This is a genomic window from Thalassospira sp. SM2505 (assembly GCF_054901115.1).
The window spans coordinates 1037908-1268593 of sequence record NZ_CM142731.1 but is presented as its reverse complement, the minus strand read 5'-3'; the positions used below and the strand labels follow the sequence as shown (position 1 = coordinate 1268593).

Here is a 230686-nt window from a genome sequence, read left to right as displayed (position 1 = left end):
CGGTGTTTGCGACCAGCGGCACGTCAAGGCCTTCAAGTTCCGGTGCATCGCCAACCGCATAATCGCCAACGGTCATGGCAACATCAAAAACGCCATCGCTGAGGATACGGAAAACGTCACCGCCACCGATACCCATCTGATCGTGGGTGGTCATCTCGACATTGAATTCACCCTTGGAATCCGCCGGGAAAGTTTCGGTCCAGAACGGGCTTTCATACTGTCTATACAGCGGCAGGCTGCTCCAGCTGCCAACGACCGAGAGATCTTCGGCAAATGCCGGGGTTGCGGCAAAGCCCGCACCAAGGGCAGAAGCTGCCAGAAGCGAAGAAACCATCTTTTTCATAAGAAAACTCCTCTGATGTAACGTTTATGATTGGTTTGTTTCAGATTTGGTCTGAAGGGAAAATTCCGCGGCTTCTGCCAGGACATCGGTCACAAGCATCAGGCCGGGTTCGTGCGTGATGGCGAATTCGGGCAAGGCGTTACGAATTGCCATCTGCGGCGTGACTCCACACGCCCAGAAAACCGGAATGTCCCCTTCATGAATGACGGGTTCATCTCCAAAGTCCGGTTTCATGATATCGGCGATACCAATTTGCGACGGGTCACCGATATGTACCGGTGCCCCGTGGGCCAAACGATATCGATCAGAATACAGGATCGCCCGGATCGCATCGCCGGGCGTAAAGGACCGCATCGACACCACAAGCGGACCATGGAAACGACCGGCAGGCGACGTTTCGATATTGGTCACATACATCGGCACGTTGCGGTTCGCATCCATATGACGCACCGGCACACCGCCCCGGGTGATGGCCGCTTCAAAGGAAAACGAACATCCCAGAACAAAGGTCACAAGATCATCGCGCCAGACATCTGTCAGGTCGGTGCTGCTGGTGAATTCGGTGCTGCCACGGAAAATACGATAGCCCGGAAGATCTGTGCGGATATCAAGATCCTCGCCCAAGGCCGGGATGTGGGGCGATCCCGGCTCAGACATACCGATCAGCGGGCAAGATTTCGGGTTCTTGGCACAAAACTGCAGAAACTCGTCTGCATAGTCAGCCGGCAGGATCGCCAGGTTCCCCTGAAGGTAACCCGATGAATAACCGGTGGTCGTCCCTGTATGTTCGCCGCTACGGATCGCCTTGCGCAACGCCAGTGGCGTTACATCTGCGATGGCTGCCTTCGCGGTGTCAACGGAACGGGTGGCGCTTTTTGACGCGTTCATTTTTCAGTCCCATTCTCTGCCTCTTTATAAAGATTGTGAAACAGGACCGATCTTGTCAAGAAATCATTTTATCTGTTTTTTGATCGTTTTTAGCGATCAGTTTGATCAAACAATCTTGCTGCTTCCTGAACAGCATCGCCAATTTCGCGGTTCCGTTCCGGGTAATAGGTGATGACAAAGTGAAGCGCTGTCAGCGATGCTTCCTCGCACACCGGAATCTGCTTAATGTGTTCATCCCAAACGGAATTTTTGACCATCAGGCTTGGCAAAACACCAATACCGAAGCCCCCCGCCACCAGATGTTTGACGGTTGAAAGCGATGCCGATCCGTGGAGTGCCGGTTGCGAAATATCAGGGGCGGCAAAGATACTTTCTATCTCGCGAAATGGCGGTGTGCCCTTCGGGAAAGTCACGATCGCATGGCCTGCCAGTTCGCTTAACGATAATGGTTTGTCACCCAGCTCCATCGTTTCGACGCAATACCAGCCCAGTTCGACCGGTTTAAGCGGGGCTGCTACCGCACCCTGTGGAACGGATTCGCGCAGCATGATCGCGACATCCATCTCGTCGTCTTCAAGTGCCTTGCCAAGCTGCCCGGACGTATCGACCGACAATTCAAAGCGGACCTTGGGAAAATCGTTCTTCAGCTTGTTGAGCATGTCGGTCAAAAGCGTATGAACGATGGTTTCCGCCACCCCGATGCGCACCGTCCCGCTCAGTTCGCCGGGATGGGTCAGCTCCTGCCAGATGCGATCACGTGCGCGTGAAAGCCGCTGGGCTTCCTCGACAAAGCGCAAACCGGCCGCGGTCAGACGCACCTGCCGGTTACTGCGATCAAACAGCATGATGCCCAGTTTTTTCTCAAGCCCGGACACACGCGCAGAAATCGCAGATTGCGACAGATTGTATTTCTGGGCCGCGGCCCTGAAACCGCCAGCCTTGATGATATCCTGAAGAATTTCGATATCCTTGAACTCAAACACGTAAACCACCCTGATTGATGTTGTTTGCGATCATTCTATCCGCCATCCGATCACTTCGCACGATCAATTGATCATTGCTTTGATCAGCTCGCCTGCTTTCCACGTAGGAAGAAATGCTTAAGCAGGTGAATTCAACGGGATTTCACTAACCGATCACCGAGGCGTGACTTGCCCAAAGCGACTTTTGCACGGACATTGGTTCAAGTGCGCAATTGGAGGACGACATGCTGATACGCCGTAAGAAGGGCTGGGAAATCCCTGAACGTGATACAACACCGCAATCGGTTTACCAAAACCGCCGACAGTTTCTTAAGGGTATCGCTGCCGGATCCATCGGCGCAACCGCCGCATCCCTGCCAATCAGCAGTGCGCTGGCACAGGGGGCTGCCTCCACCGCAGACCTGTATCCGGTATCACGCAATCCCGCCTATACGGTTGATCGCGAACTGACCGAAAAGGCCAAGGCGCTGACCTATAACAACTTCTATGAATTCGGCTCTCACAAATCGATCTCGCAGGCAGCCCAGGCCATGAATATCCGTCCCTGGACGGTCAAGATTGACGGTCTGGTGGAAAACCCGATCGAGATTGATTTTGAAGACCTTGTCCGAAAAATGCCGCTTGAAGAACGCGTTTATCGGTTCCGCTGTGTCGAGGCATGGGCGATGACCGTTCCCTGGTCGGGCTTCCCGATGAAGGCACTGGTCGATTTTGCCAAGCCATTATCGGGGGCCAAATATGTCGAAATGGAAACCGCCAGCCAGAAAGACACCATGCCGGGCCTGCGGCAGTTCTGGTATCCGTGGCCCTATATCGAAGGCCTGACCATGGCCGAGGCCACCAATGAACTGACCATGATTGCCACCGGTATCTATGGCGAAGAACTGCCCAAGCAGAATGGCGCACCTTTACGTCTGGTCACGCCCTGGAAATACGGCTTCAAGAATATCAAATCCATCGTCCGCTTTACCTTTACCGACCAGCGTCCAAAAAGCTTCTGGGAAGACATCAACAGCGACGAATATGGCTTCTGGGCCAATGTGAATCCCGAAGTTCCGCATCCGCGCTGGTCACAGGCCCATGAACGACTTCTTAATAACGGTGAAAGTGTCCCGACCCGTATCTATAACGGTTACGGCGACTATGTTGCCGATATGTATAAGGGCATGGAAAACGAAAAGCTGTTCATGTGATTGGTCGTTGCCTTGACCAAAAACTGTTCAGGCATACCTGAAACCGAAACGCTGGCAGATCATTCCCGATCGCCAGCGTTTTTGATTTCAATGACATTCCCCGCCATAGCGGAACCGGCGCGTTCATTCGGACCTAGTCCACGGGCTGGGCATAGTGGTTGTAAATCGCATCAAACGTCCCGTCCTGACGCATCTTGACCAGCACCTGCTCAAGCTCGGTGAAGCTGCCATCAATGTAGTAATCAGACAGGCGCGACAACCCGATAAAGGATGGTTGTCCCTGCAAAACCAGACTGGCCTTGCGGACATTAAATGGTCCGCCTTGCCGGATCTGCTCAAAACCCTGAAGTTCGGGGACGATCAATGCATCAATGCGCCCAAGATCAAGCATCCTGAACAACGCAGCATAATCGACAGCCTCGACCAGACGCACATCCTTGGCATCCTCAAGTTGCCAGCCATAATTGGCCCCGCGCAGAACGCCGACCGATTTCTGGTCCAGATCTGTGATACTCACCACATCGGCATCGGATGCCTCCAGATAAACCGCCTTTGGTTCATTGGGTAATGCCGCACCGAAATAATACATGTATTTCTGGCGTTCATCGGTCCGGTTCGGACCAAGCATCAGATCTGCCTTGCCTTTTTCGATCAGATGCAGCGCCCGCTTGAAGGGAACGACCTCGAATTCAAGATCAATCCCGACCCGGCTTGCGGCCTCGCGGACAACATCAATGTAAATGCCGGAATAGGACATACCCGAAGCCGTATCTTTGATGATGCGATAAGGCGGCGCATTGTTCAATGCGACAACAAGTGTCCTTGCCACCACTGGTTGACCAGCAGTGACCGTGCCGATCATTACAATGACAGAGCATATCCACCAAGACACCAAACGCGGCACCAAGATATTCTCCCACCCGGCGTAAACCAACCTTTTGAACTGGCGATAAAATACCCGCCCATCCTTAGATGGGGTTGCAGCCCGCCGATTGCCAAGGCTTACATTCCCTCAGGCGAATATTCTTCAACCGACAATCGTACAGGTGTGCCATGTGATGTTATGGGCCCTTGCGACGACGCCCTTTGTATTTGGGGTTGTTGGCCGATTTTGACCCCGGCCCGACGGTTCCGATGCTGCGCGCCATCGGGCCTGCTTCGGCCAGTCCAAGTTCCTGGTCTTCAAGACGCTTGATCTCGTCACGCAAGCGCGCGGCTTCTTCGAATTCAAGGTTCCCGGCCGCTTCACGCATGCGTTTTTCAAGATCCTCGATATGCGCACGCAGGTTATGGCCAATAAGGGTATCGCCGGAAACGCCGGTATCGACTGTGACATAATCCTGCTCGGCCACACTTTGCAGAACATCATTGATCTTGCTGCGGACTGTTTCCGGTGTGATGCCATGTTCCTCGTTATAGGCCATCTGCTTTTCACGGCGGCGGTTGGTTTCACCGATGGCATATTCAAGGCTGTCAGTCATCTTGTCGGCATAAAGCAATACCCGGCCGTCAACGTTACGTGCCGCACGGCCAATCGTTTGCACAAGCGATGTTTTGGAGCGCAGGAACCCTTCCTTGTCGGCATCAAGGATCGCGACCAGTGCACATTCCGGGATATCAAGACCTTCACGCAAAAGGTTGATCCCCACCAGAACGTCAAACACACCCAGTCGCAAGTCACGGATAATTTCGATGCGTTCAAGCGTATCGATATCGGAATGCAGATACCGAACGCGAATGCCATGTTCATGCAGATATTCGGTCAGGTCCTCGGCCATGCGCTTGGTCAGTGTCGTGATCAGAACACGCTGTCCCTTGGCCGCACATGCCTTGGCCTCGCCCAGCAAATCATCGACCTGGGTTTCGACCGGACGAATAATGCAAACCGGATCAATAAGCCCGGTGGGACGAATTACCTGTTCGGCAAAGACACCGCCTGTGCGTTCCATTTCCCAATTGCCCGGTGTTGCCGAAACAAACACGCTTTGCGGGCGCATGGCTTCCCATTCCTCGAATTTCAGCGGACGGTTATCAACGCAGCTTGGCAGGCGGAAGCCATGCTCGGCCAGCGTGAATTTGCGATTATAGTCGCCTCTGAACATGCCGCCGATCTGCGGCACAGCAACGTGACTTTCATCGACAAACAGCAATGCGTTTTCCGGCAAATATTCAAACAGGGTCGGGGGCGGTTCCCCCGGATTACGGCCCGAAAGCCAGCGGGAATAGTTTTCGATCCCTTTGCAGTGCCCGACGGTTTCCATCATTTCCAGATCAAAGGTCGTGCGCTGCTCGATCCGCTCAGCCGCCAGCAACTTGCCCTCAGCCTGGAACTGCGCCAGACGGTCTTTCAGTTCCTGCTTGATGCCTGCCATCGCCTGCACAAGGGTCGGGCGCGGGGTGACATGGTGCGAGTTTGCATAAACAGTGACCGAATCCATGGTGGCAAATTTATGCCCCGTCAGCGGGTCAAACTCGGCAAGTTCTTCGATCTCGTCACCAAACATCGAAACGCGCCATGCGCGGTCTTCGGCGTGGGCCGGGAAGATTTCCAGAACATCGCCACGCACCCGGAAGGTCCCGCGCGAAAAGGCCGCATCATTACGGGTATACTGCAACTCCACCAAACGCTTCATGATGTCGTTGCGATCAATCTCGTCCCCGACCGAGATGCGCTGGGTCATCTCAAGATAGGTTTCCACCGCCCCGATACCGTAAATGCACGACACCGATGCCACGATGATACAGTCATTGCGTTCAAGGATGGCGCGCGTTGCCGCATGGCGCATCCGGTCGATCTGCTCATTAATCGAACTGTCTTTTTCGATATAGGTGTCCGAACGCGGGATATAGGCTTCGGGCTGGTAATAGTCGTAATAGGAAACGAAATACTCGACCGCATTGTCCGGAAAGAAGTGCTTCATTTCGGCATAAAGCTGGGCGGCCAAAGTCTTGTTTGGCGCAAGAACAAGTGCGGGGCGCTGGGTCTTGGCGATGATATTGGCCATCGTAAAGGTCTTGCCCGACCCGGTTACCCCCAAAAGAACCTGATCACGCTCGTTGCTTTCGATCCCGGCCATCAATTCGGCAATGGCCGATGGCTGATCACCAGCGGGCTGGTAATCTGTCACCAGTTTGAATTCGCGCGACCCTTCAACAGGCGGGCGACGTTTGGTCAGAAATTCCGGCAACGCATTCATTCGGACAGGTCCCTTTTAATTCCAACCCTAGTTATAGGTGAGATACGCCGGACCGCAAGCCCCGCACCTGACAGTTCCTGTCAGGATATGTCAGGAGACGTCAGGGGTAATAATGTCGGAACAAGATCGATATTGCAGCGTTACATATCCCGTTGTGTTCAATCTGACATCCTATGGGCCGCAAAATTGGATAAAATCATCCCAAAGAACCCGCAAATGGCGAGAATCTGCCTTGAATTGAATTTAAGGCAGGCGTAGGGTCCGATCCGAAAGAACGCGATTCTTTTCACTTCTTTTTTCATTCCAGGGAAACAGACCAATGGCGTTTATTGCCGACCGTTTGAGCCGTATCAAACCATCTCCCACCATTGCCGTAACCACCAAGGCCGCTGAACTCAAGGCAGCAGGCGTTGACGTTATCGGCCTTGGCGCAGGTGAGCCGGATTTTGATACCCCCGACAACATCAAAGAAGCTGCCAAGGCGGCACTCGATGCTGGCAAGACCAAATACACTCCGGTCGCTGGTACTCCCGAGCTGCGCAAGGCAATTGTCGAGAAGTTCAAGCGCGAAAATGACCTGGAATACACTATCGACGAGATCACCGTTGGTTGTGGTGGCAAACAGACCCTGTTCAACGCATTCTTCGCAACGCTGAACCCGGGCGACGAAGTCATCATCCCGGCACCGTACTGGGTTTCCTACCCGGACATGACCCTGATGGCCGAGGGCACCCCGGTCGTGGTCGAATGCCAGGAAGAAAACGACTTCAAAATCACCGCTGCCGAGCTCGAAGCCGCAATCACGCCGAAAACCAAGTGGGTTGTTCTGAACTCGCCGTCGAACCCGACCGGTGCTGCTTATTCGCGCGCCGAACTGCGTGCGATTGCCGACGTTCTTCTGAAACATGAAAACGTCTATGTCATGTCTGACGACATGTATGAGCACCTCGTCTATGACGGTTTCGAATTCACCACCATCGCCCAGATCGAGCCGAAGCTCAAAGAGCGTACGCTGACCTGTAACGGTGTGTCGAAATCCTATGCGATGACCGGCTGGCGTCTGGGTTATGCTGCTGGCCCGAAAGACCTGATCAAAGCGATCAACAAGGTCCAGTCGCAGTCAAGCACGCATACCTCCTCGATCAGTCAGGCTGCTTCGGTCGAAGCCCTGAACGGTCCGCAGGACTTCCTCAAAGAACGTGCAGAAGTCTTCAAAAAACGTCGTGACCTTGTTGTCGCAGCGCTGAACGAATGTGAAGGCCTGTCGTGCAAAACCCCGGAAGGTGCGTTCTACGTGTATCCGTCTTGTGCGGGCGCCATCGGTAAAACCACCCCGGACGGCAAAAAAATCGAAACCGATACCGACTTCGTCACCTACCTGCTCGAAGCAGAAGGCGTCGCAGCCGTTCAGGGTTCGGCATTCGGTCTGGCACCGTATTTCCGCATTTCCTATGCGACTTCGGATGCGGCCCTTACCGAAGCTTGCGCACGTATCAAACGTGCTTGCGCAGCTCTGAAATAAGGTTTGCGACCCCGGTTATCGGGATCATGACCATCCAAACAGGGTCCGGCACTTGCCGAGCCCTGTTTTTTTGTCCATTATCGAATTCAACAATTACGCACTGAATTACCGATAAATCGGACAAAGCATGATAACCGAGAATTTCTATGCCACCGTCAACGGGATAAGCCTGTCCTGTCAGCGGATCGAACCAGCCGATATGCGCGAAGACGCCCCGACCATCATCTTCCTGCATGAAGCATTGGGCACCATCCGCATGTGGCGGGACTTTCCCGACAAGCTTGCCACCGCAACCCGCCATCCGGTGATTGTCTATGAACGGCGCGGCCACGGCCGGTCCGACCCCCATGAAGATGGGGACATTCCCCGCGCGGTCGATTTCCATAACACCGAAAGCGATATCTATCTGCATGGCCTGATTACGGAACTGGGGCTAAGCAAACCGATCCTTTTCGGACATAGTGACGGGGCAACCATCGCGCTTAAATATGCCGCACGCTTCCCTGACAATGTCACCGCCGTCATTTCCGAAGCCGCCCACGTCTATGTCGAAGACGTCACCATTGCCGGGATCAATGATGCGGCGGGCATCTATGCCAATACCGACTGGAAGACCAGGCTTGAACGCCATCACTTCTTCCAGACCGATGCCGTCTTCAGCGCGTGGGTCGATACATGGCGTCAACCGGCCTTCCGCGACTGGAACATGGTCGATGAACTTGCCAGCATCACCTGCCCGCTTCTGGTCATTCAGGGCGATGATGACCAATTTGGCAGCGATGATCAGGTCCACACCATCTGTGAAAATGTCAGTGGTCCGTCCACCAAACTGCTGATCCGGGAATGCGGACATATCCCGCATTTCGATCAGCCCGATCAGGTGATTGATGCCAGCCTGAAGCATCTTGGCCTTGCCGAACTTGTGGATGGCTAAGCCCGATTTCCAAACAACAAAAAGCCCCGGCTGCATCATGCAACCGGGGCTTTTTCCTATGGGCAATCGCCCGAATTCTTTTGGCTTAGTCGGCCAGTGCGTCTTCGGCGTCAATCACAACCGCGACCGCATGGATGACCGATGCGATGCGGATCGCATTCTGGATGGTTTCTTTTTTGACGCCAGCACCTTTAAGGACCTTGTCGTGGGAATCGATGCACATGCCGCAGCCATTGATCGCCGAAACCGCGATCGAAAACAGTTCGAAATCGGCTTTATCAATGCCCGGCTTGCCGATGATGTTCATGCGCAAACGTGCAGGCATCGTGCCATATTCGGCATCCGAGACCAGATGGACGAAACGGTAATAGATATTGTTCATACCCATGATTGCCGCCGCACCCTTGGCCGCTTCAATTGCTTCTTCCGACAGCTTTTCTTTTGCTTCTGCAGCAACGGCCTTGATCAGCTTGGCGTTGCGCGATGCAAAGGCACAAGCCAATGCGGTGCCGTAAACCTGCTGGTCCGTCATGCCCGGATTGTTGGCCATGCTCGACAGGTTCAGTTTGAGATCCTTGGCATAGGCCGGCATTGCGTCCTTGATTTCGGTAATCGAACTCATTGGTAATCCTCTGATACAAAATGCAAAAACGAAAAACAGATCATCCATCGCCTGCACCGGTCGGGCAAAGCAAGAAACACAGAATGGATATGTTTTGGCTAAAACGGGATCGGGCGGATACCCGATCCCAATATCGTCTGGACTAAATCGCCAATGGCAACTTAGAGGGTTGCGTCACCCTGGTTCCAGTTGCACGGGCAAAGCTCGTCGGTCTGCAGTGCATCAAGGATACGAAGTGCTTCCTGCGGGTTACGACCAACACTAAGGTCGTTAACCTGGACGTGACGGATGATGTTGTCCGGATCGATGATGAAGGTCGCACGCAGCGCAACACCGGCGTCTTTGGCCAGAACACCCAGAGCCGTCGAGAGTTCTTTTTTCTCGTCAGCCAGCCATACGAACGGGCTGTCACCCAGATCTTCGTGGTGGGTGCGCCATGCAGCATGGACGAAGTCGGTGTCGGTCGAGCAACCCAGAAGAACTGCGTCACGGTCTTCGAATTCACCATTCAGTTCGCCGTAACCGACAATCTCGGTCGGGCAGACAAAGGTGAAGTCTTTCGGCCAGAAGAACAGGATCTTCCATTTGCCTTCATAGGACTTGTCGGTCACCGGTGCAAAGCTGTCCGGGGTTTTGCCCGAAACACCAGTCAGATTAAATTCAGGAAGCGTATCACCAACGGTAAGCATTTGTTTGGTTACTCCATAACCCAGTTAAAAATCCCGATTAACGGCCCCGACAGACCGAGAAATCTTGTGTGCAAGTGCAAAAAACACACTCACTGCTAGCGATTTGTAGTGAAATGGACTAACTAAGACAAATAGATAAATCCTCAGTTGTTGATAGGAAAAATTTATGGCTGCCCAACCAAGTATCAAGCAGCTCAAGTACTTAGTTGCGTTGGCGGAATGTGGCCATTTTGGCCGCGCGGCTGAGGCCTGCTTTATCACGCAGCCAAGCCTGTCTGCGGCGATCAACGAACTTGAGAACCTTCTTGGTGCGCAGCTGGTTGAACGCAACAAGCGTCAGGTCCTGATCACACCGCTGGGCGAAGAAGTTGTTTCGCGGGCGCGAAGCATTCTGCAGGAAGTCGATGAACTGACCACCATGGCACTGGCGGCCACCGAACCACTGTCGGGTCCTATTCATATCGGTGTCATCCCGACCATCGGCCCGTATCTTTTGCCTGATGTGATGACCCAGATTAAATCCGGTTTTCCGAAATTGCAGCCTTTCCTGCGTGAAGACCAGACAGGCAATCTGATAAAGCTGCTGTCTGCTGGCAAGCTTGACCTTGCCCTGATTGCCTTGCCGATCGAGGAAAACTGGCTTGAGGAATTCGATCTGTTTGAAGATCATTTCGTCTTTGCCTGCAGCCCGGATAATCCGCTGACCAAAAAGAACCATCTCGAAATCGCCGATATCAAGGATGAAAAGCTTCTGTTGCTTGAGGACGGCCATTGTCTTCGCGATCAGGCCCTTGAAGTTTGTCAGAAAGCCGGATGGAGCAAATCCGCCGACTTTCAGGCAAACAGTCTGTCGACCCTGGTTCAGATGGTTGCAGCTGGCGTCGGATCGACCCTGCTTCCGGAAATGTCGCTTGAAGTCGAGGCCCGCCGTCCGGACCTTCTGAAAATCCTGCCCTTTGAAAATCCGGTACCGGTCCGTCGCATCGGTATGGTCTGGCGCAGAAGTTCGGCGCGCAAACGCGAATATCGTCAACTTGCGACTCATCTGCGCGACCGGCTGTCACCGGTCCGGCAGGCCGATGTTGCCTGACGGCGGGCAGGCTTCATCATCCATTTCTTTGTAAAGGCAAGGAACAGGCAATTCGTCGATGTTACCGATCAAGGATAACAATCCGACCACCATCACACCGTGGGTTACCTACGCCATTATCGCGCTTAATGTTGCGGTGTTTCTGGTCACTGTAAGTCTCGACCCCCGCTCCGCGCAGCTGGTCAATCTGCAATATGGTGCTGTTCCGGCCATTTTGTTTGGCCATGCCAATCTGCCGCCGGAATTTTCGCCCTTCCCGTCCGGCTTCGGTTTTTTGTCGATCTTCTCGGCCATGTTCATGCATGGCGGCTGGATGCATCTTGGCGGCAATATGCTGTATCTCTGGATCTTCGGAAACAATGTCGAAGATTCCATGGGGCATTTCCGGTTTCTGATGTTCTATCTGATCTGTGGTGTCGCCGCCGCCCTTGGTCACGGTCTCCTTGATACCCAGTCGCAAATCCCGATGATCGGTGCATCCGGTGCACTGGCCGGGGTTCTGGGCGCCTATTTCCTGTTATTCCCCAAGGCGCGCATTCTTGTCTGGTTCTTCTGGGTGTTCATTTTCTATGTACCGGCCGTCTTTGTGCTCGGTTTCTGGTTCATCACGCAGATCATCAATTTCGGAAGCGGTGCAGGGGGCAACATTGCCTGGGTCGCCCATATTGCAGGCTTTATTGCCGGCATGGCCCTGATCCCGTTCTTCAAGCATCGCAACGTGCCACTCTGGCATGATGGGTCACCCGCACCGGCCTTTGGCATTTATCGCCCGGGTCGCAAAACACGCGGAACGGGTCGCGGGTCGAACATCCCGCCATGGGCGGCTGCCTATGAGGCGGAACGCGCTGCCAGGCATGCGAGTATGCGCAACGATCAGCGCGGCCCGTGGGGCAAGGAGGGCGAAAGTACCGATAAATCCCCGTGGGGTCGCTATCAGCCAAACCCGCCGCAGCAGCCAAAATCCAAACCGTCTGTTGGCGTTCCCAAAGTTGTCCGCTTGCATCCGGACAGCAACAGGGACGATACTTGATCAAACCTTGATAAAGCCCATCCTTCACGTCCCGGAGAAACACCATGCGCGCTGCCTATTTCACCGAATATCAGGGCCCGATCGAAGTCCAGAAACTTGACGATCCGACCCCGGCCAATGGCGGCGTTGTCATCAAGGTTGGCGCAACGGGACTGTGTCGCAGTGACTGGCATGGCTGGATGGGACATGACTCCGACGTTCAGCTTCCCCACGTTCCGGGCCATGAATTTGCCGGAACTGTGGTTGCGGTTGGCAAGGACATCAAACGCTGGAAGGAAGGCGACCGGGTCACCGTACCGTTTGTTTCCGGATGCGGTCATTGCCCGGAATGTCACAGCGGCAATCATCAGGTCTGCGACCATCAGTTCCAGCCGGGCTTTACACATTGGGGCAGCTTTGCCGAATATGTTGCCATTGACTATGCCGACACCAATCTGGTGCGCCTGCCCGATGAAATGGATTTCGCCACGGCAGCAAGCCTTGGCTGTCGCTTTGCCACCAGTTTTCGCGGCGTGATTGATCAGGGCAAGGTAAGTGCCGGTCAGATGGTTGCCGTCCATGGCGCTGGCGGGGTCGGGCTTTCGGCCATCATGATTGCGGCAGCAGCCGGTGCCTTTGTCGTTGCTGTTGATATTGATGACACCAAGCTTGAATTCGCCAAAGAACTTGGTGCCAACGCGGTTCTCAATGCGCGTGCCATTGATGACATTCCCGCCGCGATCAAGGATCTGACCCGTGGCGGTGCACATGTATCAGTCGATGCTCTGGGAAGCGCGGTTACCTGCTTTAACTCGGTTTCATGCTTGCGCAAACGCGGCAAGCATATCCAGATCGGACTGATGACCGGCGACCACGCCCATGCCAAAGTCCCGATGGACCGGGTTGTTGCTCATGAACTTGAAATTCTGGGCAGCCACGGCATGCAGGCATTTCGCTATGACGCGATGATCGACATGATCGTGACTGGCAAACTCGCCCCGCAAAAGCTGATCGGGGATCGAGTCACCCTGGCCGAGGGTGCCACCGCACTGATGAGCATGAATCACTTTGCCGGAACCGGTGTCACGATCATTGACAGGTTTTAGACAAAATCTGCCAATTCCGCGCATGGCCTGAGACACAGCCACTTTTTATTATCGTTCTAATTATATTAATATATGACTTGTTATACTTAAGATTGCTATGACCGTCTAAATCCCCTTACACTCTGTCCGGGTATTCCCCATATGAAAACGGAATACCTCAAAGAGAAGGCCGATTTTCGCACCAACCGCTGGCGAAAATAAGGTTTCCACCTCAGAAATGAGACAGAGAGAGACGAAACCATGACGGACCAAATCACTCTTGAAAGTGCCGACCGGCGCAAGAAAGAGCTTAGAAGCTTTCTGTTTCTGGCAGTTGTTCTGGCACCAGCGCTTGCGATTGCAATCGTTGGCGGGCTTGGTTTTTCAATCTGGATTTATCAAATGTTTGCAGGGCCGCCCGGACCACCGGTCTGACGGCGGAGGCTGAAAAATGCCTGAAACTCTCAAACAACCCAGCCGCAGGGATTTTCTGAACCGCTTGCGTCCGGCGCAGGATCGCCATGTGCATCCTGATACGCATGCAATCCGTCCCCCTTGGGCTGTTAATTTTCACGCCAACTGCACCGCTTGTGGTGACTGTGTGCCAGCTTGTCCGGAAGGGATCATCTCCCTTGATGACAAGCAGTTCCCGACGATTGATTTCAACAAGGGTGAATGCACCTTTTGCGGGGCCTGTGCTGATGCCTGTGCTGAGGATGTATTTGATCGCACAGCAAATCCGGCATGGCAGCTTGACATCACTGTTGCCAAAAACTGCTTTGCAGAACAGGGCATCTATTGCCGGTCATGCGGCGATATCTGCCCGGAAAGAGCCATTCGTATTCCCCCGCAACTGGGCGGACGGGCGCGCGTCATCATTGATGAAAGCACCTGCACCAGATGCGGTGCCTGTCAGACCGCCTGCCCGGCCGATGCCATCATGATCACACCGCAAAAGGAATACGCCCATGAATGAAGATATCGGGGTGATCTCCAGCATGATCGTTCAGGCAAGGCCCGAACAGATCACCATCATCAAAACCCGGCTCCAAGAGCTTGATGGCGCAGAAGTCACTGCAGAAGACGCGAATGGCAAGCTCGTCGTCGTGCTTGAAGCCGATACCGACCGCCAGCTTGCCGACACCATGCAAAAGATTGGCGAAATTCCCGGCGTTCTGGGCGTCAATCTGGTGTTCCATCACAGCGAAAAAGCCAACTGACGATTTCAATAGAATTTCCGACCTCTGGATCAAGGAACAATACGATGTTCAAGGCAAAGATATCCCGCCGAGATGCCCTGAAGGCCAAGGCCGCAGCCGTTGCTGCCGCTGCCGCTGGCATCAGCTTGCCGGCATCAGCCCAGAATCTGGTAACTGAGACCGAACACACCCAGCTCAAATGGTCCAAGGCCCCCTGCCGGTTCTGCGGCACGGGCTGTTCGGTGATGGTTGCAACCAAGGACAATCATGTCGTTGCGACCCACGGGGATGTTCTGTCCCCGGTCAATCGCGGTCTGAACTGCGTTAAGGGCTATTTCCTGTCCAAGATCATGTATGGCAAGGACCGCCTGACCCAACCGCTTCTGCGCAAAAAGAACGGTGTTTTTGACAAGAATGGCGACTTCGAACCGGTATCCTGGGACGAGGCATTCGATGTCATGGCCGAAAAATGGAAGGCTGCCCTCAAGGCCAAGGGACCAACTTCAGTTGGTATGTTCGGGTCTGGCCAGTGGACGGTGTGGGAAGGCTACGCTGCCTCCAAACTGATGAAGGCCGGTTTCCGTTCCAACAACCTTGATCCCAATGCCCGCCACTGTATGGCTTCTGCCGTTGTCGGCTTCATGCGCACCTTTGGCATGGATGAACCGATGGGCTGCTATGACGACATGGAAGCCGCCGACGCCTTTGTGCTTTGGGGCTCCAACATGGCGGAAATGCACCCGATCCTCTGGACCCGCGTCACCGACCGGCGTCTTTCGGCCCCGCATGTCAAGGTTGCCGTGCTTTCGACCTACGAGCATCGCTGCTTTGATCTGGCCGACATTCCGATGGTGTTTGAACCGCAAACCGATCTGGCGATCCTCAACTATATCGCCAACCACATCATTTCGACCAACCGGGTCAATACCGACTTTGTCAACAAGCACACCATTTTCCGCCGTGGCAACACCGATATCGGTTATGGTCTGCGCCCGGAAGATCCGCGCGAACAGTCGGCCAAACATGCCGCCGATGCCGGCGGATCAACCGACATGACATTCGACGAATATGCCGAATTCGTCTCGGAATATACCCTTGATAAAGTCCATCAGCTTTCCGGTGTTCCCAAGGAACGCCTCGAAGCACTGGCCGAACTTTATGCCGATCCGAACACCAAGGTCACATCGTTCTGGACCATGGGCTTTAACCAGCATACCCGCGGGGTCTGGGCCAATAACCTTGTTTACAACATCCATCTTCTGACCGGCAAGATTGCCGAGCCGGGCAACTCGCCCTTCTCGCTGACCGGGCAACCATCTGCCTGTGGCACGGCGCGTGAAGTCGGTACGTTCTCTCACCGCCTGCCTGCCGACATGGTGGTGACAAATCCCGAGCACCGCAAACATGCGGAGGAAATCTGGAAACTGCCGGATGGCACCATTCCCGACAAGGTCGGCTATCATGCAGTCCTTCAGAACCGCATGCTGCGCGATGGCAAGCTCAACGCCTATTGGGTTCAGTGCAACAATAACATGCAGGCCGCAGCCAACATGAACGAGGAAGGCTGGCCAGGCTATCGCAACCCGGAAAACTTCATCACGGTATCGGATGCCTATCCCACGGTTACGTGCGAAGCCGCCGATCTGGTTCTGCCGACGGCCATGTGGGTGGAAAAGGAAGGCTGCTATGGCAATGCCGAACGCCGCACGCATATGTGGCATCAGCTTGTTGACGCACCGGGCGAAGCCAAGTCCGACCTGTGGCAGCTGATGGAATTCTCCAAGCGCTTCACCATGGAAGATGTCTGGCCGGAAGAACTTCTGGCCAAGGCACCGGAAATGCGCGGCAAGACCCTGTTTGACGTGCTCTATCGCAATGGCAATGTCGACAAGTTCCCGCTTGAACAAACCGCCCCGGATTATAACAACCAGGAATCACAGGAATTCGGCTTCTATGTCCAGAAAGGCCTGTTTGAGGAATATGCCACCTTTGGCCGGGGTCATGCACATGACCTTGCCCCCTTCGACGTCTATCACGAGGTCCGCGGCTTACGCTGGCCGGTGGTCGATGGCAAGGAAACGCTTTGGCGTTATCGCGAAGGATACGATCCCTATGTCACACCGGGTGCCGGGGTCGAGTTTTATGGACACAAGGATGGCAAGGCCCGCATCTTTGCGCTGCCCTATGAACCTGCTGCCGAAAGTCCGGATGAAGAATATCCGCTCTGGCTATGCACCGGGCGCGTGATCGAGCACTGGCATTCCGGGTCGATGACCCAGCGTGTGCCGGAACTTTATCGTGCCTTCCCTGATGCCGTCTGTTTCATGCATCCTGATGATGCTGCCGAGCTCGGCTTGCGCCGTGGCGACGAGATCAAGGTAACCTCCCGACGCGGAAACATGCGCACCCGGGTTGAAACCCGAGGCCGCAACAAGCCGCCACGCGGACTGGTCTTTGTCCCCTGGTTTGATGCCAGCGAACTGATCAACAAGGTCACCCTGGATGCCACCGATCCGCTGTCAAAGCAGACCGACTTCAAGAAATGCGCCATCCGCATTGAAAAAGTGTGAGGGAGGAAACCATGAAACTCACCCCCAAATGGCTGCTTGCCCTTGCGATTATCGGCATCACAAGCATGGCGATGGCTGCGGAACCGATTACGACTCTGCGCAGTGCCGCGCCCGATCAGGACTCCCCGGCACCACGCATCTCGAATTTCGAGGATAATAGCGAAAAACGTCCGCGCAATTACCCCGAACAGCCGCCAACCATCCCCCATGATATCGAGGGATATCAGATTGATCGCAACGCCAATAAATGTCTGTCCTGTCATGCCCGTTCGCGTACGGGTGACAGCGGGGCACCAATGGTCTCGATCACCCACTTCATGGACCGCGACAGCCAGTTTCTTGCGGCAGTCAGTCCGCGTCGTTATTTCTGCACGCAATGTCACGTGTCACAAAAAGACGTCAAACCGCTGGTTGACAACACCTTTGTCGATATTGACCAACTCCTGCCAAACAACAGCACCCGCATCGCGGAATAAGGAGATTGGCTGATGATGAACTTTTTAAAACGGTACTGGACGGTTCTGACGACCCCCAGCGTGCATTACAGTCTTGCCTTCCTGACGGTCGGCGGCTTCATCGCCGGGATCATGTTCTGGGGTGGCTTTAACACCGCACTTGAAGCCACCAACACAGAACAATTCTGCATCAGCTGTCACGAGATGAAGGACAATGTCTACGAGGAACTGAAAACCACGATCCATTACAGCAACCGTTCAGGTGTTCGGGCGACCTGCCCGGATTGCCATGTTCCGCATGAATGGACCGACAAGATCGCGCGCAAGATGCAGGCATCCAAGGAAGTCTGGGGCAAGATCTTTGGCACCATCAGCACGCGTGACAAGTTCCTTGAAAAGCGGCTTGAACTTGCCCAGCACGAATGGGCACGTCTGTCGGCCAACAATTCCCTTGAATGCCGTAACTGTCATTCATCGGAATCGATGGATATCACCCGCCAAAGCCCGCGTGCATCCGAGGCCCATCAGAAATTTTTGTTCACCGGTGAAAAGACTTGTATCGACTGTCACAAGGGGATCGCGCATCATCTTCCCGATATGTCGGGTATTCCCGAATGGCAGTAAGTTAAAGATGGACCAAACCGCGTGACACAAAGCCAAGGCTTCCTTTTGGCCGGGATTCCATTCCGGCCAAAAGACCCGATTGACGACGTGCTGGGCGAAATCGCCGCAAGCATTGATGCCAACCGCATCGCAGGATATGTGCAAAAGCGCCGCAAGGACCGCGATTGCGGAACGCTTGTCTATGTGCGCAACCTGCGCAGCGGCGCAGAAATGCCGATCACCAAAAACCGTGGCGCAATGGCAAAGGGCTGCAAACTTGATGGCGATGCATTGTCATCGCTATCCGAACAGCTCGAACGTGACGTGGAAACCCGGTGTGATCTGCTGATTGTTGCGCGCTTTGGCCGCAGCGAAGCTGATGGCAGGGGATTGCGTGATGTGATCTCGCGCGCGCTTGATCTTGATATTCCGGTTCTGGTCGGCGTGCGCGATGAATATGCCCCGGCCTGGGAGGAATTTCACGGCGGCATCGCCGATGATCTGCCCCTTGATGCCACGACCATCAGAAACTGGCTGGCAGACCATCTGAGCATTCCTGAAAACGCCTGAGACAGCCTGGCGTTTCTTCCCGATCAGTCGCAACACCCGAAATCGACCGGTGCACGGTCACGCGCCAGCACCCTGGCGGCAAAGCGTTCGAACCATTCCCCGAACGCCGCGTCATATTTGGCACGTCCCGCCCGTTGAAGATCCGGTCCCTGACCGTTTGGTCGATCCGTCTTGGCCGCCGAATTTGACAGCCAGCGTTCATGGGTTTCATCATCGACTTCGGGATGGAACTGAATGCCCCAGATACGCTCGTCAATGTGATAGGCCTGATGGGGGAATGTTGCCCCCGTCGCAATCAGTTCCGCCCCTTCGGGCAGACCAAATCCCTCGCTGTGCCAGTGATAGACCATCATCTCGTCAGGAAACAGATCACGCCCCGCCTCGGTCGCCTGCACCGGGTAATAGCCGATCTCGGTCAGGCCATCGGGATGGGCTTGCACCTCCGCACCAAGATGGCGTGCCATCAGCTGCGCGCCAAGGCAAATACCAAGATAAAGCGCATCACTGGCAACCACGCGGGGCAGGAAATCCATGATCGCGCGCACATTGCCCAGATCATCGTCATTGGCACTCATCGGGCCGCCAAACACCACAACCAGATGATAGCCCGTCAGGTCTTCGGGCAATGTATCGCCCTCGCCCGGACGGCGAATATCGAACTCATAGCCATACTTGCGCAACACCGTTCCCAACCGTCCCGGCTGCCCGGTGGCGGAATTGAAAATCAGAAGAATGCGGTTGGCGGGGCTCAGTTCGTTCATCGGGACCTCATTGCTGCAAGGGCGAAGGGTGACGTTTTAGGCACAGTTTGACAAGTCCCCTGCCGTCAAAAAGGTTTTGCCACAACGGAAAAAGCCGCCACACAGAGTGCGGCGGCCTTTGATCCGAAACGAAAAAGCGATGGCTTAGACGTTGAATTTAAAGTGGAAGATATCGCCATCCTTGACGATATAGGTCTTGCCTTCCTGACGGAGCTTGCCGTTATCACGCGCACCGGATTCACCGTTAAATTCGATGAAATCGTCATAGGCAATGGTTTCGGCCTTAATGAAGCCGCGCTCGAAATCGGTGTGAATGACACCCGCTGCATTCGGTGCGGTCGCACCGTTATAAACCGTCCATGCGCGGGCTTCTTTCGGGCCAACCGTAAAGAAGGTCAAAAGGTTCAAAAGCTTGTAGCCTTCACGAATGACGCGCGCCAGACCTGTTTCCTCAAGACCAAGGCCTTCAAGGAACTCTTTCTTGTCTTCTGCACTTTCCAGAAGGGCAACTTCCGACTCAATAGCCGCTGAAATCACCACCGAACGCGCACCCTGGGCTGCTGCCATTTCGGCAACCTTGGCCGAAAGCGCATTGCCATCCGCGGCACTGTCTTCATCAACATTGCACGCATAAAGAACCGGCTTGCTGGTCAGAAGCTGCAACATGCGGAACGCCTTGGCTTCGTCTTCGTTGTTAAGTTCAACAACACGTGCCGGTTTACCTTCGCGCAGAACTTCAAGCGTCCGTTCAACCAGCTCAAGTGTGAGCTTGGCGTCCTTGTCATTGCCTTTGGCACGTTTCTGAAGACCCGTGATCCGCTTTTCAAGGCTGTCCATATCGGCCAGCATCAGCTCGGTCTCGATGGTCTCGGCATCGCGAACCGGGTCAACCGACCCTTCGACATGGGTGATGTCGCCATCTTCAAAGCAGCGCAGAACATGCACAATCGCATCCGTTTCGCGAATATTGGCAAGGAACTGGTTGCCAAGGCCCTCGCCTTTGGATGCACCACGGACCAGACCGGCAATATCAACGAATTCGAGCTGGGTCGGAATGATGGTCGCCGATTTGCTAATGGCGGCAATCTTGTCAAGGCGATCATCAGGAACGCTGACACGACCGGTATTCGGCTCGATGGTACAGAACGGGAAGTTTGCTGCCTCGGCAGCAGCCGTCTGGGTCAGGGCGTTAAAAAGGGTCGATTTGCCAACGTTGGGCAGACCAACGATACCGCATTTGAATCCCATCTTTCCGGGCTCCGTAACTTGAATTTCTGTTCATCAGGATCGATCCGGGTATTGCCAGACCGAAAGACTATTTCTTTTTGCCAAATGCCCTGGCAAGGGCTTCGGCCATGGCCGAAGCTGCATTGCTGACCGGTGTGTCTGCGCGTTCCACGCGGACCTTTGCTGCACCGGACAATTCGTCCAATCCGTCGCCAGCCTGCCTTTGCAGACCCGCATCGGTGTCGCCATCATTCCCGGCCGGTTTGGTAGCCGGTTTGTCTTTCTTCGGTGCCTTGGGCTTGGGCGGGCTCACAATGGCCGAGACCTTGCTCATAAAGCCGCCATCATCGCCCTTGACCAGTCGCGCGAATTCCGCCGCAACCCCGTCCAGAAGCGCCATCAGCCAGCCTTCACTCTCGGCCTTGGAGAAATCCCCAAGAACATGGCCATGCACACGGGATTTATCCCCCGGATGACCAATGCCAAGACGGACCCGGCGATATTCCTTGCCACAATGGGCATCAATGGATCGCAATCCGTTATGGCCGCCATGGCCGCCGCCGCGTTTGACGCGCAGCTTGCCCGGTGGCAGGTCCAGCTCATCATGCAGGACAATAACGTCTTCGACCGGAATCTTGTAGAAGCGCAGCACTTCGCCAACGCTTTGTCCCGAAAGGTTCATGAAGGTTTCCGGTTTCAGAACCAGAATCTTTTGACCGTTCAGTTCACCTTCGGAAATCTGACCCTGAAACTTTTTACGCCAGGGCCCAAAAGAATAGCGGCGGACGAGTTCGTCCGCCGCCATGAAGCCAATGTTGTGGCGATTGGCGGCATAGCCCGATCCCGGGTTTCCCAATCCAACCACCAAAAACATCGTAAGACCTCGATCTTATTCTTCGGTCGCTTCTGCGTCTTCGTCCGAAGCGGCATTTTCTTCCGACTTCAGAGCGGACGGAGCAGCAACGGTCGCAACGGTGAAGTCACGGTCGGTAATCGCAAGCTCAACACCTTTCGGCAGTTTGATTGCCGAGATGTGGATCGAGTCACCAACTTCAACACCCGAAAGGTCAAAGACCAGCTCTTCCGGAATTGCATTCGGAGCGCAGATAACTTCGACATCGTGACGGACAACGTTAAGAACGCCGCCTTTTTTCAGGCCCGGCGATTTCTCTTCGTTTTCGAAGCGAACCGGAACTTCAACATGGATGGTCTGGCCTTTTGCAAAGCGCAGAAGATCGATGTGAAGAATCTGATCGGTAACTTTGTCGAACTGAACGTCGCGCGGCAGAACTTCATATTTCTCTTTTCCGACTTCAACGGTCAGAACATGAGAATAGAAGCCCGGCTTATGCAGAAGTTTCCAAAGCGGACGCGGGTCGATCTGGAACAGAACAGCTTCCTGTTTTGCACCATAAATGACACCAGGGACCATACCGGCACGACGCACGGCACGGGCGGCCCCCTTTCCGGCCCGTTCACGGATTTCCGCAGTGATAACAGTGTTTGCCATCGGAAAATCTCCTTGAACTATAAAAATATTGTTCTCGCAGGTTGGTGAAAATCACCGCTGAAAGCCCACGAAAACAAGCGCGGTGGCCTCCAGGGGTGCCACCGCGACGAGGGCCTTATACCCTCAATCGAAAAGAACGGAAACAGATTTTTCTTCCGAGATACGGCGGATGGCTTCAGCCATCAGCGGCGCAATCGGAAGCTGTCGGATTTTAGTGCAGTCACGAACCGCATCCGATGCACGGATGGAATCGGTAGTGACAACTTCGGTCATCGGGGAATTGGCGATACGCTCAACCGCCGGGCCCGACAGGACACCGTGGGAAACATATGCCGCAACCGACGATGCGCCGCGTTCTTTAAGGGCACCGGCTGCATTGCAAAGGGTGCCTGCCGAATCAACGATATCGTCGACCAGAATGCAGGCTGCGTCTTTGACGTCACCGATAACATGCATGACTTCGGAAACACCGGCCTGCGGACGACGTTTGTCGATGATCGCAAGTTCGGCATCCAGACGTTTTGCAACGGAACGCGCACGGGCAACACCGCCGACATCCGGGCTGACGATGACCAGTTTCTGGCCTTCGAACTTGTTGCGGATGTCGCTGGTCAGAACCGGCGATGCAAACAGGTTATCAAGCGGAATGTCGAAGAAGCCCTGAATCTGACCGGCATGGAGATCCATGGTCAGAACGCGGTCAGCACCGGCAACCGTAATCAGGTTGGCAACCAGCTTTGCCGAAATCGGGGTACGGGGACCGGATTTACGATCCTGACGGGCATAGCCGAAATACGGAATGACAGCCGTGATGCGACGTGCAGACCCACGACGCAGCGCGTCGAGTATCACCAGAAGTTCCATCAGGTTGTCGTTTGCGGGGAAAGAGGTGCTCTGAATGACAAAAACGTCCTCACCGCGGACGTTTTCCTGAATTTCACACCAGATTTCCTCATCGGAGAAACGCTTAACATCTGCGCGGGTAAGCGGCAGATTCAGATGGTCAGCAATTGCCTCAGCCAACGGGCGGTTACTGTTACCAGCGAGGATCTTCATAGCGGGGCCTCGGTTAATGGGTGCCGGGAAAGCGAAAAATCTTTTTGCGACTCCACCAACACAGATCAGCCAGGAGCGGTCCCGCTTGCCCCTGTCGCCCAAATGCCCGGAAACCGGGGAAACCCCGCCCGAACTGACGACATGTTCACGACACTCAAAGACCATTCATGGGCAAATCTGCACCATGGCAGTTCGCGGCGGCTTTATAACCAGCCGTTAACAGTCTGTAAATGGGGCCAATGACGAATAACGACAAGGCTGTCATGCATCAGGCGGCCATTCGCCACCTTAACGGAACCCTATCGGGCAGAAAGCGTCTTTTTATCTGCCCGCAACTGAAGCTTTTTGCGCGTGGCAATCTGGCCCAGAACACCTTCAAGTGTTTCGACCGCCGCCTGTGCCGCAAGCGATGCCACCGGCCCCCAGTATTTATCAAGACTGCCATGGGGCACGACATTGTTCTGGTTCATCTGGCCAAGCTCGCTGCCGTTGGTTTCCATGATGATCCATTCAATGGATACCTTGTCGACCGGCGGGTTCTTGCTGTTTTCAACCGGTGTCACAGCAATGGTCGCGGACAGGATCACGCTGTTTTCATCGATTTCCCTGTTATCAACAAGAATACCCTTGGATTGCAGCAACGCCCCGGCCGAGCGCGAAAGTGCCGTATTACCATCGCCAGGTGCGCCGGAAAAATCGATCAGCGCAATCTTCATAAACGGCGCTGCCTTGAATGCCGACCGGTCACCGGTGATCATAAAGGCAATCTCGTCTGCCGGGGTCGCCACCAGACCGTCATAGGTCCTGACCATCGGGTCTTCCTTGATGCCGTCAAGTTCCCGGACCTTTTCAGCCAGATCTTGCGGGACCAGCAGGCTGTTTTCTTCGGGACCGCCCGGTCTGTCGGCAAACCATTGTTCGGCAGAAAGTTCACCACTCGATCGTACCGTATCAATCGCCAGACCATCCGGGCGCATCAGAACCCAGGTCAGATCAAGCTTGGCACCGTCTTCGACAAGACTTGTTTCCACATTCGGGCGCAGGATGTAACTGCCGCCTTCGGAACTGTCGCTATAGGCTGGGATATCACGGTTGCGCAAGGCACGTGCCATGGCGCGCGCCAGATGTGCCGACGCACCTTCGGGCAAGTCATCACCGCCTTCGACCCGCACCGTTCCGGTATCACGCAATTCCAGAAGTGACGGATCACCTTCACGTCCGGCCCCCTCGAACGGGCGCGGCAAATCACCACAGGCCGCAAGCGGGGCAATTGTCAGAACAAACAGAACAAGGGAACGGAGGATTGATGTCATAAGGCCACTTACATATTCACATCAAAACGCAACCAACCATGGTTGCGATGATCATAAAGAAAAACAGCATAATCATATGCGGCATGACGTCTCCCCCTGAGCCGTGTTTGGCCCTACGCCTCTGTCAACATGATTGCGGAAAGTTGCCGCCCGTAATCGGGCTCCTTGCGAAGCGTCGTGCGGCGGTAACTGTAAAAAAGATGTTCTTCGGCCAGGGTATCGCGCGCCACCAGCTCGACCGATGCAATCCCGGTCGCAATGGTCCGGCGCCGCACATATTCCGGCAGATCAAACATGAAATGTCCGTCCCGCACCGATGCGTCAAACAAATCATCATTGCCTTCGGGTCCGCCCAGAATGGTGTCGCGAAACGCGCCATCCACCTCATAGGATTTGCGCGCAATGCATGGCCCGACTGCGGCAGTGATGTTTTCGCGCTTCGCACCAAGCTTTTCCATCGCCGCAACCGTGCTGGCCGAAATGCCGCCATATGATCCGCGCCAGCCGGAATGGCAGGCCCCGATCACACCGGCAACCGGATCATGAAACAGCACCGGCGTACAATCGGCCGTCAGAATGCCCAGCATGATGCCCGGACGGTCAGTAACCATCGCATCAGCCCTGGGTGCCTCGTCACGTGAAAGCGGCTTGTTAAGAACGGCTACATCGGTGCCATGCACCTGATAGACCGTGGTCAGATTTTCGGAAATTGTAGCAAAGGCCGATGCGGCACGCGCGCGGTTCTCGGCAACCCGGTCCTTGTCATCATCGGATCCGAAACCGACATTGAGCCCGCCATGAATACCGTCACTGACCCCGCCCTTGCGACTAAGGAACCCGTGGCGCAGCCCGTGCTTGCCCGACAGGCGTTCGGCTTCAAACCATGTCAGCCCGTTTGACGAACGTTCGATACCGTCAGTAATCGGATGGGTCATGGATCGGTGGCTCCGTCGTTCTGGTTGATCGGTATTTAGCCCGCAACGCCACTTACACAAGGTGGCGGGGTTGTATTGCGACCATATCCGATCAGAACTTTAAAAAGCGTTCCCATCTGGTCGGCATCAATCAGCCGTGCCAATGCCTGATCAATGGCAACGGCCTGTTGTTCATCGGCACTGGTTTTCAAAAGCTCGGCACGCTGTTCAATGCCCAGCATTTTAAGGAACGTACCCTGCGTCAAAACCGCACCTGTGCGTCCGCCTGCTTCATTCATCGTCCGTGCAATGGCGGCAAAATCCACATGTGCGGTCAGATCAGCATCGCCCGGATCGCTCAGGACCGGATGATATTCATGGCCCTTTAGTGCCTGCAACGTATCGCCAAAGGCACTGCTCGGATGCCCGTAATCAATAAACAGTGCCGCGCCCTCTGTTTCATTGAGGCGCCGCGCAATCTGATCAGCGATGGCGATTGCCGGGGCGCAACTTTCAAAGATGTCACCCTTTTTGGCTGTCCCGCGCAATGTGGCCGGGATCAGTGCATCGGTCACCGGGGTTTCGCGTCCACGGACAAACCCAAGTTCGCCACTATTGGCATCAACACCAACCAGCCGCTCGGCCCAGCCATGATCGCCCCGCTCAAACTGACGGATCGGAAGGGCGTCAAAGAATTCATTGCCAATCACAATTGCGGGCACGCCCGCACGTGTCGGGATATCGTCAAACGCTTCGTGCCAGGTGGCCGGAATGCCATATGCCATGATGGCAGTTTGCTGATGGGTGCGCAGAACCGGGCTGGTTTCGACAAACCGCACCGTCAAGGCGTCACCAATACCCGGCACATTGCGCACGGCCCGCAAGGCATCGGACATCAGCGTCCCGCGTCCCGGTCCCAGTTCAATCAGATCAATCTTGGGCGGACAGCCCAGTTGCTGCCAGGTCACGGCGGCCCAAAGACCGATCAGTTCCCCGAACATCTGGCTGACTTCGGGTGCGGTAATAAAATCACCGGCGCGCCCGAACGGATCCTGTTTGCGGTAATAGCCATATTCCGGATGGGCCAGCGCCTCATTCATGAAATCGGCAATGCTGATCGGCCCGGAAAGCGCAATCCGGCGCTTGATATGATCCAGAAGCGGGCTATCGGTTTCAGGCAGCTGGCTCACGCGGCTTCTGCCTCTTTGGGATGGGCACGGGTTTCAATCGGCTTGGATTTCATTGCATAGACAATGCAACCGACCCCGAACAGCACCATCGGGATCGACAGAAGCTGCCCCATCGTCGCTCCACCGGCAAGGAAGCCAAGCTGTGCATCGGGCTGGCGGAAGAATTCGACAATGATCCGCGAAATGCCATATCCGGCAACGAATGTTCCGCCAAGAATGCCCGGACGATGACGCACAAAGGCACTGCGCGACAAGACAAACAACACAACAAACAAGATCAGACCTTCAAGGGCTGCTTCATAAAGCTGGCTCGGATGGCGCGGTTCTGGTCCGCCATTGGGGAATACAATGCCCCAGGCCACGTCGGTGGTGCGCCCGAACAGCTCGCCATTGATGAAGTTGGCAATGCGCCCGAAAAACAGACCAATCGGGGTTGCGACAGCCGCGGCATCAAGTACGGCAAGGATCGAAATCCCGCGTTTGCGCGCAAACAGGATGATCGCGACGATGACCCCCATGAACCCGCCATGGAATGCCATGCCGCCCTGCCAGACCTTAAGGATATTGGCCGGATTTTCGAGATAATATTCCAGATTGTAAAACAGGATATATCCCAGCCGCCCGCCAAGGATCACACCAAGTGTGGCCCAGAACAGCAAATCATCAACGTCGCGTTTGCTCATGATGTTGGGCGACTTGGTGCAGTAATAAACCACGTACTTCCACCCCAGAAGCAGCCCCGCGATATAGGCCAGCGCATACCAGCGAATGGCAATCGGGCCGATGGAAATCGCAATCGGGTCTATCGCCGGAAAGGCAAGGCTCAGCATCGGGGAAACTCCGGTTGGCAGAAGCAGTTAAATCGAACGATCATGTTCGGGTGATGATCCTGATGTCCCAAAGGATATGGGCAGCATCATGGCAAACAGACCGATGCTGCGGATCCACATCCTGTTAACGGAACGGATCTTCGGTCGCGAGATAATCCTGAATATAAAGACGCACCCCTTCTTCAAGGGATGTCATGTCACGATCATAGCCCGCCGCACGCAGCTTGTTCATATTGGCTTCGGTGAAATACTGGTACTTGTCACGGATGGATTCCGGGGTCGGTATATAATTGATGACCGGCTCCTTGCCCATGGCATCAAAGACGGCAAGGGCAAGGTCCTTGAAACTGCGCGCCTTGCCGGTCCCGATATTGAACAGATCGCTGACCTGCGGATTGTCATAAAGCCACATGATGATACTGACCACATCACCGACCCAGACAAAGTCACGCAGCTGTCCGCCATCCTCGTAATCGGGATGATGGGATTTGAAAAGTGTTGCGGTTTCACCAGCCGACAGCTTGTCAAACATCTGCGAAACCACCGAACGCATACCGCCCTTGTGATATTCATTCGGGCCATAGACGTTAAAGAATTTCAGGCCGGCCCACTGTTTCGGGCGGAAGCCGTTCTGATCGAGAATACGGCGAAAACGACGGTCGGTCGCATGCTTGGACCAGCCATAGGCATTGAGCGGTGCCAGCTTGGCAAGATCAGCCTCGTCAAAGCTGTCATCAAAGCCCTGCTTGCCATCGCCATAGGTCGCGGCCGAGGATGCATAGATCAGCCGTGCCGAATGGCGCGCACACCAGTCCCAAAGCCAGGTCGTCAGTTTCAGGTTGTTGTTCAGGATCTTGTCGGCATCGGTTTCCGTGGTCGCGGAAATCGCACCCATATGGAAAATCGCATCGACATTGCCCGAATGCTGTTCAAGAAAAGCAGGCAGTTCGTCGGGATGGACAATGTCGCGCAGATTGCGCTTGGCAATGTTTTTCCACTTGATGCCGTCGCGCAGGCGATCAACGACAACAATGTCGGTTTCCCCGCGTTCTTCAAGGGCAGCAACAATATTGGAACCGATAAAGCCGGCACCACCGGTGACGATAAGCATTGCATTCTCCTGGCGGGCAAAACCCATTGATCGAACTTTCTGGTCACTTTATAGGACCGCCCCTGATCTGGAGCAAGAAAAGCCAGTCAAAATCACGATATCGTCACAGCAAGTTCGCCAGATTGCCCTTTGCTGACGATCAGCTTGCTCTATGACAGCGAACACCCATATTATGCGCAACACATTGATCCCAAAAGCCGGAGACCATCATGCAGATCAACAACCGCATTCTCGACGACATTACCCGCGTGACCAATTCTGCACTGGGCACCATGACGGGCGTCAAAGGCGAAGTTGATGCCCTTGTCCGTCAGCAATTCGAAAAAATCCTGATGGGCATGGATATGGTCACCCGCGAAGAATTTGACGTCGTCCATGATGTCGCGATCAAGGCCGCCGAACGCATTGACGCGCTTGAAGCCCGCATCGTCGAACTTGAAAAACGTCTCGAAGCAGCTGAAGCCCCTGCCAAACCGGCGGCAAAACGCGCGGCTTCGAAACCGGCTGCAAAAAAAGACGCCTGATCGCCGTTTAAATCCCCACATAAATGGATGTGGGCCGTCTATCAGGATCGCTGAAAGGTCGATCAGGACGGATAAAACGGACCGGGCTTAAGCCGAGTTCCAAAATTCATTGCGCTCCTGCGTCGCAGGACGGTTGAAAGACGGCGGGCACCGGCATATAGTGCGCGCCCTTTCGCACATGCTTATACAGGCTGGGTATATATGAACGACCAACTCGACGATATTGGCGATCTGGGCGACGAAAATCCGTTGCTCCTTGTCGAAGATATCGCTCGCACGAACCAATGGCATCTGGAACGACGCAGCACCGACGAGGTGGTGGTCGAGATTCCGGCCCATTGGTGTACTTATCTGGTCTATTTCACCTGGCGCGACGATGCCGAGGCGCTGCATATCGCATGTTGCTTTGACCTGTTTGTACCCGAACCCCTGCGTCCGCGCATGTACGAGCTGGTTGCCAAATGCAACGAACAGCTCTGGATCGGGCATTTCGGGCTGTGGCTTGAAGAAAACATGCCGCTGTTCCGCCACACGCTGTTGTTTGGAGGAGACGTTCCCCCGATGGTCGAACAGTTCGAGGAACTGATCGATATCGCGATTTCGGAATGCGAACGCTTCTTCCCGGCCTTCAACTTTGTTCTCGGCCAGGGTCAATCCCCGGACGATGCCCTGACCCATGCAATGCTCGAACCGGCAGGTCAGGCCTAGGACCACACCAGACCATCACAAACCATCCCGGCAATGTGCCCGGTGGTTTGACTGATCTGACGTATCAGGACGGCATGATTGCCGTCCTTTTTCGTTGCAATGCAGTTTTTTTTGCAAGCAGCCGCTTTTTTTGCCAAACAAAACAAATCGCGCAAAGCCGCATCTTGCGCATGGCCTGACAAAACAAAATCCCGCAAAGCCCGGCCTTGTCAGGCAAAGCCACCTTCAATGTGGATAAACACGCTTTTTCAAAGCTCTCCTGCCATGGGCCCTTGTCCTTTGCACTGACTTGACCCACCTTGAGAAGATCGCTACGGCATTGCATCAAGACTGTTGATAGCGTCATCATCAACAGAACCCGATGGATAAAGCGGAGCAGATTTTATGAATACGCGTCTTTTGCTGGTCGGCTGTGGCAAGATGGGCAGTGCCATGCTTGAAGGCTGGCTGGCCCAGGGCCTCAAGGCTGACAATGTCTATATCGTTGAACAGGCCGAAGCCGCCGAAAAGCTTGAAGCAAGTTATGGCATTCATGGGGTTACCGACGTTGCCGGCATTCCGCAGGACTTTATCCCGCAGGTCATCCTGTTCGCCGTCAAGCCGCAGGTCCTGCCAGATGTGATTGACGCTTACAAACCGCTTGTCCGTGCAGAAACCGTCTTCCTGTCGGTTGCGGCGGGCAAGACCATTGAATTCTTTGCAAGCCATCTCGGCAAACTGGCCCGCATCGTACGCGCCATGCCCAACACCCCGGCGGCTGTATCGCGCGGCATGACCGTCATGTGCCCGACCGAAAATGTCAGCATCGCCCAGCGCGACATGTGTGAAACCCTGCTGGCCGCGGTCGGACTGGTTTCCTGGGTCGAGGATGAAAGCCTGATGGATGCGGTTACCGCCCTTTCGGGCAGCGGCCCTGCCTATATCTTCCATCTGGTCGAAGCCATGGCACAGGCTGGCGAAACTGCAGGCCTTCCCGCCGATCAGGCCATGCTGCTTGCCCGCCAGACCGTAATTGGTGCAGGCTTCCTTCTTGATGCCAGCGAAGAAACCGCAGCCACCCTGCGTCAGAATGTCACAAGCCCCGGCGGCACCACGGCCGCGGCATTGAATGTTCTGATGGATCAGGAAAACGGTCTGCCGGAACTGATGACCCGTGCTATCGAAGCCGCCCGCAAACGTTCGGTCGAGCTTGCAAGCTGATCGACATTTCGTAATCTGACCTGACAGGAGACGCTCATGCCCGCCAAAAAGGATATCCCAAATATCCTGATCGATGCCGCCCTTAAACTGGCTGCCGAGAAAAGCTGGCATGACGTCACCATGATCGATATCGCCCGGTCTGCTGGCCTCAGTCTGGCCGACTGCCATGCGCACTGCAACGGCAAGGGCGATATCCTTCGTCGCTTCATCCGCAACATTGATCACGAAGTTCTGGCCGATCTTGATGCCGATGATTTCAACGAACCCGGCCATGATCGCCTGATTGCCGTGATCATGGCGCGCTTTGATGCGCTGGCTGATTATCGCCCTGCCCTGCGTTCGATCATTGCAGCACGCGGTGATCTCGGCCCGGCGGACTCGATCCGGGCAATCAAAAGTCATTTTGGTTCGATGCGCTGGATGCTGGATGCTTCGGGTTTTCGGACATCCGGCCTTCACGGATCGCTGCGCGTTACCGGACTGACGGCAATCTATGCCCGCACCTTCCGCCAGTGGCTTGATGATGACAGCACCGACTTTGGTCCGACGATGGCCTATCTTGATCGCGAACTGTCGCGTGCCGCCGATTGGGACGGGCAGGTTGAAAAAGGTTTGGGCAAGGCCGCAAAACTGTGTCGCAAGCTTTCTGAAAATTGCCGCCGATTCTCGTCGAAAAAATCATCGGGCACGACCGACACAACGGCCCCAGATCTGCGTCAGTAAAGACAATCAGGTCGCGCCTGATATCTAACCCCCTGATCTGACGCAGCAATTCTCAAAACCCAACCCAAGGGATTTTGCAGACACAAAACATTAACCCTAAAGTTATTGTGCAGTGCAAAATAATCCTTGACGCATCCGGCTCATTCCGGCATATTGCAGTTGAATTTGTGCGGCGCACAATAGCGCCTCATTCCACACCTGTTGCAAATGTTGATGGAGTGCAAAACCATGACCGCCGCAAAAAAGGCAACCAACCCGTTCTTTGACCTCGACTTCACCAAATACACTGCGGACTTCAAACTTCCGGGTGTTGACGTGAATGAAATGATGGCTTTCCAGCGTAAAAACGTGGAAGCCCTCACCAAAGCCAACAAGGTAGCCTTCGACGGTTTCCAGGCTGTTGCTCAGCGTCAGAGCGAAATTTTCAAAGCGCTGCTGGATAAAGTTCAAACCCAGGGCAAAGATTTCGCTGCTACTACCGCTGACGACCCGATGGCTACGGCTGCCAAGCAGACCGAAGCCGCGAAAGCTGCATACGAAGACGCACTTTCGACCGCCAAGGAACTGTCTGGTCTGGTAACCAAGTCCCAGGAAGAAGCTCTTGCTCTTCTGCAGGCTCGCTTTACCGAATCCCTTGATGAATTCAAGGCAGCGATCGAAAAGACCGCTGCTGCGAAGTAACAGCTTTCCGCTGATAACTTCCCGTAATCTACTTGATGGCAGGACTGCAAGGTCCTGCCATTTTCTTTTGTCTGCCCCGCGGATTTTGCTCAAACTCCGGAATTTGCCCACCCGCGATGCTTTGGACTTATCAGCCTGATTTCCGAACAGTAAGCTGTCTTCATAACAAGGAGGCCCTTACCCTATGAACGAAATCAGTTTTGATGATTTTCTGAAAGTCGATATCCGTGTCGGCACAGTGATCGACGCACAGGAATTCCCCGAAGCCCGCCGTCCCGCCCTTAAGCTGTGGGTGGATTTCGGCCCCGAGATCGGCACCAGAAAAACATCCGCCCAGATCACCAAATATTACAGCCCGGAAAAACTGATCGGCCGTCAGGTTGCCGGTGTCATCAATTTCCCCAAAAAACAGGTCGGTCCCTTCATGTCCGAATTCCTGTGTCTTGGTTTCCCCGATGGTGCCGATGACAAGGGCATCGTCCTGATCCGCCCGGACGAGGATGTGCCCAATGGCGCACGCCTGTTCTGATCGCGGAACCTGTTCCCCCCAAAACAGAGGGACAGGCACCAAAGATGCCTGTCCCCGCTCGTGCCGCGCTATCTTTTTACAGATTAGCGCGCCAAAACTACCGATGCCTCACGCGTGCGACCGACCGCCACCGCCATTTCTTCCGACACCATCTGCAATCCCGAAAGCAACCCTTGCGAAGTCGCAAGCGACGTCTGAACACCATGCATCTCGCTGGTGACCTGCGATATGACATCGCCTTGCTTCTCGACAGCCACCGAGACAACAGCGACACGGTCCAGCATCGCTTTCATGTCCAGACGCAGGGCGGTCAATATGCGCACATTCTCGCTGACGCATTCGTCAAGATTGTCGATCCGTGCCTTGAGTTCGGGCGTGCCCCTTGCGCCGTCACGCACCGCATCCAGTGCATTTTCCATCGCGACGGCGGCAACATCGCCTTCGATCACCGTATCGAAAACATGATCGGCCACAGATTGCAATTCCGTCATCCGTTGGGCGCTTTCCTCAACGCATGACACCAACCGTCCGGCGATCATGCTGCTGGCTTCAAGATGAACCTGTGCCAGACGACATGCCTTGGCGACCCTTTCGTAATTCTGATCGAACTTGCACAAACTGCGGTCAATATCAATGAAGCTTGAATCAAGGGTCGTTTTCAAATCACCCAGCGAATGGACTTCGCCCGTGATATCGACAGCAAATTTGACAATTTTACGAACCGTGCCATCCGGGGCAAAGACCGGGTTATAGGTTGCCTCAAACCAGACCTCGTCACCGTCCTTTCCGACCCGTCTGAATTGCCGGGCGCTGTATTTTCCGTTGGCAAGAGATCGCCAGAATGCGCGGTAGTCGGCACTTTGAGCATAATCAGGTTCGACAAACATGCTGTGATGCAGGCCGACAATTTCTGCAAGTTCATATCCCATGATCGAAAGGAAATGGTGATTGGCCGTCAGAATATTGCCTTTCACATCGAACTCGACCACCGCATGGCTATGCTCAATCGCATCGACCTTGCCCTGCAGGTCAATAAGCTTTTCATGACGTTCGGTGACATCAACACCAAGCCGCATGATTGCGCTTACCGCTCCCTTGCAATCACGTATCGGACCATAGGTCTCCTCGACCCAGATAAGATCACCCTGTTTGGTCACACAGGGCAGAACAACCCGCTTGCTCTTTCCGGCGCGCAACTCGATCCAGCACAGATCATAGTCCGGTCCGTTGACCACCTCGGCAGGCAGGAACATGGAATGATGTTGCCCGACAACTTCGCTTTCGTCATATCCGGTCATCGCCAGAAATCGCTCATTGACCCTGATGATCCTGCCATTCAGGTCAAATTCAGCCACGGCGAATGACACATCAACAGCAGCATGCAGGTCATATGACAGATCATTGCGATCTTGCCCGATAGACGAAGCAACGGAATTCATGACGGCTCTCCCGGATTGTTGCCTGGCGCAACGCTAAACATATTCGTTATCGTGAATATATTACCGGGATCGCGTCCCCACTATCCTCATATGGGGAGGACATAATACACTCGTATAGTGTGCAAAACCCTGGAGCCCTAAAACAAAGAGGCATGGCGATTATATGCCATGCCTCTTTTAATCGATCGTTCTGGGAACAATCTTCTTTTCGGCCACGCCGTCGAATTCGCTTAACGCGCAAGGACCAATGCAGCCTCACGGGTTCGACTGACATTTACCAGAACTGTCGAAGAAGCATCCCGGATAAAGTCCACGCTACTTGCGAACTGTTCAACAGAACTTGCCATACTTTGCATGTTGCTCGACACCTGCTGGGTTACGGAACTTTGTTCCTCCACCGCAGAAGAAATCGTCGTCACGTTATTCAGCACATCTTCTACTTCCGTCCGGATCGAGCCCAGCACACCGCTGACCTCACCGGCAATGCTCTGAACACCTTCGATCTCACCCGTAATCTGTTCAGTCGCCCTGGCAACCTGATTGGCAAGGTTCTTGACCTCTGTTGCAACAACAGCAAAGCCTTTGCCAGCTTCGCCTGCACGGGCCGATTCAATCGTCGCATTCAACGCCAGCAAATTGATCTGCCCTGCAATTCCCTGAATGACATCAATGATACTGCTCATAGCTGTCACGACTTCATTCATTTTCTCTGTCGATGTGCCCGCAGCAATCGACTTTTCAAACACCTGATCGGTTGATGCTCTTGCCCCGGCCATGCTGCGCGAAATTTCGGCAATTGATGCCGCAAGCTGTTCGGCACCGGCGGCAACAGCCTGAACGTTCGCCGACGTTTCTTCACAGCTCGAATAGGCAATCGAGGAACGCTGATCCAGTTCTTTCAAGCTCAGATCAATTTCACCAAAGTTGCTGTCGATCATCAGCTTCAGATCCGTCAGAAGCTTGACCTGTTCTGTAATATCCACAGCATATTTAACAACCTTATAGGGCACGCCATTGGCATCAAAGATCGGGTTATAGGATCCTTCAATCCAGATCTCCTTGCCGCCCTTGGCAAAACGCTTGAACTGCTTCGAGGAGAAATTCCCCCTGCGCAGTTCGCGCCAAAATTCAGTGTAATCCAGACTTTTCGCATAATCTGGATCCACAAACATGCTGTGATGTTTTCCGACAATCTCCGAAAGCTGGTACCCCATCACCGACAAGAAATTGTCGTTCGCATCAAGGATTTTGCCATCAAGGTCAAACTCGATCACTGCCTGACTGCGGTTAATGGCGGTTACCTTGCCTTCGAAATTGGCCAGCATCTCCTGACGCTTGGTAATGTCGGAAGCAAATTTGACAATCTTGACGATGTTACCCTTGCGGTCGCGCACCGGATTGTAGGTTGCCTCGATCCATACTTGGCGACCTGTCTTTGTGATCCTCGGGAATGCTGCACTTTTGAATGAGCCCGCCCGCAGATCGGACCAAAAGGTCTCGTAATCCGGGCTTCGGCGGATGTCGTCGGGGACAAAGATTGCATGCGGCTTGCCGACGATCTCTGACAGCTCATATTCCATAATCGTCAAAAAATTCTTGTTTGCACGCAGCACCTTGCCCTGCAAGTCGAATTCGATAACGGCCAACGACTGTTCCAGTGCATCAAGCGTACTTGCAGCGGTCGCAGTGTCGCCACGCCGGAAAAAACCAAAAGATCCCATGTGATGTCCTCTCGCCTGGTATCAGGAAAACGACTTAGCGATTGCCAAGCCGATGCGTTGATACGGAACCTATACAAAAGAATTAGACGTATCTATCCTCATTTGAGGAGGATCATTGCAACCTATTGGCGAAAACAGAGCCAGCCACAAAAAAATGGCGGCATATCGAATGACATGCCGCCATCAACTGCCCCGGGAAAGGCAGTTTATTTCTCGACGAAAGCTTTCTCGATCACGAAGTGACCGGGTTCGTTCATATTGCCTTCCTTGCCGCCCCACTCGACCAGCATCTGGCGGGTATCAGCAATCATTTCCGGGTTGCCGCACAGCATGAAGCGATCATTTTCAAGGGTCGGCTTGGGCAGACCAAGATCATCATAAAGTTTGCCCGACTTCATGAGTTCGGTAATACGGCCCTGGTTCTTGAACTCTTCACGCGTAACGGTCGGATAATACAGAAGCTTGTTCTGCACATCTTCGCCGAAGAACTCGTTGTTCGGGAGTTCGCTATGGATGAATTCCTGATAGGCCAGTTCGCGAACTTCGCGGCAACCATGCACAAGAATTACCTTCTCATAGCGCTCATAGGTTTCGTAATCGCGGATGACGCTCATGAACGGGGCCAGACCGGTACCGGTCGACAGCAGCCACAAATTCTTGCCCGGCAGCAGGTTGTCATGGATCAGGGTTCCGGTCGGCTTCCGCCCGACAAGGATCTTGTCCCCAACCTTGATATGCTGCAAGCGCGAGGTCAGCGGACCGTTCGGCACCTTGATCGAGAAGAATTCAAGCTCTTCATCATAGTTCGCGCTGACCATCGAATAGGCGCGCAGAAGCGGCTTGCCTTCTACTTCGAGTCCGATCATCGCGAACTGACCATTGATGAATCGGAATCCCGGATCGCGGGTGGTTTTGAACGTGAACAGAGTGTCAGTCCAGTGATGGACGTAAGTGACTGTTTCTTCGTTAAAATTGCTGGCCATAACGCTACATCAATCCGTTTCGTCTGTCTGTGTGTGGAACCGTGGCGGGAAACACGGAGTTTTATCCCGGCACGCATTCCATGCCAAGTTGGCGCGATTTAACATCAACTAACCGTATATCGCAACAAAACAATCCATATTTCTTGTCATTTTGTGTAATTTACATAAAACAATAAAAATTAAGTGTAGAATATTGTCTGACAATCAGGCACATTAGGCAGAACAGACCCGATTGACAAGCTTTTGGTCAGGTTAGATATACCCTGGCTTGCCTCGATACAATGACACATCTCAATGCGGTGACAGATGACTCGATCAACCGGCGAAATGTCTGATGCTCTGACCGTTCAGCAGATTGCAGATGCAATCACCAACGCCATCCGCGAAGGACGTCTGGCCCCCGGACAGAGGCTGACGGAAATTGACTTTGCCAAAAAGCTTGATGTCAGTCGCCCGTCGGTTCGCGAGGCCTTTCGTCAACTGACCTCTGACGGATTGCTGCATTCCCAACCCTATCGCGGGGTCAGTGTCCGGCACATGACACGGCGCGAAGTCGATGATCTTTTCACAGTTCGTGGTGCACTCGAAGGTTTGGCTGTTCGTCTGGCAACCCCTGCACTTGCCGGGGCGATATCCCCGCTTGAAGACATCCAGACCGCGCTTGACGCCGCCGAGGCCAGCCGTGACCTGAATGCCATGTCCCGGCATAACCTTGCCTTCCATATGCTGTTTGCCGATGTCAGCAAGAATGAACTGCTGCGCGAACAGCTGCGCCGGATTGCCAATAACGTCTATTGGCTGCAATTCCGGGTTCTGGTGGCCGACGAAAAGGTTCTTGCCACCAACGCCACCCATCGCGACCTGCTTGAAGCGGTGCGCGCCAATGATCCCAAACACGCCGAGGCCATCATGATTGCCCATGTCGACCAGTCGCGGCAACTGGTTCAGGCGCTGTCTGACGATCACTTTGCCAACCCGCAAGCCGACTGATCGCCAATAGTCGGTGCCAAATACCGTCATCCCGGCACAACACGCAGGTGCAGCTTCCCTCGACCTGGCTTGCACGAACAGAAGTCGGCACTGGCGTGATCAGCAACAGGCTTCATGGCTAGCGCGGGCTGCCCGCAACACACCAAGTTTGACCGCCGGATGATATTTTGCACCTTGCTCCGGGCCTTCTTCATCTTTAATATTGTCTGACAATTTAAACTAACAATATCTCAGGAAGCGTCATGTCTGCCACCAAACACCTCACCACCGAATTTCAGCCCATCCCGCTGCCTGATTATCAGGAATACGACCTTGCCGAAATGCGCGCCCGCGCGCAGGCCTTTTATGATGAGATCAAAACCCGCCATACCGTGCGCGAATTTTCAGACCGTCCCGTGCCGCGCGATATCATCGAAACCTGTATTCGTGCGGCGGGTACTGCCCCCAACGGGGCCAACCATCAGCCATGGCACTTCTCGGTCATCGGCGATCCGGCAATGAAAAAGAAAATCCGCGCTGCCGCCGAAGAAGAAGAACGCGCCTTTTACGAAGGCCGCGCCGGTGAAGAATGGCTCGAAGCGCTCAAGCCGCTTGGCACCGATGACAGCAAGCCGTTTCTGGAAACCGCCCCTTGGCTCATCTGCATCTTTGGCGAACGCAAAAGTGCGTCTGCCGATGGCAAACTGCGCAAGAACTATTACGTGCCGGAATCGGTTTCCATCGCAACCGGCTTTCTGATCGCAGCCCTGCATCGTGCAGGCCTTGCAACCCTGACCCACACGCCAAACCCGATGAGCTTCCTGACCGAGATTTGCGGCCGCCCCGATCATAACAAGCCCTATATCCTGCTTGTCACCGGCTACCCGGCACCGGACGCCACCATCCCGGCCCATGCGACCGAGAAAAAGGACCTTTCGGAAATCGCGACATTCTTCTGATAATGATCCAGCCCGACTTCACCCCTCGTCGCACCACCCTACAGACAAAAAGCCCCGCAGAAATTGCGGGTTTTTTTGTCTGTAAGTTCCAGTTTGACTAGTGACCGATTGGCAGGACCAGCCGCACCCGCAAACCACCACCCGGCGCATCTTCAAGATGAACTTCGCCGCCATGACCGCGTGCGGAATCACGTGCGATTGTCATGCCAAGACCAACACCGCCGGTCGCCTGGTTTCGGGATTCCTCAAGACGGAAAAACGGCTTGAACACTTCTTCGCGCTTATCTGCCGGAATACCGGGGCCATCATCGTCAAACACGATTTCATAATCCTGTCCGCGACGACCGGCCCGCACCGACAGATTGTTCGCATACCGACCGGCATTGGACATGATGTTGGAAACACAGCGACGCAATGATTGCGGGCGCAGGTCCATTTCCAGACTGTCTTCGATGTGAAGATCAATCTGTTGTCCGTCACGCAATGCCTCCCCGACCTGATCGGTCAGAAGTTTACCGATATCGGTCAGTTCCGCCTTCTCACCTTCTTCACCGCGCGCGAATGCCAGATAGGCATCGACCATGCGCTCCATATCGATCACGTCCTGTTTAAGTGCGTCGATACCCGGCGATGATTGCTGCATGGCTAGTTCAAGTTTCATCCGCGTCAGCGGTGTGCGCAGATCGTGTGAAACACCGGCCAGAAGTGCTGTTCTTTGCGACAGGTGACGGACGATACGATCACGCATCGACATGAACGAACTTGCCGCCATGCGGACTTCAGCAGCACCTTCGGGCTTGAAGTCACCGACATTGGCACCACGACCGAACTGATCGGCCGCCTTTGCCAGACGCCGGATCGGGCGGACCTGATTGCGCATGAAGATCACCGCAACCCCATACAGGATCAATGCAGACCCCGCGATCCACATAAAGAAGATATAGGTCGTCGAACTGTAAAGACGCTTGCGCGGGGCGACGATTGAAATCACGCCCTCCTTGAACTGCACGCGAATTTCCAGCCTGCGGCTATCAAGATCAAGATTGAAATAGAACGGACGCTGCACACGCTCGGTCAGGGCAACAAACAATTCTTCTGACACCAGACCAAGTGGCGGTTCGGTTGTTTGTTCCTCAAGGATTTCATCTGGTTCGAAGGCGATATCAAGTTGCATATGCGCACGCGCAGAATGCTGCAGCCAGACATAATGTTCCTTGTCGGGATATTCGCCGAGATAATCGATCACATAGGCAACGTCACCGGCAAGACCACGGCTCAGTTGACGGGCGACCGTGTCCCAGTGACGCTCGAAGAAAATCAGAACAGTGACGATTTGCAGCAGCAGCATCGGCGTCATCAGGATCAGCAACGACCGTCCCAGAAGGCCCGTCGGCATCAATGACTTGATCCGGCTATTTTGTTCACTACCCAACGTGCAATTCCCTGTTCAATTCATCGCTACTGACAAGACAGATGTCCTGATCAATCGGCATAAAGGACATAGCCCCGACCGCGTACGGTCTGCAAGTATCTTGGTTGTTTCGGATCTTCTTCGAATTTACGGCGCAAGCGCGTGACTTGTACATCAATACTGCGCGAGGCAGCAGGATCAATCGCATTGCCGCTGATCATTTCATGAAGCTGTTCACGTGATGTCGTTTGCCCGCGGCGCTTGATCAGGGCGGCAAGCAAGGCCTGCTCGGCCGATGTCAGATAGACATGCTCCCCGTCGCGTTGCAGGTTCATCTTGGCCGGATCGAAACTGAAGCGACCAAAACACACAATCTCTGAGCCCGCAATCTCTGTGACTTCTTCGGTTGGTTCGGGCATTTCACCGTACCGACGCAGGATGGCCTCGATGCGCAGAACAAGCTCGCGCGGCTCGAACGGTTTGGCAAGGTAATCATCCACCCCGGCTTCAAGTCCGGCGATCCGGTCTTCGGTTTCCGAAAGAGCCGTCAGCAAAAGAATGGGAACCCTGGACCCGGACTCACGCAGGCTGCGCGCCAGATCAACACCCTTCTCACCGGGCATCAGAACATCAAGAACAATCAGATCAAATTGCAACCCGGCCAGACTGGCACGTGCCTGTGCCGCATCGCGCGCAGCCGACACCGAGAACCCGTTTTCACCAAGATAGCGGCTTAACAGATCCCGCAGGCGATCATCATCATCGACCACCAGAATATGCGGCTGATCAACACCAGTCATTGCACGTCCCCAAAGACCGAAACCATTCTGATTAAATGACGAATAACTTGGCGATAAAGTGTTTCAAAAGCGTAAGGATCAAGACATCGGTACCTTGCAGACAAAAATAAAGTGCCCGGCATTTCGACCGCAAGGCACTTTATCTGATCTGGTCACTTAATCACCTATATCGCGATTGCCTGCCCCCCGTCGGCGACAGCAGGCACAGACAGGCTGCGAACTAACCGGCGCGCTGGCGCAGCCCCGTGGGACCTTCATCAGCAAAGCGCTTGCGATCCTCTTCGCCCAGCATGCCAAGCATGACCTTGCGGAATCCCTCGACGGCTTCGGCACCGGCTTCGCGATAGGCCGCAGCAATCAGGGCGCGCTGCTTTTCGGTGAGTTCGCGTTCAAGCGCCTCACCCTTTTCGGTCAGGGTCAAAAGCCGCTGGCGGCGATCCTGCAAACCGGTTCGCTGTTCAATGAACCCTTCGCGCACCAGCTGGCTGAGCACACGTGACAGCGACTGTTTGGTGATTTTCAAAATCGACAACAGGTCGCTGACCGTAATTCCGGGGTTCCGGCTGACGAAATAGATGACCCGATGATGGGCCCGCCCGAAATTATATTGCTCAAGCATCTGGTCCGCGACCGCGGTGAAATCGCGATAGGCATAAAAAAGCAATTCAATGCCCTGCCTAAGCTCTTCTTCCCGCAGAAAAAGCGGATTGACTTTACGTGTAGAGATATCTGCCATGCTTATCCGTTATGTCAGTTATATTGACATATTAATCTATGAATGTTACTTCGACCAGACAAATAAGGACATAAAGTTACGTCCAGGAACGATTTTGAATTGGAATTTGGCAAATGACGACTCCGACCTTTGATAACCGTGATGGTTTTATCTGGTATAATGGTGAACTTAAACCCTGGCGTGAAAGCACTTTGCATGTGCTGAGCCACGCTGTCCATTATGGTAGTGCGGTTTTCGAAGGCGAACGTTGCTATAACGGCAAGGTTTTCAAGCTGGCCGAACATGGCGAACGTCTGATCAAGTCCGGCGAAATTCTGGATATGAAAATCCCCTATGGTGCCAAGGAACTTGATGACGCGGTTATCGAAACCCTTGCAGCCAACAACATTACCGAAGGCTATATCCGCCGTATTGCATGGCGCGGCAGTGAGATGATGGGTGTTTCCGCCCAGACCACGCGCATCAATGTCGCGATTGCCTGCTGGGAATGGCCAAGCTATTTCAAGCCGGAAGAACGCCTGAAAGGTATTCGTCTTGATCTGTCAAAATGGGCACGTCCGGCACCGAACACCGCACCGACCAACGCCAAGGCAGCCGGTCTTTACATGATCTGCACCCTGTCCAAACACGAAGCCGAGCGCAAAGGCTATGCCGATGCCCTGATGCTTGATTATCGCGGTCAGGTGGCAGAAGCGACCGGTGCCAACGTGTTCTTCATCAAGGATGGCAAGATCCATACGCCAAAGCCCGATTGCTTCCTGGATGGCATTACCCGTCGCTCCGTCATCGGCCTTGCGAAAGCACGCGGATATGAAGTCATCGAACGCGCCATCATGCCTGAAGAAATGGCAGATTTCGAAGAATGCTTCCTGACCGGCACGGCTGCCGAAGTCACCCCGGTGGCTGAAATCGGCCAGTACAAATTCACCCCGGCAACGGTCTGCAAGACCCTGATGGAAGACTATATGGCGCTGGTCCGTGGCGACAAGGCTGCGGTTGCTGCTGAGTGATTTATTTTTAATAATCACATCGATTATTAGATTTTGCCAAATAATCAACCCGGTCCACTGGACCGGGTTTTTTATTGCCTGCGTGCAAACCGCATGGCTAAGTCACTTTCAACCGCCCTGCGCACCGTCCAAGGTCGAAATCCATGCCCCAAAAGTCTGATGATTTAAAACCCGACCATCAATTGCTCTATCAGACCCACTCGCCCTTTGCCCGCAAAGTGCTGGTCTTTGCCATCGAGGCGGACCTGCAACAGCGCATCGAGGTCATCCATCACGAAACCAGCCCGACCAACCGCAATGATGCGATCTTTGCCGCCAATCCGCTGGGCAAGGTGCCGGTTCTGGTGCTGCCCGATGGCATGACACTTTATGATTCACTGGTGATTTGCGACTATCTTGATCGCCTGCATGAGGGCCGCAAACTGATCCCGCACAAGGCACCAAAACGGCTGCATGCCTTGCGTTTACACGCTTTGGCGCAAGGCATGTGCGATGCAGGTGTGCTCCTTCGCTGGGAAACCGCACGCCGCCCGGAACCTTTGCGCTATCCCCCGCTGGCAGAGGGCCAGAAGACCAAACTGATCGAGACATTCGATTATCTCGAAACCAGTCTTGATCCCAAGCACCCGATCACGATTGGCCATATTGCGCTGGCCACCGGGCTGGAATGGATCGAATTTCGCGCGTTGGCCGATTTCAAAACCGGTCGCCCGAAGCTTTCGCAATGGTATGAGGAATTCGGCACCCGTCCCTCGATGGTTCAAACCCGCTATAGCGGCCAGACCCATGACTAGGGTATTTCGCTGATAAATATCTGCAAAATAAAACCTTTTAAATCCTCATACAATATAACCCGCTATCGAAGTGATCAGACCAGATCATAAAGAAGCGGGCCACAATGGCGACAGGATCGTACGGTCAAAAACCGCAAGATCCGCATTTGAGCTGCCCTGAAATGACACAAGCGCAGCAAATCCGGCCCGCATCCTCATTACAAGGATTGATGCTCTTTTGTAGTAATCATCCTTTATTTGAGATAAAACCCTGAACTACATAATAAGAAATGTATATGAGGGAGCCATGCGGTTCAGGCTGTTCTTCGGGATCATTGCCGCATTGTTTTTCGTCGATGGTTTCGGTGCGGATGCCCGATCATCGGAGCAAAAACGCACCATCAGGATTCCAGTCCAGCAGGCAGATCTGGATGGCCTGAATGACTGTATCCTCAGTCGTTCCGACGATTGCCGCAAATGTCGGCAACCCAACCAGTCGAACCTGTCACTTATGAACTATACGCTGCTTCGCGAAGCGCTGTCAGAAGGCGGCTTCGAGGCAGAGGTCCAACCGGTGCACTCCCCGAATTCAGAGCGCAGCCGCAAAATGATCCTGTCGGGTCAGGCGGATATCAAGACCGACTGGATATTCAACATCTCGGTCGATGAAGGCGCCCTTCAAACCGAACCGGTTTTTCTGTCCGGTGAAATTGAAAAGGGCCTTTATGCCCGCCGCAATTTGATTACCCCGGATCGCCAGTTGAACATTCAGGACATCCGAAACTTGCGTGCTGTGGGCATTCGCAGCTGGCGACTGGACTGGCAGGTTCTTGAAAGCCTGTCGCTGGCAAGCCTGAGCACTGCGGCAACCACCAAACAGATGTTTGCGCTTATTGATGCGGGACGTGCCGATTTTACGTTGCTTGAGTTCTCGTCACAGGAAGACATGGGGCGGCAGGTTGACGGCATCTGGCTTTACCCGATCCAGGGCGTCAAAATATCGCTGCCCGCGACACAGCATTTCATGGTCTCGGCCAGTCTGAGGGATTCGGGCATGGTTGTCGACGCATTGAACCGGGGCATCAAGAGACTGCGCGAAAGCGGCTTTATCCAGCGCTGTCTGGTCAATAGCGGCGTCATCAATCCGGCAGTCGCCTATTGGCAGACGCTGAACGCAACAGCATCAGAAACGATCACAAAACAGGCCCCGACCGTTTCCACACAATAAATTCGCCACTAATTTCTATACGATTTCAAGCACTCACGCGCCCGACTATGGCCCATTTTCTTGAGGCGGGAGCAACATCCCCGTGGTCAGGGCATTACCGCCGGGCGGTTGATCACGAAATTGACTGATGGGCAGGTGCATGGTTACGAAGACAGCTTTCCCATGAAATATTTCCGAACATATTCAAGCTGGCAGGCTTCATCGACTGCGGGACCTCTAAGTTGCGAGAGATAGAGGCGTGCGTGTTCCATTACATCGGTTAAGGTAAGTTTCGCCTCCCTCGCCTTTTTCAAATAGACACGCGCACATTTCCGATCCTGCTGATGGAAAGCAAATGGCGCTCTGCCATGACAGAACCCAAAAGCAATCAGTTTTACCCATTCGTCTTGCGTCATCGCTTTCTCCTTTTCTAGTTCGAGAAGGCAATGCTGGCAGCAATGAGAGAGGAAAACGACAGGCTGATGGTTGGAGCGGGGGGGCTACAACCATTCGATTTCGGGTATTGGCCGAACGGATTGCCGTTCAGACGTTACGGCCACTTTGCTTCGGGCGGAAGCGACATCAGAATGGCTTCGGTGTTGCCACCGGTCATCAGGCCGAAGCGTGTGCCGCGATCATGGAGCAGGTTGAACTCGACATAGCGACCGCGTTTGACCAGCTGGGCCTGACGTTCCTCGTCGGTCCAGGATTTGTTGTAATGGCGTGCGACCAGTTTCGGATAGATATCGCGAAACGCCTTGCCGACATCCTGGGTAAAGGCAAAGTCCGCGTCCCAGTCGGCATCAAGATAATCATAGAAAATCCCGCCCACACCGCGCGCTTCATTGCGGTGCGGCAGCCAGAAATATTCATCGCACCACTTTTTGAAGCGATCGTAATAGTCATCGCCATGGGCATCACAGGCAGCTTTGAGCGCTCCGTGGAAATCGGCGGTATCGGTTTCTTGCGGGAAGACCGGTGTCAGGTCAGCCCCACCGCCAAACCATGCCTTGGTGGTCACGATATGGCGGGTATTCATGTGCACGGCTGGCACATGCGGCGAACAGGGATGGGCGACCAGTGATATGCCCGCAGCCCAGAAATTCGGGTTTTCCGCCGCACCGGGAATTTCCGCCCGGAATTTTTCGGAAAACTCGCCATGCACGGTCGAAATATTGACCCCGACCTTTTCAAACACCCGGCCCTTCATGACCGACATTTCGCCGCCGCCCTCATTGGTGCCGCGTTCCCAGACCGTGCGCTCAAACCGACCAGCCGGTCGATCAGAGAGCGGCCCGGTATAGCTGTCTTCCAACGCCTCGAAGCTTGCGCAGATGTCATCGCGCAACTGACGGAACCATGTCTGTGCGGCTTTCTTGCGCGTTTCAATCAGGGTTGCGTCTGTGCTGCTCATTGCGTCCTCTTTGGAAAACTGTTGGTCTGACGGAGCGCCTCGCCCAGCGTCATCGCGGTTGCCATCGCCACATTGAGCGACCGCATTTCGGGCTTCATCGGGATCACCACGCGGGCATCGACATAATCATGCACCGGATCAGGCACCCCCTTGCTTTCGGAACCCAGCATCAGAATATCGTCAGCGCGAAATTCAAAATCGCAATAGGGTTCCGCCCCCTTGGTGGTCAGCAAAACAAGGCGACCGGGAACCGTGCCGTTGTCGCGTGCTTCAACGAAGCTGCGCCAGTCGGCATGGCGTATATAATCGGCCTTGTCGAGATAATCCATCCCGGCGCGTTTGAGTGCCGCCGAGGTCAGCAAGAACCCGCAAGGCTCAATGATATCGACAGGCAACCCGAAACAGGCCGCCATCCGCAGAATGGTGCCGGTATTTTGCGGTATGTCGGGTTCAAATAAACAGATTCTCATGGTGCCTGTCGTTATCGGAAAGTGGCCCGGCCGGTTCGGACCATTATCGTATGAATGATCACGACCTTTTACCCCAATTAGACAGGAAGTCGCCAGAAATTGACGGCAATTAATCGCAACCATGCCCGCAGCCCGACTTTCCGGAAGCCTTTGGTCCAGCAGCGGCTGAAAGCATCGGGGTGAATGGACAGCCCCGCGCCGGTAAAACTTTATAATCCGGTTCAATGGTGTTTCAAACCCGATGTATTTTCGGTATCTTCGGGGATAAATTTCAAAGACGGGTCGAACCGTTTTTTCAAGTATCCCGCCTTGCCGTATTCAGGATGTCATATCTGTGCAGGAACCCCACTTTGACCTTAACTGGGATGATTTGAAGCATCTTCTGGTGCTGTCGCGTGAAGGAACCTTGTCGGCGGCGGCACGGGTTCTTGATACATCGCGTGTGACGGTCAAGGCCCGGATTTCAAATCTTGAAAACAGCATGGGTGTTCGACTGTTTTCCCAGGACAAGTCGGGCTATAAACTGACCCGCGACGGGCGCGATCTGGCCAGCTATGCCGAGGAATGCGAACGCCAGTTGCGTCTTGCCTTTGCCAAGCAAAACAGCCCCTCTGCGCCGCGTCTTAAAATTCGTGTCGGTGTGGTTGAGGGTATTGGGAACGGCTATCTGGCGGAAAAGCTTTCCTGGTGGCTGCGTGGCCAGAATATTGATTTCGAACTGGTTTCATTGCCCAAACAGGCCCGGATCACCAACCGTGAAGCCGATATCTGTGTAACCCTTGAAGAACCCGAAGGCGAAAATACGATCAAGAAGGTTCTGACCCCCTACACATTGGGGATCTATGCCAGTGAAGGTTATATCGCCGAACACGGGCCGCTTAAGGGATCGCAGGATGTGCTTGATCACATGTGGGTCGGCTATGTCCGCGACCATATTTTTTCCCAGACCCTGAATTACCACGAAGAACTTTCACCAAACCTGAAATATGCGTTTCGCGGCACAAGCATGGTGTCGCAGCTGTTTGCGACTTCGGCCGGGCTCGGACTGGGGATTTTCCCGATTTACCTGATTTCGGAATTCAATCTGATCCGGGTCTGCCCGGAAATAGCATTTGCACGCAAATACTGGATTTCGTCGTCAAGCGACTTGCACCGTTTCCCGGGTCTGATGTCGGTCTGGAAGTTTCTGCTTGAGACCTGCCAGAAAGACCGGCGGCTGTTTTACGAAGAAAACTAGCGGGGCCGGATTGCTCCGGCCCCGCCTGTTTTTCACATCAACACGTCTTGGCAGTCCTATTGCGCGTAGATCAGATCGGGTAGCCACAAGGTGATCCATGGCACATAGGTGATCAGGATCAGGGCAACGATCATGATTGCGATGAAGGGCAGGCAGCCCCGCAAGACATCGCGCAACGACATCTTTGAAACACCCATCGCCACAAACAGGTTCAACCCGACCGGCGGGGTGAGCATGCCCACCGAGAAGTTCACAACCGTGATCAGGCCGAAATGCACCGGGTCAATGCCAACCTGGGCTGCAATCGGCTGAAGCAGCGGCGCGAGAACGATGATGGCGGATGCACTATCAAGGAAGAAGCCGGTCACCAGCATGACAATATTGAACAGCGCAGCAACGGTGAAGGGATCACTTGTGTTGCTCAGAACCTGTGAGGACAGGCTGCCCGGTGCGCCGGTAATGGTCAGAAGCCAAGAGAATGCCGATGCACCCGCCGTAATCAGAAGCAGGGTGGCGGCAATCGCACCTGATGATTTCAGGATGCTTTTAAGTTCGGCAAGACCGATCTGCTTATAGATTACCGCACCGACGAACCAGCCATACATGCAGGCAACAGCCGCGGATTCAGTCGGGGTAAAGACACCGGAATAAATGCCGCCCAGAAGCAGGAAGGGCAAACCAAGGCCCCATGCCGAACGTTTGACTGCAAGAAGGAAGGCCGCACGGGTCGGGAAATCCTGACGGGGATAGCCGCGCCGGATGGCAAAAATCACGCAAGCCGCAATCAGAAGAGCCCCAATCAACAGAGCCGGGCCGACACCACCGGCAAACAGCTTGCCGACCGACGCGCCGGTGACGGACCCATAAATGATCAGACCGATGCTGGGCGGAACAATCGGGCCCAGCGTCCCTGCCACAGTGATCAGACCGATGGCAAAGAAGCGATCATAGCCCGCGGCAACCAGTGCCGGGAACATGATGCTGCCAATCGCAATCACGGTTGCCGGGCTTGATCCCGAAATCGCCCCGAAGAACAGGCATGACAGGACAGTTGCCGCAGCAATCCCGCCCGGGATCCAGCCAACCAGTACGGTTGCCAGGTCGACCAGACGCTGGGACAAGCCACCAATACGCATCAGTTCGGATGCGAGAATGAAGAACGGGATGGCCATCAGCGAGAAATTGTTCATGCCTGCGAACATGCGCATCGGAACAATCACCGGATCAAATGGCCCCCAGAAACCGACGGCGACAACAACGGCAAAGGCCAGTGCCGCGAAGATCGGAAGGCCAAATAGCAGAAGGCCCCCGAATGAAAGCAAGAGTCCTGATAACATTATTCTTTTGCCCTGATAGAAACCGGAATTCAGCTGTTTGCGGGTGCGACCTACATGGCGCGCAGGTTTTCTTCGGATGCCGCGATCTGTTTGCCTTGCAGTAATTGTGCAAGCGCATAGCCATAGCGAAACAGCGACAGGAAACCGGAAACGGGAATGATTGCGTAAACGGCTGAAACGGGGATGCGCAGTGCGGGGGACAACTGACCACGTTCAAGCGTGTTCAGGAAAAGTTTGCCGCCGAAATAGACCAGAGCGAGTGCAAACAAAATCCCCAAGGCAATGGCGATGATCCGAAGGACAGGGATATATCGCGCCGGAACGATGGCATCGAGAAGATCAACCGAGATATGGCTGCCAAGACGGATGCCGATGCTGATGCCGACAAAGCTCATGACGATGATCGCATAGAGCACAACTTCCTCGGCCCAGTAAAGCGGGGCACTGAAGACATAGCGCATGACCACCTGAAGAAATGTCAGGCAAATTGCGACAGCCATCAGAAAGATCATGGATCCGTCTTCGAGGCGGGCAAGGGCCTTGTCAAATTTTTCGAACATTTTGCCGTCCCATTGTCAAAAACCGACTTGCAAGATTGCAGTCTTGCAAGTCGGCCCATCATTTCGAAATGTGCAGATTACTTGGGACCTGCGCCGGTAACTGCATAAATGGAATTGATCAGTTCCGGTGTAACTACATCGGCAAAGGCCTTATGGACAGCGAAACTGCCTTTGATGAAGGCATCCTTTTCAGCATCCGTCAGGCGATGGACTGCGATGTCCGAGCTGATTTTGGAAAGCTGTTCTGCCTCATACTCGTTGGTGAGCTGACGAGCAAGGTCGCGGGCATTGTCGAAGGCGGTCACAACGACGGCACGCAGATCATCAGGAAGCGAGTTCCATGCGTTCTCGCTCATGACTGCGGCATAGCCGTGATAGGCATGTGACGACAGGGTCATGTATTTCTGAACTTCATAGAATTTCATCGCAACGATATTGGCGATCGGGTTTTCCTGACCATCAACAACGCCAGCCTGAAGACCGCCGTAAACTTCGGCAAAGGCCATTGCCGTCGGGTTTGCACCCCATTCGTTGTACTGGGTCAGGATGACCGGTGCCTGCATGGTGCGCATCTTGATGCCGGCAAGGTCTTCGACCGCAGTGATTTCGCGAACATTGTTGGTGATGTTACGGAAACCGGCACCCCAGAAGTTCACGCCATGCATGCCGTGCTGATCAAGGGTATCAAGGATCGAACGACCGACTTCGCCATCAAGAACCTTGACCATCATTTCTTCGCTCGGAAGGATGAAAGGCAGGTCAAGAACCTGAAGTTTCGGTTCGAAGTTGCCCAGGGTCGCGGTTGGCGGAATTGCGATCTGGACCAGATCATTTTGCAGCTGTTCGATGATGTCGACATCGCCACCGAGGCCACCAGCCGGGATCACATTGATCTCGATGCGGCCATTGGATTTTTCTTCGACTTCTTTTTCGAATGCGCGTGCTGCCTTACCGTTCGGGGTATCTTCCATAAGAACATGACCGAAGGTAAAGGTGAATTCCTGAGCCATGGCCTGGCTACCGAAACCGGCCATTGCGATTGCAGCAAATGCCGCAAATTTGAACTTGCTGTTCATTGGTGCCTCCGTTCTGATAATTATCTGGTTGGTACAGGTTGTTCGACAAGTTTTCGACCCCGAAGACGATCTGCCATCAGGGGATAATTGGCGCGTGCCTCGATGAGATCGCTCTCAAGCAGTTCGGCCCGAATGGTTTCGGCGGCGAACTGTCCGGCCTGTGCGAGAATGCCACTGTTGGGGGAGACGATCTGGCTCAGGCCAAGGCGTTCCCAGGTCCCGACTTTCTTGCCGAGATCGAGGAAGCCGCAGGCATTGCACGAAACCACAAATGCCTGGTTCTGAATGGCGGTAACGGTCGGAACCGTTTCCCAGAATTTCTTTTTGGTGACCGGATCCCCTGCGCCGCCTTTGGCACCGCCCGACCAGAAGGAAGAGGTGACTGCAAGAATTTCTACACCCTGTCGGAAATGTTCCAGTGCAACTTCGGGGAACAGGGTTTCATAGCAGATCACGATCCCGATCTTGCCCAGCGCACAGTCAAAGGTCGTGCGGTTGTAATCCGGGGTGTAATACAGCTTTTCAATACCGGGGAAGAAACATTTGCGGGTGACACCGACGATGCCTTCCGGTCCGATCAGGGCGGCACTGTTATAAATGGTGCCGACGATCGAAGAACGTTCATTGAAGCCAACGACCGTATAGATGCCAAGAGTCTTTGCGGCCTCGGCAACTGCCTTGAGCTCCGGACCATCAACGTCAACGGAACCCTCGTTCCAGAGCCGTTTCAGACCGCCTTCTTCATGTTTGAAAAAGCTGGTCAGGTTGGCTTCGGGAAACACGACAAGATCGCTACCGTTTGATGCCTCGACCTGCATCTGGTTGAGAATGAAAGCAAGATTCTCGGCTATACCACCCAGTTCGACGGGCTGGTGTTGCACCGCGCTTGCTACGACCTTGCTTTGCATGAAGTTCTTACCCTTTGCCTGACAGTTTCCTCGAGGGAGCACTTTGCTCCTGCTTGTTGCGGAAACATTACGAGGCGACAGGAAGGGCGCATAGGTGGGCCAGGCTTGCGCTATATGTAAGAAAACTTACACCATTGCGACATCCGCCGGAATCAAGGCCTGTGACGCATCCTGACAGTCAACATCGACCGACACGTCGCCTTGAATTTCCGGAAACAAAAACATCGCATTCGCATGACTGGAAAGTTCCGGGAGGATTCGACCGGTCGCAGGATGACGAATCAGATCGGGAAGGACAGATAATTACCCTTTAACCGCCCTATTAGACTTTTTTGGAATAAGAAAAACCAAAGCAGTAAACCATTGGTTCGTAAAAGGCAGGATACCCGCATTTACGCTAGGTTTTACAGATTTGTGCACTGCAAAACCATATGATCTTATTGAATGCAAACAAATTGCAACTCCAAGTTCTCCTTAACAAACCCGATTTTTGTTAGTATGACGGACCAGAAACAGGGCTAGAGGCTTTTAGCGACTTCATTGTTTGATTTTCATCAAGGGAAATCAGGCAGGGATGTCCTAAGTCTTGCTTTTGGCAATCCACATGCCTGTTTTGGGGGCAGAAAGAGGGATAAATTATGTCGCAAACGGTGCATTCTTCCGGCGATCACCAGCCGGACGAGAACCGCAGGGATTTCCTGACCTTGGCGACCACAGCTGTCGGTGTCGTTGGCACCGGCGTCGCGTTGTGGCCGTTCGTGGACAGCATGAACCCGTCCAAAGATGTTCTCGCACTTGCCTCGGTCGAGGTTAATTTGGCCAACATCGCGGTTGGTCAGGCAGTCAAGGTTATGTGGCGAGGCAAACCGGTCTTTATCCGCCATCGTACCGAACGCGAAATCAATGAAGCCAACGAGGTTGCATTGAACGAGCTCGTCGATCCACAAGCCGACGATGCACGTGTCGAAAAGAAGGAATGGCTGATTGTTGTCGGCGTATGCACCCATCTGGGCTGCATCCCGATGGGCACCGCCACCGGGGAAGCCCGAGGCGATTATGATGGTTGGTACTGTCCGTGCCATGGCTCGCACTATGATACGTCGGGCCGTATCCGCCGTGGTCCTGCGCCGAAGAATCTCGAGGTGCCGACCTACACCTTCCTCACCGACACATCCGTCCGTATCGGCTAAGGAGCTGTATGATGAGCGCACCTCAATGGAATAACAAAGTGGTGAAATGGGTTGATGACCGTCTTCCGGTAATCTCCATGTTGCACCATTCCGCCTATGAATATCCGACCCCGAAAAACCTGTCCTATATGTGGAACTTTGGTTCACTGGCAGGCTTTGTTCTGGTGACCATGATCCTTACCGGGATTTTCCTGGTGATGAACTATACCCCCCATACCAGCATGGCGTTTGAGTCTGTCGAACGTATCATGCGCGATGTGAACCATGGCTGGCTGATCCGCTATATTCACATGAATGGCGCATCGATGTTCTTCATCTGCGTCTTTATCCATATTTTCCGTGGCCTGTATTACGGGTCATACAAAGCACCGCGTGAAATGCTGTGGTGGATCGGTATCCTGATCCTTCTGGCAATGATGGCGACTGCCTTCATGGGCTATGTCCTGCCGTGGGGCCAGATGTCGTTCTGGGGTGCGACGGTTATTACCAACCTGTTCTCTGCCTTCCCGATCATTGGCGATCCGCTGGTGACCTGGCTCTGGGGCGGTTTCTCGGTTGATAACCCGACACTGAACCGGTTCTTCTCGCTGCACTATCTGATGCCGTTTGTCATTCTGGGCCTTGTTGTCCTGCATGTCTGGGCACTGCATAGCGTGCGTTCGAACAACCCGACCGGCGTTGAAATCAAAACCCCGCAGGACAGCATTCCGTTCCATCCGTACTACACGATCAAGGATCTGTTCGGACTGGGCGTGTTCCTGATCTTCTTCTGTGCGTTTGTGTTCTTTGCACCGGATTACCTTGGCCACCCGGATAACTACATCCCGGCCAACCCGCTGGTAACCCCGCCGCACATCGTGCCGGAATGGTACTTCCTGCCGTTCTATGCGATCCTGCGCTCGATTGACTTCACCATCCTTGGCATCCCGGCAAAACTGCTTGGCGTTCTTGCGATGTTTGCGTCAATCGTCATCCTGTTCGTTATTCCGTGGCTTGATACCTCGAAGGTTCGCAGCTCGAAATTCCGTCCGGTTTACAAATGGTTCTTCTGGCTGTTTGTGATTGATACCTTCATCCTCGGCTATTGCGGGGCGAAGGCACCGGATGACTATTTCATGGGAATTCCGGGTCTTAAGGTGATCGTGATGGGCCAGCTTTCGACGCTGTACTACTTCGTGCATTTCCTTGTGGTGATGCCATTGGTCGGGAAGCTTGAACGAACCAAACCGCTTCCGGCAAGCATCAGTGAGTCTGTTTTGAAGGAGGGTGCAAATGCGTAAGTTCGCACTGACCGCAATTGCTGCCGCCTTCGCGGTAACCGCATTCACCGGAACTGCAGCCAGGGCTGCCGGGGATACCCCGGTACCCGCGGCACAGGACTGGAGCTGGCAGGGTCTGTTTGGCACCTATGACCGTGCCCAGCTGCAACGCGGTTTCCAGGTCTATAAAAACGTTTGTGCGGGCTGTCACAGCCTGCGGTTCATTGCCTTCCGTAACCTTGAAGGCATTGGATTTAACGAAGACCAGATCAAGGCGATCGCAGCGGAATATGACATTGAAGACGGTCCGAATGACGATGGTGACATGTTCACCCGTCCGGGCAAGCCGTCCGACTATTTCCCGTCCCCGTTCCCGAACGAAAAGGCTGCTGCTGCTTCGAACGGCGGGGCAATTCCGCCCGATCTTTCCCTGATGACCAAAGCCCGTGTGGCAGGCCCGGATTATGTGTTCGCCCTGCTGACCGGCTATGAGGAAGAAGCCCCTGAAGGCTTCGACCTGTCAGACGGGAAGTCTTACAACCATTATTTCCCGGGCCACCAGATTTCCATGGCGCCGCCGCTTTATGACGAAGCGGTCGAATATAGCGATGGAACACCGGCAACCCTGGAACAGCATTCGCGCGACGTTGTTGCCTTCCTGAACTGGACGGCACAGCCGGAACTTGAAGCACGCAAGGAACTTGGCCTGCAGGTCATCCTGTTCCTGATCGTTCTGACGGCGATGCTTTATGCGCTGAAACGCAAAATCTGGCGCGATATCGAACATTAAGTTCGATCATCACTGCGACGCTTAAAAACAGGCCACCTGATTTCAGGTGGCCTGTTTGTTTTTGTGTATCTGATCCGCGTTCATCAGGATTGACCCATTCACAAGCTTCGCATTGAATAGCTGCAATATTCGTTCCCGTTACCGGCTTGATCAGGAACCCGCACCGCCATGACCATTGATCAGTTTGCCCTTTATTTCCTTGCCGTTTTTATTGCCACCCTGACGCCTGGCCCTGCGATCATGCTGGGGATCACCAACAGCATCCGCCATGGCGTGCGCGCATCTGTCATCGGGGCATTTGGCTGTGTGACAGGTACGGGACTGATGGGGCTTTTATCGGCCCTTGGTCTTGGCGCACTGATCATGACGTCGGGCACGCTGTTCATGATCATTCACTATGTCGGGGCGGCCTATCTGATCTGGCTTGGCATCAAGTTCTGGCGTGAAAGCCGCCTGCCCGCCGTCGAGAATGCCATCACCAATAGCCCGAAACGGACACCGGGGGCACTTCGCCTTTATGTACAGGGCTTCATTGTTTCGGCCAGCAACCCGAAGGCCATTGCGTTCTTTACCGCCCTGTTCCCCCTTTTCATCGATCATGATGCACCATTGGCATCGCAGTTTGCGATCATGGACACGACCTTTGTCGTCATGTCGTTTTCATCGATTGTCGGATATTCGATGTTTGCCGCGCGGTCGCGCAAATTCCTGACCGGAAATGGCAAGAAATGGTTCCAGCGCATTTCGGGCAGCATCTTTGTCAGTTTCGGAATTGGGTTGGCTGTATCAGCCCGGTGATCTGTCAAACTTGCCGTGTCCTGAAACCCGGCATCTGAGCTTTTAGTAAGAGAAATATTCGACAACCAGCTGATCAATCACGCCGGTATTGCGCATGTCGCTGAGTACGCCATCAAGTTCATCGGCGAAATCGAAGCGGTAAGGCCAATTCCCGTTCGGGTCGGGGCCAAATGTGACATATCCAAATTCCTGCCCGACAATGGCGGCTTCGCCAAACAGGCGCAAAACAGACTTGTCGACATTGAGTTCGCGGTTGGCCGCCAGAATTGCCATGCGTTCATTGAGATAACAATCAACCCGTCCGGCCATCAGATAGCGCAGGCCGCTTGCCGTTGTATTGGCTTCATCAAGGGTGATGTCACCCTTGGCGACCAGTTCGTAGAACTTTTCGCCAGCAGAAAGGTATCCGCTGGTGGTGGCGAATGTCGCACCCTTGAAATCATCGGGAAACCGCAAAGACATGTGGCTTTGGATGAAATCCTTGCTGCATACCACGACCACGGTTTCGCTAAGGATGGGAACGGAATAGCGTTCGACCCATGTCCTGTCCTTGCGCTTATAGGGCGGGAAGAAGGACATGATTTCACCCTGTTCAAGCATCTTCAGCCCGCGCTTGAACGGCACCAGTTCGATATCAAGATCGTATTTCGGCATCCGCGCAAAGGCTTCGCGCAGGATCGACACATAGATGCCCGCCACTTGATCCCCGTCACGATAGACATAGGGGACATAATTTTCTTCGGAATAAAGGGTGATGCCAATCGGCTTGGGCGTGTTGCCTTCGGCCAGTGCCATGCGTGCCGGGAGCATGACAGCCCCGATCATCATGATCAGCACGAACATGCTCCATATCCCGCATCGCGTCATTCCGGCTTGGCCCGCACGGTTGCAAAGGCAATTGCAAAGGCGATGGCAAAGGCGTCGCAATTCCATTCTGGCAGTCTCTTTGTTCAACAAATTCTGATATTACCGCGCGGGAATAAATTAGAACAAATGAAACTACTGTGCGCACCGTCACATTCGGTCATCTTTTTTTGAAGAATTGAAGCCCGATCAAAGATCGCCGAGCACACGACATAAAATGTCAGGTCGCGTCCCGGGTCTCATCCCCGCTCGGCGGCGCATCAGCGGATTTGGCAATGTCGGTCCGCTCGCAGGTCAGGGAACCGGCATCGTCGGTGCGATGCTGATGATTGCCCTCGGCCGGGCGGAGCGGCGGCACGGTCACGGGGATATGCACCAGACGGCGTTTGCGCGATGGCGTGCCGCTGCTGGCGTAAAGCTGTTTGCCTGCCTCGACAATCGAGACCCCGGCAAAGGCCTTGAACAGGCGTGATCCGATATTTTCAAACAGCTGCGACCAGCGCAGGAACAGACGGCGCTGGGTCGGCGGCAGGAACAGCGCGCGGCTGTGCTGTATGGGCAGGAACATGTTCTCGCGCATCAGGTTTTGTAATTGTGACACGCTATAGGGATGACCATAGCCAAAGGGCGTCTTTTCCGACCAGGACCAGAGCGAGCTTCGGTTCGGGGTCACCACAATAATCCGGCCATTGGGGGTCAATACGCGCCAGCATTCGCGCATCAGGCGGCGCATGGAATCGGAATGTTCGACCAGATGAACCAGAAGGATGCGATCAACCGAACTGTCGGGCAGCGGCAACATGGTTTCTTCGGTCAGTGCGACCCGGTTTTCTTCGTCGACCGGCCAATGCACGCAGCCCTGACGGCCGGGCATGAAGGCCATGACGCGTTCGGCCTCGCCAATGAAGGGGCGCAGATAGGGTGTTGCATAGCCAAAACCAAGGACGCGCATGCCGCGCACATCCGACCACATGACGCGCAAACGCCTGCGGATCAGTCGCCGGGCGGCTTGCCCGGTACTGCTGGCATAAAAGCGGTGAAGATCAACGACATCCTGAGGCATGACTGGACTTTAGCACCCTATCGCCCCCGACGGAAACAGCTTTGAAACGCAGATCTTCTTAGACTGTCAGAAAGTTTGCGCGTTGCGTGATGTCGAAAATAGGTGAAATTGGTACGACGTCAATTGACCTTTTTGTTATCATCGCCGGGCGCGCGCCGAAGGGGACGTTTTGCCCCCTCAGGCTAAACGGGAACGAAGTGCATCCAAGGTGATATGCCCCTTGAAGGCACCACTGCCGGCCGGTTCTTCGCCTTTCTCTATTGCCGTTGCGAAAATAACCGCCGGATCATTGGCCAGTTTTTTTAGATAACAGGCAAGATGCGGATACTCCTGCTCCAGATCAAACAATTGATGGTATTGAATCCAACGCCCAATACCAGAGAGATAGGCATCCGCGATACTGCGTTGTCCCCCACCCAACAACCATTCCCGGTCGGCAAGCAGTCCATTCAAATAAGTACAACCCTTGACGACAGCTTTTTGCCCGATGGTTCTCAGCAATGCTTTTTGCGCATCATCCAGATCTTCCATTTCGTAAGCCACCCATAACGGGTTGAATGCCGAGAAAAAGTCGGTATTCAAATAGGCCAACATTTCGGTCAGGCGATCATCCTGCATACTGCCGCCCGCTGCCCCCAAGTTAGCTGACGCGTTACGGGCCGCGAGATGTTTCAAAATAGCCATACTCTCGGTCAGGGTCTCTCCTGATTCGAGCAACAGCGCAGGTGTCTGAAATTGTGGGTTTATTTTGGCATAGAGCGGGTTCCAAGGATGCTCCATCATTTCCACGCGAGACAGGCGATAGGGTTTCCCCAACCACTCTAGCGCCACGATTGATCCAAATGAGCAACCCGCGGGCACGCCGTAAAAAAGCACGAGTTCCATAATCCATTCCCCGGTTGTGTTTATCAAAATTCACGTCGATTGCGAGAAATGAAGTATATTTTTGTGGACGATAGATCGGTAGACTGAGATATGTAGACATATCGTCCACAAATGAAGACTATGAAATGCTGAACCTCAATGATCTGTATGTTTTTGTACATGTTGTGGACCATGGAGGGTTTGCCGCTGCCGCGCGTCAGATTGACTTACCCAAGTCGACGCTCAGCAAGCGGGTGGCGGAACTTGAAAAGACCTTGGGTGTACGTTTAATTCACCGTACTTCGAGAAGCTTTGTGCCTACCGAAATCGGGCGAGATTTTTACCGGCATGCCGCCGCTATGCTTATCGAAGCTGAAGCCGCCGAGAATTTGGTCAAGGGTCGCCTTGCCGAACCCAGCGGCTTGGTACGCATTACTTGTTCAGTGCCCACAGCACAAATTTCGCTGGCGAACCTTCTTCCGACGGTGGCTCAAACCTATCCGAAGGTTGAACTGGAATTACACACTACTGACCGATTCGTCGATATCATACAGGAAGGGTTTGATATCGCGGTGCGTGATCACTTCCGACCGCTGCCAGACTCTGATTTGGTACAGAGAACGATTGGGTCCGACCCCGTTTATCTGGTCGCGGCACCAAGCTACCTGGAAGAGTATGGTGTTCCTGCAAATCCAGAAGACATCTCTGATCACAAGGGTTTGCTGATATCGCGTACGGCCGAAAAATGGACGCTGGCAAACGAAAAGGGAGACGTCGTCGAAGTCCAACCAATAAGAAACTTTGCTGCTGATGAATCAACCGTGCTGTTGCGAACCGCCAGTGCCGGATTGGGCATCACCTGTTTGCCGCAAAAAGTTTGCCAGAAAGAGCTGGACCGAGGCGAACTGATACGGATACTCCCCAAGTGGAACGCAGGAAAAGTACTTACAACCTTACTGATCCCTCATCGTCGGGGCCAACTACCGTCTGTGCGTGCCGTGTGCGATATACTCGCCGAGCAGGTTAATTTGAGGTCACTTCGGCCAACCTCCCCATTGCCTTTCTGATGTCGGCTTCTTTGGCGCATTGAGTATCGTCATCGCAATGCCGTTCATGTTTTGCCCCGCAGCGTAAGCAATTGCGCGTTTCTAATCGTTCGATGATTGTTTCAGGACAGTGGTTGCTGCTAGTCTTGATCCAACACAGCAATTCCAGTTTCGAGGTACGCCATGGCCGCGGGCGAAGTGATCGTCATTCCCTGTCTTTCAGACAATTACACCTATCTTGTGCGCTGTCATTATAGCGAAGTGACCGCCGTGATTGATCCGGGCGAAGCAGCGCCGGTGATTGCTGCCCTTGAGGAAAAGGGTTGGAACCTTGATCTGGTGATCAATACCCATCACCACCACGACCATATCGGCGGCAATGCCGAACTGATTGAAAAATATGGTGCCAAGCTTTTGGGACCGGCGGCAGAAACCGCGCGCATCCCCAATATGGATGAAACCTGTGCCGAAGGTGATCAGGTCCTGATTGGCGATCTTGAAGGTCGGGTCTTTGATGTACCGGGTCATACCAGCGGACATATCGCGTTCTATTTCCCGGCGGTCACCGCGCTGTTTTCCGGTGACAGTCTTTTTGCACTTGGATGCGGACGGTTGTTTGAAGGAACACCCGCGCAGATGTGGGAATCGCTTTGCAAGTTCCGCAATCTTCCGGCCAGCACGCAGATCTATTGCGGGCATGAATATACCCAGTCCAATGCGCGCTTTGCCAAAACGATTGAGCCCGACAACCCGATCCTGATTGCCCGCTGTCAGGATATTGACGGGCTTCGCGCGCGTAATTTGCCAACCATTCCGTCGCGACTGGATGTCGAACTTGCGACCAACCCGTTCCTGCGCGCTGACGAGCCGACCGTTGCCGAAAATCTTGGCATGAGCGGCCAGAGCCCGGTGGAAATCTTTGCCGAGATTCGCAAGCGCAAGGATAATTTCTAGGGATCAGGCCTTATTGCATCTGTTTGAACAGAACATTCTGATCAAGCAGATAGCGCGAGAACAAAGGCAGGCTTGCCGCCCCGATGGCGCGGGCGGCACTGCCGACCTGGCCCTGTTCGATATGGGGGCGTTCGATCCCCTGAAGATCAAGGTCATTGGTTGCAGCCCGCGTCGCAGCCACAATGCGCGCGCACACGTCGGCGGGGAAACCGCCATCGACAATGACGGCTTCGAAATCAATTACCGAACAGACCGAGGTAATGGCAATCGCCAGACTGCGCGCAGTATGATTGATCCAGATATCAAGCGTGTCGCCAAGCGTGTTCCAGTAGTCGGGATCACGCCACAGCATGGCCGGGTCACGACCATCACGGGTCAGCATTTCTTCAAGTACAAAGATCGATGCCTGATCGATCAGCTGGCTTGGATGGCCGCTGCGTGATGAGACCGGCATCGAGCCAAAGGCCCCCGCATTCCCGGTCCGCCCGGCATAGAGCGCCTGATTAAGCACCACACCACCGCCGATGAATGACCCGATGAAGAAATAGGCGAAATCGGAATAGTTCGGGCCAAGGCCAAAGACCAGTTCCGCACCGCAGGCCGCAGTTGCGTCATTTTGCTGAAAGACCGGAAATGGCAGGATGGCACCGATGGTTTCGATCAGATCGACCTCGCGCCAGGCATTCATGTCCTCGACCGGGGCACCGACTTCATCCACCCAGTTCCACAGCTCAAAGGGTGCAGCAATGCCGATTCCGGCAATACGGTTGTGCTGATCGGCGCTGAGACCGGCGGCAATCTGATTGACCGAGTCCCGGACGAACTGGCGAATACCGTCGGGTGTCGGGTATTTATAGGCTTCGTTGAGCGATGCGCGCACCGTGCCAACAAAATCAAGCAGGATCAGTTCCGCACTGCGTCGCCCGATTTTCAAACCATAGGAAAAGACACCATCGGGATTAAGGGCCATCGGCACTTTGGGTTTACCGACCTTTCCACGCACCGGGATGCCGCGTTTGAGCAAACCGTCCTTTTCAAGGGCGCGCATGATCACGGAAACCGTTTGCGCCGAAAGCCCCGAAAGCCTTGCGATATCGGCCTTTGACAGACCGGCATTCCGGCGCACCAGCGACAGCACAAGGCGTTCGTTATAGGCGCGCACACGCAACTGATTGGCCCCGCCGCCCGGATGCAACGGTCGGGCCGCCTGATCTTCCGCCCCTGTTTGGTCGGGGCTGGTCGATATGGTGTCCGTCATTTATTCCTCCCACTCGGACCATTTAATGCCCGATTGCAATCAAGAGTGACAGGAATAATTAATAAATCAATCGGATTTATTAATTGACAGCCCATCGCGTTTGGTGTGTGCTTAGCCCCAGACAGGTTGAAGGCCCCGACCCAGAATGCGCGCCACGATCTGTTGGAAAACAAATATTGCTGGTCAAAATGACCGATTAGTCAGGTTAATCCCTGGGAGGAAACACATGAAAAAAGCACTTCTTGGCGCAACCCTTGGTGCGCTTGCACTTGGCCTTGCGGCAGCACCGAATGCGGCAAAAGCAGATGAAACCGGCGCCTGCCTGATCACCAAAACCGATATCAACCCGTTCTTTGTGAAGATGAAAGAAGGGGCATCAGCCAAGGCCAAGGAACTTGGTATCAATCTTTCGACCTATGCCGGGAAAATTGACGGCGACCATGAAACCCAGGTGCAGGCCATCGAGTCCTGCATTGCATCGGGCGCCAAGGGCATTCTTCTGACGGCATCCGATACCAAGGCAATTGTTCCGGTTGTCAAAAAGGCCCGCGATGCGGGGCTTATCGTGATCGCACTGGATACCCCGCTTGAGCCGATTGATGCCGCTGACGCGACCTTTGCCACCGACAACTTCAAGGCGGGCGAACTGATTGGTCAGTGGGCTGCTGCCAAGCTCGGCGACAAGGCGGCTGACGCCAAGATCGCCCTTCTTGATCTTACGCCAAGTGCGCCGTCGGTTGACGTTTTGCGCGATCAGGGCTTCATGAAAGGCTTCGGGATCGACATCAAGGACCCCAACAAGATTGGGGACGAGGATGACGACCGGATTGTCGGGCATGACGTCACCAACGGCAACGAGGAAGGTGGTCGCAAGGCGATGGAAAACCTGATGCAGCGCGATTCCGAGATCAATGTTGTCTATACCATCAACGAACCGGCGGCCGCTGGTGCCTATGAGGCGCTCAAGGCATTTGGCATGGAAGAAGGTGTGCTGATCGTGTCGGTCGATGGCGGTTGCCCGGGTGTGGCCAATGTCAAGGATGGCGTGATTGGCGCGACTTCGCAGCAATATCCGCTTCTGATGGCGTCCAAAGGCATTGAGGCCATCAAGGCCTGGGCTGACAGCGGTGAAAAACCGAAAAACACCGAAGGCCTGAACTTCTATGACACCGGCGTGAACCTTGTGACCGATCAGCCTGCGAACGGCGTTCCGTCGATCAGTGTTGCCGAAGGTACCGATCGCTGCTGGGGCTAGGCCCTTTGATGTCGAAGGAGGGCGGCAAGAAACCCGCCCTCCTTGTCCCACTTTAGATTACACTTGGTATGCATCCACGACCAACCGGTCACCAGAACCGGGCGGGTGAGCTTTGAAGATCGTCAGGTTCAATTTGAACACCGGACCTGTTCATACCAAGTCGGGAGGAAGCAATGAGCGACACAGCTCAAACGTCACGCAGTAAACAGGATTTCGAGCATACGCTTGATTCCAGTGACAGTTCTGTAGCCAACTTCGAACATAAACCCCGCAGCCTGTTTGACAATGTGCAGCATTTCCTGCACGGCAATCCGACCATGATCCCGGTGATCGTCCTGATTGCGTCGATCGTGATTTTCGGCTTTGTCGCAGGCAGCAAGTTCTTTTCGCCCTTTAACCTGTCGCTGATCATGCAGCAGGTCTCGATCATCGGCATTCTTGCCGCCGCCCAGAGCCTTGTCATCCTGACAGCGGGCATTGATCTTTCGGTCGGGGCGATCATGGTGCTGATGTCGGTGATTATGGGACAGCTTGCCATTACGCTTGGGGTCCCTGCACCAATCGCCATCATTCTGGGCTGCATCGGGGGAATTCTGGCAGGGGGCCTTAACGGTTTCCTTGTGACCCGGATCAAGCTTCCGCCCTTTATCGTGACCCTTGGCACCTGGAACATTTTCTTTGCGCTCAACCTTTGGCTTTCGGGCGCGCAATCAATCCGCAGCCAGACGCTGGATGAAGTCGCACCGCTGTTGAAATTCTTTGGTGAAAGCATCGCACTTGGCGGGGCGCGGATTACCTATGGATCGATCCTGATGCTGGTGATTTTCGGGGTGCTTTGGTACATCCTTAATCACACCAGCTGGGGACGTCATGTCTATGCGATTGGCGATGACAAGGAGGCCGCCGAGCTTTCGGGCATCCGCACCAACCGTACCCTGATCATGGTTTATGGTCTGGCCGGGCTTGTGTGCGGGATCGGGGCATGGGCATCGATCGGTCGTGTTGGTTCTGTCTCGCCGCAAAGCTTCCAGGAAGCCAATCTTCAATCGATTACCGCCGTGGTGATCGGCGGCATTTCGCTGTTTGGCGGGCGCGGATCGATCATCGGCCCGCTGATCGGGGCGCTGATTGTTGGTGTCTTTAACTCCGGCCTGCGTCTGGCAGGTGTGGATGTTCTGTGGCAGGTCTTTGCCATTGGCTGGCTTACGATCATTGCTGTGGCAATTGATCAGTGGATCAGAAAGGTGTCGTCATGAGCAACATGCAAAAACCGGTTCTTAAGGCGCGCGGAATCGTCAAACGTTATGGCCGGGTCACCGCCCTTGATCACGCCGATTTCGATCTTTATCCCGGCGAGATCCTTGCGGTTATCGGGGATAACGGGGCCGGGAAATCATCGCTGATCAAGGCACTGTCCGGGGCAATCACGATTGACGAGGGCAGCATCGAGCTTGATGGCGAACCGATTGGTTTTACATCGCCGATGGAGGCCCGCGAGGCTGGTATCGAGACGGTGTATCAGAACCTTGCCCTGTCCCCTGCCCTGTCGATTGCCGACAATATGTTCATGGGCCGCGAGCTTCGCAAAAAGGGTTTTATGGGCAAGTATTTCGGTGCGCTTGACCACAAGGAAATGCAGCGACTGGCACGTGAAAAGCTTTCCGAACTGGGACTTATGACCATTCAGAATATCAATCAGGCGGTCGAGACCCTTTCGGGTGGGCAGCGTCAGGGGGTTGCGGTTGCCCGTGCGGCGGCGTTCGGATCGCGTGTGGTGATCATGGATGAACCGACCGCGGCCCTTGGGGTCAAGGAAAGCCGCCGCGTGCTTGATCTGATTGCCGATGTGAAGGCACGCGGCATGCCGATTGTCCTGATTTCGCACAACATGCCCCATGTGTTTGAAGTGGCGGACCGCATTCATGTTCATCGTCTGGGCAAGCGGCTTTGCACCATCAAACCTGATGATTACAGCATGTCCGATGCCGTGGCCTTCATGACCGGGGCCAAGGAACCACCCGGGATCGACACCGAGGCAGCGGCGTAATATCGCGGCCTTTTCCCCTGCAAACGTGTTTACCAGACCGAGATCAAGACCCCGGATGACACCCGATATCGACGCACTCGCGGCACAAATCCGCGCTCAGCAAACCGGTGACCGGCGCATTCTCGTTGCCATCATCGGGGCACCAGCATCGGGCAAGTCACACTTGTCCGACCGGCTTTATCACCATCTGGGGGGTGATAAAGCCGGTGCTGTTGTCGTGCCGATGGACGGATTTCATTTCGACGATGCGATCCTCAAAGATCGGGGACTTCTGGCGCGTAAAGGTGCCCCCGATACCTTTGATGTCGGGGGATTGAAACGCGTCCTTCTGGCCCTTCGCGACCAGGAAGATGAAGATATCTATGCTCCGGTCTTTGATCGGGAACTGGAAATCTCGCGCGGGTCGGCACGGGTCATTTCACAACACCACCGCTTCATTCTGGTTGAGGGCAATTATCTTTTGCTTGATCAGGCACCGTGGGATCAGTTGGGCCCGCTTTTTGATCTGTCGATCTATCTTGATGTGGCGGAAAGCACCTTGCGCGAACGCCTGATTGGGCGCTGGCAGGGATTTGGCTTTGAAATGGATGCGGCCATCACCAAGGCCGAAACCAATGATCTTCCCAATGCGCGGACAGTGATCACCTCAAGCAAAGCAGCCGATATCACCCTTACAAACGGGTAATAAACTGCCCGTCAAGCAGGACACCGCCCAGCCAGTCGGCCACCGTGCGCACATGGGGCAGATGGCGTTTGTCCTGATGGGTGAGAAGCCAGACCTCGCGACCGGTCGGGTGATAGCCATCAAGACGGATCAGCCCGTCAATCCGGTCCCCCACACATCTTGGCAGCAACGCACAACAGGCATGACCGGTCATCATTGACACCATGATCGATCCGCGATTGGCAAAGCCCAGCGTGATGCGGTTCGGGAAATGATCGGCAAGCCATTTCTGTTCGGGCTTGTCAGAGAAAAACTCGTCAAGGTCAATCCATGGCAATGCACCCGGATCGAGACCATCAGGCGGCAACCCCTCCGGATTGCAATAGATGCCATATTCAAGATGGCCCAGCCTGCGGATATGAAAGGCGCCGCTATCGGGGCGGGCCAGACGGATCGCAATATCGGTTTCACGTTGCGGCAGGCTGAGATTACGGTTTGCACCAATCAGCTCCAGCGCGATACCCGGAAAACGGTGATGCAAATCGGCGATATGCGGGGCGACGCAATCTTGCAAGATCGCATCAACCCCGGTCACCCGGACAATCCCGGCAATCAATTGCGGGTCGTTTTCGGTGGCGGGTTCGCGTTTCAGCAAGTCCGAGACGGTGTCTTGCATCTGCCGGGCGGTTTGCAACAGGCCTTGCGCCCGCGCGGTCGGCGCAAGCACACGGCCATCGCGGTGCAGAACCGCATAACCCACCCATTCTTCAAGCCGGGCGATCCGGCGCGCCACCGTTGTCTGGTTCACACCAAGTTCGCGGGCAGCGGCACTCATATTCCCGGTTTGACAGACATGGGCAAAGGTCCGCAATCCTTCCCAGTCAAGTGACATCACATGGCCCCGCCAATACTCATTACCTGCATTTTTGCAGATTATAATCGAATTAATGCCGATGGATAATGCAAATTCGCAGGACCATGATGGGGCATCACAGTTTTTGACAAAGGATCTGACAGATGACAGCCCAATCAATTTTTGACATTGCCGGTGCGCAGCTTCCGACCGGATCACCGAAGGATGCCGCCCTGATCGTGATTGATGCCCAGGAAGAATATCGCGATGGCAAATTGAAGCTTTCGGGACTTGCCGGGGCCCTTGCCAATATTCAGGAAATTTTGGCCCATTGGCGTGCTCGGGGTGGCACCGTCATTCACGTTCAGCATCATGCCACCGGCCTGTTTGATCCAAGCGGGCCTTATGCCGCGATCATGCCCGAAGTTGCCCCGCAAGACGGCGAAACCATCCTGACCAAATCGGTGCCAAGCTCGTTTGGCGGCACCGAACTTGATGCGTTGCTTCAGGATGGCGGTTTCAAGCAGGTGGTGATCACGGGCTTCATGACCCATGTCTGTGTCTCGACCACGGCCCGGGTGGCCGACGAAAAGGGATATGCGGTTACGGTGGTATCAGACGCCACCGCCACCCGCGACCTTCCCGATGCGATCAGCGGCAAGACCGTTCTGGCAGCAGACCTTCATCGTCATGAATTGACAATGCTTGCCGATACCTTTGCCAAGATCGTCTCGACCAAGGATGTGCTGGGCGCATAAACCCGTCGCGGAATTTTCCGGCTTTGATACCTAAAAGAAAACGCCCCGCAGATGCTGCGGGGCGTTTTTGACCGGTGATCGGAAAACCGGTCAGAACATATGCTGTCCGCCATTGATCGACAGGCAGGAGCCGGTAATGAAGCCGGAATTGGGGCCGCACAGATACAGAATGGCTTGTGCGATTTCATCGGCCTCGCCCAGTCGTCCGACCGGGATTTTGGCGATGATGCTTTCAAGAACCTTTTCGGGCACCGCTGCGACCATGTCGGTATTGATATAGCCCGGCGCAATGGTATTGACCGTGATGCCCTTGCGCGCGACTTCCTGGGCGAGCGCCTTGGTAAAGCCGTGCACACCGGCCTTGGCCGCCGAATAGTTGGTCTGACCCAGTTGACCGGCCTGACCGTTGATCGAGGAAATATTGATCACCCGGCCAAAGCCACGCGCCCGCATGCCTTCCAGAACCGGCTTGGTCATGTAGAACAGCGAGCTGAGATTGGTGTCGATCACCGCCGCCCATTGTTCGGTTTCCATTTTATGCATGAAACCGTCGCGGGTGATGCCGGCATTATTGATCAGGATATCAATCGGGCCAACTTCGGCTTCGACCCTGGCGATGCCAGCCGCACAGCCATCGGGGTCCGCGACACTCCATTTATAAGCCGCAATACCGGTTTCTTCGGTAAAGACCTTTGCGGCCTCCTCGTTGCCAGCATAGTTCGCAACAACGGTATAGCCCGCATCCTTGAGCGACAGGCTGATTGCCTTGCCAATTCCGCGTGTTCCACCGGTTACCAGTGCTGTTTTTGTCATGGTCGCCTCCCTAAACTTCGTTCATCAAGCCTGTCTTCATAACGAGGTCCGTAGTTTGCCCTTCTACGACGCACGTAACTTTAATCCATAAATGACCTTATATATGTAATTTTATTACTTCTCCATGATCTAAATCAGCCAGTTGTTTTAGTCTTTCGTCGCAGTGCAAAATGACCTGCGCATATGCAAACGGGGCCTTCCCCATTCAAGTGGACGCCCCGCGCAGTAGAAAATTCAGTCAGAAGCTTGCATTAGCGCTCGACGCACAATGCAACCCCCATACCGCCACCGATGCAGAGCGTCGCGAGACCTTTTTTCGCATCGCGTTTCTGCATTTCATAAAGCAGCGTGGTGAAGACGCGTGCGCCCGATGCACCGATCGGATGGCCCAGCGCAATCGCGCCGCCATTAACGTTGACCTTGCTGGTATCCCAGCCCATGTCGCGGTTCACGGCAATCGCCTGGGCAGCAAAGGCTTCGTTGGCTTCGATCAGATCAAGATCGGCTGCCGACCAGCCAGCTTTCTCAAGCGCCTTTTTCGACGCCGGAATCGGACCCGAGCCCATGATTGCCGGATCGACACCGACCGTCGCCCAGCTTTTGATCGTCGCAAGCGGGGTCAGGCCACGCTTGGCGGCTTCGGCGGCGGACATGACGACAAGGGCAGCAGCCCCGTCATTGATGCCCGATGCGTTGCCAGCGGTTACCGTGCCTTCCTTGTCAAAGGCCGGGCGGAGTTTTGCCATGCCTTCGAGCGAGGCACCGTGACGCGGATATTCATCAGCATCAAAGACGATATCGCCCTTGCGGCTGGCAATGGTGACAGCCGCGATTTCGTCGTTGAAGCGACCGGATTTCTGGGCGGCTTCGGCCTTGTTCTGGGAAGCAGTGGCGAATTCATCCTGCTCCTCGCGGGAGATGCCCCACTTGGCAGCAATATTTTCGGCCGTGTTGCCCATGTGATAGCCGTTAAAGGCACACCACAGACCGTCCTTGATCATGCTGTCGATGAATTTGACATCGCCCATTTTGTGACCGGCACGCAGATGCGCGACATGGGTCGAAAGCGACATGTTTTCCTGACCACCGGCGACGACGATATTGGCATCCCCTGTCATGATCTGCTGGGCGGCAAGTGCGACCGTGCGCAGGCCCGACCCGCAAACCTGATTGATCAGGAAAGCCGTGGCGCGGTCGGAAATTCCGGCACCGATGGCTGCCTGACGGGCGGGGTTCTGCCCCTGACCGCCTGTAAGAACCTGACCCAGGATGACTTCGTCAACCGCGTCCCCTTCAACGCCTGCGCGTTCCAGTGCAGCCTTGATGGCAACAGCACCCAGATCATGCGCCGGCGTCCCCGCCAGCGTGCCACTGAATGCGCCGATTGGTGTACGTGCTGCACCCACAATTACGACGTCGGTCATGAAACCCTCCGATTATTCCTGATTACGTTTCCCCGGACCGGGCAACGATCTTTTTGCTGTGCCCAGACATGGTCCTTGGAAGGATACTATCGCACTGCAACAATTTTCCAAGCTTTGATGCTTACCACTTTCGGACAGTCATCACCGACCGCCACCCAAAGATGACATAGCCCATGCACTTTGCATAACCTGTGATTAAGAGTGTGTGCCTAATACCTGAAATTCGCAAGGGGGTGGCGGGTATTTGTCACAATTTGGCAAGGCCGGGGTCGCTATGCTTTCCCGGCCTTGCATCGGTCAGGATGTTATCTTAGCTCATAGATTTCGGCCTTGCCGTTCTTCAGACTGTAAATTTCAAACGGGGCTTCTTTGGCACCGCCCATGCCAGGCGATCCCATCGGCATGCCCGGCAGGGTAAGTGCTGTAATCGCCGGGCGTTCTTCGAGCATCCGCAAAATGGATTCCACCGGAACATGGCCGCTTACGGCATAGCCATCAATCATGGTCAGATGACAGCCCTGCATGTCTTCGGGGATGCCGATCATGGTCGCCATGTCATAGACATTTTCATCGTTGGTGATCGTGACATCAAAGCCATGTTCGCGAAGATATTCGCCATGCATGGTGCAACAGCCGCAATTGGGGTTCTTGATAATTCTGGCCTCGATGCCTTCTGCATGGGCGGAAAAGGATGGCAGGGCCACCGCACTTGCGAGTGCCACGGCGAATGCACCAAGCGCGCGGACCATGTGATTTTTCATAGATTTCTGCATTTTATCTCTCCTCGGAGATGATCAAAGAACGCGGATGACACCGGACATGCCACCGACCTTGTGTTCGAGAATGTGACAATGGATCAGCCAGTCACCGGGATTATCGGCGACAAAGGCAATCTCGACCCGGTCGCCCGGTTCGATCAACACGGTATCAAGCCATGGCTGATGGCGTACCGGCGCGTCATTGCGCGCAAGCAGCCGGAAGGCATGACCATGCAAATGGATCGGATGAAGCCATGCGGTTGCATTCATCAGGGTAAGATGGCAGGTCTGACCGCGCGTGAGTGTCACAAGCGGTCCGTTGCCATCACGGTCGGGATCACGCCCGTTCACCGCCCAGATATTGCCCGCCCCGAACATCGAACGCATCATGTTGGCCATGCCGCCCATGCCGGACCCGGCAGCAGACTCCATGCCCATCGCACTGAGCTTTTCCGGGGTGATGTGACCGGATCTGATCATCTGGCTCAGGATCATATCGCCCATCATGCCGCCACTATAGATCAGGTCATGTTTGACGGCCTGACCAAGATCGGGCTCGGGCAAGGAATTGGACTTAAGCGCCAGATCCCCGTCCGGGGCGTGATCGCGCAGTGGCGTACCGGAAGGCACAAGACGGGCGATCGCGTTTTCCATCCCGTCATAAAAACGGTCCGTGACCGCAAAGGATGGCTTGCCCGAAACCGGAATATCGATCACCAGATCAAACCGCATGCCCGGTCCCAGCAACAGCAACGGCGTCTCGTTGCGATGCGGGGTCACTGGATGGCCATCCATGGCAATCACTATCGGGGCCAGTTCATCAAAATCAAGCGCAAAGATACGGCCATTTGCCGCATTCAACAGACGCAGACGGATGCGTTCCCCCGGTCGTACCGGCACATCTCCGGCCGTGCCCATTGGCGCCACACCATTGACGGTCACCACATTGCCGATCCGCCCGGCATGACCGACATCATGTATGGCATTAAAACCGTCATCGATTGCGGCGCTTTCGTTCAGTCGCCAGTCATCCAGCATCCAGACAAGTTCCCGATCCACAGGCAGCGGGTCGGCCTCCTCGACGATCAGGGCACCGTAAAGACCACGGCCAAGCTGTTCGGTCGTGTTGGCATGCGGGTGATACCAATAGGTGCCCGCATCAGGCAGATCGAAAACATAGTCAAAGCTGTCGCCGGGTTTGACGGCGGCTTGTGTCAGGCCGGGCACACCATCCATGGCATTGGGAACCCTGATCCCGTGCCAGTGAATGGTGGTTTCTTGCGCAAGGGCATTTTCCAGTCGGGTATGAAGGCGCTGCCCCTGACGGACACGGATTTCCGGACCGGGCACGATGCCGTTATAGGCCCAGACGGCGGTCTGGTAGGCCGGGTCGGGCACAAGGCTTGCCTGTGCAGCACCGGGACGCAGCAGCATATTGACCGCCCCACCCGCATTTTCAGATGCGCCCGCACGGCCAATCGCGGATGCCATCGACAGACCACCGGCCGCAACAACCCCAAGGGTCGCCGCCCCGCCCAACAGGAAATCCCGCCGGGTGGCAGAGAAGGAAGATTTGAAAGTCATCAGACAATCTTTCCAAAATCAGATTTATTGACTGCCGATCCGCCCATGTTCCGGGGCAGTATACGGCACCAAATTACGCCTGCTGCCCGTCAGGGCAGGCAGGTAAAATCAGGAAAGATATCTGGGAGGCGACGGGTCGGGCACATGCGACAGGCCGGTCGCGCTATCAAGGGCAGGCAAAATCACCCGTGTGCTTGCAGGCAGCACAATCGCATCCACCCCGACCGTATGAGGCATCACAACAATCGCGCACAGAAACTGGCAGGATGCAATCGCCCCTGACATGTTGCTACAATCGGTGCACTCATTTGCGGCGCGCATCCCTTTTTCATTCCGGGTGTCATGTCGCGGATCAAGAGTGTCCGGGGCCACAGAGGCGATATCAAAGGAAGCCGCAGCCCCGGTCATATTCCCGGTCATTGCCACCGCCATATCCCCAACGCGCAAAACCGCACTGCTGGTGAAAACCAGCAGGGATAAGGTTATGATGATGCGCAAAAGGTTTTTCATGATCCCCAAGCAGTAGCCACTTGATCGCCGCACGTCCATGATTTTGATCAAGGCGCGATGGTAACATCATCCTTGAGCGTTTCGGTGACGATATAGGTGCGATACCAGACGATATTGTCATCAGCGTCAAAAAGCGTTTCACAGAGTGCTGTATATTCGGCCATGTCGCGCATATGCAAAACCAGAACGCCCGTGACTTCGCCGGTGACCAGATAGCATTGCTGGACAGCGGCAAGGCTTTTGACCTTGGTGATGAAGTCCTTGCGGTAATGGTTCCCGTGCCGGTGAAATTCGAGATTGATCACCGCAGTCAGGGGACGCCCGATATGGGCCGGATCGACCACAGCCACGGTTTTACGGATCACCCCGTTTTCGCGCAGCTTGGCGACGCGGCGCAAAGCAGCCGAGGGGGAAAGGCCGATCTTTTCGGCCAGTTCCGTGTTGGGGATATCTGCATTTTCCTGCAACTGGCGCAGGATTTTCAGATCAATCTGGTCCAGTTCGGCCATCGCCACACAACTCCAAAGCGCGAATCACAATACTGCGCTGACATATTGCGTGACTTTGCACCATGATGCTGTGTCCTACAAGCATTCGGCTGAACAGGCGATTGTCAGAGATTCCGGATTTAGACGGGATCGGCTGGCACCACTTCAAGAAATCCCGCTGGACCGAACAAGTCAGTCCAGCGAAACAAGATTGCCAATGTTTGGAAGGCCCGACTTGGGCTTTCTGCGCACAGCCTAGCTGATAACGGTCTGGCGCTGGGATCCGAGTCCTTCGACCGATAGTTCAACGACATCACCAGCCCGCAGGAAACGCTGTGGCGTCAGGCCCATTCCCACACCTTCCGGCGTGCCGGTTGCGATAATATCGCCCGGCATAAGGCGCATGAAGTCAGACATATAGGATATGATTTCTGCCACCGGGAAAATCATGTCGGCGGTCGAGCTGTTTTGCACAGTCTCGCCGTTGACAGAAAGCTTCAAGGTCAGGTTTTGAGGGTCGCCTGCCTCGTCAGTTGTTACCAGCCACGGACCGACCGGACCGAAATTCGGTGCTGATTTTCCCTTGATCCATTGTCCACCGCGCTCGATCTGATAGGCGCGTTCGCTGACATCGTTGATCGTACAAAAACCTGCAACATAATCGAGTGCCTCGTCCTTGCTGACATAGCTGCACGGGCGGCCGATAATGATGCCAAGTTCGACTTCCCAGTCTGTTTTGACAGAGCCCCGCGGCAAGATAATGGGATCGTTTGGCCCACAAATGCATGATGTGGATTTTGAAAACAGCACCGGTTCTTTGGGTTCGGGATTGTTGGTTTCGCGGGCATGACGCGCATAGTTCAAACCGACTGCATAAAAGTTACGCGCTGCCCCCACGCACGGTCCGATGCGTGTGCCGGGATCAACAATCGGCAAATCTGACAGATCATGGTCAGCCAAGGCTGCCAGTTGTTCGCAGGTCACGGTTTCAGGCGTAAAGTCGGCAATCAGAGCGCCAAGGTCGCGAATGTTTCCTTCCTGATCGAGGCATCCGGGCTTTTCGCCCCCAATCGGTCCGTAGCGGAGAAACTTCATAATTCAATCCTTTTCGAAAAAATGGTCTTTCAAATGCGCTGTCAGGCAGAGCGCAAGATCATGTCAGCGGCTTTTTCCGCAATCATCACAACCGGTGTCGCGGTATTTCCCGATACAATGCGCGGCATGATGGACGCATCAACGACCCGCAAACCTTCCACACCGCGCACCCGCAATTGCGGGTCAACCACCGCGTCATCATCAACGCCCATACGGCAAGTTCCGACGGGATGGAAAATGGTTGTACCAATGTCACCAGCGGCACGGGCCAGACTGGCATCATCTGTTATGTCTGCACCGGGCAAATTTTCGGTCGGGGCATATTTTTCCAAAGCTGGCATGGTCATCAAGTGCCGCGCCTGGCGCAGTGCGCGCACAGCAATATCGACGTCACTGTCTGTACTTAGATAGCGTGGTGAAATGTCGGGATGCGCAGACGGGCCCGCGTTCGAGATGTGGGTAGAACCCCGACTGTCCGGGCGCAGGTTGCACACCGATACCGTCACAGCCGGATAGGGATGGAGCGGTTCGCCCAGCTTGTCGGTTGATAGTGGTTGAATGTGATATTCAAGGTCCGGCGTTGCCATTTCGGGACGACTTTTGGTGAAAATCCCGAACTGGCTCGGGGCCATGGACAAGGGGCCGGAGCGGTTCCACAAATAGCTTGCCGCCATGCCGATCTTCCCCGACCAGGAATTGGCGATCTGGTTAAGTGTGCGGGCATTTTCAACGCGGAAAACCATCCGCAGCTGAAGATGATCCTGAAGATTTTCGCCGACATCCTGCATATCGCGATACACATCAATGCCCGCATTTTTGAGACGGTCGCCCTGCCCGATGCCCGACGCTTCAAGCAGCAAGGGTGAATGGATCGCACCGGCGGCAAGAAGGATCTCTGCCTTGGCCGAGGCAGTATGAACCACACCGCCCTGCAAGATTTTCACAGCCGTCGCACGGCCATCCTCAAACGTGATCTTTTGAACATGGGCATGGGTTAACAGGCGCAGATTGGGGCGTTTGAGAGCCGGTTTAAGGAAGGCACGCGCGGCACTCCAGCGGCGGCCGCCATTCTGGTTAACCTCGAAATAACCGGCCCCTTCATTGTCGCCGCTGTTGAAATCATCGGTCGGCGGTATCCCCATTTCCTGGGCAGCACGCTGAAAGTCATCGAGCAGATCCCATTTGAGGCGCTGGCGGGCAACTTTCCATTCGCCGCCCTGCCCGTGGATTTGACCGTCACCACCCGGGCGGTCCTGCGAGCGGATGAAATAGGGAAGCACATCATCCCAGCCCCAGCCTGTATTGCCCATCTGCGCCCAGCCGTCATAGTCCGCAGCCTGACCGCGCATATAGATCATGCCGTTGATCGAGCTGCATCCGCCCAGAACCTTGCCGCGCGGATAGGCCAACTGGCGCCCGTTCAGGCCCGCTTCACTGGTGGTTTTCATCATCCAGTCGGTGCGCGGATTACCCATACAGTAAAGATAGCCAACCGGAATATGTATCCACGGATAGGTATCTTTTCCGCCCGCCTCAATCAGAAGAACACGGTTGGCGGGATTTTCGCTGAGCCGATTTGCAAGCACACATCCGGCCGTCCCGGCGCCAATGATGATGTAATCGTACTCGCCGTCTAAATTGCGTGTCATGTCGGTACCTGGAAATAGTGTGCTAGTAAATTGCGATTGCCGGGAAAAGGACCAGAAGACCAACGGCCAGCACCTGAAGGCAAATGAACGGCGCAAGGGATCTGAATATCTCGCCAAGGGTGATATCGGGCGGGGTCACGCTTTTCAGATAAAACGCGGCGGGCCCGAAAGGCGGTGTCAGGAAAGAGACCTGCATGTTCATGGCAAACAGCACGCCAAACCAGACCGGGTCATAACCAAGATGAAGAATGATCGGCACGAAAATGGGCATGGTCAAAAGTGCGATGCCAACCCAGTCCAGAAACATGCCGAGAATGAAAAGGATCAGCATCATGAACAGGATAATCACCATCGGCTCGTCCGAAATACCGGTGATCATCTGTGATATGAAGCGGATGCCACCCATCAGGTTATAGACACCGACCAGTGCGCTTGCACCAATGCCGATCCACATGATCATGCCGACTGTTGCCAGCGTATGCAGGGCCGCATCAAGCAACATGCCAAACGAGAATTCCCGGCGCAAAATCGTGGACAGGATGACACCGGCAACGCCGATGGCAGAAGCCTCGGTGACCGAGGCGATCCCGCCATAAATTGATCCCAGTACGGAAAAAACGACCAGAAACGGCAGAACAAGACCACGCAGCAGCGGCAAGTTATCGCGAAGCGAAACACGTTCTACCGGTGTGGGCGGGGCGGCGTTCGGATCAAGATAGGAACGCAGCAAAATGTAGGCAATATAGAGCCCGGCCAGCATGAAACCCGGCAGGAAGGCTGCTGTAAAAAGATCTCCAACCGAGACATTCGCGGTCAAACCGTAAATGATCAAAACGATGGAGGGCGGCACCATTGTGCCCAGCGATCCGCCAGCACACACAACGCCGATTGCCAAACGCCGGTTATAGCCCAGGCGCAGCATCTGTGGCAGGGCGACGAGGCCAAGCAGCACAATTTCACCGCCAATGATGCCACTCATTGCCGCAAGGATGACGGCAACGAAAATCGTCTGAACAGCGACCCCGCCACGAAGGCGGCCACCAATGAGTTTCATCGCGTCAAACAGGTCACGCGCAATCCCGGAACGATCAAGTATCGCTGCCATCAGCACAAACATCGGCACCGAGACAAACACAAAGGATGAGACGAAACTGTAAACGCGACTGGTGATCAAAGGCACCGAGCCTGGCCCAAACCAGCCCACCGCAAAGATCAGCGCGACAAACAGCGTCACCATTGCCAACGGCGCACCGGTCAGGAGCAATCCGACCAGAAGGGCGAACATCAGCAATGTTCCCCAGCCGATTCCCAGCGCCTTTAGGTTCAGTCCAAGATCAAGAAGGTCAAACATCGTCATGCCCTTGTGGCGCTTTGGGGCCACGTGCGTAATTGAAAGTGAGGATGAGAAACTGGACGCTCATGACAACGAGCACACAGAGCAGGAATATTTTCAAAACTGCGGGCGCAGGTGAGTTCCAGGCGCTGCCGGTGGTTTCCAGAGAGAAACTGCCATCCGGACGGAACATCGCCTTTTTCGCCATCAGCCAAGATGCCCATGCGAAAAACAGACTGACACCCAGGCAGGCGATTGAAATAACGACGTCAAGCGCACGGCGCGCAGACGACCTGACGACATCATAGATCAGGACAACGCGGATATGCGTGTTCCGTGCAACACAGTAGAGTCCGCCAAAGATAAAGGTGACGGCACTTAGAAATATGGTTGTCTCATGTGCCCACACGGTCGGTCGGTTGAACACGTAGCGCAGGAAAACCTCCATGACGAGGATCGCCATGGCTGCGATGATACAAATCGCAAAAGCACGTGCGGCAACGGTGATGGCGCGTCCAAGCCAACCGGCCTGTGGCAGATATTCCAATTGGGGTTTATCCGATTGGGGAAAATCGGGCGTGGCAGGGGTATGATCGGGAAGCACTGACATGGCGGACCAATCGTTTCAAGCGGAGTGATGATCGGGGAGAGGTCCGGGCGCATCACCTGCGCCCGGAAGCATCCTGTCAGTTCAAGAGACCTTGGGATTTCAGATATTCGGTCAGCAGGTCATAGACCTTTTGCGCATTCTCGGAGCTTGCAGCGACTTTTGACCACTGGCCCATGGCAATAGCGCGGAATTTTGCGCGTTCTTCTGCCGGCCAGTTATGCACGGTGATCGAAGGATCTGCGTTGGCTTCTGCCACCGCTTTCAGGTCATTCATTGACAGTCTGGCCACCGCATCCTGGGCAAAGTCACGTACCGAAACGGTCATGATTTCTTGCAGGTCTTCGGGCATCGAGTTCCATTTTTCGAGGTTCATGGCCACTTCGACCAGCGGCATGGAATGGAAACCCGGATAGACGGGGTGAACTGCGACCTTGTGCAGGCCCTGCTGGTGGTTGGTTGAGAACACCGTGGAATCGGCGGCATCAATCACACCTTTATCAAGGGACGTGTAAACCTCGGAATAAGGCAGGTTCACCGGGACAGCGCCCGCGGCGGCAAAGACTTCCTGAATGAGGCCTTCGGGTGCGCGGACTTTCAGACCTTTAAGATCGGCAACACCATCCAGCGGACGGTCAGAAACAAAACCTTCAAGGCCGGTTGTTGTCGCACCGACAAAATGCAGGCCATAGGGCCCTTCAAGTTCGTTCATCAACTCGTACCCGCCGCCATAATTGATGAAGCGGAACATTTCGTCGGGCGAGGCCCATGCACCGATCGGGTTAGCGATCAGACCGAATGCCGGGTCCTTACCTGAGAAATAGCTTACATCGGTGACATGACCATCGAGAATACCGGCACCGACAGCTTCCTGGGTTTCGTTATATTCCACGACCGAGCCAACGGGCAGAAGTTCAATGGCAATGCGCCCGCCCGACATTTTGTGAACGCGTTCGGTCCATTCTTTCTGAATAGCGAAATTGGGATTTCCGGCCGGATCAACCGACTGGAAAGTGAGATCAAATTCCTGAGCCGTTGCGGCTGTGCCGCTGAGCATAAGGACGGCGAGAGCTATTTTCAGATGTGTTCGTTTCATTATATTTTCCTCCCTGTTTACGGCATGTTTTGGTGATCCCATGCCTTTGGACCATTTCGTAAGCAGGATTGCAGGGCGCGCCAAAATCAGGCTGCGCCACTGAAACGTTTTTGCGCCGGTGCATTGACGAGGTTACGCAGCGAGCCGTCCCGCAGATATTGCATCGCCGTTTCAACCGAGAGACGGCGGGCATCAGCGACACTTTCCGGGCTCGACCATGCGGCATGAGGCGTCAAGAACAGTCTTTCGCCAACAATCGGATCTTTGCCATTGGCATAGGCCAGGGCAATGGCGTCTTCAGGTGCTGGCGGCTCTACCGGTAGCACATCAATACCGGCACCGGCTATCGTGCCGCTGCGCAAGGCATCAAGCAAAGCGTCAATATCGACAATTGCGCCACGTGCAGTGTTGATCAGAAGTGCATGGGGCTGCATCAAGGCCAGCCGTTCCGCATTGATCATCTTGTGGCTTTCGGTTGTCAGCGGGCAATGCAAGCTGACCACATCACTTTGCGAAAGAAGATCTTCAAGACGGTCACAGCGGTCAACACCGACGGCGATTTCCGTTCCCCTGGACACCAGCGGATCGTATGCCAGAACGCGCATGCCAAATGCCTTTGCCCGCAGTGCTGCGGCAATGCCAATGCGCCCAAGACCAACAACCCCGAATGTTTTACCGCGAAGGCGCGCCAGTAACGGAGCACGGGCGTGGTCAAAACCGACGCGCGGCGAGTCCATCAGGTTCCTGTGGTAGGAGTTGATGCCACGACGCATGGTCAGCATCAAGGCAATGGCATGATCGGCGACCTCGCTTGTGCCGTAGTCCGGCGTATTGCACACAGGAATGCCCGCCTCGGCTGCCGCATCAAGATCAATGTGATCAAAACCCACACCGGCACGCACGATGATCCGGCAGCGATCAAGCTTTGCAATCACCGCACGGGTGACTGGCATTTCATGCCAAACAACCATCGCATCGCACTTGCCCAGCACATCGGCCGGAATGTTTTCAGGTAAACGTTCCCGGTAAATATCCCAATCGACCTGGTCGCCAGATGTGCGGCGCTCGATCTGCGCATCGTCCGGATATTGGGCATCGGGTGTGAGTAGGCGGAAGCGAGACATATGGACCTCTTCGGGGTTCGTCGGCATCAGGTATCGTTGAATTGTCATTCTAGAATTCTAGAATTTTAATTCCTTGTCAACATTGTTTTTTTGGTGTTTGATAGCCGAACAAAATCATGGGATTGATGGCAAATGGTGCCATCACGCAACTGATCTGAAATTCGAAGGAGAGTGCCGTGTCGCTCACTCAGGAAGCTTGTGAACGACTTCGCGATGCAATCGTGTCGGGCAAATTGGAATTTGGCGAACGGTTGTCCGAGGAACAGATTGCCCGTGCGCTTGGCATGAGCAAAGCGCCTGTCCGCGCGGCATTCACAGACCTGCGCGACATGGGACTGGTCAGCATTGTGCCGCAGGCAGGGACTTATGTGTTCACGCCCACGCCGCAGGAAGTCAAAGAAATGAGCCATTTCCGCGCAATGCTGGAGCGCGAGGCGCTTGGCAGTGCGCTGGCGCGTGATCCTGACGGTCTTGTGCATGGGCTTTCCGCCGCGATCGCGCAAATGCAGCATGCTATTGATGTTGATGAATTCACACTCTATAGCCGCGCGGATAGTGCCTATCACCGGGTAATCCTGCATCACGCCGGTAACCGTTATCTGGAAAAGGCTTATGATCTGACGGCGACTGCACTGGAAGCTTTGCGTGCCCATTTGCAATCGGGCGAAGGGGATTTCTGGCAAAGATCCTTTGCCGAGCATACGCAGATGCGCGACCTGATGGCGAACCGCCAGTTTGATGATGCCCAGGCGCTGCTGGAAGAACATATTCTGGTGATCAACCGGTCGATTTCATTGCCGTCTGCGAACATCAATCAACGCACCAAAAGCCGCCGACGCACCGATGAAGAATATGCCTCCTTGCTTTCGTAATCGCCTTTGGCGCGCTTTCAGAAAACCCGACATCATATCTCCCCTTCCGGGTGTTTGATCCCTGCTTGCGGGGCCTTTGCGCAATCTGGCAGCGCCAATTCATCACTCTGCGCTTCTATATTGCGCATCTTTACGCAAATTCGCCGACCATCGTGCCGTTGCGCGTGGCATGATCGGCGCTGTCAAACACCCTCGCCCACCAGCGACGAATTATCGCCGACAGGTTTGAAAAGCCTGTCAAAGAACGTAATGGACAGACCGGCATCTTTGCCCCAGAGATGCCGGGATGACTTTTGATCGCCCCGACAGGCCCCACCCGCCCGACGCCCGAACGGCATGCGGCGGATCTTGCACGATGGACAGAAGCCCCGATGACACGCGCCATGCAACGTTATGTTTTTGATCTGATCAATCGCAGCCAGCAGCTTTTTGTCACCCTGGTGAAGGTCATGCTGCCGGTGATGATCATTGTCCGCATTGCCGAGGAATTTGGCGCGATTGAAGTGGCGTCCGATCTTTTGACCCCGGTCATGGCGTTGATCGGACTGCCGCCAGAAGCCGGGATCATCTGGGCGACTTGTGCGCTGGTCAGTATGTATGGGGCGGTTGGCGCATTTATCGGGCTTTCGGCCCATCTTGATATGACCGCCGCACAGCTGAGCGCACTTTGCGCCATGATGCTGTTTGCCCACGGGCTTCCGGTCGAACAGGCGATTGTCAAACGTGCCGGTGCCAGCCTGATTGCCACCACCGCCCTTCGGGTCGGGGCGGCCATCGGGTATGGCGCGCTGGTGACATGGGTCAGCAACATGACCGGCTGGCTGTCCGAACCGGTTGATTTTTCATGGATGGCAGGCAGCGACGTTGCCCAAGCCGCAACCGGCCTTGCCGGATGGGGTGACTGGGTCGTTCAGACCATCAAATCACTGATTGTCAGCTTTGTGGTGATTACCGGGCTTCTGGTTGTGCTTGATGTCATGAAGGTCACCGGCCTGACCGACAAATTCACCCTTGCCCTGTCGCCGATCCTTCGGGTTTCGGGCCTGTCGCGTGAAGTTGCACCGGTCACGACCATTGGCGTGTTGCTGGGTCTGACATTTGGCGGGGCGCTGATCATTGATGATGCGCGCAAGAACAATTACCCGCCGCGTACACTTTTCCTGTCGCTGAGCTGGTTGTCGCTGTCGCATTCCCTGATCGAGGATACGGCGATCATGCTGGCCCTTGGCGCGGACATCTGGGTGGTGCTGGTCGGGCGGGTGATCCTGACATTGATCATCATCGCCCTTCTGGCGCGCCTGACCATCCGGTGGGATCGCAAATCCGATGAACTGGTGACAGATACACCGGGATGACTGTGTCGCCGGGTTGAGGCAGCGATCATGCCCCGGCGAGCCATTTTGTCACCGGTTCCCATGTTGATTTTTCCGCGCGCGAGCCGACCATCATGCCGATGTGACCGGCCGATGGATGAAGCTCGGTCCGCAATTCTTCCGGGAAGACGTCAAACAGGGCCTGCGCACTTTCGGGCGGAACGATGCGGTCATTTTCCGGAATGACTGCCAGCACCGGACAGGACAAATCCGCCGGGTTGATATCAATCCCGTCAATCTGCCATTCGCCCTTGGCCGGTTTGTTTTCGACATACCAGCCGATCAGGCAATCAATCGACACCCGGCGTGTTAAGGGCACGCCATCATTCAGCCAGTCTTCAAGGGCGACGAAGTCCTGGGCCTTCGTGGACCCGGATGCCATTTTTTCGAAGCGGCGGAACTTTTCGCCGATCATGAAAGGGTCGAGGCTGGCAAACAGGCTTTGCAGCACATCGACCGGCAGGGTGTCGTGAATGGCCAGCATATGGGGAAGCGACGGCGCAAAGGCCGCAGCAATACGCGACTGGGTCGGCCCGGCGGCCATGAAGTCCCATGGCGTTGCCAGCAGGACAAGTTTTGACACCTGTGCCGGGTCCAGAAGCGTTGCCGCCAATGCCAGAACCCCGCCCATGCAATAGCCGACCAGCGGCACCGGGCCGCCATTCATGTCAGCAACATCCTGAAGGATGGTGACCAGACGGGCGGCGATATAATCATCAAGGCCAAAATTGGCCTCGTCCATGCCGGGATAGCCCCACTCGACCAGAAGCGGCCGATAGCCACATTTGGCAAGATAGCGGGCAAAGCTGCGCTTTTCATTGAGATCAAGGATATAGCCGCGATTAACCAGCGACGGGACCAGAAGGACGATCTTGCCCGGTTTCTGATCCTTTTTCGAGGTCAGCCCGCCATAGTCATAAATGCAGGTCGATCCGTCTTCCCAGATGACGGGGATGTCCTTGCGCACGTCATCCCGCGGCCGTTGATAGGGATGGCGCTGATAGGCCCGCACGCCGTCATGAAACCCGGCATGCCGGTCAAAGGCGACACGATCAAGCGCCTGGGCAATATCATCGGGATGGAAGGCCTCAATCTCGCTCAGGAGGCTTTCCGCCTGTTGCTTCAGTTCCGGCTTCCAGGGCAGCAATTGTTTCAGAAAGATCGGCAATGCGGCGCGCGAGCTGAGCCAGCTCGTCATCTCGACTGCCATGTGCATCGGAAGCGGCCTTGGCCCCGCCCGCTTCTTGCTTTGTCTTTTTGGTGGAAGCGGCTTTTGTTTCAGTGGACTGATCATTCTTCCCCTGCCCCTTTGCAGCATTTTTTGCAGCGCGCGTCTTTTTCGCGCCTTTGGTCGATGGCGCTTCACCGGCACTGTCAGCATCTGTACTGGCACCGTTCGCTGGCGGTGTTGCGGACGGTGTTGCAGACGGGGCCTCGCCCTTATCGCTTCCTGCCCCGGTCATGCCTTTCATACCGGTCATGCCTGCCATCGCCGCCATATTGGGCGGGAACGGCACGCCCCCCGGGAACGGTTGAGTTGGCAGGTCGCGCGCGGCCTTTGCCATCTGATCCATCATCGCCATCAGCGGATTGGCATTGCCCATCGCCCCGGCAAACGGATTGTCAGCCCCCATCGTGCCCAGACCAGCATTCGCCGCACCAGCGTTGAAAGCACCGGCATTGACCGGCTGGCCCATGGCCATCTGCCCGATCAGCTTGCCCCAGGCTTCGAACCCTTCGCCCATGCGCGTGGTATCGGCACCGAGCGATGCATAAAGACGCCCGATGGCACTTGCCGCATCGGCGCCATCGGCGGTCGCGGCGACCTGTTCACGCCACAGGGCGAGAAAACGGGTGGCGAGCTGTTCGAGTATTTCATCATCGGATGATGATGGCGGCCCGTCACTTTGGTCCGGGCTGTCGGGGTGATCCGGGTCGGTGGTCATTGGCGACACCTTTTTTTGTTCCCTGATGAGAAGCCTTTGTATCAGGAAATACTATAGATCGTTACCCGGCGGGGGAAAGGAAATCCCGTGCTGCGCAGCAACAAACCGTATCGCAACTTGTTTTTCGCACCGCACTTCGCGTTGAATACTGGACACATTGGAAAAATCGCGGCACTCTTGTCGTCTTCTGAGCGAATGCAAAATCGAAAATGCTGCGCAACATCGTAAATTGTGCACACGCAAATCAGGCGAAATACATCGCCAAACAAGTTCGCCAGACGAACGTCCGGGAAACAGGGAAGCAGGAAAAACGCCATGACCACCAAGAAATCAGATGATCAGGACCGCATCGTAATCAAGAAATATGCGAACCGTCGCCTCTATAACACCGCGACCAGTTCCTATGTGACGCTTGATCACCTTTCCCAGATGGTCAAGGACAATACCGACTTTGTGGTTTATGACGCCAAATCGGGCGAGGACATTACCCGTCCGGTTCTGACCCAGATCATTGTCGAGGAAGAGAACAAGGGGCAGAACCTTTTGCCGATCAGCTTCCTGCGTCAATTGATCGGGTTCTATGGCGACAGCCTTCAGGGACTTGTGCCAAGCTATCTGGAACAGGCGATGCGCGCCTTTGGACACAATCAGGAACAGATGCGCGAATATATGCAGGGTACCATGCAGGGCATTTTCCCGTTTGGCCAGTTCGAGGAAATGAACAAGCAGAACATCGCGCTGTTTGAACAGACCATGAAGATGTTCTCGCCGTTCCTGCAGGAAAATGAAAATGGCGGCCAGCCAGGTGCGACACCGACCAAGCCGGCAGCCCCGGCAAGCGCGCAGTCCGATGCTTCGCTCAATGAGCTGAAAAGCCAGCTTGAAGCCATGCAGGCGCAGCTTAACAGCCTGGCGGGTGGTAAAACCGACAAATAAGATCTGATCAGACCGATCACGGAATTTCCAGGGGCGGGGTTGCCAAAGGCACCTCGCCTTTTTTGTTGCCTGCATCCCGATATCAGGGGGCGTTGGCAACGCCCCTTGATCGCACGGCTGTTCTTCACGCTGTGCCAACCGCAGGGTCGCCAAGATGTGACTCGACCCAACCGCCAATACGGCACCAATCCTGCATAAACTTTTTGTTAACCCTTTTAACCCGCCCGGCAGCGCCGCAAGGCGGCAATTTTTGCCGGGTATAGACCGGAAACGCATGGAGTCCCGAACAAGACAGGCAGTTTTTAACCCCGAACGCTAAAATGACATGACCGCGATCACTCCGATACCCATGCAACCGGCCCGCAGGAATCCGTCTGCGAGTACCGGAACGGATGGTCCTGCCGGGATCGGACACCAACAACTTGCGCGCATTTCGCCTGTCAGGGAAATCACGCAGAATGGTGGCGCGTGGCTGCAACCCCATGATCTTGTGGGCAGTGCAGCATTCTGGACCCAGCTTTTGGGGCAACTTTTACCTCAGGAAAACCTTTTGCAACCGCCGGTCATTCAGGAAATGCATGCCAGCTATGCACGGCACTCCAAACCATACAGCGTAGAAACCAACGTCTTTTTTTCGCCTTCTGCACTAGACAAAGACAGCTCAATTGACCTATATAGCTAGCTTCTGGCGGATTGCTGTAAAGATTATCTGACCAAAGTTCAGATACGGGTCATCAAATCGCAGTGCTAATTTGGTGCTGCGACGGGGTGGTCATTGGGCATAAATCAAACAAGCTCAACAGCATCCAAAGTGGGGATCTATAACTGGCGGTTGATAACGGATTATAAAATGACTGAGATTGCTGAACTCGAAGAACCGAAGCGCGCAAACCGTGCTACTGACACTGATCGTTATGTTGGTCAGCGTATTCGTGAACGTCGCATCATGCTGGGCCTTTCCCAGCAGCAGATGGCCGACCTGATCGGCGTCACCTACCAGCAGGCCCACAAGTATGAGCGCGGTATCAACCGTATCTCTGCCGGTCGTCTGTATGAAATCTCCCAGGTCCTGGGTGTTCCGGTCAGCTATTTCTACGAAGGCCTTGATGGCAATCAGGAAACCGAGCTTAACGCACGTCAGCGCATGTGCCTTGAGCTGGCGCGCAACTTCGCGAGCATCAAGCATGAAAAACATCAGGAAGCCCTGAGCCAGATGGCTCGTGCTCTTGCTGATCAGGCTGCCTGAGTTCGTTCCGAACTTCAGTGCCACCGTTAAAAAGGCTGCCCCTGTAAAAGCGGGCGGCCTTTTTTTTATGACTGCCTGATCAAGACAAACCCGGGCATAAAAAAAGGGGACGCAAACGCATCCCCTTTGATCATCAGATAACGATATCGCCTAGCTTCCGAGCATCACCAGATCATCGGAATGGATCACGGCATTGCCACGGGTAAAGCCAAGGGTGGCTTCGATATCGCCCGATGCATGGCCCATCAAAAGACGGGTTTCTTCCGCGCCATAGGATGTGATACCGCGCGCAATCTCTGTACCATCGGCATCAAGGACACGCACGGCATCCCCATGCTTGAAGCGGCCGTCAACACCGGTAATCCCGGCAGCCAGAAGGTTCTTGCCTGCGGCCATTGCCTTGGCCGCACCGGCATCGACAATGATCGCGCCTGTGGCCTTGAGCGAGGTCGCAATCCAGTGACGGCGTGCCGCAAGCGGGCTTTCGCTTGGCAGGAAGACGGTATTGGGTGCGCCGTCAAGCTGGGCTTTCAGCGGATGATAGATGGTGCCACGTGCTATAAACATGCGGCACCCGGCTTTCATGGCAATTTCAGCGGCCTGAAGCTTGGTGACCATCCCGCCGGAGCTGTACATGGTCGGTGCGACACCGGCCATATCAAAGATTTCCGGGGTCAGTTCGCGGACTTCGGGGATCAGGGTCGCATCCGGGTTCTTGCGCGGATCGGCGGTATAAAGACCGTCGATGTCAGACAGCAACACCAGCGTATCGGCCGAGATCATATGGGCAACCTTGGCGCCAAGACGATCATTATCGCCAAAGCGGATTTCCTCGGTCGCGACTGTATCGTTTTCATTGATCAGCGGTACCGCACCACGGGCCAGAAGCGCATTGAGCGTGCCGCGCGCATTGAGGTAACGCCGACGGCCTTCCATGTCCTCAAGGGTCACCAGCACCTGCGCCATGGTCAGGCCGTTGCGGCCCAAGGCCTCCTGCCAGACCTGTGACAGGCTGATCTGGCCAGTGGCGGCGGCGGCCTGCTTGTCGGCAAGGCTGATCGTACGGTGATCAAGGCCGAGCAAACGACGCCCAAGGGCAATCGCACCGCTGGAGACCACAATCACCTCGACCCCGCGTTCACGGAGAAGGGCGATATCATCTGCCAGTGCCTCAAGCCAGGCACGGCGCAGCTTGCCAGTATTTTCATCGACCAGAAGGGCCGAGCCGACCTTGATGATCAGGCGTTTTGCATCACTTAGCGAAGCGTGCTGGGTGCTCACGGCTGGAACCCCTCATCCTCGCGACCTTCCATGATGCGGCGTTCGCGTTCACCATCGATATAGGCACGAATTTGACGGTGGATATCCTTGATGCCCTGCTGGGTCACACCGGAAACCACATAGACCTTTTTGCCGATGCCCTTTTCAAGGATCTGGCGCTGTTCCTCGACCATTTCCGGCAGGAGCTGATCGGCCTTGGACAGAACAACGATCTCGGGCTTGTCGATCAGGATATCGGCATAGCTTTCAAGCTCTTCGCGCACGGTCTGATAGGTTGCGACCGGGTCTTCCTCGGCACAGTCGATCAGATGAACCAGAACTTCGCAGCGTTCGATATGACCAAGGAAACGGGTCCCGATGCCCTTGCCTTCGGAAGCCCCTTCGATCAGGCCGGGAATATCGGCCAGAACGAATTCCTTGTCATCGATGCTGACGACGCCAAGCTGCGGATGCAGGGTGGTGAAAGGATAATCGGCGATTTTCGGACGCGCATGCGAGGATGCGGCAAGGAAGGTCGATTTCCCGGCATTTGGCAGACCGACCAGACCAGCATCGGCGATCAGCTTCAGACGCAACCAGACCCACATTTCCTCGGCCGGCCAGCCTTCTTCGGCACGGCGCGGCGCCTGGTTGGTGGAGGATTTGAAATGGGTGTTGCCACGACCACCATCCCCACCACGGCAGAGCATATAGGTCTGCCCCGGCTCGATCATGTCTACAATCAGGGTTTCACGGTCTTCGGCCAAAACCTGTGTTCCGACCGGGACCTTGATCGTGATGGATTTGCCTGAACGACCGGTGCGCTGACGGCCCATGCCATGCATGCCGACTTCGGCCTTGAAATGCTGCTGATAGCGGAAATCGATCAGGGTGTTGAGGTTTTCGACCGCCTCAAGAACGATGTCGCCCCCGCGACCGCCATCGCCACCATCCGGGCCACCATACTCGATAAATTTTTCACGGCGGAAGCTGACCGAACCGGCACCGCCGCGGCCACTGCGCACATAAATCTTGGCTTCATCGAGAAACTTCATAACCGGTCCTTTGGGCTGCGCCCGCTTTTTGGATATTGGCACCCCGGCGCGCGGTGATCGCGCATCAACAGGGCGTAAAATTCATATAACACATAAAACAAGGGAGGAATGATTGCTCATTCCTCCCTCGAAAATCTTGCTACGTATGGCGTAGCCGACGGGAGGCTTACGCCTCTGCCGGAACGACGGTAACGTAGGTACGACCCTTGAAGCCCGACTTGAACTGGACAGAACCGTTCACAGTCGCAAACAGGGTGTGGTCTTTGGCGAGGCCAACATTGTCACCGGCATGGAACTTGGTGCCACGCTGACGAACGAGGATGTTGCCTGCTACAACTGCCTGACCACCGAATTTTTTAACGCCGAGACGGCGACCTTCGGAGTCACGACCGTTGCGCGAACTACCACCAGCTTTCTTATGAGCCATGAAACTCTCCTAAAACTGCATCTCAACCTGATAAATCAGGCGTTGATGTCCTTGATGCGCAGAACAGTCAGGTTCTGGCGATGACCATTTTTACGACGGTAGTTATGCCGGCGCTTTTTCTTGAAAACGATCACCTTGTCGCCCTTGGCCTGCTCGAGAACTTCTGCAGTGACAGAAGCACCTTTGACCAACGGAGCACCAACTTTCGGCGCACCGTCGCCAGCAACCATGAGAACTTCTTCAAGTTTCACGGTGTCACCAGCCTGGGCAGCGATCTTTTCGACTTTGATAACGTCGTTGGCAGCAACTTTATACTGTTTGCCGCCAGTTTTGATGATTGCGTACATCTAAAAGTTCCTGAAAAACATTCTGGAAACACAAACGCGCAGCTCGGTGCCGCTGCTAACAGATACCGAACCGCTGCGAAGAACGGGTGAATTACCCCTTTTGACCGCCAGAGTCAACAATTGAGTCAACCGCAAAGCGACGCAAACCCGCATATTCCCCGGTGATTGCGCCACCATCAAGCGGGCATCCGCCCTGCGCCGAATGCATGGCCGTGCCCGACATCCCGATTGCGCAAAAGTGACAAATGAAATCGCCAGTGAAATCAGCAATCACAATCAACCGGCGACAATCGAAAGAAGATCATTCAACCGTGCAATCAAACCCGCCGCGAGGCCCGACCCCGCCGCCGGTGAGAAATCCATAAAAGAGTCACCGATTTTGCGATTTCCCTCTTGCAATATGGCGCGAGGACCGTTAAACACCGCCTCGAACGCCAAGACCACACATGCGGAGAGGTGCCGGAGTGGTCGAACGGGGCGGTCTCGAAAACCGTTGTACTAGCAATAGTACCGTGGGTTCGAATCCCACCCTCTCCGCCATTTCCCCTGAAGTTAAGAAGGCCATATGCTGGCTGAGAAGTTCACCGTGAACCTCACATACTTAGCGCCAACACACTATCCGCTGGCAGTTTACTCGCATTAAATTTACGACGTTTTTTGCTATCCCCAGATAGATCGCGGGTCAACCACAAGGGTGTTTTCGCGCATTCCACCAATCAGCAATACGGTTCGATTTCTAATCGGTGCTCGCTGATACACTCTTGGAGTGAGCAACACAGGTGGGAGAAATACCGACCGCACGATTTATACGATCGAAGACCTTACCCACGCTTGCAACAGAGTGATGTCTTTCGGCAAAGGCTCTGGAACGACGGCCAATGCCACCCAAATGAGCGCGTTTATCACCAGCAAACTGACGCAAGACTTCCTTAATATTACGCACATTCGCATCAATCAAAGGAAGCTCACCAGGCTCAATCAAACCCGCCTCAACATACAAATCATGGTATTCCTGACGTACATGACAGATAACCGGCTTCCCGAGCGCCATACTCTCCAGCGAGAACATCGCATACCAGCCAATCACCAGCTGATCGACAACAATATCAACTGAACGGATTAAGTCCGGCATCTCTGTATTGGGCACACCTTCTGCAAGCACCAACTCAATATCACAGCCCTCAGATTTCAGCTCTTCAACCGCCTTCAGAATGTGACTGGTACCTTTTAGGTTACGGTGGTTAGGCGCATGTAGCAGCCTTAGAGCAGAGCCAGACTCCTCATTTTTCGCCGACGGAACAAGCGCGTCGGTATCAATGACAAAATGGGATAACATCAACGTATCCCAATAATACATATAATCGACCCAATCACAGCCCGAAACAATGTGGTCAGCACCGCGCGTCCACCAGTCAACAAGCGATGCAGTTCGACGCATTGTCAAGCGACTGCTTGGATAGTCCATAGCACATGCATGCGTCATAGCTTTGTTCTTTGCGCGGGTAAGAACCTGTACGTCTGCACCAAATGGCATTATCACAGTTCTGATCCCGGCCAAGCGTAGCAAGAACGGTTCACAGCATGCCAATATCGTTGTAAAGCCGAGCGGACCACCGCTAAAGTAAGTGTAAATACATTTATAGCGAAACAAGACTAGAATGTACGACACGTATGGCCCTAACGCGCGCGGGCAAAATCGACCAATATTGATGTCAAATTCCTGAGTAAAATACCAAGTGTGATAGACAAAGGTCTCACAGCGGTATCCGTAATGCTCCATCGCCTTCTTATGGTAGCGGCTGTTTATGATAGGCAACGGACCGAGACCGACATCCACCGGCTTTGGAAACAGACGCGAGAGAAGAGTAACAAGCAGCAACGGAAGCAAAACAATCAGATCGACAACGAAATAAACCGCGCGAACAAACAAGTAACGCTCATAACCAGCGCGCCCCGAGTAAAAGCCTTTTTTTTTCTCTACACGGATAGAAACAACGGCACTGTCAGAGGTTTTTTCTTGCTGTTCAGAAGAATTTTCCATGTCAGTCTTTCGTGGCATTCAGCTGGGGCGTGCTTGGGGCGCACTGCTGTTCGTTGAGGCGAGAACTTCTTCATAAACCTTCAAGTGGTTTTCAATCACTTTACTCGAATGATGATAGTTATCAATCCAATCGCGCGCTCTGTTTTTGAAGTTGTCCCGCCATTCAGGCTGCAAGGCCTGAACGACAGAAGTCGCAATATCTTCTACTGTTTCAGCAGATAGTACTGGCGCAGGCACCGGGAATAACCAAGCCATTTCCTTGGGACGATAGCTCGAAACCAGAGGGACACCAGCAGCAAGCGCTTGAGGTACTGTCGAGCCGAATGCAGGCAGAATCATCTGATCAAAAACAACATCGGCGGCAAGAATGTACTTGATCATGGTGATACGGCACATTGTGCCCTTCCAGATCACGTCCCCGGTACAGTCAAGTTCCGCGAGCAATTGTTGGCTTTTTTTGATATCCGAGCCCCAGTTAGCCATCAACATCTTGACGCGCCCATGCACCCGCTCCTTGATCAAAGGCAAAGCACGGATGTACATATCTGTACCTTTGACATCCCAATCGTGACGTGCTGGACAGAACAGAACCACGTCAGCATCAATTTCGTCGCGAATTTTTTTCACATCCTGCGAATAGTCCTTACGATGTTGATCTATATTAATCGGATGCAATGCAGCACTATAATTCGTTATGCCAAGTTTGTCGGCATAATCGATACAGTCACCATTCGTAATAAAAGTATGATCAGCCTTGCGGTATGCCAGGGCTGTTAGCTGGTGGTATGGGTTATCACCCATGGTGAAATCACGCAGAGTTCCGTGCTCGAAGGCAACATAAGGTCGCTTTTCTGAAAGTAACGCCTGAATTGGCTCTGTGCCATAACACTGCACGATGTCGTATGGCTGAAACATTTCAGAAAACATATGCGTCGTTGCCATGAAGGGAACTATGTCCACCGGCTTCGGCGCTTGACGACCGGGAAAACATTCTTCAAACATCTGCACGAACTTGATGTACTTTTGATAATCAGCGCTTCCGCTTTTTTTCCGCTTCGAGAGGACGGCCCAAACTCGTGAAATCTTTTCTTTCGTACTTTTGCTGAGGTGCGGGGAGGCCTTGGCAACTGCAATCCTGATGACTTTTGACCGAATCTTTGTCAGCAAAATGCCCGGATGACAAACGCCAAGCGTAATAAGATGAGATGCTTCTTTTGCCCATATCGGCTCCACGCGGAGAAGCTTTAACATAAAGCGCCAGAACTTCAGGACACCTGCTGCTATCCATTTCTGTAAATGGTATTTGAGAAATATCAGCTTATTTGAGTTGTACCGTAGCTTGATATATTCAGAGCACACAGGCAACGGACCGCTGATAAACCATTCCGGATATTCAAAATCCTTCACATCGCGCTTGTCAAAGACAGGATCGAAATCATCACTATGTCCATGAAAAAGTTCCACGTCTTCCCATTCAGGGCTCGCCATGACGTGCGTATAGTCACGTGAAACAACATCCGCTTCCACCCCGACCGAACGCAAAAACTTTGCATTGAGATACGCGTTTGCTGCGATGTTGCCGAGATGCAACACACGCAATGGCCGTCCATTTTTTTCTTCGAAAGACCGAAGCCACGCCAAACCGCTTTTATAGGTGTCTGACATTTCCATCGACACTTCACTACCTGCCCGCTCAGCCACCTCAATTCTTCTCCTGACTCGCTTCATGCTTACTCAGCATGAGATCTAGTCCTTGTCGGACACCAATTTCAGGGCGCGTCAAGAGACGGGACATTTTTTCGATGTTTCCAATGATATCATCGGGAGAGCGGGATTGATCAATGTCGAAACTCGGAGAATGGCCAGTTCTTTCACCAATCAACTCTCCGACCTGACGCATCGAGACCACTTCCGGACCAGCAACATTGATAATTTGGCTTTCGTCCAACTCAAGAGCAGCTTCGACCGCTGCTGCAGCATCGGTCACATAAACTGGGTTGAAGCGCAGTCCATCACGTTGCTGAAGTTGGATAGACGCACCATCCCGAACACAATTAATCAGCCTAGGAATTAGCATGAATGGACGCTGCTCCGGCCCATATATAAAGAAGAAGCGAAGGATCACCACGGTCATCGTATCACGATAGGCACCAGCTAGAAGCTCTGCACAACGCTTGGTTGCCAAATAGTGATTGAAAGAAAATGTATCCTTCAGTGGCGTGTTCTCGCTAAAGGACTTAGCATCATTATAGATTCCTCCACTTGACGCTAAAACGATCCTCTTCACACCATTCTGCTGTCCCCAGCCCAGCAGTTTCTGGGTTGAAGCGATATTGACATCAAAAACGTCCTGAGCACTATCCGGGAAGTTACGGTAACCGGCCGATTGCGCAAGATGAACAATCGTTTCTGGAACAGGTATGGACGAAAAATCGGGTGTTCCGCTTAGATCCTGGACAAGCGGCTCAAGGCCCCCAGGCACCCCACTTCCAGGCATGTTGCGAAAAACTGGATATATTACACGTTTCCCACCTATCAACTGTTGAAGTACTGCGCGCCCCAAGAGTCCGCCACTTCCGGTTACCAGAACACTTCCTTTTACTGTATCGAGCACTGGATTATTGGAACTAGTTTGCATCCAAGCTCCCCCTTATATTTTTTTTGCCAGTCTAGCTCGACAGAATCTGTTGTTTTAAAACCTTTACAACGCGTGCGATATCGCTTTCTCGCATTCCGGGGAAAATAGGCAAAGTTATCGTGGTATCCTCACACGTTGCAGCGATCGGAAAGTCTTCCGGTTTGAAACCGTATTTTTGCACGTAATAACCCAAACGATGCACAGCGTGTGTGCCCGGACGGGTTTGAATCTTTTCGTCCTCGAAAGCTTCCATAATGGCATTTCTTTTGTCGCGACCACCTTTGAGCACGCGCACGACATAAGACTGATAGCTGTGCCCCTCACCAGCACCAACAAGCGGAAGGGCCAACTCCTCCACGCCAGAGAGAAGTTCCGTATAGTGCGCAGCAGCAGCCCGGCGATCGGCAAGCAGTTTTTCGACTTTGTCCATCTGAGCCAAGCCAACAGCAGCCTGAATGTCCGAAAGTCTAAGATTATAGCCAAGCGCATTGAACTGGTTCATCGACCATGGGCGAACCTCCGTGTCAAGTGGAGAAGATCCGTGATTGCGAAGCACCGCGACCCGTTTGGCAAGGTCATCGTTGTCGGTCGTAACCATTCCTCCTTCACCGGTTGTCACAACCTTTCTAGGATGGAATGAAAAACATCCAATGTCGCCAATGGCTCCTACGGGCTTGCTCTTGTAGAGAGAACCAGTTGCACAAGCAGCATCTTCGATAACGGCAATGCCTCGCGGACGCGCAATGGCCAGAATCTCATCCATATCTGCTGCAAGACCGAATAGGTGAACCGCCACAATCGCTTTCGTCTTTGAAGTTAATGCGGCTTCCAGTGCGACGGGATCAATATTGTAAGTATGCGGATTAACATCGACGAAAACAACTTTTGCACCGACATACTCTGCACAGTTTGCAGACGTGATCCATGTAAAGGCAGGTACAATAACCTCGTCGTCCGGACCAAGATCCAAAGCCAGTGTAGCAAGATGCAATGCAGCTGTGCACGAAGTTGTTGCCAGTGCATGGGAAACACCATGATATGCACCAAAAGCTCTTTCAAATGCTGCCGTTTTCGGACCCTGAGTAACCCACCCAGAGGCCAAACATTCTTTTACCTGTTCGATTTCCTGATCGTCGAAGTAAGGATGAGTTATATTCATCAGATTGCCTCATACAAAATATATAAATTGCAGTCAGATATTAGATTAAGATGATACACACAATCTGCAAATTTCATCTTCCACATCTAAACCAAGTCGCATCCAAATACTATTCTATAGAATATCAGACTGATTACGGCTTTGTGTCCCTTCATTATTTACATGTCCCTGAATAGGGCTTAGCAAGCGAACGTACAAGAGTATTAATATCAACGCCTGATAACGTCCAGTTGCCAAAATTGTCCTGTGGGAAACGCGGATAGTATCGCGTTGGATTGGGGCGTGTATCTTGCTATGATTGAAATACTCGGGTTCCCACTTGCCCACGACAACCAAACGAAACATGCTCAGGACGTTTTTACACCAAAAAGCAACGACAACGGCGGTCATTTTGTGTGCTGATGGTTCCGCTCGAAGTACAGCTCAATTGATGAATGCCCCCAAATAGCGCAGCATGCTAGTGAAGTGAGCATCCAGAACCAACGGCAGAACGGACTGATCGGCAGTTAGATCCAGACAGAAAATCAAGTCATAAAACCTGTATAACCTTCCGAAACCACTACCTTCTATGCTTTAAAAATCTTCGCCAACTGAGACACGACGACAGATCCCGAGTGATGAGACTTTGCCCATTGGTATGCCTTCTCACCAGCAACGACCAGATCCGTTTCCCCATTACAACAGCCAATCAAGGCATTCTCAATGTCGTTCGCTGAGTGAACATTTAGCACAGGAGGCAAGTGTTCTTCGCCACCATACTGTTTAGCATCACACCACATGAGTACAGGACAACCTTGCCCCATCGCCTCAGCTCCTGTAGTCCCGTAATGACCCAAGGTCAAATTTTCAACAACCAAGTCGGACGCAGCCATCATCTTATACAACAGTTGCTTAGACAGAACATTTGGTAAAAAACTTGCCGAAACTGCATGGTCTTGGCATGTCTTCTTTAACTCCTCAAGTTGCGTTCCCCAACCACAAAAGACAAAAGAGAACTCTCGACTGATTTTCTTATTTTCTAGAGCTTTAACAAGCTTATCCTGACCTTTCCAAAAGTAGTCTATTCGCGTTGGGACAAAAACCAATTGCTTATCTGTCGACAATTTTACGCCTAATTTCGCGGAAAGCTCATCACGAAGCTTATGCTTTTGTTCAGCAGACAATGGTTTATTGATTGTTGTGCAAGTAGCGAGGTTGGCTCGCGACGGCCGAAGAGGACGGCATCTCGGCAAGAACGTCCGCTTCAAGAAGGATGAGCGCAAAAAAGTTGTTTGGTCAATGTACTTGTTATGTACACCAAAAGCTACGGCAGCATTGAAAGCACGTCTCGTTTCGTGTTCCCATTGATTTCCGTATAGCAGCTCCCTAACATTCACCCATGAAAAGAGATTGCGCTTTGGCGGTGTGATACGCATACAGCCTGCTGCGATCATTATATCACCGCCATGAGGCTGAATAACGTAAGGAACCCCGGACTCATGAGCCAAAATTGCAGCTTTAACCCCAGTTACAACAAGGAAATTACATTCACGCATTTTGCGTAAAATCGCCGCATCGTTCTTGGAAAAGCCCATTTTTTTTCTTAAAAGTTGAGAATACTCTTCCCCATCACACTCTTTAGCCAAGGCATCCCAAAGCCAGCTTTGTGCGCGCCACCCAAGTTCACTTTCAATGTCTGTCCATTTTTCTGCAGAATAATTATTGGACATCTGCAGCTCGCCAGTGGTCAATAAAAGTTCGCAGTCTTCCCACACCGGCTGGCTGACAGCATATGAAATATCACGCTCACGAATGAACGTTACTGTATGACCGTCTGCATCAAGTGCTTTCGCCATTAAATACAAATTATTGGCCAAGCCACCGTATAGGCCAATATTCATTTTTTTCATTTTTTATCCAGAACTCGACGTTAGAATATAAAGCTTTAAATTGTGTCCGGCCCTAAGACACAGCCAACCCTATACCGTCCCTACCAAATCCATTTCCATTATAAAACATGAAGCGTCTTCCTTGCCATTCAATCACGGCGGGATAAGACATGGCATCCGCATCCCAGCCGGATTGCGACAAATCTATACCAGACCTATTGTCAAGTCGGGTCCATTCCAGTCCGTCATCAGATTCGGCATATCCAATCCGGTAAAATCCATCTCCTGGATTATATCCGTACCAAGCTTGATATCCTTTCCCATCGGGTCTCACCCACGTACGCGATATATTACGTTCACGTTCGCCCGCATGATCAAGGGCTATATGCCCATGACGCAGCCAATGAATGCCATCTTCTGACTCAGCGTACTTTATGTGATAATTAGAACGTGGTCCCAAGCCTGTTTCGTCCCAGCTATAACCCGAAACGTACCACATACGCCACTTACTGTTTTCAAATAAAACGACAGGTGCCGTCACAAGACAGGGGTCGTATTCTGATCGTGCCATAATCGGAGCATTTTTATATTTCTCAAATGACAAACCATTATCCGTACTGATGGCAAGGCCAATGGATGCATAAAACAAGGGAGGACGTGGCCCTGAATTCCAGCCTATTGTATAGAGATGGACACGTTTCCCTATACGCACAACAGATGCCGCATATACGCCATCACTGTCAAAGTGGCCAAGCGGCCCAGGAGCTAACACAGGTCTCTTTGATACAGCAAGAACTTCGGTTGGGCGCTTCAAATCAATGTCGAATGACCCGACATGAGACCGATTGTTTTCGTCACGCGAGGCATAAAACACCCGATAGAGGCTATCATTAATTTGTAGAGGAACCGGCAGGCTGGCATGACTTTTACTCCAACTCAATGACGAATCCGGCGTAAAAATAAGCCCAAGTTTCTGCCATACGATGGAGTTAGACGCGCAACTTTGATCGTTCGTCATCTTCACGACTGCGAAGGTTGTTTTCTGACAATGATTGTCCATTCCCACAATGGATAATCATGCAAAAGGCTAACATGACGCGAATAGGTTCGCTTGCAATAATCGAAGAAAAAACCTGGATTTCCATAGAACAAGTGCGGCTCTTGCCAATCTACATATGAGGTCAACATATTAAATGCAAATCCTCGCTCAGAATTTTTATCCATGTTGTCAAGCGTACTTATTATGTATTCACGCCAAATTTCTTCATCTTTATCCTGCCTGACGTTGAATATTCCCGATGCAAAACTGTAATCTGCTTTTTGATTCAGTACAGGTTCATTAATCCATTGCACCGCTGCAGCATTAATTTGACGACGAGCTTCATCCAGCATAGTTTCGCTGATGTCATAGCCGCGAAACAGAGAGATTGGCACATCTTTCGACCTAAGGTATGTGTAAAAAGCACCATATCCGCAGCCAAGGTCATTTACTGATACAGGCTCCGACACGCCATCAAGCAAGCAGGCTAATTTATCAAACCGCAACATATGCGATTGAGTATCAGGCCACCCCACGCCTTTAGCCGTCACCCCGTGCTCAGCTAGACTGCTTGTATAAAGTTCCTCAATAAACTTGAGGTCAATATTTTGCTTGTTAATCATCGAAAAAAACTACTACTTGGTTTTGGGAATTTTTTTGTCCGCTCGGCAATATAGACTTCACTTGGTTTTGTGTTTTTCTGAATTAGACTACACGGCCCGATAATATTATCATCTGCAATGATGGTATCCTCAGAAATGGTAGAGTTAACCCCGACGAAACAGCGCGCCCCTACTTGACAATGCCCAGATACAACAACATGACTGGTTATAAAGCAAAATGGCCCAATATTTGAGTGATGGCCGATGTGATTCCCACTCCATAGTATTGTCCCATCACCAATAGTCACAAACGGCTGAATAGTATTATCTTCAAAGATAAATACGTTTTCCCCAATAACTGTATCACCCCACGTCGTGGCGCGGGAACTAACATAGCTCAATAACCTGTACCCTTTGGCCTGAGCTTCTGCTGCAAATTTTTCGCGTAATTGATTGAGCTTAACATAACCGACAGCAATAAACATATCGCATTCAGCTGGGGAGAACCTGTCCACAACGTCACTGAATGCCACAAGCGGCAGATCCCGAAAGGAATCACTACCCGCAGTGTCAAAGTGATCGTCACTGACCGTAAAACCAACAACCTTATAGTTGCTATCATTCTCAAGATAAAAATGAATTACTTCCGCAAGAGACCCAGTGCCGAAAATGATAGCATTTCTTTGCATTAGAAAATCACCCTACTGTATTATTCAATTCATTATATGGGACTACATAAAAATTTGGAAAGGCACCGTCAATGAATTTAGGGGTTTTCCGCAGCAGCGCCTTATCCTTCAAAAGGGTAAAATACCTGTAACTTCCGTCAATGGCAGCAAACTTTTTCTTAAACTGATATACACCGCCTTGCGATTGCCATGTCCCACCCCAGTTCCATTTCTTATAACCATTCTCGCGAGCTTCGACCATAGCGCGGAAGATAACCAGCGGTAGAGGATGGAGAGATCTAGCATCGTGCAAAGTGCCTGGAACAAAATATTCAACAGTATCATTAAAATACAGCAACAACAAAGCCGAGATACACTCAGCACCATGCATGGCTACGTATATATTGTAATCAACAGACTCTCTAAACCCGTTCTTAACAGACACAAAAAAATCTGAAGATTTTGTCTTTCCTCCTATTGCACTAATATTTTCACGATGAGTACTCTCAAGAAAACACCATGCATTATTATTAACCACAACATTAATATTATTGCGCAATGCTTTCTTTATGTTGCGCCGCGCCGATCCATCAAAAGAAGAAAAAAGTTGCTCTTCTGTCAGATCAATATTGGTGATTTGGCTTATTCGGTAGTCCATATACGTTGCTGGAACATCTGAGCCGAGTGGTCGTAAAGGGTTTTCCACGATGGTTGACGCAATCACGCTGGCGTCTTCCGTCTCTTTTATGTATTTACTTAATAGCTCCTTGGATGCGTCGTCCCTGCACGCCAAGATCCCTCCGTGACTACCAAAAAAAGGCAGTGAGTTCAGGACAGATTGACCATTTTGGGGACAAGATTTCATCAAGGGCAAAATACCAACGATGTTTTTATTATCGTCTACTGCTATCCAGTAGCGTTTTTCACATCCAAGCAATACACTTAAAAAGTGCCCGTAACGTCGTGTATAGTATATGAGACAGTCAGGATGTTCCCGGCAAAAAATGTCGTATTGATCATAATAGTCCGGTGAAAGTGGGATTATTGTAATACCGTTATGTTCTTTGTTCATTGTGTTGCCAGTGGTTTATTGATGCTCTGAAAGACTTCATTGTACGGCAACATTAGATGTTTCAACTTCCGAGAATACAGTATCCAATTCCATGATGTACGTTTGCGGTAAATCCTGACTACGCTTTATCTCAAACGAGACAATTCGATCCACAGAGCAGATGATATTGTGATCACCCGGCAATGGATCGAATTGGAATAACGCTACGCTTAAAAAATATGTTCCCATTCCAAGGGGCGGTGATTTTATATGAAATTGAAATGTACCCGTCCCTTGAAACGCTGCCCCATCATTCAAGAACTTCTTATCCAGATCACTTGTATACCCGGAGACAGCTTGCATTCTTGGTCCATCAAGGCGGAAACCAGCACATACCTGAGCGTGTACCGAATCCCCCTCCCAATTTACGCAAAAAATTATATCTTCGCCAACCTCAAAGACATATTTCTCTATATTACTCACATCCCGTAATGACACACTAGTGAAGCGAATCGGGGCATTTGCTATGACTTTTTCTGAAACATCCGTGAGATGGTCTTCATCGGAAGCCGGTAGATAAGACGTAATTTTCTCTGCCTCGATTTTGAAACGATCATTTTTTTCTTTCAGACAGGATCGTTCATATTTTTTTACAACATCATATGCATTGCCAATCGCAGCTAATTCACCTTTGTCAATCCAAAGTGCGCGCTGACACAATTCGATGATCAGATAGGTCGAGTGTGAGACAAAAAAGACGGTTGCCCCGGACTCACAAATTTCCCTGATTTTGCGCAAGCATTTACTGACAAAGTAGGCATCACCCGCAGCCAGAGCTTCGTCAACAACCAAGATTTCAGCTTCTACACTGATCGCTGTCGCAAAGGTCAAACGAGCCTGCATACCACTTGAATAGGTTCCAAATGGTTTGTCGATAACGTCGCCAAGCTCGGAGAATTCAATAATCCAGTCGACCTTACTTTCGATTTCTTCTCGCGACATACCAAAGCACATGCCGCCCATAACAATATTCTGGCGCCCTGTATAATCTGGACTGAATCCGGTACCTAGCTCAAGGATCGCCGAAATGCGGCCGTTGACATCGACTTTTCCAGACGTTTTTTCCAAGGTTCCGGAAATGATCTTCAACAATGTACTTTTGCCTGCGCCATTGGCGCCGATGACACCGACAACCTCCCCTTTACCGACCTCAAAGGAAATATTGTTTAGCGCCCAGTACTCTGAATGTTTTTTACGGCCGGTGAGTAGTTCTTTCAACAAATCGACTGGACGACTGTATACACGGTAAACCTTACTGAGGTTTTCAACTTTGATCGCAATATCGTTTGTCATATTGCATCTCCGAAATAAGGTTTGACCGCCTGAAAACTACGCGCGCCCAATGCATAGACAAACATGCCACCAACGAACGTGACCACCCACGCCTCTGGATGTTCCATCCTGCCGAAATACAATACATCCTGGAAACACCAGATAAGATAGCTGAACGGGTTAGCATAAATTACAGGCTGGAAGATCGAAGGTATCCAGTCAGGGAGGTAAACAACCGGCAGCAGAAACATGCCAGCAGTAAGAAACATGGTAACAAGTTCTCTAACGTCTCGAATGAATACTGTTGTAGCAGACAGCGCAAATCCAATTCCCAACAGCCAAAGAACCATTCCAAACACAACAACAGGAAGGAAAATATAGCTGAGCGGAATAGATCCGGTGAATACAAGATGATAGAGCAACAAAACAGCGATCATCACAATGAACGGAACGATACAAGCTATAACAGCCCTCGCTGCCAACACTTCCAGTGGGAACACAACCTGCTTAATGAGACTTTTGTTCTGCGTAAGAGCCGAGCACGATTTTGACAATGCCTGTTGGATGGTAAGCCAAGGGATAAGACCGCTTAGGATGTAGGTGGTGTAGTCCAAAGGCATCTCATGTGTGCCGCCAACTTTTGCTTTGAAAACAAAAGAAAAAACGAACACGTAAATCAACATCAAGAAGACCGGGTGCGCAATCAACCAAATACTGCCCATCATATGACCAGCATGTTGCTCGAACAGTTCTCGACGCAATTGCTCTCCGAGAAGACGCCGATAGGTTATCAACCTCTTTGAGGTATAGGACGTCGCTTCCCAAAACCGGCTTAAATTCAAGGCCCGTGCAATCATATTATCGCTTTCAGATTATTCATGTCTTTGCCTCACCCACAAACGTTGATATTGCGGCTTTTCGTGACAAACTTATGCCAAACGACCAGCAAAACCACTTGGCTGGTTACCGATATAGTGCTTGCACCATTCTTCAACGTTTAACAGGGACCAGATCAATAAGCGGCGGTTCGTCTTGCCCTCAAGATGCTCTGCGAGCAAGCCCTGAACCGTTTTACGATCCATAAAGTTCCAGATATATGCTTGATCGGAATAAAGGGTTTCACGCACGTAATCGATACTTTCCCCTTTGAACCAGCTCGCATCAGGAGCAGAAAATCCTTGCTTTTCTCGCTCTACAACTTCGCGCGGAACGTGACGCGCCATCGCCTTCCTCAACAAAAGCTTGCCGTCTTTCGCTTTCTGGAAGTATTTCGCGATTTTATTTCCGGCTTCATTTTCATCAACAGCGATAACTTCGTCCAATTTTCCAAGCTTCAGACGCGTCGGCAGCTTCATGGCAAAATCGACAAGGTCATTGTCAAGGAATGGCACACGTGTTTCAAGAGAATGCGCCATTGACAACTTATCCTCCACGGTTAAAAGACCGTGAAGGAACGTCCGTGCCTCAAGATATAGGGAATGGTTTACGTAATCTTCCGGGCGGGTCATTGTGTCAGCGTGAGAAACAAAAATATCGCGGAAGATGTCGCGTGTGGACACATGCGAGACTTTGTCCCAAACCGGTGAAAATACGTCCTTTATGATCCTGTTCGGGATCAAACGTTGCCAATATCCATAGTACTTTTCAACATAATGGTCGAAATCGTCATTGACCACAGCGCGATAATAGCGCCAAGGGTATCCACCGAAAATTTCATCACCGCCTGTACCAGACAAAACGACCTTATTGAACTTACTCGCCATTTGAGAAGCGTAGAAGTTGGGGTAGCTTTGCCCGACACGCGGCTCTTCAAGATGCCAAGCGAGGCGCGGCAGACAGCGCTCCATATCTCCGGCCTTAAGAACCATTTCATAATGCTCGGTACGGAAAGCATACGACATGCGTTCTGATGCTTCGCGTTCGTCAAAATTCAACTCCATACCGGAGGCTGAACTCAGATCAAAACCGCAAGTGAATGTACGCATATAAGAAAGCGAGTTTGACGCAATTGCCGTAACAGTTCCGGAATCCATTCCGCCGGAAAGATAAGCCCCCACATCAACATCAGATACCAGTTGCCTAGTTACCGCCTGTTCCATCAGGTGATCGAGCTCTTCAAGATAGGACTGCTCTGATCTTTCGAACTCAGGTTCCGCGAAATGATAATCCCAGTACCGAACAATCTCAGGAGAATCAAATGCGCCGGCATCTGCAGAAATACGGGCGTAGCTACCCGCAGGCAGCATTTTCACGCCTTTTAGCAGCGTTTTGTCCGTAAAGAAGTTCTGAAAGGTGAAGTATTCCAGCATCCCTTCTGAATCCACCTCAGATCGGAAATTTTCATGTCCGAGAAATGCTTTGGATTCAGAAGCGAAGAGGAGAGAACCGTTGCAGATCGTGTAATAAAGAGGTTTGATACCATAACGATCCCTTGCAAGGGTCATTTGCTTTTCTTTACGATCCCATAAAGCAAAGGCAAACATTCCATTGAAGCGATCAAGAGCAGAAATCCCCCATTCGGCCAACGCAGACAACAGAACTTCTGTGTCTGATTGGGAATGGAAATGATGGCCCTTGGCTTCGAGTTCCGTTCTCAGCTCTTTGAAATTATAGATCTCACCGTTGTAAGAAACAACGAAACGTCCGTCAGCTGTTTGCTTGGGCTGGTGGCCCCCCGGACTGAGGTCGATAATCGCCAATCTGCGATGCCCCAGCCCCACATTACCGTCAATCCAGTGCCCCTCACCATCGGGACCGCGATGGGCGATGAGATCCGTCATTCGTTTCAGGCTTTCTGGTGAGACAGGTGCTCCATCCAGATTTAATACGCCAGCCAATCCACACATTTCCGGAACTCATCCCCTATACGCTTTAGTTAGTCTTCAAAATGTTTGCTGCGCAAACAATTCAATCCCGCATCTTCGCACGACGTGCTTCAACTTCTGCGATATGGCTTTTACGCCACGCGATCAGTGCCTCCAATCCCTGGCGGAGGTCAAGACCTGCATTAAAGCCGATTTCTTCAGCTGCACGTTTCGGACAACCGATACGGTTACGGACAAGCGTTGCCTGGCTGCGCGGCGCATAGTTGATAGAAGCGTCACAACCGGTGATTTCGATCAGCATTTCCGCCAGTTCACGCAGTGAAGTACGCTTGCCTGTACCAACGTTATAGAAACGATCGACCGTATCACCTTTCATTGCGCAAACGTTTGCCTTTGCACAATCTTCAACGGCAACAAAATCAAATGCTTCGCTGCCGTCGCCAAGAATGGTCGGGCCTTCGCCACGATCGATCGCATCAAGCATTTTCATGATCACAGCAATATAAGCACCGTGATAATCCTGACGCGGTCCGTAAACGTTCATATAACGAAGACCAACGAACGGTAAACCGTAACGGTGGTGGTAGGAACGTGCCATTGCCTCACCAGCAATTTTGGTCGCGCCGTAGAAGTTTTTGTTATTGAACGGATGGTCTTCATCCATCGGCTCGGTAACCGCATCACCGTAAACCGATGCAGACGAGGAGTAGACAAGACGCTGAACATTGGACTTCACCGCAGCGTCCAGTACGTTAAACGTACCTTCGACGTTTACATTAAAAGCCGAGCGCGGAAACTCGTGGCACTGCAGCAACCACAAAGCAGCAAAATGGAATACACCGTCTTTGCCTTTCATGGCTGCTTCAAGCAGATCGGTCTGGCAAATGTCTCCACCCGCTTCGTAAATACGTACACGCGGATCTTTGAGAGCATCGCCCAAGTTTTCCATAGAACCACGGACAAAGTTGTCATAGACAACAATTTCTCCAACATCTTCTTTCGTGAGAAGATCAACTGTATGAGAACCAATCAGCCCGGCTCCCCCAATGACCAGCAGCTTTTTGCCTCTAATATCCATTTGTATTACCTCGTAAAGTCTGTTGACTATTTGCAGGCCGAAACAACAGTTTCCACAACCCGCTGAATTTGTTCTGCATTAAGATAAGGGTGCATCGGAATGCTGATCACGCTTTCTGATAAACGCTCGGAAACAGGAAGTCGTTCTTCCGCCATCGGGAACGCTTTGTATCCCGTTTGCAGGTGCATAGGCAACGGATAGTATATCGCCGTTGCTATACCTGCTTTTCCGCACACTTCCTGGATCTTAGATCTGTCTTCAGAAACCAAAGTGAATTGGGCCCAAACCGATTTAAAACCCTCAGGAACAGTTTGACATTTTACGTAACCAGATAGCGCCTCGGCATATTGACTTGCAATAACATTACGTACCTCGATCTCACTCTCAAATATTGCAAGCTTCTCAAGCAAAATTGCCGCTTGCAATGTATCAAGACGACTGTTCAAGCCTAGCCGCACGTTATCATATTTTTGCTCACCTTTCCCGTGGAACCGCAAGGAACGCAGCAAAGCGTCCTTATCCGGGTCCGAAAGCATGATCGCGCCACCATCACCGTAACAACCAAGCGGCTTTGCAGGGAAAAAGCTTGTCGTCGTATAATCGGCCAAAGTTCCAACGCGCTTGCCGCCAAGTTCAGCACCAAAGCTCTGAGCCGCATCTGCGATCAAAATCATACCTTCGCGGTCAGCAATCTCACGCAAAGCGGGATAGTTTGACGGAAGACCAAACAAGTCCACAGCAATGATCGCACGCGGCTTGAGCGCAAGGGCACGAGCCTTCTCGATTCCAACCTCAAGGCTCTTGGTGCACATAGTAAAAGTATCGGGATCAACATCGACGAAGATCGGCGTTGCCCCAGTACTTGGAATAATTTCGGCTGTTGCAACAAAGGTAAATGATGGAACTAGAATAGCATCCCCTTCACTTACACCTTCTGCCATCAGGATCAAGGAAAGTGCATCCGTACCATTTGCACAAGTGACAGCAAAATCAGCCCCCGAGAAGGCTGCAAGTTTGCTTTCTAGCTCTGTTACTTCTGGGCCGAGAATATAGCTACCATGATCAAGCACACGAGAAACAGCGGCTTCAATACGGGCACGAATCATTTCTTGCTGACGAGCAAGATCAATCAACGCAATTTGCTCAGGCACTTACGACTTCCTCCAGAGAACCTTCCGCACTCAACCGGTACTGCCTACCCTCTCGCGGGCAAATCAGATCATCGCCCAGCATTTCACCAGCATGACTTGCCCAGCCAATACGTCGAGCAGGAACACCCGCCATCACTGCAAACTTTGGTACATCCCGGGTTACAACAGCACCAGCACCAATAAATGCATATTCGTTGATTGTCACACCGCAAACAATTGTGCAATTAGCCCCAAGAGAAGCCCCTCTCTTCACCAGAGTATTTTTGTATTCGTCCTTTTTCTCAACACCTGCCCGAGGGTTGATGACATTGGTGAAAACCATACTCGGGCCACAGAAAACTTCGTCTTCCAACGTCACATTATCGTAAATAGAGACGTTATTTTGAACCTTTACGCGATCACCCAAGACAACCTTGTTACCGACGAAAACATTCTGCCCTAAAGAACATCCTGAACCAATGCGTGCGCCGCCACACACATGAACCCAATGCCAGATACGACTACCACCTCTGATCTCAGCACCTTCATCAACAATTGCCGTTTCATGAATGAAGGCTGAAGCGTCTATCTTTGTCATCGTTTTACATTTTTACAGAATGGGTGAAAGTCGCCAGTCAACGCCACAGGGGTCATTTGACGAATATCAAAAACCGTTTCAATGCAGGCTCTAGCATCTTCAATTCCAAAACCGCCACCTGAAAGAATGTCGCGGTAGCTCTCGGTATGCAATTCTGTAAAGCCCTCAGAGAACTCGAGCTCTTCATCCTCAATCAGAATGGAGCGATAAGTTCTCTTCCCCACATCCTTGGCTTCTGCTGGCAGGTATTCAGGATTAATTGACAGGAACCAGCGCACACGTGCGCGATCATATTCCAAGTATCCTGATGCCACATCCGCTTCATGGAGATGCACAACGTTTTTGCGAACAGCACCAAACACCCATCCAAGCATATCGAAGAAATGCACGCCAATATTGGAAGCGATACCACCAGATTTCTTAGTGTCACCTTTCCAGCTCACACCGTACCAGTGCCCCCGCGAAGTCAGATAGGTCAGATCAACATCAAAAACCTTGTCTTTCGGCGCATTCGCAACCTTATCTCGCAAGGCCTTGATCGCCGGATGCAACCGCAGCTGCAAGATGTTGTATATCTTTGCATCGCCTTCGCGTTCGATTTCAGAGAGCGCATCTACGTTCCAGGGCGTTAGTACCAATGGCTTTTCACAAATCGCATGCGCCTGGTTTCGAAGCGCGTGGCGAATATGAGCATCATGCAGATAATTTGGAGAACAGATACTGAAATAGTCCACCCCAACACCTTGTCGACGCAACAAATCGACATGGCGATCAAAACGCTCAAACTCCACAAAAAAATCAGCATCCGGAAAATGACTATCAATGACGCCCACGGAATCATTGGGATCAAATGCAGCAACCAGGTTGTTCCCAGTATCCTTGATCGCCTTCATGTGGCGCGGGGCAATATACCCGGCGGCACCAACCAAAGCAAAGTTCGTCATTTTCGTCTTTCAATCTCTCTTATCAAGCAAGGCTCGGAGCATGCACTTCTGCACAAAAACCCTAATTTACACAATAGTATTTTCGAACAACGCGAGACACGTCCGCGCCCAAGACTTTCAACGGGAAACCACCCACCCAAAAGGATAGCAAACCAACGACACAGCCACGCAGGAATACTCAAGAACGACTTTGGATCAACCTCAAGACTCTCCTCTAAAGAGTAGGGCGCTCGACAAAGCACCAGGCAAAAGAAGCCCCCACCCCAAAAAGGCAAACACCACTCTTAGAACATCATGACCGAGAAGAAGCACGCTGAACTAACCGGAACTCTTCGCGACCCCATCAAACACCGCCAGCGTCTCCTCGCTGACATGGTGCTCTATCCCCTCGGCGTCGAATTCCGCGATTTCGGGGTCGACGCCGATCGAGACGAGGAAGTTATAGACGATCTGGTGACGTTCGCGACATTTTTTGGCGAGGGTTTCGCCTTTTTCTGTCAGGAAAATTGACCGGTACGGACGGGATGTGACAAAGCCGTCGCGCTCCAGGCGCTTGATGGTGTTATTGACCGTGGCCGCCGTCACGCCAAAGCGTTCGGCAAGAGCGACAGAGCGGGCCTCGCCTTCCTCGGCGATCAGGTCACCGATCATTTCAACATAATCCTCGGTCACTTCGCGGGCATGCGCATCACGCAAACGGGCAAAGACTTCGGCCTTGTTGTGACGCGGGTTAACCGCCGTATCGTCGCCCATTGATCTCTCCAAAATCTGTCCCGAAACCCTTCATAACAACTAAGATTGCAAAAATCAATTTAGCCTTGACTAACTTTAAAAGTCCGCACATAAATAGTGGGTATTTGCTGGAGTGATTTCAATTTGCTTTCAGGACCGTCAATGAGCCTTTTCCGATCCGCCCGCGCCCTGTTCCTGACCGCAGGCCTCCTTGTTTTCGGAGCGCTTGGCACCCTTGGTCATGCGAAAGCCAAACCGATCAATGTGGTTGCCACCACCTCGATGATTGCCGATGCCGCCCGCCAGATCGCTGGCGATCGCGCCGAGGTCAAGGCGCTGATGGGTCCCGGTGTCGATCCGCATTCCTATCGCCAGACCCGAAGCGATATTGCCGCCATGGCGCGTGCCGATCTGGTTCTGTGGCACGGACTGTATCTTGAAGCGCAGCTTGAAGAATTCTTCCTTGATCTGGAAAAACGCCGCAATGTCGTCGCGGTTGGCGAAGCCGTCGACAAATCAAAACGTCTGAGCCATGCCGAATATGAGGGGCGCTATGACCCGCACGTCTGGATGGATCCGCAATTGTGGGAAACCGTTGTCTATGCGGTGCGCGATGCCCTGATCAAGACCGATCCGGAAGGCGAAGCCACCTATCGCGCCAATGCGGACAAGCATGTTGCCGATATCGAAAAGCTGATCGATTACATGAAGACCGTGACCGTCACCGTGCCGGAAAAAAGTCGGGTTCTTCTGACCGCGCATGATGCATTCAGCTATTTCGGGCGCGGCTATGATTTCGAAGTTCTGGGTATTCAGGGCATCTCAACAGAATCCGAAGCAGGCCTTCGCCGGGTCGAGGAACTGGTCAACACCATTGTCGATCGCAAGATTTCAGCCGTATTTGTCGAAAGCTCGGTCCCGGAACGCAACGTGCGCGCCCTGATCGAAGGGGCCGAAGCCCGCGACCAGAAGGTCGTGATTGGCGGCACGCTATTTTCCGATGCGATGGGTGAACCCGGTACGTACGAGGGTACCTATATCGGCATGATTGATCACAACGTCACCCTGATCACCCGCGCCCTTGGTGGTAATGCCCCAGAAGGCGGTTTTCAGGGCAAGCTGGCCGCAGCATCGTGAGACAATGATATTCTAGCGTCCCCCGAAACCACGCACGCACACGGAAACAAGGAAGCCCCCATGAGCAATGCCAAACTGGTTGCAGAGTCCGGCAAGATACTTGATGTCGCGCCCAAGGATGCACCGCTTACCGTGCGCGGGCTGACGGTTTCCTATGGCAACAAGCCGGCGGTTTTTTCGGTGGATGCCTCGATCCCGGCCGGATCCATGACCGCGATCATCGGTCCGAACGGTGCGGGCAAATCCACATTCCTTAAAGGTGCGCTTGGTGTTGTGCCGCGCCTGTCTGGTGAAGTCCGGATATTTGGCAAACTGTTTGCCGAGGCCCGCGACCGGGTGGCCTATGTACCCCAGCGCGCCAGCGTTGACTGGGATTTCCCCGCCCGCGTCATTGATGTTGTCCTGATGGGGCTTTACGGATCGGTCGGGCTGTTTCGTTTGTGGCAATCGCGCCATCGCGAACAGGCCATGGAATGCCTGGAACGCGTTGGTATGGCAGATTTCGCTGACCGCCAGATCGGCCAGCTTTCCGGCGGTCAGCAGCAGCGCGTGTTTCTTGCGCGCGCCCTGGCACAAAATGCCGAGTTTTATCTGCTTGATGAACCCTTTGCCGGGGTCGATGCCGCCACCGAACGCGCGATTGTTTCCGTACTCAAGGAATTAAAGACCGAAGGGCGCACCGTTGTCTGCGTGCATCACGATCTTTCGACCGTGCCGGAATATTTTGACCGCGTGCTTCTGATCAATGTCCGACGCATTGCCGAAGGTCCGGTCGAAACCACCTTTACGGCCGAAAACCTTCAGGAAACCTATGGCGGACGTCTGGCCGCCACCCATATCGACGAATTGCATCTGGCCTGAGACACGCCACGAAAAACCGAGACGCCAGACAGACCCCCGGGACCCCGACATGAGTTTTCTGGATTATTTCATAAACGCCCTGTTCCTTCAGGCCGGATATAACAGCGCCCTTGTCGCCATCGGTGCCGGGTTGCTTGGTCTGTCTGCCGGCAGTGCCGGGGCATTTATCTTTCTGCGCAAACGCGCCCTTGTTTCCGATGCCATCAGCCATGCTACCCTTCCCGGGGTCGGAATTGCCTTTATGATCATGGTGGCGTTCGGCAGTGATGGCCGTTGGCTTCCGGGGCTTATCATCGGATCCGCCATTTCATCCGCCATCGGGCTTTTGATGGTCGAATGGATCACGCGCAAAACCCGCCTGACCGAGGATGCAGCCATTGGCGCGGTGCTTTCGGTGTTTTTCGGATTTGGCATTGTCCTTTTGACAGTGATCCAGACCATGTCATCGGGCCGTCAGGCCGGGCTTGAAAACTTCCTTCTTGGCTCAACCGCCGGGATGCTGATTTCCGAGGCAACAACCATTGCCGTTGCCGGTGCGCTGGCCGCGGCTTTTGTATTCCTGTTACGCCGTCCGATGACGCTTGTGGCGTTTGATCCGGAATATGCCGCGACCACGGGCGTCAATGTGCGCAACATTGATCTGGCGATGATGGGGCTTGCCCTGATTGTGACCGTGATCGGGCTTAAGATTGTCGGTCTTATCCTGATTGTTGCGCTTCTGATCATTCCGCCGGTAACCGCGCGGTTCTGGACCAATCAGGTCGGGCTGATGATCGGGATTGCGGCAATCGTTGGCGGACTTTCGGGCTATATCGGTGCGGTTCTGTCGGCAGCCGAGGCATCGCTTCCGACCGGGCCGATCATTGTTCTGATTGCGTTTGGTTTCTTCCTGTTTTCAGCACTGTTTTCGCCCTTGCGCGGCGGGCTTGCTTCCGCCCTTCGTCATCAACGCTTTCAGCGCCGGGTTCATCGCCGTCAGGGATTGCTGTCGCTCGCCCGTCGCGAGCCGATCTATGACGGGCTAACTCTTCGCATCCTGCGCCGGTCGGGCATGATCCGTCGTGACGGCGTTGCCACCGCACGCGGCCGGATTGCCGCCCAGAAGGCCGCCCGTGACGAAGCGCGCTGGGCAATTGCGCGTCGCATGCTGCCCGATGATTCCGCCATTGAACGCTATGACGGCCTGACCCCGATTGAACAGATGATGACACCCGACCAGATCGCCGAGATTGATCGCATGATCGCAGCCCAGCAAGGAGCCAAGGCATGATTGATGATCTGATCACGGCCCTTGGCGCGGAATTCGTTCAGCTGAGCCTGACCCCGATTGTCATCGGCATTCTGGCCGCTGTAGCCTGCGCGCTTCCGGGCAATTTCCTGTTGCTGCGCCGTCAGGCCCTGATTGGCGATGCCATCAGCCATGTGGTTTTGCCCGGTATTGTCGGGGCCTTTCTGGTGACCGGCACAATCACCGCCGTTCCGATGATGATGGGAGCTGGTGTTGCCGCGATTGTTGCGGTCGTGATGATCGAGATCGTCAAACGTCTTGGCCGGGTCGAGCCGGGGGCAGCGATGGGGCTGGTCTTTACCACCCTGTTTGCCGCTGGTGTTCTGTTTCTGGAAATCACCGATACCAGTTCGGTACATATCGATGTGCAGCACGCACTTCTGGGCAATCTCGAAAGCCTGATCTGGTTTGATGCCGAAGGCTGGGGATCGCTTCTTGATCCTGCTGCCCTTTCGACCCTGCCGCCGCAATTGCCGCGCCTTGCCATCGTTCTGGTCGGGATCGGGCTGTTCATTCTGCTGTTCTGGAAAGAACTGAAAATTTCGACATTTGATGCGGCCTTTGCCGAGGCAATCGGCATTCGCACCAGACTTTTAAGCTTTGCACTGGTTGTGGCCACCGCGATTGCCGCCGTGGCGGCCTTTGATGCGGTCGGATCGATCATTGTGATTGCGATGTTTGTCTGCCCGCCAGCCAGTGCGCGCCTGATGACCAATCAGCTTGGCCGTCAGGTGGGCTGGTCGGTCATCTTTGCTACCATTTCGGCCATTCTGGGATATGTCTTTGCCGGATACGGCCCGGGCTGGTTCGGGTCCCCCTTTGCAGTCAGTGCCGCGGGCATGATTGCCACCATTTCGGGGATCATCCTGATCCTGACCTGCCTGTTCGGGCCAGAGCGCAAACGCACCGGTCAACGCGCCGAGGCCTGATCTCGATCCGGATTATCCGGGCTATCGGGACCAAATGGCCTTGGCCGTGGTTTACTATCGTCTCCGGGCGTGATCGCGGCCATAATCACGGCATGAACAGATTTCATCTTTCCCTGATCACAATCCTGATGACGGCAAGTTTGGCGTGCGCGGTCACCATATCCGCGCAGGCACAGGCACAAGCACGCTTAACTGTCAGCGACAGGACAACGGACAGCATCGCCACGGAACTTTTGCAGTTTGGCGATATTGATCTGTTTGTCTTTGCCAATCGGGCTGCGTTTCTGGCACGCATGAATGAAACGCTTGGCCTTGGCAATATCAGGGATCCGGACACCACCTTTGCCAGCCTGCCACGATCCCCCTTTACCGTGACCGGGCGCAAGAATGGCAAACCGATTGCGTCCTGCCAGATTTTTGTTCCGGCCAATATCACCCCTGAAAGCGGCAATGAGATTTTTGCCCAATTGATGCGTGGCTGGTTCGGGCCGCATCTGTCCTATGAAACCAGCGCCGGACTGACATATCGCTGGCTGATCTATCATGAAGTGCGCCACTGCAAGCCTGATCATTTTGGGGATGAGGATGTCAAAAGCCACGACGACGAGCTCAACGCCGATCTGTTTGCCTTTGACCAATTGGCAACCCCGGAAAATCGCGCCGCACTGGCCAGAGACATTATCGGCTTTCGCATCATCACATCAGCCCTGTTTGCCGATAAATCGCATATGACCGGGCTGTCCCTTAAACATGCGCTTGATCCCGAAGGCCGTGACCAAAACCCGGATAAGGCGGAGGAAATCGCTGCATTTGTGAACACACGCCAGATGATCGGCAATCAGGCCAGGGCGATTGCAGCACAGGCCACGCCAACCAGTCTGGAACTGATCCGGGCGATTACCGAACTTCGGGAAAAATCAGAAGCCGGAACGCTACAATCCAATGATCAGCATATGGGTAAAATCCTGATTGAACTCGACGATGCCATTGCCCGGTTTGCCCCCCGCCTTCATGCATCGGTCGCAACCAGACGCCCCGACTGATCAATCAGGCCCCGGTTTTACGCCAGAAGGTCATCGCCACACAGTCATCACGCGACAGACCAAGTTCCTTGCGCCAGTAGGTATGGATCGGCTTGTAGTCCCCCTGCTCCACCCCGGCCCAGCAATAGACCTTGCAACTATCCTTGGGCACATCAATGGCGCGGATCGCATCCTGGATCAGGCTGTGGGTGATTTCCGCGACACTGTCACGCAAAAGCCAGGTGACTTTGATCCGGCTTCTGGTGGCAACCGGGATGATGTCATCCTTGCCCCCGACCTCGATCAGGGCGTGCCCCGTCACATGTTCCGGCATTTCATTCAGATAGCGACCAATGGCCGGAAATGCTGTTTCATCACCGGCAAACAGGAACCAGTCGGCGTCAGGCAATTCATTACCAAGCGGCCCGGTCATGGCAACAAGGTCGCCCTCGGATGCATGAAGGGCAAAGGATGACCCCGGCCCGTTATCACCATGCATGACGAAATCGACATCGATCCAGCCGGCATCCGCATCCATGCCGCGAATGGTATAGACGCGCTGTTCCACGGTGTCCTCGCCACTTGGCCAGACCGGCAGACCGTTTTCGGCAAGGGTCGGCCATTTCGGATCGGTTTTGCCGCGTGGCGGGATCATCAGACGCACATGAATGCCATCCTGATCATAAGCGCCCAGATCAACACCATGCAAACGCAGACGGCGCATATGCGGAGACAAATCCGTGATCTTGCCCACCGTCAGTTCACGAAAGTTCGGAAGCTTGCCATTGCCTTGCCCCGCACCTTTCCAGCGACAATCGATATTGGTGCCCGGTGCCACCCCCTGAAGCAGGGAAAGGATCGCGGCCTTCATCTGCACCACGCCGACTTCGGTCGTCGCACCGACTTCTATATCAAGCCCGTCCTTGTCGCTTCGCAATTCGATATGCCCGATTGAAACCGAAATGCGTGTCGCGGTGTCATCACCCTGCACATCGCAATCATGACTTTTGTAATAATCTGCGGTCTGCCGGATCAGGGCGGCGCATTCAGGCAGCGCAATGCGCGTTGTCGCAGTCAGGATGGGCGAAGGCATATGGGCCTCGAGGAAGTTGATATGGTGGGGAACTGTCAATGGCTATTGATAATAAAAATGATAGGCATTCTCAATAAAATTTATCGGGAATTTTGCCCGACCATGCTAGATGTGTATCGAAATCGACATTGTGCAGAACAGGATCAGGATCCTGACCGCGCTCACCGACCTATCTGATTCCGGAAGATTGAAGATATCGACATGACAGACAAGATCCGCCGCCTGAAATCCTTTGAGTTTCCGCTTGCTGTTGAGTGGGCTGCCAATGAAGGCTGGAACCCCGGACTTTCCGACGCCGAGGTATTTTTCAATACCGATCCTGACGGTTTCTGGGCCGCCTTTGACAAACAGGGCATGGCTGCGGTGATTTCGGCCGTCCAATACAGTTCGGATTACGGCTTTGTCGGTTTTTATATCTGTCGCGAAGATCGTCGCGGATCGGGACTTGGTTACAAACTGTGGCAGACGGCACTGGAAAACAGTGTGATGAAAACCATCGGACTGGATGGCGTTGTCGATCAACAGGATAATTACCGCAAGTCGGGCTTTGAGCTTGCCCATCGCAATATCCGTTACGCAGGTATCATCACGGCCACAGAAACCGCCCTGCCGGAAGATATTTTCACGCTGAAGATTGATGATATTGCAGTTGTTGATGCCTTTGAGCAGACCTGCAATCTGTTTGGCGAAAGCCGCATCGAATTTCTACGTGGCTGGCTGGGCAATGAAAATCACACCGCCCTTGCACTTAAGGGCCCGATGGGCCTTCGCGGTTACGGAGTCATTCGTCCCTGTAAACAAGGTCACAAGGTCGGGCCGCTTTTTGCCGCCAATCTTGAAGATGCCAGAACCCTGTTTGACGCTCTTTTGCAAAGCCGCAAAGATCAGAGTGACAAGGTCTATCTCGATATCCCCGAACCCAACCAGGCAGCCCGTGAACTGGTCGATGCCCATCAGATGGTTGCCGAGTTCGAAACCGCACGCATGTATAAGGGACCTGCGCCAACCCTTGACCTTGATATGACATTTGGCATTTCGTCATTCGAACTGGGATGATCGGGGATACGTAACGGGCCTGTCTTTAAGGATGGGCCCTTTGTGTATCTGCGGCCTGTCTAACCCCTGATCCGGTGCCGGTGTTGACCGTATCAAGGACATCCTCCTTCGTCTCCAGATCAAGTTCGATTATCCTTACGACTGGGTTGAGCCCGATGCGTATTTCTGGCAACAAACATTTAATGCCAAAGGTATAGCGCCTCCTAACCTGATGCCGTAATTTTACAATCGGGTGCTTCTTTTTGTTCGGGTGATTACGCGCGCGGATGCAGGAAGTTGTTACCCGGTTCTGGAAAACAGGTGATGGAAACCCAATTTTGTGGAGTGTAACAAACCTGAATTCCAATTCGGTGCGGTGCCGCCCAGATCATTTTGCTGGCGGGCCTCGTATGACAGTTCATTATTTCAATCACCATCGCGCGATGTCAGACCCTTTTTCAGACACGCTTCGAGCCAAAAGTTTTAACGCCGGATACAAAAAACCGACATGGATATAGCGACACTCATTGGGATCATCGCCGGGGCTGGCGTTATTTTTGGCGCCATCTTGATGGGCGGGAGCCTTGATTCATTTGTTGATGTGCCATCCATTATGGTTGTGTTTGGCGGAACCGCTGCGGCAACCCTGATCAAATTCCCGATGCGCGACGTGGTCAAGTCGCTCAAGATCGGGGTGGGGATCGCTTTCAAGAACCCCAAGGAAGACCCGCTCTCGATCTATGAAAAGGCGATTGAGCTGGCCGCTCTGGTACGCAAGAACGGCCTGCTTGGTCTCGAGAATGTCGAGGTCGAAAACGAGATCATGGCGCGCGGCATCCGCATGTGTGTCGATGGCCATAGCGGCGAAGTGATCCGAAGCTCGATCTCGAGCGAAGTCGAAAAATCGATCCAGAATGACGAGCTGGGCGAATTGATGTTCCGTGGCATTGGTGACACGGCCCCGGCCTTCGGGATGATCGGGACACTGGTCGGTCTGGTACAGATGCTTGCCAACCTGTCCGATCCCGATGCCATTGGTCCGGCCATGGCGATTGCGATGCTGACCACATTCTATGGTGCGGTTCTGGCCAACCTGATTGCATTGCCGATTGCCGACAAGCTGGCCCTTAAGGTCGACCGGCTCCGCAATACCAAGCAGCTGATCATTGAATCGGTCGTTCAGATCCAGGCCAGCCAGAGCCCGATGGTCATGAAGGAAATTCTCGGTCCCTATCTTCCGGGCGGTGTCCCCGCCGACGAGGATGCAGGAGCATGATGATGGCCTCATCTGCGACACAGGTAACGGTCTAGGGCAATGGCAAAGAAACCCGCAGCAGGCGCACCGGCATGGATGGCGACATTCGCCGATCTTATGTCATTGCTGCTTGTGCTGTTCGTACTGTTGCTGACCTTTGCCGAGATGGATGTTATTCGCTACAAGCAGATCGCAGGATCGGTAAAGGCTGCATTCGGCTTTTCCAAACAGGATCAGCTTGCCGGCGTGATCGAACTTGACGGATCGATCATGGGCAAGGCGCTTAAGGCCCCCACCCCGGACAGCCCGCGCGTTGTTTCCCAGATCCCGCAACCCGAAACGCCCAAAATCGAGATAGAGCAAACCGACACCAAGGAACAAAAGGCCGAAGCGCTTGAAGAAACGCTTGCCGGGGTTCTTAAAAATATGAGCCTTGATGATCAGGTCGGTCTGGAACGCATTGATGGCGAGGTCGTTATTCGCTTCCCGAACGAACTGGCCTTTCCATCGGGTTCTTCGGGCATGACCGAGGAATTCGCCGCCATCCTTAACCGTCTGGCACCCGTGATCAACCAGACCGAGGGCGAAGTCCTTGTCGCCGGGCATACCGATAACATCCCGGTTTCATCGTCATCACCCTATATTTCGAACTGGGACCTGTCAGCAGCCCGTGCGACATCGGTTCTGCATTTCCTGATTGACCAGAACGGTACTGATCCGCGACGCATGGTTATTCAGGGCTATGGCGACAGCCGCCCGATTGCCAATAACGACACGCCCGAAGGTCGTTCTGAAAACCGTCGTGTGGAAATCACGATCCAGATGGTTGAAACGAATGCCCCGGGCGGCACAACAAATGGCGGCAATGGCGTAAAAGGGGCTGACGAAAGCGGCGCGAACAGCCAGAATAGTGGGTCTGGCTCTGCATTGCCGCGCCGTTCATTCAGTATTCCGTCCGCACAGTAATATCTGAATGTTTGCCTGAAACGGGGCGCGTTGCGAATAAAGGAAGTCGCGCATTATGGCGATCAAGGACAACAAGAAAAAGACGATCCTGTATGCCGATTACAGTGAACGTAACATGCTTGCTGCCAAGGCCGCGATAGACCCGCTTGGCTTTGGGGAATTCCTTCATTGCGATGACCGCCAAAAGACTGTCGACCTTGTAGAGGAACGCCGTCCGGACCTGATTCTGGTCGGGCTGTATCTTGACGGAATGCGGGGTATATCAACCATCCGGGCCATTCGTGATACGGCAACCGATGATGATCCTTATGGGCGCACAGTACCCGTCCTTCTGGGCGCCCCCAAACTTGATCGGCGCGGAATGCGCGACGCGGTCGAAGCCGGGATCGAAGGTATTTTTCGTCAACCGGTTGATCCCCAGCGCCTGCGCAAGATCATCGAAACGGTGATGAAACTGCCTCGCCGTTTTGTGCTTAAGGACAATTATTTCGGCCCGGCACGCCCAGAAGACCTTGCCGAAATGGGCATGGCAGCCCCCGCAGCCGGTTCATCAGCAATATCGCAAGGCACGGATGTCCCTGACACCCCGGACGACGATACGCCTGAAAACCCCGGCCGTCGCAAACGCGACCGCATCAAGGCGGCGCTGGCAGAATTACCGCCCCGGACCAATCCGGGCAAGCCAGCAGCGGTTGAGCCAAGGGAAGCGCCAACGGCAAGGGCACATTCCGCCAAACCAGCCGGGTTGCCCGACGCCCCCAAATCCCCGATCACCGGCATTACTGGCAATCTTGATCTTGCCGATCTCAAGCCGCGCCTGAACGGGGCGGGTCAAAGTTTTGATGAAAGCGAACTTGTCGGCGGTAAACCAACCGCACGCGACAAGGATACCCATGCACGAAACATCAAGGCTGTGCAATCGGCCCGCGATGTGCTGGCACCTGCCACGCCCAAACCCGAAGAAACCACCGACGACGTCGCAGAAGAACCGCTGGACGCGGATCACGGTGACGATCCCGAAGAGCTGGTTGAAATTGACCTGCATGAAGCCCTGCGCAGTCACAAGCTTTGGGTCGATACGGGCGGCAAGGAAGGCGATGTCATGTCGATTGAACATGCCGATCTGCGTGAAGCCGAACTCGAAGGCATCGATCTTAGCCGTTGTGGCCTGCCCTTTGCCTGCTTCAAGCGTGCCAATTGCAAGGATGCGGTTTTCCGTCGCTGTAACCTGACGGCGGCCGACTTTGTACAAAGCAATCTCGACAATGCCAATCTGGCAGCAAGCCGCCTTTCCGGCGCAAAATTCAATGATGCGATGCTGCGCAATACGGTATTTCTGGGCTCCGACCTGTCGAATGCCAGTTTCCGGGGTCAGCAATTGCTAAATTGTGATCTGAGCGGCACCAACCTGGCCGGAACCGATTTCCGTGATGCCGATCTGACCGGGACACGCGGCCTGTTTGCCGAACAGATCCAACGCGCGCGCGTCAATGCCAATACCCGCCTGCCCCGTAACCTGAAACTGCGTGATTAATCAAGGTCACAAACCATATGCAGGCTCGGAAAGGTGAAATCCGGGGCAAAGGGTGCAGCGAAATCGCCAATCACCCGAAAACCTCGCGATTCATAAAACCGTCTGGCCGAAAGTGTGGAATAGCATTCAAAACGTGTGACATTCTCAGACGCCTTGGCATCGCGCACGCACCGATCAAACAGCATACTGGCGATACCCTTGCGGGCATATGCCGGATCGACCGCGAAATGCCGAACATGGGCCAGCCCCGATTGAACATCACCGTCCTTGCTGCCCGGTCGCACTGCCGTCCAGCCCCCGGCTCCAACGACGTCGCCGGTTTCGGTCTTGGCCAGATAATAGGTCCCGGACGCCAGAAGATCCGGGTTGGCCTTTGCCAGAAAGGTCATCCCGCGTTCAAGGACTTCCGGCGCATAGTCATCGACCAGAAGCGCCGAATAGGAGCGCGCAAACAAGGCGCTCACTGCGGGTGCATCATCGGGGGTGGCGATATGAAGCGTGATACCAGCCATCTGCTTCCCTACCTGCGCCCGAACATCTTTTCGATGTCATTTAGCTTCAGTTCGACATAGGTCGGCCGACCATGGTTGCACTGACCGGAATGCGGGGTGGCTTCCATCTGACGCAACAGGGCATTCATTTCATCGGCATTCAGCTTGCGGCCCGAACGCACCGACCCATGACAGGCCATGGTGGCGCAGACATACATCAGCCGGTCCTTAAGCGCCATGCCCTGACCAAGCTCGGCAATCTCGTCGGCCATATCGCGGATCAGGGCACCAACATCCACCTTGCCCAGCATGGCGGGAACTTCGCGCACAACAATCGCGCCGGGTCCAAACGGTTCGATGACAAGACCCAGCTCTTCGAATTCTTCGGCGCGATCTGCGATGCGATCGGCAGATGCCTCGTCCAGTTCGACGACCTCGGGCAACAATAATCCCTGACGCTTGACCCCGCTGGCGGCAAGATCGGCCTTCATGCGTTCATAGACGATGCGTTCATGTGCTGCATGCTGATCGACAATGACAAGACCGTCTCGGGTCTGGGCGATGATATAATTGGCGTGAACCTGTCCGCGTGCCGCCCCCAACGGATGATCAACAAACTTGCCTTCATCAGCGATATTATCAATCCGTGCCGACGGTGCCGCCGCATCATAGCCACCTGACAGGACCGCAGCCGCCGCAGCGGCAAAGCCGCCATCCCCGGATGGGCCAGATGTGCCTGAAGGCGTCCCGGCAAAGTCACGCCCGCGATCAAACAGACCGCCATAGCCCGACTGCGATCCCATCGGGGCCTGTGCGGCATAGTTGCGTTCAATTGCCGCGTGACCCGGGATACTTGGCTGATACTGGCCAATGTTAAAACCACTGCCGCCGCCACTGCGCGGGCCCCCACCATACGGAAGTGAGGGTCCCTCACCTTCTCGGCGAACAGCGCCGAGTGCCATATCGGCAACCGTGGTTGAGGCCCGGTGCCCGGCACCCGCCAATGCATGTTTCAGCGCCCCGACAATCAGCCCACGCACCAGCCCCGGATCGCGGAACCGCACCTCGGTCTTGCCGGGATGGACGTTGACATCGACATCGCGTGGCGACAGTTCAAAGAACAGGGCAAGCAACGGGTGACGATCACGTGCCAGGAAATCCTGATATGCGCCACGCACCGCACCTTGCAACAGCCGATCCTTGACCGGGCGGCCATTGACAAACATGAACTGCATCTGGGCATTGCCGCGATTGAGTGTCGGCACCCCGGCATAGCCGGTCAGGCGGATGCCTTCGCGTTCGGCTTCGATCTGAAGGGCGTTTTCCTGAAACTCGCGGCCCATCACCGCACCAAGACGTTTGAGGCGCGCATCAAACAGATCGCCTTCACAGGCCGGGTAATTCAGGATCGACTTGTTGCCATCCCCGGTCAGGGTAAAGCCGACATCGGGCCGCGCCATGGCAAGCCGGTCCATGATTTCGCGCGCATACATCTGTTCGGTGCGCGCGGTTTTAAGGAACTTCAACCGGGCCGGGGTGGCATAGAAAAGATCGCGGACTTCAACCCGGGTTCCGAACGGATGGGCGGCCGGTTCCGGTTCGCCCTTTGCCCCGCCTTCAATCGTCAATGACCATGCATTTTCCGCCCCGCGCACCCGGCTGGTCAGACGCATGCGCGACACCGACCCGATGGACGGCAATGCTTCGCCGCGAAAGCCCATGAAACCGATATTGAACAGATCGTCGTCAGGCAGCTTGGAGGTCGCATGTCGTTCCACCGCAAGCGACAGTTCCTCGGGTGTCATGCCCTTGCCGTCATCGGTGATCGACAAAAGCGTCCGCCCGCCATCGCGCAGATTGACGTCAACCCGTGTCGCCCCGGCATCCAGCGCGTTTTCAACCAGCTCCTTGAGCGCCGCAGCCGGGCGTTCGACCACCTCACCGGCGGCTATCTGGTTGATCAGGTTCTGGGGCAGGACGCGCAGGGTCATGAAGGCAATGCTCGCGATGTTCGGGTGGGTTGTCTTGGTTCGGATGAACCTATCAAAGCACAAAGCGCGGCGAAATGTCTTTCACCGCGCTTTGCCAATAAAACAAAAAATGCAGATCAAAGATGACGCAATGGTCCATCGCCAATCGTAGCAGATATACGATTTGAGAGCACTTTTCGGAACTCTTCTAAATTTTCTAAAGACCATCCAATGTGATTGAATTGTCGTGTATCGAAGTGAATTTTGCTGTCCTTCAATAGACCGGATTCACATGTGGAAATTACTTCCAACCCCAAACCACGAGCAAACCCAGCTTCGTAGTATACACCGCCTCGCATCCCCTCTTCAGGTCCATGAGTGAAATCTGCGACGACAAAGCGAGCTCGGCGTATTTCAGCAACGATTTCATCGTCAATCTTATTGTTATGTTGCTTTTTATCTATCCGAACTGGCTCATAACCCGCATCTATGATCCCCGGAGCAATAGCCCCCTCATAGACACGTTGCACTTCTTTGCTAAACCACATCGCTACAAATGCGTTCTTGGAAATTGTTTCTCTTCGGGAATCTTCTTCAATTTTGCGATAACCATCCAAAGTTATCTGACATTTTTCTCTACTCGTTTTCTTGATAAAGCCACTCGCTTCAAGTTGCTCTATCAAAAAACCAATTTCCAAATCATTCAACGACTCACTGACAGCAGCACAGGATTGCCCTACTTCAGAGAGACCATCCCCGAATATATTGTCCGAAGCCCCTGATATCGCGATATCTATGCTTGCTCCAATGTGGCTTTGTATTAAGGCAAAGTGGTTAAGGAGTCTCATTACTCGCTCGTGTACAGGTAGGGGCGGCGTAACTTGAACCAATTCCAGCACCTTGGCCGTAACATGAGGTGCTTCGGCCCCCATTCGGCGTTGATCAACCAACCATGTAGTTAAACGGGCTTTAACGCGATCATCTTGGCCTCTAAGATTTGTGTCGGCATGACGATCAATTTGGTAGCATCCACCTGCACGACTAGACTCAGCAAAGAAGCTAAAAGAATCACCTGATGGCCAAGTGCGTGCGGATGTACTCCAAATAGGACATTTAGATGCAGGCTTTCCCCTCCCAGTCTTGGATACAAATGAAAAACCTATCAAAGCACAAAGCGCGGCGAAATGTCTTTCACCGCGCTTTGTAATTTTTAATCCGGCCAAACAAGATCAGAAGGCCAGCTTGCCTTCCGGCTTGCCGACCACCGTGACCGTCACATTGGCCGGATCCATCAGTTCGGCAGCAACGCGATTGACGTCATCAAGGGTAACGGCATCCACAAGGCTGTTGCGGCGATCCAGGAAATCCATGCCAAGGTCTTCTTTCTGCATGCCGACCAGCATACCCGACAAATTGCCAAGACTGGTAAAGCGCAGCGGGAAGGCCCCGGTCAGATAGGATTTGGCGTTGTCGAGTTCTTCCTGCGACACACCCTTTTCCTTCATCTTGGTCCATTCGGCACTGATCAGAGACAGGCTTTGACCAATCGCGTCATTGCGCGTGGCAACCCCGCCCATCATCATTTGCGCATGATCCAGATCGGCAAGGTAGCTATAGACACCATAGGCCAGACCACGCTTTTCACGAACTTCCTCGGTCAGGCGCGATGAAAAACCGCCACCGCCAAGAATATAGTTCATGACATAGGCGGCATAGAAATCAGGATCCTTGCGCGCAATGCCTTTCTGGCCCCAGACCGCCTGACTTTGCGGGATATCCTGATCAATGACGTCAACAGCACCGAACTTCGGCGTCACATCGGCAATCTTCGGAAGATCGCTATGATCGGGCAGGCTGCCAAATGCCTCGTCAAGAAGGGGACCAAGTTCCTCCGCGGTGATATCACCGGCAACACCAATGATCAGATTGTCCTTGGCAAAGGCACGCCCGACAAAGGAACGGAAATCATTGGCATTCAGACCGGCAACCGTTTCAAAGGTTCCCGATACCGGACGGGCATAGGGATGATCGCCAAAGATCGATTTGAAAAAGGTCCGGCTGGCAATATCACCCGGATCATTTTCCGCCCGTTTAAGGCCCGCGATAATCTGGGACCGGATGCGTTCGACCGCCTCATCATCAAAGCGCGGCTCGGACAGAGCCAGACGCAGAAGATCAATCGCCGTATCGCGTTCTCGGGTCAATGTGGTCAGCGAACCGGCAAAATCATCGCGACCGGCATCAAAGGACAAGCTGATTGACCGGTTTTCCATTTCACCGCGGAAGGTCTGGCTATCCATGGCACCCGCACCTTCATCAATCAGACCCGATACCATATTGGCAAGACCAAGCTTGTTGATCGGATCGGTCGCAGCCCCTGCACCGGTAAAGGCGATATCCATGGTCATCAGCGGGTTCATGTGATCTTCGATCAGCCAGGCCCGAATGCCACCATCCGAAATCACTTCCTTGACCTCGACCGCCTGCGCGGCCGTGCTCATGCCAAATACGGCTATCGAGGCAAAGGCAATCCCGGCAACCTGTTTCATAAGCTGGTTCATATCAATGTACTCCCGCGCCGGAATCAATGGGCAGTGCCGGACCACGGCCTGTTACCGGACCGTCTTTTGGCGGCATCAGCCAGCCGGTCACAGATTTCTTGTCATTAAAGACGCGCTTGGCAGCTTCGTTGACCTGTTCAACCGTCACCGCCGAAACCCGATCCGGCCAGCTTTCGACCTGATCCACGGTCAATCCAACCGCAAGCGACTTGCCAAGTACACGCGCCCCTGCCGACAGGGAATCACGGGCGAAGACCGCACTATCCAGAAGCTTCTGCTTGGCACGTTCAAGTTCGTCCTCGGTCACGCCATTGGCGACGACATCGGCGATCTGGTCATCAATCGCCTTTTCAAGATCAGCCAGTTGCACATCGTCGCGCGGCACGCCATAGACACCGAAACTTGCCAGATCAACCGCGACCGGGTCATAGAATGTCCCGACACTGGTCGCGATGCCCTGATCGACCACAAGCGATTTAAAGAAGCGGCTGGTGGTGCCTGATCCGATAATCTCGCTCAGCACTTCAAGCGGGACGGCATCAGCTGCATTTTCACTGTGATAGGACGGGGCCAGATAATAGCGCGACATGGAGGCCTGCCCGACACGCGGGTCATGCATGGTGACCTTGCGCGGGGCATGCTGCACCGGTTCCTTGACCCGGTTGCGCGTCAGAACATCACCGCGCGGAATGACGCCGTAATATTTTTGTGCCATCGGCAGAAGTTCATCCATCGTAATGTCGCCAGCCACTACCAGAATGGCGTTATTGGGCGCGTACCATTTGCGATAGAAATCAAGCGCGTCTTCGGTCGAAAGTTGCTCCATTTCATGCATCCAGCCAATGATCGACCGGCCATAGGGATGGGCCATATAGAGGCTTGCGCGCATCTGTTCCCCCAGAAGCGCACCGGGATTGTTTTCAATCCTTGATCTGCGTTCTTCGATGATGACGTCGCGTTCGGGCAGAACCACATCGTCAGACAGCTGAAGATTGGTCATGCGGTCGGCTTCCATCTTCATCACCAGGTCAAGACGGTCGCGGGCGATATTCTGGAAATAGCCGGTATAGTCCCAGGTGGTGAAGGCATTGTCATTACCGCCATTGCGCGCAACGATCTTGGAAAAGTCACCCGGTGCAATATCCCTGGTCCCCTTGAACATCAGATGTTCAAGAAAATGGGCAATCCCGGAAACACCGACCGGTTCGTCAGCCGAACCGACCTTGTACCAGACCATCTGGGTAACAACCGGCGCACGGTGATTTTCCACCAGCACCACCTGCATCCCGTTATCAAGGGTTGCTGTCTGCGGGCTGAAAACCGCCGCAAAGGAAATGTTCGGGATCAATGCCACCATGACCATCGCCAGCAAACTGGCAACAGTGCGTTCACGCATCGAGATTACAGAAAGTCTTGGAATTCTCATTACGTCATCCCATTCCATATCAGGCGTTCATCCCGGATTTCTTAAGTAGCGAATATGACAGAACAAGGGCGCGAAATATCCGCGCCCTTGTCTTTCGTCATCACATTGTCGTGTATCGCATCAAAGCGTGCTGTCAGATCAGAAAATGTCTTCGAGCCAGCCTTTCTGTTTGCGTTCGATAACCGGGGTGTTGCCACCGCCCGAAACACTGTCGCCAAGGGCCTGCTGATCGCGAATACGCTTGGCCTCGGCCGTCGGATCAACGACGGAATTCGGATCCTGTTTTTCCTGCCAGAACAGCAGATCATCAACGATGCTTTCGCTTTCACTGATGAAGATCGATGTTTCACGATCCACCGTCGAACGGATTTCCGGATCGGCATATTGCGCACCGGATGCGGAAAGAAGGGCGACCTGCCCCTTGCTTGCCGTGCCGCTGGTGATGTCACGTTTGACCTTGGTCGGGTCATCGCCAACCAGAATGCGGCGCGCCTGATCGGTGGTCGAACCGGTCTGCGGACGCGGTGCACCCGGGTCGGGCACACGCATGGTGAAATCAGGCGGCAGGCTGAGCGGCGCACGCGAGACCACGGCAAACTCGTCCGGGGACTGCTTGTTCAAACCAAAGGTCTCACGGGTTGATTCACAACCGGAAACCCCAAGTGCAAGTCCGCCAAGCAGCGCAATTCTGAAAATACTGGTCGTAAGCTTCCGGGCCATTTGTGCCTCTTTACCACTCCGCAACCGGGATCATGTCACCCGGCCAAAAATTCATCTGGCAGATTTTTTACCGCCAAAAAGGGAATCGATCAACAGTAGCGCGGCACCAACCGTAATTGCACTGTCTGCAATATTGAATACCGGCCAGTGATAACCCGCGACATGAAGATCAATAAAGTCGGTCACAGCCCCGTGACGCAGGCGATCAACAAGGTTGCCAATTGCCCCCCCGACAATCAGCGCCAGCGCAAGACGCAACATGGAATCGCGCGTCCGCCACATCCAGACGCCAAAGCCGATGGTAATCGCAGCCGTCACCGCGATCATCACCCACGGTGCCTGCCCCTGAAACAGGCCAAAGGACACGCCGGGATTCCAGGCCAGAACAAAGTTCATGAACGGTGTGACTTCAATCACCCGAAACGGATTGGACAAGCCGTCAATCGCAAGGGCCTTGGTCCACTGGTCGACACCAAAAACGATTGCAATGACGATCAGACCGAACACAAAGGCGCGATGTTTCATCGATACTCTTTCTGACTTGCCGGTATCAGCCCTGCAAGATCGCAGGTCTGATACCGCAACCGCATGCCTTATTCGGCTGCGGCAATTCCCATTTCATCAACGGCATCTGCACAACGGTTGCAGACGGTTTTATGCGCGGCATGGCTGCCGACTTCCGGCAGGGTCTGCCAGCAACGTTCGCATTTTTCACCCTCTGCCAGTGCCGATACCACACCAACACCTGCAACATCATCAAGGGTATAGGCACCATCCGGCGCATCACCCGTGATCAGTTCGATGTCAGATGTAATGGCGATTTCGGCAAGATTAAGGCCATCAAGCGCTTCGACATATTCAGCCGTGGCATAAACCTTTGGTGCGGCATCAAGGCTTGCGCCAATGCGTTTTTCCGCACGTTCAAGTTCAAGCGCACCGGTTACAACGCGACGCAGCTTGCGGATTTTCGCCCATTTCGCTGCCAGTGCCTCGTCTTTCCAGCCGTCCGATACCGTGTTGAAGGTTTCGGTATGGACCGAACTTTCCGCACCATAGCGCGAACGCCATGCTTCATCGGCGGTAAAGCACAGAACCGGTGCTAGCCAGCGCACCAGACAATCAAACACCCGATCCATAACAGTGCGGGCCGCACGGCGGCGCAGGCTGCTTGGCGCGTCGCAATAAAGCGCGTCCTTGCGGATATCGAGATAGAAGGCCGACATGTCGAGCGCACAGAAGTTGTGCAATTCGATGAACATGGTGTGGAAGTCGAAATCAGCAGTCGTCTTGCGCACCATATCATCAAGGTGGCTCAGACGGTGCAGGACCCAGCGTTCCAGTTCCGGCAATTCGTTATCCGCAACCCTTTCGGCATCATCAAAACCATCAAGGTTGCCCAGCAGGAAGCGGAGCGTATTGCGCAGGCGACGATAGATGTCGGAATGACGTTCGATGATTTCATGGCTGATGCGCAGATCATCATGATAGTCGGAACTGACCACCCAAAGACGCAGGATATCGGCACCAAGCTTGTTGATGATGTCATTCGGCGCAATGACGTTGCCAAGTGACTTCGACATCTTGCGGCCTTCACCATCAAGCACAAAGCCATGGGTCAGGACGGCTTCGTATGGTGCACGTCCACGGGTGCCACAGGATTCCAGAAGCGAGCTGTGGAACCAGCCACGATGCTGGTCCGATCCTTCAAGATAAAGGTCGGCCGGCCATTTCAAATCCTGACGTTCTTCAAGCACGAAGGCATGGGTCGAACCGGAATCAAACCAGACGTCAAGAACATCGGTGACCTGTTCATAATTCGCCGCATCATATTTATCGCCAAGGAATTCCTGCGGATCACGAGTGAACCATGCATCGGCACCTTCGGCACAGAAGGCTTCGTAGACGCGATCAAGAACGCCCTGATCGCGAAGCGGCTGACGGGTGTTCTTGTCGATGAACACCGTGATCGGAACACCCCATGCGCGCTGACGCGAGACGCACCAGTCCGGACGGTTGGCGATCATGGAATGCAGACGGTTACGGCCTGCTTCGGGCACGAAGCGGGTTTCATCAATCGCCTTGAGCGCCTTTTCACGCAGGTCGTTATCCTGCATGGAAATGAACCACTGCGGGGTGGTGCGATAAATGATCGGCGCCTTGGAACGCCAGGAGCACGGATAGGAATGCTTGAGACGCCCGCGCGACAGCAATGCGCCAACTTCGATCAGCTTGGCGATAACCGCTTCGTTAGCATCGGCTTCCTTGCCGTTTTCATCATAGATGCGCTTGCCGGCAAACATCGGAACTGTCGGGTAATAGGCGCCGTCACCATCCACCATTTCCGGGATTTCAAGACCGTATTTCAGACCGGTCTGGTAATCGTCCGGGCCATGGGTCGGCGCGGTATGGACAAAACCGGTACCGGTATCGGTCGTGACATAGTCAGCCGCCAGAAGCGGCACATCAAAGTCATAGCCCTGACCACGGAACGGATGAGCCGAAAGCGTGCCTTCAAGCTCCGAACCCTTGAAGGTCGCGACAACCTTGTGACCAGTGATACGACCGTTCTTGCACAGGTCTTCAAGAAGATCGGTACAAACCGCCATCTTCTCGCCAACGGTGGCCCATGCTTCCTCGGCGGTTTCGGTAACCTCGATCACCGCATATTCGATTTCCGCGCCATAGGAAATTGCACGGTTGCCCGGAATGGTCCAAGGCGTCGTGGTCCAGATGACGATGGTTGCGTCTTTGAGCGCTTCGATGCTGGTCGCGGTGACCGGGAAACGCACATAAATGGTTTTGGACGTATGGTCGTGATATTCGACCTCGGCCTCGGCAAGGGCAGTTTTTTCAACCACTGACCACATGACCGGCTTCGAGCCCATATAGAGCGAACCGTTCATCAGGAATTTGCCAAGTTCACGGGCGATGGAGGCTTCTGCCTTGTAATCCATGGTGACATAGGGATTGTCCCAGTCACCCATCACGCCAAGACGTTTGAATTCCTCGCGCTGGACATCCAGCCATTTCTGGGCGAATTCGCGGCATTCCTTACGGAATTCGGCGATTGGCACATCGTCCTTGTTCTTGCCCTTGGCGCGATACTGTTCCTCGATCTTCCATTCAATCGGAAGGCCGTGGCAATCCCAACCCGGAACATAAACAGCGTTCTTGCCCAGCATTTGCTGGGAACGGGTGATGACGTCTTTCAGGATTTTGTTCAGCGCGTGACCAATATGCAGATGCCCGTTCGCATAGGGAGGGCCATCATGCAGGACGAACATTTCACGATCTGCCGAAATACCGCGAATTTTGCCATAGAGGTCCTCGTCCTTCCACTGCGCAAGCAGGGTCGGCTCCATCTTTGGCAAACCCGCCCGCATCGGGAAATCGGTCTGGGGCAGGATAACGGTTTTCTTGTATTCGACACTCATCGTGACGGTCCTGTCGTCTTGAACAAATTAAAAGGGCGAACCCCCGGTGAATTCCGCAAAAAGCGCGCGGATCATAGCGGGTTCGTCGACAAATTCAAATCTTGCCGAGAATCTCTTTGGCAGCAATCACATCCGCCGCGATCTGGGCCTTAAGGGCATCAAGCCCGTCGAACTTCTGTTCGCCCCGGATAAAGCCGTGCAAACGTACCCGGACGCGGCGATCATAGATGTCCTGGTCAAAGTCAAACAGATGCGCTTCAAGCCCGGCATCATCATCACCGCCAAAGCTTGGCCGCACGCCAATATTGGCGACTCCGGGCACCCAGCGTTCGACCGTTTGGCCATCCTTCTCGGAAATCAGGCCAAGCTCGACGGCATAAACACCGAATTTCGGACGCAGATGATCGCCCAGTGCAACATTGGCCGTCGGAAAGCCGATTGTGCGGCCGCGCGCATCGCCATGGGCGACAATCCCGGCAATTTCCCACGGGCGTCCCAAAAGATGGGTTGCATCTTGCGGGCGACCTTCGCGCAGAGCCTGGCGGATGGCGGTTGATGAATAGATCACGCCGTTATCGTGGGTGACGGCCTCGACCGCAGTAACGCCAAAACCGGACTTTTCGCCAATGGCACGCAGCAAATCAACATTGCCTGCACGGCCCTTGCCAAAACAGAAGTCCCAGCCAACCACGACATGTTTGACACCAAGCCCCGTGACCAGAACCCGTTCAATGAATTCTTCGGCCGTCATCGCCGCGAAGTCACGATTGAATTCGACCTCAAAGAACAGATCGATATCAATGCTTCCGGCAGCCGTTTCGCGATCCTCGGCCGAGGTCAGGCGAAATGGCGGATCATCGGCACGGAACAACATGCGCGGATGCGGCTCAAAGGTCAGGATCGCAAGCGGCACACCGAGATCGCGGGCAATCAGACGTGCCTGATCGAGAAGCGTCTGATGCCCCAGATGCAAACCGTCAAAATTGCCGATCGCCACAACAGCGCCGCGCGCCTCATCGGTCAGGTTTTCAAAAGATCGAAAAACGCGCATCCGCGCCGGTCTCTCTTTGCTGCTTAATCCATGTCAGCCGATCGCGTATCGGCAAATCCAGCAGGCAGCTATAAAGGGCCCGCCCCCGGAGCGTAAAGACTTTTCCGTCAAAAAAGCATGCCCGATCCTGCATGGCAGATCAGATCAGGACCCAAACCATGCCGATATGGTCCAGACTTTACCGGCACAAGCGGTGTCTGATCCCATGCAGGAATTTGGCAAACCGGGAGTCAGGCGCGACTTGGAACCATCACAACGGCCTCACCGGAAATCACGCAGCGATCGCCGACATAGCAATTGGTTTCAAGGATGGCGCGTTTCTTGGCGGGGATGATTTCACGCACAATGACCTTGGCGGTTACGGTGTCGCCAATACGTACCGGCGCCTTGAATTGCAGGTTCTGCGACAGATAAATCGTACCCGGTCCGGGCAGGCGGGTGCCAAGCACGGTTGAAATGAAACCGGCCGAAAGCATGCCATGGGCAATGCGCCCCTCAAACATCGTGGTTTTGGCATAGTCTTCGTTCAGATGGACCGGGTTGGTATCCCCGGAAAGCCCGGCAAACATCACGATATCGGTTTCAGTGACAGTTTTGCCATAGCTTGCAGACTGACCGACCTCAAGATCTTCGAGATACAGCCCCTCCAATCCGTTCATTTCTTTCATTTCCTGTGGTTCCCTTGCCTGTTCTGGGCCTGTTCTGGCCGAAACAACCGTCGCATTTTCGCGTTTATGGTTAATTTTGCATCGCAGCATTTGTAATTTTATTGCGCATTTTAAAATTTGAGCAATCCCTATTTCGTCGAATAGCCAAACCATCCGGCCTTGCAATAAATGAAATTGGTGACACATCAGATACTTGGCTGCTGTGTGGCCCATGCGCAAAAATTCAATAAGGCTGTGAAACAGCCGTTATCGAGGAAACCTGATTCAATGAATATGACAATCGCCGACACCTATGAAATCGCAATGGGCCGATGGAGCCGCCGTTTGTCACGCAGTTTCCTTGATTTCGTTGCCGCCCCGTCTTGCGGGGCACTGGTTGATGTCGGCTGTGGTACCGGAAGCCTGACACTGGCCGCTGCCACCCGTTACCCCAAGGCCGAGATCGTCGGCATTGATCTGATGTCTGATTATATGACCGATGCCCTGCGCAGTTCCGCACCCAATGTGCGTTTTGAAACCGGCGATGCATCCGCCCTGCCCTTTGCCGATGACAGCTTTGACACGGCCTTTTCACAATTGCTGTTAAACGATCTGGATGGCCCGGCCGGTGCGGTTGGCGAAATGGTGCGTGTTACGCGCGCCAATGGCCGGATTGCAGCCACGGTCTGGGATCGTATCGGCGGACTGACCTTTATCCGGCTGTTTCTTGATGTTGCCGCCCTGATTGCCGAGGGCGAAGGCGAAGAACTGCGTGCCAGGGTCTTTGACGTTCCCTATCAGAACGAGGATGACCTGTTTGATCTTTGGTCCGATGCCGGGCTGGAAGATGTGGCGACCACCACACTTGCCGTGCGCATGGATTTCATCGATTTTGATGATTACTGGCAATCATTGATGGGCGCGCACAGCCTGATCCGCGACTTTTTCGCCCGTCAACCCGCCGAGATTGCCCATGAAATACAACAAGCCACCATGCGGGCCTATCTTGGTGGCAAGCCCGATGGACGCCGGTCACTGGTGGCGTCCGCGCTTGCTGTGCGCGGGATGGTTCCGGCCTGATCACGGCTGGCGAAATGGCAGCCAAAGCACCCCAAGAAGGCTTTGGCTGTTTTTATCGCGGAATTCTTCAAGACCGATCTGCATGTCATGGTCGTTTGTTCTTGTATGATCAACATAGCTGACAAACAACCGATCCCAAACCGACAGGATATTCCCATAATTGCTGTTGGTTTCGCCCATGACGCTGGAATGATGGATCCTATGCATATCAGGCGTCACGATCAGCATCCTCAGCGCCCGATCAAGGCCCTTGGGCAGATGCACATTACCGTGATTAAACAGGGCAAAGCCGCTAAGCATGCTTTCATAAATCACCACCGCCCAAGGATCGGCCCCGATCAGCAAGACAAAGAACGACTTATACAGGGCTGATGCCACAATCTCGAACGGGTGAAAGCGCACAGCCGTCGAGACATCAAATTCCACATCACAATGATGTACCCGGTGAAACCGCCACAGCAACGGGATCATGTGGGTAAAGCGATGCTGCCAGTAAATTGCGCAATCCAGAGTGATGATGGTGACAAGCCCCGCCAGAACAGCGGGCAGCCCGACCAGATTATTAAGACCCACCCCCTGATCTCGTGCCCAGATTGCCGTTGCAATCATTGCCGCCCCAACGGTAAAGCGCGCAAGGGCGGCGCTGGTCAGCAGCAATCCGAAATTGGTCAGCCAGCGCATCGGACGGCGCACGGCTTCCTTTGGGCGATAGGGTGCAACGGCCTCCCACAATGCCATGACGGCAAGAATGGCGGCAAAGATTCCCAGTCGCAGCAATCCGTTCTGATCCATTCCAGTGTGCCTTTGTCGGGTTAAACTATCTGGGATGAGGTGATCACCAGCAATCCAAGTGATAGCGATACCTGCCCTTACGAACAATATCTTGCGCGTCGCAGTGGCTTCACCTTTGTGTTAGATAATAAGTGTTTCGTGATAAAATACACCTTTGTATAGAGTGATCAGGACCAAGGAGGCCCCATGCCACAGCCATCAGGACGTTTTCGGACACTTGCTCTTTCCGTGTTCGCAACCCTGACCCTTGGTGGCATTGCAAAGGCCGATGGCCCACCCTTTGATCTACCGGTCGATTGCCCGAACAATACGTGCAGCATCGTGCATTATGTCGATCATGACCCGGGTCCCGAAATTCGTGATTTCGCCTGTGGCACGACCACATATGACGGCCATCGCGGCACTGATTTTTCAGTTCCCGACGAAGCCACCATGCTCGGTGGCGTTGCCGTGCGCTCGGTTGCCGATGGCACGGTCGTTGCCCTGCGCGAAGGGGTCGAGGATATTGATTCAGGCCGTCTTTCGAAAAACAGCCTTGATGGCATCGAGTGCGGAAATGGCGTGCTGATTGATCACGCTGATGGCTGGCAAAGCCAGTATTGCCATCTGCGCCGCGGGTCGGTCGCGGTCAAAAAAGGGGATCGCGTGACACGCGGACAGATGATTGCCGAAATCGGCATGTCGGGTCAGGCAACTTTCCCGCATCTGCATTTCAATCTGCGCAAGGATGATCAGCTTGTTGATCCATTTAGCGGCACGGCCATGGGGGCCAGCGACCAAAATACCTGTTCGACCGATCAGGCCGCGCTTTGGTCATCAGAGGCCCGCGCGCAACTGACCTATCATGACATTACCCTTTACGGGCACGGCTTTTCGATGGCGCGGCCCAATGCATCTGATCTGAAGCGCGGCTATGGCAAGCAGACCGAACTGCCGCGCACAAGCCCCGGGCTTTATTTCTGGGCCTATCTGATCGGGGCCAATAATGGTGATGTCATCCGGCTGAGCTTGCAGACCCCGAATGGCAAAGGCGGTCATCGCGATTTTGTCATTGATCAGCCCGATGATCAGGGACCACGTGCCAAATGGTTCTTTATCAATATGGACCGCCCTGGTGCCGCATGGCCGGCCGGGAACTATTCCGGTGAAGTCACCTTCACCCGGCCCGGGCGACAGGCCCGGATGATTGGGCAGACCAACCTGACCATCCGCTAGGCGCCCAAAACGCTATATCTGGAAAGTAAAAGCGGCCCTGTCCCTGCCATTCAAACTGATCCGGAAACGGATGCAGATCGTAAAGCAACATCAGAAGCCATGTTCTTTTTGCCATGGCGTGACCGATTTCCCGTGCAGGGCGCTACCTATGTCACGACCTATGTATAGACATGGTATTATTAATTGCCTTGGCCGTTCCACAGGAATTAAAATCACATTAGAAAACTGCATTATGCCTTGAATGCGTTGAAAAATGAAATACACGGCACCTGAATGTACAGAATATATGACTGCCTTGCGACCCAGCACGATATCGTACTGGTTCTGATCGCGATTGCGATCGGATTGGGCGGGATCCATACGGCCTTTAATCTTTATGCACGGGCCTGCATGGGCCGTTTGCAGCAAAGACTGGCATGGCTGTTTCTGACAGGTGTGGTGACGGGTGGCGGCATCTGGGCGACGCATTTTATTGCGATGCTGGCCTATGATCCGATTGTACCGGTCGGCTATGAACCCGCACTGACCGCAACGTCACTGATCATTGCGATTGCCTCGACAATGCTTGGCTTTGCCATCGCATCCATGACCGGACCGCATTTGTTGCTGTCGCGTCTGGTCGGCGGCCTTGTTGTTGGGCTTGGCATTTCGGCGATGCATTTCACCGGCATGGAAGCAATGCGTGTCCCCGGCATCATCAGCTGGCATATGGATATCGTGGTTGCCGCGATCCTGATGGGCGCCATTTTCGGGATGGTTTCGCTTTGGCTTGCCGGGCAGGCGCGCACATCGCGTCAGAAACTTCTGGGCAAGGCCAATCTGACGGTGGCGGTTGCTGCCATGCATTTCAGCGCCATGGGGGCCCTGATCATCACCCCCGACCCGACAGTTCCGGTCCCTGCACAGCTGATTTCCCAGCATTATCTGGCGATCGGTGTCGCAATTGTCGCGGCCCTTCTGATTGCAATCGGGTTTGTTACCGCACTGGTTGATCGCCAGATGCGCGACCATGTCAGCAACCGGATGCGTATTCTTGGTGATTCCGCCATCGAGGCACTGGTCCTGACCCAGAACGGGCGGATCGTTGATACCAATGAAAGCTTCCTGCGCCTGACCGACAGCAAACCTCATGAAGTGATTGATCAGGACTTTCTAACGCGCTGGCTACCAGATACGCCGCCTGCGTTCCAGACCGGGAACCTTAACTATATCGAAACGGCCCTGCGGCTGGGCGAGCAGAAAGAACTGCCTGTCGAGGTCATCCGCCGCGAAATTCCCGCCGACGATATTGCCGACGATACGGTCATTTATGGTCTGCGCGATCTACGTGAACGTTATGCCGCGGAAAAACATATTCGTTTTCTGGCCGAACATGACTCGCTTACACAACTATTGAACCGAACGACCTTTAACGACCGGCTGGCCGAGGCACTGATTGAGGCTGATGAAACCGGTGTTCCGGTCACAGTCATGTGTGTCGATTTCGACCACTTCAAAGAGCTCAATGACAGTTTCGGTCACATTGCAGGCGATCACGCCTTGCGCGAACTGGGAACGCGGCTTGGCCGGCTGGTGACCGATGAAGTCACCATTGCGCGTGTTGGCGGCGACGAATTTGTCGTGTTGCTCCATCATCAGAACCGCAGCGGTGCCAGCAGCATCATGACCCACACCCGCGAAGTCGCGCAGCAGATCCTTGATTGCATTGCATTGCCGATCTTCATCAATCAGGAGAACCGTGCGAAACTGTCGGCCAGCATCGGTGTTGCCAATTACCCCGCAGACGGGGCCGATGCCGAAAGCATCCTGTTCCACGCCGATCTTGCGATGTATCGGGTCAAACAGTCGGGCGGCAATGACGTGGTGTTCTATTCTTCCGAAATGGACGAGGAATACCGGTTCAAACGGCAGCTGGCCTCGAACCTGCGGCTTGCACTGGAAAATGGGCAACTTGAACTTCATTACCAGCCGCAATGTCACGTCGATGATCAGGAAATCCGGTCCTTTGAGGCCCTGTTGCGCTGGAACGATCCGGAGCTTGGCCAAGTTTCGCCCGGCCGCTTCATTCCGATTGCCGAAGAAACCGGCTTGATCATCCCGCTTGGTGAATGGGTGTTGCGCACCGCCTGTTTTGAGGCCGCCAGCTGGAAAAATCCGCTTGGCATCGGCGTGAACCTTTCGGCCGTACAGCTTCAAAAGCACGAATTGCCCGACGTCGTTGCCAGCATCCTTCAAGAAAGCGGCCTTGATCCCAACCGTCTTGAGCTTGAAGTCACCGAAACCGCACTTATTCACAATCCGGCGCGCTCGATGAAGATACTGTCGGATATCAAGAAACTTGGTGTGCGGATTGCGATGGATGATTTCGGTACCGGCTACTCGTCGCTTGCAACCTTGCAGAATTTCCCGGTTGACCGCATCAAGATTGACCAGTCTTTTGTCAATAAACTGGTCGGCAATGCGCAGGCCGGGGCGATTGTGCGCGCTGTGATCAATCTGAGTCGCGATCTGGCGCTTGATGTGATTGCCGAAGGGGTTGAAACCGACGAACAGGAAACCTTCCTGACCGATCATGATTGTCGCGCGGTCCAGGGATACAAATATGGTTACCCTCGTCCGATCACCGACTACCGACACATTGTGCATCCGCAAGATGACAATGCCGATGCGGCAGAATCCCCGAAAACCGGGGCGAATCGACACCGGGGCATTGAAACGGTTTAAAACCGGTTAGTACAGTCCCCCCCCCGACCCTCAGGGGGATCACGTAGGTAAAGCGCCATTTGTGACAAATTCGACGAAAAAAAAGCGACCTTTTCCACGCAGTTGAAAGTTTTTTGACGTTTTTTGAGTCAGAAGCCTTGTATCGCGGCCACTGCCCTGCATATATTTGGTGAGTGCCCTGTCAGGGCATCTGGAAGCTACCTGTCATAAGACGGAGTGAATATGATGAATAAGCGCAAAGCCGTTGCTATCGCCGTTGCCCGTGAGCAGCAAATTGCCCGTTCGATGGAAATCCTGTTCGCAGGCACCATTGTGGCTTTGATTGCATCGCTACTGGTTCTCTGATCCAGTTATTGCCTTCATCATTTCCGGGATATTTTCAAACCACACGGTTCTGAATATACACACCCACAAGTTAGCTTTATGACCAATCGCCACATTTTCACTGCCATCATTACGCGAATTATTTGCCCGGTTGTCTAAGGACACCGGGACGTACCTGTTCGCCTGTTTGATGCATTGAAAATCCGTGAGCATTGTCATGACCAATCATGCTTTTGCTGCGTCCCAAGATGACGCGCAGACCGCCAAATCCGTTTATTGTTTCTCTGTCCATGCTGCTGCAGAACCCGATGTTATGCCGCGTGTTCTTGAACTGTTTGCCAAACGCAATCTGGTTCCAGCCAGCTGGCATTCCACCGTTGCCGAAGGCAATCGCGGGTTTGAGGAACTCCAGATCGACATCCAGGTCCAACAGCTTGAAACCAAGGTAGCCGAACATATCGCGCGCTGCCTGCGTCAGGTCATCCATGTAAATACGGTCCTGACGTCGGAAAAAGGCTATTCAAACTCGGCGCTTAGTGCGTAACCTGTCGATGTCGTGGCGCTGTCGGGAAACCTGACAGCGCAGACCACCCGACAGGAGTGCCCAATTGGCCTATATTGACCATATCATTGCCTGCAATAACGCCAATCTGTCGCGTTATGCGCGTTTCCGCATTGATGATCAGCCGGTCGGGGCGATCCGGTCCGATTTTGCATCGGCCCTGATTGCGCTTGGCACCGATTTCATCCGCGACGAGAACGGCGAATATGGCTTTGCCGCGCATATCAAAACCCCTGAACAGCGCAATGAAGTTCTGGATGCTGCAACCCGCCGCCTGACCGAACAGGGCGTGATCCGGCAATTGCACGGCGAGAAGTTTGATATTCGCAAACGTCTTTCCGACGAACCGCTGTGCCAGCTTGACCGATTTGCCATGCCCTATTTCGGCTGCCGGTCCTGGGGGGTGCATATGAACGGTTTCGTGCGCAAACCCGACGGCATCCATATGTGGATCGCTCATCGGTCCAAGGACAAGCCGACCTATCCCGGAATGCTTGACAATATGGTTGCCGGCGGACAACCCACCGGTCTTGGTTTCCGTGAAAACATGATGAAGGAATGCGCCGAAGAGGCCGGCATTCCCGAAGATCTGTCACGCCATGTTCAGCCGATCGGGGCGATATCGTATCTTTACGAAACCACCGAGGGGCTCAAACCCGATGTGATGGTCAATTTCGATCTGGAATTGCCCGAGGACTTTGTTCCCCGATGTGCTGATGGCGAAGTCGACCGGTTTGAATTGCTACCTCTGGCCGATATCGCCAACATCGTTCGCACCGGCTTTGACTTCAAGTTCAACTGCGCGCTGGTCGTCATCGATTTTCTGATCCGCCACGGATTTCTAACCGCAGATAATGAACCAAGCTACGGTGAGCTGCTCACTGGTCTTCATCGACAGCTCAATTCATAAGCGCGCACGTCTGCTTGCACACGCAACACCAAGAGCCCCTTCGAAACATCGAACGGGTGCTTTTGTGTTTGAGCAGATATCTCTTTGATTACGGGCAGATTTACTGACGCGTATTAGGCCCGCCCATCAGGGCACCAACAGCCATCACCGTCAGCTTTGCGCGCAGATCGGGATCAAGCTTGTCGAGATCACTTTGCTTACTGCGCAAGGCCTTGACCGCCTCGTTGATCAGTTCCTGTCTGCGATCATCGGCCTCGGTCGGCATTCTGCTTTTCTTTTTGCCAAGCTTGGCATCGGCAGCATTCAACGCCTTCAGGATTTCGTTATGGGGGTTATCAGCCTGCTCGGTCAGGGTTTCGGCCAAGGCAAGAGCGCGCGCTTCTTCAAGGGACATGCCTTCGTCCTGATGGGCAAGAGCACGGTCTTCAATACGGCGCGCCTGTCTTGCCTGAGCAGCGGTCTGTTCGGCGGTTGCGGCGTCGCGCATCTGAAGGGATTGCGCATCACTATATGCACGAATGGCATCCCGGCCTTTCTTGCCGACAAACACGCGCATCAGTGTTTCCTTGAGCAGTCCCATCAACTGATCCTTTGATTATTTTTCCCGCCTCGGGATTCAACCATTATGCACTTAAAGGGTTTCTAAATCATTTCCCCCGCGCCTTTGCGGAATCTTCGAATGATTTAAATATGTTGTGCCACACGGCCTTCTTCAATTGCCAGAATATAGGCAATCAGGGCTTCGCAATCGGCAGTCTCAAGATGTTCAAGGTCACAGACGAAATCGACATTCCCGCGGGCCGGATCATCCGCATGCCCGACAATGCCGACTTTGACATATTCCGCATCCAGCCCGTCTAGTGCCGAAATCAGATCGGCAACACTGACACGGTCCTGTGCCGTCAGCGATGTGCGGATCAGCACCAGCATATCGGCATCACAATCGATTGCCTGCATGGCAATGGACTGGGCATCGGAATGCTGGGGGGCAACATCCACATCGAACCCGCCATCGGCAAACAGGGTAGCGACATGTTTGTGATAGGCCTGCTCTTCGTCCGAGGCGGTCGCCAAAAGAAGCCGGGGATGGCGGCCTTCCATTTCGGCAAACCTGGCAAGATTGGTCGCGAGTTGCGGAGATGTCATGATACCTCGCTTGAATTTGCGCCCGACAAACCAAAATGGTGCGGCGGGTTTTTGCATGTTTTGCAACATGCCTTGGGAAACAGTATCCCTTTCAAAACTTGGGCTGACAAGCTCCGGCGTCAAGTCCCTACTACCAGCCAGCCATTTCAAGCGGGTTGACGCCAATCACATGACCATGCCCCATCAGGATCACGACATAGATGATCCCGCCCAGCAGAAAATCCTGCCAGCCAAACGCCCCCTTGAACAATCCCGACAGTGAGAAGCGCCGAGTCCCTGCCAGAACTGCCTCCTGTTCGGCTACGCTCATGTCACGCAAACGGATTTTCTCCATCCGCCAGAACCCGATCAGCGCAAAAAGCGCACTGCCCCCGAAAAAGACCAGAGAGACAAAATCGCCATTGGCAACCACATGACCGATCCCCCAAAGGAAAGCCCCCAGCAACAGGGGATGACGGCAGAAACGGTTGATGCCGGGCCGATCCGGATCAAAGCCGGATTTGCGCCCGATAGATAACGGACAGGGTTGAAGAATGGCGCTGGCCCACAAGATACAGGCGGGTAGCATGACAATAATCAGCGCCTTTGCCTGCCATATCTGGAAGTCCCACAGCCAAAACGACTCCGAGACGATAACTTCGTGGATAACCCATGCAAATAACAGGGTGGAAAGAACCGAGAAACCAACAACATAAGCTCGATAGCCGACCAGGCCGACAATCCTGTTTCGAAGCAGCCCCGGAATAACGTGTGCCCCAAGGAAAACCGCGACCGAGATGAAAAACCAGACCAAAGTACGATCCCCTCTTTACATTGCTGCTTCAACATGCAAATTGCGCTGTTCCCGCACACGGGTCGGGACGCGAATCTCCAAGACCCTTGCGTTACGAGATATTAGCGGATACCTCTGTATCCCTGTTTGACATCGGACAATAAGCAACTGCCTGCGGCAAGAAAACCGTAAGGCGGGCAACGGAACACGGAATATACTCGAAATGAGCTGGACGCCGGAAAAGATTGAATTGCTGACCTCGCTCTGGAATCAGGGCTGGACCACGGCACGCATCGGTGAAGAACTGGGTGTTGGCAAGAATGCCGTCGTAGGCAAGGCACATCGCCTTGGCCTGCCCAAACGCCCGTCCCCGATTCAGCGTCGTGCTGAGGAAGCGGAACAGAAGAAAGCCCCGGCCCCCAAGCAACAGACCAAAGGCATTTCGATCTTTGATCTTGGGGCTGGCATGTGCCGTTGGCCGTTCGGTGACCCGGGCGATGAAGATTTCCACTTCTGTGGCAAGAAGATCGTGCCGAGCAAACCCTATTGCGACGAGCATTGCGCACAGGCTTACCTGAATGGCAAAAACCCGCGCGAGGATAATCCCCCTGCGCATCAGGGTGCCGGTGGCAAGGGCCCGCAGGCCGCTGCCAAAAAATAAGTTCCGGCCTGGTGCCCAGTGCACCGCCAGAAATCAAAAAGCCGCCCTTTTTACAGGGCGGCTTTTTTTAATGGCTAGATTGGTTGAGCAAACGTTCTATTTGCTTTGCAGGACATATTTGGCAAACCCGTCCTGATCCTCGCCGATGAAGCTGATATTGTCCGGGGCATTGGCCGCAGCCGATGCTTTCGGGCTGGTGACAAACGTGACCTTGTTGGCATCACCAATCGGCGCAAAGGTCCAGTTGCCGTCTGCCTTCGGATCAATTTCCTTTTCGGTCAGGATATAGTTGGCAAGAACCGTGCGGTTTTCATCGGGTGCCTCGACAATGATGGTCGATCCGTCAAGACCGGGGAAATGTCCGCCGCCGCTGGCGCGATAGTTATTGGTCGCAACAACAAACTGTTGGTCGGCCGTGACCGGTTTGCCCTCAAAAGTCAGGTTGACGATGCGATGACTGTCAGCGTTGACCAATTCACCAGCCTTGTTGTACCGGGCCGGTTTGGTGACATCAATCTGATAGGTCACCCCGTCAATCACGTCATAGTTATAGGTCGGGAAATCCGGATTGATCAGCGGCTGTTCATCACGGCTGGCGGGGTCAATCTGGTTGAACTGGCCTGCCGACATTTCAAGCCACTCGCGGACCTGGTCGCCATCAAGCAAAACCGCGCGCACCGTGTTCGGATAGATATAAAGATCCGCGACGTTTTTAAGTGCAATCTTGCCTTCGGGGATATCGGTGAAATAGTCCGGTCCGCCACGCCCCCCCGCCTTGAAAGGCGCACCGGCAGACAGGATTGGAATGCCATCATATTCCGAGCCGTTCAGGATCTTTTCGAGATACCATTTCTGGGCATTGGTCACGATCTGGATCGACGGATCATCGGCGACAAGCGCAAAGAAGCTGTTGATCGGGGCCGAGGTCGTGCCGACACCTTCGCGCATATAGGCGATGGTTGCTTCGTGCTCTTCCTTGACTGCGGCAATGATTTCCGGATCAGCTTCGACCAGCGGGGTGATGGTCCGACCTTCGCGCTGATAGATCGGGCGTGCATCCGACAGGCTGTCGACAACTGTCCATTCACCCGCGTCCGAGACATTGAGCTTGAGATCAATCACGCCAAGATGGCTGCCCCAGAAGCCCGGCATGACCGCAGCAACACCGTTGATCGTCCCCTTGGCAAGATCAACGCCTTCAAGATCGGCGAAGGCCTCGGACGGGAAGACGGTATGGGCGTGCCCGAACAGGATCGCGTCAATGCCATCAACCTTTGAAAGGTAATAGGTCGCGTTTTCTTCCATGCCATGGCGTTCCATGGTCGAAAGTCCCGAATGCGGAACGGCAATGACGATATCGGCCCCCTTTGCCCGCATTTCCGGTACATATTTCTCGGCCATTTCGACAATGTCTTTGGTAAAGACCTTGCCTTCAAGATTGGCCTTGTCCCACTGCATGATCTGTGGCGGAACGAAACCGATCACACCAACCTTCGCCTTGTGCGACTTGCCTTCATCATCGACAAATTCCCTGTCGAGAAGGACATAGGGTTCGAAATAGGGTTTGTCATTTTCGGCATTGCCATCGCCATCATCGACAAAGATATTTGCACTGACATAAGGGAAATTCGCACCGGCAATCGAGTTCCCCAGAAACTCAAGACCATAGTTGAATTCATGGTTACCAAGGTTGGCGGCATCATAATCAAGAAGGTTCATCGCCTTGTAGACCGGGTGAATTTCACCCTTTTTGAGACCGCGCTCCTTGGCCATGTAATCGCCAAGCGGGTTACCCTGAATAAGGTCGCCGTTATCAACAAAAACAACGTTCATGGCTTCACCGCGTGCGGTTTTGAGCAAGGTCGCGACCTTTGCCAGACCAACCGTGTCAGATTCCCCATCCCGGTAATAGTCGTAATTGACCAGGTGAGTGTGAATGTCGGTGGTCTCGAGAATACGCAGCGAAACTGAACTGTCGGCAAGTGCTGTACCGCTTAACAGTGCCAGCGACAGTCCGATTGCAGTTGCGCCTGTCTTGCGCATGCGCGCTTTGAGGAAGGATGTCATGTGTCTTTTCCCTGTTCGAGTGCTCGGTCGCTTTACTTTATTCTTGTTCAGATGGTCAGGTTTTGAAGATTTTGCGAAAAAGATGGGGCAAATACAAATAGAAACGCCCGCGCGATCTGCACGGGCGTTTCCTGATTGAAGTTATCCGCCAAAACGGCTTGTTCAGGCTGGCAAGGCTTCAGGGGATTTATAGCCCCGTATCACTTCGTTACCCGGTTCAGGGTCACTCGGGACATTAAGGGCAAGGACCAGTGACACAAACGCCATTACTGCCCCAGCAAGGAAGACTGCACTTGGTGAAATCAGCCAGAGCAGTCCGAATGCAGCCGGGATAAAGACCGCAGCAATATGGTTGATCGTAAAGCTCACCCCCGCCGTTGACGAAATATCAGCCGGATCGGCGATCTTCTGGAAATAGGTCTTGATGGCGATTGCCATGGCAAAGAACAGATGATCAATGACATAAAGACCACCGGCAATCACATGGTTCTCGACAAAAGCATAAGAGACGAACACGATAAACAGACCGATATATTCAAAGGTCAATGCGCGGCGTTCGCCCCATTTGCTGATCAGTTTGCCGATCTTGGGCGCCAGGAACATGTTGATCGCGTGGTTTAAAAGATACAGCAACGTGATGGTTGCCGCGTCATAGCCGAACTTCTCGACCATCAGAAAGCCCGCAAACACCGTGAAAATCTGACGCCGCGCACCGCTCATGAAGGTCAGGGCATAATAAAGCCAATAGCGTTTGCGCAGGATCAGCTTCTTGGTCTGCGGATGAGCGTCGGCAAATTTCGGGAACGCTCCCCAGACGAACAGTGCCGCGATGACCGTCAATGCACCACCAAACAGATAGACATAGCGATATTCAATTGCGAAGACTTCCAGCATCAGCCAGACAACGCCAAACATCACCAGTGACGAGATCGACTTCGCCGAAAGCTGTTTGCCCATCACGATGGCGGTGCGTTCCTTTTTGACCCATTGCAACGAAAGGGCCTGTTGCATGGTTTCAAAATAATGGAAGCCGATCGACATCAGCACCGTCGTGCAATAAAGCCCGATCACCGTCGGGAAATATCCCGAGATCGCAACACCGATGCCCAGAACAAGCAGCGACAACAGGGCAAAGGTCTGTTCACGCAGTACCAGCAATACAAAGATTGCGGTAAAGGCAAGGAAACCCGGAATTTCGCGCAGGGACTGCAAAATACCGATCTCGCGCCCGGTAAAATCGGCCATCTCAACCGAAAAGTTGTTCAAAAGCGCCATCCAGGTCGAAAAGGATAGCGGCATCGCTGCAGCCATCAGAATCAGGAGCACTTCGGGGTTACGCCATCCCTTATAGACAGGGATGCTTGCCGTATGCTCACCCGTCACCTCGCCAATCGGGGCGGCGTGATTACTGGCCTCTGGTATCAGTTCTTCCTTGGACATTTTTTCTCCCCGGACAGGGCCGCGTTGGTGGCGGGACCATCGTCACAACTGTTGTTCGTTTGGAATGCGACCAAATTAAACCTGTTGCAGGCCGTCTGTCTTACGATAATCTGCCATCATATATCGCAAACCAGACACAACGGTGGTTGTAGATGCATCGCCCGACCCCGACCGACGAAGCACGTCATATTCGCCCCCGCCCGGCAGAGCTTCCTCGCCCGATTTATGTCCGCATGAGCGACGTTCCCGCCGGATACAGTATCGGCGCACACAGCCATGACTGGTGCCAGCTGATCTATGCATCAGAAGGAACGATGAAAGTCATGACCGAAGCCGGTATCTGGATCGTGCCGCCCCAACGTGCCGTCTGGGTGCCGCCGCATCTTGAACATGCAGTAAGTCATGCGACCTTTACCCGGGCTCGTCACATCTATATCGACCGCCATGCACCAGTCGACCTTCCGGATCGTTGCATGGTTCTTGATGTCAGCCCGCTTTTGCGTGAGTTGATCCGTGCGGCGACAGAAATTCCTGTCGAATATGATGAAGAAGGTGCCGAGGGGCGTCTGATGCGGGTGCTGCTTGACCAGTTACGCGCCCCTGATCAGGAAAACCTGCATCTGCCTGCCCCCAAGGACCTGCGCCTTGCAAAGATTTGCGACGAGTTGCTGGCCGATCCGGCAGATAACAGGACGCTTGATGACTGGTCACGGATTTGCGGTGCGTCGTCGCGTACGTTGGCACGTTTGTTCCTGCGCGAAACCGGCATGCCGTTTCGCGACTGGCGACAAAAACTGCGGCTGCTTTATGCATTGGAAAAACTGGCAAATGATCGACCGGTTACCGAGATCGCCCTTGATCTTGGCTACGAAACGCCATCGGCATTCATTGCGATGTTTCGCAAGGCAACGGGTCGCACGCCCGGCGGATATTTTCGTTAAACAGACGGCCCGTCACGGACACCTATTTGTCGGTAAAATATCGAAGCGGTGGCAGGATGTCATTTTCCGGTTCAGGATCGGCACCATAACGGCGGATGGCTTTGGCGTGTGCGGGTCCAGACTGGCGGTTCTGGGCACAAAGATTGTGGATTTCGACCATGACGTCAGATGACCAGCACCGGGTGGAATCTTCACTCTGTGTGTGCCCGCAATCTGACAGGGTTTGCGGATCGGGACGATGGGCCTCTTCATGAATGCCTTCGCCGTCACGTCCTGCCAGCATTCTTTCGAGCACCGGCATGATATCGGCAATACTTTTAAGGACAGTGACGCTGTCGCCGATCGTCTTGACCATTGCCATTGCCATTTCCTCGTAGGCATCAGATGGCGGCGTGGCTTCCAGACTTTCCTTGTGGCTTTTCCGGATCAGATCAAATCCGGCACGAGATCGTGCAAGCAGCGCGACCGGACTGTGCCAGGCCTGATAGTTCGGTTCGTTGATCCTTCGGCCGGGCACAATATGGCTGGCCGGCCCCCAGTCGCGCCCCGGATCCGAGAAATTGATTTCTCCTTTTCGACGCGCCGGGTGTTTTTCGACTGAATACATGTTCTCCCCCAGAGAGAAATATCAGCGTTGCCCTGAATGCCCTGCCGGATTGACGATCAACCGCAGAGCTATGTGTTGTAATTTTGTTGTATTATGTCTAGCACGATCCCGTTTTTTCCAATGCCCATTGCGTCCAAATCGTTTTGCAATCAGTCCAGAAATTCATCAAAAAATGGCAGTTTTCGTAGGGTCTACACCTTTGGCCACCCACTTTAGGATAGTAACCACAAGGATAACTATACCAAAGCATCTTTGCGCAAAAGATGAATTCAAAGTAATTAAATTAGACAAATTGATACCCGGAACCGCGGCAGAAAAATCATAAAAACGCGCACAAATACGGACCGGAAAACTGTCTTTCGGGGGTAACATGACTACGGATCAATTATCCGGCGGGTCAACCAGTTCGTATTATATGACCGACAACCTGCCTGTGGATGCACATAGCGGCATCCGGAACAAGCCAATCGGCACGCAGTCCATCAACAAGAACGAAAAGTCCGGACGCGAGGCTGTTTTTACGGCAAACATCATTTTTCATCCCCTCCGATCGCGGGTTGTGAGAGCAACCTTGCGAAAACCGGGCTCGGACAGCTTCAGGCAACAGATTGTCTGCAGCGTCAGCGATCATTGCGTGATCAGCATGTCCGACAGGAAATGGCGTGACAGGTTATTACATCAGAATGATTTAATTTAATCATTTTGAATAAAACCTCTTTACGAGATTCACCAACTTACATAACCTAGACGTGTGGATAGGCATGTAAGCCTGACCCGATCCACACCGCATACATTAGTTGTAAGTGTCCGCCACGTAGGCAATTGGGGTAGCAAGATGCAACCTGATCATGATTCAGCTGGGGCCACCAGCACATTCTTTACTGTCGACAATCTGCCGATGCATGAAAGATACGACGTCTGGAAACAGGCGATCTCATGCCTTTTTGATGTCGATGCCGATAAAAATGTTCGGGAAAATGACTTCCGGACAACCATTCAATCGCACATTTTCGGCTCGCTAATGCTGATGGAAGTCGCTTCCCGGCAACAACAATGGAGCCGTGGCTACAAGCAGATTGCCGGAAATGGCATGGATCACTACGGTATTGCCGTATACCAGAACGGCAGCATTGAATGTGAAACGTCACGTGGACAGAGTCGCCTCAAACCGGGCGGGCTTCTGATTTATGATCTTACCCAGCCCTTTAATGCCCGCACGACCGATCACCAGACACTTAACCTTGTGATCCCGCGTGCATTGCTCGAAGATCAGCTGCAGCACCCTGACGACCATTGCATGCGTATTCTTGAGCCCGGCGATCCAATGGTTCAGATCATCCGAGACATGATCATTTCCCTGCAACGTAACGTCCGCGACCTTAAACACCCCCAGTCGCAAACACTTGAGAAAATGTTCCCGACACTTCTTGCCAACTGCCTGAATGCGCTGAGTGGAGAAACCAGCGAGATCAGCCATGAACGTCAGAACATCATGAGCATGGTCAGAATGCGGCGCTATTTCCGTGAAAACCTTTGCTCACCAGACCTCAACCCCCGTCGTGCGGCACAGGATCTTGGGGTATCGCGATCAAAGCTCTATAACTACTTCGCACCTTATGGCGGAGTTTATAACTATGTTCGCGACATGCGGCTGCGCAAAGCGATCTCACTGTTAAATGACCCGCTTCATGCGCGTTCGTCAATCTATGACATTGCCCTGGAATGCGGGTTTTCCAGTGATGCCAGCTTTATTCGTGCCTTTCGGGACAAATATGATGCAACCCCTGGCGAGGTACGCAATGGCGCATCGATCCATGCGCGCAAAACCCAGTGCATCATTGGTGCGGCCGATACACAGTTCGAGAAATGGATACATGGACTGGGCTAGGAAGGCGTCAGACCGGTTCGGCAGAAAACCGGACTTTAGATAATATCGCCACGGCCTGACGGCATCCGGCGGCTAATCCGACCAGATGCGGGCGATATTGCCTTCCTGTCTTGAGCTGGCATAGCCCAGCAATCCCTCGATTGCGAGAATTTCCACATCTTCGGACCTGAAGAGATTGATCATCCGCACGCCGACATAGGCGTTGGGCACAAGGATGATGTCGGCCAATCCAAGATACAGTCCGATCAACTGACCCAGATCTTCCTGATTCTGCTCGATAATCACGACCGGCCGCTGATTGATGGCACGACAGCAAATCGCCGTATCATCAGCATGAATGTCGGGCTCAATTTGCATTTCTGTCGGTCTTCCCTACCTGGTTGACGACCTTCACCAATGCCTCTGAAACCGATTTTCAATGCATTGGGCTTATCCCTGATAACTTGACCTGAAGTGTGACCCATTCGAAAAACGTCCACTATCCCGTTCGTCCAGATTTTTATGCAATTCGTCCAGAACTTGCCGATTGAACCCGCAAAAACATAGACAGTTCAGTCCTCTGCGAATTTTTCTCAGCCCAGACCTGAGAAATTGTCATTCAACAAAACCGGCAAAACTCCGGTATTGATAGAAGTAACGCCCCCGGAGTTATCAACGATGAACAATGTTTGGACTGGAATAGGATTGCGTCTGGCCGCAACCGGCCTGTTTGCCATTATGAGCCTTTTTGTCCGAATGGCATCGCTTGAGGCGCCGGTTGGCCAGATCATGTTCTGGCGCAGTGCTGTCGCAATATTGCCAATTGTTCTTTATCTGATGTGGCGCAAGGAATTCCCGCGTGCCTTGCGGACAAAGCGCCCATGGGGACATCTTAAACGCAGCACATTTGGTGGCGTGTCGATGTTTCTGTCTTTTGTCTCGCTGGCCTATCTTCCGCTTGCACTTGCGACCGCCCTTGGCTTTTTGGCGCCGCTTGTCGTCATTCCGATTGCCATGGTGTTCCTGCGCGAAAATCCGGGTTGGCTGGTCACCGGTGCGACACTGGCCGGTTTTGCCGGTGTATTTCTGATCCTGTGGCCGATGATCTCGACACCGGGGCTGGATCACGAAACCATGATCGGGATCGGGGCCGGGATCGCCTTTGCCATCACCACCGCCTTTGCCAAGACCCAGATCAAGGCCCTGACAACGACCGAGCCATCGGGCACCATTGCCTTTTACTTTGCCGTGGTCTGTTCGATTGGCGGATTGCTGACCATTCCGTTTGGCTGGGCACCGATTTCTGCGAGCAACCTGATCTGGCTGGTAAGTGCGGGTCTGACTGGGGGCCTCGCCCATATCGCCATGACCGAAGCACTGGCGCGTGCCCCGGTTTCAACCCTGTCTGCGTTTGAATATACCGCTATGATCTGGGCCATTGCCCTTGATCTTCTGGTCTTTGGCGTGCTTCCTGCCCCGGTCAGCCTGATTGGCGGGGTGGTGATTGTTGCCGCCGCCGCCCTTGTCGGCTTCAACGATCAGATCTTGGCCTTTGCCAAACGCCAGACAGCCAAAAGCCAGACAGCCAAAAGCCAGACAGCCAAACCGGCCATCTGCACCGACCAAACCGGAACACCGGCAGAATAGGTTACAATCACCGCAAAGCCATCTGGCTCAGGAAGCCTTGCCTTCCTGAAGTTTGGTCAGAGCAAACAATGTCAGATTGGTCGGGGTCGGAATGCAGAATTCCGTCCCCTTGCGCACAATGTAACCGTTGAGGTAATCGATCTCGCTGGGCTTTCCACGCGCAAGATCCTGTGCGGTTGACGAAAACTGTGCGGGCATGGTGGTGGCGATTTTTTCAATGGCCTCCCATACATTCCCCGGAACGGTCACGCCATCAGCCTTTGCCACGGCAAGACATTCATCCACGGCACTGCGCATGACATTCCAGACACCATCACCTTCGACCAGCTTGCCATAGGGAAGCTGCGTGATCGCTGACAACGCATTATAGGCACAATTCAGGATCATCTTGGCCCAAAGCGCACCTGCGGCATTTTCCGATATTTCAACCGGAATGCCTGCCGGGCGCAGGGTATCGGCAACGATCCGGCTTTGGTCAGACGGCCCCATCACCAGCTCACCGCGGCCATGGTGCTTGACATGGCCCGCGCCCCCCATGCTGGTGGCGACATAGACCACCACGGGGATCACCGGCTGTCCCAATACCACGCTCAGGCGTTCGGCATTATCCACGCCGTTCTGCAAGCTTAGAATGATGGTGTCTTTGGAAATGAACGGCTTGATCTGTTCACCTGCCGATTGGGTATCGGTCGATTTGACGCAAAACAGAACAAGCTCTGCACCGGCAATTGCCGCAGCATCCTTTGACGCAGTGACCGAGACAAATTCCTGTGTCGCCCCGAAATCAAGCAACAGACCATCACGGTTCATTGCCTCGACATGATCGGGACGGCCGATCAGTGTCACGTCATGACCGGCACGTGCAAGCATTGCCCCATAGTAACAACCAACGGCGCCCGCGCCCATTACCGCGATCTTCATGATGCAAACCCTGTTTGAAATTTCACTGTTGGGTCTAGTTTATCCACATCACGACGCGTCGAGACAAGAGATTGCTCTGGTTAAACAATCCCGGCTTCACGCAATTTCGCAATCTGGTCGTCGCTGAGATCGGCGACTTTACGCAGGATTTCATCGCTGTGCTGGCCCAGCATTGGCGGGGCCTTTTCATCCGTGATTGGCGTTTTGGAAAACTTGATCGGATTGGCAACTGTCGGAACGGTTCCGGCAGTCGGGTGATCAAGCTGTTTGACCATGCCACGATGTTTGACCTGCGGATTGTCAAAGACACGATCAAGGGTGTTGATCGGACCACAGGGCACATTGGCCTTTTCAAGGGCAACAATCCATTCATCGGTGGTTTTGGTCACCATGGCCTGACGGATCAGCGGCACCAGTGTCTCGCGATTGGCCACCCGTTTGCGGTTGGTCGCGTAACGTTCATCAGAAGGCAGATCATCAAGCCCTGCGACCAAGCAGAAACTTTTGAACTGGCTGTCATTGCCGACGGCCAGGATCAGATATCCATCGGCACTCGGGAAGGCTTCATAGGGCACGATATTGGGATGCGCATTGCCAAGACGACCCGGTGCCTTGCCGGTTGTCAGGTAATTCATTGCCTGATTGGCAAGGATTGCGGTCTGCACATCAAGCAATGCCAGATCGATATATTGACCCTCGCCGGTTGCATCACGATGACGCAGGGCAGCAAGAATACCGATTGTTGCATAAAGCCCGGTGAAGATATCGGCAACGGCGACCCCAACTTTCATCGGCTGCCCACCCGACACCGTATCGGGCGCACCGGTAATGCTCATCAATCCGCCCATGCCCTGGATCATGAAGTCATAGCCCGGGCGGTCCTTATAGGGGCCGTCCTGACCAAATCCGGTGATCGAGCAATAGACAAGCTTGGGATTGATGGCAGACAGGGTTGCGTAATCAAGGCCATATTTGGCAAGACCGCCGACCTTGAAGTTTTCGAGCACCACGTCGCTTTGGGCCGCAATACTGCGAACGATTTCCTGACCTTCCGGTTTGGTAATGTCGATGGTCAGTGATTTCTTGCCGCGATTGGCCGTCAGGTAATAGGCAGCCTCGGTGGTGTCATCGCCATTGCCATCCCTGGCAAAGGGCGGGCCCCAGCCGCGCGTATCATCACCGGCACCGGGACGCTCAATCTTGATGACCTCGGCCCCCATATCGGCAAGGGTCTGGCTGGCCCATGGCCCGGCCAAAACGCGCGAAAGGTCAAGAACACGAAGCCCGGAAAGTGCACCAGTCATCTGAATATCCCGAAAGTCGAGGTGGAAATACGCGGCAGAATCAAAGCGGGCGGCAACATGACTGCTGCCGCCCGGTCAGAAAGTCATCAGCCTTCGGCAGAGAAGGCCTGAATTCCGGTCTGTGCACGGCCCAGGATCAGGGCATGAACATCATGGGTCCCTTCATAGGTATTGACCGCTTCGAGGTTCATCGAATGACGGATGACGTGGAATTCGTCAGCAATACCGTTACCGCCATGCATGTCACGTGCAACACGCGCAATGTCGAGCGCCTTGCCACAGTTGTTACGCTTCATCAGCGAAATGGCTTCCGGTGCGCCCTTGCCTGCATCAAGCAGACGACCAAGCTGAAGCGCGCCCTGAAGGCCAAGGGTAATTTCGGTCTGCATGTTTGCCAGTTTCAGCTGGATCAGCTGATTGGCAGCAAGCGGACGACCAAACTGTTTGCGATCAAGGGTATATTGACGTGCCGCGTGCCAGCAGAATTCAGCAGCCCCCATTGCCCCCCAAGCGATACCGTAACGGGCCTTGTTCAGGCAACCGAACGGACCGCCAAGCCCCTTGGCATTCGGCAGCATGTTTTCTTCGGGCACAAAGACATTGTCCATGACGATTTCGCCGGTGATCGAGGCACGCAGCGAAAACTTGCCTTCAATTTTCGGCGCTGACAGACCGTTCATATCCTTTTCAAGGATGAAACCGCGAATGACACCTTCGTCATCCTTGGCCCAGACGACAAAGACGTCTGCGATCGGGCTGTTGGTGATCCACATCTTCGAACCCGTAAGGGTAAAGCCACCCTCGGTTTTACGTGCACGGGTTTTCATGCCACCCGGATCGGAACCGTGATCCGGCTCGGTCAGACCAAAGCAGCCAACAAATTCACCGGTTGCCAGTTTCGGAAGGTATTTCTTGCGCTGTTCTTCACTGCCATAGGCAAAGATCGGATGCATAACGAGCGAGCTTTGCACCGACATTGCCGAACGGTAACCGGAATCAACGCGTTCAACTTCGCGTGCGACCAGACCATAGGCAACGTGGTTGACACCCGGTCCGCCATATTCCTCGGGGATCGTCGGGCCAAGCAGGCCAAGTTCACCCATTTCGGTCATGATTTCACGATGGAAAATCTCATGACGGTTGGCTTCAAGAACGCGGGTTTGCAGGTTTTCCTGACAATATGCACGGGCCGCATCGCGGATCATGCGTTCCTCTTCGCTCAACTGCTCGTCAAGCAGGAGCGGATCTTCCCAGTGAAACGGTGCGCGGCTTGCCATTTGCCTGATCCTTTTATGAATTTTTCGATAGAAAGCAGGGGCAGCGCCATAGAAGGGCGAGATGACGCTACCCCTGAAAGCTTATTTGCTTATGCCGTTAAGCTAGGAATTGGCAGACAAAGTTGCAAATGATAAAAGCGACATAGTTTATGCAAAAAACTCATAAACTATGTCGTATATGACAGACCAGAGGTGATGATTGAGCCGACGTATCCCGAGCCTTAAGGCACTAAGCTGTTTTGAACAAACGGCCCGTTTTGGCAGCGCGTCGCGCGCGGCTGATGAATTGTATCTGACCCAAAGCGCGGTCAGTCGGCAAATTCAGGGGCTTGAAAACTGGCTTGGATGCAAGCTTTTTAACCGTGAGAAGCAGCGTCTGGTTCTGACCCCCGAAGGCGAAAGTTACCTGCAATCTATCAGGCCTGCCCTTGATCAGCTCGAAAGTGCGACCCTGACCATGTTATCTGGCGGGTCGGAAAGCGGTGTTCTGACGGTCGCTGCCCCGCCAACATTCGGATCACGGTGTCTTATTCCGCTTTTGCCGCAATTCAGGTCCAAGCATCCGGAAATTGCCATCAACTTTATTTCCCGGATCGGGATGCCGGACTTTGATCGCGAACAGATTGATATCGCTGTTCTGTTTGGTCAGGGCACATGGTCCGATCTTGATGCCCATATCCTGCATGGCGAGGAAATGGTGCCGATCTGCGGACCGCAACTAATCGCAAATCTGGATCACGCCCCCGTTGCCAACGATCTGCGTCATTTCCCGTTACTGCATATCGCTACCCGACCGCGTGGCTGGGCCGATTGGCTCGCGGCAAGCGGGCTTCATGATATTGACGGGGATAATGGCCCGAAATTTGAACATTTCACCATGGCAATGCAGGCCGCCGCCGCCGGACTTGGTGTTGCCTTGCTGCCAACCTTTGCCATTGAGGACGAGCTTAAATCCGGACGCATTGTCGCGCCCTTTGGCCCCCCGAAGGCAAGCCCGTTTCACTATTATGCCTGCTGCCCGACATCGCGCGCACGCCTGCCAAAAATCCGCGCTTTCATGAGCTGGCTTGATCAGCTTGAAACTGCCGCCCAGCTTACTGCGAAGATCATGCGCGAAGACCGGTAATTTACCGACGATTGGCCGTCGTGGAAATCAGCTGGCTTTCTGGCTGGTCAATGCGCGGATGGCTGACATACCGCGACGACGCAGAACGTCTGCATCTTCGGGGCCGTCGACAATCTCGAGCAAACGTACCGTTGCCATCAGATTGCGCTGCGCATTGGGGATTTCTTCGGGCGCAAGACGCCCCATGCCATCAACACCGGCGCGACCAATCTGATTGAGCTTTTTCTTAAGCTCGACCACAGCCTTGGCGGCCGAGCTTTGGGCAGCAAGAACGTCTGAAATACGCGCGGTTTCAGCAATTGCCTCTGCCGATTTTTCTGCTGCCAGAACTTTCTCATAGTCAAAGTCCTGGGAAAATAGCGGCCGGGCAAGCCCCTTGGCGCCCGATCCCGGCCCCTGACGAACTTCCATTTTAGGCAGTGCGTCAATCACGCGTTCCGGTGTTGCACCAAACATCGTATCGGCCAAGGCACGCGAAACCCGGCGGCGCGTTTCAAGCAGTTTTTCGCCCCAGCGCCCATCCTTGCGGATTTTAAATTCGCGGGTGATTCGGGTGAATTCGGATGCGTACCAACGCGCCAGTGACAGGATATGGGCTTCATCCTTGCCGGTTCCGACACCCTGTTCGATCTCGCTCACGGTTTCGGCCAGAAGATCAATGATCAGATCACCTGTTTCGGCAAGGTTGGTCTTCTCGATGGTGCGGTCATCGGCCTTGTTTGACAGAACACGGATCAGCTTGAACAGCTCGCTCGGCCGCAACAGGCGCGCCAGAACTGCAAGCAGGAACATCGGTTCGAACCCGGGTTTTGATTGCGAAATTTCCACAAACCGGTCACGAAGCCAGGTCACATCATTACCATCCAGCCCCCTGATCGGGGCAGACGGGAAGCGGGCACGGACCTGACCGATCTCCTCACCGACATTCAGGATACGACCGACCTCGCCAAAGGCCTTAAGATGGATACGCGACCCAAGACGCGTTGCAAGAGCACGCTCTTCCTTGACCCCTTCTTGGGAGCGGGCAATCTGGTCTTCGATGATCCGCGCGCCGGCTTTCCAGAGCTTGCTCTCCGCGATTGCCAACTTTGCCGAATCCCTGACAGCGGCGGCAGCCTCTATTTCTTTCATTGCTTCGCTGAAATGCGGATCATTTACACCTGTCACGACACCCCAGATCGGCATCAATGATGACCGACTGATGCGAATGCTTTTGTCACTGGGCTCGGCCGAGGTCAGAAGATCTTCAAACGGATCGCAGAATTGACGCATCGGCGTCGGGTAGCGTTCCGGCTTGAGAGAAGCCAGACGCGGACGCAGGATTTGCAGAATGGCTTCGTGCGGCAAAGGTAATTTCGGATCGACACGGTCGCTTTCGATTGCACGTGTAAAACGCGCAATTTCCGAACCGCTAAGCGACGCAAACAGCTGCCCGAGTTGAGAAACACCAAGTTTCCCTGCATCTTCAACCTTCATGCAGACTGTCTCCTGAAGCGTTCGAGACGATCCACCATATCCGCATCAATTTCCCCACTACCCAACTTGCGCAATTCGCCTGCCCACAGCATCTGGTTGACGCGAATATCGACCCAGAATTGCTGCTCGTCCTTGGTGATTTCCTCTATCGGAAGGACCGGCGTAAAACTGGCAACTTCTTCGATAATCTCGCGCTGCTTGGCGCGATCAGTTACCGGCCTTTTTTGCCACAGATCGATCATTTCCTGCCAGCCATCCAACAGCCACCAAAGCTTTTCGATGGTTTTGCCAATATTCTGCTTGGCACCTTCCCAGTCGGTCAGGACCTTACCCAACTCGCCATTCCAGCTATCGACTTCCTCGACGCAAAGCAGTGCGTGCTTATAGGTCGCCTTGGTTGCGCTTGAAACACGTCCTGCCATAAACCGGAAGTCAGACTGTTCGGAGTTTGCCCATTCCTCGATATCGGTGGCAAACTTTCTCAGACTGCGAGTCAAAACGCGCAATGCCCCCTGACATCCGTCAAGCTCAAGCCCGACCGGCGCGATCATCTTGCTCCATTCACCAAGACTGTCGATGATCGTATCATTGGCCACCTTGTGTTCGGAAGCGAACCGGTTAAGGGCCTTTCGTGCGCGAACCTGCCCCTCCATGGTCATCAGCTCTTCGCGCTGCATATCCTGAACGGCACTGCCGCCAAGCTGAAGCAAGGCCTGATGCAAAACAGCAAGCTGGCCCAACTCGCGGGACGACTTTTCGTAAGCGTCACGTTCAATCGCGGTCCTCGCCAGTTCAACGCCCCCCACACCGGTCACCGCGACAGCCCGCGCGTGCTCCAGAACTGTTCCCGGGCGAATATTTTCAAGTTCAAGCAGGCGATCAAACAGCATACGGTCATGCACCGAAAGATCGAACACGTCGCGCAGCGTATCGAGCGGCAATTCATATGTTCCAAGTCCGCCTGCAAGCCCCGGCAACATGATCATCGAGCGGCCACTTTTCCCGATTGCGACGCGCGCATAACGCAGCGTTTTCGTCGTAAAGGGTGTTCTCACACCGCGGGTCGCGAATGAAACCGGCAAACATGCCAAAGCATCTTCTGACGCTTTTTGCGGCTCAGGAGTTTTGTGACTGACGGATTTGACGATCTTCTGCTTGGTCATTATGGGCTTTGGTCAACCTGTACAGGCGATATTGATTTGCAGCCATCTGATTGCCTGATTACAGCCAAATGGCAGTGTTGAATGCAGTGCAGTATGACCTTCTAATCTACTAAAACCATACTTTAAAGACACAGCATAAATTAACCAGACAAGTTGACAATACCGTTAACAGCCTTTGTCAGGCTTTCCGGCCTTTATTTGCCTGCCGCAGATTGCCATTTCCCTACCGCATGGAGCAAGTCCTTATAAAGTTTCCTGCGCCTTTTCCCAGGTTTTTACATAGGCCTTCCATTCCGCGCCATCAGGAATGGACTCATCGACGCTCAAAACATCCCGACTGTCGATCATCACAGCGATCTCGTCGGTTTCAACCGGGGCCTTGATCATTTTTTCCTGATAGGATTTCGGGTGCGGTCCATGCGGGAAACCGCTTGGATGGAAGGTCGCCATACCCGCCCTGATCTCGCCGCGGCTGAAGAACTCGCCACGATGATAGAAGACGAATTCATCGACATCCTCGTTGGAATGATAAAATGGCACACGCAGGATGCCCGACACGCCCTCGCCGACTTTGGGGATAAAGGTACTGACCGAAAAGGTCTTGGCGACAAAAGTACAATAGGCCGCTGGTGGTACCTTTTGCCCCGCATTTCGCTGTTGGGACAGGTCGCGCCAATTGACTTTGGCAACGCACAAATCCCCCTCCCACCCGGTCGCATCAAGCGGGTTATAGGGATAGGTCAGCGTTGATACCTGCCCTTTGCGTTTGATGTGGATTTCCCAGAATGCCTCATCCTGCTGGGCGCGAAAGGCATCATCAATACGCGGCAAGGTAAACAGCATCGGATCAATCGTAGCACCACCGGCAACAGTTTTGGGGTCCGGCAATCCAAAGGCATCGGCCGTTGCCTCGATCAGCATGAATTCGCACGGGGCAGAGGGCTCGACACGCCAGGCCGTACCGCGCGGCAACAGGATGTAATCACCGTCGCGATAGGGCAGATGCCCATAATCACAGAATAATGAACCTTCGCCATGATGGACAAACAGCAATGTATCTCCATCTGCATTACGCGCCAGCGCATGCATCTTAGCATCGGTTTTCCAGTAACGGACTTCCATCGTGTTACTGAACAAAAAACGCCGCGCTTGCAACGGACAAGCCGGACCGGGGGCAAGCTTGGCAAGATCGAATGCACGCGGCCTTAACGGTCCTTCAAAAACGGCCCAGCCGACCGGAGGATGACGGTGGAAAATCTGTGCGGATGGCCCCTGAAACCCGGCGCGCCCGACATGACGCTGATAGGTAGGTCGCTCTCCCCCTGTGACGGATGCCCCGACACAGTCGCCTTCACTGTTGGGAAGCCTGATCCAGTTCGTCATTGTATCCTCCCGATCCAATTTTTGGTGCGCTTTTCCATGAAAAATCACGGCATTTGCACATAGTAAGGATATGAGAAGAACACTGATTGCTTTCAAGCTGTGAGAGCAATACGCACCAGCTTGAATTCGGCGGAAACAATCTGGAAGGATGGTGCGCCCGACAGGATTCGAACCTGTGGCCCCCAGATTAGGAATCTGGTGCTCTATCCTGCTGAGCTACGGGCGCACACCGCAAAGAGAAGCATCAATTAGCAGCTAAACGAATTGCGATCAATCCGGGAGCTTGAATGAAACGCCGACCAAATATCCCGGCCAACAGACCGGCACAGGAAAATCGGGTTCCATACCAAAAGAAAAGAGCCTTCGGGAAGGGTTTCCTCAAAGACTCTTTTGATCTTCTGATCTGCGTTCGGGCGCGTGACCCGATGACATCAACGCCGTTCGGTGTTTTAGTCAAACAGACGGTCAATCGGGAAGGAATAGGTCAGAGACAGGATTTCTGTCCCCGGGTTCTCATCACCGATGCTGGCATTGGAAATGTGCGCGATGCCAAGGCTTAGACGTTCATGGCTGTCAAAGCGGAAGCCAAGTTCAAGACCTGAACGGAATTCGATCCAGTGACCGAGATCCTCACCATTGCCCTGATGATAGGCGCCAACCGAGGTATAAATGCTCGATACGAAGTGATCGCCCCAAAGGACGTCCATCGCAAGGCCGCCATAGCCGTGAACGGCACCTTCTGATGTGACCATAACACCACCGATCGGGCGGGCCACATCAAACATGGCATGTTGTGCACGATAATTGAGACGGAATTCTGCGGCTTCTTCATCTTGTGTGATATCGACCATACCGGTCGAAAATTCGAGAAGCCCTGAATCCTTGTTATTGCCGAGAATTTCTTGCGCAGAAGCTGCGTTTACGAAGCCGAAAAAGACACAAACTGCAAGCAGTTTCCCCAAAGTCACTTTCATTAATCAAGTCCCCACGAGATCAATACGTGCGACATACTTACCCAAGCATGTCGGAAACTCAACCACACATTGGTGTAGTTTAGTAATTTTCACTTAAACTTTTTACCATCGAACTGATCCATCGCCCGAACAAGTTCACGGACGATGCCAGGCTCGCTTGCCGCATGTCCGGCATCGTCAACAATCACCAAGGTTGCTTCAGGCCAGGCATCCTTTAATGCAAATGCCGATGTCGGCGGACAAACGACATCATAGCGCCCCTGAACAATCACAACCGGCAGGTGGTTAATCCGGCTTACATTCTCAAGCAGCTGATTTGGCTCGAAAAAGCAGCGATGGACAAAGTAATGATGTTCAAGCTTTGCCAGTGCCAGTGCAACTTCATCGCTTTCGAAATCTTCGACCAGACCTTCATCAGGCAGCAGGGTGCAGCAGGTCGCCTCGTAGGCCGACCAAACGCGCGCGGCTTCGATTGCGGCGTCCTCGCCATCGTTGCCTGCAAAAATCTCGATATAGCGATCCAGCATCTTCTGCCAGCCGGGATTGCGATCAAAACCGGCAACATCGAGGAATTTACGCTCTGCCTCCGGGAAGAAACGGCCCATGCCATCCATAAACCATGCGATCTCGGTTTCACGTCCCAGGAAAATGCCCCGCAAGACAAAGGCAAGAACCCGTTCGGGATGTGCCTGTCCATAGGCCAGCGAAAGCGTGGATCCCCACGACCCGCCAAATACGACCCATTTTTCAATGCCGCGCTCTTCCCGCAGGGCTTCTATATCGCCGATCAAATGGTCGGTCGTGTTGTTTTCGAGGCTTCCGAATGGTCTGGATTTCCCCGCACCGCGCTGATCGAGCAAAATGACGCGGTATTTTTCCGGATCAAAGAACCGGCGACTGTTTTGTGAAAGTCCTGCGCCTGGCCCCCCGTGCAGGAAAACAACCGGAATGCCAGCCGGGTTACCGACTTCTTCCCAATAAATTTCGTGACCGTCAGCGCGTGACAGATAACCGGTCGTGTGGGGCGTAATTTCGGGATAAAGCACGTCGGACCTCATGACTTTGGCAGAATGTGATTTTACAGATTGCTGGTGGCAATATCCGACAAGCAATCTCACAACTTATGGAATAAACACAAGTCTCTAATCGGTCATGAGGCATAGCCGGTCAGGGTTATCGACCGCGATATAGGGACCACCGCGATTTTCAACGATGCCACGTACCCGGACTTTCTGCCCGATCCAGCCGGAAAATGCATCATCGGGTGACTGATCTTTGGCAAGCCTCCGACGCACGTCATCCTCAAGCGCGATGGTAAAATCGCGCCGCCAATCCGCCCCAAAATTAAGGTAAGTCCGCCATTCCTGATGCTCGACAGCACGCAGGATACCCTCAACCAGAACAAACCGCCCGATAGCATCATGAACACGCGGCAAACCGGTATTCCCCTGATCGGCTGCAACAAAATATGCGCGCCCCGGCGAGCGATCCGACCAGATGCCTGATCTCTGACTGATCGCGTGATTCTCGGCTGCAATCAGTTTCGTCAAATCCGTCCGCCCCTGGGGCAACAACATGGCGAGCCCCTGTGACAGAAGTTGTTCCGACCATGACGTCATCTCTGGCGCACCACTTTCACCCCTGGAAAGGCTTTGAACATATGCCCGATGTCTTCCCAGATAATCGGCGTGATCCGATGCAATGGTGATTTCCACTCCGGCGCGACTGGCAGATCTCATCCAGCTTAAGGCCGCGTTTTCATATTCCGGAACAAACGCCAAGTCGGAAAGACGCAGTTTTGTCTCTTTGAATTCAGGTGCGTTGAGGTCATCGATGGCTGCGACCCCCAATTCAGAAACCTTGCGCCAGACGAAATCATTATTCTGTGCCGCACGGGACTCAAGGGAACGCGCATTTATGCCCATCCCGCACAACCAGTTGCCCGCCCGGGCTTCTGGACTAAATGCCATAGATAACAGAATGCAAATCTGGAAAATTGGCAGGTAAAACAGGCGGTCCAATACCCTGACAAATACTCTGGCCGCAAAATTTCCCCAATTGGAATGCCAGATTAATGCAAGCGAATCTGTTGAATGATGTTTGAACACGCGCTACCAATTCCCACTTGGTTTCGCCGGGTAAGAACCGGTAGCTTACGCGGCAGAGCGACATGAGGAAAGGTATCAATGAGCTGGTTGAAATTCGGTCATAAGAAACACCTGATCGCAATTCTGGCTGCGGTAGCGCTGAGCACATCCCTTGCAGGATGTTCAACCAACCGGGCAACCGGCGAAGACAGCTTTACAGCCTTTATGTCGCCTGAAGAGGAAAAGAAAATCGGGTCGCAGGAGCACCCGAAAATGGTCAAGGAATTCGGTGGAAATTACACCGAAAAAGACCTTGCCGCCTATGTCACCGAGATTGGTGAAAAGCTTGTTGCGGTGTCAGAAACCCCGGACGAGAAATTCACCTTTACCATTCTGGATTCTCCGGTCGTTAACGCCTTTGCGCTTCCCGGCGGGTATGTTTACATCACGCGCGGTCTGGCGACACTTGCCTCGAACGAGGCGGAACTGGCCGGTGTGATTGCCCATGAAATCGGTCACGTCGTTGCCCGCCATTCCGCTCAACGTTATAGCCGCAGTGTCCTGACCCAGATCCTTGCCGGCGGGCTTTCAATGGCCATTGGCAACGGCGCAGGTGAAATCATCAATACCGGTGCCAGCGCATACCTTAAGTCGTTTTCGCGCGAACATGAATTCGAGGCCGACATGCTTGGCGTGCGCTATATTACCCGTGCCGGTTACGATCCCGATGCGATGGCGACATTCCTTGAAAAACTGCGCGCCCATTCCCGCCTGCAAGCAGTCCTTGCCGGAAGGTCACCTGATGATGTTGACCAGTATGACTTCATGGCGACCCACCCGCGTACCCTTGACCGCATTCAACAGGCCCATCAAAGCGCAAACGTCACCGCAGTCAAAGACCCGGAACTTGGCGCAGTTCGCTATATGACAGCGATTGACGGAGTTCTTTACGGGGATGGTCCTGATCAGGGCTATGTCCGCGGGCGTGACTTTGTACATGTGCCGCTTGATTTCCGCTTTGAAGTGCCGGAAGGCTTTACCATCAACAATCAGCCCTCAGCCGTCGTCGCGACAGATAACAAAGGCGCGCAAATCGTCTTCGAAGGCGCGCCAAAGGCAAAGGATGTGCGGCTTGACCGGTATCTTGAAAGCGGATTTTCAACCAAGATCGCGCTTCGTGATATCGAAATGATTGATATCAATGGACAGGAAGCCGCAACAGGAAGTGCCGATATATCGCTGCGATCGGGTTCCGCACGCCTTCGGGTGGTTGTGATCCGCCACGGGAATTCGGCCTATCAGTTCCTGTTCATCACTCCGCTTGACCAGACGGAAAGCTATAACCTTCCGCTGCGTCAAACGACCTATAGCTTCCGGTCGCTAAGTGCCAATGAGAAGAAGATATATACGCCGCTTCGCATCAAGGTTCGGGCAGTAAATCCGGAATATACGTTGCAGACCTTTATTGATGACATGCAGGTTGACCGCGCACCCGCAGAAACCTTTGCCACCCTGAACGGCCTTGCCGACGGGCAGAGCCCGGCCACAGGATCACTGGTCAAGGTCGTCCGTCATTAGGAACGGCCATCAATGGAAATGAAAAAGGCAGCATCCCTGGCGGGTGCTGCCTTTTTTGACTGAGGTTCGCTGTAAGGATCAGGTACCGCTTGTGACCTGTTCGATAATCTTGCCCTGACCATCAAGGGCAACTGCAATCAGAACACCACCCCGTCCGGCCCCGCCATCAACAGACAATGTGAATTCCCGTTCCTGCAGGCCAACCTGCGTCTGGGAAGCACCACGAACGATGCGCGCACAGTCATAATAGCGTTCGGTAATGGCCTCGAACATTGAGCCCCCCCACCAGAAGGTATCCGTTTGCCCGGTCAGCGGACGCGAGCCATCAAGCCCCGCATGCACAAAGATCAACCTGCCATCCGTTGTATAGGCCGCATGTTTCAGGTCCGACATCAAAGCGCTGTGACCACTATGGCGACGCAATGAATCGGCGAACTGCGACGTCCATTGTGAAATGGCATGTGCGCCCTGACGCATGATCGACTGAACGTGGGCGGGATCAAAACCATAGGCGCGTGCTGTTCCGGCAATGCCGCGTGTCAGCATCCAGTCAAAGACTTCACCGGGATTCGGGGCGAACTGGATTTGCTGTAACTTCGACAGCATTTCTTCAGAAGCCCCCCGCAAGAAGGCGATATCAGCAATATCGACCCCGTCCTGTGCAATGAAGTAGCGACGAAACAGCAAAAGCTCATTGATGGTCGCAATGACATTCTCGGCCGTGCCATCACCCCAGTAATTCCCGAGATAAACGAGCCGGTCACCAGACTTGATACGCTCGGCAAGCTTGCGATGTACGGCGCACAATGCGCCATGATCGCCATTGATCGCGCCGACAACCCAGATTCTCTCGGCCGGCTTTATCGGCGCCAGAACTGCACTCATCGCTGTAACCTGCCTAAAACAAAAAATAAAACCGGCCCAAGGATAGCTTGTGGGCCGGCTTTTATAAATAGTTGTATAGCTGACTTATGCAATCAGGCAGCTTTTTGCAGAAGCTTCTCGAGTTTGCCTGACGCCTTGTCCTTGTCGATTTTCTCAATCGCGGCCAGTTCGTCAACGAGGCGCTCAAAGGCTGCTTCGTAGATCTGGCGTTCGGAGAAGGACTGTTCCGGCTGGGTCGCGCTGCGATGCAGATCACGCACAACTTCGGCAATCGACACCGGATCACCCGAGTTGATCTTTGCTTCATATTCCTGTGCACGGCGCGACCACATGGTGCGTTTTACACGTGCACGGCCCTTAAGGGTAACAAGAGCCGAGTCCATCTGTTTTTTCGAGGAAAGCTTGCGCAGACCCGAGTTGCCAACTTTGTTCACCGGCACACGCAAGGTCATGCGGCTGGATTCAAAGGTAATTACATAAAGGCGCAATTCCTGACCCGCGATTTCCTGGGTTTCCAGGCCACCAACACAGCCAACACCATGTGCGGGGTAAACAACATAATCGCCAACAGCAAAGGGCAACTTATCCGACATCAAGCATCCTTCCGGCCCAATCAGGCCTGGTCATTCAACTGTAACACTATAGACCCAGTGACGCGAAGAGCTGCACACGACCAAGCTTTTGGCGAAGTCGCGGTTTCAGACAGGGATAAAAATACGGAGATCCGGCAATTCGGAACGAGCCTGTCGAGCCCTTAACGCGAGTTGCCCACAATAGCACAACACGCCACTGGTTCACAGATTTTTTCGGTGTGTCTGGCTCAATGCAGCCATGCATTTAACCCGCTGGCAAATACCAGCGGGTTAAAATCGTATAAAATCTCGGGGGTTAGACCGACATTCAGTCGCCCGTACCCGGTGCTTCGCTCAGCAATTCGGTCTTGCCCGACTTGCCGTTCCATTCATCAGCATCGGCAGGAGCATCACCTTTTCGGGTGATATTTGGCCATACTTCCGCGAACTTTCGGTTGATTTCCAACCAATTGTCCAGATTCGGCTCGGTATCGGGAATAATCGCTTCGGCGGGGCATTCGGGTTCGCAAACACCGCAATCAATGCATTCATCAGGGTGAATAACCAGGAAGTTCTCACCTTCATAGAAGCAATCGACGGGGCAAACCTCGACGCAGTCCTGATACTTACACTTGATGCAGTTTTCCGTCACCACATAGGTCATGGTGTAACTCCGTACAGGTTGCGAGGCCAGATTGCGGCTGCACCCGCGCTTGGCCTGTTCTCTCTCTGGGGATTGGGTTATCACGCACAGCAGTTGTGTGCAACTCCAATAAAACCCCATTTTTTTACGTAGTATTCAATTCTTGATGCAATGCGGCATGGTGGCAGTATTCGATCACCGGCATCGCGCCGAAAAGCAGCGCAGACCATACAGATTTCTCTGCGTTTTTCCAGTTTGCAAACATCTCGGATAATTGCTTTTAACCCGGCAAAGCCATAGTCTGCTTTTGATTGAGTGGAACTAGCGGATTTCTGGGGTAACGCGTGCCTGACAAAAGCCTTGATCAGCAACGGCTTAACTGGCGGGATCGCTTGTCTGTCAAACAGGCAAGGATTGCGGTTGTCCTTACTTTGCTTATCGGCCTGCTGTTCAGTGGCATTCAGATCGTCTGGGATTTGCGTGAGGAACAGAACCTGATTGACCGAACTGTCATGCAGGTTTTGGCAACATTACGCGAATCCGCGACACAGGCAGCATACGGACTTGATGAAACGCTTGCGGCGCGTGTGGTTTCGGGCATTTTCGAATATGAACCGGTTTATGAAGCCATCCTGCGCGACAATTTTGACAACATTCTTGCCCAAAGAAACGAACAGCCGATCAGCACAAACCGGACCTTCCTGTCCAAACTGATGTTTGGCGAAAATCAGGAATATGAAATCCCGCTTGAGGCCGGAAGCAACAATGACCTGGTCGGGCGGCTGAGCGTCAAGATCGACACCGACATGATTGCTGACGGATTTCTGAATCGCGCAACCCGCATTCTGACATCTGGCATATTGCGCAACCTGATACTGGGTCTGGTACTGGTCACGTTCTTCTATGCGACGCTGACCAAACCATTGCTGAAAGTGGCAAGCCTTCTGCGAAAAATAGATCCGCAAACCCCCAATGCCGACGCCATTGCGATCCCCGAAAGCCACGCCCGTGACGAACTGGGCATGATCCTTGGAACCACCCGGGGCCTGATTGAACGCATTTCGGTAACGCTTGATAAATTGCGGACCACCGAGCAACAGGTCAGAGATCGCGAGAACCAGCTGACCGCGATTGTTCAGAATGTCGCAGACGGCATTTTGACCATTACCCCGACAGGCAGGATCGTAGAATATAACGCCGCAGCCAAACAGCTTCTCGGGCTAATGCGCGATGAGACGCCACAAGGCAGAACGTTGCATGAATTCCTGATGCCACGTGCGATACCGCTTCTGGAACATAGCCTGGACGACCTGACCGCACACGCCATCGTCAATCAAACAGCAGAAAAACGTCTTACCCTGCCCATCCGGCGGGCCGATCAGAGCGAGATTGATGTTTCAATCGCGTTTCGCGTGATACCGGATGCGGCGACCCCCATGATGACGGCGATCTTGACAGACATCACGGTCAGAAAACGCTATGAAGAACAACTGGTCTATATGGCCAATCACGACACGCTGACCAACCTGCCCAATCGCAGCATGCTTGAACACAGCCTGTCGAGTGCACTTGGCAAACATAAAGACGCATCAAAGACCCGTCACGGGGCCACGGCTGTTCTGTTCATTGATCTTGACCGTTTCAAGGTCATCAATGACAGTCTCGGACATGATGTTGGCGACCTGCTGCTTAAGGCTGTGGCAGGCCGGTTACAAAAAGTAATCGGTCGACAGGAGGTTGTTGGTCGTCTTGGCGGGGATGAATTTCTGATCATCATTCCCGATCTGAAAGAAACACAGGATGCCGCAATCCTGTCACAGGCCGTGCTTGATGCCCTTGCCCCGGCATTTGACATCAAGGGACGCGTTTTGTTTGTCACTCCGTCAATCGGCATCGCCCTTTATCCATCAGACGGCGAGGACTTCCCTGCCCTGATGCGCAATGCCGACACCGCAATGTATAGTGCAAAGTCCGGTGGCGGTGGCACCTATCACTTCTTTACCAAGACAATGAATGAAAGTGCCATGGCGCGCCTGGTGATCGAAAACGATCTGCGCGAAGCTCTGGCCCAGAACCAGTTCGAACTGCATTATCAGCCCAAACTCGATCTGCGCACCAACCGTATCTCCGGCCTTGAAGCGCTGATCCGCTGGAAACAGCCGGGACGGGGATATATTTCGCCGATGCAGTTCATTCCAGTTGCAGAAGAAACCGGATTGATCGGCAAAATCGGCGAATGGGTGATCGGCGAGGTCTGCCGTCAGATTGACGAATGGAATGCCCAGTCTGTTCCCCCAATGCCAATCGCCATCAACCTGTCACCCAGACAGCTTATTGAAGGCCGGATTACAGAAACCATATCACGCATACTAACAGATACCGGGACGCCTGCCGCGCGCATCATACTGGAAATCACCGAAACGGTGATGATGCAGGACATCAAGAAGTCGGCCGCCATTCTTGACGAGTTACGCCATCTTGGTTTGCAAATTGCCGTGGACGATTTTGGCACAGGATATTCGTCGCTTGCCTATCTCAAGCGGCTTCCGATCAATTCCATCAAGATTGACCGCTCCTTTGTTCGGGATGTGACGATTGATACCGATGATGCCGCCATTACACGCACCATCATCCTTATGGGTCACAATCTTGGCCTGAAAGTTGTCGCCGAAGGTGTTGAAACCAGGGAACAGATGGCGTTCTTGCGCGAAAGCGGATGTGACGAAGTACAGGGATTCCTTGTTGCCACCCCGCTCCCGCCGGATGAAATCGTCAAACATATCATGCGGCTTTCCGAAAATGCCGCGACTGAACTATAATTGTCGCCCCGCAACACATTGAACCGCTTACCCGAGAAGACATATGGCCCAACAGCGTTCCGTCCTGCTTGTCGATGACAGCAAATTTGCCCGACTTCTGGTCAAGGCGTTCATTTCCAGTAACTTCACTGACTGGTCAATTGACGAAGCCGAAGATGCCAGCAAGGCGCTCGAGATGGTCGAGGGCAAGACATATGACTATCTGCTGCTTGATTTCAACATGCCCGGCATGAACGGACTGGAACTTGGTGAACAGTTGCGCGGACGCTTCCCCGATGCGGTCATCGCCCTTCTGACAGCCAATATTCAGCAGGAAATCCAGAAAAAGGCTGAAAGCCTTGGCCTTGAATTCATTGCCAAACCGCCGACCGAGGAAAAAATTCGTGACTTCATTGCCGCGCAGGAAGCGGCACGATGATTGATCTCAGCGAACTTGAACATGATACAATAAGCGAACTGATCAATATCGGCGTTGGTCGCGCTGCGTCGTCGTTATCGGAAATGGTTGACCAGCCGGTTGAGCTGACCGTTCCGCGCATCACGTTCGTTGAACGGTTTTCAGATACGGATCTTGCCCGCGCCCCGACCGAGGTTGTTTCGGCCGTAAGCCAGACCTTTGATGGCCCGTTCAAGGGCGAAGCCATGCTGGTCTTCCCCGAAGAACGCAGTCTGGAACTGGTGCGCAGTCTGCTTAAGGTTGATGTCCCGCTTGATACGCTGACCGATCTGGAACAGGAAGCCCTGATGGAGGTCGGCAACATCATTCTCAATGCATGCCTTGGCAGCATTTCGAATGTGCTGGGCGAACCTATAAACTGTTCCATGCCGTCATTTCGCAAACGTGAAAGCCGGTCGCTTCTGGATGTCGATGATGGTGATCTTGGCACCGGAAGCAAGCCGGTTCTGATGATCCTTCACGTTCAATTCATGTTACGGCAGAACGATATCGACGGGTATGTGCTGTTTGTCATGGATCTGGATTCCATTCAGATGCTGCGTGAACTGGTGCGTCGTTTTATTGCCAACTCGCTTGGTTAATTGGTGAGGTGAATGAAAAAGCCGCCGCCCGACCCGACCACAGAAGCCACACCGTCCTTTGATCTTGGTCGGGACAGCAATGCTGCGGAATTGTTCGCAGCATTGCTTGATACCGCCGACACAGGACTTGTTGCACTTACTGCTGACCGGACAATTTGCCATTGGAACCAGTGGATGCAGACCCGGTCCGGCTTGCGGGCCGATCAGGTTCTGGGCAAATCACTTCATGACGTCTTTCCCGAAACCAGGCTGGGGCGTGTCAGTCTGGCGATTGATGATTGCCTGAAATTTGGCATGCCTGCGGTGATTTCACCGTCGCTTAATCAGGGCGCCTTGCCGCTTTCCCCGCTGCCACAATTTACAGCAAGTTTTGAGCGCATGGAGCAGTCCATTCGCATACACCCGATCAAGACACGCAATAGCGGAACGTTATGTTCGCTGATCATTCGGGACGTGACCCTTGCGGTGCAGCGCGACCGGCTTTTGCGCAAACAGGCTGCCGAACTGGCCGACCTTGTGACCCAGTCCAAGCGCAGTGAAGATCGCACAAAAGCAATCTTGCAAAACACCATTGATGCCATTCTTGTGGCATCAGATGACGGCAATATCGAACCGCTGAATTCGCGCGCACAGGAACTTTGCGGGCCGGATGGCGATCCGGAACTGCGTAATATCATCCGCTTTCTTTTGCCAGACAGCGACCATATTCCAATTACCCAACCGCCGTCCAACCGGTTGCTGACCGATCTTGGCACCGGCGTGATCGAAGTCATGGCCTTTACCAAAAGCGGGCGCAATATTCCGCTTGAGGTCGCGATCAGTCATTTTTCCGCCGATCAGCGTTACCATTACATCATCACTCTTCGTGACATTTCCCAACGCAAGCGCCACGAAATGGAAATCCAGCGCACCATGGCGGAGCTCGAACGTTCAAACAGCGAGCTTGAACAATTCGCCTATGCGGCATCCCATGACTTGCAGGAACCGCTTCGGATGGTGTCGAGCTATACCCAGCTGATTGCCCGGCGTTATGAAGGCAAGCTTGACGAAACCGCCGACGAATTCATTCATTACGCTGTGGACGGCACCCAGCGCATGCAGCGCATGATTGACGATCTTCTGACCCTGTCGCGGGTCGGACGGCATGGCAAACCGTTCCATCCTGTGCCACTTGATGATCTGTTCGATGCCATAGTCGTCAATTTCAAGCGCGCCGGTTCCGCCCCCGAAGGCAACATCATCCGCGAAGGCCATTTGCCAACCGTGATGGGGGATGCCAGCCAGTTGCTTTTGCTGTTCCAGAATCTTGTTTCAAACGGATTGAAATACAGTGACCCCGAAAGCGGACGGGTGCGGATTTTTGCCGCCGATACCCCCAACAGCCACCGGATTTTCGTTGCCGATAACGGTATTGGCATTGACCCTCAGTATCACGAAACCATCTTCGAGATTTTCAAACGTCTGCATGGATATGGGGATTATGCCGGAACCGGTATCGGCCTTGCGATCTGTAAAAAGATCACCGATCGCCATGGCGGTATCCTCAGCGTTAGCAGCAATCCCGGCGAGGGCAGCACCTTCTGTGTTGAACTTCCAAAAGAATTGCCGATTGTCGCCGCTTCCGAAAGCATGTAGCTTTCAGTTTACGTAAGCGTAAAGATGATTGAGCCCCATGACTGACAGCTATTCCATCACAGATCTTGCCCGCGAGTTCGAAGTTACCACCCGAACCATCCGGTTTTACGAAGATCAGGAACTGATTTCCCCGGAACGCCACGGGCAGACCCGTATCTATAGCCAGCGCGACCGTGTGCGTCTGCGCCTGATCATGCGGGGCAAGCGTCTTGGATTTTCGCTTAAGGAAATTCGTGACCTGCTTGATCTCTATGATGGCGATCGCAGCGAAATCACCCAGTTGACCATCCTTGTCGACAAGATCAATGAACGTCGCGAAACCCTGCGAAAACAGCGAGAGGATATCGACGCGACGCTTGATGAACTCGATAAACTTGAAGAAACCTGTCAGGACGAGCTGACCCGTAAAAAGACCGGGTAAGGCGCCCCTATTCGCTGTTTGCTATTCTCCGGCCTTGACCGGGGCACCCGCCTCGGACAGGCGGGCCTCGGATGGCCGCGACAGGATAAAGACACTGACCGGGATGGCGACCAGTAACTGGATCATTACCACCCAGCGGCTTTCAATAAAGATCAGCGATGCGGCGATCACCACCACAAAGGCCAGAATCGCCAGCATCTTTGCCCGGCGACTGATCACGCCATGGTCATTCCATTGACGGATTGATGTGCCAAACTGTGGATGGTTGCAGATCCAGTCATGCAGGCGCGGCGATCCCTTGGCAAACAGCCAGGCCGCCAGCAGCATAAAGGGTGTGGTTGGCAGAAGTGGCAAAAAGATACCAACGACACCAAAACCGACAGAAAGCCATCCAAGGGCCAGATAAATATGCGAAACACGCACCATAGATTTCCTGTTTACAGTCCGTCACGCCCCTGACAGGTTAGACGCCTGTAATTTAGGCGCTCGGATTGCAAAATTCAATCAATAGCCGACTATTACACTCAGTTATTTTTACTTGCGCCTAACCACTCGAGATTCCGCACGGTTCATCATGCTTGAAATTGAAAATGGCCTTTATCTGGATGAACGCCATCTGCACTTTCAGTTCGTGCGTGCGTCCGGTCCGGGTGGACAGAATGTAAACAAGGTCTCAAGCGCCGTACAGATGCGCGTACGCATTGATGACCTGACCGAACTGCCCCAGCGGGTGCGTGATCGCTTGCGGGAACTAGCCGGAAGCAGGCTGACCAATGATGGTGAAATCATCTTTGATGCCCAGCGCCATCGCACACAGGAACGCAACAAGCAGGACGCGATTGAACGGTTGCTTGCCCTTTTGCGCAAGGCGGCCGAACGCAAGAAATACCGGGTCAAAACCCGACCATCGCTTTCGGCCAAACGCAAGCGTGTGGACACCAAAAAGAAGCGCGGCGACATCAAGAAAATGCGCCGGCGCCCCGTCGACTAGACGCCCGGAATATCCCTGGCCCAGATGTAACCTTGGCCCAGACATAGCTTTGGCTCAGACATAGCCTTGGTTCGGGCATGGTATTGCTTTTGGCATATCCTTGTCTGGGATATCCTTGCCGGACACATCCTTGATCCAGACATGTCCCTGATACTGTTTCGATGCCACTCCTAGGCGTGCGGGCATTTATGAAGCCAGTCATCCATCAGGGCCGCCATTTCCGCATTGTCGATCCCCGTCCTTGACAAAGACTGCCAGGTCGAAAATTGCACAGCATGCTGTGCCACGGCCCGGCACATCTTGCCACGGCGGCGCTCATCATCCTGACTTGCCAGCATATCGTCAGTCAGCATTTCAAGATAGGCATCAAAGCCTTTCATCTTCTCGTCCAAGGCCGCGACATTTGCCCGGTCGCGATAACAGTGATCCCACATATAAGCGGTCTCGCTGTAATATTGATACAGCATGCTCAGGATCGCGATCGCCCAGTCCCCGGTCGCCACCGACTCGCGCCAGCTTTCCGGACCCGGCGGCGGGTTCAATTCAAGCCAGTGCGATGAACATGCGCCAAGCAGTTCATTTTCCTCAGGAAAATGACGGTAAACCGTCAGACGTTGCACCCCCGCGCGATCCGCAATCGCACTGATTGTCGTCTGTGCCGGGCCAACTTCACCATGCAAATTCATGGCAGCCTCGACAATTTTCAGACGCGTTTTGCCTTCCTTATCCGCGCGCAATCCTTTGTTATATTTACGTTTTTCCATTTAAATAAACACTATCGTTCACACAAATATTGACAAGCGACTTTTGTCTTTCGTATTTCAATGATCACAAATGATCATTCATTTATCAACCCGTGCTTCTGCCCCACAGAGCACAGCTGAATTACGGAGCATCAAGATGCATATCCCCTCGATCGCCACCGCGATCCCGGTTACAGACAGCGTAACCGTCATCCCGTCCTTTTTATCTGTTGCCGGTTTTGGCGTTTTGCCCATCAACGCAACGCTGATCAGTGGCGCTGAACCCGTTCTGGTCGATGCCGGTATCCGTGCCGTTCAGAATGAATTCATGGCAACATTGGCCAGTTGCGTCACGCTTTCCGAATTACGCTGGATCTGGATCACCCATGCCGACCCGGATCATACAGGCAATCTCAAAGCGCTTCTTGATGTTGCCCCCAACGCAACCATCATCACGACCTTTGTCGGAATGGGCAAGTTGAACCTTGCAGGTTTTCCCGTCGAACGTGTCAGACTGGTCAATCCCGGCGAGACCTTTGTGGCCGGTGGACGCAGCTTGCAGACCATCACACCTCCAACCTTTGACGCGCCGGAAACAACAGCGATCTTTGATCCACTTGAACAAATATTGTTCAGCTCGGACTGCTGCGGCGCGTTATTGCCCGATATCTATCAGCGGGCAAATGATATTCCCGACGCCATCCTGCGCGACGGGATCATCGGCTGGACGCGGGTTGACGCTCCCTGGCTGGACTTTGTCGATGGCACACAATTCGAAGCATCGCTTGACCAGTTTCGAGCCCTGTCGGCGCGCCACGTTCTGAGCAGCCATCTGCCCCCGGCAGAGAACATCACAGACCGATTGCTGGATGCGGTTTCTGCCGCCCGTTTGGCCCCGGCCTTTAGCGGGCCCGATCACGCAACCTTTAAAACCATCATGGCAAAGGCAGGAGCATAATTTCATGAAACACCATTTATCACCGAAATACATCACCAACCGTGATGTCGTCTTGCGCTTCTTTGAAGAAAGCCACAGCCACAACCCCGGTATCGTCTATGACCTTGTGACATCGGACATCGTCACACATGGTTTCCCCTGTCAGAACCCGCATGATCTTGACAGCTATCATGATTTCTTTGTCGGGTTGAATGCAGCCTTTCCGGATATGGCATTCACCATTCTGACGATGGTTGCCGAGCATGACCATGTCGCGGTCCGGTTCCGCATTCAGGCAACCCATCGTGATGTTTTTGCCGGTATTGCGGCATCGGGTAACAAAGTCGATTTCACCGGCATGGTTCTATATCGTCTTCGCGATCTTAGAATTGCCGAAACATGGCTTCACCCCGATGTCACGACCCTGATGGCTCAGTTAACGGCACAATAAAAGCCCCCTGCTTTGACAATGGCCAATGCCCGGTTCGCAATGTGTGCGTACGCTATTTGTACCGTTTGCACTGTTACCACCCTTTACACCCTGCGAACCGGGTTCCTATAACTGTGTTCTCATGACATGCAGGTTTACCAACATGACGATCAACTGGGACGACATCGCCAAAGCCACCCTTCCCGCCAATTGCGGGTGGATGGGGACCTATCGCGTTCGATATTCCGAGATCGGTGAAAATGGCAAAGTCATGATGTCGGCTCTCGCCGACTATATGCAGGATGCCGCCGGATGGGGGGCCCGTATCCTCAAACTTGCCTATGACGATACGGTTGATCAGGGGATTGCCTGGGTCCTTGCCCGCATGGTCATTCACATCCGCGACTATCCCGGCAATGGCGAGGATATCCTGGTTGAAACATGGCCATCGGGTGTCTCGCGCCGTGTCGCCACCCGTGATTTCCGACTGAGCAACAGCAAGGGTGACGTGATTGGCGTTGCCCAGAGTTACTGGGTGATGTTTGATCTGCGAACGCGTCGCGCGGCGCAATGGCCGGACTGGATCGAAGAACGCCTGCCCGATCCGCCGGGTCCGAAACTGATCGAACCGCCCTTGCGTCCGGCATTCACCAATGATCCGCTTCCGGTGATTGACAGCATCAAGGCCCGCCCATCCGACCTTGATCTTTATGGGCATGTGAATAATGTGCGGCTCATGCAATGGGTGCTGGGCGTTGCCGGACCAAACAATCGGCCCGACTTCCAGCCTGAAAGCCTTGATATCCAGTTCCGCACCGAATGCCGGGTCCATGAACGGGTCGATCTGCACCATGCTAATAGCTTTGCCGCTATCAGCCGCGAAGAAGACGGCACCGACCTTGTCCGGGCCAGTATCATCGCGCGCAATCGCATCGCATTGGCCTAGAAAGCGCAGTCCGACAAGGGCAATCAACTACCCATCATGGCTTCGAACAGATCGGCAATCGGCTTGAAGCTTTTGCGGTGATGGGGGGTCGGGCCAACTTCGCCCAGACCAGCCATGTGCTTTTTCACGCCATAGCCCGCATTGCCTTCCCAGCCAAAAAACGGATAGCGCGTTGCAAGACGGGCCATCGCCCGGTCACGCACCACCTTGGCAACGATGGACGCCGCTGCAATCGAAAGCGACTTGCTGTCGCCCTTGATCACGGTTTCAACGTTACAGGGCAATCCCGGATCACGATTGCCATCCACCAGCGCCTGATCCGGCACACAGGGCAACCGATCCACCGCACGGCGCATGGCAACATAGGTTGCCTGCAGGATATTGATCTGATCAATCTCGCGCACCGACGCGGCACCAATGCCGACCTCGGCACAGGCCATGATCACATCAAAAAGCTTGTCGCGTTTTTTGGGGGACAGCTTTTTGGAATCATTAAGTTCTTCAAGCAGCACGGTGGGAAGGCCGTCACCGCGTGGCAAGATAACAGCAGCAGCCACAACCGGGCCAGCCAGCGGTCCGCGACCAACCTCGTCGATCCCGGCAATGCGTCCCTGATACTGATCTTCTATGGCAAAGTCTGGCATGGCGTCGGTTGTCTCATTGTTTCCTTGGTCATAGCAAGCCACCCGAATACCGACAATATTGCAATTTCATCGGGCTGACCCGTCCGGTTTTTCCGATTGCATCTGACGATAGCGCTCAAGAGTGATCTCATGGAAAACATATCCATCCTGCAAACCGGCTTCGACCATTCCAAGTCGGGCGGCAAGCTTGCGGGATGCCGTGTTATCCGGATCAATCGCTGCAACGATCCGCGAAAGTTCAAGATGTCCCAGACCATGATCCATTACGGTGCGCGCTGCCTCATAAGCGATGCCGCGCCCCCAGTAATCAGGATGCAGTCGCCAGCCTATTTCGATATCCGGGCCAACTGCGTCTTTCGGAATCAGCAATATCCACCCCATGAAGCTTGCAGGATCGGATTTGGCAAAGATCGACCAGTATCCAAGCCCGACCCCGTAATCCTGATTGATCCGGTCCCGAATGAATGCGCGATGTTGATCAGGATCATCCCAGGGCCCAGCAATGAAATCAACCACACCCCGTGCCCGGTCCATGGCAAGGCAGGCATCAAAGTCATCCATGGTGCGCGGCCTGAGGATCAATCGATCGGTTTCAAACTGCATTCGGCCCCGTCCTGAATAGTGCGATACGATCATCATAACAAAAACGGCACCGGATGACCGGTGCCGTTTGAATAATCAAAGGTCCCCTGCCTTTCAGGTTTCCTTTTCCTTGTATTCTTCGCTGGGGTCATAACCCTCTGGCCCGACCGGATCAAATGTTGCCCAGCCTTCATCCTGTTTGGATGGCGGCAGATCCTTGTTCGGATCAACATTGAGCAGCATATAGGCCTTGGCGATCAGGTTTGCTGTGATCGGTGCGGTCAGGAAAATGAACAGCGTGATCAGCAATTCATGAATGGTGAAATGCCCCCGCTCCACCCAGAAGAACAGCATGGAAGCAATCAGAACACCACCCAACCCGACGGTACTTGCCTTGGTCGGCGCATGCAGACGCGGCAAAAGGTCCTTGAGCTTGATCATTCCGAACGATCCGACCAGCAGGAACAATCCGCCAATCACGATCAGAAGCGAAATGATGAGTTCAACAAAAAACGGCATCTTATCGCTCCCTTATTCGATGATGTCGCCACGCAAGACGAACTTGCAATAGGCCACCGTTGAAACAAAACCGAACATCGCAAACAGCAATGCGCCTTCGAAATACATCGCCGTTGCCTGCCCGATGCCATACAGCACCAGAAGCGCAATCGCGTTGATCGCCATGGTATCGACCGCAAGAACCCGGTCTGCCGTGGTCGGCCCGGCTGTCAGGCGATAGAGGTTCATCAAAAGGGCCAGTGCCACACAGACGAAGCCGAAATTCAGTGCATATTCGATCATTCGAAAATCTCCTTCAGACGGCGTTCGTAGCGGTCCTTGATATCATCGACCACGCCCTGTGCATCGGGTGCGTGCAAGCAATGAACCAAAAGACTTTTGGCATCGGCACTCAGATCAATCGTCACCGTGCCCGGCGTCATGGTGATGGTCCCGGCAAGGGTTGTGATCGCCTCGGGCGAGGTCAGATCAAGCGGAACGACAACGCATTTTGACTCAAGGCTTTCGGTCTTGCGAAACAGGATCAGACCGGCAACCACAACGTTGGCAACCAGAATGTCCCACATAACGATCAGGCCATATTCACAGATAGCATAGGCATTGCGCACTCTGGGGCGCGCAGGCCAGAAATTGGCCGTGATCAGCGGAATGATCACCGCAAGGATAAGTCCGAAGACAACGGCACCTGCCGAAACCTCGTTGACCAGAAACACCCACACGACCAGCAGAACCAGTGTCAAAAGCGGATGGGGGAGATAACGTTTCATCATTACGATCCTTGTCCTTTCCGCTTACTGACCCAGCAATGCCAGGGCGTTTTCGCCCAGCACAGCCTGAATGTAACCCGAGGTGTCGAAAATCTGTGCAGCAACGCCATGCAGATAATCCGTTACCGGACCACCAAATGCCGTCAGCACGACCAGAGCTCCGAGCATGCCGCACGCCGCAACAATCGGCAGAACCGGCCATTTGGCACCTTCGACGGTAATTTCGCCTTCGACCGAGGCACTCTTCCAGAACAGAACGCTGCCTGCACGGCCAAAGCCGATAATGCACATCAGCGACGTCACCAGAATGATCGCCCAGATCCAGACCATGGCGTCACTGTCGCGGGCCGCATCAAGGATCTGCAATTTACCAAGGAAGCCACTTAACGGTGGCATCCCGGCCATCGCAATCGCCCCGATAAAGAACAGAACCGCAAGGAAACCCGATTGATGGAATGTCGGGGCGGTGTTCAGGCTGTCACCAAACTGCCCTCGGCGAGATATTATCAAATCGGCAATCAGGAACAGGGCCGCTGCCGAGAAGGTCGAATGCAGCAGGTAATAAAGACCTGCGGCAATGCTTTCGGGCGTAAACAGTGCAATCGCCGTCAGCAAGGTCCCCATGGAACCAACCACGGAAAAGGCAATCAGCCCGTTCAGACGCTTGGCTGCCAGAACGCCGGTCATACCCAGAACCAGTGTGATCAGGGCTGCTGGCAACAAATAGGGCTGTGCCAGCCATGACATGTCACCGGCCATGTCGCCAAAGGCCAGCGAATAGACACGCAACACGGAATAGGCACCGACCTTGGTCATGATCGCAAACAGGGCTGCGACCGGGGCCGGTGCATTGGCATAAGTCCCCGGAAGCCAGAAATGGATCGGCACCAATGCCGCCTTAACACAGAAGACCAGAAGCAGTACCAGCGCACCTGCCCGTAAAAGGGCGGCATCCCCTGGTGCGACATTACTGACCTGAATGGCAAGATCGGCCATGTTCAGCGTTCCGGTCACCGAGTAGATCATGCCGACACCAAGCAGGAACAAGGCAGATCCCGTCAGGTTGATGACGACATATTGCATACCGGCCTTCAGACGATCTGCCCCCGCGCCATGCAGCATCAAGCCATAGGATGCAATCAGCAGAACCTCGAAGAAGACGAACAGGTTGAACACGTCACCTGTCAGAAACGCACCATTCACGCCCATCAGCTGGAACTGGAACAGGGCGTGAAAATGCTTGCCGCGCTGATCCCATTCGCTTGAGGCGAACAGGACAACACCAAGCCCCAGAAGCGAGGTCAGGAACACCATCATCGCCGACAAGCGGTCAAGAACCAGCACGATACCGAACGGAGCAGGCCAATCCGACAATGCGTACATTTCCGGATCATGGCCATTGGCAAACACCACCAGCGAAAGCGTCACCCCGACAAGGGCAACCGTCGCTGCAATCGAAAATACGCGCTGCAAGATAATGTCGTGACGAACCGCCAATACAATCAGGGCGGCCATCACGGCGGGCAGCACTATGGGAACAACAATCCAGTCACCCATCAGTTTTTATCTCCTGCTTCGGATGGCGCACCAACCGGGCGACCGTCAACATGGTCATTGCCGATTTCAAGATAAGCCCGGATCGACAGAACAACGATCAGGGCGGTCATGCCGAATGAAATCACGATGGCTGTCAGGACAAGTGCCTGGGGCAGCGGATCGGTATATTCGGTGACACCATCACGCAGGATCGGCGGCATATTGATCGTCAAACGTCCCATCGCGAACAGGAACACGTTCACCGCATAGGAAATCAATGCCAGACCGATCACCACCGGGAAGGTCCGCCCGCGCAGCAACAAATAAGTGCCGCAGGCGATCAGAAGCCCGATACTGCTTGCTACAAGAAATTCCATATCAGGCCTCCTTTTCCGGGGTTGCGACAGACACAGACGGATCGTGATCCATCGGATCGACATTCACATCCACATGTTCGGCCATCCGTTCGACCTGTGACAGTTTGGCAAGTGCCAGCATCACCGCCCCGACCACCGTCAGGAACACGCCAAGGTCAAAGCCCATTGCCGATGCCAGTTCAAATTCGCCAACAATCGGAAGATGAACATGAACAAAGCCGCTGGTCAGGAACGGAAGTCCGGCAACCCAGGCAGAAACACCGGTAATCGCCGCCGCAATAACGCCCAGACCAATCATGCCGTGATAGTTGACCTTCATGCGGTTCTGGGTCCAGCCAAAGCCCGACGCCATATATTGCATGACCAGCGCAACCGAGACGACCAGACCGGCAATAAAGCCACCGCCCGGCTCGTTATGACCACGCAGGAAGATGTAGACACCAACCATCAATGACAACGGCAACATCACACGGGTTGCCACCACCATCATCATCGGGTGACGATCCGCCGAACGACGGTTGCTAACGACCCAGTTGGCAAGACGTTTGGCGGCTTCGCCCTGGGTTACGGTTTCGATAAGCGCAAAGATCGAAAGTGCGGCAATACCCAGAACGATGATCTCGCCAAAGGTATCAAAGCCACGGAAGTCAACAAGGATGACGTTCACAACGTTGGTCCCGCCGCCTTCGATCTTCGAGTTGGCCAGATGATAGGCCGAAATCGAATTTGGCAGATCACGGGTCATGATTGCCCAGATCGCCCCGCCAACGCCAAGACCCGCTGCAACCGATACAATCACATCACGAAGCTTGCGACCCGGCATGCTTTCCTTTGGCGTTTCCTTTGGCAGGATATTAAGGGCCAGCAACATCAGGATCACCGTCACGACCTCGACCGAGATTTGTGTCAGCGCAAGATCAGGTGCGGACAGATAGATGAAGCCAAGAGACACGATCAGGCCAATCACACCAACCAGAAGCAATGTCAGCAACCGGTTGTGATGCATGAATACCGACGCAATACAGGTCACGACAAGCAGCAACCATGCGATTGCAGCAGGCGGTGAAACGTCAAGGAGTTCACGCGATCCTGACAGGTAATCGGGCTGGGCATAGAAGCCCGAAACACCGATGGCAACCGCAGCCATGACCATGATCGCCAGATAGCGCTGCAAGGAACCATTATGCAGGTTGTCCGAGATCAAACGGCTCAGGGCCACCAGCTTGACCATTGCGCAGTCAAACATCGCCTTTGCATCCGGGCGCGACAGGTTTGCAGTCTTCGACAGAAGACCGGCATGCCCCATCAGAAGAACAGCACCCAGAACAAGCGCAATCGCACTCATGCCAAGCGCCGGGGTCAGGCCATGCCAAAGTGCAAGGTAATATTCCGGCAACTCACCACCGATCACCGCACCCGAAGTTGCCGCAACCAGCGGCCCCGCAATGGTGCCCGGGAACAAACCGATCAGAACCACGAGAACGGTCAGGAATGCAGGCGGCGCCCACATGCCAAACGGCGGATCATGCGGGTGATGCGGCAGGTTCTCGTCACGCGGTTTGCCCAGCCAGACATGGAAGATAAACCGGAAAGAATAGGCAACCGAGAAGATTGCACCGATGGTCGCGAGCGTTGGAACAAGCCAGACCTGATCAAACCAGACCGTATGCCATGCTTCTTCAAGCATCATTTCCTTGGACAGGAACCCGTTAAACGGAATGATGCCCGCCATAGATGCCGCCGAGATAATCCCGATGGTCCCGGCAATCGGCATCAGGTTCAGCAACCCACCGAAACGGCGAATATCACGTGTGCCGGTTTCATGATCGACAATGCCTGCGGTCATAAACAGGGCCGCCTTGAAGGTCGCATGGTTGATGATGTGGAACACACCGGCAACGGCAGCCATCGGCGTACCGAACCCGAACAGCATGGTTACAAGACCAAGGTGGCTGACCGTCGAATAGGCCAGAAGACCTTTAAGGTCATGCTTGAAGATCGCAATCCATGCGCCCAGAACCATTGTCACCAGACCGGCGGTCGCAACGATATAGAACCATTCCGGCGTACCCGACAGAACCGGCCACATGCGGGCCATCAGGAAGATGCCAGCCTTGACCATGGTTGCCGAATGCAGATAGGCCGAAACCGGTGTCGGTGCGGCCATGGCATGCGGAAGCCAGAAATGGAACGGGAACTGTGCGGACTTGGTGAAACAGCCCAGCAGAATCAGGATCAACGCCGGCACATACATCGGCGATGCCTGGATCAGATCGGCATGCTGGAGAATATCGGTCAGGTTATAGGACCCGACAATATCGCCAAGGATCAGCATCCCGGCGATCATTGCAAGACCGCCCGCACCGGTCACGGCAAGTGCCATGCGGGCACCCTGACGACCTTCGGGCAGATGTTTCCAGTAGCCGATCAACAGGAACGATGACAGCGATGTCAGTTCCCAGAAAACCAGAAGCAGCAGGATGTTATCGGAAAGAACGATGCCGACCATGGCCCCCTGGAACAGAAGCAGGAACACATAGAAGCGCCCCATCGGATCGTTCTTGGACAGATAAAACCGCGCATAGATAATAATCAGCAAGCCGATACCAAGGATCAGCGTTGCGAACAGCAATCCAAGGCCATCAAGGAAGAAGGTCACATTCAGACCCAGTTCCGGCAGCCAATTGTAACTGACCTGAAATACCTCGCCGGCGATAACTGCCGGGGCCTTGGCCATCAGCAATATCAGGGCAAGCAGCGTGACAGAACCGGTAGCAGTAGCGCATGCATTGCGCCCGGCCCTGATCATTATGGCGGGTAATACCGCCCCAATGAAGGGAAGCAAAACAATGAGGGTGAGACTCATGAAAGACCCTTATTTTTGGATAATCGCCGCATCGCCCCCAGCGCGAGACAGCAAGAAAATTCCGGCAGAAGGTAATATTTGTTCAGAAAATGGTCAAGAAAACCAAAACGGCGCAGCTTTTCGCCTTGCGACTGTCAAGTGACACCGATCACCTGCAAATTTGCAGATCACCGCATATTGGCTATTTCCGACCACCCGCCAAAAGAGATGCGGCGGGCATCATACGCAGACGAACCATTGCAACCGTACCCAGTACCGGCCCAATCGACAGCATGGCAAACGCCCCCCACCAGCCAGCCCAGTCAGCAATAACAGGCACCAGATGAATTGAAACCAGTGCAATCAGAAACCCGATGGCATTTTGCAGGGTCAGGGCTGTCCCGACCTGGTGGGGATCGGCAAGTTCAATCACGCAGGATGAAAACTGTGCGGAATCTGCGATCACTGATATCCCCCAAATAATGCAGATCACGATCAACAGCGCAAAAGGCGCATCGGCAAATGCCCCCACGACAAGTGCGCAGGCCCCGCTGACCACCATGGCGGCAATCGTCACCGTCGTTCGTCCGATCCGGTCTGCATAGTACCCGCCTGCCAGTGATCCAAAGGCACCAACTCCAACAATGGCAAAGGTTGAAAGGGCCGACCAGACACCGGGATTGTCGACCATACGGTCAGAAAAGGCCCCATACAGGAACAGGCCGATCCAGCCCCACATGGCATAAAGTTCCCACATATGCCCGAAATAGCCATAACAGGCATGACGCAGTGGCTTGTTCGCCCAGATTTTCCCGACCATGCGCGGATCAAAGCGCGGCGAACGCCCCGGCGTCCCGCCCAGATGGACAAACAGAACAGCAATGGCCGCGATATAGGCCGAAGCACTTGCCGCGACGATTACCAGACGCCAGTCAAGCGGAACAGCCACCGAAAACAGATGTGGCAACGCTGATCCCATGGTCAGTGCACCAACCAGAAGCCCGACCAGAAACCCGGTATCTCCGCGTGACCAGGTGGCGACCATTTTCATGCCGACGGGATAAATGCCCGCCATGCAAACGCCTGTGATCAGGCGCAGCAAGATCACCATCACACCATCAATCGGCACAAAAAGGATCAGGATGTTGGCCGTTGCCGCAATGATCGCCGATACGGCCCAGAAGCGGCGCGGTTCGATCCGGTCAGCCAGCCCGAAAACGGCACTGGTGACGGTCCCCAGAACAAAGCCAAGAAGAACAGAGCTGGTAAACAGCGATGATTGCACCGCACCGATATTGAATTCGCTGCGCAATTGCGGCAGCACGGCGGTTGCGGAAAACCACAGGGCAAGCGCCATTAATTGGCAAACCGTAATGATAGAAACGGCGAAGCTTTTGCTCCTGCGCACCTTGGTCTCCCCTCCGCATATTCGATGTTTTGCACATCATACACAGATGCTTGCAAAAGCCTATCTTGGAACTCTTTGAAATTCTGACCGTTCAGATATCAGGCACGTTTTTCTTTCACCCTTATGCCGGACGGCAACGATGAACATCCTTGATCAATATGCAAATGGCGTGATCACAGCTCTCGGCTTCTTCTGGAATGCCTTGTGGGCCTTTGTTCTTGGCTACGCGATCAGTGCCGCGATCCAGGTTTTTGTCCCCAAAAGCCGTCTGGTTCAGCACATGGGTGATGGCAATTTCACAAGTATTTCGCTGGCCGGGATATTTGGCGCGCTTTCAAGTTCCTGTTCATTTGCCGCCTTGTCCGCCGCGCGATCCCTGTTTCAGAAAGGTGCACATTTCATTGCCACCGTCGCCTTCATGTTTGCATCGACCAATCTGGTCATCGAGCTTGGCGTCCTGATCTTCCTGTTCCTTGGCTGGCAGTTTCTGGTCGCCGAGATTATTGGCGGGATCATCATGATCCTGATTTCCGCCATCCTGATCAGGATCACCTATCCATCCCGACTGATCCGCACGGCCCGTGATCATGCAGATGAAACGTCCGGCGCTGACGATGATGAATTCGATTGGAAAAAACGCGTGACCTCCGTCGAGGGATGGCAAAAGGTCGGCAATCGTTTTGTCATGGAATGGCAGATGGTCTGGCGTGAAATCCTGATCGGTTTCACCGTTGCCGGTTTTATTGCAGTATTTGTTCCAGACCATGTCTGGCAGACATTGTTCCTTGCGACCGGTGAAACACAATCCGGGGCGGAGCTCCCATTCCTCAGAGTTCTGGAAAATGCTTTGATTGCGCCCTTTGTCGCGGCAGCAACTTTCATCGGGTCGATGGGCAACATCCCGCTTGCCACAGTGCTTAGTGCTGGTGGTGTCAGCTTTGCCGGGATTATGGGCTTTATCTATTCGGATTTGATGGTGCCACCGCTGGTCAAGGTCAATGCCAACTATTACGGCTGGAAAACCGCGCTTTATATTGCGGGCATTATGTATGTCAGCATCGTGATTACCGCCCTGATGCTGCATTATGCATTCGCCGCCATTGATCAGGTTCCCGAAAGCAGCCGCGACATTGCCGAGATCAGCGCATTCGCAATCAATTACACATTCTTCCTTAATCTTGCGGCCTTTGTGCTTGCCGGTGTTCTGGTCTGGTTGCGGTCCGGTGCAGACAAATCAACGGCGCATGATCATGGAAGTCATGAACCGGGTCACGGTCACGATCACAACCACGATCACACTCATGAACACGATCATAACAAGGGTGGCTTGTTGTCACCCAAGAACGTTCTGGTCGGGGCCGTTGTTGTGATGCTTGCCGGTGGTCTGTTTGTGCAACTTGCGACCCTGGCATAAAAAAAAGCCGCCCGGTCAGACCGGACGGCGCAAGTTTCCCGAGCGGGAATAAAAACAGGATCTGGTCGATCAGGAATGATCGCGACGATCATCAATCACCTTGCCATCATTGGGCAGGCTTCCGTCCGGGTTCCAGCCGACGACGCCGCGCAGCTTGCAAACCCCGGCCATCGTTTCGGCAATTGCATTCATGTCCGCAGCCGCCTGATCGCCTTCACACAGAAGGGTCATGACGTCATTGTCATTTTCGCGCGTGACCACCAGACGGGCCTTGGAAATAGCAGCATGACGTTTAACGATTTCGGCAACCTGCTGGGGATGGACAAACATACCCTTGATCTTGGTGGTCTGATCGGCACGCCCCATCCAGCCCTTGATCCGGTCATTGGTGCGCCCGCACGGGCTTTGACCAGCGGCAATCGCCGACAGATCACCTGTGGCAAAACGGATCAGCGGATAATCCATATTAAGGGTCGTGACGACGACTTCGCCGACTTCGCCATCGGCAACCGGTTCGCCCGTCCCCGGACGGACGATTTCAAGAATGATGTCTTCGGCAACGATCATCCCGTCCTTGGCATCACTTTCATAGGCAATCAGGCCAAGATCGGCACTGGCATAGCATTGCAGCATCGCGATATCGCGCTCGGCAAACCAGTCGCGCAAAGCAGGCGGCAATGCCTCACCCGAGACAAGCGCGCGCTTGATTGACGAGATGTCAGCGCCAAGTTCCTCGGCCTTTTCAATCAGGATTTTAAGGAAGGATGGCGTTCCGCTATAGCCTGCAGGTTTGAGGTCGCTGATCGCCTTGACCTGGGCTTCGCTTTGTCCGACGCCTGCCGGAACAACCACACAGCCACACGCCCGTGCGCCGCTATCAAAAATAAAGCCGCCCGGCGTCAGGTGATAGGATAGACAGTTATGCACGATATCGCCCGGACGGAAGCCCGCAGCGAAAAAGGCACGTCCCATCCGCCACCAGTCATCGCCTTTGCCCTGCGGGTCATAGATCGGGCCGGGGCTTTGGAACATGCGCGCCAAGGCAGGAACCGGCGTGGCGTTAAGCCCTGCAAGCGGTGCGTCCTTGGCCTGTGCATCAATCAGGTCGGACTTCCGCGTAACCGGCAAGGTTGCCAGTGCGGCCCGCGTCGAGATCACTTGCGGATCAATATCGGCCAGAATGCGACCATAGCCCGGTGACTTGGTTTTGGCATGATGAACGATACGCGGCAGTGCCGCCATCAGTCCGGCTTCGCGGTCGGCAGGTTTGCGTGTTTCACGTGCATCATAATAAGTCGTCAGCATCTGCCCGTCTTTCATCCAGATTCATCAAGCAAAGATATCAGATCGTTACAGCCAGCGTTTGCGGCGCTTGTATGATTTGATGTTCTTGAAGCTTTTGCGTTCTTCCGAACCACCGCCAAGATAGAATTCCTTGACGTCCTCGTTGTTCAGAAGCTCGTCACGCGTGCCATCAAGAACCACCTTGCCGCTTTCCATGATATAGCCATAGTCGGCAACCTTAAGCGCAAAGTTGGCGTTCTGTTCAACGATGAGCATCGTGATGCCCTGTTCGCGATTGATCTTTTCGATGATCCCGAACACTTCCTTGACCAGAAGTGGCGACAGACCCATTGACGGTTCATCAAGCAGGATCATTTTCGGACGCGCCATCAAGGACCGCCCGATTGCCAGCATCTGCTGTTCCCCGCCCGACAGATAACCGGCAAGACCGGTGCGTTCTTTCAAACGCGGGAAATATTCAAAGACCATCTCGATGTCATCTTTGACGCCCTTGTCCTTGCGGGTATAGGCCCCCAGACGCAGGTTTTCGATACAGGTCATGTCTTCGATGATGCGACGGCCTTCCATGACCTGAAACAGGCCGGAGCGCACGATGTCTTCCGGGTTGCCATTGGCAATCTGCTGGCCCATGAAATTGATGTCGCCACGGGTGACTTCGCCGTCTTCGGTTTTGAGCAATCCCGATATGGCCTTGAGCGTTGTCGACTTGCCAGCCCCGTTCGGGCCAAGCAGGGTCACGATTTTGCCTTGCGGAACCTCTAGAGATACCCCGCGCAGGACAAGGATCACCTCGTCATAGACAACTTCGATGTTATTGACCGACAGCATCGGTTGTGCGGTGTCAGTTTTGCGGGCGGGCTCTGCCATGGTGTCCCCTTCGAATAATCTCTTTGGGATCCCCCGCTGTCGGGGGCAGGGCATCTTGCGTCTTATGCCCTGCCCCCGGACAGTCCGGGAGACATTCTTATGTCTGAACTCAGGTCCTAGTAGCCGAGCCAGTCGTCACGACGCGGCAGGGTAACGGTGGTGATTTTCTTGACCGTTACGTCACCGCCTTTGGCGCTGCCGTTATAGATATTGACGGTGTTGATGCCGCGATGGTCTTCGGCAGTCCAGGTTGCTTCCATGCAAACACCTTCAAGACCTTTTGGCACCCACATCTGACGTGCATACATGCCGGCCTTGATGTTCGCGCCGGTGATACCGCCATTTGCCTTTGCCCATTCCATGGCTTCTTTCATGTAATAGGCCGAGCAAATGCCACGGATGTAATGATGGGTGCGGAATTCGGAGCCCGAGCTGTCAGACATCTTGGAGATTTCACGTACCAGATCCATGCCCGGAACGCCTTCATCGGTCCAGAAACTGGTCATGGCCGGGAAGACATAGTTTTCTACATCACCGATGGTCTTGAGCGTTTCATAGTCACCCGCCCAGATGTTAGCCAGCCATTTCGGGGTTGCACCGACCGTATCGCAAGACTTCACAAGCGAAACAACCGACGGTCCCAGGTTGCCAAGATAACCGTAATTGGTACCGGCTTCCTTCATGGTCAGGCACTGTGCCTTGAAGTCGCCCGGCTTCATCGAAACAACGACCGGCGCGGTTACTTCGAAACCAAGTTCGGTTGCGTATTCAGCACAGGCTTCTTTCGGTGCGTTCGGATAAGGATGGTTATCCCCGATATGCGAGAAGATCGGCTTGCCGGAACCGCCGGACTGTTTCCAGTCTTCGGCTGCCCACTGAACCATGGCGCGGCAGGCGTCGGAATAGGATGCCCCATAGAAGAAGTTATACGGTGCCGGCTTTGCCGTTTTCGGGTTTTTAGCCGTCGGATCGGTCAGATGGCCGGAATAGGAAGCGGAATAAACCGGAACTTCATCCTGTGCCACAAAGCTGATCAGAGCTTCGGTGTCACCGGTGCCCCAGCCCTGCATGGCAACCATGTTGTTGCGCGAACGCCATTTCTTGTAGTTCGCAATGGCCTGGGGAACCTTGTAGGCATAGTCAACAGATTCAGAGTCCAGCACCGTTCCGTCAATACCGCCATGGGTATTGATGTAGGAAAGCGCATCACGCACACCATCAGCATAGAACTTGCCGATAAAGCCGGTCGCACCGGTGATATCCATCAGATGGCCGACAAATACTTCGTCTGCCTTGGCTGCCGAGAATGACAAGCCGGTCGCAACCATCGCGGTCGCAGCAATCAGTCTTTTCATAACGACGTCTCCCTTGGACGTTTTCATCAAAGATAGCCTCCCGGTCTCCCCGTTTTGATCCCGACCTTTTTGTTTCTGGCGGTCGGGTTCGGGGTCTTTATCAGTACGAGAAGGGATAAAGCTTCCAGTACGCCCTGATCTGCTTCCAGCGATGGGCAAGCCCGTCCGGTTCGAAGATCAGGAACAGGATGATGGCCAGACCAATCGCCATCTCCTTGATATAAGCCAGCCCGTCGGTCACTGCCGTCGAATTGGCCCATTCGAAAATACTCAATGCGCTGACACCGCTTTCCATGACTTCGGGCAAAAGCACCATAAAGACGGTTCCCATCAGGGTGCCTTTGACCGAACCAAGACCACCGATGATGATCATGCCCAGGAACTGGATCGACAGCAGAATGGTGAAACCCTCGGCAGACACAAAGCCAAGGTAATGCCCGTACATCGCCCCGCCGACACCGGCATAGAAGGACGAGATGGCAAAGCTCATCAGGCGATATTTGGTAAGATTGATCCCCATGATTTCGGCCGACAGATAATGGTCACGGACTGCCACAAAGGCACGACCATCACGGGTCCGCATCAGGTTGGTGCCCAGAAGATACATCACCACCAGGAAGAACAGCGCCACATAGAAGAAGCTGAAATCATCAAGGATTTCATAGCCAAACACATTGATCGGATTGGCCGCCGCCCCATAGGAACCACCGGTAAACCAGTCAGCCCGGGCAAAGAAGTCTTCAAGGATGAACTGGGCCGCCAAAGTTGCAATCGCCAGATAGAGCCCCTTGATACGGGCCGCAGGCAAGCCAAACAGCATCCCGACCGCCGCCGTCATCAGACCGGCAAGCGGGATCGACAACAAGACCGGAATTCCGGTCATATTGTTGATCCAGGCCGACGCAAATGCGCCGAAGCCAAAGAACGCGGCATGCCCAAGTGAAATCTGTCCGGTAAAGCCGACCAGAATGTTCAGCCCCAGCGCCGCGATGGCGAAATAGGAAATCTGGATGAACAGGTTGACGTAATAGCCATCCAGAACAAACGGGATCAACGCCACTGCAACGATGCCAAGAATGGCGGCATTGCGGACATAGGTTGTGTCGAAAATGCGGGTATCCTGACGATAAGTCGTTCGGAAGTCACCGCAGGGACGCATCGAAAATCCAGCCATAATTCGTTTCCCCGTCCCTTAGATACGTTCGATGTCTTTGGTGCCAAACAGGCCATATGGCTTGATGCACAGAATGATGATCAGCACATAGAACGGTGCGATCGAGAACAGGTTGCCCCAGTTCAGATACTGGCCATCGACAAACTCGGCGGTGTTTTCAAGCAGGCCGATAATCACACCACCAACGATGGCGCCAACAATTGAATCAAGCCCGCCCAGAATGACCGCCGGGAACACCTTGATCCCGATCACCGAAAGTGCGGAAGACACGCCGTTGACCATGCCGATCACAATCCCCGCAATCCCCGAAACAAGTGCCGAGATGGCCCAGGACATTGCAAAGACGGTCTTGACTGAAATACCCAGGCTTTGCGCAACCTGCTGGTCAAATGCAGTTGCGCGCATGGCCAGGCCGAGCTTGGAATATTTAAAGAACCAGTAGAAGCCTGCCATGATGAACAGCGAGATCACGAAACTCATGATGTAGGCGGTTTCGATTTGCATCCCGAGCAGATTGATCGACCGGGTCTCGAACACTTGCGGATAGCTTGCCGTGGTGGCACCGAAAATCCACTTGGTCGCGGCCTGGAAGAAAATAGAAAGGCCGATGGTCACCATGATCACGGAAATGATCGGTTCCCCGATCATCGGACGCAAGACGACCATCTGAAGGATGATGCCAAACGCCATCATAAACAGCAGCGTAAACAGGAAACCCAGCCAGAAAGGCAAACTCATTTCCACCAGAAACGCATAGCAAACCCACGCGCCAATCAGCAGAAACTCGCCCTGGGCAAAGTTAACGATCTGGGTTGATTTATAGATCAGCACAAAGCACATCGCGACGACGCCATAGAGTGTGCCGACAATCAACCCGTTCAGCAGAAGCTGGAACAGAAGTTCGAAATTCATGTTGCCATCCCTGTAATGGCGGCCCGCAATCCGATAGACCGGGACCACAGTTTTGCTGCTGCCTTATTCGGCGGCTTTCGGGGCCGTCTGTGCGACCTTGTTATCTTCGAGATCGACGACCTTCACACTTGTCTGGATGCGGGTTTTCGACCCGTCCTGGAAGGTGATCATGGTGTCGATATCCACCGTGTCATTGCCGGCATAAACCGCATCAATGATGTCGGCATATTTTTCGGCAACCACGCCACGACGCACTTTGCGCGTACGGGTCAGTTCCCCGTCATCGGCATCAAGTTCCTTGTAGAGAAGAAGGAAACGCTTGATACGCTGTGCCTCGGGCAGGGTCTTGTTCACCTCGTGGATTTCCTTGGTGATCATGTCATAGACCTGCGGCTGGGCGGACAGGTTGGTGTAGTTGGTAAAGGCGATCCCGCGCTGCTCGGCCCATTTGGCCATGATCGAATAGCGAATGCAGATCATGGTCGACAGGAACGGCAGATCCTTGCCAAGGATCACGGCCTCGGCAATGAAGGGCGAGAATTTCAGTTTGTTCTCGATAAACTGCGGCGAATACCGAACCCCGGTCGATGTTTCTGCCAGATCCTTCATGCGGTCGATCACAACAAGATGCTTGTTTTCGTCCTTGAAGTAGCCGGCATCACCGGTATGCATCCAGCCATCCCTGACATCTTCGTCATAGGCATCCTGGTTTTTGTAGTAACCGGTAAACATCCCCGACGTGCGGGCAACGATTTCGCCAACCCCGTTTTCATCGGTGTTGATGACCTGAATGTCGGAATTATCAAAGGCAATCCCGACTGTATCGAAATCAATGTCGTCCGGCTGATGGATGGTATAGGCACCACACAGTTCGGTCTGGCCATAAAGCTGGCGTAGCGGCACACCCATGGCATGGAAGAACTTGAAGGTTTCCGGGCCAATCGCCGCACCACCGGTTGCCGCCGAACGCAGGTTCGAGAATCCCAGGCGGTCTTTCAGGGCATTCATCAGAATGATGTCGGCCAGCTTGGAATGACCACCATTATCAAGGGCCGTGCGGGCCAGTGCCATACCGGCATCAAACATCTTTTGTTTGAACGGTGTGGAATCCATCATCCGGGCGCGGACATCCGCTGCAATGGTTTCCCAGACGCGCGGTGCCAGCAGAACAAAGTTCGGGCCAATTTCGCGCAGGTCGGCCATCATGGTTTCCTGCTCTTCGACGAAATTGACGATCTGGCGGCTGATCAGGGACTGACCAACCACATAGACCTGTTCCATGATCCACGGAAGCGGCAGGACAGAGACATAGTTGTCACCGGGATATTTCGGGTCGGCACGCAGGTAGGCCGCACAATGATCCAGAAAATCACCGGAATTGAGCATTGCCATTTTCGGCTTGGACGTGGTGCCCGACGTCGTACACAGGATTGCACATTCATCACCACGGGTATCCGCAACCATCTGGTCATAGATACCGGGATTTTTGTCCTCAAGCGCGCGACCAAGCTCATAAAGCTTTTCAACATCCATCAAACGCGGATCATCATATTTGCGCATCCCGCGCGGGTCGCAATAAATGATGTACTCGACAGTCGGGATATCTTCACCAAGCTCGATCAGCTTGTCGCATTGTTCTTCGTCTTCAGCGATCAGGATCCGGGCACCGGAATAGGTGATCAGATAGGCGACTTCTTCATGAAGGCTGTCCTGATACAGACCGACCGACATACCGCGCAGCGCGTGGGCTGCGATTTCACCCCAGACCCATTCCGGACGGTTTTCACCAATGATGCCGACAACATCACCCTGGCTGATGCCAAGGCTGCGCATGCCAAGCGTCATCCATTTGACGCGGTCGTTATAGTCTTTCCAGGTGAATTCCTGCCAGATGCCGAATTCCTTTTCGCGCATGGCAATTTCACCGCCAAAATTGCGGGCATTATAGGCCAGCACTTTCGGGAAGGTATCAAGCGACTGAACGTCGGCATAATCGGGGATATTGCTGCTCATGCTCAGGCCACCTGCTCGTCTTCATCCGTTTCGTCGTCTTCTTCGCCGAGATAGGCTTTCTTGACGTGACTGTTGGCCATCACCTCTTCGGGGAGGCCTTCGGCAATCTTGCGTCCGAAATCAAGAACCATCACGCGGTTCGAGATATCCATAACCACACCCATGTCATGTTCGATCATCACCACCGTCATGCCCCACTCTTCGTTGAGGTCGATGATGAAGCGCGCCATGTCCTCTTTTTCTTCGAGGTTCATGCCCGCCATCGGTTCATCAAGCAGGATCAGGTCAGGGCGCAGCGCAACAGCACGCGCAAGTTCCACGCGCTTGCGCAAACCATATGAAAGCGTGCCCGCTGTTGCCTTGCGGATATGGGAGATTTCAAGAAAATCGATCACATCCTCGCAGAAGCGGCGATGTTCGAGTTCTTCTTTCTGCGCGCCGCCAAACCAGTAAAGCGGCCCGTTCATGAAGTTGTTCTTCAGAAGATGGTGGCGACCAACCATGATGTTATCCAGAACATTCATATGGCCGAACAACGCCAGATTCTGGAAGGTACGTCCGATGCCAAGTTCAGCACGGTCATTGGGCTTGAGCCCCGTGACATCCTGCCCCTTGAACGATACGGAACCAGATGTCGGGCTATAACGCCCGGACACACAGTTCAGCATTGATGTCTTACCAGCCCCGTTCGGACCGATAATCGAAAAAAGCTCGCCCGGCTGGACCGAAAAGCTGACATCACTCAGCGCACGCACACCGCCGAAAACCAGCGACACGTCGCTAATCTGCAAAATAGGACTCTGTGACGTCATGCCGTCGCATTCCTCCCTGACTTGGGCCGCAAATGCCGCAGAACCGCAAACCGGGTTCATTTTGGTGAAATTTGCAAACCGCTATTCAGTTTCCCTGATGATGTGTCGGATTTTTATACGACCCTGACCTTACGGAAACCGGGCCTGACACATTTAATAGGCATTTAAGTACCAATTTCAGCATATTGCGTCAATGCAATGATCAGCAAGGGATTGGGAGTTTTCTACAAATTCGCACTGCACAATCAAAGCTTGCCCGCCTTATTGTATTCTTTCTACCCTTGATTACGTAACGTTATCTGACGGACCGATCAGTTAGATCTTTAGCGCTTCGTCGCGTTGCAAAATTTTCTGGCGATCCTGCACCGCACAAATCCAGACAGACAAACATCCCCCATCAACCCCGTTTATCCGATGCGTGAAAACCGAATCGCACCGGATTCGGAATATGTCGGATCGGCACAGAAGAATCCCGATGATGACTTTTGACCTTCGCACTCACAGGCAGATGCGGCAGGCGACAAACAGGTGTGAGCAAAACAGACTCGACCAAGACAACACCCCTATTGAAAGGCGAAATCAGACGCCACATATCGACCAAAGGTTTTTCTACGCTTGTTGTACTTTGCCAAGATGCTGCGATCAGCGGGTTTTATCTAATACCCCTTCACGGGGTCTGGACTTTCACAGGGATTTGTGGTGTAACCCCGTTGCACATGCATATGTAGCCGTGACCCGCGTCACGCAACACAGATAGCCCACCGCTCGGCGCTCCGACGGTCGGGGTGTCTTGTCACGACAAGCCCTTTTAACCACCTTGAGGAGGGTCTGATGTCCATTTGTGGCAAAGACAACCTGAAAACGCGCCGCACGCTGAAAGTCGGGGACAAGTCCGTCGACTATTACAGCCTCAAAGTTGCTTCCGAGAAATTCGGCGACGTTTCAAAACTTCCCTTCACGCTGAAAGTCGTTCTTGAGAACCTTCTGCGTTATGAAGATGATTTCACCGTTAAGACCGACGATGTCAAAGCTGTTATTGACTGGCTCAAAGAGCACAAGAGCAGCCACGAGATCAACTATCGTCCGGCCCGCGTTCTGATGCAGGACTTCACCGGCGTTCCGGCCGTTGTAGACCTTGCTGCAATGCGCGACGCTGTCGTGAAGATGGGTGGCGACGCCCAGAAGGTGAACCCGCTTTCACCGGTTGACCTCGTCATTGACCACTCGGTCATGATCGACTTCTTTGGTACCGACGACGCACTCGACAAAAACATGGAAGTCGAGTTCGAGCGTAACGGCGAACGTTATGGCTTCCTGCGTTGGGGCCAGAACGCTTTCAACAATTTCCGCATCGTCCCGCCGGGAGCTGGCATCTGCCACCAGGTTAACGTCGAACATCTTGCCAAGGTCGTGTGGACCGGCAAAGACGACGACGGCAAAACCGTTGCGTATCCGGACACCCTGGTTGGTACCGATTCTCACACCACCATGGTTAACGGCCTTGCTGTTCTGGGTTGGGGTGTTGGTGGTCTGGAAGCCGAAGCAGCAATGCTTGGCCAGCCGATCTCGATGCTGATCCCGGAAGTCGTCGGCTTCAAGCTGACCGGCTCCATGAAAGAAGGCATCACCGCAACTGACCTCGTTCTGCGTGTCGTTCAGATGCTGCGTGAAAAAGGCGTTGTTGGCAAATTCGTCGAATTCTATGGCGATGCCCTTGACCACATGAGCCTGCCGGACCGTGCGACCATCGGTAACATGGCACCGGAATATGGTGCGACCTGTGGCTTCTTCCCGATCGATGACGAAACGCTGAACTACATGCGTTCGACCGGCCGTGACGAAGACCAGATTGCTCTGGTCGAGGCATATGCCAAAGAACAGGGCATGTGGCGTGACCCGGCACATGAAGCCGAATACACTGCAACACTTGAGCTTGACATCTCGACCGTCGAGCCGGCCCTTTCGGGTCCGAAGCGTCCGCAGGACCGTGTTCTTCTTAAAGACGCTGTTTCGAGCTTCAATGGTACCTTTGCCGAAATGGCACCGGGCGTTGATGCAGATCGTTCTGTTGCAGTTTCGAACGAAAACTTTGCAATGAAGGACGGGAACGTCGTTATCGCTGCGATCACCTCTTGCACCAACACCTCGAACCCGAGCGTGCTGATTGCAGCAGGTCTTCTGGCGAAGAAAGCTGTCGAGCTTGGCCTGACCAGCAAACCGTGGGTGAAAACCTCGCTTGCACCGGGTTCGCTCGTTGTTGCCGACTATCTCGAAAAAGCAGGCCTTCAGGATTACCTGGATCAGCTTGGCTTTAACGTTGCCGGTTTCGGTTGCACCACCTGTATCGGTAACTCCGGTCCGCTGGCAGCACCGATCATCGATGCAATCGACGGTAACGACATGCTCGTCACCGCCGTTCTGTCGGGTAACCGTAACTTCGAAGGCCGTATCAGCCCGCAGGTCAAGGCAAACTACCTTGCCTCGCCGCCGCTGGTTGTTGCCTATGCACTTGCCGGTAACCTGAAGGTCGATCTGAACAACGATCCGCTTGGCACCGACAAGAATGGTAATGACGTCTTCCTGAAAGACATCTGGCCGAGCAACAAAGAAATTGCTGACACCATTGCGTCGTCGATTTCTGCTGCAATGTACAAAGATCGTTATGACAACATCTTTGCTGGTCCGAAGCCTTGGCAGGCCATCGAAATCACCGAAGGCGAAACCTTCGCGTGGGATGGCAAGTCGACCTACGTCCAGAACCCGCCTTACTTCGTCAACATGGCCGCTGAGCCGGGTGACTTCTCAGAAGTTCACGGTGCACGTCCGCTCCTGATCCTTGGTGACTCTGTTACCACCGACCACATTTCCCCGGCCGGTTCGATCAAGGAAGAAAGCCCGGCAGGTGAATACCTCAAGGCGCATGGCGTTTCCGTTCGTGACTTCAACTCCTATGGCGCACGCCGTGGTAACCACGAAGTCATGATGCGCGGTACCTTTGCCAACATTCGTATTCGTAACGAAATGGCACCGGGCACCGAAGGCGGCATCTCGGTCCATTACCCGTCGGGTGAACAGGGCTGGGTTTATGACGTTGCCATGCGTTATCAGGCCGAAGGCACCCCGCTGGTTGTCATCGCTGGTAAAGAATACGGTACCGGTTCTTCGCGTGACTGGGCAGCAAAAGGCACCAACCTTCTTGGCGTCAAAGCTGTGATCGCGGAAAGCTTCGAGCGTATCCACCGCACCAACCTGGTCTGCATGGGCGTCCTGCCGCTGCAGTTCAAAAACGGTGAAGGTCGCGAGACCTACAAGCTTGATGGCTCTGAAACCTTCGACGTACTGGGCATCGGTGATGGCATCACCCCGCTTCAGGACGTTACGGTTCGCATCACGCGCAAAGATGGCAGCACCGAGGAACTCGTTGCGACCTGCCGTATCGATACCGAGAACGAAGTTCTCTACTACCAGAACGGCGGCATCTTGCAGTTCGTTCTGCGTAACATGATGAAAGCAGCCTGATTTCTTTGTAAATCAGACGCAAGCTGATACGCACCCCGCTGATCCCTGATCAGCGGGGTGTTTTATTTTAGGTTGCTCTTTAATGACTCTAAACAATCCCCACATGTGTCCTTGATCCAGAACAATTCCCGGGCAATTGTTATCTGTTAGACATGGAGCAACTCGAATTGCCTTCTGAACACAACACAAGAGAGCACAGGACATCTGAGCAGGATCAAATGATACGCCCCACCCCAGCCGAAGATCGGTCTTTTGGTCTGACGGTCGGTATGTTATCGCCCGGGACAGTGTTGAGTTGCAGTCCGGCAACATCGCTTGCGCAAGCCATTTCCAAAATGCGCAACGCCAACACCAGTTCCATCATAGCGATAGAATCGAACAAACCGGTCGGAATTCTTACTGAATACGATTTACTCTCGCTCCCTGCGGATTGCAAAACCGTGCTTTCCCAGCCTGTCGAAATGCATATGTCTTATCCGGTCCACACTGTTTCCATTCACGCAAGCCCCCAATCCGCCATCGCCCGAATGCGTGAACGCAACGTCCGCCATCTGGTCACCGTAGATGAAAATGATTGTCTGGTCGGCATCATCAGCCGCACGGATCTGATCCGCCAGATCAGCAACAAAAAGCCCTTTAGCGCAAATGACGTTGCCGATGCCCTTCGCCAGTCAACGATCTTTGTCGATGCCAGAATGCCGATCACCGATCTGCGCCGGCGCATGCATGAAGAAAAGCGCGATAGCGCCATCATCACCGGCTTTGCCGCAGATTTGCCGGTCGAATTGCAAACCGGAATTATAACCGAACGCGATATCCTGCGCGCATTGGCCGAAGATAATGACAATCTGACCGCAGGCGAAATCGCCACCCGTCCGGTCAGGATGATAAACGGTGATGTCAATCTGAACGACGCGCGCACAATCATGCTGCGCAATAATATCCGCCATCTCGTTGTGAAAAACCGTCACAAGGAAATCATCGGGGTCCTGTCCTTTGCCGATCTCCTGGAATTCATCGAACAGGACTATCTGGTTTATCTCAACAACATCAATGACGACAGCACCAGCGAACTGATCAAGGCGCGCCAGTCACTTGCACTTGCCCGCAAGCTGATTGAAAACTCCCCCGATTGTGTGATGGTTTGCAACGCACGCGCCGAAATCGAGGCGGTCAATCCTGCTTTCACCCGGATTACCGGCTATCAGGCTGACGAAGTGATTGGCAAGAATCCAAGCATTCTGCAATCAGGTCGGCAAAGCCCGGAATTCTACGCCAAAATGTGGGAAGATCTTTCGCAAACCGGAAAATGGGAAGGCGAAATCTGGAACCGTCGCAAATCGGGGGAAGTTTTCCCCGAATGGCTGACCATCATGGCCATCCGCGACAGCGACGGCACCATCAGTCATTACGCATCCATATTCACCGATATCAGTGAACGGGAAAAGAACCGCGAAGACATCCTGCGCATGGCCTTTACCGATGAGCTGACCGGTATGCCCAATCGTCGGCGGTTTTCGGAGCTACTGTCCCTGCATGTTGGTCGTGCGCGCCAGAACAATCGCTCCCTGACCGTGATGATGCTTGATATCGATAACTTTCAGCGCGTCAATAACGCGCTCGGTCACAATACCGGTGATGATGTTCTGGTCGAAGTTTCCAGACGCGTCAGCCGCGAGCTTGGCCATGACGCGGTTATGGCACGCGTTGGGGCCGATGAATATGCTGCGATCCTGCCGGACATCAAAACCGAGCAAGAGGCCCTTAACCTTGCCGAACGCCTGCTTGTTCGCCTTGGCGAGCCACATCTGACAAGCAGGGGCGATGACCTTTATCTGTCGGCAAGCATCGGGGTCGCTTCTTTCCCAAAGGATGCAAACGACACCAGCAACCTGTTGCGCTGTGTTGAACTTGCCATGTTGCAGGCCAAAGAACAGGGCCGCAACCGCGTTGGTCGTTACAGCGTGTCGATGCAAAGTCAAAAGGGTGCCGATCTGGCACTTGAAACCGCACTTCGCCGTGCACTTGATAACAATGAACTGCATCTGGCCTACCAGCCACAATTTGACGCCAAAACCGGTGTCCTTTGCGGGGTTGAGGCATTGACAAGATGGACCACAGCCAGTGGTGAAGTCATTCCACCCTCAACCTTCATTCCGGTTGCCGAAGAGATCGGGGTTATTGGTGAACTCGGGCGCTGGGTCATGCGCACGGCCTGCCGCCAACTGGTCGACTGGCGCAAGGAAGGCCTGCATAACTTGCGTCTGGCAGTGAATGTTTCGGTCCAGCAGTTTTATGGGACGGTTGATCTTGCCGAACAACTTCGTGCCATTCTGGTCGATAAGGGACTTTCGGCCGACCGGCTTGAGATTGAAGTCACCGAAAGCCTGTTCATGCGCAATATCGAAGACATGCGTGCCAAACTGCAGCGTGTTCGCGATCTTGGCATTCGCATTTCACTTGATGACTTCGGAACCGGTTTTTCCAGTCTGAGTTATCTGCGTACATTGCCGTTCGATATCATCAAGCTTGATCGAAGCTTTGTGACCGATATTGATCAGGGCGAAGAAGGCCAGACATTGGCCATTACCATCATCAATATGGCCCGCAACCTTGGCAAAACCTGTATTGCCGAGGGGGTCGAAAATGACCGTCAGCTTGATGTTCTGCGCGAAGCTGGATGTGATATTTTGCAAGGCTATCTGCTTGGCCGTCCCATGTCGGCCGCAGACATCTCGAAACTGGCCAGCACATCAACAGTCTGATCTCATGCACCATAAAAGCACAAAGGGCGGGGAAATTCCCGCCCTTTGGATTCTGGTCTTTGCGTCAACCCTGCTTAAAAGGTACCAAGCCCCTTGAGCAGGATGAAAGCAATTGCGACCGGTGCCACGAATTTGACGATCAGCCCCCAGGCACTGATCCATGCCGGAACAACACCGTTGTGGGCAGCAATCTCTTCCTTGGCTTTGCCCCAGATCACCCAGCCGACAAACAGCGAAATGAACAGACCACCAATCGGCAGCAGCAGGTTTGAGCTGATAAAGTCCATCAGATCAAAGAAGCTTTTGCCAAAGAAAGTGACATCAGACATCACACCAAGTGACAGCGATGATGGAATACCCAGCGCAAAGATGATCACGCCAATCACAATGGCCGCAGTCTTGCGGCTGACACCACGATCATCAACGAAATAGGCCACGACCACTTCAAGGATCGACACCGCCGATGTCAGGGCCGCAATCGCCAGCAGCAGGAAGAACATAAAGGCAAAGACCGAGCCCATCGGCATATGAGCAAACACCGCCGGAAGCGTGATGAAGGTCAGGCCGGGACCGGCACTCGGATCAAAGCCGAACGCAAATACGGCTGGCAGGATCAACAGACCGGCCATCACGGCAACCGCCGTATCAAGCAAGGTGACCCAACCCGCCGAACTTGCAATATTTTCCTTTTTCGACAGATACGAGCCATAGGTGATCATCGCACCCATGCCCAGCGAGAGCGAGAAGAAGGCCTGCGAAAGTGCATCGGAAACCGTATTCCAGGTCACTTTCGAGAAATCAGGCGCCAACAGGAAGGCAACACCTTCTTCACCGCCAGGCAAGGTCACCGAACGAATGATCAGTATGATCAACAGCGCAAACAGCGCAGGCATAAGGATTTTGGAAGCTCGTTCGATCCCGGAACCGACACCTGCCAGCACCACAAGAACCGTAAGTGCCATGAAGATTGCATGATAGATCAGCGGTGAAACCGGATCGGAGATGAAGTCCCCGAAAATATTCCCCAACGCAGCCGGATCTTCGATCGCCAAAGCACCCGAAAGCGATTTGATCATGTAGGAAATCGTCCAGCCGGCAACGACGCTGTAGAAGGAAAGAATAATAAAGGCAGCAGCCACACCAAAGAAGCCGACAACTGGCCAAAGCCCGCCTTTAAGCTTCGCAAATGCGCCAATCGCATTCTTTTCCGACATTCGACCGATCACGAACTCGGCCAGCATGACCGAAATCCCGATGGTAAAGACCAGCGCGAGATAGATGATCAGGAAGGCGCCACCGCCATTCTCGCCAGCCATATAGGGGAACTTCCAGATGTTCCCAAGCCCGACAGCCGACCCCGCAGCCGCCAGAATAAATCCGAGGCGCGAGCCCCAGTGTTCACGTTTCATCATTAACCTGCAAACCTCTTTGTCGACCGGCCTCGTTGGAATTCTGCTCCCGCCAACGTGCCAGTTCCTCATTTTTGCCTTTAACGCAAAGGTTCAAGACGTCCCTCACGATGCCATCAGATCCGTGGAATGGTTCTGATTGGTCCGCAGCTCTTAACACCAATCTTTGGAAATCTCATTTCGAAATTTGGTAAAAAAGCGCAAAAATCCGCCCTTTTGCCGATCTCTGTACTCTCAAGGCCTTGTGATTAGGGGTTGATGGGTGTTTTGAGGCATTATGACAGGCATGAAACATTCTCGTCCCCTCATAACCGCCCTTTTTTGCACGATGATGCTGGTTTCTGGTGATATTCATGCATCCCAAAGCGTCATGCCGCGTGCCGTGGTGGAACTTTACACCTCGCAGGGATGCAATTCCTGCCCGCCGGCTGATCGCGTTCTTTATGAGCTGAATCAGGAAGATAGTACCCTTCTTGTGCTGTCATATCATGTCGATTACTGGAACTATCTGGGATGGACCGATCCGTTTTCAGATGCACGTTACAGTGACCGGCAACGCGACTATGCCAATCGCATGCGCGAACGTTACGTCTATACCCCGCAGGTCATTGTCAATGGCGATACCGTGGTTCGGGCGACCGCAAAACGCCGTATCGAGTCGACCAGCAAAACCGTTGCACCCCTGAAAGATATTTCGGAAATCTCGCTGGCTTCCGAAAATCACGGTCAACCGGCCCAAGGTGCGATCACCCTTAAAGCTGTTGGCAAATCTGGCGCACAACAGGCCAATCGTATTTGGCTCATCGGCTATGACCGTGAACATCAGCGTGATGTCCTGTCGGGCGAGAATGCGGGGAAACGGCTGGTTCATGCCAATGTCGTCCGAGAAATGATTGATCTTGGCCCCTGGGACGGGACGGAGAAAAACATCCCGTTCACCATGACCACCGCCTATGACGGTGGCATCGCGGTTCTGATCCAGAATGGTCGGGGTGGACCGATTATCGCCGCCTCTGTCGTCCGGTTTTAACCCCTTCTTATCTTACCTAACCATCCTATCACCTAAATCCGGTTCATTTGTTGGAAACCGAGCACCTGTTATGTCCATGGCACGGATCGCATATCGGCTGATGGCTAGTTTGGATTGACTTGAAGCAAAGCCACCGCAATCGATATCGGTTAAAGAATGGATCATCGGCCTTAAGACGTTATAGAATATTTCCAACAAGGCTGAGCGTATGGTTATTGAACGGGTTACATGGCAAATTTTAGCGGTTCTGACTTGACCTGCCTGCGTGGCGAGCGGCTTGTATTTGGTGGCGTTTCATTTGCCGCCCAATCCGGTGACGCAATCATGCTGCGTGGTCGAAACGGTGCCGGGAAATCAAGTCTGCTGCGTGTTATGGCGGGTCTTCTGTCCCCCCGTTCCGGTCAGATTTGCTGGGACGATGAAAACATCGCCGATGACCGGATCGCCCATCAGGCCCGGTTGCAATATCTGGGACATCAGGATGCCGTCAAACCGGTTCTGTCGGTACGCGACAATTTGCGTCTTTGGGGGCAATTGCGCGGTGTCAAAAACCTTGAACAGGAAATTGATACAGCCCTTGATGTGCTTGATATCCATCATCTTTCCCGGGTATCAGGACGCTATCTTTCAAGCGGTCAGAAACGCCGCACCGCCCTTGCCCGCATTCTGATTGGTCAAAGTGACCTTTGGCTGCTGGACGAACCCACAGTCGGGCTTGACCGTGAAAGCTGTGGCGAGGTTTCGCGCATGATCGCCGATTTCAGGTCTTCCGGCGGTATCGTGATTTATTCGACCCATATTGATCTGGAAGTCGACAATCCGGTTATTCTTGATCTGGATAAATTTGCGATCCCGATGGTCGAATGGCTGATGGAACATTCCGAGTTTGATGATCTTGGCCCTGATCCGGCACAGGAGGCCGCCCAATGAACGGCTTCCTTGCCATTTTGCAACGCGATCTGCGGCTTGCCCTGCGTCAGGGGGCTGATTCGGTCATGGTTGTGGCATTCTTTATCGTCACGACAACCCTGTTTCCATTCGGTGTCGGCCCCGAGGCCAACATTCTGGCACGTATTGCATCGGGGGTTATCTGGGTTTCGGCATTGCTTGCGGCCATGCTGTCACTCGAACGGGTTTTTCAGACAGATTACGAAGACGGCACGCTTGAACTTTTGACCCTGTCGCCGGTCTCGCTTGAATTGCTGGTCTTGGGCAAGGTGCTCGCACACTGGCTGACCACCGGATTGCCATTGATCATTGCTGCCCCCTTGATGGCGGTGATGCTCAATATGGACCAGAACGGATTTGTCACGCTGATGATTGCCATGTTGCTGGGTACCCCGGCATTGAGCCTGATCGGGGCAATTGGCGCGGCCCTTATTCTTGGCGCGCGACGTGGCGGTGTACTTGTTTCATTACTGGTACTCCCCCTGTATATTCCGGTTCTGATTTTCGGAGCCGGCGCAGTTGAGGCGGCCTTGCTGGGTATTTCAGCAACCGCACAGTTACAAATAATGGGTGCCATTTTGCTGATCACATTGGCGGCCACCCCGTTTGCCACCGCACATGCGGTGCGTCAGGCAATGGAATAACGGACAGAAGAATATGCATCGTTTTGCCAAACCAAGTGTGTTTCTGAAGCTGACCGACCCGCTCCTGCCATGGTTGGCCGGTGCAACAGCGATCCTGATTGCAACCGGGCTTTATTTCGCGCTTTTTGCGTCACCACTTGACTATCAGCAAGGCGACACCGTGCGGATCATGTATTTACATGTCCCTGCCGCCTGGATGGGTTTGTTCTGCTATGTCGGCATGGCAATTTGCGGTGCAATGAGCCTGATCTGGAAGCATCCGCTTGCTGACATCTGCGCGCGCGCCACGGCTCCGATCGGTGCGACCTTTACCGCACTTTGCCTGATCACCGGATCTTTGTGGGGCGAACCAATGTGGGGCACATGGTGGGTATGGGATGCGCGCCTGACCTCGATGCTGATCCTGCTGTTCCTGTATCTTGGCTATATCGCGCTGGTGAATGCATTTGATGATCCCGAACGCGGATCAAAGGCCGGATCGGCACTTGCACTGGTTGGTGCCATCAATGTCCCGATCGTCAAGTTTTCGGTCGACTGGTGGAACACCCTGCATCAACCGGCATCCATCGTCCGGATGGATGGCCCGAGCGTTGATCCGAGCATGCAATTGCCGCTTGCTCTGATGATCCTCGGGTTCACCTGTTATTATTTTGTGCTGCTGATTTTGCGGGTGCGTCTTGAGCTTAATGAACGTCGCATTCGCGCCTTGCAGCTTTCTGGCATGTTTGACGAACGATCCGATCAGGAAGCTGAAAAAGCCAACAGCTATGATGCGGGTCACAATGCGGAGGCCAGCCAATGAGTGAGTTCTTCTCAATGGGCGGATATGGCAGCTATATCTGGGGCAGCTACGCCATAACGGCAATTGCCATGATTGCCCTGTTGCTGGCGACCTTGCGCAGTTTGCGTAACAGCCGCATCGAACGCGACCAGCTTGAAACTGTTCTGCAGGCACGTCGTCCCCGCAGAACCAAGAAAGCCCCAAAGGCATCCTGACCGGAGAACTATTGTGTCACTTTCCCGCGCAAAAGCCCGTAAACGCCAACGCATGTATATTATCGGCGCTGTTCTTCTGGCAGTTGCCGGTGCGGCGGCATTGATCCTGACCGCGTTCGAGGATTCGGTTGTCTTCTTCTTCAGCCCTACCGAAATTGTTGAGAAGTCCCCTATTGATCCTGATCAGCGTCTGCGCATCGGCGGACTGGTCGTCGAAGGATCGGTCGCAAAGCTTGAAGATGGCAAGACCATCGCCTTTGTCGTGACTGATATGGCCCAATCTGTTCCGATTGCCTATAGCGGTATTCTGCCTGACCTGTTCCGTGAAGGTCAGGGTGTGGTCGCTGAAGGCCATATGAACGGAAACGGTACTTTTGTTGCATCCGAAGTTCTTGCAAAGCATGATGAAAACTACATGCCACCCGAAGTCGCCGAATCCCTTAAGAAAAGCGGCCATTGGGAAGAAATCGAACAAAAAAACGCGGAACAAATGCGCAATTAAGCCACATTCTATCGCGATAAAGTCCAATCAAACGCGTAAGAAAAACCCGGTTTTGACGTAACTGTGTTGTAGGTGTCCCGTCACACCGTCAGATATGTCTTCGGGGATCAGATCGGGGAAGCCTTAGACGGAGATGCTTGCAGAGTTCGGACATTTTGCCCTGCTCCTGATTGTGGTGACAGGCTTCGGTCAGGCTGTGCTGTGCAGCCCGCTTTGGCTGCGCTCGTCTTTACGGTCCTCCTTGCTGGGACCGGCAACTGTGCTTGCAGGCGGTTCCCCCGGTCCGTTTTCGGATGGTCCGGGCAATATGTCCGTCAGGCTCCCCACGCAAGATCTTCCTCGCCAGACCAGCCCGTATCTGATTCTGCCACTCGGTATTCTGGTGCTGGCAATCATCGCCGAGGCAGGCCTTCTGCATGCTTTCATTGTTAGCGACTTCAGCCTGCCGATTGTTGCGGATGTAAGCCATTCATCCACGCCATTATTGTTCCGCATCGGAGCCGCCTTTACCCCCGATGGCGGGGCGATGGTGCTTTGGTTGTTGGCGGTATCGCTGGTCAATGTGGTTCTTGCCATTCAGCTTTTTACCCCGGAAAAATCATCCTATGCCCAAGACGATGACGGATCGCTGTATCACAATGCCCTGTCTGTTCTTGGTCTGTTGATTGCCGTCCTGGGGCTCGCAACACTGATTGATGCCGACCCGTTTTTGCGGATGGCTGTTGCCCCGCTTGATGGACGTGGCATGAACCCGCAAAATCAGGACGTGTTGCGGGTTCTGCGCGAACCGTTCCTGTATCTTGGCCTTGCCGGACTGGCCGTAATTTATGCCCTGACCATTTCGGGCCTGCTTGACAAAAAGTTTGATCGCCGTATCGCCGAAACCATGCGCTTCTGGACAATTATGTCCTGGGTTTCGCTTGGAACTGCCATTGCGATCAATGCCTATCGATCCTATAGCCAGCAGGCATGGGGGAACTGGTGGTATTGGGATACGGCAGAGAACAGCTTGCTGTTGCCCTGGCTTTTGACCACGGCTCTTGTGCATTGCCGGGCTGTGCTTGAAAAAACCGAAACGCTTAAGGGCTGGACGGCATTTCTTGGACTTTCGGCACTCGCCGTTGGCTGGTTCGGGGTTTATCTGACCCGCTCGGACCTGTTTGGTCCGCTTCCCGAAACCCTGATGAAATCCGGCGACAGCATGACCCTTCTGATCGGGTTCTGTGTGGTCTTTGCCGGATCATATTATCTGTTCTGGCAACGCAGCGACAATCTGGGTGAACCAAGACCCTTCGAGCCGATTTCGCGCGAAAGCAGCATGTTCCTTAACAGTGTCATTCTTGCGCTGATTGCTGCAGTGGTTCTGATTGGGACCATCTATCCGCTGGTATTACGCTGGCTTGGCGGTGAAAACATTACAGTCGGCGGACCTTTCTATGTTGAAGTTCTGGTTCCGATGACAGTCCCGCTATTGTTGCTGATGGGCTTCGCCCCGACATTGCGCTGGCGTCAGGATGAAGTATGGCTGATCGGTCGGCGCATGAAGCTTGCCGCCATCCTGTCACTGATCATTTTTCTGTTTGTGTCGATCCGCTTTATTGACCTTTCACCGGCCCCGCTGATCGGCATCGGACTGGCGGGCTGGATTTTGACCGCATCGCTTAGCGACCTTTGGGCGCGCCTGTGGCGGCAGCCCGATCACGGTGAAAGCAAATACAGAAACCTTCAGCTTCTGGGGCCGCGTTATCTGAGCATGACCCTTGCCCATATTGGTCTGGCCGTCATGCTGGCTGGCGGGGCTGCAAGCAGCATCTGGGAAGAACAGATTGTTGTGTCTGCGCGCGCCGGTCAAAGCATCCAGGCTGGCCCCTACAACCTTCAATATGAAGGTGTGTCTTTGCTGGCTGGTGAAAACTATGCCACCCGGCAGGCAAAATTCATTCTCTATCGTCATGCCCTTCCTGTTACCGAGCTCTATCCGGAAATTCGCTATTATCCGATCCGCGGCGTTGAAACCCGTGAAGCGGGTATCTGGCATGGTCGTGACGGGGACTTGCACGTTTCTGTCGGCGATCGCGCCGATGATGGCGGACGGGTCGTTTCGGTCCGCTTCCTGCCAATGATGACATGGGTATGGGCAGGCATGATATTGATGCTGACGGGCGGATCCATCAGTATCGTTACACGCATATTCCTGCGCTTTCAGAAGAACGGAGTTTCCGCTTCATGAGATTTTCGCTTGCTGTGATCCCGCTGGTTCTGTTTGCGGCCCTGGCCGGGGTGTTTTTGATGAATATCGACAAGGATTCATCGGTTGTGCCATCGGTTTTGATCGATAAACCGGCACCGGATTTCTCTTTGCCGCCGCTTCCCGGACGCGACAAGGGCCTGTCCAAGGCTGATCTCACCAAAGGTCAGGTTTCGGTTCTCAATGTCTTTGCCAGCTGGTGTGTGCCCTGCCGCGCAGAACACCCGCTGATCAAGCGCCTTTCGCGCGAAGCCGATATTCCGGTCTTTGGCCTGAACTACAAGGAAAAAGATCCCCAGGACGGTGTCAAATGGCTGGCCGAACTTGGGGATCCCTATACTGCTGTCGGCATGGATCTGTCCGGCCGTACCGGTATTGATTTCGGGGTTTACGGTGTGCCTGAAACCTTCATCATCGATGGCACCGGTCAAATCAGATACAAGCATGTCGGTCCGGTTACGGTAGATGTGCTTGAGAATGTACTTCTGCCCAAAATTGCGGAGTTAAAAGGATGACCCGACGTCTTCTGACACTGATTGGCACCCTTGGCGTCATCATGCCGCTTCTGGCGGGAAATCCTGCATGGGCAGTGAACCCTGACGAGATGCTGTCCAATCCGGTTCTGGAAAAACGTGCCCGCGATATCAGCCAGGAACTGCGTTGCCTTGTCTGTCAGAACCAGTCGATTGATGATTCCGATGCCGAACTGGCCCGCGACCTGCGCGTGCTGGTTCGTGAACGCCTGATTGCAGGGGACACAAACGCAGAAGCCATTGACTACATTGTTGCACGCTATGGCGACTATGTTCTTTTGAACCCGCCCCTGAAACCGGAAACCTACATTCTGTGGGCCAGCCCGGCAGTTTTGGCAATTCTGGCCCTGCTTGCCGTCTTTGCGTTTTACCGACGCAAGCAACGCGAAGCAGCAGCAACAACGACATCCCTGTCGCGTGATGAACAGGCCCGCCTTGATGAAATTCTTGGCACTTCAAAAGATGACGGGCGCGCCTGATGTCCGCGATTATCTCGATGCATAAACACCACCCGGACGGAGGTCTGCGTTGATCTGGGTTGGTTTGTCTGCATTGGCGCTTTTTGGTGCGGCTGTCATTTATGTCAGCCTGCCCGGCTATAATGGCAAAGTATTTTCCCCGCGCCGGATGGGACTTTCCGTCATTCCGGTAGTGATTGCGTTTGGTGTTTATATTGTTATTGGCAATCCGACATTACCCGCGAAACCCTATGCCGAACGTGCAGGCGAGCGTAACCTTGCCGCAGCAGCCGCAGTTGCGGGCAATGTCACCAATCCGAATTACAAGACAGACCAGCAAATCCAGCGCCTGCTTAATCAGATCGTGCTGTCGCTTGAGGTCAATCCACGCAACCTTCAGGGCTGGGTGGCACTGGCGCGCGGCTCCTTGCGGCTTGGCAATATCGAACGGGCCGTTGCCGCCTTTGCGCAGGCCTATGCCCTTTCAGGGCACAACCCGTTATTGGCAATTGAATATGCCGACACCCGTATTACCGCGCAAAACGGCCAGATAGACAGCACGTCGCGCGATCTGGTGTTGCATGCTTTGGGTCAGATGCCCAACCATCTTCTGGCGCGCTATTATTACGGTATCATGCTGAAACAAAGCGACAAACCGTCACAAGCATTGAATGTCCTGCGCGATCTTTATCGCGACTTGCCAAAGGACGATCCGCTGGGCAACGCCACAGAAAGCGAGATCAAGGCTCTTCAGGCACTTTCAGATGCGCGTACCGACGCCCAGTAAATCCGCCCAGTAAACAACGTAAATCACGCACCGAACAGATACAGCACCCCAAGCAGGATGGCTGTGATCATCAATAAGGTGCCACCAAGTGCGCCAAGCTTCATGATCGGGTGAAGCTGAGCCAGATCGCTCTGGTTTGAACCACCCTTGCCAACAGCATTGCCATCAGACGCCGCACTGGTTTCGTTAAAGCGCCGCAAGGCTTCCTCGCCGCTCATTGGCGGCATCTTGATACGATCAAGGACCGTCCCCTGATCCGGGTTACGGTCCCTGTTCTGTTTGTCGACGTTTTTGTCTGTCATCAGATGTTTCTGGTACTTAACGCTCGACCGTCAGACCGCTGTCGCCAAGATCATCCTGTGGCTGGTAGGTTGGCCACTGCCCCGCAGCCAGAAGATCAAGTGACGGCGCTTCCTGACCAAAGCGCGACCGGTACATCCAGAGATTGGCCATCACGCGCTCGATAAACAGCCGGGTTTCACGCGACGGAATGCTTTCGATGAAATAGAGCGGATCGACATTGTCCTTAAGCGCCTTTTGCCAGCGCCCAAGATTGCCAATCCCGCCATTATAGGCCGCCATCAACTGCAAGAAACCGTTATCGACACCGTTCTGTTCAAGCAAATGATCAACATATTTCTGACCAAGCGACAGATTGATTTCCGGTTCATACAGCTCGGCACGTTTGGCACCGCGATAGCGGGTATTGCCGATATAGCTTGCTGTTGCCGGCATCAGCTGCATCAAACCACGCGCACCGGCATGGCTGCGCGCATCGGTATTAAAGCCTGATTCCTGGCGCATGAAGGCATAAATCAGCGCACGGTCGACTTCATAACCGCCTTCGGGCTCCCATGGCGGGACCGGATAAAGGGCGTTTACAAAAACATCGCCGGTTTTCTGCGCGATATAACTGCCAAGACGCATGGTCAGGGATGCGAAATTCGCCGTATCGGTCAGTGCCAGCACCGCACGGCGCAGGGCATCATCATCCTTGGCTGCGGCCTTGCGAAGTTCGCGTTCTGCCTCGTCGCGCTGACCGACCTGAAGAAGGGCCAAAGCGCGACGACCATGCGGATCAAGTTTCAACTTGTTTGCACGGTTTTCGTCAAGCTCAAGACTGTCCCAGTCAAACACGTCATCGCGACCAAGTGCACGCATGGCAAGCTGACCATAGAAGGATCGCGGATATTCGGCGGCGCGATTAAGCATCTTCTCGGCATCTTCGAAATGCCCGGCGGCCAGATCAATGCGCGCAGCCCAGAACGCGCCAGCCGTGCGGGTCCAGCTTGATGCATATTTATTGGTGCTAAGGGCGGCGAAATGCTTGTGCGCGGTGTCCATCTTGCCCAGTCGCCATGCGGTCAGACCTGCGGTCCAATGCGCCTGTGGCAGATATTTACCCGACCGCTTAGCTGCTTCGCTGGCAAATTTCAGCGCAAGATCGGGCTTGCCGAAATAATAATAGCCCGACGCAATGGATGCGCGCGCCTGATCCTGTTCATAGGCATCAAACAGACGCTTTGCTTCAAGGCTTTCAAGAACCTCTAGCGCCCCGCTGGGCCAGCCATTACCGATCCGGTGACGAATACGGTTCTTGAGCGTCGACAGACGCGAACGCTGTGCTGCGGAAAGCTGTTTGGTCGATTTGTGATAATAGGGCGAGATATTTTCATAATCATATCCGGCACCCGAAACATAGCTTCCGACCGGCTTTTTCGGATAGTTCGCAGACCCGCGGCGTGTCAGCGCAAGTTTATAGATGCGCGGCGCCTGTGGCAGGTCGGCATAGCTCGCAAGCCAGTCCTTGAGTTCTTTGTAACGTGACCGATATGCCGTCGGATGCAAATACCGCTGTGCGAGAACATGGCCCATCAGCACATCATCCGAAAGGCGCGAAATCAGCCGGTCGGCATCTTTCCAGCGGCCCTGTTCCTGAACAGTAAAAATCTGTTCATAAAGCTCGGCATCACGATCTGAAAGCGGCTTGGGAACAAGGACCGATAATGCATCGTCCAGTTCGGGATTACCCAAAGCAGCCTGTTCCTGCGTGTCAGCGACAGCAGGTGACGGAGCTGCCATGAAGGTCATGGCCCCGAACATAGCGACTAAGAGGCCCTGTCTTAGTGTGGTTTTCACACCCGGCAGGCTTGTTCTTATTGCTTCGATCAAATTCAGTATCCCCAACGAGGCTTTGCTTCAAAGCCGCGTGTTTATCCCGAAGCAGCTTGGTCTCGCAACCCGTTGCCTGCGGTGTTCCCCCCGGTGCAACGGCGCCTTTTATAGCAGCAAACGCCCAAACCGCGAAATCATTTATCTGGAATCAATTACTTGGCGTGACCGCATTTCACCCGACCAGACAGACGCATATCTCCCATGCGTACGCCCTATTTATCGCCAATTCCTTAAAGCTTCTGCGCAACGGCCCGCAAGTCACGCCATGCAAGGCGCTTTTGTTCGGGGGTTCGCAGCAAATATGCCGGATGGAACATTGCGGTCAGATCGGCCCTGGCCCCGTCGGCAAAGACCAGTTCCTTCCATGTGCCACGCAAACGCGTGATCCCCCGATCTTCTTCCATCAGGGTTTTGGCAGAACTTCCGCCCAGACATACGACGACCTTTGGGCCGATCAGTTCAAGATGACGGCGCACAAACGGTTCGCACACTGCAACCTCGGCCGTGGTCGGCTGCCGGTTCCCCGGCGGACGCCAGGGCAGGATATTGGTGATATAGACTTCTTCGCGCGCAAGTCCGATGGACCGCAACATCGCATCAAGCAGCTTGCCGCTGGGACCAACAAACGGCAGCCCCTGCCGGTCCTCCTCGGCACCCGGGGCTTCGCCAACCAGAACCAGCTTGGCTTCGACATTCCCGGTCCCAAAGACAGTGTTGCTTGCAGATTTTTTAAGCGCGCAGCCTTCGAACTTCTCGATGGCGTCTTTGAGTTCATCAAGACTGGTGGCGGCTGCGGCCGCATCACGGGCCGACTGACGGGCTTCGTGCGGTGTATCTGAAAGCAGGAAACCGCCATCAGCGCCTTGTGGCACCGGAGCCGGACCACCAGCGCCAAGCGCAGATGGTCGCGCCACAGACGTCGCCCCGGGACGGGCTGCCGATTGCGGTTGCGGGGCGAATCCGGGCCGGTTCGCAGCATTCCGGCTCAGGCTTTCAGAAGCCTTGAAACGGTCGAGTGGCTCGTCTGCAATTGCTTCGTCCACACCCATTTCATATTGCCAGACCAATGCCTGAAACGGATCGAGATTATTTACATCAAAATCTGTAATTGGATTGCTCATCTACACAAAGGCGGTGTATGTTGCGGCGCACGCGTGATTGGTGCAGCGGATTTTGACCGACTTTAACGATTTTGATCCATATGTACCATATACAAACGCGCGCTAAATAGGTATAGCTATACCGATTAAGCGCCAAATGTGAGAAATCAGGGCTTGGGCGAGACTCTGATCGGTGAATACCGGCCTGCAACCAAACGGACGAAAACAGTTCGAACAAGGTCGCAGCCAAACGAGAGAGGCCATATGGAACGCGAATCCATGGAATTTGACGTGGTTGTCGTAGGCGCCGGTGTATCCGGTCTGTCGGCTGCCATCAAACTGATGCAACTCGCCCAGGAACAGGAAAAAGAAATCACCGTCTGTGTGGTTGAAAAGGGTTCCGAAGTCGGCGCCCACACCCTGTCGGGTGCCGTGATGGAGCCCCGCTCCATGAACGAACTTTTCCCGGACTGGAAAGAACGCGGCGCGCCGCTGAACGTTCCGGCTGGTGAAGACCAGTTCATGATGCTGAGCGAAACCAGTTCCAGAAAACTGCCAACCCCGCCGCAGATGCATAACAAGGGCAATTATATTGTCAGCCTTGGTAATGTGTGCCGCTGGCTTGGCGAACAGGCCGAGGCGCTTGGCGTTGAAGTTTATCCGGGTTTTGCCGCCGCCGAAGTTCTGTTTAACGAAGACGGTTCGGTAAAGGGTATTGCCACAGGCGATATGGGCCTTACGCGTGACGGCACGCCGGGCCCGAACCACGAACCGGGCATGGAACTGCATGCCAAATACACCTTCTTTGCCGAAGGGTGCCGTGGATCGCTTTCCGAGCAGCTGATCAAGAAGTTTGATCTGCGCAAGAATTCCGATCCGCAGACCTATGGCATCGGCATCAAGGAACTTTGGGAAGTTGATCCGGAAGTCCATAAGGAAGGCCTGATCCAGCATACGGTTGGCTGGCCGCTCGACAAAGACACCTATGGCGGATCCTTCCTGTATCACCTTGATAACAATCAGGTTGTTGTCGGCTTTGTCATCGGCCTTGATTACGCGAACCCGCATCTCAGCCCGTTTGACGAGTTCCAGCGGTTCAAGACCCATCCGGCCATTCGCAAGATTTTCGAAAAGGGTCGGCGCATTTCCTATGGTGCGCGCGCGCTCAACGAAGGCGGTTTCCAGTCGATCCCTGATCTTGTTTTCCCGGGTGGTTGCCTGATCGGCTGTTCGGCAGGCTTCATGAACGTGCCGAAAATCAAGGGATCGCACACCGCGATGAAGACCGGGATGCTGGCCGCCGAGGCCGCATTCGAGGCCCTGACCGCAGACGAAGTCCCCGCCCAGATGGACAGCTATCCGTCGCGCATTGAAAACAGCTGGATCTATCCGGAACTGCACAAGGTCCGCAACATCCGCCCGAGCTTTGCCAAATGGGGCTTCTGGGGCGGCATGGCTTATAGTGCGGTTGATACATATCTGTTTGGCGGCAAGGCTCCCTGGACCTTCAAGAACCATGCAGACCATTCCTGCCTGAAACCGGCAGCCGAGATGCCCAAGATCGACTATCCGAAACCCGATGGCAAAATCAGCTTTGATAAATTGTCGTCGGTCTTCCTGTCGAACACCAACCATGGCGAAGACCAGCCTGTTCACCTGACGCTCAAGGATGACAGTGTTCCGGTCAACACCAATCTTGCCATTTATGACGGCCCCGAAGCACGGTTCTGCCCGGCAGGCGTTTACGAATTTGTCGAAGATGAAGACAAGGGCGGCAAACGTTTGCAGATCAATGCCCAGAACTGCGTGCATTGCAAAACCTGCGACATCAAGGACCCGACCCAGAATATCGTCTGGGTGGTGCCCGAAGGTGGCGGCGGCCCGAATTACCCGAATATGTAAGCCTTCTGGCTTTCGTCATACAAAAGACCCGCTATCTGGCGGGTCTTTTTGTTTGGTCTGATGATTGTATTTCCCGACCAACCCGTGGCTTTGCCAGAAGGTTCGCACAACCACCAACCTGAAATCCGTGACGGTTTTGAACCGGCATGCCGAGATATAGCGTATTGTCTTGCGATTGCATGTCGTCGCGTGTTGCAAATGCTTTGCCTTATAATTGCCGACTGAGTAGGCTAAACCCGAAATTCAACATGGTGTTGCTCGGCACGCGACAATACCGAACCCGAATTGCGGACGCAGGACAAGCCTTTGAAACGTCAACTGTTACAAATCATCATCCCGATGACGGCACTTGCTCTTTCAGCCTGTGGCTCCATGCCACAGCGCGACGAGCAGGTAGAATTCCAGTATCCGCAATCAGACGGCTTTTCGGGGAACTTCCTTGCAGGTAAAGCAGCCCAGCTTGAAAGCCAGTCCGGCTATGCGGCACAGTATCTTTTGCGCGCCCATGAGCTGGAACCCGGTAATAACGAATTGCGCCGCCGTGCCTTTCTGGCGCTGATCAGTGATGGTCGTATTTCCGATGCCAGTGACATCGCCAAACAGCTTCAAGGAGAAAATCCGGAAGACCTGTTTGCAGCCCTGACGGTCATGGACACCGCGATCCGTGAAGACCGCTATCAGGATGCAATCAATGTCGTATCGGAACTGCCCCAGCGCGGCGTCAATGCCCTGATCGCCCCCCTGGCAAAGGCCTGGCTATATGCCGGTCTGAACGAACCATCCAGGGCCTTGTCGTCACTGGATGAAATGCAGGGGAATGGCGCGCTTAATCCGCTTTCGGAATATCATCGTGGCCTGATTCTGGCCTATTTCGATGATCTTAACGGTGCCGAACGCGCCCTTGCCAGCGCCTATGGCGATCCGGCGGATGCGCCGCTGCGCGCGGCCGAGGCCCTTGGCGCTGTGTATGAGCGCAAAGGCCAGTCACAAAAAGCAGCCCTGCTGTATCAAAGCTATATGGATCGCCACCCGCAGTCACTAGCCATGCCCTTCCATCTGGAACGGCTTGAACGCGGCGAGCCGCCACTGGCAACGATCCTGACACCAACCACCGGTCTGGCAGAGGCCTATCTTGATATCGCGACCCTGCTTAGTCAGGAAAATGCTGTTGATCCGGCCCTGTTGATGGCGCGTTATTCCCTGTCGCTGCGCCCCTATGACGATATCACCCGTCTTCTGGTCGGTGAGGTCATGGAAATCCAGGAACGCTATGACGCGGCGATCACGGTTTACAGCGCGATTCCGCAAACATCCCCGCACAGCTGGAATGCCCGCCTTCGCACCGCATCCAGTCTTGAGCAGATCGGGCAGGCTGACAAAGCCATCGATATTCTCGAAAACATGGTCAATGAACGCAAGGACCGTCCCGATGCCCTGATCCAGCTTGGTGATATCCTGCGTATTCAGGGCGATTATGCCAAAGCCGCAAACGCCTATGACAAGGCGATTGAGCGCCTTGGTGGTGACAGTCTGGTCGGATGGCGGTTGCTGTATCGTCGCGGTATCGCCCATGAGCGTGCCGGTGACTGGAAAAAGGCAGAAACGGACTTCCTGCTTGCGCTCGAAATCGAGCCGGAACAACCCTATGTCCTGAACTATCTTGGATATAGCTGGGTTGATATGGGCAAGAATTTCGAACAGGCCGAAGACATGCTGAAACGCGCGGTCGAATTGCAGCCTGATGACGGCTATATCGTCGACAGTCTTGGCTGGGTTTACTACAAGCTCGGCCGGTTTGATGACGCGGTCGAGCAGCTTGAAAAGGCTGTGGAACTCAAACCCGATGATCCGACCATCAATGATCACCTTGGCGATGCCTATTGGCAGATCGGGCGGTATCACGAAGCCCGGTTCCAGTGGCACCGTGCCCTTTCATTCAATCCGACAGAAGAATTGCGGACCACAGTCGAAAACAAGATCAAGGGTCAGGTACCGGCCGTCGCCCCGGTCGTCGTGAACTGACCAGTTAGTTCGGGAAGAAACATCCATGTCTGCGACCTATAGCGAACAGGCACCGGCCAAAATCAATCTGTTTTTGCATATCACCGGCAAGCGTGATGACGGTTATCATCTGCTTGAAAGTCTTGTCTGCTTTACCGCTGTCGGTGACGTTCTAAGCGGCGAATGCCGCGATGATGGTGCGATCAATCTGACGATCACCGGTCCGATGTCGGCAAGCCTTGCGCTTGAAGAGACCAAAAACAATCTGGTTGTCCGGGCCGCACGGCTGCTTCAGGAAGAAAGCGGCACCAGACTTGGTGCTGATCTTGTCCTTGATAAGCGCCTGCCTGTTGCGTCGGGCATTGGCGGCGGGTCTGCGGATGCGGCCAGTGCATTGCGCCTTCTTTGCGATATGTGGCAACTCGACCTTGATCAGAATACTCTTTCACGGATTGCGCTCAGTCTCGGTGCGGATGTGCCGGTATGCCTGCATGGCAGGACCTGTCTGATGTCGGGTATTGGCGAAGAACTGACCGACCTTCCCGAACTTCCGCCCGTTGCCATGTTGCTGATCAATCCCGGCAAGGCGGTTTCGACCCCGGCAATTTTCAAGGCACGCGAAGACGAAGCCTTCTCTGTCTCGGGGCTTTGGGATGTGCAACGTGAATTTGCCAGTGGGGCCGCCCTTGCTGATGCCTTGTCGGAATGCGGTAATGACCTGACGCTTGCTGCCACCAGCATCCTTCCCGAGATTTGCGACGTGCTGAATGCGCTGGCCCGTGAAGAAGGCTGTCTGCTTGCCCGGATGTCGGGAAGCGGGGCCACCTGTTTTGGTATTTATGACACCAGCGATCAGGCAGAAAAGGCCGCAATTGCCATCGCTGCCCAGCACCCGGACTGGTGGATTTCACCAACGGAAATCATCAGTCAGCAAGCCAGAGTTCTGTCAAATATCGGCGCGTCATTCCCCGACTAGGACCGTGATAAAAAAACCTTCAAATAGAGGGTTGCACTCTTGTCACGGGGGCGCTATTTTCCGCGCCACGCATGCTGATGGGGCGTGGCCAAGTGGTAAGGCATCGGTTTTTGGTATCGTGTACCGTAGGTTCGAATCCTACCGCCCCAGCCAAGACAAACCGCTTTGAGGTTTTCCTCAAAGCGGTTTTCTTTTTGCCCAAAGATATCCGGCCTTCAACCGGGCCTCGTTTCGTTCCCCTGAACTTCTCGAATTGCGCGTGACAACCCCCATATTCACAATGTAGCGTTCATCTGTCTGGTAAAGACCATTACCCTGCCAAAGTAAACAGAACAGGGAACGTAAGTTTTTTAGGGGAAGCGAATGACACCCGGGGACACAGAAAATCGCGACAGCCCACATCCCTTGCTGCGACCGCGCGATGTTGTCATCCCCTTTCGCAAACGCATCCTGATTGCGACCGGGTTAATCCTGAGCCTGATTTTTGCTGATGGCGTTGTCGATTACATGATTGAACATGCCCGTCAGGAAACCACCCTTCAGATCAATATGAGCGGCCGCCAGCGCATGCTGAGCCAGCGTATCAACGGCTTTAGCCAGATGCTTGCACAAGGCACTCAGACCACAGCAGCCGAAAGTAACGAAATACGCCTTGCACTAAAAGACGCGATTGACCTTATGGAAAGCTCCCATCGCGCACTTGTCGATGGCGACCAGCAGCTTGCGCTTCCCCCGTCAGAAGGCGTCATTCGCCGCTATTATCTTGAAGGCAAACCGTCACTTGATAGTGAAGTAAGATCGTTTCTTGAAGCTGCAAAACGTGTTTTGAACAGCACCGACCCCGGACAAAGCCGTGTTGTGGCCATTGATGCCGAATATATTCACCGGACTGCTTTCAAACCGTTGTTGGAGATGCTTGACCGCACGGTTACGCTTTATCAACGCGATGCCGAACGCCAACTTATGATCAGCACGCAAGTATCTCTTGTGACGCGCGGGGCGTTGATCCTGTGTATTCTCGGGGTGATCTTTGGTGTTGTCTGGCCGATGATCGCGATCATTCGCACCAACCTTCAGCAATTTGCAACCGAACGGAACCGGGCCAATGCCGCCAGTCAGGCAAAGTCGGAATTTCTGGCCACTGTCAGCCACGAAATAAGAACCCCGATGAACAGCATTCTTGGTCTGTCAGGTCTGCTGGCCAGAGGCGATATGGCGGCAAACCTGCAACGCTATGCTGTGCTGATCAATGAATCAGCCAAGACCCTTATGGCCATCGTCAACGACGTCCTTGATCTTAGCAAGATTGAAGCCGGTAAACTCGAGATCGAGCATATCGTCTTTTCACCACAGGATGTTGTGCGCAACACGGTTGGCAGTTTCAGCAGTATCGCCTCGGACAAGGAGCTTGATCTGCGCACCATCATTGCCGACGACACACCGGACTTTGTCGAAGGTGATCCCACCCGATTGCGCCAGATTCTGGCGAACTTTCTTTCCAATGCCCTGAAATTTACCGAGACAGGGAATGTTACGGTCAATCTTTACCGCAGCGACAGGCTTTCCGAACATTGGGCAGATGTCGTTGTTCTAAGGCTTGAAGTTACGGATACCGGTATCGGCTTTGGCGACGAAACACGGAAAAATCTGTTTGAGGCCTTTAATCAGGCCGACCAGTCAACAACACGCAAATATGGCGGCACTGGTCTTGGACTTGCCATTGCCAAACGTTTGACCGAGGCAATGGGCGGCAAGATTGATGCCTCCGCGGTCCCCGGCAAAGGTGCAAAATTTTGGGTCGACGTTCCGTTCACACCAGTACATCCGGCCCTGAACGAGCAGAACCGACTTGTTGCTGAACATTATTCGCCAGAACTTCCGACCCTGGAAAATAGTGACGTGCCGCTTGATAATTTCATCAAGGTGCTCGTCGTTGATGACAAGGAACTCAATCGTATCGTCATAGGGGCCTTTCTTGACAAAGGTCCCTATGAGATCAGCTATGCCTGTGATGGCCGCGAAGCTGTCGAGAAGGCCGTGGAAAACCGCTATGACCTGATCCTGATGGATGCGCAAATGCCGGTGATGGATGGCACAGAGGCCCTTCATGCCATCCGAAGGACGCCGGGACCATCGCGCAATGCAAAGATCATTGTCGTTACCGCAGACGCCCTTGAACAAGCCGAAAGCCGTTACCTTGCGATCGGGTTTGACGGATATCTGTCCAAACCACTGACACCGGAAACACTCGCACGGGTTCTGCGAGCTGTCATGTGATCAGTATCCGTATCGCCAGCCGTCAGTCCCCGCCGAAGCAGGCGACCGTATAATACTAGCCTGCCTGTTTGGATTCATACATTGCAACACCGGCGCGTGCGATCAGGGTGTCGACCGTATCCCCCGGCTCGGCAATCCCCAGACCAACGCTCAGGCTCAGGTGAAGTTCATCATCGCCTGCCCGGAAATCAGATTCACGGACACGATCCGTCAGGCGTTGCAAATATTTAATAGCCCCGGCGGCACCGGTTTCGGGCATCAGGATCAGAAATTCCTCGTTGCCCCACCGTGCGATCACGTCGGTGTCACGCATAAGTTCCGAAGATACCCTGGCAAACAGTTTCAGGGCGTTGTCGCCCGCATCATGACCATAATCGTCATTGAGTTTCTTGAAATTATCGTAATCAAGCAAACCAACAACCAGCTGCTTGTCATAGCGTTTGGTACGCCCCAGTTCGGCTTTCAGGCAATCTTGCATATAACGCCGGTTATAAAGACCGGTCAGCGGATCGCGCGTCGACAGACGTTCGACCTCCTTGCGCGCAGCGTCGAGTGCGTGCTGATCGGCACGGCGTGCAATCGCCTGCCCCAGCAACAAAGCAAATAGCCGAACCAATTCGATATCAGGCGCTGTAAAGACAGGGACCGGTCGCGGACCCGAGAAACTCAGCGTTCCATAGTATTTGCCATCCACCGGAACCGGCGCTCCAAGATAGGCTTCAAGCCGGAAATTCTGATAACTGGAATGGGTTTTGACATCGCTTTGGCCAACATGGTTGAAGCCGCACACATCGCCGGCCTGAATGACATGGGCGCTATAGGTGTTGGCGAGTTCAAAACTCATGCCCGGTGTCAGGGCATTTTCAGGATGCACGGCCTGCTGGATTTCATACTGATCCTCAACGATCTTGCTGAACACCCCGATCGGCAGACCAAAATGTTCCGTTCCCAGCTTCAGGATCGCATCGACGCGCTGCTCGAAATTCAGGTTCTGCGACGTGATGATCTGGTGCAGCCGGTTCAATGTCTGGTTCGCAGCCAAGCCAACGGAATTTGCGCCACTATTTTGTTCTGTCGTCATTATTTCACCAACCGTTGCACCATTGATACCCAAAGCCGCCTGCCCCTGTGGCACGCATCAGAAACACAGCTTTATGCCAGCCAGCTTAACGAACAATTACCGGCCTTAACCTATTAAGATTAGACCGATACCATACGTATGCATAAGCCTTTCATTGATACGATCCGTTTTATTGGCGCATCGCTTCTTTCAGAGCGGTGACACGCGCAGGATCGACACATATTCGTCCATCTTCACCGCCGTCCGCCTTGCAGGAGGCATGCAGTTCGATGGCCCCGGTTATGCGCAAGATCTCGCCCGCATTGGCCGCCGAAACCCCGGCACCGGGCAGGATCTTGATCCGGCCATTGGCCTGGTTTTGCAGTTTTGCGATCTGATCACGCCCGGACAGTGCATCGGATGCGCCTCCGCTGGTCAGGATGCGGTCAAAGCCCAGCACAACCGCCTGTTCAAGCGCGCGGGACTGATCGGCAACCACGTCAAAGGCGCGGTGCAGGGTTGTCTGCAGACCATCACATTCAGCAATCAGGTCCCGCAAAACAGCAAAATCAAGATTGCCATCCTTGTCGCAGGCGCCAAACACCACACCGGCCGCACCATGATCGCGCGCCAGCGCGATCTCGTGCTTCATGAGGGTACATTCAGAAGCGTCATAACAAAAGTCACCCGGCCGTGGACGGATCATCACCATACATGGCGCATCAAGTTCGGAAATGCGCGCCAAGGCCCCGGGGGTTGGCGTCAATCCACCAAGTGCCAGTGCCGAACAATATTCAATCCGGTCTGCGCCGGCTTCGATTGCACGCACCGCATCCCCGAGACTTTCGACACAGACTTCAAGCAGAAGATCATTCCCGGTCATCAGCGCGGTATCCCGATTGGTCGCGACCCTTTATCCGATCCCGCGCCTTTCGCATCAAGATGCAGCATTGCCGCCCCCCGAAGCCCACCATCGCTGGCAAAGGCACCGGGAATGATCAGCGGGTTGTCATAGCGTCCCAGAGCACGTTCACGAACCAGCGCATCGATTTGCGCGACAATCCCCTTTTCCGATGCCATGCCGCCGCCAACCGGAATACAGTCGGGATCAATGACATTGACCATCAGGGCAAGCTCGCGGGCGACCAGTTCACAGTAAATCTCGACCGCGCGTGTGGCCTGGACATCTGCGGCCCGCCAGGCATCAGTGATTTCAAAGCTGCTGATCGGGTTTCCGCTGATCTGGGTGTGAATATGTTCAAGGCCACGCGCTCCGCCCCAGGCATCAAGGCACCCGGTTTGACCACAGCCACAGGGAACCGGTGCCAGACCATTACGGATCAGCGTACCGGTTACATCATTCCCATGCCCCCATTCGCCGCGAATGCCACTACCACCGCCAATGAAGCGGCCATCAACAACAATGCCGCCCCCCACGCCGGTACCAAGAATGATCGCGAAAACGGTTCGGGCATTTTTGGCGACACCGCTGATCGCCTCGGCCAGGGCAAAGCAATCAGCGTCATTTTCCACCAGCACATTGCGGCCAAGGATGGATGACAGTTCGGATGCCAGGGACCAGCCCTTGATCGCCGGGATGTTGGCTGAAATCACCGCTCCGCTTTGCGGATCCAGACCACCGGCAAAACTGATCCCGATATCGGGACGCGCACCGAATTCCTGATCCGCCTCGCCGATCACATCCCGGATGGTTGCAACAAACGCATCCAGATTGTCCCTGGGCGTTGGTGTCTTGCTGTGAAGCAGGACTTCACCAGCGTCACTGAACACCCCGAATTCAATCTTTGAACCGCCAATATCAAAGGCATATTGCATGGGCTTATCCCTTTCTGCCGACAAATATGGGGATACACCACAAGCTTTAACGCAGCAAAAAGAAACGGCACCTGCCCCAAGGAACAAGTGCCGTCTTTTATCTGACCGGTTCTGGCAATCAACCGCGCAGGCGGGCTGCCAGTTCGTCATATTCAGGCATCTTGTCGACCGGGCCAAGCGCCGTGATGGTCGGTTTACCATCCAGAAGCGCCTTGCCGGAACGACGCACGCTTTCAAGATCAACTCCGTCAATCCTGGCGACGATCTCTTCCATGCTCTGCGGACGACCGAAAATCTGGATTTGACGGGCAAGGGTTTCACAGCGACCGGAATTGCTTTCCATCGCCATCACCACCGATGCCTTGAGCTGTGCACGCGCGCGCGTGACTTCTTCTTCGGTCAGGTCATCGGTCGCACGGACCAGTTCGTCGCACATGACCGGCATCAGTTCGCCAATGTCATTGGCCCCGGTCCCGGCATAGATCGAAAACAGGCCACCATCGACATAATGCGACGAGAAGCTATAGACCGAATAAACCAGACCACGCTTTTCACGGATTTCCTGGAACAGACGCGATGACATGCCACCCCCCAGAAGGGTGTTGAAGACCTGCAGGTCATAGAAGCTGTCATCGGTATAGGACACGGTCGGAAGACCGAAAATCACATGAACCTGTTCAAGTTTGCGATTTTCAATCCGGTTACCGCCTTCGTATTTGAGCGGCTCCATCTCGTGATCTTCATGTGCAGGCAGGCTGTCGAATTTTTCGGCAACCATGTCGACAACGCGCTGGTGTTCGACCTTGCCAGATGCCGAAAACACCATGCGTTTCGGGCTGTAGCGGCGCGACATATAGTCAAACAGATGATCACGCGTCAGCGACGATACATTTTCCGGACTGCCAAGGATTGAACGGCCCAGAGCCTGATTTGGCAGGGCAGTTTCCTGAAAATAGTCAAAAATGATGTCGTCGGGCGTGTCATTGGCCTGCCCGATTTCCTGCAGGATGACCTGGCGTTCGCGTTCAAGCTCTTTGGCATCAAGCGTTGAATGCTGCAGAATGTCGGCAATCACATCGATCGCCAATTCCTGATCTTCGTGCAGGACCTTGCAGTAATAGGCCGTGTTTTCACGCGATGTATAAGCATTCATCTGCCCGCCAACGGCTTCGATCTCCTCGGAGATCTGAAGCGCGGAACGACGGCGCGTGCCCTTGAAGGCCATATGTTCAAGCATATGGGAAATGCCGTTGATGTCTGGCGTTTCGTTACGCGCGCCAACATCAACCCAGGTACCAAGGGCCACCGACTGCACATGGTCAAGGCGGTCGGTTGCGACAATCATCCCATTGTCAAGCTGGGTAAGCTCGACTGTCATATAGCATTACTCCTGTTTTTCACATCACGCCCAATCATATCCGATTTTCAGGCCGCACGCCGGTTTTTACGGACATGCGCCATCAATGCGTCAACATCATTGGCCATGGGTTCGACCTTTTCAGGTCGGTCATATAGATCAGAGAGACGCGGGGGCAAGTCCGGATAAATGCCGGATGCCTGTTTGACCGCATCGGGGAACTTTGCCGGATGTGCTGTGGCCAGTGCCACCATCGGCACCGATTTGTCCCGATTGCATGCGCGGCCCGAAACGATGCCGATCACGGAATGCGGATCGACCAGCTCGCCACTTGTTTCAAGGATATCCTTGATCGCGGCCTTGGTCGCGTCGTCATCAAGACGATAACCATCGAAATGTTCGCGTGCGCGGGCAAACTGCCCCTGCGACATTTCCATAACACCGGTTTCACGGAATTTGGTCAGCATCTCGGCAATGGCCAGACCATCACGATCATAAAGATCAAACATCAGACGCTCGAAGTTCGAGCTGACCTGAATGTCCATGGACGGGCTGAGCGACGGCGCCACACCTTCCATCTTCATCACACCGCTTTCAAAGAAGCGTGCAAGGATGTCATTGCGGTTTGCACCCACCACGAACTGCTTGATCGGAAGGCCCATCTGCATCGCTGCATACCCGGCATAGACATTGCCAAAGTTGCCCGACGGTACAGAGAAGGAAATCTCGCGTTCCGGGGAACCGAGCTGCACACCGGCCCAGAAATAATAGGCGATCTGGCACATGATACGCGCCCAGTTGATCGAGTTGACCGCAGACAGGCCAATCTCGTCACGGAAGGCATGATCATTGAACAGGGCCTTGACCAGATCCTGACAATCATCAAACGATCCTTCGACCGCAATGTTATGAACGTTGTCAGACAGGATCGTCGTCATCTGGCGACGCTGAACTTCTGAAACGCGGCCTTTCGGATGCAGGATGAAGATATCGATATTTTCACGATCCCGGCAGGCTTCAATCGCAGCCGATCCGGTATCGCCGGAGGTTGCACCAACAATCGTGATCCGTTCGCCGCGCTTGGCCAGAACATGGTCAAACAGACGACCAACAACCTGAAGCGCATAATCCTTGAAAGCAAGTGTGGGGCCATGGAACAGCTCCATCACCCAGTCATTGGCACCAAGCTGTTTGAGCGGTGCGACTGCGTCGTGATCAAAGCCGTTATAGGTATCTTCGAGAATGGCCTTAAGGGCATCGTCATCAACAGTGCCTGCCACAAACGGCTGGATCACTTTGAAAGCGACTTCTGCATATGTCAGAGTTCGCAGCGCACGAATGTCATCCTTGGAAAAAGCAGGCCAGGTTTCGGGGACATAAAGACCACCATCACGGGCCAGACCGGCAAGAAGAACATCATCGAACTGCAAAATGGGGGCGCTTCCCCGCGTGCTGACATAGCGCACTAGACCTGCTCCTGCATAAGGCGAAAACCAGTTCCGTGTGTCCGGACGCAAGTCGCGCCAAAACACACTCCAACGCCTGAGTTAGTGAGGGGTTAGGCAAATATAGTCAAGGGACAATCAAGCAGAGCTGGGCTGTGGTCGGCATTATCCCGCAAGCCTCTTGCAAACTGCGGATAATTCGCACGTCTCAATCAAGCGGAATGCCATGTTCCTTAAGCTTGGCCTCGGCAACCGCGGCACGGCGAACCACAGTCCGGTAGTTCCCAAGCAGGATTCGCAAGATCGCCTTGATAAAGCGATCCGAGCCCGCCATTTTTTTCTCAAAGGTCTGGCGGTTGATCGCGATCAGCACAGTACGTTCGGTCGCACGTGCAGATGCCATGCGGGGTTTGTTATCAACAAGAGCAAGTTCGCCAAACAAGCCACCGGCTTCAATGGTCCCCAGAATGACTTCTTCTTCACCATTCAGGGTTTTGAAAACCTCGACTTTGCCTTCTTGGACAACATAGGCCGAGTTTCCCGGCTTCCCTTCCCGGAAAATAACCTGATCTGTGGCAAAGACCTGGCGGTCCATGACCTTCTTGTTGCCGTCGGTTATTCCCATGTGACTGTCATACCCATGAAGTCTATAAAGGGTAAACTATCGGATAACCGCTTATCATCATTCGGAAATCCGTAGTTACCGATGCTAGCATATTACCACATGCATTCAATCGAATTTAGATTCCGTACCGGTTGTGCATATGGGTTTTGAAAGCATCAACACCAAGAATGCTTCCCGTCGCATCCTTAAGAATTTCATCGGTTGAACGGCTTGAAGCCTGACTGTGGATATTCTGTGCAAGCCAGCTCATCAGCGGTTCGAATTCACCACGCGACAATGCATCGGGAATAGCCGGGTTTGCATCCCGTGCCGCAGCAAAGATCTGGGCCGCGGCCATAGCGCCCAGCGTATAGGTCGGGAAATAGCCCCAGGCCCCGGATGGCCAATGGATATCCTGCAGGCATCCGTCACGATCATCCGTCGGCGTGATCCCCAGAAGCTTCTGCATCATTTCGTTCCAGACACCCGGAAGATCGGCAAGTTTCATATCGCCTTCGATCAGGGCACGCTCAAGCCGATAGCGCATGATGACATGTGCCGGATAGGTGACCTCGTCGGCATCAACACGAATCAGGCCGGGCTCAACCCGGGTATAGAGACGGTGCAGGTTTGAGGCACTCCATGCCGCATCATCGCCACCAAATGCCTTTTTGAAAACCGGCCCCGCATAGGTCAGGAACTCTTCGGACCGGCAGGCCTGCATTTCAACCAGAAGCGACTGGCTTTCATGCATGGTCATGCCGCGTGCCTTGCCGACCGGCTGGTTGCGCCAGTCCCTGGGCAAGCCTCGCTCATACATCGCGTGACCGGTTTCGTGCAGAACGCCCATGATGGCCGAGGTAAAATCATTTTCGTCATAGCGGGTGGTGATGCGTACATCATCGGGAATACCACCGCAGAACGGATGATGCGAAATATCCAGACGCCCATGGTTAAAATCAAACCCGACTGCTTTCATCAGATCAAGGCCAACCGCGTTCTGGGTTTCAATCGGGAACGGACCGACCGGCAGAACCGGCTTGGCTTCGGCTTTTTGTCGTTCGATTACTTCGGATGTGAAATCGGGCAGGAATGCTTCAAGCTCGGCAAACAGACTGTCAATCCGGTCCGACCGCATCATCGGATCATACTGATCAAGCAACGCGTCATAGACCGACGTGCCCAGCGCATCCGCCTTTGCCTTGCCTGCCTCAATCGACAGATCAAGCACTTCCTGCAATTTCGGCAGAAGCCCCTTGAAATCATTGTCTGCACGCGCCTTACGCCATGCAACTTCGCAGCGGGTTTCCGCGCGCGACATCTTTTCGACCAGATCGGACGGAACGGCGGTGCCATGCACCCAGTTGCGTTTCATCTCGCCAAGGTTGGCTTTCTGCCAGGCATCAAGACTTTCGTCTTCGGCAGCAGCAATCAGGTCGCCCATTTCCGGCGCATTCATCAGCTCGTTTTCAAGAACACTCAGGGTCGCCAGCTGTTCTGACCGGGCCTCTGCGCCACCTTCAGGCATGATTGCCGCCATATCCCAATGCAGCATCTGACCGGCATCAGAGAGAACACCCATGCGATGGAAACGGGCTTCGAGCTTTTTATATGCTTCGGTCATCGGAACTCCTTGGCGCTGCCGCAAACCGGTCAGCGCTCATTTTTCTTCTTTTGGGGTATGATCTCGTCCAACAGGGACGGCAAACAGGAAACTGGCTAATCGGGCAACCTGCCCGGCATTGCACCGTCAGGCAGCCTGACCATTGTGATCCTGATCATCTTTGTCTTCGGCAGGACGGCGATGATAAACAACAAAGATCACAATCAGGGACAGCGCCAGACTGTACCAGGTAATTGCATATTCCAGATGGTTGTTTGGCAACTCGACCTTGGCCTGGCCACCGATCGGCAATCCGCCAGCGACGGGCGTATCATCAAGTTCCAGATAATAAGGGCTGGCAAGCTCCGCACCGCTATCTTCGGCCATGTGATCGACATCGACATAAAACCACTGATTGGTAAGCGCATCATTTTCCGGCTGCGCCCAGTGTTTTGTCTTTGGCAGGCGCAAAACCCCCGTCACATGGACTTTCCCCTCAACAAGGCTTTCAGGGCGTGTTTCCGGGTCACGGTTTTCTGTCGGCACCCATCCGCGATTAACCAGAATGATGCGACCATCTTCCTGTTCAAGCGGGGTGATCAACTGGAACCCGACATTGCCGCGCCGGGTGCGTGCCATCAGGTATTTTTCCTGATCGTTCAGGTAACGCCCGTCGGCATAGGCTGCGCGAAACGCCAGTGACGGGTCAACGACCGTATCGGTCGGAACCGGGATCGGTGACATCAATGCCTGTGCCTGACGTTGCTCAATCAGGCCCTGTTTCCAGAATAGCCTGTCAAGCTGCCAGGAACCGAGCCCCACCAAAATAACCAGAGACAAGCCGACGCAGATTTTCATCGCCGGACTAGGGCGCGTAGTAAGTAAAGGCATTAACTGAAATCAGTCC

Annotated in this window: 222 protein-coding genes and 3 tRNA genes (2 of these 225 running past the window's edge); 91 read left to right on the top strand and 134 right to left on the bottom strand. The window is 53.9% G+C overall.

Annotated features, from left to right (window positions below; all coding sequences use genetic code 11):
- The 3 genes from ACTU44_RS05765 to ACTU44_RS05755 form a co-directional block, all read right to left on the bottom strand.
- Positions 1 to 343 carry the 5' end (the start) of a TRAP transporter substrate-binding protein gene (locus tag ACTU44_RS05765; protein ID WP_462096910.1) on the bottom strand. The gene continues 710 nt to the left of window position 1, outside the view, so the window shows 343 of its 1053 coding nt (coding positions 1-343); its start codon is at positions 341 to 343; its stop codon lies beyond the left edge, outside the window.
- Positions 344 to 367: 24 nt separating this feature from the next.
- Positions 368 to 1231, bottom strand: coding sequence for a putative hydro-lyase (locus tag ACTU44_RS05760; RefSeq protein WP_462096909.1), 864 nt, complete (start codon positions 1229 to 1231; stop codon positions 368 to 370).
- 89 nt (positions 1232 to 1320) lie between these two features.
- Entirely contained in the window at positions 1321 to 2214 is an 894-nt protein-coding gene (locus ACTU44_RS05755; protein WP_114098016.1) for a LysR family transcriptional regulator, read from the bottom strand.
- A gap of 224 nt (positions 2215 to 2438) precedes the next feature.
- Here ACTU44_RS05755 and msrP point away from each other — a divergent pair, with 224 nt between their 5' ends.
- Positions 2439 to 3407, top strand: coding sequence for a protein-methionine-sulfoxide reductase catalytic subunit MsrP (gene msrP / locus ACTU44_RS05750; RefSeq protein WP_462096908.1), 969 nt, complete (start codon positions 2439 to 2441; stop codon positions 3405 to 3407).
- A gap of 133 nt (positions 3408 to 3540) precedes the next feature.
- On the opposite strand, the gene ACTU44_RS05745 is transcribed toward msrP, so the two are convergent.
- Together ACTU44_RS05745 and uvrB are read right to left on the bottom strand one after the other, a co-directional pair.
- Positions 3541 to 4236, bottom strand: coding sequence for a substrate-binding periplasmic protein (locus tag ACTU44_RS05745; protein ID WP_462096907.1), 696 nt, complete (start codon positions 4234 to 4236; stop codon positions 3541 to 3543).
- Positions 4237 to 4468: 232 nt separating this feature from the next.
- Positions 4469 to 6604, bottom strand: coding sequence for an excinuclease ABC subunit UvrB (uvrB, locus tag ACTU44_RS05740; RefSeq protein WP_462096906.1), 2136 nt, complete (start codon positions 6602 to 6604; stop codon positions 4469 to 4471).
- 319 nt (positions 6605 to 6923) lie between these two features.
- Here uvrB and ACTU44_RS05735 point away from each other — a divergent pair, with 319 nt between their 5' ends.
- The gene (locus tag ACTU44_RS05735; protein WP_114098011.1) at positions 6924 to 8126 is read left to right on the top strand and encodes an aspartate transaminase; all 1203 of its coding nucleotides are present in this window, start codon (positions 6924 to 6926) and stop codon (positions 8124 to 8126) included.
- 127 nt (positions 8127 to 8253) lie between these two features.
- Positions 8254 to 9060, top strand: a complete 807-nt coding sequence (locus ACTU44_RS05730) for an alpha/beta fold hydrolase (protein ID WP_462096905.1) — start codon at positions 8254 to 8256, stop codon at positions 9058 to 9060.
- A gap of 85 nt (positions 9061 to 9145) precedes the next feature.
- On the opposite strand, the gene ACTU44_RS05725 is transcribed toward ACTU44_RS05730, so the two are convergent.
- Both ACTU44_RS05725 and ACTU44_RS05720 read right to left on the bottom strand, forming a co-directional pair.
- Entirely contained in the window at positions 9146 to 9682 is a 537-nt protein-coding gene (locus ACTU44_RS05725) for a carboxymuconolactone decarboxylase family protein (RefSeq protein WP_114098009.1), read from the bottom strand.
- Between the two features lie 161 nt (positions 9683 to 9843).
- Complete coding sequence (locus tag ACTU44_RS05720) at positions 9844 to 10371, bottom strand: peroxiredoxin (RefSeq protein WP_114098008.1); 528 nt, start codon at positions 10369 to 10371, stop codon at positions 9844 to 9846.
- Positions 10372 to 10537: 166 nt separating this feature from the next.
- On the opposite strand from ACTU44_RS05720, the gene ACTU44_RS05715 reads away from it, so the two are divergent.
- The 10 genes from ACTU44_RS05715 (at position 10538) to ACTU44_RS05670 (ending at position 18952) form a co-directional block, all read left to right on the top strand.
- Positions 10538 to 11461, top strand: coding sequence for a LysR substrate-binding domain-containing protein (locus tag ACTU44_RS05715; RefSeq protein ID WP_462096904.1), 924 nt, complete (start codon positions 10538 to 10540; stop codon positions 11459 to 11461).
- A gap of 58 nt (positions 11462 to 11519) precedes the next feature.
- Entirely contained in the window at positions 11520 to 12491 is a 972-nt protein-coding gene (locus tag ACTU44_RS05710; protein ID WP_336080208.1) for a rhomboid family intramembrane serine protease, read from the top strand.
- A 44-nt stretch (positions 12492 to 12535) separates the two neighbouring features.
- Positions 12536 to 13576 carry a zinc-dependent alcohol dehydrogenase family protein gene (locus tag ACTU44_RS05705; RefSeq protein ID WP_462096903.1) on the top strand — a complete coding sequence of 347 codons (1041 nt, stop codon included), beginning with the start codon at positions 12536 to 12538 and terminating at the stop codon, positions 13574 to 13576.
- 240 nt (positions 13577 to 13816) lie between these two features.
- Positions 13817 to 13990 (top strand): periplasmic nitrate reductase, NapE protein, encoded by a 174-nt coding sequence (gene napE / locus ACTU44_RS05700; protein WP_114098004.1) that lies wholly within the window; start codon positions 13817 to 13819, stop codon positions 13988 to 13990.
- Between the two features lie 16 nt (positions 13991 to 14006).
- On the top strand, positions 14007 to 14531 hold the full coding sequence (napF, locus tag ACTU44_RS05695) for a ferredoxin-type protein NapF (protein WP_462096902.1): 525 nt from the start codon (positions 14007 to 14009) through the stop codon (positions 14529 to 14531).
- The gene (locus tag ACTU44_RS05690; protein WP_462096901.1) at positions 14524 to 14775 is read left to right on the top strand and encodes a chaperone NapD; all 252 of its coding nucleotides are present in this window, start codon (positions 14524 to 14526) and stop codon (positions 14773 to 14775) included. Before napF ends, ACTU44_RS05690 begins: the two co-directional genes overlap by 8 nt.
- A 44-nt stretch (positions 14776 to 14819) precedes the next feature.
- Complete coding sequence (gene napA, locus ACTU44_RS05685; protein WP_114098001.1) at positions 14820 to 17324, top strand: periplasmic nitrate reductase subunit alpha; 2505 nt, start codon at positions 14820 to 14822, stop codon at positions 17322 to 17324.
- 11 nt (positions 17325 to 17335) lie between these two features.
- Positions 17336 to 17800 carry a nitrate reductase cytochrome c-type subunit gene (locus ACTU44_RS05680; protein WP_114098000.1) on the top strand — a complete coding sequence of 155 codons (465 nt, stop codon included), beginning with the start codon at positions 17336 to 17338 and terminating at the stop codon, positions 17798 to 17800.
- Positions 17801 to 17812: 12 nt separating this feature from the next.
- On the top strand, positions 17813 to 18403 hold the full coding sequence (locus tag ACTU44_RS05675) for a cytochrome c3 family protein (RefSeq protein ID WP_114097999.1): 591 nt from the start codon (positions 17813 to 17815) through the stop codon (positions 18401 to 18403).
- A 21-nt stretch (positions 18404 to 18424) separates the two neighbouring features.
- Positions 18425 to 18952 (top strand): DUF2478 domain-containing protein, encoded by a 528-nt coding sequence (locus ACTU44_RS05670; RefSeq protein WP_114097998.1) that lies wholly within the window; start codon positions 18425 to 18427, stop codon positions 18950 to 18952.
- A 23-nt stretch (positions 18953 to 18975) separates the two neighbouring features.
- Here ACTU44_RS05670 and ACTU44_RS05665 read toward each other — a convergent pair whose 3' ends face one another.
- From ACTU44_RS05665 to rfaD, 10 genes are all read right to left on the bottom strand, one after another.
- The gene (locus ACTU44_RS05665) at positions 18976 to 19713 is read right to left on the bottom strand and encodes a glutamine amidotransferase-related protein (RefSeq protein ID WP_114097997.1); all 738 of its coding nucleotides are present in this window, start codon (positions 19711 to 19713) and stop codon (positions 18976 to 18978) included.
- 144 nt (positions 19714 to 19857) lie between these two features.
- The gene (gene ychF / locus ACTU44_RS05660; protein ID WP_462096900.1) at positions 19858 to 20961 is read right to left on the bottom strand and encodes a redox-regulated ATPase YchF; all 1104 of its coding nucleotides are present in this window, start codon (positions 20959 to 20961) and stop codon (positions 19858 to 19860) included.
- A 67-nt stretch (positions 20962 to 21028) separates the two neighbouring features.
- The gene (pth, locus tag ACTU44_RS05655; RefSeq protein ID WP_462096899.1) at positions 21029 to 21814 is read right to left on the bottom strand and encodes an aminoacyl-tRNA hydrolase; all 786 of its coding nucleotides are present in this window, start codon (positions 21812 to 21814) and stop codon (positions 21029 to 21031) included.
- Between the two features lie 15 nt (positions 21815 to 21829).
- On the bottom strand, positions 21830 to 22450 hold the full coding sequence (locus ACTU44_RS05650) for a 50S ribosomal protein L25/general stress protein Ctc (RefSeq protein ID WP_114097994.1): 621 nt from the start codon (positions 22448 to 22450) through the stop codon (positions 21830 to 21832).
- A gap of 123 nt (positions 22451 to 22573) precedes the next feature.
- Positions 22574 to 23506, bottom strand: coding sequence for a ribose-phosphate pyrophosphokinase (locus ACTU44_RS05645; RefSeq protein ID WP_114097993.1), 933 nt, complete (start codon positions 23504 to 23506; stop codon positions 22574 to 22576).
- A 299-nt stretch (positions 23507 to 23805) separates the two neighbouring features.
- Entirely contained in the window at positions 23806 to 24819 is a 1014-nt protein-coding gene (locus tag ACTU44_RS05640) for a hypothetical protein (RefSeq protein ID WP_462096898.1), read from the bottom strand.
- A 113-nt stretch (positions 24820 to 24932) separates the two neighbouring features.
- Positions 24933 to 25754, bottom strand: coding sequence for a peptidoglycan editing factor PgeF (gene pgeF / locus ACTU44_RS05635; RefSeq protein ID WP_336080200.1), 822 nt, complete (start codon positions 25752 to 25754; stop codon positions 24933 to 24935).
- A gap of 35 nt (positions 25755 to 25789) precedes the next feature.
- The gene (locus ACTU44_RS05630) at positions 25790 to 26923 is read right to left on the bottom strand and encodes a class I SAM-dependent methyltransferase (protein ID WP_309471217.1); all 1134 of its coding nucleotides are present in this window, start codon (positions 26921 to 26923) and stop codon (positions 25790 to 25792) included.
- Positions 26920 to 27753: a prolipoprotein diacylglyceryl transferase gene (lgt, locus tag ACTU44_RS05625; RefSeq protein ID WP_462096897.1), complete on the bottom strand. Its 834-nt coding sequence runs from the start codon at positions 27751 to 27753 to the stop codon at positions 26920 to 26922. Before lgt ends, ACTU44_RS05630 begins: the two co-directional genes overlap by 4 nt.
- 124 nt (positions 27754 to 27877) lie before the next feature.
- Positions 27878 to 28864: an ADP-glyceromanno-heptose 6-epimerase gene (gene rfaD / locus ACTU44_RS05620; protein WP_462096896.1), complete on the bottom strand. Its 987-nt coding sequence runs from the start codon at positions 28862 to 28864 to the stop codon at positions 27878 to 27880.
- 209 nt (positions 28865 to 29073) lie between these two features.
- On the opposite strand from rfaD, the gene ACTU44_RS05615 reads away from it, so the two are divergent.
- Both ACTU44_RS05615 and ACTU44_RS05610 read left to right on the top strand, forming a co-directional pair.
- Entirely contained in the window at positions 29074 to 29388 is a 315-nt protein-coding gene (locus tag ACTU44_RS05615) for an accessory factor UbiK family protein (RefSeq protein ID WP_114097989.1), read from the top strand.
- Positions 29389 to 29589: 201 nt separating this feature from the next.
- Positions 29590 to 30096, top strand: a complete 507-nt coding sequence (locus ACTU44_RS05610) for a type III secretion system chaperone family protein (protein ID WP_114097988.1) — start codon at positions 29590 to 29592, stop codon at positions 30094 to 30096.
- 64 nt (positions 30097 to 30160) lie between these two features.
- On the opposite strand, the gene ACTU44_RS05605 is transcribed toward ACTU44_RS05610, so the two are convergent.
- A complete protein-coding gene (locus tag ACTU44_RS05605; protein WP_462096895.1) occupies positions 30161 to 30445 on the bottom strand; it encodes a hypothetical protein in 285 nt (94 codons plus the stop codon).
- A gap of 35 nt (positions 30446 to 30480) precedes the next feature.
- Here ACTU44_RS05605 and proC point away from each other — a divergent pair, with 35 nt between their 5' ends.
- The 4 genes from proC to ACTU44_RS05585 all read left to right on the top strand — a co-directional run bounded on the left by proC (position 30481) and on the right by ACTU44_RS05585 (position 33229).
- Positions 30481 to 31296, top strand: a complete 816-nt coding sequence (gene proC, locus ACTU44_RS05600) for a pyrroline-5-carboxylate reductase (protein ID WP_462096894.1) — start codon at positions 30481 to 30483, stop codon at positions 31294 to 31296.
- 36 nt (positions 31297 to 31332) lie between these two features.
- Positions 31333 to 32019 carry a TetR family transcriptional regulator gene (locus ACTU44_RS05595; RefSeq protein ID WP_462096893.1) on the top strand — a complete coding sequence of 229 codons (687 nt, stop codon included), beginning with the start codon at positions 31333 to 31335 and terminating at the stop codon, positions 32017 to 32019.
- A 228-nt stretch (positions 32020 to 32247) separates the two neighbouring features.
- Positions 32248 to 32700: a phasin family protein gene (locus ACTU44_RS05590; protein WP_114098056.1), complete on the top strand. Its 453-nt coding sequence runs from the start codon at positions 32248 to 32250 to the stop codon at positions 32698 to 32700.
- Positions 32701 to 32884: 184 nt separating this feature from the next.
- Positions 32885 to 33229 carry a tRNA-binding protein gene (locus tag ACTU44_RS05585; RefSeq protein ID WP_114097984.1) on the top strand — a complete coding sequence of 115 codons (345 nt, stop codon included), beginning with the start codon at positions 32885 to 32887 and terminating at the stop codon, positions 33227 to 33229.
- Positions 33230 to 33312: 83 nt separating this feature from the next.
- Here ACTU44_RS05585 and ACTU44_RS05580 read toward each other — a convergent pair whose 3' ends face one another.
- The 3 genes from ACTU44_RS05580 to ACTU44_RS05570 form a co-directional block, all read right to left on the bottom strand.
- A complete protein-coding gene (locus ACTU44_RS05580) occupies positions 33313 to 34668 on the bottom strand; it encodes a PAS domain-containing protein (RefSeq protein WP_462096892.1) in 1356 nt (451 codons plus the stop codon).
- A 230-nt stretch (positions 34669 to 34898) separates the two neighbouring features.
- Positions 34899 to 36389, bottom strand: coding sequence for a methyl-accepting chemotaxis protein (locus ACTU44_RS05575; protein WP_462096891.1), 1491 nt, complete (start codon positions 36387 to 36389; stop codon positions 34899 to 34901).
- Between the two features lie 206 nt (positions 36390 to 36595).
- Positions 36596 to 37372: a ferredoxin--NADP reductase gene (locus ACTU44_RS05570; protein ID WP_114097981.1), complete on the bottom strand. Its 777-nt coding sequence runs from the start codon at positions 37370 to 37372 to the stop codon at positions 36596 to 36598.
- A 306-nt stretch (positions 37373 to 37678) separates the two neighbouring features.
- Between ACTU44_RS05570 and ACTU44_RS05565 the strand changes: the two genes are divergently transcribed.
- Both ACTU44_RS05565 and ACTU44_RS05560 read left to right on the top strand, forming a co-directional pair.
- Positions 37679 to 38362 (top strand): GntR family transcriptional regulator, encoded by a 684-nt coding sequence (locus ACTU44_RS05565; protein ID WP_462096890.1) that lies wholly within the window; start codon positions 37679 to 37681, stop codon positions 38360 to 38362.
- Between the two features lie 242 nt (positions 38363 to 38604).
- Positions 38605 to 39300 (top strand): nitroreductase family protein, encoded by a 696-nt coding sequence (locus ACTU44_RS05560; RefSeq protein WP_462096889.1) that lies wholly within the window; start codon positions 38605 to 38607, stop codon positions 39298 to 39300.
- 97 nt (positions 39301 to 39397) lie between these two features.
- On the opposite strand, the gene ACTU44_RS05555 is transcribed toward ACTU44_RS05560, so the two are convergent.
- From ACTU44_RS05555 to ACTU44_RS05545, 3 genes are all read right to left on the bottom strand, one after another.
- The gene (locus ACTU44_RS05555) at positions 39398 to 40732 is read right to left on the bottom strand and encodes an ATP-binding protein (RefSeq protein ID WP_462096888.1); all 1335 of its coding nucleotides are present in this window, start codon (positions 40730 to 40732) and stop codon (positions 39398 to 39400) included.
- A gap of 50 nt (positions 40733 to 40782) precedes the next feature.
- Positions 40783 to 41511, bottom strand: coding sequence for a response regulator (locus tag ACTU44_RS05550; RefSeq protein ID WP_114097977.1), 729 nt, complete (start codon positions 41509 to 41511; stop codon positions 40783 to 40785).
- A 220-nt stretch (positions 41512 to 41731) separates the two neighbouring features.
- Positions 41732 to 42247, bottom strand: a complete 516-nt coding sequence (locus tag ACTU44_RS05545) for a MarR family winged helix-turn-helix transcriptional regulator (protein WP_114097976.1) — start codon at positions 42245 to 42247, stop codon at positions 41732 to 41734.
- A gap of 113 nt (positions 42248 to 42360) precedes the next feature.
- Here ACTU44_RS05545 and ACTU44_RS05540 point away from each other — a divergent pair, with 113 nt between their 5' ends.
- From ACTU44_RS05540 to ACTU44_RS05530, 3 genes are all read left to right on the top strand, one after another.
- Positions 42361 to 43257 carry a branched-chain amino acid aminotransferase gene (locus ACTU44_RS05540; RefSeq protein WP_462096887.1) on the top strand — a complete coding sequence of 299 codons (897 nt, stop codon included), beginning with the start codon at positions 42361 to 42363 and terminating at the stop codon, positions 43255 to 43257.
- A gap of 143 nt (positions 43258 to 43400) precedes the next feature.
- Positions 43401 to 44051: a glutathione S-transferase family protein gene (locus ACTU44_RS05535; protein WP_462096886.1), complete on the top strand. Its 651-nt coding sequence runs from the start codon at positions 43401 to 43403 to the stop codon at positions 44049 to 44051.
- 286 nt (positions 44052 to 44337) lie between these two features.
- Positions 44338 to 45258, top strand: coding sequence for a hypothetical protein (locus ACTU44_RS05530; RefSeq protein WP_462096885.1), 921 nt, complete (start codon positions 44338 to 44340; stop codon positions 45256 to 45258).
- A 143-nt stretch (positions 45259 to 45401) separates the two neighbouring features.
- On the opposite strand, the gene ACTU44_RS05525 is transcribed toward ACTU44_RS05530, so the two are convergent.
- The 3 genes from ACTU44_RS05525 to ACTU44_RS05515 all read right to left on the bottom strand — a co-directional run bounded on the left by ACTU44_RS05525 (position 45402) and on the right by ACTU44_RS05515 (position 47121).
- Complete coding sequence (locus tag ACTU44_RS05525) at positions 45402 to 45653, bottom strand: hypothetical protein (RefSeq protein WP_462096884.1); 252 nt, start codon at positions 45651 to 45653, stop codon at positions 45402 to 45404.
- Positions 45654 to 45787: 134 nt separating this feature from the next.
- The gene (gene hemF / locus ACTU44_RS05520; protein WP_462096883.1) at positions 45788 to 46651 is read right to left on the bottom strand and encodes an oxygen-dependent coproporphyrinogen oxidase; all 864 of its coding nucleotides are present in this window, start codon (positions 46649 to 46651) and stop codon (positions 45788 to 45790) included.
- Positions 46648 to 47121, bottom strand: coding sequence for a tRNA (cytidine(34)-2'-O)-methyltransferase (locus tag ACTU44_RS05515; protein ID WP_462096882.1), 474 nt, complete (start codon positions 47119 to 47121; stop codon positions 46648 to 46650). The genes hemF and ACTU44_RS05515 overlap by 4 nt, the downstream gene beginning before the upstream one ends.
- A gap of 334 nt (positions 47122 to 47455) precedes the next feature.
- Here ACTU44_RS05515 and ACTU44_RS05510 point away from each other — a divergent pair, with 334 nt between their 5' ends.
- The gene (locus ACTU44_RS05510) at positions 47456 to 48358 is read left to right on the top strand and encodes a LysR family transcriptional regulator (protein WP_181850220.1); all 903 of its coding nucleotides are present in this window, start codon (positions 47456 to 47458) and stop codon (positions 48356 to 48358) included.
- A gap of 56 nt (positions 48359 to 48414) precedes the next feature.
- Here the strand turns inward: ACTU44_RS05510 and ACTU44_RS05505 are convergent, their stop codons facing one another.
- From ACTU44_RS05505 to ACTU44_RS05490, 4 genes are all read right to left on the bottom strand, one after another.
- Positions 48415 to 49695 carry a TRAP transporter large permease gene (locus ACTU44_RS05505; RefSeq protein ID WP_114097969.1) on the bottom strand — a complete coding sequence of 427 codons (1281 nt, stop codon included), beginning with the start codon at positions 49693 to 49695 and terminating at the stop codon, positions 48415 to 48417.
- A 50-nt stretch (positions 49696 to 49745) separates the two neighbouring features.
- Positions 49746 to 50255 (bottom strand): TRAP transporter small permease, encoded by a 510-nt coding sequence (locus ACTU44_RS05500; RefSeq protein ID WP_114097968.1) that lies wholly within the window; start codon positions 50253 to 50255, stop codon positions 49746 to 49748.
- A gap of 77 nt (positions 50256 to 50332) precedes the next feature.
- Complete coding sequence (locus ACTU44_RS05495; RefSeq protein WP_336080188.1) at positions 50333 to 51331, bottom strand: TRAP transporter substrate-binding protein; 999 nt, start codon at positions 51329 to 51331, stop codon at positions 50333 to 50335.
- A gap of 20 nt (positions 51332 to 51351) precedes the next feature.
- Entirely contained in the window at positions 51352 to 52239 is an 888-nt protein-coding gene (locus ACTU44_RS05490; protein WP_462096881.1) for a carbon-nitrogen hydrolase family protein, read from the bottom strand.
- 638 nt (positions 52240 to 52877) lie between these two features.
- Between ACTU44_RS05490 and petA the strand changes: the two genes are divergently transcribed.
- From petA to ACTU44_RS05470, 4 genes are all read left to right on the top strand, one after another.
- The gene (petA, locus tag ACTU44_RS05485; RefSeq protein ID WP_114097965.1) at positions 52878 to 53429 is read left to right on the top strand and encodes a ubiquinol-cytochrome c reductase iron-sulfur subunit; all 552 of its coding nucleotides are present in this window, start codon (positions 52878 to 52880) and stop codon (positions 53427 to 53429) included.
- 8 nt (positions 53430 to 53437) lie between these two features.
- Positions 53438 to 54709 carry a cytochrome b gene (locus ACTU44_RS05480; RefSeq protein ID WP_181850219.1) on the top strand — a complete coding sequence of 424 codons (1272 nt, stop codon included), beginning with the start codon at positions 53438 to 53440 and terminating at the stop codon, positions 54707 to 54709.
- Complete coding sequence (locus ACTU44_RS05475; protein ID WP_114097963.1) at positions 54702 to 55478, top strand: cytochrome c1; 777 nt, start codon at positions 54702 to 54704, stop codon at positions 55476 to 55478. Before ACTU44_RS05480 ends, ACTU44_RS05475 begins: the two co-directional genes overlap by 8 nt.
- A gap of 168 nt (positions 55479 to 55646) precedes the next feature.
- On the top strand, positions 55647 to 56276 hold the full coding sequence (locus ACTU44_RS05470) for a LysE family translocator (RefSeq protein ID WP_462096880.1): 630 nt from the start codon (positions 55647 to 55649) through the stop codon (positions 56274 to 56276).
- A 42-nt stretch (positions 56277 to 56318) separates the two neighbouring features.
- Here ACTU44_RS05470 and ACTU44_RS05465 read toward each other — a convergent pair whose 3' ends face one another.
- The 3 genes from ACTU44_RS05465 to ACTU44_RS05455 all read right to left on the bottom strand — a co-directional run bounded on the left by ACTU44_RS05465 (position 56319) and on the right by ACTU44_RS05455 (position 59088).
- The gene (locus tag ACTU44_RS05465) at positions 56319 to 57119 is read right to left on the bottom strand and encodes a substrate-binding periplasmic protein (protein WP_462096879.1); all 801 of its coding nucleotides are present in this window, start codon (positions 57117 to 57119) and stop codon (positions 56319 to 56321) included.
- A gap of 241 nt (positions 57120 to 57360) precedes the next feature.
- On the bottom strand, positions 57361 to 58203 hold the full coding sequence (locus ACTU44_RS05460; RefSeq protein WP_462096878.1) for a methyltransferase domain-containing protein: 843 nt from the start codon (positions 58201 to 58203) through the stop codon (positions 57361 to 57363).
- 177 nt (positions 58204 to 58380) lie between these two features.
- Entirely contained in the window at positions 58381 to 59088 is a 708-nt protein-coding gene (locus ACTU44_RS05455) for a glutathione S-transferase N-terminal domain-containing protein (RefSeq protein ID WP_462096877.1), read from the bottom strand.
- Between the two features lie 125 nt (positions 59089 to 59213).
- On the opposite strand from ACTU44_RS05455, the gene ACTU44_RS05450 reads away from it, so the two are divergent.
- A complete protein-coding gene (locus ACTU44_RS05450) occupies positions 59214 to 60134 on the top strand; it encodes a LysR substrate-binding domain-containing protein (RefSeq protein ID WP_462096876.1) in 921 nt (306 codons plus the stop codon).
- 162 nt (positions 60135 to 60296) lie between these two features.
- Positions 60297 to 61067 carry a hydroxyacylglutathione hydrolase gene (gene gloB, locus ACTU44_RS05445; protein ID WP_336080185.1) on the top strand — a complete coding sequence of 257 codons (771 nt, stop codon included), beginning with the start codon at positions 60297 to 60299 and terminating at the stop codon, positions 61065 to 61067.
- 10 nt (positions 61068 to 61077) lie between these two features.
- On the opposite strand, the gene ACTU44_RS05440 is transcribed toward gloB, so the two are convergent.
- Positions 61078 to 62325: an ROK family transcriptional regulator gene (locus ACTU44_RS05440; RefSeq protein WP_336080184.1), complete on the bottom strand. Its 1248-nt coding sequence runs from the start codon at positions 62323 to 62325 to the stop codon at positions 61078 to 61080.
- Positions 62326 to 62551: 226 nt separating this feature from the next.
- Between ACTU44_RS05440 and ACTU44_RS05435 the strand changes: the two genes are divergently transcribed.
- The 4 genes from ACTU44_RS05435 (at position 62552) to ACTU44_RS05420 (ending at position 66312) form a co-directional block, all read left to right on the top strand.
- Positions 62552 to 63580 (top strand): sugar ABC transporter substrate-binding protein, encoded by a 1029-nt coding sequence (locus ACTU44_RS05435; RefSeq protein ID WP_462096875.1) that lies wholly within the window; start codon positions 62552 to 62554, stop codon positions 63578 to 63580.
- A 173-nt stretch (positions 63581 to 63753) separates the two neighbouring features.
- The gene (locus ACTU44_RS05430) at positions 63754 to 64836 is read left to right on the top strand and encodes an ABC transporter permease (RefSeq protein ID WP_114097955.1); all 1083 of its coding nucleotides are present in this window, start codon (positions 63754 to 63756) and stop codon (positions 64834 to 64836) included.
- A complete protein-coding gene (locus tag ACTU44_RS05425) occupies positions 64833 to 65627 on the top strand; it encodes an ATP-binding cassette domain-containing protein (protein WP_462096874.1) in 795 nt (264 codons plus the stop codon). The genes ACTU44_RS05430 and ACTU44_RS05425 overlap by 4 nt, the downstream gene beginning before the upstream one ends.
- A 55-nt stretch (positions 65628 to 65682) precedes the next feature.
- The gene (locus ACTU44_RS05420; protein WP_462096873.1) at positions 65683 to 66312 is read left to right on the top strand and encodes a nucleoside triphosphate hydrolase; all 630 of its coding nucleotides are present in this window, start codon (positions 65683 to 65685) and stop codon (positions 66310 to 66312) included.
- Here the strand turns inward: ACTU44_RS05420 and ACTU44_RS05415 are convergent.
- Positions 66299 to 67183, bottom strand: coding sequence for a LysR family transcriptional regulator (locus ACTU44_RS05415; RefSeq protein ID WP_462096872.1), 885 nt, complete (start codon positions 67181 to 67183; stop codon positions 66299 to 66301). The genes ACTU44_RS05420 and ACTU44_RS05415 overlap by 14 nt on opposite strands.
- A 125-nt stretch (positions 67184 to 67308) precedes the next feature.
- Here ACTU44_RS05415 and ACTU44_RS05410 point away from each other — a divergent pair, with 125 nt between their 5' ends.
- Entirely contained in the window at positions 67309 to 67902 is a 594-nt protein-coding gene (locus tag ACTU44_RS05410) for a cysteine hydrolase family protein (RefSeq protein ID WP_462096871.1), read from the top strand.
- Between the two features lie 90 nt (positions 67903 to 67992).
- On the opposite strand, the gene phbB is transcribed toward ACTU44_RS05410, so the two are convergent.
- The 12 genes from phbB to ACTU44_RS05350 form a co-directional block, all read right to left on the bottom strand.
- Positions 67993 to 68715 (bottom strand): acetoacetyl-CoA reductase, encoded by a 723-nt coding sequence (phbB, locus tag ACTU44_RS05405; RefSeq protein WP_114097951.1) that lies wholly within the window; start codon positions 68713 to 68715, stop codon positions 67993 to 67995.
- Between the two features lie 251 nt (positions 68716 to 68966).
- Positions 68967 to 70139, bottom strand: a complete 1173-nt coding sequence (locus ACTU44_RS05400) for an acetyl-CoA C-acetyltransferase (protein WP_336080180.1) — start codon at positions 70137 to 70139, stop codon at positions 68967 to 68969.
- A 305-nt stretch (positions 70140 to 70444) separates the two neighbouring features.
- Positions 70445 to 70912 carry a DUF411 domain-containing protein gene (locus tag ACTU44_RS05395; protein WP_462096870.1) on the bottom strand — a complete coding sequence of 156 codons (468 nt, stop codon included), beginning with the start codon at positions 70910 to 70912 and terminating at the stop codon, positions 70445 to 70447.
- Positions 70913 to 70933: 21 nt separating this feature from the next.
- The gene (locus tag ACTU44_RS05390; protein ID WP_462096869.1) at positions 70934 to 72481 is read right to left on the bottom strand and encodes a multicopper oxidase family protein; all 1548 of its coding nucleotides are present in this window, start codon (positions 72479 to 72481) and stop codon (positions 70934 to 70936) included.
- Positions 72482 to 72589: 108 nt separating this feature from the next.
- Positions 72590 to 72991: a hypothetical protein gene (locus tag ACTU44_RS05385; RefSeq protein ID WP_336080178.1), complete on the bottom strand. Its 402-nt coding sequence runs from the start codon at positions 72989 to 72991 to the stop codon at positions 72590 to 72592.
- Positions 72992 to 73038: 47 nt separating this feature from the next.
- On the bottom strand, positions 73039 to 73500 hold the full coding sequence (locus ACTU44_RS05380; protein WP_336080177.1) for an Lrp/AsnC family transcriptional regulator: 462 nt from the start codon (positions 73498 to 73500) through the stop codon (positions 73039 to 73041).
- A gap of 234 nt (positions 73501 to 73734) precedes the next feature.
- The gene (locus ACTU44_RS05375) at positions 73735 to 74574 is read right to left on the bottom strand and encodes a fumarylacetoacetate hydrolase family protein (protein WP_462096868.1); all 840 of its coding nucleotides are present in this window, start codon (positions 74572 to 74574) and stop codon (positions 73735 to 73737) included.
- A 41-nt stretch (positions 74575 to 74615) separates the two neighbouring features.
- Positions 74616 to 76223, bottom strand: coding sequence for a GMC family oxidoreductase (locus tag ACTU44_RS05370; protein WP_462096867.1), 1608 nt, complete (start codon positions 76221 to 76223; stop codon positions 74616 to 74618).
- A gap of 22 nt (positions 76224 to 76245) precedes the next feature.
- Positions 76246 to 77574, bottom strand: coding sequence for a TRAP transporter large permease (locus ACTU44_RS05365; RefSeq protein WP_462096866.1), 1329 nt, complete (start codon positions 77572 to 77574; stop codon positions 76246 to 76248).
- The gene (locus ACTU44_RS05360) at positions 77567 to 78103 is read right to left on the bottom strand and encodes a TRAP transporter small permease subunit (RefSeq protein ID WP_462096865.1); all 537 of its coding nucleotides are present in this window, start codon (positions 78101 to 78103) and stop codon (positions 77567 to 77569) included. Before ACTU44_RS05360 ends, ACTU44_RS05365 begins: the two co-directional genes overlap by 8 nt.
- A 139-nt stretch (positions 78104 to 78242) precedes the next feature.
- Positions 78243 to 79259 (bottom strand): TRAP transporter substrate-binding protein, encoded by a 1017-nt coding sequence (locus ACTU44_RS05355; protein WP_114097943.1) that lies wholly within the window; start codon positions 79257 to 79259, stop codon positions 78243 to 78245.
- Positions 79260 to 79345: 86 nt separating this feature from the next.
- A complete protein-coding gene (locus tag ACTU44_RS05350; RefSeq protein WP_114098052.1) occupies positions 79346 to 80383 on the bottom strand; it encodes a C-terminal binding protein in 1038 nt (345 codons plus the stop codon).
- Between the two features lie 176 nt (positions 80384 to 80559).
- Here ACTU44_RS05350 and ACTU44_RS05345 point away from each other — a divergent pair, with 176 nt between their 5' ends.
- Complete coding sequence (locus ACTU44_RS05345) at positions 80560 to 81255, top strand: GntR family transcriptional regulator (protein WP_462096864.1); 696 nt, start codon at positions 80560 to 80562, stop codon at positions 81253 to 81255.
- Between the two features lie 383 nt (positions 81256 to 81638).
- Complete coding sequence (locus ACTU44_RS05340; RefSeq protein ID WP_336080176.1) at positions 81639 to 82610, top strand: nucleoside recognition domain-containing protein; 972 nt, start codon at positions 81639 to 81641, stop codon at positions 82608 to 82610.
- Between the two features lie 25 nt (positions 82611 to 82635).
- Here ACTU44_RS05340 and ACTU44_RS05335 read toward each other — a convergent pair whose 3' ends face one another.
- A complete protein-coding gene (locus tag ACTU44_RS05335) occupies positions 82636 to 83826 on the bottom strand; it encodes an alpha/beta fold hydrolase (RefSeq protein WP_462096863.1) in 1191 nt (396 codons plus the stop codon).
- Positions 83717 to 84574, bottom strand: a complete 858-nt coding sequence (locus tag ACTU44_RS05330) for a hypothetical protein (RefSeq protein WP_462096862.1) — start codon at positions 84572 to 84574, stop codon at positions 83717 to 83719. The genes ACTU44_RS05335 and ACTU44_RS05330 overlap by 110 nt, the downstream gene beginning before the upstream one ends.
- A 315-nt stretch (positions 84575 to 84889) precedes the next feature.
- Here ACTU44_RS05330 and phaR point away from each other — a divergent pair, with 315 nt between their 5' ends.
- Positions 84890 to 85510, top strand: coding sequence for a polyhydroxyalkanoate synthesis repressor PhaR (gene phaR, locus ACTU44_RS05325; protein ID WP_114097939.1), 621 nt, complete (start codon positions 84890 to 84892; stop codon positions 85508 to 85510).
- Positions 85511 to 86360: 850 nt separating this feature from the next.
- Positions 86361 to 86756 (top strand): helix-turn-helix domain-containing protein, encoded by a 396-nt coding sequence (locus tag ACTU44_RS05320; protein WP_114097937.1) that lies wholly within the window; start codon positions 86361 to 86363, stop codon positions 86754 to 86756.
- 150 nt (positions 86757 to 86906) lie between these two features.
- Here the strand turns inward: ACTU44_RS05320 and proB are convergent, their stop codons facing one another.
- From proB to rplU, 4 genes are all read right to left on the bottom strand, one after another.
- A complete protein-coding gene (gene proB, locus ACTU44_RS05315) occupies positions 86907 to 88037 on the bottom strand; it encodes a glutamate 5-kinase (RefSeq protein ID WP_462096861.1) in 1131 nt (376 codons plus the stop codon).
- Positions 88034 to 89071: a GTPase ObgE gene (gene obgE, locus ACTU44_RS05310; protein ID WP_114097935.1), complete on the bottom strand. Its 1038-nt coding sequence runs from the start codon at positions 89069 to 89071 to the stop codon at positions 88034 to 88036. Before obgE ends, proB begins: the two co-directional genes overlap by 4 nt.
- Positions 89072 to 89237: 166 nt before the next feature.
- Positions 89238 to 89498, bottom strand: a complete 261-nt coding sequence (gene rpmA, locus ACTU44_RS05305) for a 50S ribosomal protein L27 (protein ID WP_008889409.1) — start codon at positions 89496 to 89498, stop codon at positions 89238 to 89240.
- A gap of 35 nt (positions 89499 to 89533) precedes the next feature.
- Positions 89534 to 89845 carry a 50S ribosomal protein L21 gene (rplU, locus tag ACTU44_RS05300; protein ID WP_114097934.1) on the bottom strand — a complete coding sequence of 104 codons (312 nt, stop codon included), beginning with the start codon at positions 89843 to 89845 and terminating at the stop codon, positions 89534 to 89536.
- Positions 89846 to 90295: 450 nt separating this feature from the next.
- Here rplU and ACTU44_RS05295 point away from each other — a divergent pair.
- Positions 90296 to 90385, top strand: a tRNA-Ser gene (locus ACTU44_RS05295).
- A gap of 196 nt (positions 90386 to 90581) precedes the next feature.
- Here ACTU44_RS05295 and ACTU44_RS05290 read toward each other — a convergent pair.
- The 17 genes from ACTU44_RS05290 to mntR all read right to left on the bottom strand — a co-directional run bounded on the left by ACTU44_RS05290 (position 90582) and on the right by mntR (position 109571).
- Complete coding sequence (locus ACTU44_RS05290) at positions 90582 to 91886, bottom strand: glycosyltransferase family protein (RefSeq protein WP_462096860.1); 1305 nt, start codon at positions 91884 to 91886, stop codon at positions 90582 to 90584.
- 18 nt (positions 91887 to 91904) lie between these two features.
- Positions 91905 to 93587, bottom strand: coding sequence for a glycosyltransferase family 4 protein (locus tag ACTU44_RS05285; RefSeq protein WP_462096859.1), 1683 nt, complete (start codon positions 93585 to 93587; stop codon positions 91905 to 91907).
- Position 93588: 1 nt separating this feature from the next.
- A complete protein-coding gene (locus ACTU44_RS05280) occupies positions 93589 to 94524 on the bottom strand; it encodes an NAD-dependent epimerase/dehydratase family protein (protein ID WP_462096858.1) in 936 nt (311 codons plus the stop codon).
- Between the two features lie 31 nt (positions 94525 to 94555).
- Positions 94556 to 95683: a DegT/DnrJ/EryC1/StrS family aminotransferase gene (locus ACTU44_RS05275; protein WP_462096857.1), complete on the bottom strand. Its 1128-nt coding sequence runs from the start codon at positions 95681 to 95683 to the stop codon at positions 94556 to 94558.
- A gap of 566 nt (positions 95684 to 96249) precedes the next feature.
- Positions 96250 to 97572 (bottom strand): glycosyltransferase, encoded by a 1323-nt coding sequence (locus ACTU44_RS05270; protein ID WP_462096856.1) that lies wholly within the window; start codon positions 97570 to 97572, stop codon positions 96250 to 96252.
- A 52-nt stretch (positions 97573 to 97624) separates the two neighbouring features.
- Positions 97625 to 98569, bottom strand: coding sequence for a glycoside hydrolase family protein (locus tag ACTU44_RS05265; RefSeq protein WP_462096855.1), 945 nt, complete (start codon positions 98567 to 98569; stop codon positions 97625 to 97627).
- Between the two features lie 2 nt (positions 98570 to 98571).
- Positions 98572 to 99213 (bottom strand): methyltransferase domain-containing protein, encoded by a 642-nt coding sequence (locus ACTU44_RS05260; RefSeq protein WP_462096854.1) that lies wholly within the window; start codon positions 99211 to 99213, stop codon positions 98572 to 98574.
- Positions 99210 to 99881: an acetyltransferase gene (locus tag ACTU44_RS05255; RefSeq protein ID WP_462096853.1), complete on the bottom strand. Its 672-nt coding sequence runs from the start codon at positions 99879 to 99881 to the stop codon at positions 99210 to 99212. Before ACTU44_RS05255 ends, ACTU44_RS05260 begins: the two co-directional genes overlap by 4 nt.
- Before the next feature lie 7 nt (positions 99882 to 99888).
- The gene (locus tag ACTU44_RS05250; protein WP_462096852.1) at positions 99889 to 100932 is read right to left on the bottom strand and encodes a peptidoglycan bridge formation glycyltransferase FemA/FemB family protein; all 1044 of its coding nucleotides are present in this window, start codon (positions 100930 to 100932) and stop codon (positions 99889 to 99891) included.
- Between the two features lie 36 nt (positions 100933 to 100968).
- On the bottom strand, positions 100969 to 102264 hold the full coding sequence (locus ACTU44_RS05245; RefSeq protein WP_462096851.1) for an ABC transporter ATP-binding protein: 1296 nt from the start codon (positions 102262 to 102264) through the stop codon (positions 100969 to 100971).
- Positions 102261 to 103004 (bottom strand): ABC transporter permease, encoded by a 744-nt coding sequence (locus tag ACTU44_RS05240; protein WP_462096850.1) that lies wholly within the window; start codon positions 103002 to 103004, stop codon positions 102261 to 102263. The genes ACTU44_RS05245 and ACTU44_RS05240 overlap by 4 nt, the downstream gene beginning before the upstream one ends.
- Positions 103005 to 103172: 168 nt before the next feature.
- The gene (gene asnB, locus ACTU44_RS05235) at positions 103173 to 105080 is read right to left on the bottom strand and encodes an asparagine synthase (glutamine-hydrolyzing) (protein ID WP_462096849.1); all 1908 of its coding nucleotides are present in this window, start codon (positions 105078 to 105080) and stop codon (positions 103173 to 103175) included.
- A gap of 70 nt (positions 105081 to 105150) precedes the next feature.
- Positions 105151 to 106146, bottom strand: a complete 996-nt coding sequence (locus ACTU44_RS05230) for an NAD-dependent epimerase/dehydratase family protein (RefSeq protein WP_462096848.1) — start codon at positions 106144 to 106146, stop codon at positions 105151 to 105153.
- Between the two features lie 26 nt (positions 106147 to 106172).
- Positions 106173 to 107297, bottom strand: coding sequence for a DegT/DnrJ/EryC1/StrS family aminotransferase (locus ACTU44_RS05225; protein ID WP_462096847.1), 1125 nt, complete (start codon positions 107295 to 107297; stop codon positions 106173 to 106175).
- Positions 107290 to 107874, bottom strand: coding sequence for an acyltransferase (locus tag ACTU44_RS05220; RefSeq protein WP_462096846.1), 585 nt, complete (start codon positions 107872 to 107874; stop codon positions 107290 to 107292). The genes ACTU44_RS05225 and ACTU44_RS05220 overlap by 8 nt, the downstream gene beginning before the upstream one ends.
- Positions 107871 to 108818 carry a Gfo/Idh/MocA family oxidoreductase gene (locus ACTU44_RS05215; RefSeq protein ID WP_462096845.1) on the bottom strand — a complete coding sequence of 316 codons (948 nt, stop codon included), beginning with the start codon at positions 108816 to 108818 and terminating at the stop codon, positions 107871 to 107873. Before ACTU44_RS05215 ends, ACTU44_RS05220 begins: the two co-directional genes overlap by 4 nt.
- A 318-nt stretch (positions 108819 to 109136) precedes the next feature.
- A complete protein-coding gene (gene mntR / locus ACTU44_RS05210) occupies positions 109137 to 109571 on the bottom strand; it encodes a manganese-binding transcriptional regulator MntR (protein ID WP_462096844.1) in 435 nt (144 codons plus the stop codon).
- A gap of 141 nt (positions 109572 to 109712) precedes the next feature.
- Between mntR and ACTU44_RS05205 the strand changes: the two genes are divergently transcribed.
- The 5 genes from ACTU44_RS05205 (at position 109713) to ACTU44_RS05185 (ending at position 114808) form a co-directional block, all read left to right on the top strand.
- On the top strand, positions 109713 to 110687 hold the full coding sequence (locus tag ACTU44_RS05205; protein WP_462096843.1) for a metal ABC transporter solute-binding protein, Zn/Mn family: 975 nt from the start codon (positions 109713 to 109715) through the stop codon (positions 110685 to 110687).
- Between the two features lie 60 nt (positions 110688 to 110747).
- Positions 110748 to 111548 (top strand): metal ABC transporter ATP-binding protein, encoded by an 801-nt coding sequence (locus ACTU44_RS05200; protein WP_114097931.1) that lies wholly within the window; start codon positions 110748 to 110750, stop codon positions 111546 to 111548.
- Positions 111549 to 111597: 49 nt separating this feature from the next.
- On the top strand, positions 111598 to 112818 hold the full coding sequence (locus ACTU44_RS05195; protein ID WP_462096842.1) for a metal ABC transporter permease: 1221 nt from the start codon (positions 111598 to 111600) through the stop codon (positions 112816 to 112818).
- Entirely contained in the window at positions 112815 to 113765 is a 951-nt protein-coding gene (locus ACTU44_RS05190; protein WP_462096841.1) for a metal ABC transporter permease, read from the top strand. The genes ACTU44_RS05195 and ACTU44_RS05190 overlap by 4 nt, the downstream gene beginning before the upstream one ends.
- A 92-nt stretch (positions 113766 to 113857) precedes the next feature.
- Positions 113858 to 114808 carry a hypothetical protein gene (locus ACTU44_RS05185; RefSeq protein ID WP_462096840.1) on the top strand — a complete coding sequence of 317 codons (951 nt, stop codon included), beginning with the start codon at positions 113858 to 113860 and terminating at the stop codon, positions 114806 to 114808.
- A gap of 4 nt (positions 114809 to 114812) precedes the next feature.
- Here the strand turns inward: ACTU44_RS05185 and ACTU44_RS05180 are convergent, their stop codons facing one another.
- Positions 114813 to 115880: an SIP domain-containing protein gene (locus tag ACTU44_RS05180; protein ID WP_462096839.1), complete on the bottom strand. Its 1068-nt coding sequence runs from the start codon at positions 115878 to 115880 to the stop codon at positions 114813 to 114815.
- Positions 115881 to 116081: 201 nt separating this feature from the next.
- Between ACTU44_RS05180 and ACTU44_RS05175 the strand changes: the two genes are divergently transcribed.
- From ACTU44_RS05175 to ACTU44_RS05160, 4 genes are all read left to right on the top strand, one after another.
- Complete coding sequence (locus ACTU44_RS05175) at positions 116082 to 116936, top strand: GNAT family N-acetyltransferase (RefSeq protein ID WP_114097926.1); 855 nt, start codon at positions 116082 to 116084, stop codon at positions 116934 to 116936.
- A gap of 487 nt (positions 116937 to 117423) precedes the next feature.
- A complete protein-coding gene (locus ACTU44_RS05170; protein WP_114097925.1) occupies positions 117424 to 118191 on the top strand; it encodes a motility protein A in 768 nt (255 codons plus the stop codon).
- Between the two features lie 39 nt (positions 118192 to 118230).
- Positions 118231 to 119136 (top strand): OmpA family protein, encoded by a 906-nt coding sequence (locus tag ACTU44_RS05165; RefSeq protein WP_462096838.1) that lies wholly within the window; start codon positions 118231 to 118233, stop codon positions 119134 to 119136.
- A gap of 55 nt (positions 119137 to 119191) precedes the next feature.
- Positions 119192 to 120670 (top strand): pentapeptide repeat-containing protein, encoded by a 1479-nt coding sequence (locus ACTU44_RS05160; protein WP_462096837.1) that lies wholly within the window; start codon positions 119192 to 119194, stop codon positions 120668 to 120670.
- Here the strand turns inward: ACTU44_RS05160 and ACTU44_RS05155 are convergent.
- From ACTU44_RS05155 to ACTU44_RS05110, 10 genes are all read right to left on the bottom strand, one after another.
- Positions 120667 to 121182: a GNAT family N-acetyltransferase gene (locus ACTU44_RS05155; protein ID WP_462096836.1), complete on the bottom strand. Its 516-nt coding sequence runs from the start codon at positions 121180 to 121182 to the stop codon at positions 120667 to 120669. The two genes, ACTU44_RS05160 and ACTU44_RS05155, sit on opposite strands and share 4 nt — an antisense overlap.
- Before the next feature lie 8 nt (positions 121183 to 121190).
- A complete protein-coding gene (gene mutL / locus ACTU44_RS05150) occupies positions 121191 to 123152 on the bottom strand; it encodes a DNA mismatch repair endonuclease MutL (RefSeq protein ID WP_462096835.1) in 1962 nt (653 codons plus the stop codon).
- A 116-nt stretch (positions 123153 to 123268) separates the two neighbouring features.
- On the bottom strand, positions 123269 to 124354 hold the full coding sequence (locus tag ACTU44_RS05145) for a hypothetical protein (protein WP_462096834.1): 1086 nt from the start codon (positions 124352 to 124354) through the stop codon (positions 123269 to 123271).
- Between the two features lie 6 nt (positions 124355 to 124360).
- Entirely contained in the window at positions 124361 to 125692 is a 1332-nt protein-coding gene (locus tag ACTU44_RS05140; protein WP_114097921.1) for a M16 family metallopeptidase, read from the bottom strand.
- A gap of 1 nt (position 125693) precedes the next feature.
- Positions 125694 to 127118: a M16 family metallopeptidase gene (locus tag ACTU44_RS05135; RefSeq protein ID WP_114098049.1), complete on the bottom strand. Its 1425-nt coding sequence runs from the start codon at positions 127116 to 127118 to the stop codon at positions 125694 to 125696.
- 138 nt (positions 127119 to 127256) lie between these two features.
- Positions 127257 to 127838: a DUF3035 domain-containing protein gene (locus ACTU44_RS05130; protein ID WP_114097920.1), complete on the bottom strand. Its 582-nt coding sequence runs from the start codon at positions 127836 to 127838 to the stop codon at positions 127257 to 127259.
- 51 nt (positions 127839 to 127889) lie between these two features.
- Complete coding sequence (gene lspA, locus ACTU44_RS05125; RefSeq protein WP_114097919.1) at positions 127890 to 128363, bottom strand: signal peptidase II; 474 nt, start codon at positions 128361 to 128363, stop codon at positions 127890 to 127892.
- A 68-nt stretch (positions 128364 to 128431) separates the two neighbouring features.
- Positions 128432 to 131272, bottom strand: coding sequence for an isoleucine--tRNA ligase (gene ileS / locus ACTU44_RS05120; RefSeq protein ID WP_462096833.1), 2841 nt, complete (start codon positions 131270 to 131272; stop codon positions 128432 to 128434).
- Between the two features lie 94 nt (positions 131273 to 131366).
- Complete coding sequence (locus tag ACTU44_RS05115) at positions 131367 to 132323, bottom strand: bifunctional riboflavin kinase/FAD synthetase (RefSeq protein ID WP_114097917.1); 957 nt, start codon at positions 132321 to 132323, stop codon at positions 131367 to 131369.
- A gap of 230 nt (positions 132324 to 132553) precedes the next feature.
- Positions 132554 to 132982, bottom strand: a complete 429-nt coding sequence (locus tag ACTU44_RS05110) for a MaoC family dehydratase (RefSeq protein WP_336080146.1) — start codon at positions 132980 to 132982, stop codon at positions 132554 to 132556.
- Positions 132983 to 133258: 276 nt separating this feature from the next.
- Between ACTU44_RS05110 and ACTU44_RS05105 the strand changes: the two genes are divergently transcribed.
- Positions 133259 to 134050 (top strand): class I SAM-dependent methyltransferase, encoded by a 792-nt coding sequence (locus ACTU44_RS05105; protein WP_114098048.1) that lies wholly within the window; start codon positions 133259 to 133261, stop codon positions 134048 to 134050.
- Here the strand turns inward: ACTU44_RS05105 and ACTU44_RS05100 are convergent, their stop codons facing one another.
- Positions 134051 to 134842, bottom strand: coding sequence for a sterol desaturase family protein (locus tag ACTU44_RS05100; RefSeq protein WP_462096832.1), 792 nt, complete (start codon positions 134840 to 134842; stop codon positions 134051 to 134053).
- Positions 134843 to 135028: 186 nt separating this feature from the next.
- Here ACTU44_RS05100 and ACTU44_RS05095 point away from each other — a divergent pair, with 186 nt between their 5' ends.
- From ACTU44_RS05095 to ACTU44_RS05075, 5 genes are all read left to right on the top strand, one after another.
- Positions 135029 to 136057, top strand: a complete 1029-nt coding sequence (locus ACTU44_RS05095; protein ID WP_462096831.1) for a M23 family metallopeptidase — start codon at positions 135029 to 135031, stop codon at positions 136055 to 136057.
- 273 nt (positions 136058 to 136330) lie between these two features.
- The gene (locus tag ACTU44_RS05090) at positions 136331 to 138781 is read left to right on the top strand and encodes an EAL domain-containing protein (protein ID WP_336080142.1); all 2451 of its coding nucleotides are present in this window, start codon (positions 136331 to 136333) and stop codon (positions 138779 to 138781) included.
- A 222-nt stretch (positions 138782 to 139003) separates the two neighbouring features.
- Positions 139004 to 139126: a hypothetical protein gene (locus ACTU44_RS05085; protein ID WP_336080141.1), complete on the top strand. Its 123-nt coding sequence runs from the start codon at positions 139004 to 139006 to the stop codon at positions 139124 to 139126.
- Positions 139127 to 139322: 196 nt separating this feature from the next.
- Positions 139323 to 139649: a hypothetical protein gene (locus tag ACTU44_RS05080; RefSeq protein WP_114097911.1), complete on the top strand. Its 327-nt coding sequence runs from the start codon at positions 139323 to 139325 to the stop codon at positions 139647 to 139649.
- A 64-nt stretch (positions 139650 to 139713) separates the two neighbouring features.
- Positions 139714 to 140577: an NUDIX hydrolase gene (locus tag ACTU44_RS05075; protein ID WP_462096830.1), complete on the top strand. Its 864-nt coding sequence runs from the start codon at positions 139714 to 139716 to the stop codon at positions 140575 to 140577.
- Between the two features lie 100 nt (positions 140578 to 140677).
- On the opposite strand, the gene ACTU44_RS05070 is transcribed toward ACTU44_RS05075, so the two are convergent.
- The 3 genes from ACTU44_RS05070 to ACTU44_RS05060 form a co-directional block, all read right to left on the bottom strand.
- Entirely contained in the window at positions 140678 to 141157 is a 480-nt protein-coding gene (locus tag ACTU44_RS05070) for a hypothetical protein (RefSeq protein WP_114097909.1), read from the bottom strand.
- 104 nt (positions 141158 to 141261) lie between these two features.
- Entirely contained in the window at positions 141262 to 141723 is a 462-nt protein-coding gene (locus ACTU44_RS05065) for a methylmalonyl-CoA mutase (RefSeq protein WP_462096829.1), read from the bottom strand.
- Between the two features lie 130 nt (positions 141724 to 141853).
- Positions 141854 to 142516 (bottom strand): NnrU family protein, encoded by a 663-nt coding sequence (locus tag ACTU44_RS05060; RefSeq protein WP_462096828.1) that lies wholly within the window; start codon positions 142514 to 142516, stop codon positions 141854 to 141856.
- Positions 142517 to 142718: 202 nt separating this feature from the next.
- Between ACTU44_RS05060 and ACTU44_RS05055 the strand changes: the two genes are divergently transcribed.
- The gene (locus tag ACTU44_RS05055; RefSeq protein WP_114097907.1) at positions 142719 to 143156 is read left to right on the top strand and encodes a GcrA family cell cycle regulator; all 438 of its coding nucleotides are present in this window, start codon (positions 142719 to 142721) and stop codon (positions 143154 to 143156) included.
- 96 nt (positions 143157 to 143252) lie between these two features.
- Here ACTU44_RS05055 and ACTU44_RS05050 read toward each other — a convergent pair whose 3' ends face one another.
- Together ACTU44_RS05050 and ACTU44_RS05045 are read right to left on the bottom strand one after the other, a co-directional pair.
- Entirely contained in the window at positions 143253 to 145223 is a 1971-nt protein-coding gene (locus ACTU44_RS05050; RefSeq protein WP_462096827.1) for a bifunctional 2',3'-cyclic-nucleotide 2'-phosphodiesterase/3'-nucleotidase, read from the bottom strand.
- 162 nt (positions 145224 to 145385) lie between these two features.
- Positions 145386 to 146663, bottom strand: coding sequence for an MFS transporter (locus ACTU44_RS05045; RefSeq protein WP_462096826.1), 1278 nt, complete (start codon positions 146661 to 146663; stop codon positions 145386 to 145388).
- A 152-nt stretch (positions 146664 to 146815) separates the two neighbouring features.
- Between ACTU44_RS05045 and ACTU44_RS05040 the strand changes: the two genes are divergently transcribed.
- Positions 146816 to 147604: an AraC family transcriptional regulator gene (locus ACTU44_RS05040; protein WP_114097904.1), complete on the top strand. Its 789-nt coding sequence runs from the start codon at positions 146816 to 146818 to the stop codon at positions 147602 to 147604.
- A gap of 22 nt (positions 147605 to 147626) precedes the next feature.
- On the opposite strand, the gene ACTU44_RS05035 is transcribed toward ACTU44_RS05040, so the two are convergent.
- Positions 147627 to 148211, bottom strand: coding sequence for a hypothetical protein (locus tag ACTU44_RS05035; RefSeq protein WP_462096825.1), 585 nt, complete (start codon positions 148209 to 148211; stop codon positions 147627 to 147629).
- A gap of 370 nt (positions 148212 to 148581) precedes the next feature.
- Here ACTU44_RS05035 and ACTU44_RS05030 point away from each other — a divergent pair, with 370 nt between their 5' ends.
- A complete protein-coding gene (locus ACTU44_RS05030; RefSeq protein WP_147251965.1) occupies positions 148582 to 148908 on the top strand; it encodes a hypothetical protein in 327 nt (108 codons plus the stop codon).
- 138 nt (positions 148909 to 149046) lie between these two features.
- Positions 149047 to 150099: a helix-turn-helix domain-containing protein gene (locus ACTU44_RS05025; RefSeq protein ID WP_462096824.1), complete on the top strand. Its 1053-nt coding sequence runs from the start codon at positions 149047 to 149049 to the stop codon at positions 150097 to 150099.
- A gap of 72 nt (positions 150100 to 150171) precedes the next feature.
- On the opposite strand, the gene ACTU44_RS05020 is transcribed toward ACTU44_RS05025, so the two are convergent.
- Positions 150172 to 150456, bottom strand: a complete 285-nt coding sequence (locus ACTU44_RS05020; protein WP_114097900.1) for a hypothetical protein — start codon at positions 150454 to 150456, stop codon at positions 150172 to 150174.
- A 300-nt stretch (positions 150457 to 150756) separates the two neighbouring features.
- Here ACTU44_RS05020 and ACTU44_RS05015 point away from each other — a divergent pair, with 300 nt between their 5' ends.
- Positions 150757 to 151725 carry a DMT family transporter gene (locus ACTU44_RS05015; protein ID WP_462096823.1) on the top strand — a complete coding sequence of 323 codons (969 nt, stop codon included), beginning with the start codon at positions 150757 to 150759 and terminating at the stop codon, positions 151723 to 151725.
- A gap of 27 nt (positions 151726 to 151752) precedes the next feature.
- Here ACTU44_RS05015 and ACTU44_RS05010 read toward each other — a convergent pair whose 3' ends face one another.
- The 3 genes from ACTU44_RS05010 to ACTU44_RS05000 all read right to left on the bottom strand — a co-directional run bounded on the left by ACTU44_RS05010 (position 151753) and on the right by ACTU44_RS05000 (position 155227).
- Complete coding sequence (locus tag ACTU44_RS05010; protein ID WP_462096822.1) at positions 151753 to 152646, bottom strand: ketopantoate reductase family protein; 894 nt, start codon at positions 152644 to 152646, stop codon at positions 151753 to 151755.
- 80 nt (positions 152647 to 152726) lie between these two features.
- Complete coding sequence (locus tag ACTU44_RS05005; RefSeq protein WP_462096821.1) at positions 152727 to 153950, bottom strand: CaiB/BaiF CoA transferase family protein; 1224 nt, start codon at positions 153948 to 153950, stop codon at positions 152727 to 152729.
- Positions 153951 to 154036: 86 nt separating this feature from the next.
- The gene (locus ACTU44_RS05000) at positions 154037 to 155227 is read right to left on the bottom strand and encodes an acyl-CoA dehydrogenase (protein ID WP_114097896.1); all 1191 of its coding nucleotides are present in this window, start codon (positions 155225 to 155227) and stop codon (positions 154037 to 154039) included.
- Between the two features lie 199 nt (positions 155228 to 155426).
- Here ACTU44_RS05000 and gcvA point away from each other — a divergent pair, with 199 nt between their 5' ends.
- Positions 155427 to 156353: a transcriptional regulator GcvA gene (gcvA, locus tag ACTU44_RS04995; protein WP_462096820.1), complete on the top strand. Its 927-nt coding sequence runs from the start codon at positions 155427 to 155429 to the stop codon at positions 156351 to 156353.
- Between the two features lie 27 nt (positions 156354 to 156380).
- Here gcvA and ACTU44_RS04990 read toward each other — a convergent pair whose 3' ends face one another.
- The 7 genes from ACTU44_RS04990 to ACTU44_RS04960 form a co-directional block, all read right to left on the bottom strand.
- Entirely contained in the window at positions 156381 to 157829 is a 1449-nt protein-coding gene (locus tag ACTU44_RS04990) for a hypothetical protein (RefSeq protein ID WP_462096819.1), read from the bottom strand.
- Positions 157826 to 158992, bottom strand: coding sequence for a hypothetical protein (locus ACTU44_RS04985; RefSeq protein WP_462096818.1), 1167 nt, complete (start codon positions 158990 to 158992; stop codon positions 157826 to 157828). Before ACTU44_RS04985 ends, ACTU44_RS04990 begins: the two co-directional genes overlap by 4 nt.
- A 243-nt stretch (positions 158993 to 159235) precedes the next feature.
- Positions 159236 to 160375, bottom strand: coding sequence for a homogentisate 1,2-dioxygenase (locus ACTU44_RS04980; RefSeq protein ID WP_462096817.1), 1140 nt, complete (start codon positions 160373 to 160375; stop codon positions 159236 to 159238).
- 149 nt (positions 160376 to 160524) lie between these two features.
- Positions 160525 to 160601 (bottom strand) — tRNA-Arg (locus tag ACTU44_RS04975).
- Positions 160602 to 160824: 223 nt separating this feature from the next.
- Complete coding sequence (locus tag ACTU44_RS04970) at positions 160825 to 161349, bottom strand: acyloxyacyl hydrolase (RefSeq protein WP_462096816.1); 525 nt, start codon at positions 161347 to 161349, stop codon at positions 160825 to 160827.
- Positions 161350 to 161438: 89 nt separating this feature from the next.
- Positions 161439 to 162395 carry a prolyl aminopeptidase gene (gene pip, locus ACTU44_RS04965; protein ID WP_462096815.1) on the bottom strand — a complete coding sequence of 319 codons (957 nt, stop codon included), beginning with the start codon at positions 162393 to 162395 and terminating at the stop codon, positions 161439 to 161441.
- A gap of 96 nt (positions 162396 to 162491) precedes the next feature.
- Entirely contained in the window at positions 162492 to 163319 is an 828-nt protein-coding gene (locus ACTU44_RS04960) for a thermonuclease family protein (protein ID WP_462096814.1), read from the bottom strand.
- A 216-nt stretch (positions 163320 to 163535) separates the two neighbouring features.
- On the opposite strand from ACTU44_RS04960, the gene ACTU44_RS04955 reads away from it, so the two are divergent.
- Positions 163536 to 165014: a M48 family metalloprotease gene (locus ACTU44_RS04955; RefSeq protein WP_462096813.1), complete on the top strand. Its 1479-nt coding sequence runs from the start codon at positions 163536 to 163538 to the stop codon at positions 165012 to 165014.
- Positions 165015 to 165092: 78 nt separating this feature from the next.
- Here ACTU44_RS04955 and ACTU44_RS04950 read toward each other — a convergent pair whose 3' ends face one another.
- The 3 genes from ACTU44_RS04950 to fdxA form a co-directional block, all read right to left on the bottom strand.
- On the bottom strand, positions 165093 to 165899 hold the full coding sequence (locus ACTU44_RS04950; RefSeq protein WP_336080130.1) for a hypothetical protein: 807 nt from the start codon (positions 165897 to 165899) through the stop codon (positions 165093 to 165095).
- A gap of 92 nt (positions 165900 to 165991) precedes the next feature.
- Complete coding sequence (locus ACTU44_RS04945; RefSeq protein ID WP_462096812.1) at positions 165992 to 166492, bottom strand: CarD family transcriptional regulator; 501 nt, start codon at positions 166490 to 166492, stop codon at positions 165992 to 165994.
- A gap of 307 nt (positions 166493 to 166799) precedes the next feature.
- Positions 166800 to 167135: a ferredoxin FdxA gene (fdxA, locus tag ACTU44_RS04940; protein ID WP_007090191.1), complete on the bottom strand. Its 336-nt coding sequence runs from the start codon at positions 167133 to 167135 to the stop codon at positions 166800 to 166802.
- A gap of 323 nt (positions 167136 to 167458) precedes the next feature.
- On the opposite strand from fdxA, the gene ACTU44_RS04935 reads away from it, so the two are divergent.
- The 5 genes from ACTU44_RS04935 to ACTU44_RS04915 are packed head-to-tail and all read left to right on the top strand — an operon-like array spanning position 167459 to position 173027.
- Positions 167459 to 169933 carry an EAL domain-containing protein gene (locus tag ACTU44_RS04935; RefSeq protein WP_462096811.1) on the top strand — a complete coding sequence of 825 codons (2475 nt, stop codon included), beginning with the start codon at positions 167459 to 167461 and terminating at the stop codon, positions 169931 to 169933.
- A 43-nt stretch (positions 169934 to 169976) separates the two neighbouring features.
- A complete protein-coding gene (locus tag ACTU44_RS04930; protein WP_114097888.1) occupies positions 169977 to 170351 on the top strand; it encodes a response regulator transcription factor in 375 nt (124 codons plus the stop codon).
- Positions 170348 to 170971 carry a chemotaxis protein CheC gene (locus ACTU44_RS04925; RefSeq protein ID WP_114097887.1) on the top strand — a complete coding sequence of 208 codons (624 nt, stop codon included), beginning with the start codon at positions 170348 to 170350 and terminating at the stop codon, positions 170969 to 170971. The genes ACTU44_RS04930 and ACTU44_RS04925 overlap by 4 nt, the downstream gene beginning before the upstream one ends.
- Positions 170972 to 170983: 12 nt before the next feature.
- Entirely contained in the window at positions 170984 to 172606 is a 1623-nt protein-coding gene (locus ACTU44_RS04920; RefSeq protein WP_114097886.1) for an ATP-binding protein, read from the top strand.
- A gap of 37 nt (positions 172607 to 172643) precedes the next feature.
- Complete coding sequence (locus ACTU44_RS04915; RefSeq protein WP_114097885.1) at positions 172644 to 173027, top strand: MerR family transcriptional regulator; 384 nt, start codon at positions 172644 to 172646, stop codon at positions 173025 to 173027.
- A 21-nt stretch (positions 173028 to 173048) separates the two neighbouring features.
- On the opposite strand, the gene ACTU44_RS04910 is transcribed toward ACTU44_RS04915, so the two are convergent.
- On the bottom strand, positions 173049 to 173453 hold the full coding sequence (locus ACTU44_RS04910) for a YbaN family protein (protein WP_114097884.1): 405 nt from the start codon (positions 173451 to 173453) through the stop codon (positions 173049 to 173051).
- 148 nt (positions 173454 to 173601) lie between these two features.
- On the opposite strand from ACTU44_RS04910, the gene arfB reads away from it, so the two are divergent.
- Positions 173602 to 174018 carry an alternative ribosome rescue aminoacyl-tRNA hydrolase ArfB gene (gene arfB / locus ACTU44_RS04905; protein ID WP_462096810.1) on the top strand — a complete coding sequence of 139 codons (417 nt, stop codon included), beginning with the start codon at positions 173602 to 173604 and terminating at the stop codon, positions 174016 to 174018.
- A 170-nt stretch (positions 174019 to 174188) separates the two neighbouring features.
- Here the strand turns inward: arfB and ACTU44_RS04900 are convergent, their stop codons facing one another.
- Positions 174189 to 174782, bottom strand: a complete 594-nt coding sequence (locus ACTU44_RS04900; RefSeq protein ID WP_462096809.1) for a TetR/AcrR family transcriptional regulator — start codon at positions 174780 to 174782, stop codon at positions 174189 to 174191.
- A 136-nt stretch (positions 174783 to 174918) separates the two neighbouring features.
- Here ACTU44_RS04900 and ACTU44_RS04895 point away from each other — a divergent pair, with 136 nt between their 5' ends.
- From ACTU44_RS04895 to ACTU44_RS04885, 3 genes are all read left to right on the top strand, one after another.
- On the top strand, positions 174919 to 175719 hold the full coding sequence (locus ACTU44_RS04895; protein WP_462096808.1) for an oxygen-binding di-iron domain-containing protein: 801 nt from the start codon (positions 174919 to 174921) through the stop codon (positions 175717 to 175719).
- Positions 175720 to 175723: 4 nt separating this feature from the next.
- The gene (locus tag ACTU44_RS04890; protein WP_462096807.1) at positions 175724 to 176149 is read left to right on the top strand and encodes an ester cyclase; all 426 of its coding nucleotides are present in this window, start codon (positions 175724 to 175726) and stop codon (positions 176147 to 176149) included.
- A 142-nt stretch (positions 176150 to 176291) separates the two neighbouring features.
- Positions 176292 to 177074, top strand: a complete 783-nt coding sequence (locus ACTU44_RS04885; RefSeq protein WP_462096806.1) for an acyl-[acyl-carrier-protein] thioesterase — start codon at positions 176292 to 176294, stop codon at positions 177072 to 177074.
- Between the two features lie 23 nt (positions 177075 to 177097).
- On the opposite strand, the gene ACTU44_RS04880 is transcribed toward ACTU44_RS04885, so the two are convergent.
- The 8 genes from ACTU44_RS04880 to ACTU44_RS04845 all read right to left on the bottom strand — a co-directional run bounded on the left by ACTU44_RS04880 (position 177098) and on the right by ACTU44_RS04845 (position 184365).
- Positions 177098 to 177718, bottom strand: coding sequence for a ribonuclease HII (locus ACTU44_RS04880; RefSeq protein ID WP_462096805.1), 621 nt, complete (start codon positions 177716 to 177718; stop codon positions 177098 to 177100).
- Between the two features lie 66 nt (positions 177719 to 177784).
- A complete protein-coding gene (locus tag ACTU44_RS04875) occupies positions 177785 to 178321 on the bottom strand; it encodes a GNAT family N-acetyltransferase (protein WP_462096804.1) in 537 nt (178 codons plus the stop codon).
- A 93-nt stretch (positions 178322 to 178414) separates the two neighbouring features.
- Complete coding sequence (locus tag ACTU44_RS04870) at positions 178415 to 178819, bottom strand: Na+/H+ antiporter subunit G (RefSeq protein ID WP_114097876.1); 405 nt, start codon at positions 178817 to 178819, stop codon at positions 178415 to 178417.
- Positions 178820 to 178831: 12 nt separating this feature from the next.
- Complete coding sequence (locus ACTU44_RS04865; RefSeq protein ID WP_114097875.1) at positions 178832 to 179101, bottom strand: K+/H+ antiporter subunit F; 270 nt, start codon at positions 179099 to 179101, stop codon at positions 178832 to 178834.
- The gene (locus ACTU44_RS04860; RefSeq protein ID WP_114097874.1) at positions 179098 to 179589 is read right to left on the bottom strand and encodes a Na+/H+ antiporter subunit E; all 492 of its coding nucleotides are present in this window, start codon (positions 179587 to 179589) and stop codon (positions 179098 to 179100) included. The genes ACTU44_RS04865 and ACTU44_RS04860 overlap by 4 nt, the downstream gene beginning before the upstream one ends.
- Before the next feature lie 21 nt (positions 179590 to 179610).
- On the bottom strand, positions 179611 to 181143 hold the full coding sequence (locus ACTU44_RS04855) for a monovalent cation/H+ antiporter subunit D (RefSeq protein WP_462096803.1): 1533 nt from the start codon (positions 181141 to 181143) through the stop codon (positions 179611 to 179613).
- Positions 181143 to 181499: a Na+/H+ antiporter subunit C gene (locus ACTU44_RS04850; protein ID WP_114097872.1), complete on the bottom strand. Its 357-nt coding sequence runs from the start codon at positions 181497 to 181499 to the stop codon at positions 181143 to 181145. The genes ACTU44_RS04855 and ACTU44_RS04850 overlap by 1 nt, the downstream gene beginning before the upstream one ends.
- Position 181500: 1 nt before the next feature.
- Positions 181501 to 184365: a monovalent cation/H+ antiporter subunit A gene (locus ACTU44_RS04845; protein ID WP_336080127.1), complete on the bottom strand. Its 2865-nt coding sequence runs from the start codon at positions 184363 to 184365 to the stop codon at positions 181501 to 181503.
- Between ACTU44_RS04845 and ACTU44_RS04840 the strand changes: the two genes are divergently transcribed.
- Complete coding sequence (locus ACTU44_RS04840; RefSeq protein ID WP_181850207.1) at positions 184364 to 184507, top strand: hypothetical protein; 144 nt, start codon at positions 184364 to 184366, stop codon at positions 184505 to 184507. The two genes, ACTU44_RS04845 and ACTU44_RS04840, sit on opposite strands and share 2 nt — an antisense overlap.
- 39 nt (positions 184508 to 184546) lie before the next feature.
- Here the strand turns inward: ACTU44_RS04840 and ACTU44_RS04835 are convergent, their stop codons facing one another.
- Positions 184547 to 185752 carry an MFS transporter gene (locus tag ACTU44_RS04835; RefSeq protein ID WP_114097870.1) on the bottom strand — a complete coding sequence of 402 codons (1206 nt, stop codon included), beginning with the start codon at positions 185750 to 185752 and terminating at the stop codon, positions 184547 to 184549.
- Positions 185753 to 185891: 139 nt separating this feature from the next.
- Here ACTU44_RS04835 and ACTU44_RS04830 point away from each other — a divergent pair, with 139 nt between their 5' ends.
- Positions 185892 to 187166, top strand: coding sequence for a permease (locus tag ACTU44_RS04830; protein ID WP_462096802.1), 1275 nt, complete (start codon positions 185892 to 185894; stop codon positions 187164 to 187166).
- Positions 187167 to 187235: 69 nt separating this feature from the next.
- Here the strand turns inward: ACTU44_RS04830 and ACTU44_RS04825 are convergent, their stop codons facing one another.
- The 7 genes from ACTU44_RS04825 to ACTU44_RS04795 all read right to left on the bottom strand — a co-directional run bounded on the left by ACTU44_RS04825 (position 187236) and on the right by ACTU44_RS04795 (position 195604).
- On the bottom strand, positions 187236 to 188471 hold the full coding sequence (locus ACTU44_RS04825; protein WP_114098043.1) for a phenylacetate--CoA ligase family protein: 1236 nt from the start codon (positions 188469 to 188471) through the stop codon (positions 187236 to 187238).
- A gap of 45 nt (positions 188472 to 188516) precedes the next feature.
- Positions 188517 to 189338: an ABC transporter ATP-binding protein gene (locus ACTU44_RS04820; protein ID WP_114097868.1), complete on the bottom strand. Its 822-nt coding sequence runs from the start codon at positions 189336 to 189338 to the stop codon at positions 188517 to 188519.
- Between the two features lie 116 nt (positions 189339 to 189454).
- Positions 189455 to 190693, bottom strand: a complete 1239-nt coding sequence (locus tag ACTU44_RS04815) for an ABC transporter substrate-binding protein (RefSeq protein WP_114097867.1) — start codon at positions 190691 to 190693, stop codon at positions 189455 to 189457.
- A 100-nt stretch (positions 190694 to 190793) separates the two neighbouring features.
- Positions 190794 to 191867 carry a branched-chain amino acid ABC transporter permease gene (locus ACTU44_RS04810; RefSeq protein ID WP_114097866.1) on the bottom strand — a complete coding sequence of 358 codons (1074 nt, stop codon included), beginning with the start codon at positions 191865 to 191867 and terminating at the stop codon, positions 190794 to 190796.
- An 18-nt stretch (positions 191868 to 191885) separates the two neighbouring features.
- On the bottom strand, positions 191886 to 192779 hold the full coding sequence (locus tag ACTU44_RS04805; RefSeq protein ID WP_114097865.1) for a branched-chain amino acid ABC transporter permease: 894 nt from the start codon (positions 192777 to 192779) through the stop codon (positions 191886 to 191888).
- A 63-nt stretch (positions 192780 to 192842) separates the two neighbouring features.
- Positions 192843 to 194792: a long-chain fatty acid--CoA ligase gene (locus tag ACTU44_RS04800; protein ID WP_336080124.1), complete on the bottom strand. Its 1950-nt coding sequence runs from the start codon at positions 194790 to 194792 to the stop codon at positions 192843 to 192845.
- Between the two features lie 2 nt (positions 194793 to 194794).
- Positions 194795 to 195604, bottom strand: coding sequence for an ABC transporter ATP-binding protein (locus ACTU44_RS04795; RefSeq protein WP_114098042.1), 810 nt, complete (start codon positions 195602 to 195604; stop codon positions 194795 to 194797).
- Positions 195605 to 196435: 831 nt separating this feature from the next.
- On the opposite strand from ACTU44_RS04795, the gene acnA reads away from it, so the two are divergent.
- Positions 196436 to 199123: an aconitate hydratase AcnA gene (gene acnA / locus ACTU44_RS04790; RefSeq protein ID WP_114097863.1), complete on the top strand. Its 2688-nt coding sequence runs from the start codon at positions 196436 to 196438 to the stop codon at positions 199121 to 199123.
- Between the two features lie 218 nt (positions 199124 to 199341).
- Entirely contained in the window at positions 199342 to 201888 is a 2547-nt protein-coding gene (locus ACTU44_RS04785; RefSeq protein ID WP_462096801.1) for an EAL domain-containing protein, read from the top strand.
- Between the two features lie 74 nt (positions 201889 to 201962).
- On the opposite strand, the gene ACTU44_RS04780 is transcribed toward ACTU44_RS04785, so the two are convergent.
- The gene (locus ACTU44_RS04780) at positions 201963 to 203300 is read right to left on the bottom strand and encodes a sodium-dependent transporter (protein WP_462096800.1); all 1338 of its coding nucleotides are present in this window, start codon (positions 203298 to 203300) and stop codon (positions 201963 to 201965) included.
- A 283-nt stretch (positions 203301 to 203583) separates the two neighbouring features.
- On the opposite strand from ACTU44_RS04780, the gene ACTU44_RS04775 reads away from it, so the two are divergent.
- The 10 genes from ACTU44_RS04775 to ACTU44_RS04730 all read left to right on the top strand — a co-directional run bounded on the left by ACTU44_RS04775 (position 203584) and on the right by ACTU44_RS04730 (position 211443).
- Complete coding sequence (locus ACTU44_RS04775) at positions 203584 to 204327, top strand: DUF1223 domain-containing protein (protein ID WP_462096799.1); 744 nt, start codon at positions 203584 to 203586, stop codon at positions 204325 to 204327.
- A 228-nt stretch (positions 204328 to 204555) separates the two neighbouring features.
- On the top strand, positions 204556 to 205257 hold the full coding sequence (gene ccmA / locus ACTU44_RS04770) for a heme ABC exporter ATP-binding protein CcmA (protein WP_114097860.1): 702 nt from the start codon (positions 204556 to 204558) through the stop codon (positions 205255 to 205257).
- On the top strand, positions 205254 to 205919 hold the full coding sequence (ccmB, locus tag ACTU44_RS04765) for a heme exporter protein CcmB (protein WP_114097859.1): 666 nt from the start codon (positions 205254 to 205256) through the stop codon (positions 205917 to 205919). The genes ccmA and ccmB overlap by 4 nt, the downstream gene beginning before the upstream one ends.
- Before the next feature lie 13 nt (positions 205920 to 205932).
- The gene (locus ACTU44_RS04760) at positions 205933 to 206721 is read left to right on the top strand and encodes a heme ABC transporter permease (protein ID WP_114097858.1); all 789 of its coding nucleotides are present in this window, start codon (positions 205933 to 205935) and stop codon (positions 206719 to 206721) included.
- Positions 206718 to 206915 carry a heme exporter protein CcmD gene (gene ccmD / locus ACTU44_RS04755; RefSeq protein WP_114097857.1) on the top strand — a complete coding sequence of 66 codons (198 nt, stop codon included), beginning with the start codon at positions 206718 to 206720 and terminating at the stop codon, positions 206913 to 206915. The genes ACTU44_RS04760 and ccmD overlap by 4 nt, the downstream gene beginning before the upstream one ends.
- A gap of 13 nt (positions 206916 to 206928) precedes the next feature.
- Entirely contained in the window at positions 206929 to 207417 is a 489-nt protein-coding gene (gene ccmE, locus ACTU44_RS04750) for a cytochrome c maturation protein CcmE (RefSeq protein ID WP_114097856.1), read from the top strand.
- A 133-nt stretch (positions 207418 to 207550) separates the two neighbouring features.
- Positions 207551 to 209647, top strand: a complete 2097-nt coding sequence (locus ACTU44_RS04745; protein WP_462096798.1) for a heme lyase CcmF/NrfE family subunit — start codon at positions 207551 to 207553, stop codon at positions 209645 to 209647.
- Complete coding sequence (locus tag ACTU44_RS04740) at positions 209644 to 210180, top strand: DsbE family thiol:disulfide interchange protein (RefSeq protein ID WP_114097854.1); 537 nt, start codon at positions 209644 to 209646, stop codon at positions 210178 to 210180. The genes ACTU44_RS04745 and ACTU44_RS04740 overlap by 4 nt, the downstream gene beginning before the upstream one ends.
- Positions 210177 to 210677 (top strand): cytochrome c-type biogenesis protein, encoded by a 501-nt coding sequence (locus tag ACTU44_RS04735; protein ID WP_114097853.1) that lies wholly within the window; start codon positions 210177 to 210179, stop codon positions 210675 to 210677. Before ACTU44_RS04740 ends, ACTU44_RS04735 begins: the two co-directional genes overlap by 4 nt.
- 49 nt (positions 210678 to 210726) lie before the next feature.
- On the top strand, positions 210727 to 211443 hold the full coding sequence (locus ACTU44_RS04730; protein ID WP_114097852.1) for a tetratricopeptide repeat protein: 717 nt from the start codon (positions 210727 to 210729) through the stop codon (positions 211441 to 211443).
- Positions 211444 to 211466: 23 nt separating this feature from the next.
- On the opposite strand, the gene ACTU44_RS04725 is transcribed toward ACTU44_RS04730, so the two are convergent.
- The 3 genes from ACTU44_RS04725 to ACTU44_RS04715 form a co-directional block, all read right to left on the bottom strand.
- Positions 211467 to 211745, bottom strand: a complete 279-nt coding sequence (locus ACTU44_RS04725; RefSeq protein ID WP_462096797.1) for a hypothetical protein — start codon at positions 211743 to 211745, stop codon at positions 211467 to 211469.
- A 16-nt stretch (positions 211746 to 211761) separates the two neighbouring features.
- Positions 211762 to 213525, bottom strand: coding sequence for a lytic transglycosylase domain-containing protein (locus ACTU44_RS04720; RefSeq protein WP_462096796.1), 1764 nt, complete (start codon positions 213523 to 213525; stop codon positions 211762 to 211764).
- Positions 213526 to 213848: 323 nt separating this feature from the next.
- Entirely contained in the window at positions 213849 to 214739 is an 891-nt protein-coding gene (locus ACTU44_RS04715; RefSeq protein WP_462096795.1) for a uracil-DNA glycosylase, read from the bottom strand.
- Positions 214740 to 214982: 243 nt separating this feature from the next.
- Here ACTU44_RS04715 and ACTU44_RS04710 point away from each other — a divergent pair, with 243 nt between their 5' ends.
- The 5 genes from ACTU44_RS04710 (at position 214983) to ACTU44_RS04690 (ending at position 221874) form a co-directional block, all read left to right on the top strand.
- Complete coding sequence (locus tag ACTU44_RS04710) at positions 214983 to 216620, top strand: electron transfer flavoprotein-ubiquinone oxidoreductase (protein WP_462096794.1); 1638 nt, start codon at positions 214983 to 214985, stop codon at positions 216618 to 216620.
- Positions 216621 to 216926: 306 nt separating this feature from the next.
- The gene (locus tag ACTU44_RS04705; RefSeq protein ID WP_462096793.1) at positions 216927 to 218642 is read left to right on the top strand and encodes a tetratricopeptide repeat protein; all 1716 of its coding nucleotides are present in this window, start codon (positions 216927 to 216929) and stop codon (positions 218640 to 218642) included.
- Positions 218643 to 218667: 25 nt separating this feature from the next.
- Complete coding sequence (locus tag ACTU44_RS04700; RefSeq protein WP_462096792.1) at positions 218668 to 219597, top strand: 4-(cytidine 5'-diphospho)-2-C-methyl-D-erythritol kinase; 930 nt, start codon at positions 218668 to 218670, stop codon at positions 219595 to 219597.
- Positions 219598 to 219675: 78 nt separating this feature from the next.
- A tRNA-Gln gene (locus ACTU44_RS04695) sits at positions 219676 to 219750 on the top strand.
- Positions 219751 to 219960: 210 nt separating this feature from the next.
- Positions 219961 to 221874 (top strand): ATP-binding protein, encoded by a 1914-nt coding sequence (locus ACTU44_RS04690; protein ID WP_462096791.1) that lies wholly within the window; start codon positions 219961 to 219963, stop codon positions 221872 to 221874.
- Between the two features lie 55 nt (positions 221875 to 221929).
- On the opposite strand, the gene ACTU44_RS04685 is transcribed toward ACTU44_RS04690, so the two are convergent.
- From ACTU44_RS04685 to ACTU44_RS04645, 9 genes are all read right to left on the bottom strand, one after another.
- Positions 221930 to 222955, bottom strand: a complete 1026-nt coding sequence (locus tag ACTU44_RS04685; RefSeq protein ID WP_462096790.1) for a sensor domain-containing diguanylate cyclase — start codon at positions 222953 to 222955, stop codon at positions 221930 to 221932.
- Positions 222956 to 223124: 169 nt separating this feature from the next.
- Entirely contained in the window at positions 223125 to 223817 is a 693-nt protein-coding gene (locus ACTU44_RS04680; RefSeq protein ID WP_462096789.1) for a copper homeostasis protein CutC, read from the bottom strand.
- Positions 223817 to 224770: an ROK family protein gene (locus ACTU44_RS04675; protein ID WP_336080113.1), complete on the bottom strand. Its 954-nt coding sequence runs from the start codon at positions 224768 to 224770 to the stop codon at positions 223817 to 223819. Before ACTU44_RS04675 ends, ACTU44_RS04680 begins: the two co-directional genes overlap by 1 nt.
- Before the next feature lie 118 nt (positions 224771 to 224888).
- Complete coding sequence (locus ACTU44_RS04670; RefSeq protein ID WP_114097832.1) at positions 224889 to 226148, bottom strand: M16 family metallopeptidase; 1260 nt, start codon at positions 226146 to 226148, stop codon at positions 224889 to 224891.
- Between the two features lie 47 nt (positions 226149 to 226195).
- A complete protein-coding gene (gene thrC, locus ACTU44_RS04665; RefSeq protein ID WP_114097831.1) occupies positions 226196 to 227593 on the bottom strand; it encodes a threonine synthase in 1398 nt (465 codons plus the stop codon).
- Between the two features lie 187 nt (positions 227594 to 227780).
- Complete coding sequence (locus ACTU44_RS04660) at positions 227781 to 228197, bottom strand: cyclic nucleotide-binding domain-containing protein (protein WP_114097830.1); 417 nt, start codon at positions 228195 to 228197, stop codon at positions 227781 to 227783.
- Between the two features lie 115 nt (positions 228198 to 228312).
- A complete protein-coding gene (locus tag ACTU44_RS04655) occupies positions 228313 to 229800 on the bottom strand; it encodes a carboxypeptidase M32 (protein WP_462096788.1) in 1488 nt (495 codons plus the stop codon).
- 126 nt (positions 229801 to 229926) lie between these two features.
- Complete coding sequence (locus tag ACTU44_RS04650) at positions 229927 to 230670, bottom strand: SURF1 family protein (RefSeq protein WP_462096787.1); 744 nt, start codon at positions 230668 to 230670, stop codon at positions 229927 to 229929.
- A gap of 9 nt (positions 230671 to 230679) precedes the next feature.
- Positions 230680 to 230686, bottom strand: partial view of a DUF983 domain-containing protein gene (locus ACTU44_RS04645; protein ID WP_336080109.1) — the end only. Its footprint extends 359 nt past the window's final position; only the last 7 of its 366 coding nucleotides appear in the window; its start codon lies beyond the right edge, outside the window; the stop codon is at positions 230680 to 230682.

What these genes read in the sequence shown, in the direction of transcription:
- ACTU44_RS05760 (WP_462096909.1), bottom strand. Translation starts at nt 1,231, where the DNA reads ATGAACGCGTCAAAAAGCGCCACCCGTTCCGTTGACACCGCGAAGGCA.
- msrP (WP_462096908.1), top strand. Translation starts at nt 2,439, where the DNA reads ATGCTGATACGCCGTAAGAAGGGCTGGGAAATCCCTGAACGTGATACA.
- uvrB (WP_462096906.1), bottom strand. Translation starts at nt 6,604, where the DNA reads ATGAATGCGTTGCCGGAATTTCTGACCAAACGTCGCCCGCCTGTTGAA.
- ACTU44_RS05735 (WP_114098011.1), top strand. Translation starts at nt 6,924, where the DNA reads ATGGCGTTTATTGCCGACCGTTTGAGCCGTATCAAACCATCTCCCACC.
- ACTU44_RS05730 (WP_462096905.1), top strand. Translation starts at nt 8,254, where the DNA reads ATGATAACCGAGAATTTCTATGCCACCGTCAACGGGATAAGCCTGTCC.
- ACTU44_RS05725 (WP_114098009.1), bottom strand. Translation starts at nt 9,682, where the DNA reads ATGAGTTCGATTACCGAAATCAAGGACGCAATGCCGGCCTATGCCAAG.
- ACTU44_RS05720 (WP_114098008.1), bottom strand. Translation starts at nt 10,371, where the DNA reads ATGCTTACCGTTGGTGATACGCTTCCTGAATTTAATCTGACTGGTGTT.
- ACTU44_RS05715 (WP_462096904.1), top strand. Translation starts at nt 10,538, where the DNA reads ATGGCTGCCCAACCAAGTATCAAGCAGCTCAAGTACTTAGTTGCGTTG.
- ACTU44_RS05710 (WP_336080208.1), top strand. Translation starts at nt 11,520, where the DNA reads ATGTTACCGATCAAGGATAACAATCCGACCACCATCACACCGTGGGTT.
- ACTU44_RS05705 (WP_462096903.1), top strand. Translation starts at nt 12,536, where the DNA reads ATGCGCGCTGCCTATTTCACCGAATATCAGGGCCCGATCGAAGTCCAG.
- napE (WP_114098004.1), top strand. Translation starts at nt 13,817, where the DNA reads ATGACGGACCAAATCACTCTTGAAAGTGCCGACCGGCGCAAGAAAGAG.
- napF (WP_462096902.1), top strand. Translation starts at nt 14,007, where the DNA reads ATGCCTGAAACTCTCAAACAACCCAGCCGCAGGGATTTTCTGAACCGC.
- ACTU44_RS05690 (WP_462096901.1), top strand. Translation starts at nt 14,524, where the DNA reads ATGAATGAAGATATCGGGGTGATCTCCAGCATGATCGTTCAGGCAAGG.
- napA (WP_114098001.1), top strand. Translation starts at nt 14,820, where the DNA reads ATGTTCAAGGCAAAGATATCCCGCCGAGATGCCCTGAAGGCCAAGGCC.
- ACTU44_RS05680 (WP_114098000.1), top strand. Translation starts at nt 17,336, where the DNA reads ATGAAACTCACCCCCAAATGGCTGCTTGCCCTTGCGATTATCGGCATC.
- ACTU44_RS05675 (WP_114097999.1), top strand. Translation starts at nt 17,813, where the DNA reads ATGATGAACTTTTTAAAACGGTACTGGACGGTTCTGACGACCCCCAGC.
- ACTU44_RS05665 (WP_114097997.1), bottom strand. Translation starts at nt 19,713, where the DNA reads ATGAACGAACTGAGCCCCGCCAACCGCATTCTTCTGATTTTCAATTCC.
- ychF (WP_462096900.1), bottom strand. Translation starts at nt 20,961, where the DNA reads ATGGGATTCAAATGCGGTATCGTTGGTCTGCCCAACGTTGGCAAATCG.
- pth (WP_462096899.1), bottom strand. Translation starts at nt 21,814, where the DNA reads ATGTTTTTGGTGGTTGGATTGGGAAACCCGGGATCGGGCTATGCCGCC.
- ACTU44_RS05650 (WP_114097994.1), bottom strand. Translation starts at nt 22,450, where the DNA reads ATGGCAAACACTGTTATCACTGCGGAAATCCGTGAACGGGCCGGAAAG.
- ACTU44_RS05645 (WP_114097993.1), bottom strand. Translation starts at nt 23,506, where the DNA reads ATGAAGATCCTCGCTGGTAACAGTAACCGCCCGTTGGCTGAGGCAATT.
- ACTU44_RS05640 (WP_462096898.1), bottom strand. Translation starts at nt 24,819, where the DNA reads ATGACATCAATCCTCCGTTCCCTTGTTCTGTTTGTTCTGACAATTGCC.
- pgeF (WP_336080200.1), bottom strand. Translation starts at nt 25,754, where the DNA reads ATGACCCATCCGATTACTGACGGTATCGAACGTTCGTCAAACGGGCTG.
- lgt (WP_462096897.1), bottom strand. Translation starts at nt 27,753, where the DNA reads ATGCTGAGCCTTGCCTTTCCGGCGATAGACCCGATTGCGATTTCCATC.
- rfaD (WP_462096896.1), bottom strand. Translation starts at nt 28,864, where the DNA reads ATGCTTATCGTCACCGGTGGTGCCGGCTTTATCGGTTCCAATATTGTT.
- ACTU44_RS05615 (WP_114097989.1), top strand. Translation starts at nt 29,074, where the DNA reads ATGCAGATCAACAACCGCATTCTCGACGACATTACCCGCGTGACCAAT.
- ACTU44_RS05610 (WP_114097988.1), top strand. Translation starts at nt 29,590, where the DNA reads ATGAACGACCAACTCGACGATATTGGCGATCTGGGCGACGAAAATCCG.
- ACTU44_RS05605 (WP_462096895.1), bottom strand. Translation starts at nt 30,445, where the DNA reads ATGATGACGCTATCAACAGTCTTGATGCAATGCCGTAGCGATCTTCTC.
- proC (WP_462096894.1), top strand. Translation starts at nt 30,481, where the DNA reads ATGAATACGCGTCTTTTGCTGGTCGGCTGTGGCAAGATGGGCAGTGCC.
- ACTU44_RS05595 (WP_462096893.1), top strand. Translation starts at nt 31,333, where the DNA reads ATGCCCGCCAAAAAGGATATCCCAAATATCCTGATCGATGCCGCCCTT.
- ACTU44_RS05590 (WP_114098056.1), top strand. Translation starts at nt 32,248, where the DNA reads ATGACCGCCGCAAAAAAGGCAACCAACCCGTTCTTTGACCTCGACTTC.
- ACTU44_RS05585 (WP_114097984.1), top strand. Translation starts at nt 32,885, where the DNA reads ATGAACGAAATCAGTTTTGATGATTTTCTGAAAGTCGATATCCGTGTC.
- ACTU44_RS05580 (WP_462096892.1), bottom strand. Translation starts at nt 34,668, where the DNA reads ATGAATTCCGTTGCTTCGTCTATCGGGCAAGATCGCAATGATCTGTCA.
- ACTU44_RS05575 (WP_462096891.1), bottom strand. Translation starts at nt 36,389, where the DNA reads ATGGGATCTTTTGGTTTTTTCCGGCGTGGCGACACTGCGACCGCTGCA.
- ACTU44_RS05570 (WP_114097981.1), bottom strand. Translation starts at nt 37,372, where the DNA reads ATGGCCAGCAATTTTAACGAAGAAACAGTCACTTACGTCCATCACTGG.
- ACTU44_RS05565 (WP_462096890.1), top strand. Translation starts at nt 37,679, where the DNA reads ATGACTCGATCAACCGGCGAAATGTCTGATGCTCTGACCGTTCAGCAG.
- ACTU44_RS05560 (WP_462096889.1), top strand. Translation starts at nt 38,605, where the DNA reads ATGTCTGCCACCAAACACCTCACCACCGAATTTCAGCCCATCCCGCTG.
- ACTU44_RS05550 (WP_114097977.1), bottom strand. Translation starts at nt 41,511, where the DNA reads ATGACTGGTGTTGATCAGCCGCATATTCTGGTGGTCGATGATGATGAT.
- ACTU44_RS05545 (WP_114097976.1), bottom strand. Translation starts at nt 42,247, where the DNA reads ATGGCAGATATCTCTACACGTAAAGTCAATCCGCTTTTTCTGCGGGAA.
- ACTU44_RS05540 (WP_462096887.1), top strand. Translation starts at nt 42,361, where the DNA reads ATGACGACTCCGACCTTTGATAACCGTGATGGTTTTATCTGGTATAAT.
- ACTU44_RS05535 (WP_462096886.1), top strand. Translation starts at nt 43,401, where the DNA reads ATGCCCCAAAAGTCTGATGATTTAAAACCCGACCATCAATTGCTCTAT.
- ACTU44_RS05530 (WP_462096885.1), top strand. Translation starts at nt 44,338, where the DNA reads ATGCGGTTCAGGCTGTTCTTCGGGATCATTGCCGCATTGTTTTTCGTC.
- ACTU44_RS05525 (WP_462096884.1), bottom strand. Translation starts at nt 45,653, where the DNA reads ATGACGCAAGACGAATGGGTAAAACTGATTGCTTTTGGGTTCTGTCAT.
- hemF (WP_462096883.1), bottom strand. Translation starts at nt 46,651, where the DNA reads ATGAGCAGCACAGACGCAACCCTGATTGAAACGCGCAAGAAAGCCGCA.
- ACTU44_RS05515 (WP_462096882.1), bottom strand. Translation starts at nt 47,121, where the DNA reads ATGAGAATCTGTTTATTTGAACCCGACATACCGCAAAATACCGGCACC.
- ACTU44_RS05505 (WP_114097969.1), bottom strand. Translation starts at nt 49,695, where the DNA reads ATGTTATCAGGACTCTTGCTTTCATTCGGGGGCCTTCTGCTATTTGGC.
- ACTU44_RS05500 (WP_114097968.1), bottom strand. Translation starts at nt 50,255, where the DNA reads ATGTTCGAAAAATTTGACAAGGCCCTTGCCCGCCTCGAAGACGGATCC.
- ACTU44_RS05495 (WP_336080188.1), bottom strand. Translation starts at nt 51,331, where the DNA reads ATGAACAGCAAGTTCAAATTTGCGGCATTTGCTGCAATCGCAATGGCC.
- ACTU44_RS05490 (WP_462096881.1), bottom strand. Translation starts at nt 52,239, where the DNA reads ATGCAAAGCAAGGTCGTAGCAAGCGCGGTGCAACACCAGCCCGTCGAA.
- petA (WP_114097965.1), top strand. Translation starts at nt 52,878, where the DNA reads ATGTCGCAAACGGTGCATTCTTCCGGCGATCACCAGCCGGACGAGAAC.
- ACTU44_RS05480 (WP_181850219.1), top strand. Translation starts at nt 53,438, where the DNA reads ATGATGAGCGCACCTCAATGGAATAACAAAGTGGTGAAATGGGTTGAT.
- ACTU44_RS05475 (WP_114097963.1), top strand. Translation starts at nt 54,702, where the DNA reads ATGCGTAAGTTCGCACTGACCGCAATTGCTGCCGCCTTCGCGGTAACC.
- ACTU44_RS05470 (WP_462096880.1), top strand. Translation starts at nt 55,647, where the DNA reads ATGACCATTGATCAGTTTGCCCTTTATTTCCTTGCCGTTTTTATTGCC.
- ACTU44_RS05465 (WP_462096879.1), bottom strand. Translation starts at nt 57,119, where the DNA reads ATGTTCGTGCTGATCATGATGATCGGGGCTGTCATGCTCCCGGCACGC.
- ACTU44_RS05460 (WP_462096878.1), bottom strand. Translation starts at nt 58,203, where the DNA reads ATGCCTCAGGATGTCGTTGATCTTCACCGCTTTTATGCCAGCAGTACC.
- ACTU44_RS05455 (WP_462096877.1), bottom strand. Translation starts at nt 59,088, where the DNA reads ATGGAACTCGTGCTTTTTTACGGCGTGCCCGCGGGTTGCTCATTTGGA.
- ACTU44_RS05450 (WP_462096876.1), top strand. Translation starts at nt 59,214, where the DNA reads ATGCTGAACCTCAATGATCTGTATGTTTTTGTACATGTTGTGGACCAT.
- gloB (WP_336080185.1), top strand. Translation starts at nt 60,297, where the DNA reads ATGGCCGCGGGCGAAGTGATCGTCATTCCCTGTCTTTCAGACAATTAC.
- ACTU44_RS05440 (WP_336080184.1), bottom strand. Translation starts at nt 62,325, where the DNA reads ATGACGGACACCATATCGACCAGCCCCGACCAAACAGGGGCGGAAGAT.
- ACTU44_RS05435 (WP_462096875.1), top strand. Translation starts at nt 62,552, where the DNA reads ATGAAAAAAGCACTTCTTGGCGCAACCCTTGGTGCGCTTGCACTTGGC.
- ACTU44_RS05430 (WP_114097955.1), top strand. Translation starts at nt 63,754, where the DNA reads ATGAGCGACACAGCTCAAACGTCACGCAGTAAACAGGATTTCGAGCAT.
- ACTU44_RS05425 (WP_462096874.1), top strand. Translation starts at nt 64,833, where the DNA reads ATGAGCAACATGCAAAAACCGGTTCTTAAGGCGCGCGGAATCGTCAAA.
- ACTU44_RS05420 (WP_462096873.1), top strand. Translation starts at nt 65,683, where the DNA reads ATGACACCCGATATCGACGCACTCGCGGCACAAATCCGCGCTCAGCAA.
- ACTU44_RS05415 (WP_462096872.1), bottom strand. Translation starts at nt 67,183, where the DNA reads ATGTCACTTGACTGGGAAGGATTGCGGACCTTTGCCCATGTCTGTCAA.
- ACTU44_RS05410 (WP_462096871.1), top strand. Translation starts at nt 67,309, where the DNA reads ATGACAGCCCAATCAATTTTTGACATTGCCGGTGCGCAGCTTCCGACC.
- phbB (WP_114097951.1), bottom strand. Translation starts at nt 68,715, where the DNA reads ATGACAAAAACAGCACTGGTAACCGGTGGAACACGCGGAATTGGCAAG.
- ACTU44_RS05400 (WP_336080180.1), bottom strand. Translation starts at nt 70,139, where the DNA reads ATGACCGACGTCGTAATTGTGGGTGCAGCACGTACACCAATCGGCGCA.
- ACTU44_RS05395 (WP_462096870.1), bottom strand. Translation starts at nt 70,912, where the DNA reads ATGCAGAAATCTATGAAAAATCACATGGTCCGCGCGCTTGGTGCATTC.
- ACTU44_RS05390 (WP_462096869.1), bottom strand. Translation starts at nt 72,481, where the DNA reads ATGACTTTCAAATCTTCCTTCTCTGCCACCCGGCGGGATTTCCTGTTG.
- ACTU44_RS05385 (WP_336080178.1), bottom strand. Translation starts at nt 72,991, where the DNA reads ATGAAAAACCTTTTGCGCATCATCATAACCTTATCCCTGCTGGTTTTC.
- ACTU44_RS05380 (WP_336080177.1), bottom strand. Translation starts at nt 73,500, where the DNA reads ATGGCCGAACTGGACCAGATTGATCTGAAAATCCTGCGCCAGTTGCAG.
- ACTU44_RS05375 (WP_462096868.1), bottom strand. Translation starts at nt 74,574, where the DNA reads ATGAAGTTTCTCCGCTACGGACCGATTGGGGGCGAAAAGCCCGGATGC.
- ACTU44_RS05370 (WP_462096867.1), bottom strand. Translation starts at nt 76,223, where the DNA reads ATGACACGCAATTTAGACGGCGAGTACGATTACATCATCATTGGCGCC.
- ACTU44_RS05365 (WP_462096866.1), bottom strand. Translation starts at nt 77,574, where the DNA reads ATGTTTGACCTTCTTGATCTTGGACTGAACCTAAAGGCGCTGGGAATC.
- ACTU44_RS05355 (WP_114097943.1), bottom strand. Translation starts at nt 79,259, where the DNA reads ATGAAACGAACACATCTGAAAATAGCTCTCGCCGTCCTTATGCTCAGC.
- ACTU44_RS05350 (WP_114098052.1), bottom strand. Translation starts at nt 80,383, where the DNA reads ATGTCTCGCTTCCGCCTACTCACACCCGATGCCCAATATCCGGACGAT.
- ACTU44_RS05340 (WP_336080176.1), top strand. Translation starts at nt 81,639, where the DNA reads ATGCAACGTTATGTTTTTGATCTGATCAATCGCAGCCAGCAGCTTTTT.
- ACTU44_RS05335 (WP_462096863.1), bottom strand. Translation starts at nt 83,826, where the DNA reads ATGACGAGCTGGCTCAGCTCGCGCGCCGCATTGCCGATCTTTCTGAAA.
- ACTU44_RS05330 (WP_462096862.1), bottom strand. Translation starts at nt 84,574, where the DNA reads ATGACCACCGACCCGGATCACCCCGACAGCCCGGACCAAAGTGACGGG.
- phaR (WP_114097939.1), top strand. Translation starts at nt 84,890, where the DNA reads ATGACCACCAAGAAATCAGATGATCAGGACCGCATCGTAATCAAGAAA.
- ACTU44_RS05320 (WP_114097937.1), top strand. Translation starts at nt 86,361, where the DNA reads ATGACTGAGATTGCTGAACTCGAAGAACCGAAGCGCGCAAACCGTGCT.
- obgE (WP_114097935.1), bottom strand. Translation starts at nt 89,071, where the DNA reads ATGAAGTTTCTCGATGAAGCCAAGATTTATGTGCGCAGTGGCCGCGGC.
- rpmA (WP_008889409.1), bottom strand. Translation starts at nt 89,498, where the DNA reads ATGGCTCATAAGAAAGCTGGTGGTAGTTCGCGCAACGGTCGTGACTCC.
- rplU (WP_114097934.1), bottom strand. Translation starts at nt 89,845, where the DNA reads ATGTACGCAATCATCAAAACTGGCGGCAAACAGTATAAAGTTGCTGCC.
- ACTU44_RS05290 (WP_462096860.1), bottom strand. Translation starts at nt 91,886, where the DNA reads ATGGAAAATTCTTCTGAACAGCAAGAAAAAACCTCTGACAGTGCCGTT.
- ACTU44_RS05280 (WP_462096858.1), bottom strand. Translation starts at nt 94,524, where the DNA reads ATGCAAACTAGTTCCAATAATCCAGTGCTCGATACAGTAAAAGGAAGT.
- ACTU44_RS05275 (WP_462096857.1), bottom strand. Translation starts at nt 95,683, where the DNA reads ATGAATATAACTCATCCTTACTTCGACGATCAGGAAATCGAACAGGTA.
- ACTU44_RS05270 (WP_462096856.1), bottom strand. Translation starts at nt 97,572, where the DNA reads ATGAAAAAAATGAATATTGGCCTATACGGTGGCTTGGCCAATAATTTG.
- ACTU44_RS05265 (WP_462096855.1), bottom strand. Translation starts at nt 98,569, where the DNA reads ATGACGAACGATCAAAGTTGCGCGTCTAACTCCATCGTATGGCAGAAA.
- ACTU44_RS05260 (WP_462096854.1), bottom strand. Translation starts at nt 99,213, where the DNA reads ATGATTAACAAGCAAAATATTGACCTCAAGTTTATTGAGGAACTTTAT.
- ACTU44_RS05255 (WP_462096853.1), bottom strand. Translation starts at nt 99,881, where the DNA reads ATGCAAAGAAATGCTATCATTTTCGGCACTGGGTCTCTTGCGGAAGTA.
- ACTU44_RS05250 (WP_462096852.1), bottom strand. Translation starts at nt 100,932, where the DNA reads ATGAACAAAGAACATAACGGTATTACAATAATCCCACTTTCACCGGAC.
- ACTU44_RS05245 (WP_462096851.1), bottom strand. Translation starts at nt 102,264, where the DNA reads ATGACAAACGATATTGCGATCAAAGTTGAAAACCTCAGTAAGGTTTAC.
- ACTU44_RS05230 (WP_462096848.1), bottom strand. Translation starts at nt 106,146, where the DNA reads ATGGATATTAGAGGCAAAAAGCTGCTGGTCATTGGGGGAGCCGGGCTG.
- ACTU44_RS05220 (WP_462096846.1), bottom strand. Translation starts at nt 107,874, where the DNA reads ATGACAAAGATAGACGCTTCAGCCTTCATTCATGAAACGGCAATTGTT.
- ACTU44_RS05215 (WP_462096845.1), bottom strand. Translation starts at nt 108,818, where the DNA reads ATGACGAACTTTGCTTTGGTTGGTGCCGCCGGGTATATTGCCCCGCGC.
- mntR (WP_462096844.1), bottom strand. Translation starts at nt 109,571, where the DNA reads ATGGGCGACGATACGGCGGTTAACCCGCGTCACAACAAGGCCGAAGTC.
- ACTU44_RS05205 (WP_462096843.1), top strand. Translation starts at nt 109,713, where the DNA reads ATGAGCCTTTTCCGATCCGCCCGCGCCCTGTTCCTGACCGCAGGCCTC.
- ACTU44_RS05200 (WP_114097931.1), top strand. Translation starts at nt 110,748, where the DNA reads ATGAGCAATGCCAAACTGGTTGCAGAGTCCGGCAAGATACTTGATGTC.
- ACTU44_RS05195 (WP_462096842.1), top strand. Translation starts at nt 111,598, where the DNA reads ATGAGTTTTCTGGATTATTTCATAAACGCCCTGTTCCTTCAGGCCGGA.
- ACTU44_RS05190 (WP_462096841.1), top strand. Translation starts at nt 112,815, where the DNA reads ATGATTGATGATCTGATCACGGCCCTTGGCGCGGAATTCGTTCAGCTG.
- ACTU44_RS05185 (WP_462096840.1), top strand. Translation starts at nt 113,858, where the DNA reads ATGAACAGATTTCATCTTTCCCTGATCACAATCCTGATGACGGCAAGT.
- ACTU44_RS05180 (WP_462096839.1), bottom strand. Translation starts at nt 115,880, where the DNA reads ATGCCTTCGCCCATCCTGACTGCGACAACGCGCATTGCGCTGCCTGAA.
- ACTU44_RS05175 (WP_114097926.1), top strand. Translation starts at nt 116,082, where the DNA reads ATGACAGACAAGATCCGCCGCCTGAAATCCTTTGAGTTTCCGCTTGCT.
- ACTU44_RS05170 (WP_114097925.1), top strand. Translation starts at nt 117,424, where the DNA reads ATGGATATAGCGACACTCATTGGGATCATCGCCGGGGCTGGCGTTATT.
- ACTU44_RS05165 (WP_462096838.1), top strand. Translation starts at nt 118,231, where the DNA reads ATGGCAAAGAAACCCGCAGCAGGCGCACCGGCATGGATGGCGACATTC.
- ACTU44_RS05160 (WP_462096837.1), top strand. Translation starts at nt 119,192, where the DNA reads ATGGCGATCAAGGACAACAAGAAAAAGACGATCCTGTATGCCGATTAC.
- ACTU44_RS05155 (WP_462096836.1), bottom strand. Translation starts at nt 121,182, where the DNA reads ATGGCTGGTATCACGCTTCATATCGCCACCCCCGATGATGCACCCGCA.
- mutL (WP_462096835.1), bottom strand. Translation starts at nt 123,152, where the DNA reads ATGACCCTGCGCGTCCTGCCCCAGAACCTGATCAACCAGATAGCCGCC.
- ACTU44_RS05140 (WP_114097921.1), bottom strand. Translation starts at nt 125,692, where the DNA reads ATGAACCAGCTTATGAAACAGGTTGCCGGGATTGCCTTTGCCTCGATA.
- ACTU44_RS05135 (WP_114098049.1), bottom strand. Translation starts at nt 127,118, where the DNA reads ATGAGAATTCCAAGACTTTCTGTAATCTCGATGCGTGAACGCACTGTT.
- ACTU44_RS05130 (WP_114097920.1), bottom strand. Translation starts at nt 127,838, where the DNA reads ATGGCCCGGAAGCTTACGACCAGTATTTTCAGAATTGCGCTGCTTGGC.
- lspA (WP_114097919.1), bottom strand. Translation starts at nt 128,363, where the DNA reads ATGAAACATCGCGCCTTTGTGTTCGGTCTGATCGTCATTGCAATCGTT.
- ileS (WP_462096833.1), bottom strand. Translation starts at nt 131,272, where the DNA reads ATGAGTGTCGAATACAAGAAAACCGTTATCCTGCCCCAGACCGATTTC.
- ACTU44_RS05115 (WP_114097917.1), bottom strand. Translation starts at nt 132,323, where the DNA reads ATGCGCGTTTTTCGATCTTTTGAAAACCTGACCGATGAGGCGCGCGGC.
- ACTU44_RS05110 (WP_336080146.1), bottom strand. Translation starts at nt 132,982, where the DNA reads ATGAACGGATTGGAGGGGCTGTATCTCGAAGATCTTGAGGTCGGTCAG.
- ACTU44_RS05105 (WP_114098048.1), top strand. Translation starts at nt 133,259, where the DNA reads ATGAATATGACAATCGCCGACACCTATGAAATCGCAATGGGCCGATGG.
- ACTU44_RS05100 (WP_462096832.1), bottom strand. Translation starts at nt 134,842, where the DNA reads ATGGATCAGAACGGATTGCTGCGACTGGGAATCTTTGCCGCCATTCTT.
- ACTU44_RS05095 (WP_462096831.1), top strand. Translation starts at nt 135,029, where the DNA reads ATGCCACAGCCATCAGGACGTTTTCGGACACTTGCTCTTTCCGTGTTC.
- ACTU44_RS05090 (WP_336080142.1), top strand. Translation starts at nt 136,331, where the DNA reads ATGTACAGAATATATGACTGCCTTGCGACCCAGCACGATATCGTACTG.
- ACTU44_RS05085 (WP_336080141.1), top strand. Translation starts at nt 139,004, where the DNA reads ATGATGAATAAGCGCAAAGCCGTTGCTATCGCCGTTGCCCGTGAGCAG.
- ACTU44_RS05080 (WP_114097911.1), top strand. Translation starts at nt 139,323, where the DNA reads ATGACCAATCATGCTTTTGCTGCGTCCCAAGATGACGCGCAGACCGCC.
- ACTU44_RS05070 (WP_114097909.1), bottom strand. Translation starts at nt 141,157, where the DNA reads ATGGGACTGCTCAAGGAAACACTGATGCGCGTGTTTGTCGGCAAGAAA.
- ACTU44_RS05065 (WP_462096829.1), bottom strand. Translation starts at nt 141,723, where the DNA reads ATGACATCTCCGCAACTCGCGACCAATCTTGCCAGGTTTGCCGAAATG.
- ACTU44_RS05055 (WP_114097907.1), top strand. Translation starts at nt 142,719, where the DNA reads ATGAGCTGGACGCCGGAAAAGATTGAATTGCTGACCTCGCTCTGGAAT.
- ACTU44_RS05050 (WP_462096827.1), bottom strand. Translation starts at nt 145,223, where the DNA reads ATGACATCCTTCCTCAAAGCGCGCATGCGCAAGACAGGCGCAACTGCA.
- ACTU44_RS05045 (WP_462096826.1), bottom strand. Translation starts at nt 146,663, where the DNA reads ATGTCCAAGGAAGAACTGATACCAGAGGCCAGTAATCACGCCGCCCCG.
- ACTU44_RS05040 (WP_114097904.1), top strand. Translation starts at nt 146,816, where the DNA reads ATGCATCGCCCGACCCCGACCGACGAAGCACGTCATATTCGCCCCCGC.
- ACTU44_RS05035 (WP_462096825.1), bottom strand. Translation starts at nt 148,211, where the DNA reads ATGTATTCAGTCGAAAAACACCCGGCGCGTCGAAAAGGAGAAATCAAT.
- ACTU44_RS05030 (WP_147251965.1), top strand. Translation starts at nt 148,582, where the DNA reads ATGACTACGGATCAATTATCCGGCGGGTCAACCAGTTCGTATTATATG.
- ACTU44_RS05025 (WP_462096824.1), top strand. Translation starts at nt 149,047, where the DNA reads ATGCAACCTGATCATGATTCAGCTGGGGCCACCAGCACATTCTTTACT.
- ACTU44_RS05020 (WP_114097900.1), bottom strand. Translation starts at nt 150,456, where the DNA reads ATGCAAATTGAGCCCGACATTCATGCTGATGATACGGCGATTTGCTGT.
- ACTU44_RS05015 (WP_462096823.1), top strand. Translation starts at nt 150,757, where the DNA reads ATGAACAATGTTTGGACTGGAATAGGATTGCGTCTGGCCGCAACCGGC.
- ACTU44_RS05010 (WP_462096822.1), bottom strand. Translation starts at nt 152,646, where the DNA reads ATGAAGATCGCGGTAATGGGCGCGGGCGCCGTTGGTTGTTACTATGGG.
- ACTU44_RS05005 (WP_462096821.1), bottom strand. Translation starts at nt 153,950, where the DNA reads ATGACTGGTGCACTTTCCGGGCTTCGTGTTCTTGACCTTTCGCGCGTT.
- ACTU44_RS05000 (WP_114097896.1), bottom strand. Translation starts at nt 155,227, where the DNA reads ATGGCAAGCCGCGCACCGTTTCACTGGGAAGATCCGCTCCTGCTTGAC.
- ACTU44_RS04990 (WP_462096819.1), bottom strand. Translation starts at nt 157,829, where the DNA reads ATGAAGGTTGAAGATGCAGGGAAACTTGGTGTTTCTCAACTCGGGCAG.
- ACTU44_RS04985 (WP_462096818.1), bottom strand. Translation starts at nt 158,992, where the DNA reads ATGACCAAGCAGAAGATCGTCAAATCCGTCAGTCACAAAACTCCTGAG.
- ACTU44_RS04980 (WP_462096817.1), bottom strand. Translation starts at nt 160,375, where the DNA reads ATGACGAACTGGATCAGGCTTCCCAACAGTGAAGGCGACTGTGTCGGG.
- ACTU44_RS04970 (WP_462096816.1), bottom strand. Translation starts at nt 161,349, where the DNA reads ATGAAAGTGACTTTGGGGAAACTGCTTGCAGTTTGTGTCTTTTTCGGC.
- ACTU44_RS04960 (WP_462096814.1), bottom strand. Translation starts at nt 163,319, where the DNA reads ATGGCATTTAGTCCAGAAGCCCGGGCGGGCAACTGGTTGTGCGGGATG.
- ACTU44_RS04955 (WP_462096813.1), top strand. Translation starts at nt 163,536, where the DNA reads ATGAGCTGGTTGAAATTCGGTCATAAGAAACACCTGATCGCAATTCTG.
- ACTU44_RS04950 (WP_336080130.1), bottom strand. Translation starts at nt 165,899, where the DNA reads ATGAGTGCAGTTCTGGCGCCGATAAAGCCGGCCGAGAGAATCTGGGTT.
- ACTU44_RS04945 (WP_462096812.1), bottom strand. Translation starts at nt 166,492, where the DNA reads ATGTCGGATAAGTTGCCCTTTGCTGTTGGCGATTATGTTGTTTACCCC.
- fdxA (WP_007090191.1), bottom strand. Translation starts at nt 167,135, where the DNA reads ATGACCTATGTGGTGACGGAAAACTGCATCAAGTGTAAGTATCAGGAC.
- ACTU44_RS04930 (WP_114097888.1), top strand. Translation starts at nt 169,977, where the DNA reads ATGGCCCAACAGCGTTCCGTCCTGCTTGTCGATGACAGCAAATTTGCC.
- ACTU44_RS04925 (WP_114097887.1), top strand. Translation starts at nt 170,348, where the DNA reads ATGATTGATCTCAGCGAACTTGAACATGATACAATAAGCGAACTGATC.
- ACTU44_RS04920 (WP_114097886.1), top strand. Translation starts at nt 170,984, where the DNA reads ATGAAAAAGCCGCCGCCCGACCCGACCACAGAAGCCACACCGTCCTTT.
- ACTU44_RS04915 (WP_114097885.1), top strand. Translation starts at nt 172,644, where the DNA reads ATGACTGACAGCTATTCCATCACAGATCTTGCCCGCGAGTTCGAAGTT.
- ACTU44_RS04910 (WP_114097884.1), bottom strand. Translation starts at nt 173,453, where the DNA reads ATGGTGCGTGTTTCGCATATTTATCTGGCCCTTGGATGGCTTTCTGTC.
- arfB (WP_462096810.1), top strand. Translation starts at nt 173,602, where the DNA reads ATGCTTGAAATTGAAAATGGCCTTTATCTGGATGAACGCCATCTGCAC.
- ACTU44_RS04900 (WP_462096809.1), bottom strand. Translation starts at nt 174,782, where the DNA reads ATGGAAAAACGTAAATATAACAAAGGATTGCGCGCGGATAAGGAAGGC.
- ACTU44_RS04895 (WP_462096808.1), top strand. Translation starts at nt 174,919, where the DNA reads ATGCATATCCCCTCGATCGCCACCGCGATCCCGGTTACAGACAGCGTA.
- ACTU44_RS04890 (WP_462096807.1), top strand. Translation starts at nt 175,724, where the DNA reads ATGAAACACCATTTATCACCGAAATACATCACCAACCGTGATGTCGTC.
- ACTU44_RS04885 (WP_462096806.1), top strand. Translation starts at nt 176,292, where the DNA reads ATGACGATCAACTGGGACGACATCGCCAAAGCCACCCTTCCCGCCAAT.
- ACTU44_RS04880 (WP_462096805.1), bottom strand. Translation starts at nt 177,718, where the DNA reads ATGCCAGACTTTGCCATAGAAGATCAGTATCAGGGACGCATTGCCGGG.
- ACTU44_RS04875 (WP_462096804.1), bottom strand. Translation starts at nt 178,321, where the DNA reads ATGCAGTTTGAAACCGATCGATTGATCCTCAGGCCGCGCACCATGGAT.
- ACTU44_RS04870 (WP_114097876.1), bottom strand. Translation starts at nt 178,819, where the DNA reads ATGCCGTTTTTTGTTGAACTCATCATTTCGCTTCTGATCGTGATTGGC.
- ACTU44_RS04865 (WP_114097875.1), bottom strand. Translation starts at nt 179,101, where the DNA reads ATGATCGAATATGCACTGAATTTCGGCTTCGTCTGTGTGGCACTGGCC.
- ACTU44_RS04860 (WP_114097874.1), bottom strand. Translation starts at nt 179,589, where the DNA reads ATGATGAAACGTTATCTCCCCCATCCGCTTTTGACACTGGTTCTGCTG.
- ACTU44_RS04855 (WP_462096803.1), bottom strand. Translation starts at nt 181,143, where the DNA reads ATGGGTGACTGGATTGTTGTTCCCATAGTGCTGCCCGCCGTGATGGCC.
- ACTU44_RS04850 (WP_114097872.1), bottom strand. Translation starts at nt 181,499, where the DNA reads ATGGAATTTCTTGTAGCAAGCAGTATCGGGCTTCTGATCGCCTGCGGC.
- ACTU44_RS04840 (WP_181850207.1), top strand. Translation starts at nt 184,364, where the DNA reads ATGAAAGACCCTTATTTTTGGATAATCGCCGCATCGCCCCCAGCGCGA.
- ACTU44_RS04845 (WP_336080127.1), bottom strand. Translation starts at nt 184,365, where the DNA reads ATGAGTCTCACCCTCATTGTTTTGCTTCCCTTCATTGGGGCGGTATTA.
- ACTU44_RS04830 (WP_462096802.1), top strand. Translation starts at nt 185,892, where the DNA reads ATGAACATCCTTGATCAATATGCAAATGGCGTGATCACAGCTCTCGGC.
- ACTU44_RS04825 (WP_114098043.1), bottom strand. Translation starts at nt 188,471, where the DNA reads ATGCTGACGACTTATTATGATGCACGTGAAACACGCAAACCTGCCGAC.
- ACTU44_RS04820 (WP_114097868.1), bottom strand. Translation starts at nt 189,338, where the DNA reads ATGGCAGAGCCCGCCCGCAAAACTGACACCGCACAACCGATGCTGTCG.
- ACTU44_RS04815 (WP_114097867.1), bottom strand. Translation starts at nt 190,693, where the DNA reads ATGAAAAGACTGATTGCTGCGACCGCGATGGTTGCGACCGGCTTGTCA.
- ACTU44_RS04810 (WP_114097866.1), bottom strand. Translation starts at nt 191,867, where the DNA reads ATGGCTGGATTTTCGATGCGTCCCTGCGGTGACTTCCGAACGACTTAT.
- ACTU44_RS04805 (WP_114097865.1), bottom strand. Translation starts at nt 192,779, where the DNA reads ATGAATTTCGAACTTCTGTTCCAGCTTCTGCTGAACGGGTTGATTGTC.
- ACTU44_RS04800 (WP_336080124.1), bottom strand. Translation starts at nt 194,792, where the DNA reads ATGAGCAGCAATATCCCCGATTATGCCGACGTTCAGTCGCTTGATACC.
- ACTU44_RS04795 (WP_114098042.1), bottom strand. Translation starts at nt 195,604, where the DNA reads ATGACGTCACAGAGTCCTATTTTGCAGATTAGCGACGTGTCGCTGGTT.
- acnA (WP_114097863.1), top strand. Translation starts at nt 196,436, where the DNA reads ATGTCCATTTGTGGCAAAGACAACCTGAAAACGCGCCGCACGCTGAAA.
- ACTU44_RS04785 (WP_462096801.1), top strand. Translation starts at nt 199,342, where the DNA reads ATGATACGCCCCACCCCAGCCGAAGATCGGTCTTTTGGTCTGACGGTC.
- ACTU44_RS04780 (WP_462096800.1), bottom strand. Translation starts at nt 203,300, where the DNA reads ATGATGAAACGTGAACACTGGGGCTCGCGCCTCGGATTTATTCTGGCG.
- ACTU44_RS04775 (WP_462096799.1), top strand. Translation starts at nt 203,584, where the DNA reads ATGAAACATTCTCGTCCCCTCATAACCGCCCTTTTTTGCACGATGATG.
- ccmA (WP_114097860.1), top strand. Translation starts at nt 204,556, where the DNA reads ATGGCAAATTTTAGCGGTTCTGACTTGACCTGCCTGCGTGGCGAGCGG.
- ccmB (WP_114097859.1), top strand. Translation starts at nt 205,254, where the DNA reads ATGAACGGCTTCCTTGCCATTTTGCAACGCGATCTGCGGCTTGCCCTG.
- ACTU44_RS04760 (WP_114097858.1), top strand. Translation starts at nt 205,933, where the DNA reads ATGCATCGTTTTGCCAAACCAAGTGTGTTTCTGAAGCTGACCGACCCG.
- ccmD (WP_114097857.1), top strand. Translation starts at nt 206,718, where the DNA reads ATGAGTGAGTTCTTCTCAATGGGCGGATATGGCAGCTATATCTGGGGC.
- ACTU44_RS04745 (WP_462096798.1), top strand. Translation starts at nt 207,551, where the DNA reads ATGCTTGCAGAGTTCGGACATTTTGCCCTGCTCCTGATTGTGGTGACA.
- ACTU44_RS04740 (WP_114097854.1), top strand. Translation starts at nt 209,644, where the DNA reads ATGAGATTTTCGCTTGCTGTGATCCCGCTGGTTCTGTTTGCGGCCCTG.
- ACTU44_RS04735 (WP_114097853.1), top strand. Translation starts at nt 210,177, where the DNA reads ATGACCCGACGTCTTCTGACACTGATTGGCACCCTTGGCGTCATCATG.
- ACTU44_RS04725 (WP_462096797.1), bottom strand. Translation starts at nt 211,745, where the DNA reads ATGACAGACAAAAACGTCGACAAACAGAACAGGGACCGTAACCCGGAT.
- ACTU44_RS04720 (WP_462096796.1), bottom strand. Translation starts at nt 213,525, where the DNA reads ATGGCAGCTCCGTCACCTGCTGTCGCTGACACGCAGGAACAGGCTGCT.
- ACTU44_RS04715 (WP_462096795.1), bottom strand. Translation starts at nt 214,739, where the DNA reads ATGAGCAATCCAATTACAGATTTTGATGTAAATAATCTCGATCCGTTT.
- ACTU44_RS04710 (WP_462096794.1), top strand. Translation starts at nt 214,983, where the DNA reads ATGGAACGCGAATCCATGGAATTTGACGTGGTTGTCGTAGGCGCCGGT.
- ACTU44_RS04700 (WP_462096792.1), top strand. Translation starts at nt 218,668, where the DNA reads ATGTCTGCGACCTATAGCGAACAGGCACCGGCCAAAATCAATCTGTTT.
- ACTU44_RS04690 (WP_462096791.1), top strand. Translation starts at nt 219,961, where the DNA reads ATGACACCCGGGGACACAGAAAATCGCGACAGCCCACATCCCTTGCTG.
- ACTU44_RS04685 (WP_462096790.1), bottom strand. Translation starts at nt 222,955, where the DNA reads ATGACGACAGAACAAAATAGTGGCGCAAATTCCGTTGGCTTGGCTGCG.
- ACTU44_RS04680 (WP_462096789.1), bottom strand. Translation starts at nt 223,817, where the DNA reads ATGACCGGGAATGATCTTCTGCTTGAAGTCTGTGTCGAAAGTCTCGGG.
- ACTU44_RS04675 (WP_336080113.1), bottom strand. Translation starts at nt 224,770, where the DNA reads ATGCAATATGCCTTTGATATTGGCGGTTCAAAGATTGAATTCGGGGTG.
- ACTU44_RS04670 (WP_114097832.1), bottom strand. Translation starts at nt 226,148, where the DNA reads ATGACAGTCGAGCTTACCCAGCTTGACAATGGGATGATTGTCGCAACC.
- ACTU44_RS04660 (WP_114097830.1), bottom strand. Translation starts at nt 228,197, where the DNA reads ATGGGAATAACCGACGGCAACAAGAAGGTCATGGACCGCCAGGTCTTT.
- ACTU44_RS04655 (WP_462096788.1), bottom strand. Translation starts at nt 229,800, where the DNA reads ATGACCGAAGCATATAAAAAGCTCGAAGCCCGTTTCCATCGCATGGGT.
- ACTU44_RS04650 (WP_462096787.1), bottom strand. Translation starts at nt 230,670, where the DNA reads ATGCCTTTACTTACTACGCGCCCTAGTCCGGCGATGAAAATCTGCGTC.